196 protein-coding genes and 2 pseudogenes are annotated in these 212,226 nt (G+C 71.1%); 120 read left to right on the forward strand and 78 right to left on the reverse strand.

Features of this window, described 5'->3' with window-relative positions:
- Positions 1-201: 201 nt before the first annotated feature.
- Genes ACFULQ_RS02095 through ACFULQ_RS02105 form a run of 3 tightly spaced genes read right to left on the reverse strand, consistent with a single transcriptional unit; the run spans position 202 to position 3,888 of the window.
- Positions 202-1,626 carry an aldehyde dehydrogenase family protein gene (locus tag ACFULQ_RS02095; RefSeq protein ID WP_383536838.1) on the reverse strand — a complete coding sequence of 475 codons (1,425 nt, stop codon included), beginning with the start codon at positions 1,624-1,626 and terminating at the stop codon, positions 202-204.
- 2 nt (positions 1,627-1,628) lie between these two features.
- Positions 1,629-2,507, reverse strand: coding sequence for an SDR family NAD(P)-dependent oxidoreductase (locus tag ACFULQ_RS02100; RefSeq protein WP_383536841.1), 879 nt, complete (start codon positions 2,505-2,507; stop codon positions 1,629-1,631).
- A 34-nt stretch (positions 2,508-2,541) separates the two neighbouring features.
- On the reverse strand, positions 2,542-3,888 hold the full coding sequence (locus tag ACFULQ_RS02105; RefSeq protein WP_383536843.1) for a flavin-containing monooxygenase: 1,347 nt from the start codon (positions 3,886-3,888) through the stop codon (positions 2,542-2,544).
- Between the two features lie 344 nt (positions 3,889-4,232).
- On the opposite strand from ACFULQ_RS02105, the gene ACFULQ_RS02110 reads away from it, so the two are divergent.
- Positions 4,233-5,522 carry an MFS transporter gene (locus ACFULQ_RS02110; RefSeq protein ID WP_383536845.1) on the forward strand — a complete coding sequence of 430 codons (1,290 nt, stop codon included), beginning with the start codon at positions 4,233-4,235 and terminating at the stop codon, positions 5,520-5,522.
- A gap of 281 nt (positions 5,523-5,803) precedes the next feature.
- On the forward strand, positions 5,804-6,256 hold the full coding sequence (locus tag ACFULQ_RS02115) for a DUF5707 domain-containing protein (RefSeq protein WP_383536848.1): 453 nt from the start codon (positions 5,804-5,806) through the stop codon (positions 6,254-6,256).
- A gap of 71 nt (positions 6,257-6,327) precedes the next feature.
- Here ACFULQ_RS02115 and ACFULQ_RS02120 read toward each other — a convergent pair whose 3' ends face one another.
- Complete coding sequence (locus ACFULQ_RS02120) at positions 6,328-7,236, reverse strand: LysR family transcriptional regulator (protein ID WP_383537319.1); 909 nt, start codon at positions 7,234-7,236, stop codon at positions 6,328-6,330.
- 132 nt (positions 7,237-7,368) lie between these two features.
- Between ACFULQ_RS02120 and ACFULQ_RS02125 the strand changes: the two genes are divergently transcribed.
- Both ACFULQ_RS02125 and dctA read left to right on the forward strand, forming a co-directional pair.
- Positions 7,369-8,487: a PrpF domain-containing protein gene (locus ACFULQ_RS02125; protein WP_383536850.1), complete on the forward strand. Its 1,119-nt coding sequence runs from the start codon at positions 7,369-7,371 to the stop codon at positions 8,485-8,487.
- Positions 8,484-9,908: a C4-dicarboxylate transporter DctA gene (dctA, locus tag ACFULQ_RS02130; protein WP_383536853.1), complete on the forward strand. Its 1,425-nt coding sequence runs from the start codon at positions 8,484-8,486 to the stop codon at positions 9,906-9,908. Before ACFULQ_RS02125 ends, dctA begins: the two co-directional genes overlap by 4 nt.
- A gap of 62 nt (positions 9,909-9,970) precedes the next feature.
- On the opposite strand, the gene ACFULQ_RS02135 is transcribed toward dctA, so the two are convergent.
- The gene (locus ACFULQ_RS02135; RefSeq protein WP_383537322.1) at positions 9,971-11,071 is read right to left on the reverse strand and encodes an enolase C-terminal domain-like protein; all 1,101 of its coding nucleotides are present in this window, start codon (positions 11,069-11,071) and stop codon (positions 9,971-9,973) included.
- A 137-nt stretch (positions 11,072-11,208) separates the two neighbouring features.
- Here ACFULQ_RS02135 and ACFULQ_RS02140 point away from each other — a divergent pair, with 137 nt between their 5' ends.
- Positions 11,209-11,982 carry a FadR/GntR family transcriptional regulator gene (locus ACFULQ_RS02140; RefSeq protein WP_383536856.1) on the forward strand — a complete coding sequence of 258 codons (774 nt, stop codon included), beginning with the start codon at positions 11,209-11,211 and terminating at the stop codon, positions 11,980-11,982.
- 211 nt (positions 11,983-12,193) lie between these two features.
- The gene (locus ACFULQ_RS02145) at positions 12,194-15,352 is read left to right on the forward strand and encodes a DUF1349 domain-containing protein (RefSeq protein ID WP_383536859.1); all 3,159 of its coding nucleotides are present in this window, start codon (positions 12,194-12,196) and stop codon (positions 15,350-15,352) included.
- Here the strand turns inward: ACFULQ_RS02145 and ACFULQ_RS02150 are convergent.
- Positions 15,301-15,570, reverse strand: a complete 270-nt coding sequence (locus tag ACFULQ_RS02150; protein ID WP_383536862.1) for a hypothetical protein — start codon at positions 15,568-15,570, stop codon at positions 15,301-15,303. The two genes, ACFULQ_RS02145 and ACFULQ_RS02150, sit on opposite strands and share 52 nt — an antisense overlap.
- A 31-nt stretch (positions 15,571-15,601) precedes the next feature.
- Between ACFULQ_RS02150 and ACFULQ_RS02155 the strand changes: the two genes are divergently transcribed.
- Positions 15,602-15,766: a hypothetical protein gene (locus ACFULQ_RS02155; RefSeq protein WP_383536865.1), complete on the forward strand. Its 165-nt coding sequence runs from the start codon at positions 15,602-15,604 to the stop codon at positions 15,764-15,766.
- Positions 15,767-15,980: 214 nt separating this feature from the next.
- Here ACFULQ_RS02155 and ACFULQ_RS02160 read toward each other — a convergent pair whose 3' ends face one another.
- The 5 genes from ACFULQ_RS02160 to ACFULQ_RS02180 are packed head-to-tail and all read right to left on the reverse strand — an operon-like array spanning position 15,981 to position 20,650.
- Positions 15,981-17,009, reverse strand: a complete 1,029-nt coding sequence (locus tag ACFULQ_RS02160) for a branched-chain amino acid ABC transporter permease (protein ID WP_383536868.1) — start codon at positions 17,007-17,009, stop codon at positions 15,981-15,983.
- Positions 17,006-17,878 carry a branched-chain amino acid ABC transporter permease gene (locus ACFULQ_RS02165; RefSeq protein WP_383536870.1) on the reverse strand — a complete coding sequence of 291 codons (873 nt, stop codon included), beginning with the start codon at positions 17,876-17,878 and terminating at the stop codon, positions 17,006-17,008. Before ACFULQ_RS02165 ends, ACFULQ_RS02160 begins: the two co-directional genes overlap by 4 nt.
- Entirely contained in the window at positions 17,875-18,603 is a 729-nt protein-coding gene (locus tag ACFULQ_RS02170) for an ABC transporter ATP-binding protein (RefSeq protein WP_383536872.1), read from the reverse strand. Before ACFULQ_RS02170 ends, ACFULQ_RS02165 begins: the two co-directional genes overlap by 4 nt.
- Entirely contained in the window at positions 18,600-19,328 is a 729-nt protein-coding gene (locus tag ACFULQ_RS02175; RefSeq protein ID WP_383536875.1) for an ABC transporter ATP-binding protein, read from the reverse strand. Before ACFULQ_RS02175 ends, ACFULQ_RS02170 begins: the two co-directional genes overlap by 4 nt.
- Positions 19,325-20,650 (reverse strand): ABC transporter substrate-binding protein, encoded by a 1,326-nt coding sequence (locus tag ACFULQ_RS02180; RefSeq protein WP_383536878.1) that lies wholly within the window; start codon positions 20,648-20,650, stop codon positions 19,325-19,327. Before ACFULQ_RS02180 ends, ACFULQ_RS02175 begins: the two co-directional genes overlap by 4 nt.
- 258 nt (positions 20,651-20,908) lie before the next feature.
- On the opposite strand from ACFULQ_RS02180, the gene ACFULQ_RS02185 reads away from it, so the two are divergent.
- The 6 genes from ACFULQ_RS02185 (at position 20,909) to ACFULQ_RS02210 (ending at position 28,249) form a co-directional block, all read left to right on the forward strand.
- Positions 20,909-22,276 (forward strand): amidase family protein, encoded by a 1,368-nt coding sequence (locus ACFULQ_RS02185; protein WP_383536881.1) that lies wholly within the window; start codon positions 20,909-20,911, stop codon positions 22,274-22,276.
- A gap of 20 nt (positions 22,277-22,296) precedes the next feature.
- Entirely contained in the window at positions 22,297-23,316 is a 1,020-nt protein-coding gene (locus ACFULQ_RS02190; protein ID WP_383536885.1) for a carbon-nitrogen hydrolase family protein, read from the forward strand.
- Positions 23,313-24,050: an IclR family transcriptional regulator gene (locus tag ACFULQ_RS02195; RefSeq protein ID WP_383536888.1), complete on the forward strand. Its 738-nt coding sequence runs from the start codon at positions 23,313-23,315 to the stop codon at positions 24,048-24,050. The genes ACFULQ_RS02190 and ACFULQ_RS02195 overlap by 4 nt, the downstream gene beginning before the upstream one ends.
- A gap of 93 nt (positions 24,051-24,143) precedes the next feature.
- Complete coding sequence (locus tag ACFULQ_RS02200; RefSeq protein WP_383536891.1) at positions 24,144-25,772, forward strand: thiamine pyrophosphate-dependent enzyme; 1,629 nt, start codon at positions 24,144-24,146, stop codon at positions 25,770-25,772.
- 25 nt (positions 25,773-25,797) lie between these two features.
- Positions 25,798-26,739 (forward strand): malate dehydrogenase, encoded by a 942-nt coding sequence (locus ACFULQ_RS02205; protein ID WP_383536894.1) that lies wholly within the window; start codon positions 25,798-25,800, stop codon positions 26,737-26,739.
- Between the two features lie 49 nt (positions 26,740-26,788).
- Entirely contained in the window at positions 26,789-28,249 is a 1,461-nt protein-coding gene (locus ACFULQ_RS02210) for an aldehyde dehydrogenase family protein (RefSeq protein WP_383536897.1), read from the forward strand.
- Between the two features lie 91 nt (positions 28,250-28,340).
- Here the strand turns inward: ACFULQ_RS02210 and ACFULQ_RS02215 are convergent, their stop codons facing one another.
- From ACFULQ_RS02215 to ACFULQ_RS02230, 4 genes are all read right to left on the reverse strand, one after another.
- Positions 28,341-29,132, reverse strand: coding sequence for a hypothetical protein (locus ACFULQ_RS02215; RefSeq protein ID WP_383536899.1), 792 nt, complete (start codon positions 29,130-29,132; stop codon positions 28,341-28,343).
- Positions 29,129-29,659 (reverse strand): SigE family RNA polymerase sigma factor, encoded by a 531-nt coding sequence (locus ACFULQ_RS02220; protein ID WP_383536902.1) that lies wholly within the window; start codon positions 29,657-29,659, stop codon positions 29,129-29,131. Before ACFULQ_RS02220 ends, ACFULQ_RS02215 begins: the two co-directional genes overlap by 4 nt.
- Before the next feature lie 321 nt (positions 29,660-29,980).
- Positions 29,981-32,404 (reverse strand): non-reducing end alpha-L-arabinofuranosidase family hydrolase, encoded by a 2,424-nt coding sequence (locus tag ACFULQ_RS02225; RefSeq protein ID WP_383537325.1) that lies wholly within the window; start codon positions 32,402-32,404, stop codon positions 29,981-29,983.
- Between the two features lie 260 nt (positions 32,405-32,664).
- Complete coding sequence (locus ACFULQ_RS02230; RefSeq protein WP_383536905.1) at positions 32,665-33,204, reverse strand: winged helix-turn-helix transcriptional regulator; 540 nt, start codon at positions 33,202-33,204, stop codon at positions 32,665-32,667.
- A 107-nt stretch (positions 33,205-33,311) separates the two neighbouring features.
- On the opposite strand from ACFULQ_RS02230, the gene ACFULQ_RS02235 reads away from it, so the two are divergent.
- Positions 33,312-34,760 carry an MFS transporter gene (locus ACFULQ_RS02235; protein ID WP_383536907.1) on the forward strand — a complete coding sequence of 483 codons (1,449 nt, stop codon included), beginning with the start codon at positions 33,312-33,314 and terminating at the stop codon, positions 34,758-34,760.
- Positions 34,761-35,008: 248 nt separating this feature from the next.
- Here the strand turns inward: ACFULQ_RS02235 and ACFULQ_RS02240 are convergent, their stop codons facing one another.
- Positions 35,009-36,292: an MFS transporter gene (locus ACFULQ_RS02240; RefSeq protein WP_383536909.1), complete on the reverse strand. Its 1,284-nt coding sequence runs from the start codon at positions 36,290-36,292 to the stop codon at positions 35,009-35,011.
- A gap of 76 nt (positions 36,293-36,368) precedes the next feature.
- Here ACFULQ_RS02240 and ACFULQ_RS02245 point away from each other — a divergent pair, with 76 nt between their 5' ends.
- From ACFULQ_RS02245 to ACFULQ_RS02255, 3 genes are all read left to right on the forward strand, one after another.
- Positions 36,369-36,935 (forward strand): TetR-like C-terminal domain-containing protein, encoded by a 567-nt coding sequence (locus ACFULQ_RS02245; protein WP_383536912.1) that lies wholly within the window; start codon positions 36,369-36,371, stop codon positions 36,933-36,935.
- Between the two features lie 516 nt (positions 36,936-37,451).
- The gene (locus tag ACFULQ_RS02250) at positions 37,452-38,279 is read left to right on the forward strand and encodes an enoyl-CoA hydratase/isomerase family protein (RefSeq protein ID WP_383536915.1); all 828 of its coding nucleotides are present in this window, start codon (positions 37,452-37,454) and stop codon (positions 38,277-38,279) included.
- Positions 38,280-38,366: 87 nt separating this feature from the next.
- Complete coding sequence (locus tag ACFULQ_RS02255) at positions 38,367-39,233, forward strand: alpha/beta fold hydrolase (protein ID WP_383536918.1); 867 nt, start codon at positions 38,367-38,369, stop codon at positions 39,231-39,233.
- 222 nt (positions 39,234-39,455) lie between these two features.
- Here the strand turns inward: ACFULQ_RS02255 and ACFULQ_RS02260 are convergent, their stop codons facing one another.
- Complete coding sequence (locus tag ACFULQ_RS02260) at positions 39,456-40,460, reverse strand: GlxA family transcriptional regulator (protein WP_383536921.1); 1,005 nt, start codon at positions 40,458-40,460, stop codon at positions 39,456-39,458.
- A 343-nt stretch (positions 40,461-40,803) separates the two neighbouring features.
- Here ACFULQ_RS02260 and ACFULQ_RS02265 point away from each other — a divergent pair, with 343 nt between their 5' ends.
- Positions 40,804-42,159, forward strand: coding sequence for a beta-1,3-glucanase family protein (locus ACFULQ_RS02265; RefSeq protein WP_383536924.1), 1,356 nt, complete (start codon positions 40,804-40,806; stop codon positions 42,157-42,159).
- Positions 42,160-42,189: 30 nt separating this feature from the next.
- Here the strand turns inward: ACFULQ_RS02265 and ACFULQ_RS02270 are convergent, their stop codons facing one another.
- A complete protein-coding gene (locus ACFULQ_RS02270; RefSeq protein WP_383536925.1) occupies positions 42,190-42,372 on the reverse strand; it encodes a hypothetical protein in 183 nt (60 codons plus the stop codon).
- A 137-nt stretch (positions 42,373-42,509) separates the two neighbouring features.
- On the opposite strand from ACFULQ_RS02270, the pseudogene ACFULQ_RS02275 reads away from it, so the two are divergent.
- Positions 42,510-43,047 (forward strand): annotated as a pseudogene (locus ACFULQ_RS02275) (hypothetical protein).
- 351 nt (positions 43,048-43,398) lie between these two features.
- Here ACFULQ_RS02275 and ACFULQ_RS02280 read toward each other — a convergent pair.
- Both ACFULQ_RS02280 and ACFULQ_RS02285 read right to left on the reverse strand, forming a co-directional pair.
- A complete protein-coding gene (locus ACFULQ_RS02280) occupies positions 43,399-44,064 on the reverse strand; it encodes a vitamin K epoxide reductase family protein (RefSeq protein WP_383536928.1) in 666 nt (221 codons plus the stop codon).
- The gene (locus tag ACFULQ_RS02285; protein WP_383536929.1) at positions 44,061-44,651 is read right to left on the reverse strand and encodes a hypothetical protein; all 591 of its coding nucleotides are present in this window, start codon (positions 44,649-44,651) and stop codon (positions 44,061-44,063) included. The genes ACFULQ_RS02280 and ACFULQ_RS02285 overlap by 4 nt, the downstream gene beginning before the upstream one ends.
- Positions 44,652-45,131: 480 nt before the next feature.
- On the opposite strand from ACFULQ_RS02285, the gene ACFULQ_RS02290 reads away from it, so the two are divergent.
- Positions 45,132-46,697 (forward strand): hypothetical protein, encoded by a 1,566-nt coding sequence (locus tag ACFULQ_RS02290; protein ID WP_383536932.1) that lies wholly within the window; start codon positions 45,132-45,134, stop codon positions 46,695-46,697.
- A 226-nt stretch (positions 46,698-46,923) separates the two neighbouring features.
- Here the strand turns inward: ACFULQ_RS02290 and ACFULQ_RS02295 are convergent, their stop codons facing one another.
- Together ACFULQ_RS02295 and ACFULQ_RS02300 are read right to left on the reverse strand one after the other, a co-directional pair.
- Positions 46,924-48,018 (reverse strand): hypothetical protein, encoded by a 1,095-nt coding sequence (locus tag ACFULQ_RS02295; RefSeq protein ID WP_383536934.1) that lies wholly within the window; start codon positions 48,016-48,018, stop codon positions 46,924-46,926.
- A complete protein-coding gene (locus ACFULQ_RS02300) occupies positions 48,002-48,601 on the reverse strand; it encodes a hypothetical protein (protein WP_383536936.1) in 600 nt (199 codons plus the stop codon). Before ACFULQ_RS02300 ends, ACFULQ_RS02295 begins: the two co-directional genes overlap by 17 nt.
- Positions 48,602-48,783: 182 nt before the next feature.
- Between ACFULQ_RS02300 and ACFULQ_RS02305 the strand changes: the two genes are divergently transcribed.
- The gene (locus ACFULQ_RS02305) at positions 48,784-49,686 is read left to right on the forward strand and encodes a M20/M25/M40 family metallo-hydrolase (RefSeq protein ID WP_383536939.1); all 903 of its coding nucleotides are present in this window, start codon (positions 48,784-48,786) and stop codon (positions 49,684-49,686) included.
- An 8-nt stretch (positions 49,687-49,694) separates the two neighbouring features.
- Complete coding sequence (locus tag ACFULQ_RS02310) at positions 49,695-51,092, forward strand: M1 family metallopeptidase (protein WP_383536942.1); 1,398 nt, start codon at positions 49,695-49,697, stop codon at positions 51,090-51,092.
- A gap of 30 nt (positions 51,093-51,122) precedes the next feature.
- Here the strand turns inward: ACFULQ_RS02310 and ACFULQ_RS02315 are convergent, their stop codons facing one another.
- Both ACFULQ_RS02315 and ACFULQ_RS02320 read right to left on the reverse strand, forming a co-directional pair.
- Positions 51,123-52,949: a sensor histidine kinase gene (locus ACFULQ_RS02315; protein WP_383536945.1), complete on the reverse strand. Its 1,827-nt coding sequence runs from the start codon at positions 52,947-52,949 to the stop codon at positions 51,123-51,125.
- The gene (locus tag ACFULQ_RS02320) at positions 52,939-53,721 is read right to left on the reverse strand and encodes a response regulator transcription factor (protein WP_383536948.1); all 783 of its coding nucleotides are present in this window, start codon (positions 53,719-53,721) and stop codon (positions 52,939-52,941) included. Before ACFULQ_RS02320 ends, ACFULQ_RS02315 begins: the two co-directional genes overlap by 11 nt.
- Positions 53,722-53,876: 155 nt before the next feature.
- Between ACFULQ_RS02320 and ACFULQ_RS02325 the strand changes: the two genes are divergently transcribed.
- Together ACFULQ_RS02325 and ACFULQ_RS02330 are read left to right on the forward strand one after the other, a co-directional pair.
- Entirely contained in the window at positions 53,877-54,689 is an 813-nt protein-coding gene (locus ACFULQ_RS02325; RefSeq protein ID WP_383536950.1) for a maleylpyruvate isomerase family mycothiol-dependent enzyme, read from the forward strand.
- A 127-nt stretch (positions 54,690-54,816) separates the two neighbouring features.
- Positions 54,817-55,968 (forward strand): acyl-CoA dehydrogenase family protein, encoded by a 1,152-nt coding sequence (locus ACFULQ_RS02330; protein WP_383536952.1) that lies wholly within the window; start codon positions 54,817-54,819, stop codon positions 55,966-55,968.
- A gap of 275 nt (positions 55,969-56,243) precedes the next feature.
- Here ACFULQ_RS02330 and ACFULQ_RS02335 read toward each other — a convergent pair whose 3' ends face one another.
- The 6 genes from ACFULQ_RS02335 to ACFULQ_RS02360 all read right to left on the reverse strand — a co-directional run bounded on the left by ACFULQ_RS02335 (position 56,244) and on the right by ACFULQ_RS02360 (position 63,220).
- Positions 56,244-56,759: a PaaI family thioesterase gene (locus tag ACFULQ_RS02335; RefSeq protein ID WP_383536955.1), complete on the reverse strand. Its 516-nt coding sequence runs from the start codon at positions 56,757-56,759 to the stop codon at positions 56,244-56,246.
- Between the two features lie 63 nt (positions 56,760-56,822).
- Positions 56,823-57,797: an LLM class flavin-dependent oxidoreductase gene (locus ACFULQ_RS02340; protein WP_383536957.1), complete on the reverse strand. Its 975-nt coding sequence runs from the start codon at positions 57,795-57,797 to the stop codon at positions 56,823-56,825.
- Entirely contained in the window at positions 57,794-60,250 is a 2,457-nt protein-coding gene (locus ACFULQ_RS02345; protein ID WP_383536959.1) for a GNAT family N-acetyltransferase, read from the reverse strand. Before ACFULQ_RS02345 ends, ACFULQ_RS02340 begins: the two co-directional genes overlap by 4 nt.
- A gap of 23 nt (positions 60,251-60,273) precedes the next feature.
- Positions 60,274-61,353, reverse strand: coding sequence for an amidohydrolase family protein (locus ACFULQ_RS02350; RefSeq protein ID WP_383536962.1), 1,080 nt, complete (start codon positions 61,351-61,353; stop codon positions 60,274-60,276).
- 98 nt (positions 61,354-61,451) lie between these two features.
- Complete coding sequence (locus ACFULQ_RS02355; protein ID WP_383536964.1) at positions 61,452-62,414, reverse strand: electron transfer flavoprotein subunit alpha/FixB family protein; 963 nt, start codon at positions 62,412-62,414, stop codon at positions 61,452-61,454.
- Between the two features lie 44 nt (positions 62,415-62,458).
- Positions 62,459-63,220: an electron transfer flavoprotein subunit beta/FixA family protein gene (locus ACFULQ_RS02360; protein WP_383537327.1), complete on the reverse strand. Its 762-nt coding sequence runs from the start codon at positions 63,218-63,220 to the stop codon at positions 62,459-62,461.
- A gap of 163 nt (positions 63,221-63,383) precedes the next feature.
- Here ACFULQ_RS02360 and ACFULQ_RS02365 point away from each other — a divergent pair, with 163 nt between their 5' ends.
- Genes ACFULQ_RS02365 through ACFULQ_RS02395 form a run of 7 tightly spaced genes read left to right on the forward strand, consistent with a single transcriptional unit; the run spans position 63,384 to position 70,354 of the window.
- On the forward strand, positions 63,384-64,706 hold the full coding sequence (locus tag ACFULQ_RS02365; RefSeq protein ID WP_383536967.1) for a phenylacetate--CoA ligase family protein: 1,323 nt from the start codon (positions 63,384-63,386) through the stop codon (positions 64,704-64,706).
- Positions 64,706-65,416, forward strand: coding sequence for a hypothetical protein (locus ACFULQ_RS02370; protein ID WP_383536970.1), 711 nt, complete (start codon positions 64,706-64,708; stop codon positions 65,414-65,416). Before ACFULQ_RS02365 ends, ACFULQ_RS02370 begins: the two co-directional genes overlap by 1 nt.
- Positions 65,417-65,439: 23 nt before the next feature.
- Entirely contained in the window at positions 65,440-66,351 is a 912-nt protein-coding gene (locus tag ACFULQ_RS02375; RefSeq protein ID WP_383536973.1) for an SDR family oxidoreductase, read from the forward strand.
- 1 nt (position 66,352) lies between these two features.
- Positions 66,353-66,805 (forward strand): Zn-ribbon domain-containing OB-fold protein, encoded by a 453-nt coding sequence (locus tag ACFULQ_RS02380; protein ID WP_383536975.1) that lies wholly within the window; start codon positions 66,353-66,355, stop codon positions 66,803-66,805.
- On the forward strand, positions 66,802-67,950 hold the full coding sequence (locus tag ACFULQ_RS02385) for a thiolase family protein (RefSeq protein ID WP_383536977.1): 1,149 nt from the start codon (positions 66,802-66,804) through the stop codon (positions 67,948-67,950). Before ACFULQ_RS02380 ends, ACFULQ_RS02385 begins: the two co-directional genes overlap by 4 nt.
- A gap of 41 nt (positions 67,951-67,991) precedes the next feature.
- A complete protein-coding gene (locus ACFULQ_RS02390) occupies positions 67,992-69,239 on the forward strand; it encodes an acyl-CoA dehydrogenase family protein (protein WP_383536981.1) in 1,248 nt (415 codons plus the stop codon).
- Entirely contained in the window at positions 69,236-70,354 is a 1,119-nt protein-coding gene (locus ACFULQ_RS02395; protein ID WP_383536982.1) for an acyl-CoA dehydrogenase family protein, read from the forward strand. The genes ACFULQ_RS02390 and ACFULQ_RS02395 overlap by 4 nt, the downstream gene beginning before the upstream one ends.
- A 54-nt stretch (positions 70,355-70,408) precedes the next feature.
- Here the strand turns inward: ACFULQ_RS02395 and ACFULQ_RS02400 are convergent, their stop codons facing one another.
- Genes ACFULQ_RS02400 through ACFULQ_RS02425 form a run of 6 tightly spaced genes read right to left on the reverse strand, consistent with a single transcriptional unit; the run spans position 70,409 to position 75,829 of the window.
- On the reverse strand, positions 70,409-71,566 hold the full coding sequence (locus ACFULQ_RS02400; protein WP_383536985.1) for an acyl-CoA dehydrogenase family protein: 1,158 nt from the start codon (positions 71,564-71,566) through the stop codon (positions 70,409-70,411).
- 30 nt (positions 71,567-71,596) lie between these two features.
- Positions 71,597-72,109 (reverse strand): DoxX family protein, encoded by a 513-nt coding sequence (locus tag ACFULQ_RS02405; protein ID WP_383536988.1) that lies wholly within the window; start codon positions 72,107-72,109, stop codon positions 71,597-71,599.
- Positions 72,106-73,017, reverse strand: coding sequence for an SDR family NAD(P)-dependent oxidoreductase (locus ACFULQ_RS02410; RefSeq protein ID WP_383536990.1), 912 nt, complete (start codon positions 73,015-73,017; stop codon positions 72,106-72,108). The genes ACFULQ_RS02405 and ACFULQ_RS02410 overlap by 4 nt, the downstream gene beginning before the upstream one ends.
- Positions 73,018-73,040: 23 nt before the next feature.
- On the reverse strand, positions 73,041-74,228 hold the full coding sequence (locus tag ACFULQ_RS02415) for a CaiB/BaiF CoA transferase family protein (RefSeq protein WP_383536993.1): 1,188 nt from the start codon (positions 74,226-74,228) through the stop codon (positions 73,041-73,043).
- A 40-nt stretch (positions 74,229-74,268) separates the two neighbouring features.
- Positions 74,269-75,063 (reverse strand): enoyl-CoA hydratase/isomerase family protein, encoded by a 795-nt coding sequence (locus ACFULQ_RS02420; protein WP_383536995.1) that lies wholly within the window; start codon positions 75,061-75,063, stop codon positions 74,269-74,271.
- A 10-nt stretch (positions 75,064-75,073) separates the two neighbouring features.
- The gene (locus ACFULQ_RS02425) at positions 75,074-75,829 is read right to left on the reverse strand and encodes an SDR family NAD(P)-dependent oxidoreductase (RefSeq protein WP_383536997.1); all 756 of its coding nucleotides are present in this window, start codon (positions 75,827-75,829) and stop codon (positions 75,074-75,076) included.
- Between the two features lie 85 nt (positions 75,830-75,914).
- On the opposite strand from ACFULQ_RS02425, the gene ACFULQ_RS02430 reads away from it, so the two are divergent.
- The 10 genes from ACFULQ_RS02430 to ACFULQ_RS02475 all read left to right on the forward strand — a co-directional run bounded on the left by ACFULQ_RS02430 (position 75,915) and on the right by ACFULQ_RS02475 (position 86,830).
- The gene (locus ACFULQ_RS02430) at positions 75,915-77,057 is read left to right on the forward strand and encodes an acyl-CoA dehydrogenase family protein (RefSeq protein WP_383537000.1); all 1,143 of its coding nucleotides are present in this window, start codon (positions 75,915-75,917) and stop codon (positions 77,055-77,057) included.
- Between the two features lie 112 nt (positions 77,058-77,169).
- Positions 77,170-78,660, forward strand: a complete 1,491-nt coding sequence (locus ACFULQ_RS02435) for an aldehyde dehydrogenase family protein (protein WP_383537003.1) — start codon at positions 77,170-77,172, stop codon at positions 78,658-78,660.
- A gap of 21 nt (positions 78,661-78,681) precedes the next feature.
- A complete protein-coding gene (locus ACFULQ_RS02440) occupies positions 78,682-80,256 on the forward strand; it encodes an AMP-binding protein (protein ID WP_383537005.1) in 1,575 nt (524 codons plus the stop codon).
- Positions 80,257-80,260: 4 nt separating this feature from the next.
- A complete protein-coding gene (locus ACFULQ_RS02445; RefSeq protein WP_383537008.1) occupies positions 80,261-81,412 on the forward strand; it encodes a thiolase family protein in 1,152 nt (383 codons plus the stop codon).
- Complete coding sequence (locus ACFULQ_RS02450; protein ID WP_383537011.1) at positions 81,409-81,804, forward strand: Zn-ribbon domain-containing OB-fold protein; 396 nt, start codon at positions 81,409-81,411, stop codon at positions 81,802-81,804. The genes ACFULQ_RS02445 and ACFULQ_RS02450 overlap by 4 nt, the downstream gene beginning before the upstream one ends.
- Positions 81,805-81,943: 139 nt before the next feature.
- Positions 81,944-84,553: a nitrate- and nitrite sensing domain-containing protein gene (locus tag ACFULQ_RS02455; RefSeq protein ID WP_383537014.1), complete on the forward strand. Its 2,610-nt coding sequence runs from the start codon at positions 81,944-81,946 to the stop codon at positions 84,551-84,553.
- Positions 84,554-84,561: 8 nt separating this feature from the next.
- Positions 84,562-84,990: a roadblock/LC7 domain-containing protein gene (locus tag ACFULQ_RS02460; protein WP_383537329.1), complete on the forward strand. Its 429-nt coding sequence runs from the start codon at positions 84,562-84,564 to the stop codon at positions 84,988-84,990.
- 17 nt (positions 84,991-85,007) lie between these two features.
- Positions 85,008-85,376, forward strand: a complete 369-nt coding sequence (locus ACFULQ_RS02465; RefSeq protein ID WP_383537332.1) for a DUF742 domain-containing protein — start codon at positions 85,008-85,010, stop codon at positions 85,374-85,376.
- Positions 85,357-85,953, forward strand: coding sequence for an ATP/GTP-binding protein (locus ACFULQ_RS02470; RefSeq protein ID WP_383537017.1), 597 nt, complete (start codon positions 85,357-85,359; stop codon positions 85,951-85,953). Before ACFULQ_RS02465 ends, ACFULQ_RS02470 begins: the two co-directional genes overlap by 20 nt.
- 85 nt (positions 85,954-86,038) lie before the next feature.
- The gene (locus ACFULQ_RS02475; protein WP_383537020.1) at positions 86,039-86,830 is read left to right on the forward strand and encodes a FadR/GntR family transcriptional regulator; all 792 of its coding nucleotides are present in this window, start codon (positions 86,039-86,041) and stop codon (positions 86,828-86,830) included.
- A 91-nt stretch (positions 86,831-86,921) separates the two neighbouring features.
- Here the strand turns inward: ACFULQ_RS02475 and ACFULQ_RS02480 are convergent, their stop codons facing one another.
- From ACFULQ_RS02480 to ACFULQ_RS02490, 3 genes are read right to left on the reverse strand one after another with little or no spacing between them, the layout of a single operon-like run.
- Complete coding sequence (locus tag ACFULQ_RS02480) at positions 86,922-87,947, reverse strand: TIGR03617 family F420-dependent LLM class oxidoreductase (RefSeq protein WP_383537023.1); 1,026 nt, start codon at positions 87,945-87,947, stop codon at positions 86,922-86,924.
- Positions 87,944-89,080, reverse strand: a complete 1,137-nt coding sequence (locus tag ACFULQ_RS02485) for an acyl-CoA dehydrogenase family protein (protein ID WP_383537025.1) — start codon at positions 89,078-89,080, stop codon at positions 87,944-87,946. The genes ACFULQ_RS02480 and ACFULQ_RS02485 overlap by 4 nt, the downstream gene beginning before the upstream one ends.
- A 3-nt stretch (positions 89,081-89,083) precedes the next feature.
- Positions 89,084-89,869 carry an enoyl-CoA hydratase/isomerase family protein gene (locus tag ACFULQ_RS02490; protein WP_383537028.1) on the reverse strand — a complete coding sequence of 262 codons (786 nt, stop codon included), beginning with the start codon at positions 89,867-89,869 and terminating at the stop codon, positions 89,084-89,086.
- 100 nt (positions 89,870-89,969) lie between these two features.
- Here ACFULQ_RS02490 and ACFULQ_RS02495 point away from each other — a divergent pair, with 100 nt between their 5' ends.
- The 3 genes from ACFULQ_RS02495 (at position 89,970) to ACFULQ_RS02505 (ending at position 93,991) form a co-directional block, all read left to right on the forward strand.
- Positions 89,970-90,863, forward strand: a complete 894-nt coding sequence (locus ACFULQ_RS02495; RefSeq protein ID WP_383537030.1) for a crotonase/enoyl-CoA hydratase family protein — start codon at positions 89,970-89,972, stop codon at positions 90,861-90,863.
- A complete protein-coding gene (locus ACFULQ_RS02500) occupies positions 90,860-92,461 on the forward strand; it encodes a GMC family oxidoreductase (protein WP_383537033.1) in 1,602 nt (533 codons plus the stop codon). The genes ACFULQ_RS02495 and ACFULQ_RS02500 overlap by 4 nt, the downstream gene beginning before the upstream one ends.
- 114 nt (positions 92,462-92,575) lie before the next feature.
- A complete protein-coding gene (locus tag ACFULQ_RS02505) occupies positions 92,576-93,991 on the forward strand; it encodes a family 1 glycosylhydrolase (protein ID WP_383537035.1) in 1,416 nt (471 codons plus the stop codon).
- A 13-nt stretch (positions 93,992-94,004) separates the two neighbouring features.
- Here the strand turns inward: ACFULQ_RS02505 and ACFULQ_RS02510 are convergent, their stop codons facing one another.
- Positions 94,005-94,505: a MaoC/PaaZ C-terminal domain-containing protein gene (locus tag ACFULQ_RS02510; RefSeq protein WP_311712580.1), complete on the reverse strand. Its 501-nt coding sequence runs from the start codon at positions 94,503-94,505 to the stop codon at positions 94,005-94,007.
- A 27-nt stretch (positions 94,506-94,532) separates the two neighbouring features.
- Complete coding sequence (locus tag ACFULQ_RS02515; RefSeq protein ID WP_383537038.1) at positions 94,533-95,354, reverse strand: enoyl-CoA hydratase/isomerase family protein; 822 nt, start codon at positions 95,352-95,354, stop codon at positions 94,533-94,535.
- Positions 95,355-95,463: 109 nt separating this feature from the next.
- Here ACFULQ_RS02515 and ACFULQ_RS02520 point away from each other — a divergent pair, with 109 nt between their 5' ends.
- Genes ACFULQ_RS02520 through ACFULQ_RS02535 form a run of 4 tightly spaced genes read left to right on the forward strand, consistent with a single transcriptional unit; the run spans position 95,464 to position 99,060 of the window.
- Positions 95,464-96,588, forward strand: coding sequence for an acyl-CoA dehydrogenase family protein (locus ACFULQ_RS02520; protein ID WP_383537041.1), 1,125 nt, complete (start codon positions 95,464-95,466; stop codon positions 96,586-96,588).
- A gap of 20 nt (positions 96,589-96,608) precedes the next feature.
- A complete protein-coding gene (locus ACFULQ_RS02525) occupies positions 96,609-97,787 on the forward strand; it encodes an acyl-CoA dehydrogenase family protein (protein ID WP_383537044.1) in 1,179 nt (392 codons plus the stop codon).
- The gene (locus ACFULQ_RS02530) at positions 97,784-98,305 is read left to right on the forward strand and encodes a nuclear transport factor 2 family protein (protein WP_383537046.1); all 522 of its coding nucleotides are present in this window, start codon (positions 97,784-97,786) and stop codon (positions 98,303-98,305) included. Before ACFULQ_RS02525 ends, ACFULQ_RS02530 begins: the two co-directional genes overlap by 4 nt.
- The gene (locus tag ACFULQ_RS02535) at positions 98,305-99,060 is read left to right on the forward strand and encodes an SDR family NAD(P)-dependent oxidoreductase (protein WP_383537049.1); all 756 of its coding nucleotides are present in this window, start codon (positions 98,305-98,307) and stop codon (positions 99,058-99,060) included. The genes ACFULQ_RS02530 and ACFULQ_RS02535 overlap by 1 nt, the downstream gene beginning before the upstream one ends.
- Positions 99,061-99,065: 5 nt before the next feature.
- Here ACFULQ_RS02535 and ACFULQ_RS02540 read toward each other — a convergent pair whose 3' ends face one another.
- Positions 99,066-100,277, reverse strand: coding sequence for a CaiB/BaiF CoA transferase family protein (locus ACFULQ_RS02540; protein WP_383537053.1), 1,212 nt, complete (start codon positions 100,275-100,277; stop codon positions 99,066-99,068).
- 145 nt (positions 100,278-100,422) lie between these two features.
- On the opposite strand from ACFULQ_RS02540, the gene ACFULQ_RS02545 reads away from it, so the two are divergent.
- The 6 genes from ACFULQ_RS02545 (at position 100,423) to ACFULQ_RS02570 (ending at position 105,301) form a co-directional block, all read left to right on the forward strand.
- The gene (locus ACFULQ_RS02545) at positions 100,423-100,914 is read left to right on the forward strand and encodes a PaaI family thioesterase (protein ID WP_381340501.1); all 492 of its coding nucleotides are present in this window, start codon (positions 100,423-100,425) and stop codon (positions 100,912-100,914) included.
- A 4-nt stretch (positions 100,915-100,918) separates the two neighbouring features.
- Positions 100,919-101,779 (forward strand): enoyl-CoA hydratase-related protein, encoded by an 861-nt coding sequence (locus tag ACFULQ_RS02550; RefSeq protein WP_383537057.1) that lies wholly within the window; start codon positions 100,919-100,921, stop codon positions 101,777-101,779.
- Between the two features lie 65 nt (positions 101,780-101,844).
- Positions 101,845-102,297 (forward strand): MaoC family dehydratase N-terminal domain-containing protein, encoded by a 453-nt coding sequence (locus tag ACFULQ_RS02555; protein ID WP_383537059.1) that lies wholly within the window; start codon positions 101,845-101,847, stop codon positions 102,295-102,297.
- Positions 102,294-102,716, forward strand: coding sequence for a MaoC family dehydratase (locus ACFULQ_RS02560; protein ID WP_383537062.1), 423 nt, complete (start codon positions 102,294-102,296; stop codon positions 102,714-102,716). The genes ACFULQ_RS02555 and ACFULQ_RS02560 overlap by 4 nt, the downstream gene beginning before the upstream one ends.
- Positions 102,717-102,720: 4 nt before the next feature.
- Positions 102,721-104,184 carry a class I adenylate-forming enzyme family protein gene (locus ACFULQ_RS02565; RefSeq protein ID WP_383537064.1) on the forward strand — a complete coding sequence of 488 codons (1,464 nt, stop codon included), beginning with the start codon at positions 102,721-102,723 and terminating at the stop codon, positions 104,182-104,184.
- On the forward strand, positions 104,177-105,301 hold the full coding sequence (locus ACFULQ_RS02570; RefSeq protein WP_383537066.1) for a serine hydrolase domain-containing protein: 1,125 nt from the start codon (positions 104,177-104,179) through the stop codon (positions 105,299-105,301). The genes ACFULQ_RS02565 and ACFULQ_RS02570 overlap by 8 nt, the downstream gene beginning before the upstream one ends.
- A gap of 294 nt (positions 105,302-105,595) precedes the next feature.
- Here ACFULQ_RS02570 and ACFULQ_RS02575 read toward each other — a convergent pair whose 3' ends face one another.
- Complete coding sequence (locus ACFULQ_RS02575) at positions 105,596-106,243, reverse strand: hypothetical protein (protein WP_383537068.1); 648 nt, start codon at positions 106,241-106,243, stop codon at positions 105,596-105,598.
- A gap of 313 nt (positions 106,244-106,556) precedes the next feature.
- Here ACFULQ_RS02575 and ACFULQ_RS02580 point away from each other — a divergent pair, with 313 nt between their 5' ends.
- Positions 106,557-106,964 (forward strand): hypothetical protein, encoded by a 408-nt coding sequence (locus tag ACFULQ_RS02580; protein ID WP_383537070.1) that lies wholly within the window; start codon positions 106,557-106,559, stop codon positions 106,962-106,964.
- A gap of 316 nt (positions 106,965-107,280) precedes the next feature.
- Positions 107,281-107,736 carry a hypothetical protein gene (locus ACFULQ_RS02585; protein ID WP_383537073.1) on the forward strand — a complete coding sequence of 152 codons (456 nt, stop codon included), beginning with the start codon at positions 107,281-107,283 and terminating at the stop codon, positions 107,734-107,736.
- Positions 107,737-107,919: 183 nt separating this feature from the next.
- On the opposite strand, the gene ACFULQ_RS02590 is transcribed toward ACFULQ_RS02585, so the two are convergent.
- Both ACFULQ_RS02590 and ACFULQ_RS02595 read right to left on the reverse strand, forming a co-directional pair.
- Positions 107,920-109,101, reverse strand: a complete 1,182-nt coding sequence (locus ACFULQ_RS02590) for an amidohydrolase family protein (RefSeq protein WP_383537077.1) — start codon at positions 109,099-109,101, stop codon at positions 107,920-107,922.
- Between the two features lie 116 nt (positions 109,102-109,217).
- Positions 109,218-110,021 carry a FadR/GntR family transcriptional regulator gene (locus ACFULQ_RS02595; protein WP_383537080.1) on the reverse strand — a complete coding sequence of 268 codons (804 nt, stop codon included), beginning with the start codon at positions 110,019-110,021 and terminating at the stop codon, positions 109,218-109,220.
- Positions 110,022-110,210: 189 nt separating this feature from the next.
- Here ACFULQ_RS02595 and ACFULQ_RS02600 point away from each other — a divergent pair, with 189 nt between their 5' ends.
- Both ACFULQ_RS02600 and ACFULQ_RS02605 read left to right on the forward strand, forming a co-directional pair.
- On the forward strand, positions 110,211-111,047 hold the full coding sequence (locus ACFULQ_RS02600) for an enoyl-CoA hydratase-related protein (protein WP_383537083.1): 837 nt from the start codon (positions 110,211-110,213) through the stop codon (positions 111,045-111,047).
- On the forward strand, positions 111,047-111,637 hold the full coding sequence (locus tag ACFULQ_RS02605; protein WP_383537086.1) for a DUF2889 domain-containing protein: 591 nt from the start codon (positions 111,047-111,049) through the stop codon (positions 111,635-111,637). Before ACFULQ_RS02600 ends, ACFULQ_RS02605 begins: the two co-directional genes overlap by 1 nt.
- Positions 111,638-111,746: 109 nt before the next feature.
- Here the strand turns inward: ACFULQ_RS02605 and ACFULQ_RS02610 are convergent, their stop codons facing one another.
- From ACFULQ_RS02610 to ACFULQ_RS02620, 3 genes are all read right to left on the reverse strand, one after another.
- Positions 111,747-112,934, reverse strand: a complete 1,188-nt coding sequence (locus ACFULQ_RS02610) for an SPFH domain-containing protein (RefSeq protein ID WP_383537088.1) — start codon at positions 112,932-112,934, stop codon at positions 111,747-111,749.
- Positions 112,935-112,943: 9 nt separating this feature from the next.
- Complete coding sequence (locus tag ACFULQ_RS02615; RefSeq protein ID WP_383537090.1) at positions 112,944-113,192, reverse strand: hypothetical protein; 249 nt, start codon at positions 113,190-113,192, stop codon at positions 112,944-112,946.
- 889 nt (positions 113,193-114,081) lie between these two features.
- Entirely contained in the window at positions 114,082-115,308 is a 1,227-nt protein-coding gene (locus tag ACFULQ_RS02620) for an acyl-CoA dehydrogenase family protein (RefSeq protein WP_383537093.1), read from the reverse strand.
- A 113-nt stretch (positions 115,309-115,421) separates the two neighbouring features.
- On the opposite strand from ACFULQ_RS02620, the gene fabG reads away from it, so the two are divergent.
- The 7 genes from fabG (at position 115,422) to ACFULQ_RS02655 (ending at position 124,671) form a co-directional block, all read left to right on the forward strand.
- On the forward strand, positions 115,422-116,168 hold the full coding sequence (gene fabG, locus ACFULQ_RS02625; protein ID WP_383537095.1) for a 3-oxoacyl-ACP reductase FabG: 747 nt from the start codon (positions 115,422-115,424) through the stop codon (positions 116,166-116,168).
- A 33-nt stretch (positions 116,169-116,201) separates the two neighbouring features.
- Positions 116,202-117,494, forward strand: a complete 1,293-nt coding sequence (locus tag ACFULQ_RS02630) for an acetyl-CoA C-acetyltransferase (protein ID WP_383537098.1) — start codon at positions 116,202-116,204, stop codon at positions 117,492-117,494.
- Between the two features lies 1 nt (position 117,495).
- Positions 117,496-118,932 carry an OB-fold domain-containing protein gene (locus ACFULQ_RS02635; protein ID WP_383537100.1) on the forward strand — a complete coding sequence of 479 codons (1,437 nt, stop codon included), beginning with the start codon at positions 117,496-117,498 and terminating at the stop codon, positions 118,930-118,932.
- The gene (locus ACFULQ_RS02640) at positions 118,932-120,140 is read left to right on the forward strand and encodes an acetyl-CoA acetyltransferase (RefSeq protein WP_383537103.1); all 1,209 of its coding nucleotides are present in this window, start codon (positions 118,932-118,934) and stop codon (positions 120,138-120,140) included. The genes ACFULQ_RS02635 and ACFULQ_RS02640 overlap by 1 nt, the downstream gene beginning before the upstream one ends.
- Before the next feature lie 15 nt (positions 120,141-120,155).
- Positions 120,156-120,959 carry an SDR family NAD(P)-dependent oxidoreductase gene (locus ACFULQ_RS02645; protein WP_383537105.1) on the forward strand — a complete coding sequence of 268 codons (804 nt, stop codon included), beginning with the start codon at positions 120,156-120,158 and terminating at the stop codon, positions 120,957-120,959.
- 104 nt (positions 120,960-121,063) lie between these two features.
- Positions 121,064-122,674 (forward strand): APC family permease, encoded by a 1,611-nt coding sequence (locus ACFULQ_RS02650; RefSeq protein ID WP_383537107.1) that lies wholly within the window; start codon positions 121,064-121,066, stop codon positions 122,672-122,674.
- The gene (locus ACFULQ_RS02655; RefSeq protein WP_383537109.1) at positions 122,671-124,671 is read left to right on the forward strand and encodes a primary-amine oxidase; all 2,001 of its coding nucleotides are present in this window, start codon (positions 122,671-122,673) and stop codon (positions 124,669-124,671) included. The genes ACFULQ_RS02650 and ACFULQ_RS02655 overlap by 4 nt, the downstream gene beginning before the upstream one ends.
- Positions 124,672-124,687: 16 nt before the next feature.
- Here the strand turns inward: ACFULQ_RS02655 and ACFULQ_RS02660 are convergent, their stop codons facing one another.
- Entirely contained in the window at positions 124,688-127,417 is a 2,730-nt protein-coding gene (locus ACFULQ_RS02660; RefSeq protein WP_383537112.1) for an ATP-binding cassette domain-containing protein, read from the reverse strand.
- Positions 127,418-127,546: 129 nt separating this feature from the next.
- Here ACFULQ_RS02660 and ACFULQ_RS02665 point away from each other — a divergent pair, with 129 nt between their 5' ends.
- The 4 genes from ACFULQ_RS02665 to ACFULQ_RS02680 are packed head-to-tail and all read left to right on the forward strand — an operon-like array spanning position 127,547 to position 132,266.
- Positions 127,547-128,791 (forward strand): ABC transporter substrate-binding protein, encoded by a 1,245-nt coding sequence (locus ACFULQ_RS02665; protein ID WP_383537115.1) that lies wholly within the window; start codon positions 127,547-127,549, stop codon positions 128,789-128,791.
- Positions 128,792-128,801: 10 nt separating this feature from the next.
- Positions 128,802-129,527, forward strand: coding sequence for an ABC transporter ATP-binding protein (locus ACFULQ_RS02670; protein ID WP_383537118.1), 726 nt, complete (start codon positions 128,802-128,804; stop codon positions 129,525-129,527).
- A gap of 10 nt (positions 129,528-129,537) precedes the next feature.
- Positions 129,538-130,878, forward strand: a complete 1,341-nt coding sequence (locus tag ACFULQ_RS02675; RefSeq protein WP_383537120.1) for a hypothetical protein — start codon at positions 129,538-129,540, stop codon at positions 130,876-130,878.
- Positions 130,878-132,266, forward strand: coding sequence for an acyl-CoA reductase (locus ACFULQ_RS02680; RefSeq protein ID WP_383537122.1), 1,389 nt, complete (start codon positions 130,878-130,880; stop codon positions 132,264-132,266). Before ACFULQ_RS02675 ends, ACFULQ_RS02680 begins: the two co-directional genes overlap by 1 nt.
- 355 nt (positions 132,267-132,621) lie before the next feature.
- Here the strand turns inward: ACFULQ_RS02680 and ACFULQ_RS02685 are convergent, their stop codons facing one another.
- Both ACFULQ_RS02685 and ACFULQ_RS02690 read right to left on the reverse strand, forming a co-directional pair.
- On the reverse strand, positions 132,622-133,308 hold the full coding sequence (locus ACFULQ_RS02685) for a response regulator (RefSeq protein WP_383537125.1): 687 nt from the start codon (positions 133,306-133,308) through the stop codon (positions 132,622-132,624).
- Positions 133,305-134,570: a sensor histidine kinase gene (locus ACFULQ_RS02690; RefSeq protein WP_383537127.1), complete on the reverse strand. Its 1,266-nt coding sequence runs from the start codon at positions 134,568-134,570 to the stop codon at positions 133,305-133,307. Before ACFULQ_RS02690 ends, ACFULQ_RS02685 begins: the two co-directional genes overlap by 4 nt.
- A 132-nt stretch (positions 134,571-134,702) precedes the next feature.
- Between ACFULQ_RS02690 and ACFULQ_RS02695 the strand changes: the two genes are divergently transcribed.
- The 5 genes from ACFULQ_RS02695 (at position 134,703) to ACFULQ_RS02715 (ending at position 139,861) form a co-directional block, all read left to right on the forward strand.
- Complete coding sequence (locus ACFULQ_RS02695; protein ID WP_383537130.1) at positions 134,703-135,293, forward strand: class I SAM-dependent methyltransferase; 591 nt, start codon at positions 134,703-134,705, stop codon at positions 135,291-135,293.
- 112 nt (positions 135,294-135,405) lie between these two features.
- On the forward strand, positions 135,406-136,059 hold the full coding sequence (locus ACFULQ_RS02700) for a response regulator transcription factor (protein WP_383537133.1): 654 nt from the start codon (positions 135,406-135,408) through the stop codon (positions 136,057-136,059).
- Positions 136,050-137,318, forward strand: a complete 1,269-nt coding sequence (locus ACFULQ_RS02705) for a sensor histidine kinase (protein ID WP_383537135.1) — start codon at positions 136,050-136,052, stop codon at positions 137,316-137,318. Before ACFULQ_RS02700 ends, ACFULQ_RS02705 begins: the two co-directional genes overlap by 10 nt.
- Positions 137,319-137,356: 38 nt before the next feature.
- Complete coding sequence (locus tag ACFULQ_RS02710) at positions 137,357-138,628, forward strand: hypothetical protein (RefSeq protein WP_383537137.1); 1,272 nt, start codon at positions 137,357-137,359, stop codon at positions 138,626-138,628.
- A gap of 294 nt (positions 138,629-138,922) precedes the next feature.
- Positions 138,923-139,861, forward strand: a complete 939-nt coding sequence (locus tag ACFULQ_RS02715) for a YbhN family protein (RefSeq protein WP_383537140.1) — start codon at positions 138,923-138,925, stop codon at positions 139,859-139,861.
- Between the two features lie 33 nt (positions 139,862-139,894).
- Here the strand turns inward: ACFULQ_RS02715 and ACFULQ_RS02720 are convergent, their stop codons facing one another.
- Positions 139,895-140,731: an ABC transporter permease gene (locus ACFULQ_RS02720; RefSeq protein ID WP_383537142.1), complete on the reverse strand. Its 837-nt coding sequence runs from the start codon at positions 140,729-140,731 to the stop codon at positions 139,895-139,897.
- Positions 140,732-140,799: 68 nt separating this feature from the next.
- Positions 140,800-141,558: a hypothetical protein gene (locus tag ACFULQ_RS02725; RefSeq protein WP_383537144.1), complete on the reverse strand. Its 759-nt coding sequence runs from the start codon at positions 141,556-141,558 to the stop codon at positions 140,800-140,802.
- A 179-nt stretch (positions 141,559-141,737) separates the two neighbouring features.
- Here ACFULQ_RS02725 and ACFULQ_RS02730 point away from each other — a divergent pair, with 179 nt between their 5' ends.
- Entirely contained in the window at positions 141,738-142,445 is a 708-nt protein-coding gene (locus ACFULQ_RS02730) for a response regulator transcription factor (protein ID WP_383537147.1), read from the forward strand.
- Complete coding sequence (locus ACFULQ_RS02735) at positions 142,426-143,937, forward strand: ATP-binding protein (protein ID WP_383537149.1); 1,512 nt, start codon at positions 142,426-142,428, stop codon at positions 143,935-143,937. The genes ACFULQ_RS02730 and ACFULQ_RS02735 overlap by 20 nt, the downstream gene beginning before the upstream one ends.
- Positions 143,938-144,005: 68 nt before the next feature.
- Here ACFULQ_RS02735 and ACFULQ_RS02740 read toward each other — a convergent pair whose 3' ends face one another.
- The 6 genes from ACFULQ_RS02740 to ACFULQ_RS02765 all read right to left on the reverse strand — a co-directional run bounded on the left by ACFULQ_RS02740 (position 144,006) and on the right by ACFULQ_RS02765 (position 149,182).
- Positions 144,006-145,082, reverse strand: coding sequence for a sodium-dependent transporter (locus tag ACFULQ_RS02740; RefSeq protein ID WP_383537152.1), 1,077 nt, complete (start codon positions 145,080-145,082; stop codon positions 144,006-144,008).
- Between the two features lie 202 nt (positions 145,083-145,284).
- Positions 145,285-146,673, reverse strand: a complete 1,389-nt coding sequence (locus tag ACFULQ_RS02745) for a sensor histidine kinase (protein ID WP_383537155.1) — start codon at positions 146,671-146,673, stop codon at positions 145,285-145,287.
- Positions 146,670-147,335: a response regulator transcription factor gene (locus ACFULQ_RS02750; RefSeq protein ID WP_383537158.1), complete on the reverse strand. Its 666-nt coding sequence runs from the start codon at positions 147,333-147,335 to the stop codon at positions 146,670-146,672. Before ACFULQ_RS02750 ends, ACFULQ_RS02745 begins: the two co-directional genes overlap by 4 nt.
- On the reverse strand, positions 147,289-148,020 hold the full coding sequence (locus tag ACFULQ_RS02755; protein WP_383537160.1) for a phosphatase PAP2 family protein: 732 nt from the start codon (positions 148,018-148,020) through the stop codon (positions 147,289-147,291). The genes ACFULQ_RS02750 and ACFULQ_RS02755 overlap by 47 nt, the downstream gene beginning before the upstream one ends.
- Positions 148,017-148,520 carry a phosphatase PAP2 family protein gene (locus ACFULQ_RS02760; RefSeq protein ID WP_383537163.1) on the reverse strand — a complete coding sequence of 168 codons (504 nt, stop codon included), beginning with the start codon at positions 148,518-148,520 and terminating at the stop codon, positions 148,017-148,019. The genes ACFULQ_RS02755 and ACFULQ_RS02760 overlap by 4 nt, the downstream gene beginning before the upstream one ends.
- Positions 148,517-149,182, reverse strand: coding sequence for a DedA family protein (locus ACFULQ_RS02765; protein WP_383537165.1), 666 nt, complete (start codon positions 149,180-149,182; stop codon positions 148,517-148,519). Before ACFULQ_RS02765 ends, ACFULQ_RS02760 begins: the two co-directional genes overlap by 4 nt.
- Before the next feature lie 213 nt (positions 149,183-149,395).
- Here ACFULQ_RS02765 and ACFULQ_RS02770 point away from each other — a divergent pair, with 213 nt between their 5' ends.
- The 3 genes from ACFULQ_RS02770 to ACFULQ_RS02780 all read left to right on the forward strand — a co-directional run bounded on the left by ACFULQ_RS02770 (position 149,396) and on the right by ACFULQ_RS02780 (position 152,877).
- Positions 149,396-149,809, forward strand: a complete 414-nt coding sequence (locus tag ACFULQ_RS02770) for a BlaI/MecI/CopY family transcriptional regulator (RefSeq protein ID WP_383537167.1) — start codon at positions 149,396-149,398, stop codon at positions 149,807-149,809.
- 616 nt (positions 149,810-150,425) lie between these two features.
- On the forward strand, positions 150,426-152,375 hold the full coding sequence (locus tag ACFULQ_RS02775; RefSeq protein ID WP_383537170.1) for a HEAT repeat domain-containing protein: 1,950 nt from the start codon (positions 150,426-150,428) through the stop codon (positions 152,373-152,375).
- Positions 152,344-152,877: a HEAT repeat domain-containing protein gene (locus ACFULQ_RS02780; RefSeq protein WP_383537172.1), complete on the forward strand. Its 534-nt coding sequence runs from the start codon at positions 152,344-152,346 to the stop codon at positions 152,875-152,877. The genes ACFULQ_RS02775 and ACFULQ_RS02780 overlap by 32 nt, the downstream gene beginning before the upstream one ends.
- A gap of 91 nt (positions 152,878-152,968) precedes the next feature.
- Here ACFULQ_RS02780 and ACFULQ_RS02785 read toward each other — a convergent pair.
- Positions 152,969-153,224, reverse strand: a pseudogene (locus ACFULQ_RS02785) (IS701 family transposase); the annotation flags it as partial.
- 64 nt (positions 153,225-153,288) lie between these two features.
- On the opposite strand from ACFULQ_RS02785, the gene ACFULQ_RS02790 reads away from it, so the two are divergent.
- The 6 genes from ACFULQ_RS02790 (at position 153,289) to ACFULQ_RS02815 (ending at position 158,907) form a co-directional block, all read left to right on the forward strand.
- Positions 153,289-154,020: a M48 family metalloprotease gene (locus ACFULQ_RS02790; RefSeq protein ID WP_383537175.1), complete on the forward strand. Its 732-nt coding sequence runs from the start codon at positions 153,289-153,291 to the stop codon at positions 154,018-154,020.
- 133 nt (positions 154,021-154,153) lie between these two features.
- Positions 154,154-154,945: a hypothetical protein gene (locus ACFULQ_RS02795; RefSeq protein WP_383537178.1), complete on the forward strand. Its 792-nt coding sequence runs from the start codon at positions 154,154-154,156 to the stop codon at positions 154,943-154,945.
- A 208-nt stretch (positions 154,946-155,153) separates the two neighbouring features.
- Entirely contained in the window at positions 155,154-156,092 is a 939-nt protein-coding gene (locus ACFULQ_RS02800) for an ABC transporter ATP-binding protein (protein WP_383537180.1), read from the forward strand.
- The gene (locus tag ACFULQ_RS02805) at positions 156,089-156,928 is read left to right on the forward strand and encodes an ABC transporter permease (RefSeq protein ID WP_383537183.1); all 840 of its coding nucleotides are present in this window, start codon (positions 156,089-156,091) and stop codon (positions 156,926-156,928) included. The genes ACFULQ_RS02800 and ACFULQ_RS02805 overlap by 4 nt, the downstream gene beginning before the upstream one ends.
- A gap of 27 nt (positions 156,929-156,955) precedes the next feature.
- Positions 156,956-158,242: a sensor histidine kinase gene (locus tag ACFULQ_RS02810; protein WP_383537185.1), complete on the forward strand. Its 1,287-nt coding sequence runs from the start codon at positions 156,956-156,958 to the stop codon at positions 158,240-158,242.
- A complete protein-coding gene (locus tag ACFULQ_RS02815; protein ID WP_383537188.1) occupies positions 158,239-158,907 on the forward strand; it encodes a response regulator in 669 nt (222 codons plus the stop codon). Before ACFULQ_RS02810 ends, ACFULQ_RS02815 begins: the two co-directional genes overlap by 4 nt.
- 218 nt (positions 158,908-159,125) lie before the next feature.
- On the opposite strand, the gene ACFULQ_RS02820 is transcribed toward ACFULQ_RS02815, so the two are convergent.
- Entirely contained in the window at positions 159,126-159,767 is a 642-nt protein-coding gene (locus ACFULQ_RS02820) for a helix-turn-helix domain-containing protein (RefSeq protein ID WP_383537191.1), read from the reverse strand.
- Positions 159,768-159,906: 139 nt separating this feature from the next.
- On the opposite strand from ACFULQ_RS02820, the gene ACFULQ_RS02825 reads away from it, so the two are divergent.
- From ACFULQ_RS02825 to ACFULQ_RS02880, 12 genes are all read left to right on the forward strand, one after another.
- On the forward strand, positions 159,907-160,443 hold the full coding sequence (locus tag ACFULQ_RS02825; protein ID WP_383537193.1) for a flavin reductase family protein: 537 nt from the start codon (positions 159,907-159,909) through the stop codon (positions 160,441-160,443).
- Positions 160,440-161,324, forward strand: coding sequence for an MBL fold metallo-hydrolase (locus ACFULQ_RS02830; protein ID WP_383537195.1), 885 nt, complete (start codon positions 160,440-160,442; stop codon positions 161,322-161,324). Before ACFULQ_RS02825 ends, ACFULQ_RS02830 begins: the two co-directional genes overlap by 4 nt.
- Position 161,325: 1 nt before the next feature.
- Positions 161,326-162,531 carry an amidohydrolase family protein gene (locus ACFULQ_RS02835; RefSeq protein ID WP_383537198.1) on the forward strand — a complete coding sequence of 402 codons (1,206 nt, stop codon included), beginning with the start codon at positions 161,326-161,328 and terminating at the stop codon, positions 162,529-162,531.
- A gap of 121 nt (positions 162,532-162,652) precedes the next feature.
- Positions 162,653-163,411: an ABC transporter ATP-binding protein gene (locus ACFULQ_RS02840; protein WP_383537201.1), complete on the forward strand. Its 759-nt coding sequence runs from the start codon at positions 162,653-162,655 to the stop codon at positions 163,409-163,411.
- Complete coding sequence (locus ACFULQ_RS02845; RefSeq protein WP_383537204.1) at positions 163,408-164,283, forward strand: ABC transporter permease; 876 nt, start codon at positions 163,408-163,410, stop codon at positions 164,281-164,283. The genes ACFULQ_RS02840 and ACFULQ_RS02845 overlap by 4 nt, the downstream gene beginning before the upstream one ends.
- A 45-nt stretch (positions 164,284-164,328) precedes the next feature.
- The gene (locus ACFULQ_RS02850) at positions 164,329-165,501 is read left to right on the forward strand and encodes a hypothetical protein (protein ID WP_383537207.1); all 1,173 of its coding nucleotides are present in this window, start codon (positions 164,329-164,331) and stop codon (positions 165,499-165,501) included.
- Positions 165,501-166,886, forward strand: coding sequence for an FAD-binding oxidoreductase (locus ACFULQ_RS02855; RefSeq protein ID WP_383537210.1), 1,386 nt, complete (start codon positions 165,501-165,503; stop codon positions 166,884-166,886). The genes ACFULQ_RS02850 and ACFULQ_RS02855 overlap by 1 nt, the downstream gene beginning before the upstream one ends.
- Positions 166,883-167,668 carry a creatininase family protein gene (locus ACFULQ_RS02860; RefSeq protein ID WP_383537213.1) on the forward strand — a complete coding sequence of 262 codons (786 nt, stop codon included), beginning with the start codon at positions 166,883-166,885 and terminating at the stop codon, positions 167,666-167,668. The genes ACFULQ_RS02855 and ACFULQ_RS02860 overlap by 4 nt, the downstream gene beginning before the upstream one ends.
- Positions 167,669-167,679: 11 nt before the next feature.
- Positions 167,680-168,111 (forward strand): cupin domain-containing protein, encoded by a 432-nt coding sequence (locus ACFULQ_RS02865; RefSeq protein ID WP_383537214.1) that lies wholly within the window; start codon positions 167,680-167,682, stop codon positions 168,109-168,111.
- Between the two features lie 2 nt (positions 168,112-168,113).
- Positions 168,114-169,643: an amidase gene (locus ACFULQ_RS02870; protein ID WP_383537217.1), complete on the forward strand. Its 1,530-nt coding sequence runs from the start codon at positions 168,114-168,116 to the stop codon at positions 169,641-169,643.
- Positions 169,636-170,412 carry a cysteine hydrolase family protein gene (locus ACFULQ_RS02875; RefSeq protein WP_383537219.1) on the forward strand — a complete coding sequence of 259 codons (777 nt, stop codon included), beginning with the start codon at positions 169,636-169,638 and terminating at the stop codon, positions 170,410-170,412. The genes ACFULQ_RS02870 and ACFULQ_RS02875 overlap by 8 nt, the downstream gene beginning before the upstream one ends.
- Positions 170,409-171,515: an acetamidase/formamidase family protein gene (locus ACFULQ_RS02880; protein WP_383537222.1), complete on the forward strand. Its 1,107-nt coding sequence runs from the start codon at positions 170,409-170,411 to the stop codon at positions 171,513-171,515. Before ACFULQ_RS02875 ends, ACFULQ_RS02880 begins: the two co-directional genes overlap by 4 nt.
- On the opposite strand, the gene ACFULQ_RS02885 is transcribed toward ACFULQ_RS02880, so the two are convergent.
- Both ACFULQ_RS02885 and ACFULQ_RS02890 read right to left on the reverse strand, forming a co-directional pair.
- Complete coding sequence (locus tag ACFULQ_RS02885) at positions 171,488-171,874, reverse strand: fic family toxin-antitoxin system, toxin component (RefSeq protein ID WP_383537225.1); 387 nt, start codon at positions 171,872-171,874, stop codon at positions 171,488-171,490. The genes ACFULQ_RS02880 and ACFULQ_RS02885 overlap by 28 nt on opposite strands.
- Positions 171,871-172,179 carry a DUF1778 domain-containing protein gene (locus tag ACFULQ_RS02890; protein ID WP_383537228.1) on the reverse strand — a complete coding sequence of 103 codons (309 nt, stop codon included), beginning with the start codon at positions 172,177-172,179 and terminating at the stop codon, positions 171,871-171,873. The genes ACFULQ_RS02885 and ACFULQ_RS02890 overlap by 4 nt, the downstream gene beginning before the upstream one ends.
- A 140-nt stretch (positions 172,180-172,319) precedes the next feature.
- Here ACFULQ_RS02890 and ACFULQ_RS02895 point away from each other — a divergent pair, with 140 nt between their 5' ends.
- Positions 172,320-172,673 carry a hypothetical protein gene (locus tag ACFULQ_RS02895; protein ID WP_383537230.1) on the forward strand — a complete coding sequence of 118 codons (354 nt, stop codon included), beginning with the start codon at positions 172,320-172,322 and terminating at the stop codon, positions 172,671-172,673.
- 197 nt (positions 172,674-172,870) lie between these two features.
- On the opposite strand, the gene ACFULQ_RS02900 is transcribed toward ACFULQ_RS02895, so the two are convergent.
- Entirely contained in the window at positions 172,871-173,704 is an 834-nt protein-coding gene (locus ACFULQ_RS02900) for an SDR family oxidoreductase (protein WP_383537233.1), read from the reverse strand.
- A 147-nt stretch (positions 173,705-173,851) separates the two neighbouring features.
- Here ACFULQ_RS02900 and ACFULQ_RS02905 point away from each other — a divergent pair, with 147 nt between their 5' ends.
- Positions 173,852-174,742, forward strand: a complete 891-nt coding sequence (locus tag ACFULQ_RS02905) for a helix-turn-helix domain-containing protein (RefSeq protein WP_383537234.1) — start codon at positions 173,852-173,854, stop codon at positions 174,740-174,742.
- A 188-nt stretch (positions 174,743-174,930) separates the two neighbouring features.
- On the opposite strand, the gene ACFULQ_RS02910 is transcribed toward ACFULQ_RS02905, so the two are convergent.
- From ACFULQ_RS02910 to ACFULQ_RS02925, 4 genes are all read right to left on the reverse strand, one after another.
- Positions 174,931-176,940 (reverse strand): S9 family peptidase, encoded by a 2,010-nt coding sequence (locus ACFULQ_RS02910; protein ID WP_383537237.1) that lies wholly within the window; start codon positions 176,938-176,940, stop codon positions 174,931-174,933.
- A gap of 374 nt (positions 176,941-177,314) precedes the next feature.
- Positions 177,315-177,875, reverse strand: coding sequence for a hypothetical protein (locus ACFULQ_RS02915; protein WP_383537239.1), 561 nt, complete (start codon positions 177,873-177,875; stop codon positions 177,315-177,317).
- A 3-nt stretch (positions 177,876-177,878) separates the two neighbouring features.
- The gene (locus ACFULQ_RS02920; protein ID WP_383537242.1) at positions 177,879-178,247 is read right to left on the reverse strand and encodes a hypothetical protein; all 369 of its coding nucleotides are present in this window, start codon (positions 178,245-178,247) and stop codon (positions 177,879-177,881) included.
- 469 nt (positions 178,248-178,716) lie between these two features.
- Positions 178,717-179,580, reverse strand: a complete 864-nt coding sequence (locus ACFULQ_RS02925) for a helix-turn-helix transcriptional regulator (RefSeq protein WP_383537244.1) — start codon at positions 179,578-179,580, stop codon at positions 178,717-178,719.
- Positions 179,581-179,731: 151 nt separating this feature from the next.
- On the opposite strand from ACFULQ_RS02925, the gene ACFULQ_RS02930 reads away from it, so the two are divergent.
- Both ACFULQ_RS02930 and ACFULQ_RS02935 read left to right on the forward strand, forming a co-directional pair.
- Positions 179,732-180,571: an oxidoreductase gene (locus ACFULQ_RS02930; RefSeq protein ID WP_383537247.1), complete on the forward strand. Its 840-nt coding sequence runs from the start codon at positions 179,732-179,734 to the stop codon at positions 180,569-180,571.
- 24 nt (positions 180,572-180,595) lie between these two features.
- Positions 180,596-181,066, forward strand: a complete 471-nt coding sequence (locus ACFULQ_RS02935; RefSeq protein WP_383537249.1) for a VOC family protein — start codon at positions 180,596-180,598, stop codon at positions 181,064-181,066.
- 558 nt (positions 181,067-181,624) lie between these two features.
- Here ACFULQ_RS02935 and ACFULQ_RS02940 read toward each other — a convergent pair.
- Positions 181,625-182,005 (reverse strand): winged helix-turn-helix transcriptional regulator, encoded by a 381-nt coding sequence (locus ACFULQ_RS02940; RefSeq protein ID WP_383537251.1) that lies wholly within the window; start codon positions 182,003-182,005, stop codon positions 181,625-181,627.
- A 146-nt stretch (positions 182,006-182,151) separates the two neighbouring features.
- On the opposite strand from ACFULQ_RS02940, the gene ACFULQ_RS02945 reads away from it, so the two are divergent.
- Positions 182,152-182,559, forward strand: a complete 408-nt coding sequence (locus ACFULQ_RS02945) for a RidA family protein (protein WP_383537254.1) — start codon at positions 182,152-182,154, stop codon at positions 182,557-182,559.
- Positions 182,560-182,801: 242 nt separating this feature from the next.
- Here the strand turns inward: ACFULQ_RS02945 and ACFULQ_RS02950 are convergent, their stop codons facing one another.
- Both ACFULQ_RS02950 and ACFULQ_RS02955 read right to left on the reverse strand, forming a co-directional pair.
- The gene (locus tag ACFULQ_RS02950; protein WP_383537257.1) at positions 182,802-183,320 is read right to left on the reverse strand and encodes a hypothetical protein; all 519 of its coding nucleotides are present in this window, start codon (positions 183,318-183,320) and stop codon (positions 182,802-182,804) included.
- Between the two features lie 388 nt (positions 183,321-183,708).
- Positions 183,709-184,335 (reverse strand): TetR/AcrR family transcriptional regulator, encoded by a 627-nt coding sequence (locus ACFULQ_RS02955; protein ID WP_383537260.1) that lies wholly within the window; start codon positions 184,333-184,335, stop codon positions 183,709-183,711.
- A gap of 147 nt (positions 184,336-184,482) precedes the next feature.
- On the opposite strand from ACFULQ_RS02955, the gene ACFULQ_RS02960 reads away from it, so the two are divergent.
- Positions 184,483-185,244: an SDR family NAD(P)-dependent oxidoreductase gene (locus ACFULQ_RS02960; protein WP_383537263.1), complete on the forward strand. Its 762-nt coding sequence runs from the start codon at positions 184,483-184,485 to the stop codon at positions 185,242-185,244.
- A gap of 248 nt (positions 185,245-185,492) precedes the next feature.
- Complete coding sequence (locus tag ACFULQ_RS02965) at positions 185,493-185,972, forward strand: NAD(P)-dependent oxidoreductase (RefSeq protein WP_383537264.1); 480 nt, start codon at positions 185,493-185,495, stop codon at positions 185,970-185,972.
- A 37-nt stretch (positions 185,973-186,009) separates the two neighbouring features.
- Here ACFULQ_RS02965 and ACFULQ_RS02970 read toward each other — a convergent pair whose 3' ends face one another.
- A complete protein-coding gene (locus ACFULQ_RS02970; RefSeq protein ID WP_383537267.1) occupies positions 186,010-187,497 on the reverse strand; it encodes a hypothetical protein in 1,488 nt (495 codons plus the stop codon).
- A 506-nt stretch (positions 187,498-188,003) separates the two neighbouring features.
- Between ACFULQ_RS02970 and ACFULQ_RS02975 the strand changes: the two genes are divergently transcribed.
- The 14 genes from ACFULQ_RS02975 to ACFULQ_RS03040 all read left to right on the forward strand — a co-directional run bounded on the left by ACFULQ_RS02975 (position 188,004) and on the right by ACFULQ_RS03040 (position 203,225).
- Positions 188,004-188,672: a Type 1 glutamine amidotransferase-like domain-containing protein gene (locus ACFULQ_RS02975; RefSeq protein ID WP_383537270.1), complete on the forward strand. Its 669-nt coding sequence runs from the start codon at positions 188,004-188,006 to the stop codon at positions 188,670-188,672.
- A 634-nt stretch (positions 188,673-189,306) separates the two neighbouring features.
- Complete coding sequence (locus tag ACFULQ_RS02980; protein ID WP_383537273.1) at positions 189,307-190,302, forward strand: NAD-dependent epimerase/dehydratase family protein; 996 nt, start codon at positions 189,307-189,309, stop codon at positions 190,300-190,302.
- Between the two features lie 27 nt (positions 190,303-190,329).
- Complete coding sequence (locus ACFULQ_RS02985) at positions 190,330-191,964, forward strand: carbamoyltransferase (protein ID WP_383537276.1); 1,635 nt, start codon at positions 190,330-190,332, stop codon at positions 191,962-191,964.
- A gap of 185 nt (positions 191,965-192,149) precedes the next feature.
- The gene (locus ACFULQ_RS02990) at positions 192,150-193,184 is read left to right on the forward strand and encodes a glycosyltransferase family 2 protein (protein ID WP_383537334.1); all 1,035 of its coding nucleotides are present in this window, start codon (positions 192,150-192,152) and stop codon (positions 193,182-193,184) included.
- Complete coding sequence (locus tag ACFULQ_RS02995; protein ID WP_383537278.1) at positions 193,181-193,732, forward strand: D-glycero-alpha-D-manno-heptose-1,7-bisphosphate 7-phosphatase; 552 nt, start codon at positions 193,181-193,183, stop codon at positions 193,730-193,732. The genes ACFULQ_RS02990 and ACFULQ_RS02995 overlap by 4 nt, the downstream gene beginning before the upstream one ends.
- Positions 193,729-194,724: a glycosyltransferase family 9 protein gene (locus ACFULQ_RS03000; protein WP_383537280.1), complete on the forward strand. Its 996-nt coding sequence runs from the start codon at positions 193,729-193,731 to the stop codon at positions 194,722-194,724. The genes ACFULQ_RS02995 and ACFULQ_RS03000 overlap by 4 nt, the downstream gene beginning before the upstream one ends.
- 26 nt (positions 194,725-194,750) lie before the next feature.
- Complete coding sequence (locus tag ACFULQ_RS03005; RefSeq protein ID WP_383537282.1) at positions 194,751-195,713, forward strand: glycosyltransferase; 963 nt, start codon at positions 194,751-194,753, stop codon at positions 195,711-195,713.
- Entirely contained in the window at positions 195,710-196,945 is a 1,236-nt protein-coding gene (locus ACFULQ_RS03010) for a glycosyltransferase (protein ID WP_383537285.1), read from the forward strand. Before ACFULQ_RS03005 ends, ACFULQ_RS03010 begins: the two co-directional genes overlap by 4 nt.
- Entirely contained in the window at positions 196,942-197,577 is a 636-nt protein-coding gene (locus ACFULQ_RS03015; protein WP_383537287.1) for an SIS domain-containing protein, read from the forward strand. Before ACFULQ_RS03010 ends, ACFULQ_RS03015 begins: the two co-directional genes overlap by 4 nt.
- Positions 197,574-199,094, forward strand: a complete 1,521-nt coding sequence (locus ACFULQ_RS03020) for a PfkB family carbohydrate kinase (RefSeq protein ID WP_383537290.1) — start codon at positions 197,574-197,576, stop codon at positions 199,092-199,094. The genes ACFULQ_RS03015 and ACFULQ_RS03020 overlap by 4 nt, the downstream gene beginning before the upstream one ends.
- Positions 199,091-200,134, forward strand: coding sequence for a glycosyltransferase family 9 protein (locus tag ACFULQ_RS03025; RefSeq protein ID WP_383537292.1), 1,044 nt, complete (start codon positions 199,091-199,093; stop codon positions 200,132-200,134). Before ACFULQ_RS03020 ends, ACFULQ_RS03025 begins: the two co-directional genes overlap by 4 nt.
- Complete coding sequence (locus ACFULQ_RS03030) at positions 200,073-200,975, forward strand: glycosyltransferase family 2 protein (RefSeq protein ID WP_383537294.1); 903 nt, start codon at positions 200,073-200,075, stop codon at positions 200,973-200,975. Before ACFULQ_RS03025 ends, ACFULQ_RS03030 begins: the two co-directional genes overlap by 62 nt.
- Positions 200,972-201,886, forward strand: coding sequence for a glycosyltransferase family 2 protein (locus ACFULQ_RS03035; protein WP_383537297.1), 915 nt, complete (start codon positions 200,972-200,974; stop codon positions 201,884-201,886). The genes ACFULQ_RS03030 and ACFULQ_RS03035 overlap by 4 nt, the downstream gene beginning before the upstream one ends.
- A gap of 151 nt (positions 201,887-202,037) precedes the next feature.
- Positions 202,038-203,225, forward strand: coding sequence for an ANTAR domain-containing protein (locus ACFULQ_RS03040; RefSeq protein WP_383537299.1), 1,188 nt, complete (start codon positions 202,038-202,040; stop codon positions 203,223-203,225).
- Between the two features lie 51 nt (positions 203,226-203,276).
- On the opposite strand, the gene ACFULQ_RS03045 is transcribed toward ACFULQ_RS03040, so the two are convergent.
- On the reverse strand, positions 203,277-203,786 hold the full coding sequence (locus ACFULQ_RS03045; RefSeq protein ID WP_383537301.1) for a hypothetical protein: 510 nt from the start codon (positions 203,784-203,786) through the stop codon (positions 203,277-203,279).
- Positions 203,787-203,829: 43 nt separating this feature from the next.
- Positions 203,830-204,153: a DUF2795 domain-containing protein gene (locus ACFULQ_RS03050; protein ID WP_383537303.1), complete on the reverse strand. Its 324-nt coding sequence runs from the start codon at positions 204,151-204,153 to the stop codon at positions 203,830-203,832.
- A gap of 367 nt (positions 204,154-204,520) precedes the next feature.
- Here ACFULQ_RS03050 and ACFULQ_RS03055 point away from each other — a divergent pair, with 367 nt between their 5' ends.
- Complete coding sequence (locus tag ACFULQ_RS03055) at positions 204,521-205,915, forward strand: cytochrome ubiquinol oxidase subunit I (protein WP_383537306.1); 1,395 nt, start codon at positions 204,521-204,523, stop codon at positions 205,913-205,915.
- Complete coding sequence (locus tag ACFULQ_RS03060) at positions 205,912-206,961, forward strand: cytochrome d ubiquinol oxidase subunit II (RefSeq protein ID WP_383537308.1); 1,050 nt, start codon at positions 205,912-205,914, stop codon at positions 206,959-206,961. The genes ACFULQ_RS03055 and ACFULQ_RS03060 overlap by 4 nt, the downstream gene beginning before the upstream one ends.
- A gap of 32 nt (positions 206,962-206,993) precedes the next feature.
- On the opposite strand, the gene ACFULQ_RS03065 is transcribed toward ACFULQ_RS03060, so the two are convergent.
- The 4 genes from ACFULQ_RS03065 to ACFULQ_RS03080 all read right to left on the reverse strand — a co-directional run bounded on the left by ACFULQ_RS03065 (position 206,994) and on the right by ACFULQ_RS03080 (position 211,590).
- On the reverse strand, positions 206,994-208,178 hold the full coding sequence (locus ACFULQ_RS03065; RefSeq protein WP_383537310.1) for a glycosyltransferase family 4 protein: 1,185 nt from the start codon (positions 208,176-208,178) through the stop codon (positions 206,994-206,996).
- Between the two features lie 4 nt (positions 208,179-208,182).
- Entirely contained in the window at positions 208,183-210,357 is a 2,175-nt protein-coding gene (locus ACFULQ_RS03070; RefSeq protein WP_383537313.1) for a glycogen debranching N-terminal domain-containing protein, read from the reverse strand.
- Positions 210,354-210,743 (reverse strand): DUF2267 domain-containing protein, encoded by a 390-nt coding sequence (locus ACFULQ_RS03075; protein WP_383537315.1) that lies wholly within the window; start codon positions 210,741-210,743, stop codon positions 210,354-210,356. Before ACFULQ_RS03075 ends, ACFULQ_RS03070 begins: the two co-directional genes overlap by 4 nt.
- 640 nt (positions 210,744-211,383) lie before the next feature.
- Positions 211,384-211,590: a hypothetical protein gene (locus tag ACFULQ_RS03080; protein ID WP_383537317.1), complete on the reverse strand. Its 207-nt coding sequence runs from the start codon at positions 211,588-211,590 to the stop codon at positions 211,384-211,386.
- Between the last annotated feature and the right edge of the window lie 636 nt (positions 211,591-212,226).

Below are 212,226 nucleotides of genomic sequence, written 5' to 3' on the forward strand. Positions count from 1 at the left end.
ATCGGAAGCCGAGAGCGAAGGCGACCCCCGTGACGACCCACACCCTCGACAAACCCCCCGGCGCCCCGGGGCCCCCCCCCGCCGCCCGGGGCGCGCCCCTGTCCACGGCCAGCCCGGGGGCCCACGCCCGGCACGCCGAGAGCACGCACCTGACGCCGCCAGGCCGCCCTTCGGGCGACGACGGGAATGTGACGACAGGCCCTAGCGCGTGCGGATCCACACCGTCTTCTCCCTGGTCCACTGGGCGAAGGCGTCGGTGGACCGCTCCGCCCCGCCGAATCCGGACTGTTTCCAGCCGCCGAAGGGGGCGGTGATGTCGCCCTCGCTGTAGGCGTTGACGGAGACCACTCCGGCCTGGATGCCGCGGGCGAGGCGGAAGGCGGTGTCGAGGTCGTGGGTCCAGACGGAGGCGGCGAGGCCGTAGGGGGTGGCGTTCGCCGTCCGGATCGCCTCCTCCTCGGAGGCGAAGGTCTGGACGGTGACCACGGGCCCGAACAACTCGTCGGTGAGGACACTGCTGCCGTCGGGGGCGCCGACGACGACCGTGGGCGGGTAGTAGGCCCCGTGCGGGTGCAGGCCCGCCGGCAGCCCGGCGGTGTGGGCCACGGCTCCGGCGGCGACCGCCTCGTCGACCGCGCGTGCGACCCGGTCGCGCGCCGCCGTGCTGATCAGCGGCCCCGTACGGGTGTCCGGCTTGGCCGGGTCGCCGATGACCAGGGCCCCGGCGGCGGCCGTGAACCGTGCCACGACCTGGGCGGCGATGTCCTCATGGACCAGGATCCGGGAGCCGGCCGTGCAGTTCTGCCCCATCGTCAGGAACGCGGCGTCGATCATGTCGTCGATGAGGTCGGCGCCGAAGTCGAGCGCGTCCGGCATCAGGACCTGCGGGCTCTTGCCGCCCATCTCCAGCGAGACCCGCTTGAAGTTGGTCTCCGCGGCATCGGCCAGGATCCGCCGTCCGGTCGCCGTCGAGCCCGTGAACGAGAGCGCGCCGATGCCGGGGTGGCGTGCCAGCGCCCGGCCGGCTTCCGTGCCGTAGCCGGGCAGGACGGTGAGCACGTCGTCCGGCAGACCCGCCTCCGTGGCCAGCCGTGCCACGTGGAGGGCCGTGCGCGGGGTCGCCTCGGCGGGCTTGAGCAGCAGGCTGTTGCCCGCGGCGAGGGCTGGACCGATCTTCCAGGCGGCCATGGCGAGCGGGTAGTTCCAGGGGAGGATCGCTGCGACCACACCGACCGGCTCCCGGCTCATCAGGCCCAGGTGGTCGTGGCCCGTGGGCGCGACGCGGCCGAAGACCTTGTCGGCCGCCTCCGCGAACCAGCGGATCGACTCGATCGCGCCGGGCACGTCGCCGGTACGGCACTCCGTGATGGGCTTGCCCGCGTCCTCGCAGTCCAGGCGGGCCAGGATCTCGGCGTCGCGTTCCATCAGGTCGGCGAGGCGCAGCAGCACCGCGGCCCGCTCCCGGGGTGGCAGGCCCGCCCACACGCCGGTGTCGAAGGCGCGGTGGGCCCGGTCCACGACCGTGTCCACCTCGTCCGCGGTGGTGGCGGGCAGGGTGTCGAGCGTCTCTCCGGTGGCCGGGTTGACGACCCGGAGCAGACGGCGGTCGTTCGCTTCCGTGGTCATGATCATGCCTCCGTCACGAGTTCCCAGCGGCCGTCGACCTGCCGGGCGAGGCCCCTGCGCCGCAGGTCCTCCAGATACCGGGCCAGACCGCGCTCGCCGCGTCTGCGGAAGAGCGGGAGGAGCCGGGGGAGCAGGTTCGGCATGAGCATGGAGAAGCGGACCAAGAGCGATTCGCCGACGCGCGGATACGCCTCCAGGCGCGGCCGGTCGAGCATGCCGACCACGGCGGCGACGACATCGGACGGCTGCTGCGGCGGGTCCTGGAACTGGAGGGAGTTGCCGCCGCCGACGGCCTCCTGGCGCAGCATCGGGGTGTCGGTCGCCGACGGCAGGACCGAGCCGACCCGGATGCCCTTGGGCTCCAGATCGAGGGCGATGGAGAGCATCGCGCCGCGCAGCCCGAACTTCGACGCCGCGTAGATGGGTGTCTCGCCCTGGGGGAAGATGCCGGCGAGGGACACGGTGGTGATGACGCGGGGGTCGGCGGAGGCGCGCAGCAAGGGGATGGCGAGCCGGGTGGCCACCAGCGGGGAGATCATGTTCAGGTCGATCTCCCGCTCGATGGTCTCCACCGTGCGCACGTCGAACCGCTCGGTGCTGGTCATGCCCACGTTGTTGACCAGCACGTCCAGGCGGCCGAAGGCGGAGCCGACATGCTCGAAGAGGTCCACCACCCCGGCCCGGTCCAGCAGGTCGCAGCCGAGGCCCAGGTGGCCGGTGCCGGGGAGGGCGTCCGCGACCCGCTTCGCGCGCTCCCCGTCGATGTCGACGACGACGCACACGGCGCCGCCGATCGCGAACCGCCGGCACAGCGCGCTGCCGATGCCGCCCGCACCGCCGGTCACCAGCATGACCTTGCCGGTGTAGTCGTAGCCGCTCATGCCGCCGCCTCCTTGCCCGTGCGGTCGTAGCCGCTCATGCCACCGTCTCCTTGCTGCGGACGGTCGGCACCGCCGGAGGGAGTCCCCCGGTGGGCCAGCCCATCGCGGCCGCGACCTTGGTGAGGTACTTGGTGTACGCGGCGCTGTCGACGTAGCCGGTGTGCCGCGGGGAGTCCACGAACCTGAGGCCGCCGGACAGGTCCGGACGGTCGCCCCGGATCATGCGGGCGAACCGCTCCGCGTTCGGCATGCCCCGACGGGCGTCCTGGACGAACCCGGCGATCAACTGGGCCTGGGCGTCGAACAGTTGGTAGGCACCGGAGTTGGTCTCTATGAAGCCCACGCCGAACAGCCCCTCGTGCTCGCGGGAGAACGACGACAGGTACAGGTCGGGGTGCTGTTCGTCCCCGAAGTAGCGCTGGGCGACGGGCACTTTGTGGACGTAGCCGGTCGCCAGCAGGATCAGGTCGAAGTCGTTGCTGCTGCCGTCGGTGAAGTGGACGGTACGGCCCTCGGCGCGCACGATGCCCGGCCGCGCGGTGATGTCGCCGTGCTGGAGGTGGTGCAGCAGCATCGAGTTCACCGTGGGATGCGTCTCGAAGAGCTTGTGGTCCGGCTTCTGAAGGCCCAGGCGGCGCGGATCGCCGTTGATGATCCGCAGGAGCGCGCCGAACAGCTTCTGCTCCAGCCACTTCGGCATCCGGGGACCGACGCCTTCGAGGGTGTCCACGGGCCTGCCGAACAGATGCTTCGGGATGAACCAGTAGCCGCGGCGCATGCTGATCTCCGCGTGGTCGGCGGCCCGGGCCGCGTCGCAGGCGATGTCGCAGCCGGAGTTGCCCGCGCCCACCACCAGGACCCGCTTGCCGCGCAGCTCGTCGCTGCTGCGGTAGCCGACCGTGTGCCGGATCTCGCCGCTGAAGTCCCCTGGGATCTCTGGGGTGTTGGGGTGCCACTGCGCGCCCGTACAGACCACGACCTGCGCGTGCCGGCTGGTGCGTCCGTCGGTCCGGGTGACCGTCCAGGTGCCGTCCGGGTTCTTCGCCACGTCACGGACCCCGGTGCCGAACTCGATCCGCTCGGTCAGCCCGTACGCGTCGGCGAAGGACGTCAGATACGACAGGATCTGGCGCCGCGAGGGGTAGTCGGCGAAGTGGTCGGGCATCGGCCAGCCGCCGAACCCCGAGAGGGTCTTGCTGGAGATGAAATGCGCCGACTCGTACATCGGGCTGCCCGGGTTGTCGATGTCCCACAGACCTCCCGGACCCGTGTGCCGCTCGATGTGCGTGTAGGGAAGCCGCCGCTCACCGAGCGCCCGTGCCACCGCCAGCCCCGCGGGTCCGGCCCCGATCACACATGTGTCGAATTCGGACTCGTTCATGAGCCCACCTCCTCTCGTCGCCACGTTCGGCGTGGGAGGAACTTAGGCAGCGGGTGGGCGCTCACGGACTGACCTGTGCGGCCACAAAGGGGACCGCAGCGGCCAGCCCTTTGACCGGCCTGGCGCGGCGCGGACGGCTGCCCCTGTCACTCGGCCGAGGCTGAGACGGACCCCTGAGGCGCCGGGCCCCCGAGGCGCCGGACCCCTCCACTCAGCCGCTCGTGGCCGCCAGGGTCCCCCGTGTGGCCGTCGGGTGTCCTCCGCCGTGCCGGTCCGCATTCCTACGGTTGCTCCCACTCCCGCACACCCGGCCCGTCCACGGTCCGTGACAGGAAGAGGGCCCCATGACCGCATCCGTCGGAGCGACCGCTCCGGCTCGCTCCCTGGTCAGCGGCCCGCTCGCGGGAGCCCGCCGGGTCACGGCCACCGTGTTCGCCGCCCAGGGCGCGGCGGTGGCCGCCGTGTCCACCACCGTGCCCGCCGTGCAGAGCCATCTGGGGCTGTCGTCCCTGGCGATGACCGCGCTCACCATCGCCCTGACCCTGGCCGCGGGCGTCGGCAGCTTCGCGGGCCTGGCCGCCGTACGCCGCTCGGGCCCCGTCGCCGTCATGCGCGTGGCGGTGCTGAGCGCGGCCGCGGCCCTGCTGTCCGTGGCCTGGGCACCCGGCCGGGCCATCGCCTCGGTGGCCTACGTCCTCTTTGGACTGTCGCTCGGCGCCATCGACGTGTCCGTCAACACCCGCGCGGCCACCGTCGAACGCCTCTACGGCCGCAGCATCCTCTCCTCCTTCTACGCCGCGTGGAGCGCCGCGGGGGTTGCGGCGGCGCTGCTGACGGCAGGGGTCTCCCGGCTGGGCTGGCCGGTCGAGTACGTCCTGACCGCGCACGCCACGCTCGTGGCCCTCCTGGCGTTGACCGTACGGCGGTCCCATGTCCTGCCGCCCGCCCTCTCCCCGCCTGCTGCCGAACCGGAGCCGGCTGCCGAACCGGCGCCCGCTGCCGGACCGGCGCCCGCTGCCGGACCGGCCCCCGCTGCCGAACCGGAGCCGGCTGAAGAGGCCCTGGGCCGACAGGTCTGGGCGCGGCTCGTCCCCTTCGGTGTCGTTCTCCTCGTCGCCTACGTCGTCGACTCCACGGTCTCGGCCTGGTCGACCGCCTACCTCCACCAGACCCTCGCCGCGTCCCTGGCGGCCGCCCCGCTCGCGTACGCGGCCTACCAGGCGGGCACCGTGACCGGCCGGGCGGGCGCCGACCTCATGGTCCGCCGCGTCGGGCCTGCCTCGATGGTCCGAGCCGCGGCGCTGCTCGCGGCCGGGGCGCTGGCCGCCCTTGCAGCGGCCCCGAGTTGGCCGTACGCCGTCGTCGCGGCGGGGTGTGCCGGCCTCGGAGTCGCCGCCCTCACCCCGCTGTGCGTCGCCGCGGCCAGCCGACTGCGACCGGGCGCCCCCGAGACGGTGCTGGCCCGGCTCAATGTCTTCAACTACGTCGGCGTCCTCGTCGGAGCCGGAGCGAGCGGGGGACTTGGGGCGACGGGCCACTTCCGCATCGCCTATGCGGTGCCCGCCGTACTGGCCCTGCTGCTGGTGGCCACGGCAAGCTTCTTCCGGCCCGGCGGCCTCCCCCGCACCGCCTGATTCGGTCGGTGGACGCCGAAGGTCGCGGACATGCGGCGCCACTCGCACGAGTACCTGTTCTCCGTGGAGCAGGCGGCCGAGATCCGGGACGAGCCGGCCTGTACTACGACACTCCTCAGCTGCGGTTCTACTGGTGCACCGGTTCCTGGAGAATCTCCCCTTACCCAGGGCGAGTTGAGTATTCGTACTCACGTCTGGAACGGCTGATGTGGCGAGTATCGGTGCAGCGGCGCAGCGAGCGCGCGCGGTCCGCACCACCGAGAGAGTTACGGAGAACTCCCATGTCCCGTCGTGTCGTTGTGTCCCTGGTCGCCGGCGTCGTCGTCCTTGGCGGCGCCGGAGCCTTCGCCTTCGCCGACGCGGGCGACCAGGCACCCGTCCTGGCCCACAGCACCGCCCGCTACACCGCCCCCGACGGCAGCCGGGACGGCACGCTCACCTTCCGTACGGAGGTCACGGCGTCCTCCGGCGTCAAGAGCGTGCGCGTGCTGGCGTATCCGGCGAGTTCCTCCCTCGCTGAGAAGAAGCCGACTGCGAAGGAGATGACCGCGGCGGAGCCGGCCGACTGCAAGCCCGCCGGCGAAGACACCGCGCGCTGCACCTACACGGTCCGGGTGACCGCCGCCGAGTCCGCGTCGTCCCCGCACGGCCCCTGGCACGTGGCGGTGCTGGCGACGGCCGTCGACGGCAGCACGACCCTGAACACCCAGGCGGCCGGCTTCACCGTACGCTGAACCCTTCGGCCCCGACCGCCTGTTGGCCGGCGACAGTCGCGCTGTCCGGACGACCACGGCCGCCGCGCCCGTCAGTTCCCCCCGGCCGCCTCCGCGCTGTCCCGCAGGAAGCCCGCGAAGGCCTCCGCGGCCGGGGTCAGGGCGTGGTCGCTCATGCGGACGAGAAGAATGCGGCGGACCGGGGCGGGGGGTTGCAGGGGGAGGACGCTGACGCCGCCTCGGATGCCTTCCAGAGCCAGCGTGGGGGCGAGGGCGACGCCGATGCCGGCGGCGACCATGGCCTGGGCCTCCTGGTAGTCGTGGGCCTCGTAGGCGATCTGCGGTTCGAAGCCAGCCGTACGGCAGCTGCGGGCCAGGGCCTCGGCCACCGGGTGGTTCTCCGCACGGGTGATCCAGGCGTCGTCGGCGAAGTCGGCAAGAGCCGCTGAAGCGCGGCCGGCGAGGGGGTGGTCGGCGCCGACGAGGAGGGCCGGAGGGTCGTCCACGAGCGAGGTCACGACGATGTCCTCGCGGTCGATGCGGTTCCAGTCGTAGTCCCACATCAGGGACATCTCGATCTCGCGGTTCTCCAGCATCGCCCACAGCCCGGCGATCCGGGCACTGCGCACCGTCAGCCGTACGTCGGGGTGCGTCCGGCGGAAGGCGATCACGGCCCGGGGGAGCAGGGAGGCACCGACGGTGGGGAAGGTTCCGACCCGCAGTGTGCCGGCGCGCAGTCCGGCGAAGTCGGCGAGTTCGTTCTCCGCGGCTGTCAGCTCGCGCTTGATCCGCTCTCCCCGCTCGGCCAGCGCGCGGCCCGCGTCGGTGAGGGTGACCCCGCGCGCATGACGCTCCAACAGGGGCTGTCCGGCCTCCGCCTCCAGGCGCCCGACCTGCTGAGACACCGCTGACGGCGTGTAGTTGAGAGCGCGTGCGGTCGCCGTGACCGAACCCCGGCGGGCGACCTCGGCGAAGAGCAGGATGCGCCGGACGTCGAGCATCTCGCCACCTCCAGCGTTCACTTCAGCTTAATACCCATGCAGATTTCCGAGATTGTACTTCACGCTGCACGCACCCACTGTGGATCGCAGCCCGCACGGAAGTGCCGTCGGGATTGCGGCGAGGAGTCTGTTGTGTTGCGTCTGCAGGGCGAGATGATCCGCGGAGGAACCAGCAAGTGCTGGATCTTCGACCACCACGACGTGGTGGCGACCGGCGTGGACGCCGACACCCTGCTGCTCGCCGCCTTCAACGCCGCCGACCCCCGCCAGATCGACGGCGTCGGCGGTGCCTCCTCCACGACCTCAAAGGCGGCGATCGTCCGGACCTCGACGAAGCCGGACGTCGACGTCGAGTACGCCTTCGCGCAGGTCGGCATCGGCGACGCACGGGTGGAGTGGACCAGCAACTGCGGCAACTGCGCCACCGCCGTGGCCCTGTACGCCGTTCACCACCAACTGGTGCCTCTCGGACCGGACTCGACCACGGTACGCATGCTCAACATCAACACCGGAGCCCGGCTCAGCGGCACCATCCCCACCTCCGGGCGGACCGCCCCCGACGCGGGTACGGCCCGGGTGCCGGGTACCGCCGCGCTCGGTGTACCGGTGCTCCTCGGTTTCGAGGACCCCGCGGGCACGTCGACCGGCCGGGCCCTGCCGACCGGCCAGGCCCTGGACACGCTGACCGGGCCCTCCGGCACCGTCGAGGCGTCCCTGGTCGACGCCGGCGCCCCGGCGGCGCTGTTCGAGGCCAAGGCGTTCGGACTCGACGGCACCGAGTCCCTCGCCGACTTCGCCACGGCGGTGCCCGCCCTCACCGTGCTGCGCCGCCAGGCCGCCCTGGCCATGGGACTGGTGAGGGAGAGCGACCCCGTCAGCCATGCCGTCCCGAAGGTCGGAGTGGTCGCCCGCCCTGTCGCCTACCGCACCACCGATGGCACCCTCGTCCCACAGGACGAGTACGACCTGGCCGTCCGCATGGTCTCCATGCACGCGCCCCACCCGGCGATCGGTCTCACCTCGGCCGTAGCCCTGGCCACCGCTGCCGCCACCCCCGGCACCCTCGCCCACCGCGTCGCCCGGCAGACCGCCGACGGGACGCTGCGCCTGGGCACCCCGGCCGGTGTCATCACCGCCCGAGCCGTCCCCGCGAAGGAGGGCGCGTCCCCCACGGTGCTGCTGCACCGCGCCGCCCGCCGCATCGCCCGAGCCGAACTCCTCGTTCCCGTCCTGGAAGGACGCCCCGTATGAGCCGCAACGACGCCGCCCCGGGTACCGTCGACGCACCACCGAGCCGCCTGCGCGGTCTGCTGTCCCTGCTCTACGTCCAGTGCCTGATCGGCGTCCTGGCCGGGGCCGCCGTCGGCGCGCTGTGGCCGTCGTTCGGAGCCGATCTCAAGCCGCTGGGCGACGGGTTCATCGCGCTGGTCCGCATGATGATCGCGCCCGTCATCTTCTGCACCGTCGTCCACGGCATCGCCTCCATGGGCAACGCCCGGGCCGTCGGCCGGGTCAGTCTCAAGGCGCTGGTCTACTTCGAGGTCCTGACGACCGTCGCCATGGTGATCGGGCTGATCGTAGTGAACGTCGTCCAGCCCGGCAGCGGACTGCACGTCGACCCCTCGACCCTGTCGACCAAGGGGCTGCCTCCGGAGGCGACCGCGAGCCACGAGAGCCTCTCCGCGTTCCTGCTCGCCATGATCCCGGACACCCTGCTCAGCGCGCTGACCGGCCACGAGATCCTGCCCGTACTGCTGATCTCGGTGCTGTTCGGCTTCGGTCTGAACGCCGCGGGCGAGGCAGGTGCGGGGATCACCCAGGGCATCGAGAAGCTCTCCAGGGTCCTGTTCACGCTCATCCGCTGGGTCATGCGGCTGGCCCCCATCGGTGCCTTCGGCTCCATGGCCTTCACCATCGGCAACTACGGCCTCGACACCCTGCGCCACCTCTTCCTGCTGGTCGGCTCCTTCTGGCTCACCGCCCTGTTCTTCGTCCTGGTGGTGCTCGGCACCGTCATGCGCGTCAACGGCCTGCGCCTGCTGCCCTTCCTGCGCTACATCAAGGAGGAGCTGCTGATCGTGCTGGGCACCTCGTCGTCCGAGCCGGTGCTGCCGCGCATGATGGCCAAGCTCCAGCACGTCGGCGCCTCGAAGCCGGTCGTCGGGATCACGCTGCCCGCCGGGTACTCCTTCAACCTCGACGGCACCGCCATCTACCTGACCATGGGCTCGGTCTTCCTCGCCCAGGCCCTCGGTATCGACCTCAGCCTCACCCAGCAGTTGTCCATGCTCGCCGTGATGCTCCTGACCTCCAAGGGCGCGGCCGGGGTGACCGGCTCCGGTTTCATCGCCCTGGCGGCCACCCTCAGTGCCGTACCGCACGTGCCCGTCGCCGCGCTGGCCCTGATCTTCGGCATCGACCGCTTCATGTCCGAGGCCCGCGCCCTGACCAGTGTGGTCGGCAACGGCGTCGCCACCCTCGCGGTCGCCAAGTGGGAGGGGCAGCTCGACGAGGAGCGCGCCAGGGCCGTCCTGCGCGGCGAGATCCCGTACACCTCGACGCCCGAACCGCAGGCAGGGCCGACGTCCGACCCGCACCCCGGGGCGGTCGAGGAGGCCGCGCCGGAGGCGCTGACCGGTACGGACCGCGAACCGGTGCCCGCCGCGGGCTGACCCACCCCACACCGCCGGTCCGGAGCGCGAGCTCCGGACCGGTCCTTTCCTGCTTTACGCGATCAAGCCTTCGGCGGCGTGGTGGTCTCTTTGTCGACAAAGCACTGAAGGATGGGTGGGTAGTCGAGTCCTGCGGGCAGTGCCACGCCGGGCCCGGCAGGGGCGTGGACGAGTCCCTGTGCGTCGATGCCGCTCTCGCGGCTGATCGGATTGCCCATGACCAGGGACTCGTAGTACGTGGTGTTCGAGATGGCCATGCACAGGTGCCGGTTGGGGATCTCCGGCCCGTGCACCTCGGCGCGCAACCGGAAGGCGTCGGCGAGATGGGCGGTGCGCATGGCGCCGGTGAAACCGCCGCGCAGCTGGGTGGAGGCGCGGACGCCGAAGGTGGCGGCGCCGGCCTGGATGAAGTCGGCCGAGTTCATGTGGGCTCCGTCGGAGGTCTCGGCCACCAGCAGGGGCACCGCCACCGCGTCGGCGAGGCGCTTGTACGCGGTGATGCTGAACTCCCGAATCGGCTCCTCGTACCAGAGGTAATCCGCGTCGGACAAGGCGCGTCCGAGGTAGATCGCGTCGGGGAGGTCGAATCCGGCGGACCCGTCGAACATCAGGGGGATCGCGTCCCCCACGTGTTCCCGCAGGGCCACCGACAGCCGGGCGTCGCGACGCGCGTCGCCCCAGGCGTGGAGCTTGATGGCGGGGTAGCCGAGCTCCAGCGCCTGGTCGGCGATGTCCAGGTACTCCGCCACCGAGGAGTAGGTGACGGTCGAGGCGTAGGCGGGGATCGAGGTGCGGAAACCGCCCAGCATCTGCCAGGTGGGCCGGTCGGCGAGCCTGCCGAACAGGTCCCACAGCGCGGTGTCGACCAGGCCGAGCAGGTAGAGGGGCAGCTCCTCGGTGCGGTCCAGCTCCCACATGCGATGCCAGAGCCACTCCCGCTGGAGCGGGTCCTGGCCCACGAGTTCCTTGCGCAGAAAGCGGTCCAGCACGTCGGCCAGGATGACGGCGCTGCCCCTGCGGGGGGCCATCGCGACGCCCTCGACCCCTTCGTCGGTGCAGATGCGCAGCACCGCGGCCTCGCCGTCCGGCGGGCTGCCCAGCAACCCGGCACGCCAGACGAACGGTGGACTGGCGCCCGGAACCCGGACCGGGTAGCTCTCCATGTTGGCAATGCGCACGGTCGTTACCCCTTGTAATGGCAGCTGCTGCGAAATCTTCGGCAACGTAAGTCGTCATACGAATGCTGTCAAGGAGTCGGAGCAGTAGACTCGGCGATCGTCCACACCGGTGAGGGGGCCCCATGGCGAAGAGCGGTCGAAGCGGCGTCGAGGATCCGTCGGCCCTGAAGCCGTGGCCCAGGCGACCTGCGCGGCTGGCCCACGCTGTGGTGGAGTCCCTCACCGACAGCATCGTCTCCGGTGCCATCCCGCCCGGCTCCACCTTGCCGGTCGAGCCGGAACTGTGCGAGACGTTCGGCGTCAGCCGCATCACCATCCGCGAGGCGGTCAAGTCCCTGGAGGCCAAGGGGCTGGTTCGGGCCCGGCAGGGTTCCGGCACCACGGTCACCCGGTCCGAGGAGTGGAATCTCCTGGATCCCGTCGTGCTGGCGGCCACCGTCCAGCACGACGACGAACTCGTCGTGCTGGACCACCTCGTCGGCGTGCGTTCGGCCCTTGAGGCGCAGATGGCGGCCCAGGCCGCCGACCTCGCCACCGATGACGATCTCCGGGAGGTGGAACGGCTGCTCGGCCGCCTCGACGAGGAGATCGGCGCTCCCGCCCGGTTCATCGAGACCGATGTGCTCTTCCACGACCGGATCATGCAGGCGTCCCGGAACCGGCTCGGTCGTTCCATCATCCGCACCGTCCACACCCAGGCCCGCAGTACGTTCCTGTACAACGGCACTCCCGACGGGCACTCGTGCGAGCAGGCGAACGCCGAGCACCGCCGGATCGTCGAGCGGCTCCTGGCCCGCGACCCCCAGGGTGCGGCGCAGGCCATGACGGCCCATATCGAAGCGGCCTGGAGCCGCCGTCGTATCCCGCCCCCCGAAGCCACCGGTACCACCGGCTGAGCGCATCCCGCGCCCTTGCGTGTGCCGGACCCGTCCCCGAGCCGTCAGGCCGGGGGCGGGTTTCTTTTGTGCTGCGGATCAGTTTCTGCGGCGCATATTGACAGCATACGTATGACGACTAACGTTACGTCGCCGTATCACCTCCGCAATCAGTCCCCCTGTGGGGGAGGACGCCCCGCGCGTGCCCTCTCGCACCTTCGGAAGGTCTCAGATGCGCCCAACCCGCTCCTGCACCCCGCTGCGTGACCGGCTCAGACCATGTCTGGCCGCACTCGCGCTCCTCACCGCCTCCGCCGGGGTCGTCGTCGTGCAGGCGGTGCCGGCGTCCGCCGCCACCGCCGCGATGCTCCATGTGTCCCCCAACGGCACCGGAACCGCCTGCTCGACCAGCCAGCCGTGCTCCCTCACCCAGGCCAAGACCAACGTCCGGGCCATGAACAGCTCCATGACGGGCGACATCGTCGTGGAGGTCGCCGACGGCACGTACCGGCTGACGGGCCCCCTCACGTTCACCGCGGCGGACTCGGGCACCGGCGGTTTCTCGGTGATCTGGAAGGCCGCGCCGGGCGCCCGCCCGGTCATCACCGGCGCACAGCGGGCCACGGGCTGGACCGTGCAGGACTCGGCGAAGAACATCTGGAAGGCCAATGTCGGGACCGGGTTCGACACCCGGCAGCTCTACGTCGACGGCGTCCTGGCGACCAGGGCCCGCTCCACGATCAACCGCGCCGACCTGACCGCGACCACCACCGGCTACACCTTCACCAACAGCGCGCTGAACTACCTCAACAGCCTTGCCAACCCCGGCCGGACCGAGATCCACGGCATCGGCTCCTTCACCGACCGCTACTCCCCGGTGTCCGGCATCAGCAACGGCACGATCACCATGGAGCAGCCGGCCTGGGACGACAACACCTTCGGCTACGACACCCTGACCCAGCCCTTCCGGGCGGCAGCGCTCTACATCGAGAACGCCTACGAACTCCTGGACACGGGCGGTGAGTGGTACCTCGACACGAGCTCCGGCACCCTGTACTACAAGCCGCTCGCGGGGCAGAGCATGAGCACCGCGGACGTCGAGGTGCCGGAGCTGCAGTCGCTCATCGACGTCGGGGGAAGCTATGCCTCTCCCGCCACCCACATCACCTTCTCGGGTCTGCAGTTCTCGGGCACCAGCTGGCTGGGCCCCAGCACCACCGGCTACGCCAGCCAGCAGACCGGCGCGTACCTCACCGGTACCTGGGACCGTCCTTCCGACGCGCTGACCTCCTGCCAGAGCGGCTGCCCGCTGTTCGAGGCGACACGTCCGCACTGGGACCAGATGCCGGCCGCCGTCCAGGTGTCGGCCGCCGACCACATCACCTTCACCGGCAACCGGTTCACGCAGCTCGGACAGGTGGGCCTCGGCATCGGCCAGGACGCCAACGCCCACGCCACCGGGGTCGGCCTCGGTGCCGACACCGTCACCGCAACCGGCAACGTCTTCACCCAGGACGCGGGCGGAGCCATAGCCGTCGGCGGGCTCCAGGCGGACGCGCATCACCCCAGCGACAGCCGGATGACCAACAAGAACATCACCCTGAGCGACAACCTCATCCACGACGTGGCGATCGACTACCGGGACATGTCGGCCATCCTCGCCACCTATGTCAACGGCGCCACGGTGTCGCACAACGAGGTGTACAACCTGCCCTATTCGGGGCTGACCATCGGTTACGGCTGGGGCGTCAACGACCCGGGCGGCAGCCAGGACTACGTGAACCGCGGCCTGTACAACTACCAGCCCGTCTACTCGACGCCCACCACCGCCGCGAACAACCACATCACCGACAACTACATCCACGACATCATGCAGCAGATGAACGACGGCGGCTGTCTGTACACCCTGTCGGATTCGCTCGGCAGCACCTTCGAACGCAACTACTGCCACACCAACAACAACTACTTCGGCTTCTACCACGACGAGGGATCCCGGCACTTCACGGACACCAACAACGTCTTCCGCAACGTGGGCGAGTGGGCCCACGAGAACGCCGGCTCCACCAACAACACCGGTGCCCTGACCGTCCAGAACAACTGGACGAGCAACTCCTCGACCGACATAACCGACGGCAACCGCGGCAATGTCGTCAGCGGCACGGTAGTCGTCTCCGACGGCAACTGGCCCTCCGGCGCCCGCACGGTCATGAACAACGCCGGCATCGAGCCGCAGTACCGGCCCCTGACCACGGACCCCGTCACGGCCCCCTACAGCAGCTACTCCTCCACTCCCGCCCTGACCGGCCAGAGCGGCGGCAGCTTCACCGTCACCGACGCGGGAGCCGACATCTGGGGTGCCGGCGGCCAGCACGACGACGCCTACGGCACCGCCTATCTGGCGAACTCCGCTGTCGCCGGCACCTCGGTGACCGCGCGCGTCGACAGCATCGACAACACCAATGCCTGGGCCAAGGCAGGCGTCGTCCTGCGCAACAGCCTCACCGGCAACGGCTCTTCCCCGGGATACGCGGTGGCTGTGGCGACCCCGAGCCAAGGCGTGTGCTTCCAGTGGGACTCCACCGCGGACGGCTACCTGGACCAGCTGTCGTGCACGTCCTCGACGGTCAAGGCGCCGGTGTGGGTACGGCTCACCCGCACGGCCACCCAGGTCTCCGCCTACTACTCCACCGACGGATCTGCCTTCACCCAGATCGGCTCGGCGGTCACCCTGCCGTCCATGGCCGCCACCCAGGACGCCGGTGTCATCCACACCGCCCACAGCACCACAACCGGCAGTGCGACCTTCAGCAACCTGCGGATCGTCACGTCCCCCTTCAAGGCCTACGGCTCCATCCCGGCCGCGGTGGGCCAGAGCCAGGGAGTGACCTCCCTGACCAACGCGGGCATCGACACCTGGGCCACGAGCGCGCAGCACGACGACGAGTACTCCGCGGCCTACCAGCCCGGAGCGGCCGGAACCTCCTCGACCGTCACCGTCCATGTCGACAGCCAGGACAACACCAACACCTGGGGCAAGGCCGGCCTGATGCTGCGCAACGACATCACCGGCACCGGCTCCTCCACCGGATACGTCGCCCTTGTCGCCACGCCGGGCCAGGGCATCACGTTGTCGTCGGACTCCAACAGTGACGGCTACCTCGACTCCAACACCACCAAGACCGGCAGCGGAGCCATCGCCCCGGTCTGGCTCCGCCTGGTCAGGAACGGCAACTCGGTCACCGGCTCCTACTCGGCCAACGGCACCACCTGGACCACGGTGGGCACCGCGACGCTGACCGGCGCCAACAGCACCGAGGACGCGGGCATGTTCTTCACGGCTCACACCGGAGCGCCCGGCACCGCGAAGTTCAGCCAGTTCTCGGTGAACTGACGAAGCAGTTCGTGTCCCAAGGTCTCCGGGTGGCGGCGTGGTTTCCGCACCACCACCCGGAGATCCGTCATGTGCGCGTTTCGCGGAACCCGGAACTCGGCATGGTGTTCCAGAGCAGCGAGACCCTTTTCGACTGGCTGACGGTGCAGCAGCGACGTCCTGATCGACACCGTCGGCGGCCAGACCGAGCCGCGCTCCTCGGCCAGCCGCGAACTCACCCTGGATCTCGCGGACGTCTCCCTCCTCCCCGTGAACATGATCAACCGCAGTGCGGAGGTCGCCCCCGAGATGCTGCGCCTGCTCCCGGAGCTGTCCTCGGGCGCGCTGACACTGCCGTACGAGAGCTATGGGATGGACGCGCTCGGCGAGGCCCTGGGCGAGATCGTGCTCGACGTGGGGCGTGCCGGGACGTGATCCCCACCTCGCCGTGACAGGCGGGATTCTCTTTCTCGTGCGCACGGTGCGGACGGAGGGGCGTAGCCGATGAACCGCCCGCGCGGAGCCGGCCTTTCGCGGCGACCGCTCCGAGGTGAGTCACCGAGAACGTCCAGCCGTGTTTGCCCGGTAGCGTTCCAGCACGCCGATGGACAGTGCGCCGACTGTACTGCTGCCAGGAGCCATCAACACATCAAGGCCCCTGAGCGGGCCGGACCGTGTGGCGTACCGGGAAGACGGCGAAGCCCGTGCGGTGGGCCAGCGTTCCCCACAGCCCGCGTGGCAGGTACAGCGAGACCACGATGGCCGCCGCGCCGACCACGACCAGGTACCAGACACCGCTCTGCGCGAAGTACTTGTCGAGCAGGAAGTAGGCGACCGCTCCGACGACCGGTCCCTCCACCGTGCCGATGCCGCCGATGACCACCATGAACACCATCAGGGCCGAGTACTGGACCCCGAAGATCTGTGTCGGCGAGGCGACGCCCAGGCTGTTCACGCAGATCACCGCGCCCGCCGCCGCACAGCCCCCCGCCGCGGCGACGTAGATGATCCGCTTGCCGCGGGTGACGTTCACGCCGAGCGAGCCCGCCGCGGTGTCGTCGTCGCGGATGGCCTGCAGGCCCAGGCCGAGTCGGCTGCGCAGGACGGCGTACGTCCCGAGGACGGCCGCCGCCATGACGGCGAGCGCCAGCCAGTAGGTGTACGCCCGCCGCAGCACCGGATCGGCGGTGACATCGGACAGGCTGCGTCCGCTCGCCGCGCCCAGGGAGTCGAAGCGGACCACGATCAGGCGGACGACCTCGGCGATCACCCAGGTTCCGACGGCGAAGTAGCCGCCGCGCAGCCGGAACGCGAGGTACGACAGCGGCCAGGCGATCAGGGCCACCAGCGCGGAGACCACGAACGTGCCCGTGTAGACGTTCAGCCCATGGTCGTTGACGACGAACAGGAGGTAGGCCCCCAGGCCGATGAAGGCCTGCTGGCCCATGGACATCATGCCCGCGTAGCCCGTGAGCAGGTTCCACATGGAGGCGAGGGCCACCAGGTAGCAGAGCTTGACGAGTTGAGCGGTGACGCCGGTGGCCACCAGGTACGGCAGGGCGGCCATGGCCAGTAGGACGACGGCCGTTCCGGTCAGGCCGAGGACCGTCGCGCGGCCACCGCGGTGGACGGCGGGCAACGTGGTCGTCTCCCGGGCGGGGGCTGTCTGGACGGTCATGCGAGGACACTCCTGCCGAACAGGCCCTGGGGGCGGACCACCAGGATGAGGAGGAAGACCAGGTGCCCCGCGAGCAGGGGCAGGTCGGGGGAGATCTGGGCACCGACGGACTGCGCGATGCCGAGGACCATGCCGCCGGCGAGGGTGCCCCACAGCGACCCGAGGCCGCCGATGATGACCGTCTCGAAGGCGAACAGGACGGTGAGCTGGCCCTCGTACGGGGTCACTCCGCCTTGGCGCATGGTGTAGAGCGCACCGGCCAGGGCGACCGTGGCGAAGGCGATGACCGAGGTCAGCGCGTAGATCCGGCGGTTGTCCACGCCCATCAGGCGGACCGTGATGCGGTCGTCGGCCGTGGCGCGGACGATACGGCCCGGCTGGGTGCGGTGGAGGAAGAGGTGCAGGACGGTCAGGACGGCGACCGCCGCCACGACGGTGATCAGCGGGAACCAGCCGATCGCCAGGCCGCCGCCGAGGTCGATGCTCGCGGTGCCGAGAGAGCCCGTGGACAGAGGCTGGGCGTCGTTGCTGAACACCTGGACGAGGACGTTCGGGATGATGAGGGAGATGCCGAAGGTGACCAGCATCGGGGTGAGTTCGCCGAGGCCCATCGCGCGGTCCAGCAGGGAGCGTTGGACGAGGTAGCCGAGCGCGCCGACGGCGGTCATCGACACCAGGACGGTGAGCGGGACGGGGACTCCGTAGTGGGCCGCCGCCACCGAGGCCACGTAACCGCCGAGGATCATCAGGTCGCCGTGGGCGAGGTTGGCGATCCGCATCACGCCGAAGTTCAGGGACAGGCCGGCGGCGGCCATGGCGAAGATGCCGCCGAGCAGCATGCCCTGCACGATCGCGTTGATCCAGGTCATGAGGACGTCACCTCCGGGAGAGTGCCGGTGCCGAAGTAGGCGGCGGTCACCTGGTCGCGGGTGAGTCTGTCGGCCCGTCCGGTGAGCACGATGCGCCCTTCCAGGACGCAGGCGATGCGGTCCGCCACGGCGAGCGTGCGGTTGAGGTCCTGTTCGACGAGGATCACCGTCGTGCCTTCGGCACGGATGCCCGGCAGTGCCGTGTACAGCTGGTCCACCACGACCGGGGCCAGCCCCAGCGACACCTCGTCGAGGAGCAGCAGGCGCGGATTGCCCATCAGGGCCCGGCCGATGGCGACGGCCTGCTGCTCACCGCCGGAGAGCCGGGCCGCCCTGCGGGTACGGCGGTCGGCGACCAGCGGCATCGCCTCGTACACCTTGGCCAGGTTCCATGGGCCCTTGCGCCCGGTGGCGGCGCCCACCTGGAGGTTCTCCTCCACGGTGAGGGACGGGAAGAGCCGGCGGCCCTCCGGGACCAGACCGATGCCTTTGCGGGCGCGCCGGACGTCGGGCTCCGCGGTGACGTCTTCGCCGGCGAAGCGGACGGTACCGGCGAACGGCTTCAGCGCCCCGGCGATGGTCCGCAACAGCGTTGACTTTCCTGCCCCGTTGGCGCCGACCAGGGCCAGCAGCTCGCCCTCGTCCACTTCGAGGTCGATGCCGAACAGGGCCTGGAAGTCCCCGTATCCGGCGTCGACGTTCTGCAAGCTCAGCAGTGCGCTCATGCCGCCGTACCTCCCAGATAGACCTCGGCGACCTCGTCGCTGGCCAGTACCTCGTGCGGGTCGCCGTCGACGCGGATGCGGCCGTAGGCGAGGCAGACCAGCCGGTCGACGACCTGGACCAGCGCCTTGACGACGTGCTCGATCCACAGGATCGTCACGCCGGACTCCTTCAGCGACAGCACGGTGGCGACGAGCTCCTCCGCCTCGGCCTCGGTGAGCCCGCCCGCGATCTCGTCGAGGAGGAGCAGGTCGGGGCCGGTGGCGAGCGCCCGCGCCAGCTCCAGCCGTTTGCGGCCGAGGAGGGGCAGGGAACCGGCGGGCTTGTTGGCGAGGCCGAGCAGCCCGGCGGTCTCCAGTGCGCGCAGGGCCTGTTCGCGGGCGTGGGCGCCGCGCAGCCCGGCTCCCCGCTCGGCGCCGACCAGGGCGTTCTCGAACACCGTCAGGTCGGCGAAGGGGCGCGGTATCTGGAAGGAGCGGCCGACGCCGAGCCGGCATCGCTCGGCCGCGGAGGTGCGGGTGACGTCACGGCCCGCCAGCCGTACGGCGCCCGCACTCGCGCGCTCGACGCCCGAGATCGCGCTCAGCAGGGTGGACTTGCCCGCGCCGTTGGGGCCGACGATGCCGACGGCCTGCCCGCGAGGGACGGTCAGCTCGACATCCTCCAGGACCCGCAACTCGCCGAATTGGACGGCGAGGTGGTCCACTTCCAGCAGTGGAGCGGTCACAGTTCCGCCGCCTTGGCGTCGGTCTTGACCTGCGGCAGCAAGGTGTTGCTGATGACCTTCAGGTCGTACGCCCCACCGCTGCCCTTGACCCACTGGGTGCCGACCATGGGGATGGTGGCGACGTTCTTGACCGGGTTCGCGGCGCCGCCGCCGGTCCAGGAGAGGTGGCCGAGGACAGTGTCGAGGCTGGTCTTCGCGATCTGGGCGGCGACGGCCTCACGGTCCTTGGGGTTCGCGTTGCGCAGGACGTGGTGGGCGACCTCGAACAGCGCGTGGTTGGGGCCGAGCCCCTGGTTCCACGTGCGGCCCTTCGCCAGCGGGGACTTCTCGTAGTCGTCGGCGAGTGCGGTGGCGGTCTGACCGGTGATCGTGGAGGTGAACGGGAACTGCGGCACCCACCAGCTCGCCGTGCACAGCCCGTTGCCGAGGTTGTTCGGCAGGGAGGACACCGACGACTCGAACAGGATGGCCTTGGAGATGGTGGCGACCTCGGGCTTGAAGTTCTGCTGCGCGGCCTGCGTCCAGAACGTCGCGAAGTCCGGCGGCGAGGGCACGCCGGCGAGGATCTCGACGCCCTCCTTCTTGAACTTCGCGATGATCGACGAGAAGTCCTTGGTCCCGGGCTCGTAGGAACCCGGGTCGACGAACGTGAAGCCCTTGGTCGGGGGCTGCGCGCGGTATCCGGTGGTCCTGTCCCGGAAGGCGTTGCCGTCGGAGTCGTTCGGCCACAGCACGCCGACCTTCTTGTTGGTGGCGTGCTGCCGCCACATGTCGCTCTCGACCCTGGCCAGGTGCTCGATGCCGTCGAAGAAGTGGAAGGTGTACTTGAAGGTCTTTTTCGGTGTGCCGCCGCGCCCGAAGAACCAGGCCTGCCAGGGCTCGATGGTCGAGACGCAGGGCACGCCCTCGCTCTCGCACTTGGCCGCCACCGGGTGGATCGTGTCCGGCGTGGCGGTGACGAGGACGAGGTCGACCTCCTGCTGGGAGATCAGCTCGTCCGCGATGGTGGCCGCCTGCTGCGGGTCCGAGCCCGTGTCGCGGTCGAGGATCTTCACGTCGTACTTCTTGCCGTCGTACGTGATCCCCTTGGCGAAGAAGGCACGCACCTGCTCGAGAATGTAGGCGTCGGACTCGGCGAAGGCCGCGTAGGCGCCGGTGCGCGGGCTGACGTAACCGATCTTGATGGTGTCGCCGGTCGATGTACCCGAGCCCTTGAGGCCGGAGGAACAGGCGGAGAGGATCGGGGCGGCCGCCACGGCAGTGGCTCCGAGGCCTCTGAGGACGCTGCGGCGGGACGGCTGGATCGCGGGGTGGTGTTCCATGGCGGGCTCCGGAGGGCCTTGAGCCGCAGGTCACGGGCTGCGGCGGAGGGGTGGAAGTGGCCGAGAACGTAGGCCCGCCGCCCGTGCCTGGACAGGGCACGGATTCGATATGAGAGACGGCGACGCCGTCGGTGACCTCAAAGAGACATCAGCCGTACGCAGAGAGACGAAGCGGGATCACCCGCGCGAGCGGTCCGCGGTCTCGCATTGCGAAACAGCCCTGTTCACCGGCAGGGGACGGGCCCCTATGGTCCGCCCATGCACACCGCCCTCTCCCGGCTCGCCGCCGGGACGCTCACCAGCGTCTCGCTCACCGAGGACCTCATCGCGCGCGCGGAGCGGGCGGGGGACCTGGGAGCCTTCGTCACCCTCGACGCCGACCGGGCGATCGCCGAGGCCGAGGCCGCGGACCACGGCCCCGTGCGGGGCCCGCTGCACGGCCTGCCGATCGCGGTCAAGGACAACATCCACGTCGCAGGGCTCCCCAACACCGCGGGCTGCGAGGCCCTCGCCGGACACGTCCCGGTCCAGGACGCACGGGCGATCACCCGGCTGCGCGCGGCAGGCGCGATCGTCCTGGGCAAGACCACCATGCACGAGCTGGCCCTGGGAGCCACCAGCGTGGGCGGCCCGTACGGCCCTGCCCGCAACCCCGCCGACCCCGCCCGATTCGCGGGCGGAAGCAGCGGCGGCACCGCGACGGCCGTCGCCGCCGGTCTGGCCCCGGCCGGTCTGGGCACCGACACCGGGGGTTCGGTCCGCGTTCCGGCAGCCCTGACGGGAATCGCCGGTCTTCGCCCGACGACCGGCCGCTACCCGGCCGACGGAGTGACCCCGCTGTCATGGACGCGCGACACGATCGGCCCCATGGCCCCGACCGTCGCTGACCTGGTCCTGCTGGACTCCGTCCTCGCCGCCGACCGCCTGGCGGTCGAGGCACCCGACCCGCGCCATGTGGTGCTCGCCGTGCCCGAGCACCACTTCACCGAGCCGTTGCACCCGCGCACCGCCGAGGTCTGGGAGCACTGCCTGCACGTACTGGAACGCGCCGGGGTCCGGCTCGTGCCGGCACGACTGCCGGAGGTCGAGACGGCCGAGGAACGGGCCGGATTCCCGATCACGCTGTACGAGGCGGCCAAGCAGCTGCCCGGGTATCTGAGCGCGGCGACGGACGGTACGGATCCGGCGGAACTCCTGGCCCGGATCACCGACCCCGACGTCCGCACCACGATGGAGCGGGTCGTGTTCCCGCAGGCGATCACCGAGTCGGCGTACAAGGCCGCCCTCGACATCCGCGACCGCGTGCTCGTGGACGGCTACCGGCGGATCTTCCGCGCCACCGGGGCCCACGCCGTGCTCTTCCCCACCACCCCCCTGCCCGCCGGACGGATCGACACCGACACCGAGCGCGTTCGGCTCGACGGCGTCCTGCGTCCGGCCTTTCCCACGTACATCCGCAACACGGGACCCGGCAGCGTCGCCGCTCTTCCCGGCCTCACCGTGCCCGTCCGGTCGGCGGGCCCGGGACTCCCGGTGGGTGTGGCGCTCGACGCGCCCTGGAACACCGACCGACGGCTCCTGGGCCTCGGCCTGCTGGTCGAAAGGCTCCTGGAAGCGGGAGCATGAAGAGAAGGAGACAATGCGACATGACAGACACCATCCGCCGTTTCAAGGCCGCGGCCGTCCAGGCCGAGCCCGCCTGGCTCGACGCGGAGGCGGGCGTCGCCAAGACCGTCGACCTGATCGCGGAAGCGGCTCGCAACGGTGCCTCGCTCATCGCCTTCCCGGAAGTGTGGATCCCCGGCTATCCGCACTTCCTGTGGCTGGGCGCGGTCGCCGACCAGGTCCCCTTCGTCAGCCGCTACCACGCCGCCTCCCTCACCCCCGCCGGCGACGGCCTGACCACGATCCGCCGCGCCGCCCGGCAGCACGGCATCACCGTCGCGCTCGGATACAGCGAGAAGGACCACGGCACCCTCTACATCACCCAGACGGTGATCGCCGCCGACGGCAGCGTGCTGCTGCACCGCCGCAAGCTCAAGCCGACCCATGTCGAGCGCGCCCTGTTCGGCGAGGGCGACGGCAGCGACCTCAAGGTCGTCGACAGCGCCCTCGGCCGGCTCGGCGCCCTGAACTGCGCCGAGCACGTCCAGCCGCTCAGCAAGTACGCCCTGTACGCGCAGAACGAGCAGGTGCACGTGGCCAGTTGGCCGTGCTTCGGTCTCTACCGCGACCTCGCCTTCCAGCTCAGCGCCGAGGCCAACACGGCCGTGACCCAGGTGTACGCCATCGAGGGCAGCGCCTTCGTCCTGATGGCCACCCAGGTCATCTCCCCGGCCGGCATCGACGTCTTCGCCTACACACCCGAGCAGCGCCGTCTGCTCACCCCCGGCGGCGGTTGCTCACGGATCTTCGGCCCCGACGGACGTACCCTCACCAAGGACGTCGACGAGGGCGAGGAGGCACTGGTGTACGCCGACATCGACCTCGACGAGATCGACCTCGCGAAGAACGCCTACGACCCGGCCGGGCACTACGCGCGCGCCGACGCCACCTACCTCGTTCACCGGCGCGAAGCCCGCCGACCCGTGGTCCGGGAGGGCAGCCCCGCCGAGACCGTGCTTCCGGCGTTTCCGTCCCTGGACGACGAGATCCCCGAGCCATGACCGGACCCGCCGAAGACCCCCCGCCGCCGGGCCGGCCCTCCGTCCAGACCCTGGACCGGGGGCTCAGGCTGCTGGAGGTGATCGCGCTGTCGGACGTACCGCTGACGCTGGCCGAACTGAGCCAGCAGATGGGGCTGCACCGCTCCATCGTCTACCGGCTGCTGCGCACCCTCCAGGACCACCACCTGGTCGCGCACACCACCCACGGGTACGTCATCGGCACCCGCGCGCAGTCACTGGGCCGGCGCACCCTGCCCATGCTCCAGCGCATCGCCAAGCCGGAGATCGCCAAGCTGGCCGCGCGCGTGGGCCTGACCTCCTTCTTCGTCGTCCGGGACGGCGAGGAGGCGGTCACGCTGGTGTCCGTCGAGGTGGAGAGCACCCGCTCGCGCGCCGTCTACAGCCCCGGCGACCGGCACCCACTGACCCTGGGCTCACCAGGCATCGCCATGCTCTCCGCCGAGCCGCAACGGCTCGGTGAGCGCCCGGAGATCAGCCGTGCCCGGGCCTGTGGCTACGCCGCGACACGCAACGAGGTCGTGCCCGGCCTCGGGACGGTCTCGGCGCCGGTCGTGTCGGCGCCGGGCCACGCCGTCGCCGCCGTGTCGATCGCCTTCACCGTCGAGCACCCGGGCCCGCCGCAGATCGAGGCCGTCCTCGACACCGCCCGCCTCATCACCGGGCGGCTGCGCGCAGAACTCTCCAGCGGCGCCGTCCTGCCCGGGGTCGACTGACGCACGTACGGCACGTTTCGCATAGTGAACGTGCCTGTGGTTCCCGGACGGTGGGCGTCCTAGCGTCCAGGCCTGTCAGAAAGGGGACCCGAGATGACCACGGCCGCCCATGGCAGGACCGTCAAGGAACAGACCTTCGACGTCCTGCGCGCGTACGACCTCACCACGCTGTTCAGCAATCCGGGCTCCACCGAGGTCGGCTTCCTCGCCGACCTGCCGGCCGACATCTCCTTCGTGCTCGGCCTGCACGAGGGCTCGGTCGTCGGGATGGCCTCCGGCAGCGCCCTGGCCACCGGTCGCCCGGCGCTCGTCCTGCTGCACACCACCGCCGGATACGGCAACGCGGTCAGCGCCCTGGCCACCGCCCGTGCGAACCGCGCGCCCCTGGTGGTGCTCGTCGGTCAGCAGGACCGCCGGCATCTGGCCCACGAGCCGTTCCTGGCCGGGAGGTTGGACGGCCTGGCGGGGGAGTACCCGGTCTGGCAGCACACGCCGGCCCGTGCTCAGGACGTCCCCGGTGCCGTGGCCCGCGCCTGGCACGAGGCCCAGGAAGGCCGTGGACCGGCGGTGGTCGTGGTCCCGATGGACGACTGGTTCGCCGCGGCCGACGAGGACGTCGCGCGGGCAGTGCCGCGCGGGCCGGTCGCGGTACGAGGCGGTCGCAGGGCCTCCGACGACGCTCTGTCCGCCCTCGCCGCGCTCCTGGCGGCGGCCGATGCGCCGTGTCTGGTGGCGGGCGCCGGCAACGACACGGCGGACGGCTGGCAGGCGTTGGTCGCGCTGGCCGAACGGCTGGACTGCCCGGTCTACCAGGAGCCGTTCGGCGCCCGCGCCGGCTTCCCCCAGGACCACCGTCTCTTCGCCGGCCACCTGCCCGCGGTCCGCCCCGCACTGCGCGAGGTGCTCGCGCCGTACGACACGGTCCTCACCGTCGGAGCCGCAGCCTTCCGCCAATACACCTATGCCCCGGGCGACTTCACCGCGCCGGGCACCCGGATCTCCGTCATCACGGACGACCCGGAGGAAGCCCACCGCAGCCCGGCGGAGCTGGTGCTGCTCGCAGAACCGGCCGACACCGTAAGCCGGTTGGTCCCGCTGGTGCCCGCCGTCACGCGGTCCTCGGCGCTGAACCGGCCGACAACTCCCCAGCCCCCCGCGCCCGGTGAGCCCCTGCGGGCCGCTCATGTGCTGGCCTCCCTCGCCGAGCGGCTCGACCCGAGCACCGTGGTGGTCGAGGAAACCCCCTCCAGCCGCCCGGACCTGCACCGGCTGCTGCCCGCCAGAGCGCCGCTCGGCTTCCTCAGCGCGGCCATGGGCGGACTGGGCTTCGCCACGCCGGCCGCGATCGGCGTCCGCCTGGGCGCCCCTGACCGGCCGGTCGTGGCCGTGCTCGGCGACGGCTCCTCGCTCTACTCGATCCAGGCCCTGTGGAGCGCCGCCCACTACGGCATCGGCGTCCTGTTCGTCGTCCTCGCCAACGGCCGCTACGCGATCATGGACCGTCTCTCCGAACGCGAGGGCTCCGCTGCTCCGGCCTGGCCCGCCTTCACCGAACTGAGCGTGTCGACCCTCGCCCGGGGCCTGGGCTGCCCGGCCGAACGGATGGAGGACCACGCCGCGTTGCTGTCCGCCCTGGACAAGGTCCTGCCGTCACTTGCGGACCGGCGCGAGCCGCTCGTGCTCGAAGTCGCCGTCGAGGCCGACGCCCACTACTCCTCCTGACTCGCTGATCGGAAGGCACAGACCCGTGAAGGTCGTCATCATCGGAGGCGCCGGCGGTATCGGCTCCTCCGCCGCGTTCAACCTGCTCTCCGCGCAGGGGACGTACGAGATCGTGCTCGTCGACACCCGACCGAACATGATCACCAGCCACACCATGGACCTGGAGAACGCCCTCGGCCTCGGCACTACCGCCGACACCGTGCGCGGCGGCACCCCCGAGGACGCCCTCGACGCCGACGTGGTCGTCCTAAGCGCCGCCGTCCCGCTGCGGCTGAACTCCTCCCGGTCGGTCTTCCTCGCCGACAACGCGCGGATCGTGCAGGAGTGCCTGCGCCCGGTGCGGGGGGCCGGAGCGGACTTCCGCGGTGTGGTCCTCATGCTCACCAACCCGGTCGACCCGCTCCTGACCTGGGTGCACCGGCAGGGCTGGCTGCCCCGCGAGCGGCTGATCGGCTACACCCTCAACGACAGCCTCCGGCTGCGCACCGGCATCGCCTTCGCGCTCGGCGTCCCGGTGAAGGACGTCGGCGCCTGGATGCTGGGCGAGCACGGCGAGGGCCAGGTCCCGCTGTACAGCCGTATCACTGTCGGTGGCGAGCCTGTCGTCCTCAGTGGGGCGCAGCGCGCGGTGGCCGAGGAGTACGTGGACACCTGGTACACCAAGCACGTCGCCCTTGACTCCGGCCGCACATCCACCTGGACCACGGGGCTCGGGACCGCCCGCATCATCGAGGCGATGCACACCGGGTCCGGGACCGTCGTCCCCGCCTCGGTCGTGCTGGACGGCGAGTACGGCGTGTACGGCGCCAGCCTCACCGTGCCCGTCGAACTGCGGCCCGAAGGCGTGCGCCGCATCGTGACCTGGGACCTGTCGGCGGAGGAACTGGCCGGCATGAGCCGGGCCGCGACCCATGTCGAGGCAGCAGCCTCCGAACTCACCGCCCACCGCGCGACCCAGTTTTCCTGACCCGGCTCATCGCGTACCGACGACGTTACGCAGCAAGGAGATCATCCCCATGGCCATCGCCCGAAACCTGTTCATCGCCGGTGGAGACGTACCCGCAGCCTCCGGCCGGACCACCGACGACATCAACCCCTTCACCGGGGAGGTGTACGCCACCGTGGCGGCCGCAGGCCGCGACGACGTCGTGCGTGCCGTGGACGCGGCCCACGCGGCGTTCGAGGCATGGGCGACGACGACCCCCTTCGCACGGCGGGCCGTCTTCCTCAAGGCGGCCGACCTGCTGGACGCCCGGAGTGATGAGGTCGCCGACCTGATGGCACAGGAGGCGGGCGGCACTCGCCCGTGGGCGTACTTCAACGTGGCTCTGGCGGCGAACATCCTGCGCGATGCGGCGGCGGCCGTCACGGCGCCGCGCGGTGAGGTGCTCAACACCCAGGAACCAGGAGCACTGGGGCTGGCCGTGCGTGAACCGCTGGGCGTGGTCGCCGCATTCGCGCCCTGGAACGCGCCGGTCATCCTCGGTGTGCGGGCCGTGGCGGCGCCCTTGGCCGCAGGCAACACGGTCGTCGTCAAGGCCAGCGAGGACGCGCCGATCGCCTGCGGCCTGCTGGTCGCCGACGTGCTGCGGGAGGCCGGCCTGCCGGACGGCGTGCTCAACGTCCTCACCAACGCCCGCGAGGACGCCGCCGAGATCGCCGAGACGCTGATCGCCGACGAGCGGGTACGGGCGGTGAACTTCACCGGCTCCACGCGTGTGGGCCGCGTCATCGGCGAACTCGCGGCCCGCCATCTCAAGCCCGCCGTACTGGAGTTGGGCGGCAAGAACGCCGTCGTCGTCCTCGACGACGCCGATGTGGACTACGCCGTCGACGCCGTGACCTTCAGCGTCTTCATGAACGCCGGGCAGATCTGCATGTCCGGTGACCGGATCCTCGTACACGAGTCGCTGGCCGAGGAGTTCACCCGGAAGTTCACCGCCAAGGCGGCCTCGCTCCAGGCCGGCGATCCCGGGCATCCGCACACGGTGGTGGGGCCGCTGGTGAGCGCCCAGGCCGCACAGCGGGTGGCAGGGCTGGTGGCGGACGCCGTGGCCAAGGGTGCGAGGGTTCTCGTCGGTGGCGGCGAGCCTGAGGGCGCGGTGCACCCGGCGACCGTTCTCACCGGAGTGCCGAAGGGGGCGGAACTGTACGCCTCGGAGTCCTTCGGCCCCCTCTGCGTGGTCGAGACGTTCACCGACGACGATGCCGCGGTGGCCTTGGCCAACGACACCGAGCATGGTCTGACCTGCGGCATCATCACCGAGAACGCCACTCATGGGCTCACCGTGGCCCGCCGGATCCACACCGGGATCGTGCACATCAACGACCAGTCGGTGGCCGACGAGCCCCAGGCACCGTTCGGTGGGGCGAAGGCATCCGGGTACGGCCGCTTCGGTGGCCGCTGGGGGATCGAGGCGTTCTCCAACACCCGCTGGGTGACCATCGCCACCCAGCAGGCGCACTTTCCGTTCTGAACCACCCGGACGGCAGGCCGCGTTCTCAAGTAGGCGCGCGGCGCGATCGCGGCCCCGTCTTCTCGGATGGGGCCGCAATCGTTGCCCGTGTTCACCGGGTCGGGACGAACCCTCCCCGGACCGACGCGGCGCCGCCAGGACCCTGCGCGTCGACGCGGTAGCCGTCGCCCCCAGCAGTGCGCGCGGCGGTGCCGTTGTTGAACTGAGCGGCGAACTCGTGGCTCGCGGCCGGTACGGTGACGCCCGGCTTGAGGACCCAGCGGTAGACCAGCGCGCCGTCGGCCTCCTGGACGGTGACGGTGAAGTCGTCATTCGGCAGGGTCTGCCAGGTGCCGGTGTTCTTCACGGCGCCGGTCTGCACGATCCGGATCTCGATCGTGAGCGAGGTGAGCGGCTGGGTCGTCTTGAGGGTGAGGTTGCTCTGTGTCCAGTAGATGGTGCTGCGCGAATCCAGCGAGCCGGCTGACGACAGCGGTCCGTTCCGGGTCTCGTCGGCGGTCGGCGATGGACTGGTGGTCGGCGGAGTCGGGTGCGAGCTGCCCGGGGTGGTGGCCGGAGGCGGCGCCACAGGGGTCGGGCGGGTCGGCGTCGGTCGCGGGGAGCCGACGGCGGGGGACGGGGTAGCAGGCGTGGTCACGGTGGCCGACGGCGACGGCGACGGGCCCGTGACGATGGCGGCGACGGCGAGACCGCCGGTCGCCAGGACGCCGGCGGCGGCGAACCCGGCGAGCGCGACCCTGATCCCGGACCTCGCGAACGGCCGCGCGCGGTGCCGTACGGCCGGGCCGGCCATGCCGCGTTCCAGCCGGGCCAGCATCCGCGCACGGTCGGGCCGGTGGGCCTCGGCCGCCTCGCGCAGCTTATGGGCGATGTCCTCGTTCACCGGTTCCTCCTCCCTGCCACCAGGTCCCCGGCCGCTCCCGCGCCCAGTATCTTCACCAGCTCGGCCATTCCCTTCGAGGTCTGGCTCTTCACCGTTCCCACCGAGATGCCCAGCGCCACCGCCGTGTCCTTCTCCGACAGGTCGAAGGCGTGCCGCAGCACCACGCAGGCACGCTTGCGGAACGGCAGCCGGGCGAGCGCCGCGCGGACGTCCAGTACGGCCGCCATGTCCGGCCCGTCCACCTTCTCGGGGCCGCGGGACCAGAACAGCGTGATCCGGCGTCGCTCGCGCACCGCGCTGCGGATCCGTCCGCGCGCCAGGTTGGTCACCACACCGCGGGCGTAGGCCAGCGGGTGGTCGGCCTGCTGCAACCGGTCCCAGCGTTGCCACAGGGCGACCAGGGCATCCGCCGCGAGGTCGTCCGCCGCGTCGGTCTCACCGGTCAGGAGGTGTGCCAGACGGGCGAGTTCGGCATAGTGGCGTTCGAAGAATTCGTGGAACTCCGCGGACGCGTCGTCGAGGAGCATCCCTCCGTAGCCCTCTCCTGGCAATGATGTGTGCGTTGGTTGCACGTTGAACAACATCGAAGGCGCACCCTAACAGTGCCCGGCCCGGGACCGACCCGCGGTCGTGCCCATGGGGGACGGTCACCGCCAGGCATGCCGGCAGGCTGACGACCAGCGGCCCCGAGGGATGCCCGTGAGCGGTGCGCGCCCGCGCCACGGTGGCGCCGCTGCGTGTTTCGTTGCCCTCATGCCCGTCCATCCGATAGTTCGACTCGGTCTTCCGGCTCCCAGTTGCCGCCGAGGATCAGAAGGTTGCCGCCGCGACGTATGTTTCTCGGGCCGTCAGCGTTGCAGGGTGAGGATGCCCGGCCGCCACGGCAGCTGGTCGTAGGGGCCGCTCGCCGAGGGGGACTTGCCCTGGTAGAGGAATTGCAGGTTGCAGGGGTCGACGGTCATGGTCTGGTCGGGGTTGTCGCGGACCAGGTCGCCGTGGCTGATGTCGTTGGTCCAGGTGGCGCCGCTGTTGGCCTTGCTGGCGAAGGGGCTGCTCTCGCTCGCCGCCTGCGGGGTCCACGTACCGCCCAGGCTGGTGGCGGTGAACGAGCGGAAGTAGCGGCCGTTCGCCCCTATCGCCTCGACGATCATGAGGTACCGGTTCTGACCCTGGACCTTGTAGACCTGCGGCGCTTCGAACAGGTTGTTCGTCGTGTCACTCATGACCGTCGTGTACGACGAGCCGAAGCTGCCCGGGAAGTTCCCGATCGGCATGCTCGCCCGGTAGATCTTGCCGTTGTCACCGGCGAAGAACAGATACATGTTCTGTCCGTCGGCGATCAGGGTCTGGTCGATCGGGCCGGTACCGGAGCCGGAGATGCTGCCGGTGAACAGCGGCTTTGGCGCGGACCAGCCGCCCGGGTCGGTGGGGTCGCTCGACGTGCGGTAGACGAATGCCGACGCGCCCCACTGGGACGCCAGCACCCAGATGTTCTTGGGCGCGAAGTAGAACAGCGTGGGCGCCACCGCGGACTGGCTCATCCCGCTCTGCCTGGCCGACGCCATGTCCGACCAGTTCGTGAACGGGCCGAACATCATCGAGCCGTACGACGATCCCGAGACGTTCGACGCGTAGACCAGGTGCTTGCCGTTGTAGACCACGTCGGTGAAGTCCTTCACCGACACCCACCCGTTCGCCGGCTGCGCCAGCGCACCCGTCGAGGACCACCGGTAGGTCGACGGAAGAGCGCAGGTGCCGCCCGTCGAGGTCGACACCGGCGTCGGCGTCGGTGTCGACGTGGACGCGGACGACCTGAGGTTCCAGTGCTGGTTGGCGCCGCCGTTGGAGTCCCAGATCTGGACGGGGGTGCCGTTGGCGGTCCGACCGCCGGGGATCTCCAGCGCCCGGCCGCTGGCGACGTTGGTGAGGGTGTAGGAGCCGTCGCTGTTCCGGGCCGCCTTCCAGTGCTGGTTGGCGCCGCCGTTGTTGTCCCAGACGAGCAGCTTGGTCCCGTTGGCGGTCTGGCCGCCCGGCTCGTCCAGGACCCGGCCGCTGGCGATGTTGGTCAGCGTGTAGGAGCCGTCGCCGTTCTTGGTGGCCCGCCACTGCTGGTTGGTGGCGCCGCTTGCGTCCCACACCTGGAGCGGGGTGCCGTTGCCGTTCTGGCCTGCGGGCTCGTCGAGAGCGCGTCCGGCGGCCGCGTTGGAGAGCGTGTAGACGGTGCCGGAGGTGATGTCCCCGGCCGTCGTGGCGCCGCCCGCAGTGCCCCCGCCGCCGCTGCCGCCCAAGGTGGTGAGCACCGCGTCGTAGGCGGGCTTCTTGTTGCCGTTGTTGTCGAACAGCAGCGGGTTCTCGCCGGTGCGCCAGGAGTCGCTGTCGCGGATGCCCCACACGGTGATGCCGGTGCAGCGGGCGACGTCGAGGCAGTCCTGGACGGTGTTGGCGTACGCGGTCGCCGGCGCCTGCGCGATGTCCAGCTCGGTGATCTGGACGTCCACGCCGAGCGCGGCGAAGTTGGACAGGGTGGTCCGCAGGCTCGACGGCGGGCCGCCGGTGCCGAAGTGACTCTGGAAGCCGACACAGTCGATCGGCACGCCGCGGGACTTGAAGTCCTTGACCATGGTGTAGACGCCCTGGGTCTTGGCGTCGGACCAGTTCTCGATGTTGTAGTCGTTGTAGCAGAGCTTGGCCGCGGGGTCGGCGGCCCGCGCGGTGCGGAACGCCTCCTCGATGAAGCCGTTGCCCAGCACGTTCTGGAAGACCGAGCTGCGGTGCTGGCCGCTGCCGCCGTCGGCGAACGCCTCGTTGACCACGTCCCAGGCGTAGATCTTGCCCTTGTAGTGGGTCATCTCCTGGGTGATGTGGTTGTCCATCACACTGCGCAGGGTGGTGGGGTCGGTGAGGGAACTGACCCAGTTGGGCAGCTGAGAGTGCCAGACGAGCGTGTGCCCGCGCATCCTCTGACCGTGCGCGGTGGCGTGGCTGACGATCCGGTCCCCGGGCCCGAAGTTGAAGGTGCCGCGGGAGGGTTCGACGGTGTCCCACTTCATCTCGTTCTCCGGGGTGATCATGTCGAATTCCCGGTCGAGAAGGGTGGAGTACGTCGAGTCGCCGAGCCTGCCCGCAGGCACCGCCGTGCCGAAGTAGCGGCCGCTGCCGGCCGCCGCATCGGCGAGCACGGTCGGGGTGCCGGCGCTCGACGTCAATGCGGCCCGGGCGACCAGCGGTACGGCAGCACCCACGGCGGCGAGCACCGCGGCGGCGGCGATCAGGCGGCGGGTTGCCGGACGGCGGCGATGAGAGGGGTTCTGGTCTGGCAACGGCTTGTCTTTCTTGCGCGGTGGGCCTTGCTCCGGGACCCAGTTGCCTGCGAGTTGCCGCAACGCGCACAAAGGTTGCCGTGGTAGGGGAGGAAGTGTGGCAGGAGCCGTCCCTTGGCGTCCCGTCCACCGGTGGCATGGTGGTACGGGGCGGCGAGGACGCGCTGTGCGGGCACCGCACCGCTGTGGTGTCCGGCTCGGTCGTACAGGCCTCACCCACGCTGTCGTCGCGTGGTACCGCGATGCCGTTCATCGCGGGCGTGCACGCCGTCGTCAGCCACGACCGGGCCCGCCAGTGTCCAGCCCTCCGCCGTCACCTCGGCGTGCACCTCGCCCGGGGTGACCGGCTCGCCGCAGTGGGCGCAGGTCGGGCGGGGGGTGAAGTCGTGGTCGTGGTGGCGCAGCTTCATGGGTGGGGAGGTGGTCAGCCAGCGGTCCCCCCACCGCAGCAGTTCGCGGATGACGCCCATCAGGTCGCGGCCGGCCTCGGTGAGGTAGTAGCCGTCGTGGCGCGGCTCGTCGGGCAGCGGGCGGCGCTCCAGGACGCCGTCGGCGACCAGGCTCTTGAGCCGGGCGGACAGCCGGTCGGTGGGGGCGCCGGTGTTCTTGGCGATCTGGCGGAAGCGGTGGTTGCCGAAGGTGACCTCGCGGACGGCGAGCAGCGACCAGCGGTCGCCCACCACCTGAAGTGCGGCCGCGATCGAACAGGGGCGGCCGGGGACCTCGTACGGGTCGATGCGTTGTGTGGTCACGCTCCGAGTATCCCGCGTGGACTTTGAATCTCAAAGCTTGGGCAATGTCATGGCTCCCGCCCCTTTTGTGGTTTGAATCGCAAAACGCATCGTGCTTCGCTGTGCCCATGAGCTCATCGGTTTGGTTTTCAAAGCAGCGCTTGGCGTCGACCGTCATCCTCCTGGCGGTTTTCATGACCAATCTCGATCTGTGGATCGTCAACGTGGCGCTGCCTGCCATGGGCTCGTTCTTCGCCTCTTCCTCCGGCCGAGCGGCCACGCTGAGCTCCTTGTCCTGGGTGCTCAACGCCTACGCCATCGTCCTGGCGGCCCTCCTGGTCGTCGCGGGCCGCATCGGGGACCGGATCGGGCAGCGGCCGGTGTTCCTCGCCGGCGTCAGCGTCTTCACGCTCGCCTCGCTGGCCTGCGCCCTGGCACCGGACCTGGGAACCCTGGTGGCCGCCCGAGCCCTGCAAGCGGCAGGCGCCGCCGCCCAGCTGCCCACCTCCCTGGCGCTCCTGCTGGCCTCCGTGCCGGCCGAGCACCGCACCCGCGCCACCCGCAACTGGGCGGCCGTGGGCGGGCTCGCCGCCGCCGCGGGCCCCGTCGCCGGCGGACTGCTGGTCCAGGTCGACTGGCGCTGGGTCTTCGTGATCAACTTCCCCATCGGCATCGCCACCGTGGCCGCCGGACTGCGGGTCCTGCCCTCGACCACCCGCCGGGAACAGGGCCGCCTGCCCGACCTCACCGGCGCCCTGCTGATCACCCTGGCCATCGCCGCCCTGTCCGGCGCACTGGTCCAGGCACCGGACTGGGGGTGGCTGGACGCCAGGAGCCTTGCGCTGTTCGCTCTCGCGCTGGTCAGCGCCGCCGTCTTCGTCCGCCGCTCGCTCCAGCACACCCACCCGCTGTTCGAGCTGCCCCTGCTGCGCCTTCCGCAGTTCGGCGCCGCCAGCACCGGCACCTTCGTGTTCGGCATCGCCTTCGCCATCATGCTGTTGTCGAACGTCCTGTGGTGCCAGGAGATCTGGCACTGGAGCGCCCTGCGCACCGGCGTGGCCATGGTGCCCGGCCCCGCCCTGGTCCCCGTGGTCACCCTGCTCACCGCGCGCGCCGCGCAACGCCTGGGCCACGGGCCGCTGGTGACGACGGGCGGACTGCTCTTCGCCGCCGGAATGCTCTGGCGCGCCTGCTTCGCCTCTCTCGACGTCAACTACTGGCTCGACCTGCTGCCCAGTCAGGTCCTGGGCGGCGTGGGCGTCGGTCTGACGCTCGGCACCCTGGTCGCCGCCGGTGTCAGCTCCCTGCCCGGCCACCGTGCGGCCACCGGATCGGCCCTGGTCAACTCTGTGCGCCAGATATCCGCCACCGTGGGCGTCGCGCTCCTCGTCGCCATCGTCGGCACGCACGTCGGCCCCGCACAGCGGCAGGACTTCCGCGCCGCATGGCTGGTGGCGGCGGCGCTGAGCGTCGCCGCGGCTCTCGTCGGTGTATGGATCACCCGCACCGCCACCCGCACCCGCGAGGCCACCGCCTCGGCTCCCACTGCGGCCACCCCCCTGACCGAGCCGCGCTGAACCGTTTTGGGGCACCATCTCGGTTGCGCAGGCGGCATCGGTGCGCGAGCGTGTTGCCGCGACTGGGCTTGAGCACCTGGTGGAGATCACGATGACCATCATCACCACCTGTTCGCCGACCCGGTCGTCGCCGAGGCTGCCGCCGTGGCCGAAGGAGCGTGGCACCCCCTGTCCCACGCCGCCTGCGTCGGGCGTACGGCGATCGCCGCGGCCTCAGGTGGGCCGCGGCGACCGGTTTCGGGCTCTCACTACGGCTGGGGAACGACCGCGGAGGCGGGGGTGCGGGTGGCGCGCAGGCGCTGGGCGAGCAGGGCGAGGGCGCAGAGCGCGGCGACCGTTGCCGCGTAGGTGACGAACGTGTCCTTCAACCCTGCGTGGGTGGCGGCGATGCCTGCGATCACGGCCGGGATGCTGAAGGCCAGGTAGGAGATGACGAAGGCGACGGAGAGCAGCTCGCTGCGTTCGGCGGGGCGGGCTATGCGGGCCAGGGTGCCGAAGCTGGCGAGGGCGGAGCCGCCGAAGCCCACGCCGGCGATTGCGGTGCCGAGCGCGGCCGCGGTCAGGGAGTGCTCCTCCACGCCGGTCAGGGCGACGGCGGTGCCGGCCAGGAGCAGGGTCGCGCTGACGGCGAGGGTCCTGCCGACGGGCCAGCCGCGCAGGGCGAGAGCGGTGAGGAAGGCGGGGCCGGTGAGCAGGGTGACCACGAGTCCGCCGACGACGTGACTGGAGAGGCCGAACAGTCCGACGGCGACGGACGGGCCCAGGGAGAGGTAGAGACCGCCGAGCGCCCAGCTCGCGATGAGGATCGGGACCAGGCTCAGCAGGTCGGCCCGCAGGTGCGGGGCGATGCGCAGGCGGGGCTGAAGCGAGCGGGCGGCGCCGGGGCGGCGCAGCGAGGTCTCGGGCAGGGCCGACAGGAGGGCGCCGGCGATGACGAGGGCGGCGAGCAGCAGGACGTAGACGAGCCGGGTGGGGTGCGGGCCGTACTCGATGAGGAGGCCGCAGCCGAGCGAGCCCAGTCCGAGTCCGAAGGTGGGTGCGGTGCCGGTGACGAGGCCGGCCCGGTGCGGGGCGTGCGCGGGGTTGAGGTCGGAGAGGGCGGCGCCGATCGTCGTCATGGCGGCCCCGGTGGCGATGCCCTGGATGAACCGGGCTGTCAGTAGCAGGCCGACGTTGCCCGCGGTGAGGAACAGGACCATCGAGAGGGCTTCGAGGGCGATGGCGGAGAGCAGGACCGGGCGGCGGCCGAGGTGGTCGGAGAGGGCGCCGAGGACGAGCAGCGCTCCGATCATGCCGAGCACGTAGACGGCGAACACCGTGGTGAGGGTGGTGGCGGAGAAGTGCCATTCCTGCTGGTAGACGACGTAGAGGGGGGAGGGCGCGCTGGAGGCGGCCATGAACAGCACGAAGACGACCGCGAGGGAGGCGAAGGCGACGGGACGGCTCAGCCGTCGTCGCCTCTCCTCCGGCGGCGACGCGTGGTCGGTGGTCGGCGGGGTGGGCTGGAGCTGGGACGGGGCGGGACCGGACACGACGCGACTCCAAATGCAGTGATCGATGCGTTTAGGACGCTACCACTAACGCAACGATCAGTGCGATAATTTCCCCATGGCTGAATCGTCGACCCAGGTACGTCCCGGTGGCCGCTCCGCGAAGGTGCGGGCGGCCGTCCACCGCGCCGTCGCGGAACTTCTCGCCGAGGAGGAAGCGGAGACCCTGACCCTGCCCGCCGTGGCCGCACGCGCGGGCGTCCACCCCACCACCCTGTACCGGCGCTGGGGGTCCATCGCCCAGCTGCTCACCGACGTCGCCACCAGCCGCTTCACCGACGACCTGGTCGTCCCCGACTCCGGCTCCCTCGAAGGCGACCTCCAGCGCTGGCTCGCCGACGTGGCCACCGACGTCGCCGACCCGGACACGCTCGCCCTCATGCGGGCGACCATCGGTTCCGGTCCGGCGGGCGGCTGCGCCTGCGTCGAGGACCGCCACCGCCAGCTCGGCGCGATCATCCGGCGCGAACAGGACCGCGGGGGAGCGGCACTCGACGTCGAGACCGCGGCGGACTTCCTCCTCGGCCCGCTCTACTACCGCGCCGTCTTCACCTCCGAGCCCGCCTCCGCGGACTGGGCCCGCACGCTGGTGTCCACGTATCTGGCGACGCTGCGGACGTCGTGAGGCGCGGGGGCGCGGCGAGGCAGATGCGTCTCGCACAGGCGGCCCTTTCGGCCCCAAGGGCGGCACCGCCGGGCCACTGCCCAACGCACGGTAGATGCCTCGTGGGCGCGACCCGGAAGTCCACCGCCGGACCACCGCGGAGGCCCTTGCGCGCCTTCGCGTTGGCGTGACCCCGCGGTGGGCCGTGGCGGCCCGCGGCAGCGCGAGCCGAGCCTGCCACCGGGTGCGCACCGGGCGGGGTCGAGGTGAGTGGCGCGTTCTCAGCGCTTGTTGGCCCTTCCGTCGTCGGTCGGGCGGCGGTGTGCGCGGGAGGGTAAGGGCGTGACCGACTCGCCCCACACGTAACACCTGGCTGCTCCGGCGTGGACCGCACTGGCACGACCTTGCTGGTCGGCCTGTGTGCCCCAGTCACGTCACCCGCGCCGAAAACAGCCTCGCACTCGATGCCGACGGCCTCTGGCCGTTGCCCGGTGCACCCCCTTGCCCCGCGTGCCCTCGACGAACCAGGAACCTCCCATGCCCAACGATGTGACGGACTCCGCGCAGACCCCGGTGCGTGCTGAACAGCAGAGCCCCGGCTACTGGCGGGTCACCTTCGACAATCCGCCGTTCAACCTCTACGAGCCCGAGGTGGAGGCCGCTCTCGTCGCGATCGTCGACCGGCTCGCGGCAGATACCGGAGTCAAGGTGGTCGTCTTCGACAGTGCCCTTCCCGACTTCTTCATGGCCCACCTGCACCTGGGCCGCATCGCCGAGTTCGGCGAGGGGATGCCCACCTGGTTCCACCTCGTCGACAAGCTGGCCAACGCCCCCTTCATCACGGTCGGTTCCCTTCGGGGACGGGCACGCGGCATAGGCAACGAGTTCCTGACCGCGCTCGACGTCCGGTTCGCCAGCCGGGAGAAGGCGGTGCTGAGCCAGCTCGAGATCGGCACCGGCATCATCCCCGGCTGCGGGGGCATCCAGCGTCTGGTGAGGCTGACCGGTCGCTCCCGGGCCCTGGAGATCGTGGCCTCGGGGGAGGACTACGACGCGGACACAGCCGCGCTGTACGGCTGGGTCAACCGAGCCGTCCCGGACGCCGAACTCGACGCGGTGGTCGACCGGTTCGCCCGCCGCGTCGCCTTCTTCGACTCCGAGGCCCTGCGCGCCGTCAAGGAGATCGTCAACGAGGACGCCCCGTTGCACGGCGCCGCCGAACTGGCGTCCACGCACCGGCGTTTCGCCGAACTCCTCGCGCGCGACTTCGTCCAGCAGCGCCTGCAGGCGTCGGGCAAGGCGAGCCCGGAAGCCGTCTACGACCTGGAGCTGAACATGGGCGAGCGCTTGGGCCCGCGCCAGTAGTCAGGTCACCGATCCCGGACGCGCCCGCCACCCCTTCTCTTCTTCCTTTCTTCTTCTTGCAGTTCAAGCCGCCTGGAGGCGATTGCCATGGCCACCTCGTCCCCGTCCAGCCAGATGACCACGCCCAACCTCCAGGTGGAGGCCGCTGACGGCGTCACCTACCGCTACCGCCGCTTCGGCCGGACCGACGGGACCACCCTGCCGCTGGTCTGCCTTGTGCACTTCCGGGCCAACCTCGACAACTGGGACCCCGCTTTCGTCGACGCCCTCGCCGTCGAACGCGAAGTCGTCCTGGTGGACCTGGCAGGTGTCGGCGGCTCCACCGGTACCACCCCCAACACGGTGGAGGAGATGGCGTACGGTGCCATCGCCTTCCTCGACGCCCTCGCGCTGCACCGCTTCGACCTGCTCGGCTTCTCCCTGGGTGGCTTCATCGCCCAGGAGATCGCCCTCTTCCGCCCGTGGCAGGTCCGGAGGCTGATCCTGGCCGGCACGGCTCCGCGGGGCGGGCGGAACATCCACCTCTACACCGCGGGCGCCATCCGGGAGGCGGCCTTCGACGACGCCCCCTCCGCGGCCAACCTGCTGACCCTCTTCTTCGAGAAGAGCGCCTCCAGCCAGGCCAAGGGCAAGGAGTTCCTGGGCCGCCTGGGCGAGCGCACCGCCGAGCGGGACACCCCTGCGGACCTGGCCGTGCGCGACGCTCAGCTCACCGCCATCTCGGCGTGGGGCGTGCGTGACGACTCCCGCTTGCAGCGCCTGGCCTCCATCCACCAGCCGGTCCTGGTGGCCAACGGCGACAACGACGAGATGGTCCCCACCGAGAACACCCACCTGCTGGCCGAGCACCTGCCCAACGCCACGTTGAGCATCTACCCGGACGCCGGACACGGCTTCCTCTTCCAGTACCCCGCCGATTTCGCCCGCGAGGTCAACGCCTTTCTGGGCGCCTGACCGGCCCTGCGTCGCCCGTTCGTCCGGGTGCGCTGCGACTACGCAGAGGCGTTCCGGGGCAGCCGACGGACGCGCCAAGGGCGTCCACTTCCCCACCGTGGGCGCGGGCGCGGGGGCGATGGGTGTGGAGTTCACCTGTGTGCGGCACAGCTACGGCGTGCGCGTGACCGTCGTGAAGGGCATCCGCGAATCAACCTCTGAGCCCCCGCCCCACCTGCACCGTCAGCGTGCCGCGGTCATGGCCGTAGCCGACTCGGATTCCGCGGCCGCCGTGGTCGAGGCCTGGAACGTCCTGCGGTAGGCGAGGGGTGAGACACCGAGTTCGGCGTTCATGAGCTGGCGCAGCGAGGCCGCGGTCGCGAAGCCGATCTCGCCCGCGATCCGGTCGATGCTCATGTGGCTTGATTCCAGCAGGTGCCGGGCGCGGTCGAGACGCTGCTTGATCAGCCACTGGCGGGGCGTCACCCCGGTCTCGTCACGAAAGCGGCGGCTGAAGGTGCGCAGGCTCATATGGGCGTGCTGCGCCAGCTGCGGCAGGGTGAGCGGCTCGCCCAGGTGCTCCAGCGCCCACTGACGGGTGGCGGAGGTGGAGTCGGAGTCTTCGTCCGGGATGGGACGTTCGATGTACTGCGCCTGTCCGCCCTCCCGGAAAGGAGGCACCACGCAACGTCGAGCGGCGGTGTTGGCGAGGCGGATCCCGTGGTCGAGGCGGATCAGGTGCAGGCACAGGTCGACGCCCGCGGCGGCGCCCGCGGAGGTCAGCACGTCGCCGTCGTCGACGAAGAGCACGCCTTCGTCGAGACGGATATGGGGGTACCAGCGGCGGAACAACGGTGCGCACTCCCAGTGCGTCGTGGCGGTACGGCCGTCGAGCAGTCCGGCCGCCGCCAGGACGAAGCCACCCGTGCAGATCGAGGTGAGCCGCGCGCCCGGACGCACCCGGGTGAGCGCGGCGGCGACGGGTGCGGCCAGTTCCCGGGTGAGCCGGGTCGGGTCGGTGGGCGCGATGACGACGGTGTCGGCGCTTTCCAGCAGCTCGGGCCCATGGCGTACGGCGAGCGCGAACCCGGCATTGGTCTCCACCGGCTCGCCGTCGGCCGAGCAGACTTCCACCTCGTAGTGGCCTTCGACGGCGCCCAGGATGCGCGCGGGGATGCCCACCTCGAAGGGGTAGGCGCCGTCCAGCACGAGGACGGCGACGCGATGGGGGCGAGTGTCGGCGCTCATGGCGCAATTTTAGCGGACCGCATCAATCGTGCCATGCGGCGGGATCGTCGGGTGGCGCGGACGGGCACGGCAGCCGACCGCACTCTGGTCCAGACCGGAAGCGTCAAAGGATGTAGGAACAGATCAGCTGCACCCCCTGAATCGATCGGAAAACAAAGACGCCGGAGACGTCGAACCGGACCCCAGCGCTGCCGTCAGCAGTTTCTCGCCAGGGGGTCATAACTCAACTGTCTTCGGCTTCAGTTGTTGACGACTGACACGGAGAGGACTACAACCCGAGAGAGCGCTCACACATCTGCTGTTGCTCCACCCCCACACACGCCGAACCGGCCAGGAGACCCGCATGCAGAGTTCCGTCAGCGCGCCCGTCCACAGACCACCCAGCGGTGTCACACGCGCCCGCGTGGCCGTGGGCCTGGTCGTCGTCCTGATCGCCGCCTTCTTCGCGGCCCTGGCACCGTCACCCGCCCACGCCGCCGACCAGTTGCTGTCCCAGGGCTGGCCCGCCACCGCCTCCTCGACCGAGAACGCCACCTTCCCCGCGAGCGCAGCCGTCGACGGCGACGCCGGTACCCGCTGGTCCTCCGCCTTCGCCGACCCGCAGTGGATAAGCGTCGACCTCGGATCCGTCCAACTGCTCAGCCGCGTCGACCTCACCTGGGAAGCCGCCTACGCGACCGCCTTCCAGATCCAGACCTCCACCGACGCCGACACCTGGACCACCGTCTACTCCACCACCACCGCCACCGGCGGCACCCAGCACGTCACCGTCTCCGGCAGCGGCCGCTACGTGCGCCTCCACGGCACCGCGCGGGGCACTCCGTACGGCTACTCGCTGTGGGAGTTCCAGGTCTACGGCCCCGGCGGCACCACACCGCCGGACGACTTCTGGGGCAGCACCGGCGACATACCCCCGGCGAGCAACGCCGTCGAGGTCAAGATCCTCAACCGGACCAACGGCAGGTACCCCGACAGCCAGGTGTACTGGAGCTTCAACGGCCAGACGCACTCCATCGCCGAGCAGCCCTACCTGGACATGCCGGCCAACTCCGCGGGCCGCATGTACTTCTACCTCGGCTCACCCAACGGCCCCTACTACGACTTCATCGAGTTCACGGTCGGCAACAACGTCTTCAACGGCAACACCACCCGCGTCGACGCCTTCGGTCTGAAGCTGGCGATGCGCCTGCACACGAAGGACGGCTACGACGTCGAGGTGGGCGAGAACCGGCAGACCTTCGCCGAGGACCGCGCCACCACGTTCCAGCGCTTCACCGACGCCGTACCGAACGAGTTCAAGGTGCTGGCCCGTTCCCAGGCCCCGTACCGCATCATCGCTCCTGGCAGCGACCCCAGCTTCCGCGCGGGTGGAGCCAACGCCGCCTACTTCACCTCCTACGCCCAGTCCGTCGGCGTCAACGCCGCCACCTCCGACATCTTCGGCTGCGCCGCCTCCCTGGCGGGCAACCCCGACATGTGCGCCGCCCTCAACCGCCATGTCGCCACCCTGCCGGCATCCCAGCAGTCCGACCCGGCCCAGTTCTACAAGGCGGCACCGGCCAACTACTACGCCCAGTTCTGGCACGACAACGCCATCAACCACCTCGCCTACGGCTTCCCCTACGACGACGTGGCCGGCCAGTCCTCGTTCGTCTCCCACGCCAACCCGCAGTGGCTCCTGGTCGCGGTCGGCTGGTAGCCGAGGTGCCGCGCGAGCGCCTGACCGTCGTCACCTCGGCTCCGGCAGCACGGGGTCGGTCTCCCGGGCGACTTCCACGATGCCCTTGATCAGCAGGCGGGTGCTCGCGGACGGTGGCCGGTCGGCGAGTGCGGTGATCCCGATCTCGCACGGCACGGTGTCCAGCGCCAAGGGCAGCATGTCGAGCAGTGGGTCCCGTGCGCCGATCAGCATGGGCAGGGGAGCGACGGCGTCGGTCTCCAGCAGAACCGCTGCGGAACCTTCCCTCCGTACCCCTGTACGTGCGGGTTCCGAAACCGGAATCAGGAGACACCGTGCTCGTTTCACGGAAAGCGGCGGGAATTCTCATCATAGGTGGAGCAGTGGCGACCACCCTGGCCTCTCTCCTCTACCCCGCCATGCTCGGAGTCCAGAAGGTCAACACCGCGCAGGACCGGGTCATCGCCACCCCGTCAACCGGGGCGCTGACGGAAGCCGACCGGGACTTCGTGGTCAAGGTGCGCGCCGCCGGGCTGTGGGAGAACCCCGTCGGGGCAGAGCTTCGTGTCCCGGTTGAACGCGGAGAGGGGCGAGCAGTTCGACACCGACATGGTCACCGTCGTGCGCCCGGCGAACGGCCAGATCCTCACCACGGTCTCGAGTGTCCGCTCCACCACGAAGAACTCGCTGATCCGAGCCCTCGCCGCCCAGGCCAACGACACCGTACTGGACCACATCACAGTCATGGAGAAGACCGGCCTCGTCGACTTCGACCAGGTCCCCGTGCAGGAGACCACCCCGCCCGGACTCCCGGCCCAGGACCTCACCCCGCCGCCTCCGGTCGTAGGCCGGCCACAGGTCTCCCTCACTCCGTTGGCGAACAGCACGGTCTCGCCGACGCGGCGGTGAGGGCGCGCACACCGCCGCTTCCGCCGGTCTGACGACCCGGTCCAGCCACGGTCGCACGGCGTCGCGCATGGGCACGCCGTTCGAGCAGAACTCGGACGCCACCGCGGCTGCGGCGTCCCGCGCTCGGTGAAGCTTCGCCGCTCCGCGAGCGCGGGCGCCCCTGCCCCGCCGTGATCAGAGTTCCTGTGGGACCAGCCCATGGCCGACGAGGGACCGGTACCGATGCATCGGCCCCCCATCGGTCTTGCCACCCGGCAGGCGAGTGACCGGCCGGCCTGCGTCCAGCTCGTCGTGTGAGCCCCCTTGCCCCTACTGCTCGTTGCCTACGGCCGACTGGGCTGGTGGACGGGGTCAGAGCAGCGTCTGCCCGTAGTCCCACCAGCGTGTGGCGATCAGCGTCACGATGACCAGGTACCAGGTGACGGGCACCGCCCAGTGAAACTCCAGCACGCCCGCGACCACTCCTCGGGGCGCGCGAATGATCCCGTGCCGGACGTTGTGCACGGTGGTGTACCAGAACGCGGCGATGGTGGCCGCCCAGGCCAGGCAGCACCACAGACACAACGCCCCGATCTGGTAGAGCGCCTGAGTCATCAGCCACATGCAGAAGCCCGCACCGAGCAGCGTGCCTGCGTTCAACCCCAGCCAGAACCAGCGGCGAAAGCGGGCGCCGGCCAGCAGCGCGAAGCCGACGGCGATGACCACCGGATAGGCGAGCAGGCCGAGCAGCGGGTTGGGGAAGCCGAACACGGAGGCCTGGGCGCTCTTCATCACGCTGGTGCAGGACAGGATCGGGCTGAGATTGCACGAGGGCGAGAACTGCGGGTCCTGCAACAGCTGGAACTTGTCGATGGTGATCACGAATGACGCCAGGGCACCGAGCCCGCCGGAGATGATCAGCAACCAGGCGAAGGCGCGGGAGGCGCCGGTGGTACCCGCCGGCGTGTTCTCCCGTTCTCGGCTGCCTCGACGACTCCTGGTGGGCAGGTGCCGCACGCGACTGGTGGTGTCGGTCATCGGGATGTTCCTGCCTCGTGGGTGTGGGGGGTGGACCCTGGGCCCGGGGTGGTCGAAGGGGCGCCGCCGCCGCGCGGACCACGAGGGTCATCCGGGTCCGGCGCGACGCTCATGCCTTCGCGCAAAGCGCCCCGCGGCCATACGACCTCGACCGGGACGCCGTGCGCACGGGCGTACGCCACCAGATGCGCGGTGGCATCCCGTCCGCTGGACGGCGAGCCGTCCCAGACGGCCAGCAGCTGCCGACACCCCGTGATCATCTGCTCGTCCGCGCCGACGCACGCGTCGCGGTCGGCCGGGTCGTAGGCCAGCAGGCGAGCTTGCTGGGCGAGCTCCAGCAGTTTCCCGGTCGGAATCCGGTCGCGCTGAGGCAGCAACGCGGGCACCAGGCCCTGGGTGGGCGTCACCACGACCAGCTGGCGCCCCGCCGCCCGAGCTGCCCGCCCGAACGCCAGTGGCACACCGGCACCCGCGCGCACCACTGCCGACCTGTGTGCGAACTGCTGCTCCAGCCGTGCCCGCAGCTCAACCTCCACCAGCGTCAACGTGTCCGCAGCCAGGTCGGCGTGGCCTACCGCCGTGATCATCGTCCCGCTCACCTCCTCGTTCCACGGAGCTCTCGCTCGCCCGTCACCGCGTGCTGTACGGCCCCCGCCACCCCCCGGTGCACGCGACCGCCAGTCCGAGCCCAGGGGCGGGATTCAAGCTGCACCGGCACCGCCGCGGGACCAGTGAAGACAGTGCGCCCGACCGGCTACAAGGGCCGAACGGCCCTGGTGACGCGCGTTCGATGCACATGTCACGGAAACGGTCGGGTCTGCGGCCCGGTTGCTGCTCGCGTGGAGTCGACCTCGACGTGTGTCCCAGAGCCCTGGGCGGCTGCTATGAGCTGAGCGAAAAAGGTCTGATTCGCAGCCGGCCGCGCGGGAGTCTCCGCTGGTCGATCACCCTCGATGTCGTCAACCTCCCTTGTTGCAGGCGCAATTGACAGGGGAGGAAGCTGGCACGTGCCTCTCGGCGAGCCTGAGGGGACGGGCTTCGTGACAATCGAAGTGGGGGGCGGGCGCATGAAGTGGCGTCGTTCGGCGAAGTCTGGTGCATCCTCTGGCGGCCCGGACCCGGACCCGGACCCGGACCCGGACCCGGACCCGGACCCGGACCCGGACCCGGACCCGGACCCGGACCCGGACCCGGGCACGGGCGTCGCGACCAGGGACCTTCAGCTACGGGTCGCGCAGCTGTTCTCGCAGGCGCAGGCGCAGGCGCAGGCGCTGATGGTCGGTGGTCTGTCGGCAGACGCGGCGCCGCTCCACCAGGAGGCCCGGAGGCTGATGTACGTGGTGGTCGGGCGGGACCCCGGCGACCGGGAAGCCAAGCGGATGCTCGGTAGCGTGCTGTACGGACTGGGCTCGACGCTGCTCAGCACAGAGCAGCCGGACGAGTCGCTCGCCGCGCTCACGGAGTGCGCCGACGTCTACGAGGAGCTGCGCGAGCTGGGCGAACCCGGCATGCCACCCCTCATCGCCGATGTCCACGCCCGCAAGGCGCTGGTGCTGGCCCAACTGGGGCGCGGAGTCTCCGCCGTCATCGAGGCGGACCAGGCGGTCATGACGTACCTGGACCTCGGCGCGGGCGGAGGCGACTCACCTCTGTTCCTGGACCTTGCCCGGGTGCTCAGTCTGAACGCGAGCGTCCTGTACGACTACGGCGACTGCGACCTCGCCGTCTGTTCGGCGGACTGGGCGGTCCGCTTCTACCTTTCCAAGGCCGAAGCGATCAACAACGCCCCACTGGCTGAATCCCTCATGCACGGACGGTACCTGCGGGGTTCCGCCGCAATCGCCGCACGGGTGCACACCCGACAGGGCCGGCACGAGATCGCCCTCGCCGTCGGGGCGACGGAGGTGCACAGCGCGAGGGCGATGGCCCGGACGAACGCCCCCGCGGATCTAGAGCACCTGGTGACCGCGCTCGTCCACCACGGACTGAATCTCCGTGAAGCGGGTCGCGGCGCCGAAGGCGAGGGGCTCGTCAGGGAGGGCCGCGAACTCGCCCCCTCGACCACTGCCGAAGCCACCCGGGCCTGGCAGTCCCTGACCGCGCAGGGCACCGCGAGGCCGCCTTCGATGTCCTTCGCCGCCGCACTGGCAGCCGCGGCAAGCAAACTCGGGGACGACCGGGTGCCGTCGGTACTGCGCGACCTCGCCTTCGATCCGGCGGACAGGGCGACGACCATGGTCCCCTCGCTGCGCTGCGAGGGGCAGACCGCACCCGCGACAGCGACGCTGCTGGCAGGACTCGTCGTCGATCTCCTGGACGATCCGGACCCGTACAGCGCCCGGGAGGCCGGCCTCCTGGGGCGCGAGGCCCACTACCTCTTCGCTGCGGCTTCCCGGGCACAGGTGCTCTCCATGCGCTTGCAGTTCCATGACTTCGGGGCCACGTGGGCCCGGATGCTGCTGGCACTCATTCCCGCCTTCGAAGCCGGGCCCGGAGGTGCGGTGATCGCCACGGACCTGACCGGCTGGCTCGCGGGCATCACCCTCCGGCTCCAGCCGTTCGCCCTGGTGGACCAGGCGACTGGCCGGCTCGTCGAGGAGTGCCATGCTCTCGTGGAACGCCTGCTGCCTTGACGCCCAGTGACCGAGGCGAGGCGGTTGGTCCGCGCGGCGAGGACACTGATGCCGGAGGCGTCGGAAGGGTCGGCGCGGTCCGAAAAGCACTGTGCACCTACGGGGCGCAGCATGTCCGTACCAGGACCGTGTCTCGCTCCGCGTCGAGGAACGGTGACACCGCCAGGATGGCTCTTGGTGACCGCCTCGACAAGGAGGACGGGGGCCGCGGTGGGGGAGGGGCTGCTCACGATGCCGTCACGACTTTTGCGCCGGCGGTCACTCCCGTGCCGCGCACCTCGACGAGGCCGCCCGCGAACATGCCCGTCGTCACCGCGATCAGCGTGCCGTTGGGGCGCTGTACTGCGTACCCGCCCTCCCGCAGGGCGACCAGTGCACCCACGGGCACGGCGAGCACGCCCTTGCGCGTGGTGGTGTCGAACCGCACCTGCACCGCGGCCGCGTCCAGGCTCCGCAGGTCCTTCGCCCGGTTCGCCACCACGGTCACGTCGATGGTGGCCGGTCCGGTCTGCTGTGCGGACTCCTCGGCGGAGCCGCCCCGCACGGTGCGGCTGAGCGCCTTGACGGTGCCGGGAATCGTTCTGCCGTCGGGCAGGGTGATGGCAGCGCTGTCTCCGGATGTGACGGTGCCCAGGTCGGTCGCCTCCATCGCGACGGTGACGGTCTTGGCGGCGGAGGTGTAGGTGAGCAGCGTGCCCTCGGCCGCATCGCCCGGTTGCGCCTGGACCGAGTCGACGCGCACCGGGCCGGGCAGGACCACGGCCCGGCCGGGGGCGAGGGTACCCGTGGCGGCCTGCCCGGTGTCGTGCTGCCACCGTTGGAGAGCGGCCGCGAGAGCGGGCGTGAACTCCTCGCCCTCATCGTCGTCACCGGTGTTCCTGGGCCCGGCGACGGGGCCCGTGTCGTAGCCGAGGGCTCGCAGGTTGTCCCCGAGGACACTCACGTCGTGGCCACGTACCCCTCGCTTGGCGAGGGGGCGGAAGAAGGGCGTGTCACCGAAGAAGACCGGGACGGGCCGGTCGTCGATCCGGTACAGCGCCTTGCCCCTGACCGCTCGGGTCCCCGGCTTCGGCAGCCGGGTGACGATGCCCTGGCCCGCGCCCTTGAGAGCGTGCGGTGTGCCGAAACCGAGGGTGCCCGGCAGGGTGCGGCTGTCGGAGAGGTCGGTTCGTGTGATGGTGGCGGTCCGCACCGGTTCGTGGGCGGAGGGCCTGGTCGCGTGTCCGGAGTGGACGTCGCGCCACGCATAGGCGCCTGTGCCCGTGACGCCTGCGACCAGGACGACGCTGAGCGCGATGACGCCCTTACTGCGTCGGGCCACGGAACGCCTCCAGGGTGCAGCTCTTGTCGACCTCGCTCTGCCGGGCCGCACTCATCGTGGTGTTGCCGTCGTAGGTCCAACCGGAGTTGTCCGGCAGCGCCTTGACCTTGAGCCCTTTGCGGTTCAGGCACTTCACGTAGGCGCGGTAGTCGTCGTCGTAGTGCGGGTTCGTCGCCTGGTCCAACTCGGGTGGCTGCAAGGGCAGTTTGTTCGCGCAGGCCTTGGTGGCGGCCTTGGCCGTGGCGCTGTGGTCGGAGTCGTCGACGGAGTCCGGGCCGCGTGCCGTGAGCATCTTGTGCCCGTGTTCCTTGAGGCACGCGGCGTAGAGGTGCCAGTAGCGGTTCTTCTCCTCCTCCGAGCTGTCGAGCCGCAGTTGAGGGCGGCCGTCGTCGTCGGACGGCGTGGCCTGTGCGCTCGCGGGGGCGTCGGGGGCGTCACTGTGCAGGGACGCCACCTCCTGCCGCGTCGTACCGTTGCCGTCGGAGTCGCCCGAACCGGCGCAGCCGGTGAGCAGGAGGGCGCCCGCGACGAGGGCGAGCGCGCCCGCCAGGCGGCGGTGGACCGTGATGTCGAAGTGGTTCATGCGCCACATGGTCCGCGCCGGATGTCGGGAAACGGTCGGCAACCGATGCGGGTCCGTTGCGCCCTCGGTGCTCCTGCGGCCACCGCACACCCACCGTGCGCCGACGACTTGGCGACGGGAACGGCACATCTGCTCCCTACCTTCGTGGCCGTCCGTTCCACGAGTGACAGGAGAGCCACCTCATGGCATCCCGCCCGTTCCTGCGCTGCGTCACCGTCGGCGCCCTGTGCGCCGGCCTGTTCGGCGCCGCACCCGTCGGCGCGAGCCCCCGTCTCCCGGGTCCGCCGGTGGTCACGGCTCAGCGCGTCATGCCGTACCTGAAGGACCTTCAGTCGATCGCCGACCGCAACGGCGGCAACCGTGCGCACGGGACCTCCGGTTACCGGGAGTCGGTGACCTACGTGAAACGGGTGCTGGACCGTGCCGGTTACCGCACGGCCCTCCAGCCGTTCCCGCACGACGGCGCGACGGGCTACAACCTCATCGCCGACTGGCCGGGCGGGGACACGCGCGAGACCGTGCTGGTGGGAGCGCACCTCGACAGCGTCCCGGCCGGTCCCGGCATCAACGACAACGGTTCCGGCTCGGCCGCCGTCCTCGCGACCGCGGTCGCCGTCGCCGAGGCCCACCCGCACACCGGGCGCCACCTCCGGTTCGCCTGGTGGGGCGCGGAGGAGGGCGGTCTGTTCGGTTCGGCGCACTACGTCAACGCCCTGTCTCCCGACCAGCGTTCCTCGGTCCGCGCCTACCTCAACTTCGACCAGGCCGGCTCCCGCAACACCACGACTTGGCTGGTCACCCATGACCCGGCGGAGTCCGAGGGTGCCCTGGAGGCGACCGAGGCCTTCGAGAGGTACTTCGCCGCCCGCTCGATACCGACCTTCGACATCGGCGACACGGGCTCGGACGACCGTTCCTTCGCCGCCGCGGGCATTCCCGTCGCCGGTTTCACCACCGGCATCTCCGACTGCATTCACAGCGCCTGCGACGACATCCACAACGTGGACCCGGCCGTGCAGACCGCCAGCACCAACGCCGTGCTCGACGTCACCTGGCAGCTCGCCGTCGCGAAGGCCCGCCGATGAGGCGGCTCATGGTCCCTCCGCTCGCGGCCCTCGCCCTGTGCGTGCTCACCGGGATGGCGCCCGCGTCCGCGGCCGACGGCGGCGCCGGCGTGGGGGACCCGTACTTCCCCACGGACGGCAACTCCGGCTACGACGTCGCCCACTACGACGTTCACATCGCCTACGATCCGGCCCATCCCAACCACCTCACCGGGGACACCACCATCACCGCGCGCGCCCTGGCGGATCTGGGCCGATTCCACCTGGACCTGACAGGGTTCGACGTGTCGTCCGTGACGGTCGACGGCCACAGCGCCCGCACCGTGCGGCGCGAGGGGGCGCACGAGCTCGTGATCACTCCGGCGCGCGAACTGCGCAAGGGCGCCGACTTCTCCGTCCGCGTGCGGTACTCGGGCAAGCCGGTCGGCGAGGGCTGGCACCCCATGGCCGACGGCGGCGTCTCCATCAGCGGCGAGCCGCACTCCGCCACCACCTGGTACCCGGCCAACGACCACCCCTCCGACAAGGCCACCTTCCGCCTCACGGCCACCGTCCCCGACGGCTGGAGCGCCGTCGGCAACGGCCGGCCCGGCCCGGTGACCCGGGACGGCACGGGCCGGCGCACCTTCCGCTGGTACGAGGACCGCCCCCTCACCACCTACGCCAGCACGGTGGCCGTCGACCGGTTCACCGTGCGCACCTCCGCGCTGCCCGACGGCACCCCGGTCGTGAACGCCTACAGCCCCGACGCGCTGATCGACCCGGACGCCGAGGCGCTCCAGGAGGACATCCTCGGCTTCCTGGCCGCACGGTTCGGCCCGTACCCGTTCTCCTCGGCGGGTGCCGTCGTACTGAGCGGCCCCTCCGGCACCGGCCCGGTCGACCTGGAGACCCAGAGCCGCCCGACGTACGACTCGGGACTCTTCGACGTCGCGATGGTGCACGAGATCGCCCACCAGTGGTACGGCGACAGCGTCTCCTTCACCGACTGGCGTGACGGCTGCGTCGCCGAGTGCGTCGCCACGTACGCCCAGTGGCTGTGGTACGAGCACCAGGGAGACGACCTCGACCGTGACTACTACCGGGCCACGGTGGAGGAGCACCGCGCCGATCCGACGTTCTGGAGCGTCCCGTTGTACGACCCGGGGCCCGGCCGGGAGCTCGACTCCGCGCTGTACGCCCGAGGGCCGCTGATGCTGCACGCCCTGCGCCGCACGGTCGGCGACACGGCGTTCTTCGACATCCTGCGCACCTGGCCGGCCAAGTACCGTTACGGCAACGCCTCGTGGCCCGAGTTCGAGGCCCTGGCCGCCGAACTGTCCCACCGGGACCTGCGCGGTTTCTTCTCCGCCTGGGCGCACGGCACGCAGATCCCTCCCGACCGGTATCTGTACCCGGCGGGCCTGTCCCGGCCGGCGACGGGCTGACCCACCCGGTCTCAGGCGGTTGGGACCGTCCTACGACTCGGGCTGTCCGGTCGACGGGCCGGGCAGCCTGAGTGAGAAGACCGATCCCTGTCCCAGTACGCTCGTCACGTGCACGGTGCCGCCGTGCGCCTCGGCGAGTTTGCGGACGATCGACAGTCCCAGCCCGCTTCCCCCGCCCTGTCTGCTGCGCGACTTCTCCGCCCGCCAGAAGCGGTCGAACACCTTGGGCAGGTCCTCCTCGCCGATACCGGAGCCGGTGTCCTCGACGCCGAACACCACCTGGTCGCCCAGCGGACGGACCGAGAGGGTGACCGTGCCGCCGGCGGGCGTGTGCCGTACGGCGTTGGAGACCAGGTTCCCGATGGCCTGGCGCAGTCGCAGGGAGTCGGCACGCAGATACGGTCGCTCCTGCGCGGGCCGCACCCGCAGCTCCACTCCGGCGGCGCCGGCGTTGCCCTGATGAGCGCGCGCGACCTGGGCGAGCAGAGCGGCGGCGTCCACGTCCTCCGGGTGCAGTCTCAGCGCACCGGCGTCCGCTGCCGCGAGGTCCCGCAGGTCGTCGATGATGTGCTGAAGAAGCAACGCCTCCTCCAACAGCGAGGAGATCAGGCTCTTGTCCGCCGCTACGACACCGTCCTCGACGGCTTCCAGCCAGCCCCGGACGTTGCCCAGCGGGGTGCGCAGTTCATGGGCCACATCGCTCACCAGCGCCCGGCGCAGCTGCTCCCCTTCCCGGCGCCGGCTCGACATGAGGTTGAACGCCACCGCGAGCCTGCCGAATTCGTCGTCGCCGGTCACCTCCACGCGCGCGTCCTGGTCCCCGTCGGCCATCCGCTGGGCCGCACCGGTCAGTGCGCGCAACGGCCGGACCATGCGGGTGCCGACGACGAAGGTGACCGTCACCGTGATGAGCAACACCGCGAAGGTGACCCCGGCGACCCGGAGACGATTGGGGCCGGAGAGGTCGAAGAACGTGGTGATCCTACGGTCGGGCGCGGTGGCGAAGAGCAGTGCCGGCGGGGCCACATAGGGGGAGAGCTGGTCACGCTGCGCTGTGGAGATGCATGACGTCACCGCACGACTGTTCGGGGCGCCGCGGGCGGTGGAGGGTGTCCAGGTCAGGTCGTCGGAGAGCTGTACCGGGGCGGCATGACGGGCGGCCAGGCACGCGTTGACGAGTCTGCCCAGCTGGGCCTGGGCCCGCTGCTCGGTGGGCGTGCGTTCGAGCAGTGCATCGATCCTGCACCGGTCGCCCGTGTCCATGACCCGACCGTCGAGCTCGATCTGCGGCCGGCCGTTCGGCGCCTGCACGAGCTCGACGCCCGCCGCCCCTCTCCTCTCGCGCATGCAGGACAGGACGCGGGACGCGGCGACGCGCAAGGTCGCCCTCTCCTCGGGACTCAACCGGAAGGGTCCGACCGCACGCGGGTCGATGCGGTCGGACAGTTCGCCGCCGTGACCGCCGCCCACGAGCGTGACGTCCACGGCGAGCGCGTCGACGGTCGCCGACGGTGTGTCAGGCAGCGATCCGGCCGACGTCCCGCCTTCGCCGTCCGAGTCCGCCAGCACGCGGCGGTTCTCGTCGGTGAGGGTGATACGACGGCCGGTCTCCCGGGCGAGGGCCCGCATGGTCGGCTCGACCCCCCGCCAGTTCGGGTGGGTGGCGGCGAAGCCGACCAGTGCGTCGTACACCCGGGCGTCGTCGGCGATGGCCTGGCCGCGCTCCCGTCCGATGGCGACCGCGGTGACGCTGACGACGAGCCAGGCGGTGGCGACGATCGAGCAGAGGGACACCAGCACGCACACCACGAGCAGTCGTGTCCGCAGACTGCTGCGCAGCGATATGTCACCGCGCACGAGGACCGGCCGCGTCGTCGGTCTCTGTCCCCGTCTGGGGCTCGGCTGCTTTGTAGCCGACGCCGTAGACCGTGAGCAGCCGTTCGGGCCGGGCGGGATCACGTTCGATCTTGCGGCGCAGGTTCATCACGTGCCCGTCGACCGTGCGCGTGGTGACATAGCGATCGATGCCGTGCAGGTGTTCCAGGATCTGCTTCCTCGTGAAGACCCGGCCAGGAGCCGAGGCGAGTACTTCGAGGACACGGAACTCACCGGGCGTGCAGTCGACCAGGCGCCCCTCCACCCGTATCTCGAACCGGCCGGGGTCCACGACGAGGGAACCCACGGCATGCACCGGTTCGGCAGGCCGCGGCGCGGTCTCGATCCTCGGACGGGAGGACTCGGCTGCGGCGCCGGAGGCCGCCACCGGGCCGGCGCGTCTGAGCAGCGTGCGGACGCGCGCGACGAGTTCGCGCGGGCTGCAGGGCTTGGTCATGTAGTCGTCGGCGCCCAGGTCGAGGGCGAGCAGCAGGTCGTCCTCCTCCGCGCGGGCCGTGAGCATGAGGACGGGCACATCGGACTCTCTGCGCAGCACCCGGCAGACGTCCAGGCCGTCCACGCGCGGCATCATCCAGTCCAGCACCACGAGATCCGGCATGCGTCGCCTGATCTGCTCCAGCGCGGCTCTCCCGTCGTGGACGACCTCGACCGAGTGGCCTTCTCTCTCCAGGTACAGACGGATGAGGTCGGCTTGTTTCGGGTCGTCGTCGGCGAGCACCACATACGCACACATGGCCGCCATCGTAGGGAGGAGGGGCGGTCGCATCGCGGCCAGAACGCGGAAGTCGGCGGGGGACCATCGGACCCCGACAGGAACGGAACAGGTTCCTGACATTCGATCGGTGTGCACCTGGACAGTCGGGAGGCGTTGGTCCACCCTTCCCGTCTATGACTGCCCCTGATCATGAGGCTGCCGCGCGACTGCGGCTGCCTGAAGCCATTTGTGCCGTAGCCGAGGACGTGGCCAGGTTGCTCCGTTCGTGCAAGGACGCCTCGGTGCCCATTCCTGGAGCTGAGTGGACGGTCGCAGAGGCCGCGGCCCATCTGGTCCTGGCCAACAAGCTGATGGCCACTCTGGCCGCAGGGCATGAGCAGGTGTACGGAGACGGCACACCAGCGGGACTTGCGGCGGCCAACGCCGCCTCCCTGGCTTCCTTCCGGGAACGCGACCCATCCGTCCTCGCGGGCGGCGTCGTACAGCACGCGCGGGCCTTCACGGAGGCGGCCGGTCTGCGGCCGGCGGCCACACCCACGGTGACACCGCTGGGTCCCATGGACCTGGGAACTCTCGGCTCCTACCTGCTGACCCACATGCTGGGGCACGGCTACGACATCGCAGTGGCACTCGGCCGACCGCACATGGTCGACCGGGACAGGGTCGCTTTGGCGATGCCGTTTCTGATCACCGCGATGGACCGTGTGGTCGACCCACGAGCGGCTGCCGGTCACCGTGCCTGCTACGAGCTGAGGGTGCGCGGTGTCTCCCGGCTGACGGTGACGTTCACCGACGGCGCGTTGGCCGTACACGCCGAGCCCCCGCGCCGCCCCGACTGCACGATCATGATCGACCCGATCACGTTCTTCTTGCTCGCGCTGGGCAGGTGCACAGCCGCCGGTGCCATCGCCCGCGGCAAGGTCCTCGCGTGGGGGCGCAAGCCGTGGCTCGCGCCAGGGTTCCCCGCGTTGTTCACGGCACCTTGACGGATGCGCGTCGGCGGGGCCGAGCGAAGGGTGAAGAACGGGTGATGCGACAGTATGGCCGCTGCTCCTTATCAGCTAACATAGAACAATTAGATAGATGAATAGCTAGCGCTGGCGAGGAGTGGCCGTGGACTTCGGGCTGACCGACGAGCAGGACCTCTTGCGTGCGACGGCTCGGCGGTTCGTCGCCGACGTGTGCCCGGCCGAGAAGGCCAAGCAATGGGACGAGGAGGGCGTCGTACCGCCCGAGCTGTTCCGGGGCATGGCCGACCTCGGGTGGTTCGCGCTCCCGTTCGCCGAGGACGAGGGCGGTGACGGTGGCGGACCGCTGGAGCTCATCCTGATCGCCGAGGAACTCGGGCGGGCCAGCTTCGACGTCGCCATGTGCTACATCGGCGTGCTCATCCCCGGCATCACGGTGTTCCGGTGGGGCAGCGAGGCGCAGCGCGACTTCATTCGCGAGCAGGTGATGACGGGCTGCCACCGGCTCGCCGTCGGCCTCAGCGAGCCGGACAGCGGGTCCGACGCGGCCGCGCTGCGCACCACCGCCGAGGACCACGGGGACCACTTCCTCGTCCGGGGTCAGAAGGCGTGGTGCACGGGTGGTGGTCTGCCCGACACGACCATCGCCACGTACGTGCGGACCGGGCCCCGCGAACCCAAGCACGGCGGCATCAGCCTGCTGCTCGTCGATCCCGCGACCGAGGGGGTCGAGGTGCGCCGGACGCCGACCCTGGCCCGGCACATCCTGGGCACCAACGAGGTCTTCTTCAACGACGCCCTGGTGCCGAAGGAGAACCTCGTCGGCCCGCGCGACGAGGGCTGGAAGGTGATGCTCTCCAACATCGAGCTGGAGAAGGTCATCATCAGCGGGGGCTATCTGGGCGCCGCGCAGGCCACGCTCGACGAGATGCTCGACTACGCCCGCAACCGGCACGCCTTCGGCCGGCCGATCGGCAACTTCCAGGCCCTCGCGCATGCCATGGCCGACCTCCAGACCGAGATCGACTCCGCCCGCCTGCTCGCCTACCGCGCGGCCTGGCTGCTCGCCCAGGGCAAGCAGTGCACCCGGGAAGGGTCGATGGCGAAGCTCAAGGGCTCGGAGACGTACGTGGCGGCCGCCCGGCTGGGGATGCAGGTCTGCGCGGGACACGGTTTCTCGACGGAGAGCGTGATGAGCTTCCGGTACCGGGAGTCGATCGTGGCCACGATCTCCGGGGGCACGAGCCAGATCCAGCGCAACGGCATAGCCCGCAGCATGGGCCTCAGGTCCTACTGACCCCCGCCGTCCCAACCTGGCTCGGGGCCCCGCCGCCCCGGGCTGTCGGCTGCCCTGCTGGTCCGGGCCGCCCGGGTTACCGGCTGTTCCTTCTGAGCATCGCCACGGGTTCGCCACCCGGGCTGCCAGTTGTTCCCCCCGCGCCCGCCGCCCTGGGCTGTCGGCTGTTCCCAGCGCGCCCCGCGCCCCGGCCCGCCGGCTGTTCCTAGCGCGCTCCGCGCCCCGGCCCGCCGGCTGTTCCCAGCGCGCCTCGCGCCCCGGCCCGCAGACTGCTCCTACCGAGCCGCGCCGTCCTGACCCGCCAGCCACTCCTGGTGCCGTGTGAAGTGGCCCCGATCCCGGGTCACCCAGATCCCGGAGGCCCGGGCCAGCACGGCCCGCGTGGGCAGCAGTACCATCTCGCCCGCGATGTACCAGCGCCTGCCCTCCCGCTTCTCCACCCAGGCCCGGACCTCCAGCGGCCGCTCCACCGGCACCGGCTTCACGAAGCTCACGGTCAGTTCCGCCGTCACGCTCAACACCCGGTGCAGCAGCGGCAGATGGCCGAGGCAGTCGTCCAGTACGGCCGCGGTCCAGCCGCCGTGCGCCACATCGGGCCCACCCTCCTGGTCACGGGGACAGGACAGCTCGAACCGCGCCGACCCGTCCTCGTCGAGCCGCTCGTGCTCCACGCCCAGCCGGCAGGCACCGGCAACGCGGCACGCCCCGCACAGGGCCACCCCGCCGGGAGTCCGGGGCGGCTCCTGGAAGTCGGCCCCCGCCCAGGGTCCGGTCGGTGGCGTCGTGGACATGGTGTGACTCCTCTTGCTCTCCGACACTTCGACTTGCTCTCCGACACTTCGACGCCCGCGGCTTCAGACATCCGCGAGCAGCGGGCGCAGCTTCCCCGCGATGAGCTGAACCTGCCGGGCCACCATCTCCTCGGGCATCCCCGCCAGCGAGGCCCACAGGAACACACCCTCCACCGGCAACCCTGCCACGTACGCCTTGACGGCATCGGCGACGTCCTGCGGGGTGCCGTAGAGGAACTGACCGACGCCGGTCGCGCTCAGCCCCGTCGCCCGCCACTTCTCGGGGTCGATGGGGCGGGGCAGCGGCTGCTCGGTGCCCTCCACCATGTACCGGCGGTAGCTGTCCCACTGGTACGCCAGGTGCCTGCGCACCACCGGCCAGTCACCGTCGGGGTCCTCGGTGACGAACGTGGTGAACGAGCCCTGCATACGGCCCGCCGAGACGTCGTACCCGCTCTCGGCGAGCCCTTCCCGGTACGGCGTCAGCAGCGCCGGATTCAGCGACAGCAGCCCCGTGCCGAGCCGGCCGGCCCGGTGGGCGCCCTGCGGGCCCTGGTAGCCGAGCCAGATCGGCAGCGGATCCTGCACCGGGCCCGGGGTGACCAGGGATTCGGCCCACAGGCCGCGGATCTCCCGTACCCGCTGATCGGTGGTGGTGTAGCGCTTCGTGAGGTCGGCGCCGTACAGCCGGTACTCGGGCACCCGGTAGCCGGTGCCGAGCCCGAGGTCCAGGCGGCCGTCGCTGATGATGTCGACGAGGGCGGCCTGTTCGGCGATCTCGGGGGCCGCGTGCAGGGGTGCGGGGATGACCGCGGTGCCCAGCCGGACCCGGCGGGTGCGGGCGGCGGCCGCCGCGGCCATGGTGAGCGGCTGGGGGAGGTAGCCGTCCTCGAAGCCGTGGTGTTCGGAGAACCAGACCGAGTCGAGGCCGAGCCGGTCCGCCTCCTCGCACATCTCCAGGGCGAACCCGTACACCCGCGACCAACTTCGCTGCCACGGCGGCGGGTTGCGCAGGTCGAAGTAGATGCCCACCTTCACGAGGAGCCTCCTGCTGCTGTGTTGTCGGCCAGCCGGATCGTGGCGTGCGCGACGGCCACTCCGTCCCCGGGTGGCAGGAGCCGTACCGGGCGCAGTTCCAGCGCCTCGATCTCGGGGTGGTCCTCGACCATCGCCGAGATGCGCAGGACGGTCTCCTCCAGGGCCGCGAGATCCACCCCCGGGCCGCCGGCCCGGCCGTCCAGCAGCGGGGCGGCCCGCAGCGAGCGGACCATCTCGCGGGCGTCGCGGTCACTGAGGGGGGTGACGCGGTGGGCGACGTCCGCCATGAGGTCGGCGTAGTCCCCGGTGAGGCCGAAGGCGACCACCGGTCCGAAGACCGGGTCGGCGCGGACGGAGAGAAACGCGTCGGGTCCGGGGGCCGGTTCACTGCCTCGTACGGCGATCCCGTACGAGGCGAGCAGTTCGGCGGCGACCGCTTCGGAGACCGGGCAGGCCGCACAGGAGGCGATGAGCGACCGGGCCCGCTCGGCGTCGACTCCCGCGAGGTCGGGTACGACGCCCGCGGGGGTGCTGCGCCAGGTCTGGTAGGCCGCCGCGTGTCCGAGGGAGGTGGCCGCCGCTTCGGGGAACGTGTACGTCGGGACCACCAGGTCGCCCCGGTGCAGAAGGTCGGCGACGCCCGCGCCGCCAAGGAAGCTGGCCAGCACGGGTTTGTCGGGCCGGGCCGCGGCCGCGTCGAGGATCGCCGAGGCCACCTCGTCGGGCTTGTCCGCCAGCGGCGGCATGAACAGGACGACGGCCGCGTCGATGTCGTCGTCCGCCAGGGCGGCGTCCAGCGCCTGCCGGTAGTGGGCGGCGGTGGCGGTGGGCGTCAGGTCGATCGGGTTGGAGACGTCGGCGTGCGGCGCGAGGGCCGGACGGAGCGTCTGCCGGGTGCGCTCACCGAGCGCGGGCACGCTCAGGCCGCTCGCCGCGCACGCGCCGACCGTCAGCGCCGCCGGGCCGCCCGCGTTGGTGATCACGGCGACCCGGTTGCCGGGCGGCGGAGGCTGATGGGCGAGCAACAGGGCGACGTCGAACAGCTCTTGGAGGCTGCGGGTGCGGATGACCCCGGACTGGGCGAACAGCGAGCTCACCGCCGAGTCCGCGTGGCCCGGATGGACCGCGACGATCGGTTTGCGCGGCGCGACCCGGCGGGCGACACGGGCGAACCGGCGCGGATCGCCGAAGGTCTCGACGTGCAGCAGGATCACCGAGGTCCCCGGGTCCTCCTCCCACCACTGGAGCAGTTCGTCGGTGGAGACGTCGACGGCGTGGCCCACCGACACGAAGCCGGAGAAGCCGAGCCGCAGCCGCCGGGCGTAGTCGAGCACCGCGAGCCCCAGCGGCCCCGACTGGCTGGACATCGCCACCCGGCCGGGCGTCGGCAGGGCGGGCGAGAAGGTCGCGGCCAGGCGCGCCGCGGGGGTCGTGTTGACCACGCCCATGCAGTTCGGGCCCACCAGCCGCATCCCGGAGGCGCGTGTGAAACGCGCCAGCTCCAGCTCGCCGGCCCGTCCTTCGGCTCCGGTCTCTCCGAAGCCCGTCGAGACGACGACCACCGCCTTGACCCCGACCTCCGCGCACTCCCGTACGACACCGGGCACGGCCTCGGCCCGTACGGCCACCAGGGCCAGGTCCGGCGGCTCGGGCAGGTCCGTGACGCCGGCGTACGCCCGCGCCCCGGCGATCTGCTCGGCCCGCGGGTTGACGGGGAAGACGCTGCCCGAGAAGCCGCCCCGCAGCAGGTTGGCGACGATCTCGTGGCCGATCGTCAGCGGGTCGCGGTTGGCGCCGATGACGGCGACCGAGCGCGGTTCGAGCAGGGGCTTGAGCGAGCGCCGTACGGCCGTCTGCTCGCGGCGCTCGGCGCGCGCCACGGCCTGGGCCTGCGGGTCGACGGCGATCTCGAAGTGGATGATCTGGCCGGGCGGGCCGACTTCCGTGCGGTAGCCGGAGCCGAGGAAGACGTTGATCATCCGCGCGTTGTCGGCGAGTACGTCGGCCTCCAGCACCCGGATCCCCCGGGCCCGCGCGGCGGCGGCGATGTGCTCCAGCAGCAGTCTGCCGAACCCCTCGCTCTGGTGGTCGTCCCGGATGGTGAAGGTGACCTCGGCGTGTTCGGGTTCCTCCGGGTCGCGGACGTAACGCACCAGACCGGCGATCTCGTCACCGTCCAGGGCGACGAGCGCCAGCTCGTTGAGGTAGTCCACGTGGGCGCCGCGCCGGATGACGTCGTCGCCGGCCCGGACCACCGGGCCGAGAGAGCGGTAGGCCAGGGTGGCCCGGGACAGGCTGCCGACGAAGGCGACCAGGCGGTCGGCGTCCTCCGGCCGGACGGGCCGGACGAAGGTCGACCGCCCGGTCCTGACGAGTCCGGGCCGTTCCAGGTCCTCGGGATACGAGGGATACAAGGTGTGGGAGGGATTCGAGGTGTACGGGGGAGTGGTCACCGAACCGGTTCCGTCGGCGCCGCTCAGACGGCCGCCTCCTGGGGAGTCTGCTCCGGCAGGCCGAACAGCTCGTTGAAGGTGCCGCGGGTGACGCGGTCGCGGATGTCGTCGGACACGCCGTCGAAGAGGTCGTGCAGCGTGGACTGGGTGTGCCCGTAAGTGCCCTCCAGGTGGGGGTAGTCGTCGCCCCACATCACGTTGCGGTAGCCGGTCGACTCGACGATCTCCACCGAGCTCTTGTCGTGCTGGAAGGAGGCGTACACCTGCTGCCTGATGATCTCGCTGGGCAGCCGGCTCAGCTTCGGCCGGACGAACATGCCGTGCTGGCGGTAGGCCTCGTCCATCCGGTCGCCGATGGCCGGCATCCAGCCCGCGCCGCCCTCCGCGATGAGGATCTTCAGGTCGGGGTGGCGGTCGAGGGCGCCGCCCGCGACCAGGTGGGAGACCACGCGCATGCCCGGGTAGGTCGTCTCCATGTAGTTGACGACCGCGCCGCCGGGTCCGCGGAAGACGACGTTCTGGCCGCCGGTACCGATGTGGAAGCCGAGCACCATGCCCGCCCGCTCGGCGGCGGTCCACAGCGGTTCCCAGCGGTCGAGGGCGTACTCCTCGCCCTCCCGGGTCGAGCAGGGCAGGAAGACGGCCTTGAAACCCATCTCGGCCGCCCGCTCCAACTCGGCGACCGCGTCGTCGATGTCGGCCGTCGAGACGCAGGCGGTGGTGATGACCCGCTTGTTCTTGCTGAGGATCTCCTCGTGGGCCCAGTCGTTCCAGGCCCGTACGGTCTCCCGGGCCAGCTGCCGGTCGGTGATCGACACCAGCCAGAACCCCATGGAGGGGAAGGCCAGTTGGGACCACACCCCCTCCTGGTCGAGGTCCTTGAGGCGGACCTTCAGGTCCCAGGCGCCCGGCGGACGCATGGCGTCCATGAAGTCGCCGAGCTGGCGGTCGATGCGCTCGCCGTCGATGTAGAGCATCTCGTACTTCTCGCCGCGCTCGCTGCGCGGGGCGCGGGCGCCGAGCCGTGCGGGCAGCCTCTCGGTCCACACGTCGGCGGGTTCCATCACGTGGGAGTCCCCGGAGTTGACCCAGATCTTCGTCATGACGCCCCTTCGGGTCAGGACTGCAAGCTGAATGGATGTAATCAGTTAGCGATTTTAGTTGTATGGGTGGATGAAGGGAAGGCCGGGAGGAGCAGAGATCAGCTCCGGCGCCGCTCGATCTCGTCCACCAGCTGCGGCAGCACCGCGAACAGGTCCCCGACCACCCCGTGGTCGGCGAGCTCGAAGATCGGGGCGTCGGCGTCCTTGTTGACGGCGACGATGGTCTTGGACGTCTGCATGCCCGCCCGATGCTGGATCGCGCCGGAGATGCCGGCGGCGAGGTAGAGCTGCGGCGAGACCTGGGTGCCGGTCTGGCCGACCTGGTGGCTGTGCGGGTACCAGCCCGCGTCCACGGCCGCGCGGGACGCGCCCACGGCCGCACCGAGCGCGTCGGCGACCCGCTCGATGAGGGCGAAGTTCTCGGCCCCGTTCACCCCGCGACCGCCGGAGACCACGATGTCGGCCTCGGTCAGTTCGGGCCTGTCGCCGCGCTCCCGCGGCGTGCGGGACAGGACGCGGACGGCGTGCGCGGCCGGGCCGAAGGTGACGTCCTGCTTCTCGATGACGGGCTCGGTCGGGGCGGCCTCGGGCGCGGCGGCGTTCGGCTTGACCGTGATCACCGGCACGCCCTGCGTGACGTGCGCGGTGACCTGGTACGTCGCGGCGAACGCCGACTGCTCGGTGACCGGCCCGTCGGGTCCCGCGGTGACGTCGACGGCGTCGGTGATGAGTCCGGAGCCGAGCCGCAGCGCGACCCGCGCGGCGATCTCCTTGCCGTCCGGCCCGGACGGCAGCAGGATCGCGCCCGGGCCGGTGCGCTCGGCGATCTGCGTGAGGGCGTTCACGGCCGGGGTGACGAGGTACTCGTCGACCTCGGGGGCGTCCACGACGTAGATTCTCTGGGCGCCGTACCGGCCGAGAACCTCGGTCGCGCGGTCCGCGCCCGGCCCGAGGAAGACAGCGGAGGGTTCGCCCAAGCGCCGGGCCAGGGTGAGCAGTTCAAGAGTCGGCTTGCGTACGGCACCGTCGACGTGGTCGACGAGGACGAGGATCTCGGCCACGGTGATGCAACTCCTTCAGGCAGGTATGGCAGGGCGGGGCGCAGTCAGATGAACTTCTTGGTCGTGAGGAACGCGGCCAGTCCGACGCCGCCCGTCCCCTCGTCGGCGACGATCTCGCCCTTGGTGCGCGGCGGGCGCCGGGTCGCGGTGTCTACGGCCGACCGTGCTCCGGCCCGGCCGACCTCGGCGGCCTCGATGCCGAGGTCGGCGAGGTCGAGGGTCTCCACGGGCTTCTTCTTGGCGGCCATGATCCCCTTGAAGGAGGGGTAGCGGGCGTCCCCGGAGCGGTCGGTCACCGAGACGACGGCGGGCAGGGCGCCCTGGATCCGTACGGTCGCACCGTCGCCCTCGCGGCGGCCGGTGACGGTTCCGTCCTCGATCGCCAGGTCCTCGAGGTGGGTGACGGCCGGGACGCCGAGCCGCTCGGCCAGCAGCGCGGGCAGCACGCCCATGGTGCCGTCCGTCGAGGCCATCCCGCACAGCACGAGATCGAAGCCGTGCCGCTCGATCGCCTTGGCCAGCACCAGTGACGTGCCGAACGCGTCGCTGCCCTCGATGTCCTCGTCGCTGACATGGATCGCCGCGTCACCGCCCATGGCCAGGGCCTTGCGCAGGGCGTCGCGCGCGTCGTCGGGTCCGACGGTGAGGTAGCTGATCTCGGTGTCGGCGTCCGACTCGGCCAGGCGCAGGGCCTGTTCGACGGCGTACTCGTCGAGTTCGGACAGCAGTGAGTCGACCGACGCGCGGTCGGTGGTGCCGTCCTCGGTGAAGGTGCGGTCCGCCGTGGCGTCGGGCACGTGCTTCACGCAGACAACGATCTTCACGACAGCCCTCCTGTGGTTGAATGAGTGCTAATAGTTAACTATATGGATCGGCGAAGCGCGAGCCTCATGCGCTCAATCCGTCGAATTGGTTGACTGATTGCGCTGATAGCTGGAAGATCTGGGCACTGAGCCGCGAGGAGGCGCCATGGTCGGTGACAGGGACACCGCTGACAGGTACTTCGAGCCCCAGGTGGAGACCATGCCGCGCCACGAACTGCGCGCGCGGCAGGAGAAACAGCTCCTGGAGCTCGTCGAGTACGCCTACGCCAACTCGGCCTTCTACCACGAGCTGTGGGACCAGCACGGGGTCCACCCGCGTGACATCCGGTCCCTGGAGGACTTCCGGGCACGCATCCCCTTCATCACCAAGGACATGATCCGCGCCTACCGCAGCCGCACCGGGGACGCCTTCGCCGGCCTGCTCTGCGTCCCGGTCGAGGAGCTGACCTCGGTCTCCTCCAGTTCCGGGACCACCGGCGACCCGGAGTTCTTCGCCGAGATCTGGCAGGACGCTCCGCCGCTCGTGACCGCGCAGGTACGGGATCTGTGGGAACTGGGCCTGAGGCCCGGCGACCGGGTCCTGAGCCCGCCCGGCACCTTCCGCAACTTCATGGACGCCGGCTTCCAGGCGCTGGGCGCGGTGGTCATCGAGGTCGACACCTGGATGGGCAACATGCCCGAGGTCGTCGAGGCCCTGCGCACCTACCGCCCCGCCTATCTGCAGATGATGTATCCGCAGATGGTGGAGCTGGAGCACCTGGCCGAGAAGACCGACCTGAGGGAGGCCTTCTCCTCCCTCAAGGGCGCCTCCTGCGCCGGCCAGCCCCTCAGCCGGAAGATGCGCGAGCGGATCCGCGACGACTGGGGCATCGACGTCTACGAGTACACCAGCGCAGCCGACACCGGCACCGCCTGGGAGTGCCGCGAGCACGACGGCTTCCACCTCTGGGAGGACACCGTCTTCGCCGAGTGCGTCGAGGTCGAGGAGTACGGCTGGCGTGACGTCCCCGAGAGCGACCTCGGCGAACTGGTCGCCACCGACCTGGACAACCGTGCCGCGCCGCTGATCCGCTACCGCAGCGAGGACCTCGTCCGCCTCTCCCGCGACACCTGCGGCTGCGGCCGCACCCACGCCCGGATGTGGGTGGCCGGGCGGCGCGGCGACGAGACGGTGGTCCGGGGACGCTCCGTGGTCCTGCGGGACGTGTGGCAGGCGGTCGAGGACCAGCCGGAGACCGTCGCCGGCGTCTTCCAGATCGTCCGGGACCGACGCGAGGTCGACGAACTGCGGCTGCGCGTCGGCTACGACCCCCATCTCACCGGCGACGTCGACGCCCTGGCCGGACGCCTGAGCGAGGCCGTGCGCGAGCGCACCGGAGTCAAGCCGGTGCTCGACATGCGCACCGAGGAGGACCTGTTGAAGACCATGACCAGCGTCGCCAAGTTCCCCCGGGTGGTGAAGACCTGATGGCCCGCGCCGACACCCTGGCCCGTGCCAGGACGCTCGACCACCCCGAACTCGCCTACCTCCTGCGCTTCCCCACCGCCGACGGCACGCGGGACCTGGAGCTCACCTGGGCGGAACTCGCCCGCGACACCGCGTGGGTCACCGCACGGCTGCGCGAGCACGGCCTCGCCGCCGGGCAGCGGGCCCTGCTGACCGCCTCCGGCTTCGAGGGCTTCTGGGGACTCGCGGTGGTCGGCGCCCTGCGCGCGCTGAAGGTGCCGTACGGCATCGCCGAGGCGATGGGCTGGGACCACCGCCGCACCGCCGTCTTCCACCGCGAGCTGACCCCGCACGCGGTGATCGGCCTGTCGGCGGAGACCCTGCAAGGGCTCGCCGGCTCGGCCGACATCGGCGAGATGTTCCGGTCCACGCCGGTCGTGCTGGCCCGGCCAGCCGCCGTACCCCTCCTGCGCGGAGTGGGGGTGACCGCCTCCGTGATCTCGGCCCTGGGACCGGCTCTCGCGCTGGAGTGCCCCGAACGCAGCGGCGCCCATGTCAACGTCGCCGAATGGCGGTTCGGCGAGCGGGACGGACAACTGACCGTGGCCGCGGGGGAGGAGCGCACCTCGGCCCTTCCCGAGACACCGCTCGGCATCGCCGGACGCGTCGTCGTGGGCCGGTGCGGCTGCGGCAGCGACAGCCCGCGAGTCCTGCTCGCCGAGGCCAACTGACCTTTCCGATGGAGGAATTGAGCATGTCTGAAGGAGTGGTCGCAGGCCGGATCGCGGTCGTCACCGGCGCGGGCAACGGGATCGGCCGGGCGCACGCCCTGGCGTTCGCCGCGCAGGGGGCGAAGGTCGTCGTCAACGACCTGGGCGGCGGACGGGACGGCGCCGGCGCCTCGGCCGGGCCCGCGCAGCGCGTGGTCGACGAGATCGTCGCGGCCGGAGGCGAAGCGGTCGCCAACACGGACGACATCTCCACCTGGGAGGGCGCCGGCCGGCTCGTCCGGCAGGCCGTCGACACCTACGGCGGCCTCGACGTACTGGTCAACAACGCCGGCATCCTGCGCGACCGGATGATCGTGTCGATGACCGAGCGGGACTGGGACAGCGTGATCGCCGTCCACCTCAAGGGCAGCTTCGCCACCCTGCACCACGCGGCCGCGTACTGGCGCGAGCGCGCCAAGTCCGGTCAGGACAACGACGCCCGGGTGATCAACACGACCTCCCCGTCCGGCATCTTCGGCAACCCCGGCCAGTCCAACTACGGCTCCGCGAAGGCCGGCATCGGCAGCCTCACCCTCATCGCCGCCGCCGAACTCGCCCGCTACGGCGTGACGGTGAACGCCATCGCGCCCACCGCGCTGACCCGGCTGACCGACGACATCGAGATGATGAAGCAGGCCGCCGAGACCCAGGACCTGACCCCCGAGGCCATCTCGCCGCTCGTGGTGTGGCTGGGCTCGGCCGCCTCACGCGAGGTCACCGGCCGGGTGTTCGGCGTCGTCGGCAACCGCATCACGGTGCTGGAGGGCTGGGTCAACGGCCCCACGGCGAGCGCCGAGACCCGCTGGACACCGGAGGAGCTGTCCTCCGTCGTCCCGAACCTGGTGGCCAAGGCGGCTCCGAACGCCGACGTCCTGGGCAACCGGAACGGAGCCTGAGATGACGACGACACAACGCCCGGTCGCCCAGGGCCTGTTCACCTGGCCGCCCGCCGCCGCGCCCCTCCGGCTGATCGGCTCCGAATGCAGGGCGTGCGGCCTGGTGAGCTTCCCGGCGGCCGCGACCTGCGTCCGGTGCGCGAGCGACGAGTCGAAGGAACGCCTCCTGGCGGACCGCGGCACGCTGTGGACGTACACCACCCAGGACTTCCGCCCGCCGTCCCCGCCGTACGACGGCCCGCAGGCCTTCGAGCCGTACTCCGTCGGCTACATCGAACTCCCCGGCGAACTGCTGGTCGAGGCGCGACTGACCGAACCCGACCCCGGGAAACTGCGGATCGGACAGGACATGCGGCTGACGCTCGTGCCCTACACCGTGCAGGACGACGGAACCGAGGTCGTCACCTTCGCCTTCGCGCCGGTCGAGAAGTCCACTGAGGAGGAGGCGTCATGACCGAGGCCGTCATCATCGGGGTGGGCCTGCACCCCTTCGGCCGCTTCCCCGGCAAGCCCGCGCTGGACATGGGCGCGGACGCGGTGCGGCTGGCACTCGCCGACGCGGGCGTGAACTGGCCGCAGATCCAGGGCGGTTACATCGGCAGCTACGAGGTCGCCAACCCGGACGCGATCGTCGGCAGGCTCGGCCTGACCGGCGTACCCCTGCGCGGTGTCTTCAACGGCTGTGCGACGGCCGGTACGGCGGTGGCGCTGGCCGCCCGCGCGATCGAGACCGGCGAGCACGACCTGACCATCGCGATCGGCCTGGACAAGCACCCGCGGGGCGCGTTCGCCGCCGACCCGTCCGTGGCCGGCATCCCCTCCTGGTACGGGCAGACCGGACTCTTCCTCACCACCCACTTCTTCGGCATGAAGATCAACCGCTATATGCACGAGCACGGCATCTCCCACGAGACGCTCGCCCGCGTGGCCTCCAAGAACTTCCGCAACGCGGCCGGGAACGAGAAGGCCTGGCGCCGGACACCGCTCACGCCCGAGGAGGTCCTCGCCTCCCCGGTCCTCAACTACCCGCTGCGCCAGTTCATGTACTGCGGCCCGAACGAGGGCGCGGCGGCGGTCGTGATGTGCCGGGCCGACCAGGCCCACAAGTACACGGGGAAGCCGGTACGGGTCCGCGCCACCTCCTTGCGCAGCCGCAGGCTCGGCGCGTTCGAGGTGCAGAGCCCGTCCTTCCCGGTCGGGGAGCCCGTGGACAGCCCGAGCGTGGACGCCTCGCGGGACGCGTACGAACGCGCGGGCATCGGTCCCGAGGACGTCGACGTAGCCCAGCTCCAGGACACCGACGCTGGGTCGGAGATCATCCACATGGCGGAGAACGGCCTCTGCAAGGACGGCGAGCAGGAACGCCTCATCGCCGAGGGCGCCACCGAGATCGGCGGCCGGCTCCCGGTCAACACCGACGGCGGACTGCTCGGCAACGGGGAGCCGATCGGCGCGTCCGGACTCCGCCAGATCCACGAGATCGTCCTCCAGCTGCGCGGTGCGGCGGGCACGCGCCAGATCCCCGGGACACCGCGCGTCGGCTACACCCACCTGTACGGCGCGCCCGGCGCGTCGGCGGTGACGATCCTCTCGACCTGAACCTGTTCCTGAGCCTCTTTCTGAACCGCGGAGCGCATGCGATGGAATCTGACGACATGCAGGACTTCGCCGCCGAGGCGCGCCGCTTCCTCGACGCGCACGTGGCGAAGGCCCCCGACCGCACCGCCGTCGCCTGGGGCGAGGGCGACGACTCGATGGCGTACTTCAGCAGCCTCCCGGCCGAGGAGGAGCGGGAGTTCGTGCAACGCGCCCGGGCGTGGCAGCGGATCCGCCACGAGAACGGCTTCGGCTGGATCACCGGACCGGTGGAGTACGGCGGCCGGGGCCTGACTCCCGTGCACGACCTGCTCTACGACGCCGTCGAGTCGGAGTACGACGTCGCCGACACCGGCGTGCTCAGTGTGATCGGCCTGGGCATGATCGGGCCGACGATCCTGGCCCACGCCCAGCCCCACATCAAGGACCGCTGGCTGCCGGCGATGTACCGCGGGGACGCCATCGCCTGCCAGCTGTTCAGTGAGCCCGGCGCCGGATCCGACCTGGCGAGCGTGGCGACCCGGGCCGTCCGCGAGGGCGATGAGTGGGTGCTGAACGGGCAGAAGGTGTGGACGTCGGTCGCCCAGCACAGCCAGATCGGCCTCGCGCTGACCCGTACGAACCCGGACGCGCCCAAGCACCGCGGCATCACGGCCTTCCTGGTCCCTATGGACGCCCCCGGAGTCGAGGTCCGTCCGCTGCGGCAGATGACCGGCGGCGCGGACTTCAACGAGGTGTTCCTCACCGACGTCCGGATCCCCGACGACCACCGCCTGGGCGAGGTCGACGGCGGCTGGACGGTCGCCCTGACCACCTTGATGAACGAGCGCGCGACCGTCGGCAGCGAGGGAGTCGGCCCGGTGGCCGCCGCCCTGTCCCCGGACCACCTCTCGGCGCTCATGCGGGCCACCTGGACCTGGGACGACCGCGCCCTGCGCACCCGCCTCGGCGAACTCCTCGTGGACGTCCTGGCCACCGAGCACCTCAACACCCGCGCCCTGCGCAAACTGCGCGCCGGAGTGGCACCGGGCCCCGAGATGTCCGTCTCGAAGCTGTTGTACGGCCAGAACCTGACCCGGGCGGCGCACTTCGTGTCCGATGTGCTCGGCCCCCGGATCATCGCCGACACCGGCCAGTGGGGCACGTACGCCTGGACCGAACTCCTCCTGGCCACCCCGGCGTTGCGCATCCTCGGCGGCACCGAGGAGATCATGAAGAACATCCTCGCGGAACGGGTCCTCGGCCTGCCCAAGGAGCCGGTGGCCGCCGCTGCCAAGGAGGTACGGCCGTGACGGCCGACGAGAGCGAACTGCAAGAACTCCGTTCATCCGTACGGGAGTTCCTGGAGGCGAAGTCGCCGGAGGAGGCCGTACGCAAGCTCATGGAGAGCGAGCCGCGCTTCGACCCGGCGGTGTGGTCCCAGGCGGCCGATCAACTGCGTCTGCCCGGCCTGGCGATCCCGGAGGGGTACGGCGGCGACGGCTTCGGACTGGTCGAACTCGGTGTCGTCCTGGAGGAGATGGGCCGCGCACTGTTCTGCGCTCCCTTCTTCGCCACCGTCCTCCTGGCCGCTCAGGCACTCCTGGCCTCGGGGGACGAAGAGGCCTGCGTGCGGCTCCTCCCCGACATCGCCTCAGGACGCACCACGGCCACCCTCGCCGTCGTCGAGGACCACGGCTCCTGGGACCCCGCCATGGTCTCCGCGCGCGCTGTGCCGGACGGCGACGGCGGCGGCTGGACGGTACGGGGCCGCAAGTGCTTCGTCATCGACGGGACGACGGCCGACCTGATCCTCGTCGTCGCCCGTACCGTGGCCGGCCCCACGCTCTTCGCGGTGGAGCGGGACGCCGTGGGACTCTCGGCGCAGCCGATGGAGACGCTGGACGCCACCCGGGCCTTGGCCCGGCTGACCCTGGACGCCGTGCCCGCGACGCTCGTCGGGGCGCAGGGGGCGGGCGGGCGCATCATGGCCAAGGTCCTCGACATCGCCTCGGTCGGGCTGGCCGCCGAACAGGCGGGCGGGGCACGCCGGTGCCTGGAGACGAGCGCGGACTACGCCCGCGTCCGTCATCAGTTCGGCCGGCCGATCGGCTCCTTCCAGGCGGTCAAGCACAAGTGCGCCGACATGCTCGTCCAGGTGGAACTCGCCGAAGCCGCCTCCCGTGAGGCGGCGCGGCTGGCCGACGAGGGCTCCCCGGACTTCCCGGTCGCCGCCGCCGTGGCGCACGCCTGCTGCTCACGGGCGTACATGGTCGCCGCCATGGAGAACATCCAGGTCCACGGCGGCATCGGCTTCACCTGGGAACACCCCGCCCACCTGTACTTCCGGCGCGCCAAGTCCTCGCAGCTGCTGTTCGGGGGGCCGGCGGTGTATCACGAGCGGTTGCTGGACCGGCTCGGGATCTGACAGACGTGAGGGCTCCGGGTCACCCGGGGCCCTCACCCATGTGCGCTCAGCCGCTTAATCGCGCGCCGCCTCACCCAGCAGCGCCTTCGCGATGATGACCTGCTGGATCTGGCTGGTGCCTTCGTAGATGCGGAACAGCCGGGCGTCGCGGTAGAAGCGCTCGACGGCGACTCCGCGCATATAGCCCGCACCCCCGTGGACCTGCACGGCGCGGTCCGCGACCCGCCACACCATCTCGCTGGCGAAGTACTTCGTGCACGACGGGCCGATCTTGGTGTCCGTGCCTGCGTCGAAGGCGCGGGCGGCCTCCAGGACGGTGGCTCGGCCCGCGTAGTAGTCGGTCTGCGAGTCGGCGATCAGGCCCTGGACGAGCTGGAAGGAGCCGATGAGCTTGCCGGACTGCCTGCGGGTGCTCGCGTACGCCACGGACTCGTCGACCAAGCGCTCGGCCATGCCGACCATCAGCGCGGAGATGTGGACCCGGCCGTGCGCGATACAGCCCATCGCGGTGCCGAAGCCCCGGTTGAGGCCGTCCTCGCCGCCGACGAGCGCGGAGGCCGGTACCCGGACGTCGTCGAAGAACACGTCCGCGGTCCAGGCACCGAACTGGCCCATCTTGTGGTCCTTGGGAGCGACGGTGAGGCCTGGCGTACCGGCCGGGACCAGGAAGGTCGAGATGCCACGGGTGCGCGGGGCGTCGGGGTCGGTGCGGGCGAAGACCATGAAGACGTCGGCGAGCGGGGCGTTGGTGATGTACCGCTTGGCCCCGTTGATCACCCACTCGTCGCCGTCGAGGTGTGCCTTCGTGGTGAGCGTCGAGGGATCGGAGCCCGCTTCGGGCTCGGTGAGCGCGAACGAGGCCAGCACGTCCCCCGAGGCGATCCTCGGCAGCCAGTGCGCCTTCTGCTCCTCCGTGCCGCCGACCATGAGCACATGACCCGCGATGCCGTTGTTCGTGCCGAACATCGAACGCAGCGACGGAGTCGTGTACCCCAGCTCGAACATCAGCTGGGCTTCCTCGTACATCGACAGACCCAGTCCGCCGTACTCCTCGGGCAGCGCGAAGCCGAACAGGCCCATCTTCTTGGCCGCCTCGCGGATGTCCGCGGGCATCTCGTCCTTCTCGTCGATCTCCGCCTCCAGCGGCACGACGCGGTCTCGGACGAAACGCCGGACCTCGGACAGCACCGCGCTGAAGTCAGCCGCGTCCATGTCGACTCTCCCTGTTCACCTTGATCGGTCTCATTGATCCGTCGCGTCCGGCTTCCGCTCCGGCCGGTAGCACAGTGCCAGCAGTGCTGCCGCGCTCGCCGTGCCGATCCCCGCTGCCAGCAACGCGTGCCGGGTGCCCGCGTGTTGGCGGCGCAGCAGGCCGTCCAGCGAGTACCGGCCGTTGCCCAGGGCCGCAAGCGCGACGGCCGCGCCGCCCACGACACCGACGTACTCCCAGCCGCCCTTGAAGACGAAGAAGCCCTTGCCGCGGTGGTCGGTCCGCGCGGCCACGGTCATCAGGCCGACGGCCGCCGCCGCGGGGAGGGGGTTGGCGGCACCGAGGGTGATGCCGACGCCCGCCGCCATCTCGGTGCCCGCCGCCATCCGGGCGTGCACCTCGGCCGGCTGGAGGCCCAGCGCCTCGAACCAGCCCGTGGTGCCCTTGAGTCCGCCCGGTCCGGCGACCTTGTTCCAGCCGTGCGCGAAGAGCATCGGACCGAGGGTCGCGCGCAGCACAAGGGCGGCAGCGTCCTGGCCCTTCACTGGCCGACGCCCGTCGCCCGGCCGGCCGGGACAGCGCCGTACAACTGCGGAACGGCGTCGACGAGTTCGTCGTAGGTCAGGGCCTGCCCCGACCGGCTCGGGTGGACGGCGGCGACCGTCCAGCCCTGGAGCCGGTTGAGGCGGTTGCCCTCGATGCGCAGGACCTGGCCGGTGAGCCAGGCCGCGCTGTCGGAGGCCAGGTAGACGACGACCCCGGAGGCGTTGGCGGGATCGCGCGGGTCGAAGCCCTCGGTGGCCTGGAGGGACTCGCCGACGGCCAGCCCGTCCGTCATCCGGGTCGCGGCGATCGGCGAGATGGCGTTCGCTGTCACGCCGTAGCGGCGCATCTCCAGGGCCGTGAGGGCGGTGAGCCCGGCTATTCCGGCCTTCGCCGCACCGTAGTTGGACTGTCCCTGATTGCCGAACAGTCCCGTCCCGGACGTCGTGTTGATCACCCGGCCCGCGACCCGCTCGCCCCGCTTGGACGCCTCGCGCCAGTACGCGCACGCGTGCCGGGTGAGCGCGAAGGTGCCCTTCAGGTGCACCGCGATGACGGTGTCGAACTCGGCCTCCGTCATCGAGAACAGCATGCGGTCGCGCACGATGCCCGCGTTGTTCACGACGATGTCGAGGCGGCCGAACTCCGCGACGGTGTCCGCGACCATGGTCTCGGTCGCCGCCCAGTCCGTCACCGAGGAGTGGTTGGCGATCGCCCGGCCGCCCAGCTTGGTGATCTCGGCGACCACGTCGTCGGCGGGGGAGTCGCCGGTCTGCTCGCCGTGTATGCCCGAGCCGAGGTCGTTCACCACCACGGTCGCGCCGGCCTCGGCGAGCGCCAGACAGTGCGCCCGGCCAAGGCCTCGGCCGCCGCCGGTGACGATGGCGACCTTGTCGTCGAGGATGCCCACGCCGTACCTCCAGATAGATGAGTTCAGTTGAGTTCGCGGAGCACTTCGTCGGTGTGCTCGCCGAGCGTCGGGGCGCCGCCGCGCGGCTTCTCGTCGACGCCCCAGAAGGCGACCGGAGTCGCCACCGTCCGCAGCGGCGGCGCATCGCCCATGCCGGGCTGTTCGACGAACGCCCCGACCGCCTCCGCCTGCGGATCGGCCGCCACCTCCGCCAGGGTCTGCACGGGCGCCCACCACACGCCCTCGGCGTCGAAACGCTCCGCCCACTCGTCAAGGGGCCGCTTGGCGAACTCCTCGTCGAACACGGCGATCAGCTCGCGTACGTGGCCGCGCCGGGCCTTGCCGGTGGCGAACCGCTCGTCCGTCTCCAGGTCCTCACGACCGAGTGCCTTGACGACGCCGGGCCAGTGCCGGTTGCCCTCCAGGCCGACCAGCCAGAACCAGCGGTCGTCGGCGGCCCGGTAGGAGTTGTAGAGGGGCGACTCGTGCTCGGTGCGGTGGCGGGTACGGCCCCGTTTGCCGAAGAAGTTCTGGAGGGCGAGGTCGTTGCCGTTGGCGTAGGTGCCGGACCGCAGCAGGGATACGTCCACCACGCCGCCCTCGCCGGTGCGTTCGCGGCGCAGCAGCGCGGCCAGCACTCCGGCGACCAGGTTGGCCGCGGCCGTACGGTCGCCGAGGCCGGGGCGGATGCCGGGCGGTGGCTCCCCGGCCGGGTTGAGCATGGCGGCGATGCCGGGCCGGGCCCAGAAGGCGGAGACGTCGTACCCGGCGCGGTCGCGCTCGGCGCCCGTCCAGCCGTAGCCCGTCAACGTGCCGACGACCAGGCGGGGATGGCGGCCGCGCAGCTCGTCGGGGGAGAGGCCGAGCCGTTCCAGGGCGCCCGGGCGCAGGTTGGTGACGAACACGTCGGCGCGTGCCAGCAGCCGCTCCAGTACGTCCTTGCCCTCCTGTGAGCGCAGGTCGAGGACGATCCCGCGCTTGCCGCGGTTGTCGGTCTCGAACGGGGGAGCGCTGTCGATGTCCTGCCCGACGTGCTTGAGCGTGTAGCGGTTGGGGTCGCCGGTCGGCGCCTCCACCTTCACCACGTCCGCGCCCCAGTCGGCGAGCATGGTGGCCGCAGCCGGTGCCGCCACCCACATGCCCAGCTCGACGACGGAATAGCCCTCCAGTGGCCGCACGGCCCACCTCCAGATCAGTCGGGACGTCTGCACGCCCCTGGCGTACGCCTGCTACACCCCTGCCGTACGCCTGCTACACGCCGCGGAAGTCGCCCGGTCGGCGTTCCCGGAAGGCCTTGAGTCCCTCGGCCCGGTCCTCGGTGGAGAACAGCACCGTGACGGTTTCGCGCTCGTACGCGATCGCCGTCTCCAGGTCCATGCCGAGCCCGTGGTCGATGAGCCGTTTGCCCGCCGCGAGGGCGAGCGGGGCTGCGGCGGTCAGCTTCGCGGCCAGGGCTTCGGCGGTCTTGAGCGCAGCGCCGGGTTCGGCGAGTTCGTTGACGAGCCCGAGCGTGTGAGCACGCTCCGCGTCGATCGGCTCGCCGGTGAGGATCATCTGCTTGGCGATCGCGGGCGGCAGGAGGCGGGGCAGCCGCTGGGTGCCGCCCGCGCCCGGCAGCACGCCCAGCTTCATCTCGGGCAGGCCGAGCCGGGTGCCGCGCTCGGCCACCCGCAGGTCGCAGGCGAGAGCCAGTTCCAGGCCGCCGCCGAAGGCGAATCCGTGCACGGCCGCGACCGACGGCTTGGGGAAGTCCTCCAGGAGCGCGAACGCCTCGGTCAGGCGCCCCACGAAGGCACGGAACTGCCCGGGTGCCGTGAACGACTCGATCTCTCCGAGGTCGGCACCGGCCGAGAAGGCCCGTCCCGCACCGGTGATGACCAGAGCGCGCACGTCGTCGTTGTCGCGAAGGTCGGCGAGGGCCTGCTTCAGCTGGTCGGCGGTCTCGGACCCGAGGGCGTTGAGCTGTCCCGGCCTGTCGAGCGTCAACACGGCGATTCTGTCGCGGAGTTCGGTACGCAGCACGGTGCTCACCTCAGTACGCAGCACGTCGCTCACCTCAGACCATCGTCAGTCCGCCGCTGACCGAGAGCGTCTGCCCGGTCATGTAGGCGGCGTCGTCGGACGCGAGGAAGGCCACCACACCGGCGATCTCGTCGGGCCGGGCGACGCGGCGCAGCGGGATGGCCCGCACCGTCGCGTCGTACATCTTCTGGCTGTAGTCGGCGACCTGTCCGAGCAGCGCGGTGTCGGTCGGACCCGGGCAGACGCTGTTGACGGTGATGCCGTGCCGGGCGACCTCGCGGGCCAGCGCCTTGCCGAAGGCGATGACCCCGCCCTTCGTCGCGGAGTACACCACCTCGCCGGACGAGCCGACGCGGCCGGCGTCCGAGGCGATGTGCACGATCCGGCCGCCCCCGCTCTCGATCATCGCGTCCAACACGGCCCGGGTCACCGTGATCGTGCCGCGCAGATTGACGTCGATGATCCGGTTCCAGGTGTCCTCGGTGCTGTCGACGAAGCGGCCGATGACGTCGACGGCCGCGTTGTTGACCAGGACGTCCACCGGACCGAGTTCGATGGCCACCCGCTCCACGGCCGCATGTACGGCCGCGCTGTCGGAGATGTCCGCGCCGACCCCCGTCGCCCGCACTCCGTACCGCTCGACGAGCCGGCCCGCGACCTTGGCGGCGGCCTCCGGATCCAGGTCGCAGACGGCGACCGCGGCTCCCTGGGCGGCGAGCCGGTCGGCGATCGCCTCGCCGATACCGCGTCCCGCTCCGGTGACGAGTGCCACCTTGTCCCGTACGCTCACGCGCCCTCCCTCGCCCAGGTCCCGATACAGCGCTATCGTATAACTACTTCAGCTAAATAAGCGAGATGCATGAGTGGAGCCGAGTGTGCGCCGAACGATCTTCACCGAGGAACATGAGCTGTTCCGCGAGACCGCCCGCACCTTCTACCTGCGCGAATGTGCCCCGTACGCCGAGCAGTGGGAGCGCGACGGTCAGGTGAGCCGGGCCGCGTGGGCGGCTGCGGGCAAGGCCGGACTCATCGGCTGGCAGTTCCCCGAGGAGTACGGCGGCCAGGGCATCCGGGACTTCCGCTACAACGCGATCATGGCCGAGGAGATGGCGGCCACCAGCTCGGTCGGCATCGGGCTCGGGTTGCAGAACGACGTCCTGCCGCCCTATCTGATGAACCTCACCACACCTGAGCAGAAGGCCCGTTGGCTCCCCGGGGTGATCAGCGGCGAGACCATCTGCGCGCTCGCGCTGTCGGAGCCCTCCGCCGGGTCCGACCTCAAGGCCATCCGCACCACCGCCCGCCGGGACGGCGACGAGTGGGTGATCGACGGCTCCAAGACCTTCATCACCAACGGCATCCTGGCGGACCTGGTGATCGTCGCCTGCAAGACCGATCCGGAGGCCGGCCACAAGGGCATCAGCCTGATCGTCGTCGAGCGCGGCACCGAGGGCTTCGAGCGCGGACGCAAGCTCGACAAGGTCGGCATGAAGGCCCAGGACACCGCCGAACTCTTCTTCCACGAGGTCCGCGTCCCCGCCGAGAACCTGATCGGAGAGGAGGGCCGCGGTTTCTACCACATGATGGGAAACCTCCCCACGGAACGGCTCGCCATCGCCGTCTCCTCCCTGGCGGCCGCCGAGCGGGCCTACGTGGTGGCGCTGGACTACGCCAAGACCCGCACCGCCTTCGGGCAGCCCATCGGGGAGTTCCAGGCCAACCGGTTCGCGCTCGCCGGCACCAGGGCCAAGCTGAACGCCGCCCGCGTGTACCTGGACGGCTGCATCATGGCCCTGATCCAGGGGGAACTGACCGCCGACGAGGCCGCCGCCGCCAAGTACTGGACCTCCGAGACCGGCTGGGAGGTCATCGACCGCTGCATGCAGCTCTTCGGCGGCTACGGATACGTCAACGAGTACGAGATCGCGCGCATCTGGCGCGATGCCCGGGTGCAGCGGGTCTTCGGCGGGACCTCGGAGATCATGCTGGAGATCATCGGGCGGTCGCTGGGTCTGTAGGCCGGCTGGGGGCCTCGGTCCTGAGCCCCTGAACTCATTGACTAGCTTGGCTTAATAGGTTAGCTATTTAGCCTGGATGTGCGCAGTGCTGCGCGGTCTCTAGGAGGTACCCGTGGTCACGGTAGATGTGGAGCTGCACCAGGAGAGGGCGGAGCGCGACCTGCCGCGGCCGCGTCTGGTCATCGGCGGCAAGGACGTCACCGACACCAGCGGTGGCCTCTACGAGCACCGCAACCCGGCCACCGGCCTCATCCAGGCCCACGTCCCGCTGGCCGGGCCCACCGAGGTGGACCAGGCGGTCGCGGCCGCCCGCCAGGCCTTCGAGGTGTGGGGCACCATGCGCCCCGCGGAGCGCCGCCGGCTGCTCACCCGCTTCGCCGGGCTGCTGCGCGACCACATCCCCGACTTCGCGGCGATCTGCCCGCTGGAGAACGGCGTGTGCATCGGCGGCTGGGCGGAGAACGTCGGACCGCACGTCGCCGAGTGGACCGAGTACTACGCGGGCTGGGCCGACAAGATCGAGGGCATGGTCGGCGCGGCCTACAGCCCGCACGAGAACGTCGAGTACACCATCGCCGAGCCGTACGGCGTCATCGGCCACATCATCACCTGGAACTCCCCCGCGCTGTCCCTGGCCATGAAGGTCCCGCCGTCGCTCGCCGCGGGCAACACGGTGGTCATCAAGCCGGCCGAGTCCACGCCGTTCTCCGCGCTGCTCTTCGCCGACCTGGCCCGCGAGGCCGGCATCCCCGAGGGCGTCGTCAACGTCGTCACCGGGCTCGGCGACGCGGGATCGGCCCTGGTGACCCACCCCGGCGTCGACAAGATCTCCTTCACCGGCGGCCCCGCCACCGCGCGCCGCATCATGGCGGACGCGGTGCTGAGCCTCAAGCCGGTCGTGTTCGAGCTGGGCGGCAAGTCCGCCAACCTCCTGTTCGCCGACACCGATCTCGACTCCGTCGTCCCGTACTGCGCGGCCTTCGCCATGAGCAACACGGGCCAGGGCTGCGCCCTGCCCACCCGCCTGCTGGTGGAGCGCTCGGTCTACGACGAGGTCATCGCGCGGGTCACCGGGGTGATCGCCCACCTGCCGGTAGGCGACCCGCTCGACCCCACGACGTACATCGGACCCCTCATCAACGAAGCCGCCCGCGACCGCGTCCAGGGCATGGTCGACAAGGCGATCGATGACGGGGCCGGCCGGCTGGTGTACGGCGGCGAACGCATCGACTCCGACGGCTATTTCGTCTCGCCGACCGTCTTCGCGGACGTCGACAACCGGAGCGACCTTGCCCAGCAGGAGGTCTTCGGACCGGTCCTGGCGATCACCCCGTTCGACACCGAGGACCAGGCCGTCGCCCTGGCCAACGACAGCGAGTACGGCCTGTCCGCCTACATCCAGTCCCGTGACATCGCACGCGTCAACCGCCTGGTGCCGCGCCTGAGGGCCGGGACGGTCTACGTCAACCCCGGGCCGAATCCCATCACTTCGCCCGCCACGCCGTTCGGTGGCGTCGGCATCAGCGGGTTCGGGCGGGAAGGCGGCAAGGCCGGTCTGGACGAGTTCATCAACGTGAAGGGCGTCGGCATCGGCCGCGTCTGACCAACCATGGGGAGCAACCACGTGAGTCCCATCCGCCGCCTGACGTTCGGCGACATCATCCGTGAGCACCGACGGTCCTTCCCCGACGGAGTCGCCCTCGTCGACGGCGATGTCCGGCTGACCTGGCCCCAGTTGGACGAGCGCACCAACCGGCTCGCAGGCGCCCTCACGGACGCGGGTGTCGGCTCCGGCGACCGCATCCTGTGGCTGGCCCAGAACTCCTTCCGGATCTGGGAACTGCTCGCCGCCGCCGCGAAGATCGGCGCCATGGTCTGCCCCGGCTACTGGCGCTGGGCCGCCCCCGAGATGGCCTTCGCCGTCGAGGACTTCGACCCCAAGGTCGTCGTCTGGCAGGACGAGGAGATCGGTGACACGGTCGCCAAGGCACGGGCCGAACTCGGCAGCGACCACCGGGCGTTGTGGCTGCGCCACGACACCGAGGGCGCCGACTCCTACGAGTCCTTCCTTGCCTCCGGGGCGCCGGAGGACCCCGTCGCCGACGTCGACCCCGACTCCGCGCTCCTGGTCATCTACACCGCGGCGATCTCCGGCCGGCAGTCCGGCTCGATGCTGTCCCACCGCAACCTGCTCGCCATGGGCGCGAGCGCCGCCTGGATGGGGGACATCGGCACGGAGACGTCCTTCCTCGGCGCCGGTCCCATGTTCCACATCGGCAACTACCAGTTCTGGGGCGTCCCGGCCTTCGTCCACGGCGGCAAGAACGTGGTCGTGCGCCGCGTGGTCGCCGAGGAACTGCTCCCACTGCTCGCGGCGGAGAAGTGCACCCACGCCTACCTGATGCCCCCGACCATCGCGCAGCTCGTCGCCCTCAACCGCGAGGCCGGCCACGACCTCTCCCACCTGCGCGCGAGCGTGGCAGCCCAGCTCTGGGAGGGCACCGTCCCCACCGACCAGAGCCGCTTCACCCGCAACGGCGGTGGCATGGGCCGCGGTTACGGGCAGACCGAGGTGACCGGCTTCGCCGTGACCGGCGCCTACGGCGACGCGGGCGCCGGCAACGCGGGACGCCCCGGCCCCTTCACCGCCGTACGTATCCTGAACGGCTCCGGCCAGGAGTGCGCGGTCGGCGAGGCCGGTGAGATCTGTGTCCGCGGCGACCTCGTGCACCTCGGGTACTGGAACCGGCCCGAGATCAACGAGGAACGCTTCCGCTTCGGCTGGTGGCACACCACCGACCTCGGCCGACGCGAGCCCGACGGCACGATCAGCTTCCTCGGGACGACGACCCGCATGCTCAAGTCGGCCGCGGAGAACATCTTCCCGGCCGAGGTGGAGAACTGCATCGAGTCCCACCCCTCGGTCAAGGAGGCGGCCGTGATCGGCGTGCCCAACGAGCGCTGGGCGCAGGACGTCAAGGCCGTCGTGGTCCTCCAGCCGGGCGCCGAGCCGCTCACCGCGGCGGACGTCATCGAGCACTGCCGGGCGCGCATCGCCTCGTACAAGAAGCCGAAGACGGTCGAGTTCGTCGACGCCCTGCCGCGCACCAAGGACTACGCCAAGGACTACGAGGTGCTCGACGAGCGCTTCGGCGGGGGCGGCTACCCCGGCGGCGACACGCTCGGCGCGGGACGGTGACCGCGTGAACGGCCGCCAACCCGTGGTCGTCGGCGTGCACGCCACCGAACAGGCGCTGACACTGCCCGACCGCGACGCCGTGGACCTCGCCCTCGAAGCGGTGCGCGGCGCGATCGCGGACGCCGGACTGACCCCGGCCGACATCGACGGCGCCCAGGTCGACTGGCCCGGCCCCGGCGGCGTACCCGGCGAGGGCAGCTCCTGGGCGCGGATGCTGGGCCGGGACCTGCGCTGGACCAGCGACTCCATGCTCGACAACGCGGGCTCACGGGGCCTGTTGAAGGCGGCCGCCGCCATCAGCGCCGGATACGCGGACACCGTCGTCGTCGGCGGCTGCAAGCTGGTCTCGCGCGGATCCGGGCCGGTCGGAGCCGGGGTGCCGCTGGAGTTCGCCGACGTGTGGGGCAGCTATGTCGTCGCCCAGTTCGCGCTGGTGGCGGCCCGGCACATGCACGAGTACGGCACGACCTCCCGCCAGCTCGCCGAGGTCGCCGCCACCATCCGCAACAACGGCACCACCAACCCGGAGGCAATGATGTACGGCCGCGGCCCGTACACCGCCGACGACGTCCTCGCCTCCCGGATGGTGGCCACGCCCTTCCACCTGCTGGACTGCTGCATCGTCGGCGAGGGCGGCGCCGCGATCGTGGTCACCACCGCCGAACGGGCCCGCGACCTGCCGCAGGTGCCCGTTGCGGTGCTCGGCGGCGGCATGGAGTACCACCAGGCCGCGTACGCCAACCCTGCGCTGTACCGGGAGGTCGGCCAACTCGGCCGGGACGCGGCCACCCGCGCCTACGCGATGGCCGGCGTCGGCCCGCAGGACGTGGATGTCTTCTCCCTGTACGACCCCAACTCCTTCGAGATCATCCGGCAGTTGGAGGCACTTGGCCTGTGCGGTGAGGGCGAGGGCGGACCACTGGCGGCCAGTGGTGCCATCGCCGTCGGTGGCAAGCATCCCGTCAATCCCGACGGGGGCTGTCTGTCGTACGCCTGGAACGGGACCCAGCAGATGACGCTCAAAGTCGTCGAAGCGGTACGGCAGTTGCGCGGTACCGCCGTGCACCAGGTCGAGGGCGCCGAGCTCGCGGTCGTCGGGAACGCCGGGTCCGGGGCGCAGCACTACGAGATGAGCCTGCTGGGGAGAGCGCGATGAGCCGGCCCGTACCCGTCCCCACCGAACTGTCCGAGCCGTTCTGGGACGCGGCCCGCCGCGGCGACCTGGTCGTCCCCTACTGCCCGAACTGCGACCTGCGCTTCTTCGTGCCCGAGCCCGCCTGCCCCGGGTGCCTGGCCTCGGACTGGCACTACGTGGCGAGCACGGGCCGGGGGACCGTGTACTCGGTGACCGTGGTGCACCGCGCACCCGGCCCCGGCTTCGACACACCCTTCGCGCTCGCCGTGATCGACCTCGACGACGGCGCCACCCTGCTCTCCCATGTCGACGCCGGCGATCCGGAGGCCGTGGCCATCGGCATGCGCGTGCGCGTCGACTTCCGGCCGCTCACGGACGAGATCACGCTGCCGTATTTCGTGCCGGAGCACTGATCAAACCGGGGTGTCCCACTCTCGTGAAAATTTAGTGGGCTAAGTGTATTTAGATAGCGGTATTCCTGGATAGCATCGGGCCGTCATCGTGCGGGCCCATCGGAGCGGCCTGTCACTTGGATCATCGCTGGGGACCTCAGTGGCAGTGCACGCGCGTGCGTCGAAGAGACAAGGCCCAAAGGGCAGCGAAGGCACCGGAGTCCGGCGACAGCCGTCACTGCGCACGGTCCTGCTCATCCTGGCCCTGGTACCCAGCGTCACCCTCGTAGCCCTGTGGCTGGCGAGCTCCACGCAGCTCTACGCGGACTGGCAGACGCAGAAGGACCGCAACGCGGCCTCCAACGCGGCGGCACGTCCGATCATGGCGGCCTTCTTCGACCTCCAGGAGGAACGGCGGCTCAGCGGCGCGGAGTTGGCCGACCCCAAGGGCTACCAGAAGGCGCTGCGCGCGCAGCGCGTCCGCACCGACGCCGATGTCACGGCCGTCCAGGAACTGCCCGACAGTGGCTGGAGCGCCCCTGACGACATCCGCGCCGACGTCGTCCAGGTGGGCAGGAACCTGCGGAAACTGGCCGACTACCGCACGGGGGTGGACCAGCGAACCGCCTCCCAGCAGCAGACCTTCGACCGCTACACGAGCCTCATCTCCGGCCAGTTGAACCTGTTCACCACGCTGAGCCACGTCGGTCTGCCCAACATCGACTACCTCGCCCGGCCGGCCATCGACTCGGTCTGGGGCATGGAGATGATCTCGCGGGAGAACGCGCTCTTCACCCGCGGCTCGGTGACCGGACGGCTCTCCGCCACCGAACGCGGGCAGCTCGCCGGATGGATCGGCTCCCAGCACTTCCTCTACGACAACAAGATCGTGCCCCTCGTCCCGGACGACCAGGCCGCGCTCTACCGGAAGTTGATGGCGGGCAGCGCGTGGAAGCACAAGACGGCGGCTGAGCAGAACGTCCTGTCCGACACCGGCACCGGCACCGGCACCGGCACCGGCACCGGCACCGGCACCGGCACCGGCTCCGGCTCCGACACTGGCTCCGGTACCGACACCGGCTCCGCTTCCGGCTCCGGCTCGGGGGCCGACGCGGACAAGTTCTCCAAGGACCTGGGCACGACGTGGAGCGAGAGCGTCGGGCCGGTCGCCGCCCAGCTCCAGCAGCTCAACACCGCCTACTCGGTGACCCTGACGGCGGCCACCGAGAAGGAACTGAACGCGATGGTGCGGCGGTTGGTCGTCACCAGCGTGATGGGCGCGGTGGCGGTGCTCGTGGTCGTGCTGATCAGCGCGCTGCTCACCCGGACCTTGCGCCGCCGGATCTCCGCGCTGCGCGTCGCCGCCCTGGACCTCCAGACCCGCATGCCGGCCGTGGTGGAACGCCTGCGTACCGGAGACGTCGTCGACCTGGACGCCGAACTCCCCGCGATCCAGCACGGTGACGACGAACTCGGCCAACTGGGCCAGGCGTTGAACCTGGCGCGCCACAGCGCCCTGGACACGACGATGGCTCAGGTCTCGCAGTTCCGCGGCTTCGAGAAGCTGCTCCAGCGCATCGCCCGGCGTACCCAGCTGCTCATCGGCCTCCAGATGAAGAAGCTCAGTGAGCTGGAGCGCCGGCACGAGGATCCCGAGGTCCTTGAGGGCCTGTTCGACCTCGACCATCTGACCGCGAGGCTGCGGCGCTACGAGGAGAACCTGGTGATCCTCGGAGGCGGCCAGCCGCAGCGACGCTGGCGCAAGCCCGTCCTGCTGCTGGATGTGCTGCGCTCCGCACAGAGCGAGGTGCAGGACTACCGGCGGATCCAGATCGACGTCGAGGACCGGGTGTGGCTGGCCGAGCGCGCCGTCGGCCTGGTGATCCACGTGCTGGCCGAACTCATGGAGAACGCGGTGGGCTTCTCCAGACCACCGACGCCGGTGGAGGTGTACGCCGCCCGGGTGGGGCGCGGTCTCGCGGTGGAGATCGAGGACCGCGGCGTGGGCATGGACCCCGAGCAGTACGACGCGGCCAACCGGCTGATGACCGAGCCGCCCCGCATGGACGTCATGTCCCGGGCGGACGACGTCAGGCTCGGCCTCTATGTGGTGGCCCGGCTGGCGCGCGCCCTGGACATCCAGGTGGAGCTGCGGCCCTCCTCGTTCGGCGGCACCCGGGTCGTCGTCCTCATACCCGACGAACTCGTCGTCGAGGCCCCCGGGCGGACCGGACCCACCGCCGGTGCAGCCCAGGCAGCCGACGCCGCTTGGCCGCCACCCCCCGAAGCAGCCGACGCAGGCTGGCCGCCGCCCCCCGATCCGGCCGTCGCGGACGCGCCCGGCGTGGAGCACAGGACGGTCCCGGACGCGGACACCCTGGTGACCGGCCGGGTCGCTCCGCTCGAAGCCCCGGCCCCCATGAGCGATGTGTGGACCCGGCCGCCGCGTCCCCGACCGGGGCCGCAGCCGGCCGGCGCACCGCGGGGGAGCGGCACCCTGCGCGTGGATGTCGCGCCGGGTGTGCAGCCGCTGCCCAAACGGGTGCGCCTGGCCAGTCTCGCCGATGAACTGCGGGACCCGGCCGCGGGCCCGGCGGCGCCGTCGGCCGATGAGCGGACACCGGACCGGCGGCCCGCGCCCGCCCGCTCCGGCGCGACGATCGGTGCCTTCCAGCGCCAGTCCCGGATGGTCCGGCGTGACCTTCCCCCGACCGACCACGAACCCCTCGACGTGCTCCCGCAGCGTAGACGGACCCCGACGGAAGACTGACCATGACAATGCGAACGACCGCCACCCATCCGGACCTCGACTGGTTGCTGGACGGCTTGGTCGAACAGGTTCCCGGCACGCACCACGCCATCGTGCTGTCCGACGACGGGCTGGTGGTCAGCCAGTCCAGCACCATCGCCCGCGGCGACGCCGAGCGCCTGGCGGCCATCGCCACCGGCCAGCAGAGCCTGGCCCGCGGGGTGGGCCAGCTGTTCGGGGGTGGTTCGGTGCACCAGGTCATCGTCGAGCTGACCGACCTGTGGCTGTTCATCTCCGCCGCGGGCCGCGGTACTCATCTGGCCGTGGTGGCCTCCCAGGAAGTGGACGCCGAGTTGATGACCGTGGCCATGCACACGCTGATGCAGCAGGTGGGCCAGCGCATGAGCACCGAGACGCGCTTCGGGGCAACCGTCGACGAGCGCGGTGTACGTGAGTGAGCCACTGGATGGACGGCCTGGAGGACGGGGATGCTGAAGAGCTGTCGGTCCGGCCCTACACGATCACCCACGGCCGGACGGCACCCACGCGTGACGACCTCACTCTCATCACCCTCGTGACGACCGTGGAACCGCCACCGGGCCGGGCCGGGATGCGGGGCCTGGAACCCGAGCACCGCTCGATCCTCCAGCAGTGCCGCACACCCGCCGCCGTGGCCGAGATCGCGGCGGACCTGAACCTGCCCGTGGCGGTCACGAAGATCCTGATCGACGATCTGGTCGCACTGGGCAGGGCGACCACCCGTCCGCCGATCGCGGTAGCAGCAGGGAAACCAATGGACATGACACTTCTTCGGGCGGTGAGGGATGGCCTTCGCAGACTCTGACCCCGCGGGCCGGGCCCTCGACGGCTCGGCACCCGCGGCGGTCAAGATCCTTGTGGCCGGCGGCTTCGGCGTGGGCAAGACGACGCTGGTCGGGGCGGTGAGCGAGGTGGCACCGCTGCGCACCGAGGAGTACCTGACCGTCGCGAGCGTGGGCGTGGACGACGTCGAGGGCGTCGAGCGGAAGGCCACCACCACGGTGGCCATGGACTTCGGCCGCATCATGATCAACCCCCGGCTGGTGGTCTACCTCTTCGGTACGCCCGGCCAGGAGCGCTTCTGGTTCATGTGGAACGACCTCGTGCACGGCGCGCTCGGCGCGGTGGTGATCGCCGACACCCGGAGACTGGAGACCAGCTTCGCGTCCATCGACTTCTTCGAGAGCCGCGGCATCCCCTTCGTGATCGGCGTCAACTGCTTCCACGGCCACCAGGAACGCACCGAGCGGGAGATCCGCGAAGCGCTCGACCTCGACCCGGAAGTCCCCCTGGTGATGGGGGACATGCGACAGAAGGCGGTCGGCCGCGACCTGCTGCTCGCGCTGGCCGAACATCTCATTGCCGCGAACTCGATTAATTAATTTAATCAGTTATCTAGTAGAGTGGGCCGTCTACCCGGTGCCCGGGCTGTGCCACGCACCCCCGGGCCGGACGGAGGTGGGCCCGGTGACGAGTACGACGGGACGACAGGGCGGCGGCGGTGGCCGGGTGAACGGCGTCAAGGTCCGCGTGCCCAAGATGGCCGAACTGGTGGCGGCACAACTGCGCCGCAAGATCGTGCGCGGGGAACTCGCCGAGGGCGAGGCGCTGCCGGCCGAGTCCGCGCTGATGGCGGAGTTCGCCGTGTCCCGGCCCACGCTGCGCGAGGCGTTCCGCGTGCTGGAGTCGGAGTCGCTCATCAGCGTGCGCCGGGGCGCCCGGGGCGGGGCACGGGTGCAGATCCCGGAAGGCACGGTCGCCGCCCGGTATGCCGGCGTCGTCCTCGAATACCGCGGCACCACCCTCAAGGACGTCTACGACGCCCGTACGGTCATCGAGGCGCCGTGCGCCGGACTGCTGGCCGAGGGACGCACGGACGAGGACCTGGAGCGGCTGCGGGCCGCCGTCGCCGAGGCCGAGGCGCTGATGGACGACCCCTCCGCCTTCATCCGTGCCCACATGGAGTTCCACGCCCTGGTCGTCGAACTGGCGGGCAACGAGACGCTGAGCGTCCTCAACGGCATGGTCCGGCACATCATCGACCAGGCGAACTGGTCCCACGTCGACCTGGACGCCGGCAGCCCCGAGAACGTACGGGCCAACCGCCGGGGCTTCCGCGCCCACGGCGCGCTCGTCGAACTGGTCGCCCAACGCCGGGCCGAGGCCGCCGAGGAGCTCTGGCGCCTGCATCTCCAGGAGGCCGAGGACTACCTGCTGCAGAACAGGTCCATGACCACCGTCCTGGACCTGCTCGGCTGACACGCCAGTCCTGCTCGGCTGACGCGCCAGCCCTGCTCGGCTGACACGCCGGTCCTGCTCGGCCGACGTGCCGGTCCCGCTCGGCCGACCGTCACTCGGGGGCGCGCAGCTCCTGCACGATGGGCTCCCACACCTCGGCGTCGATCTCGTACGCCGTGTAGAAGGACACCCGGTCGACCAGCGCCCCGTACCGGCGCCGGATCTCACCCGCGACCCGCTCCGGCTCCGCCACGACCGCGAAGGTGTGCAGCACCTCGTCGTCGACCAGGCCGCTCATCGCCTCCCACTTGTCCGCGCGTCGGGACGTCGACAACGCGTGCAGCTCGTCGCCGAGTTCGCCCCAGCCGTGCAGCTCCAGCACCCCGCGGTAGGCGGGTGTGCTGCCGTAGAAGGCGATCTGGGCGCGGGTGCCGTCGATCGCCCGGCTCATCTCCTCCTCCGTGCGGCCGGTCGCGGTCAGCAGCAGATGGGAGACGGCGAAGTCGGCCCGCGTACGGCCGGACGCGGCCAGCCCCGCCTCCACGGTCGGCAGGGTCACCTCCCGCAGGTACCGCTCGGTGGTGAAGCCGTGCGCGAGCAGCCCGTCGGCCACCTCGCCCGCCACCTGGGTCATCGCCTGGCCGACCGCGGCCACGAACACCTTGGGCGCGCCACCGGGGGCGGGCGGCGGCGAGAAGAAGGGCGACATCAGGGTGTGCGAGTAGAAGTCGCCGCGGAAGTTCAGCTTCTCGCCCTCGTTCCAGGCAGCCCAGATCGCGTGCAGCGCGCTCACGTACTCCCGCATGCGGGCCGCGGGCCGGCTCCACGGCATGTCGAAGCGCCGCTCGATGTGGGGTTTGATCTGGCTGCCGAGACCGAGCGAGAACCGTCCGCCGGCGTAGGTCTGGAGGTCGTGCGCGGTGTACGCGAGCTGCATGGGGGAGCGGGCGAAGGCGACCGCGATGGCCGTGCCGACCTCCAGCAGGTCGGTGTGCTCGGCCGCCAGCACCAGCGGCAGGAACGGGTCGTGCTTGGACTCCGACGCCCACAGCCCGTCGTAACCCGCCTTCTCGTGGTGCCGAGCCTCCTCCACGACCTCCGCGGTGCTCCACACGTTGAGCTTGCCGTCGACCTTCATGCCGCTCCCTTTTCCTTGTCCATGCCGATTCTGTGTGCGAGCAGCTCCCGGTGGTACGCCGGATCGCCGAACAGCAGCTGTGACGTCTTGGCCCGCTTCAGATAGAGGTGGGCCGGGTGCTCCCAGGTGAAGCCGATGCCGCCGTGCACCTGGATGTTCTGCTCGGTCGCCAGGACGCACGCGTCGGAGCAGAACGCCTTGGCGAGACTTGCCACGGCGGGCAGCTCCGGGTCCTCGGTTTCCGACGCGAGCAGGGCGTAGTGGGCGGCGGCGCGCGCCGACTCCACCTCCAGCAGGACGTCGGCCAGCAGGTGCTTGACGGCCTGGAAGGAACCGATGGGCCGCCCGAACTGGTGGCGCACCTTGGCGTACTCCACCGCCATGTCGAGCGCGCGGGAGGCCACCCCGACCTGCTCGGCGGCCAGCGCCACCGCAGCCCGGTCTAGCACCTCCGAGACCAGGTCCCAGCCGTGGCCGTGCGTACGCAGCCGGGTCGCCGGTACGTCCTGGTAGTCGAGGCGGGCCTGGCGGCGGGTCGGGTCCATCGTGGGCAGCGGCGCCCGGGTCAGGCCGGCCGCCTCACCCTCGACGCAGAACACGCCGATGCCGTCTCCGGCGCGGGCGACGGTGAGGACGACATCGGCGGTGGCACCGTCCAGGACGAACGTCTTGTGCCCGGAGAGCAGCCAACTCCCGTTGCTCTCGCGGGCGGTGAGCCGTACGCCTGCCGCGTCCCAGCGGGCGGAGTCCTCGGTCAGGGCGAGTGTCCCGACGAGTTCACCGGAGGCCAGGCCCGGCAACAGGCGCTTGCGGGCCTCCTCGTCGGCGCAGCGCAGCAGCGTGGTCGTCGCCAGCACGGCCGAGGACAGGAACGGCGCGCACAGCAGCGCGCGGCCCATCTCCTCCATCACCACGCCCACTTCGACCGGCCCGCACCCGGCACCGCCGTACTCCTCGGGGACCGCGAGGCCCTGCAACCCGAGCTCCGTCCCCATCCGGCGCCACAGCGCCCGGTCGAAGCCCTCGGCCGTCTCCATCAGGCGCCGCGTCTCGGCCTCGGGCGAGGTGTCGGCCAGGAACGCCCTTACGGTGCGCCCCAGTTCCTCCTGCTCCTCGCTGAACGCGAAGTCCATGTCTCAGCCCTCCCCGGTTGTCCGGCGACGGGCGCGGGACGCGATGATCTTCTCTACGACGTCGATGTGGTCCGGCGAGTGCATGGTCTCCTGCTCGGCGAGCAGGGCGGGTTCGAGCACGGTGGCGAGTGCCTGCTCCAGGTGCAGGTTCACCGCGCGCTTGGTCTCGCGCAGCGCCTGCACGGGCAGGGCGGCCAGCCGTCCGGCGAGGTCCATGGCCTCGTCCAGGAGCTTGTCCTTGGGCACGGCCCGGTTGGCGACGCCCAGCCGGACCGCCTCCTCGGCGCTCACCCGGTCACCGAGGAACAGCAGTTCCTTCGCGCGGGTCAGTCCGACGAGCAGGGGGAGGACGAGCGCACCGCCGTCGCCCGCGACGAGGCCGACCTGGACATGAGGGTCCGAGAGGTAGGCGTCGTCGGCGATCAGCACGAGGTCGCTCAGCAGGGCCAGGCTGCATCCCAGGCCCACCGCGGGCCCGTTGACGGCCGCGATCACCGGCAGCGGGCAGCGCACCATCCCGGTGATGATCCGCCGCGCCTCGTCGACGTTCTGCTCCCGGAAAGCGCGGTCGCGCTGAACTCGGGTCATGATGTCGAAGTTGCCCCCGGCGCTGAACGCCCGGCCGCGCCCCGTGAGGACGACCACGCGGGCCTCCGGGTCGGCGGCGAGGGAGTCCCACAGCGAGGCCAGACCCGCGTGCAGCTCCTCGCTCATCGCGTTGAGCTGGTCCGGCCGGTTCAGCTCGATCAGCCAGACCGGCCCGACGGCCGTCACCAAGAGGTCCGTCATCTCCACCGCCATCAGTCATCATCGAACGAGTCAGTAGAGTTGAATGCTATAACTAATTAAGCTTTCTGGAAACGGCTCGCCGGAGTGACGGAGGACGCGTATGCCGGTGCAGGAGTACGAGACCGTACGGGCCGAGGTGGCGGACCGGATCCTCACCGTCAGCCTCAACCGGCCCGAGAAGCTCAACGCCTTCAACCCGCAGATGATGGCCGACCTGCTCGACGTCCTGGACGCGGCCGACGCCGACGACGAGATCCGGGTGATCGTGGTGACCGGCGCCGGGCGCGGCTTCTGCGCGGGCGCCGACGTCAGTTCCGGCGGCTCCTCCTTCGACCACCGCAAGGCGGGCGCCTGGCACCGGGACACGGGCGGCCGGGTCGCCCTGCGGATCTTCTCCAGCACGAAGCCGGTGATCGCGGCGATCAACGGCCCGGCGGCGGGCGTCGGGGCCAGCATGACCCTGCCCATGGACATCCGCCTGGCGTCGACCTCGGCGAAGTTCGGCTTCGTCTTCGCCCGCCGCGGCATCGTGCCGGAATCGGCGGCGAGCTGGTTCCTGCCCCGGGCCGTCGGCATGCAGAAGGCCATGGAGTGGGTGGCCACGGGCCGCGTGTTCGGCCCGGACGAGGCCCTCGCGGCCGGGCTGGTCCGCTCGGTGCACCCACCGGAGGAACTGCTGCCTGCGGCGTACGCCCTCGCCCGGGAGATCGCCGACAACACCTCCGCGATCTCCGTCGCCCTTTCCCGCCAGATGATGTGGCGGATGCTGGGCGAGCCCCACCCGATGGCCGCCCACCGGCTCGACTCCCGGATCATGAGCCAGATCGGCGGCGGCCCGGACCCGGTGGAGGGCGTCCAGTCGTTCCTCGCCAAACGGCCCCCGGAGTTCCCGGGCCGGGTCAGCAAGGACATGCCACCCCTGTATCCCTGGTGGCAGGAAGAGGAGTTCCGCCCCCTGGAGGACCGGGCACCGGCACCGGAGGTCCAGGCATGACGACGTACGACTACATCGTGGTGGGCGCGGGGTCCGCGGGCTGCGTCCTCGCGAACCGGCTCTCCGAGGACCCGAAGACGTCCGTCCTGCTGATCGAGGCAGGCGGCCGGGACACCACCCCGCTGATCAGGATGCCCAAGGGATTCGGCAAGCTGCTCGGTGATCCCCGGTTCGCCTGGCACTACCCGGTCGAGCCGGTGGGCCCGAGCCGCCGCGTCGAGCACTGGGTCCGCGGCCGGACGCTCGGCGGCTCCAGCTCGGTCAACGGCATGGTCTACAACCGCGGTGACCGCGCCGACTACGACGAGCTGGAACGCCTCGGCAACCCCGGCTGGGGCTGGGACACCATGCTGCCGATTTTCCGGCGCATCGAGGACAACGCGCTCGGCGCCTCCCCGGCTAGGGGAGCCGGCGGCCCACTCCACGTCTCCACCGCTCCGCGGCCGGAGCCGCTCTGCGAGGAGGCGATCGCCGCCGGCACCGGACTCGGATGGCGCCGCACCGACGACCTGAACGCGAGCGACGACGAACGCATCGGCTACGCCATGGCCACCATCAAGAAGGGACAGCGATTCAGCGCCGCCCGCGCCTTCCTGCACCCCGTCGCGGACCGGCCGAACCTGACCATCTCGGTGGACACCGTCGTGACGCGCGTCCTTGCCGAGCATGGCAGAGCCGTCGGCGTGCGCACCCGCAGCAAGGGCCTGGAGGCCGACTTCCGGGCCCGGCGCGAGGTGATCCTCTCCGCCGGCAGCATCGCCACGCCCAAGATCCTCCAGCTGTCCGGCATCGGCCAGGCCGAGACGCTGAAATCGGCGGGCGTCGATGTCCTGGTCGACAGCCCGCACGTGGGCGGCCGGATGCGCGAGCACCGCTGTTTCGTGGTCCAGTACCGGCTGAAGGACGACCTCGGCTACAACAAGGCGCTGAGCACCCCGCTGCGGCAGGCCCTGTCGGGGGCGAGATACCTGGCGACCCGCAGTGGACCGCTGGCCGCGCCCGCTTTCGACGTCATCGCCTTCTTCAAGACCCGCCCCGAACTCGCCCGGCCGGACGCCCAGTTGCTGATCGCGCCGGTGTCCCTGCTGCCCGACGTCCCCGGCAAGGAGACCGGCGTGGAGCGCGAGCCCGGAGTGATGGGCCTCGGCTACGTCCTGCGCCCCACAGCAGAGGGCGGCCTGCACATCACGTCGGCCGACCCCGACGCTCCTCTCACCATCACGCCGAACTACTACGGCTCCGACCACGACCGCACGGTGGGAACCGCCCTCTTCCGGCGCATGCGGGAACTCTTCGAGACCGAGCCGATCGCCGGCCGGATCACCGCCGAGACGCTGCCGGGCCCCGGTGTGCGCGAGGACCAGGAGATCATCGACGCCGGTCTCGACCAGGGACGCTGCGGTTACCACGCCATCGGCACCTGTGCCATGGGCCCGGCCGAGGACGACGTCGTCGACGGCCGGCTGCGGGTGCGCGGCGTCGAGGGACTGCGGGTCGTGGACTGCTCGGTCCTGCCGACCATGGTGTCCGGCAATCTGAACGCGCCGATCATGGCCATGGCCTGGAGTGCGGCCGACCTCATCCTCGAGACGGTGTGATCCCGTGTCGGGAGATCTGGCCGAAACATTGTCGTAGTTTGTTTGACCTGTTACGGTCCGGTCGGCGGACATTCAGTTGAATGCGCTAAACCATTCACCGCCTGGACGGTACCCATGAGCGATGGTTTGCTGCATGAATCCCTTCGCTGTGTCGACTGGGGGGTCGCCACGGCGGACACCATCGCGGCGCCTCTGCCGCCCCGGCCGGAACGCGGCGGGCACTTCCGGCAGTGGACCGACGACCTCAGGCAGCTGACCGGCGTGGTCGCGGACACCCACCGCATGGTCGCCGGATGGCCGCAGCTCCAGCCCCACGGCCCCGGCAGCTGGGACCGGGACGCCCTGGACCGCTGCGACCGCGCGCTCGACGCCCTGCTCGCGCACGGCACCCGGCCCGCTCTCACCCTGCTCGACCGCTCACTGCCGCCGTGGCTGGACGCGGCCGGCGGCTGGCTCGCCCGTGAGACCGCCGAGCACTTCGCCGCCTACGCCGCCGAACTGGGCCGCCGTTTCGGCGACCGGGTGGAGCGCTGGATCACCTCCACCGACCTCGCAGGACCCACGCTCGCCGATCACGTGGCCGGAATGTACCCCCCGAACCGGGGCGCGGGCCGGGCCGGACTGCCCGCGGTCCACCACATCCTGCTCGCGAACGGCCTCGCCACCCAGGCCCTGAGGGCCACCGGCGCGGGGGGCCGGATCGGCACCACGGTCACCCTCGTGGGCGGCTACCCGGCCACCGACGACCCCTACGACCGGCTCGCCCTGGAACGCCTGGAGAGCTGGACCAACCGACTCTTCCTCGACCCCCTGCTGCTCGGCGAGCACATGGTGACCGAGGACGGCGACTCGCCGGTCCAGGACACCGGCTGCGTACGCCCCGGCGACCTGGAGACCATCACCACCGAGCAGGACCTGCTGGGCCTGTCCTGGCACACCCCGTTCCGCGTCGCCGCGCCGGAGAACCTGCCCCGCGTGCTGCCGACGAGGACCTGTCAGAGCGCCCTCAACGAGGTCAACCGCCTGCTCGTGGGCCTGGGCTTCGCGATCGTCCCGTTCGACGACGTGGAGACCACCGCCTACGGCTGGCCGATCATCCCCGAAGGACTCGCCGACGCCGTCGCCGAACTCTACGAGCTGTACGGCGACGCGCTGCCGCCGCTGTCCGTCATCGACAACGGCATGGGCGACCTGGACCTCGTCGACGCCACGGGACACAGCGACGACGACCGGCGCCGGGCCCTGCTGCGCGCCCGCCTCTCCTGGCTGGCCCGACTCACCGCGGCCGGTGTGCGGGTGTGCGGCTACGAGTACTGGTCGGTCCTGGACAACCTGGAGGCCAAGTTCCGCTACACCCGCCTGTACGCGATGGCGGTCCCGGACCACGAGGCCCCGCCGCGTCCCTCGATCCCCTCCGACTGGCTGCACCACGGCGCCTTCGCCGGCGCGGCCGTACCGGAAGCGGGGCGGCCTACGGGGCTGACTCTGGTGCCGGCTCCGCCCCGGGCCAAGGACGGCGCGACTTCGTAGCCCGCCCCCCGGCTCAGGACGCCGGAGCCTCGTAGTCCCTGCCCCGGATCAGCCGCACCGGCGTGTAGACGAGGACGTCCTCGTCCCGCTGGTTGCGTACGGTGATCCGGCTGGTCACCACGCCCCGGCCGGGCTTGCTGGAGGGCCGGGACCCCGTGGTCTCCACGACGGCGTACACGGTGTCGCCGACGTACACGGGACCCAGCACGTCGAGTTCCATGTGCAGGAAGGCGAGGCCCGTGCCGTGCAGCACGTTCGTCTGGAGGACGAGGCCCTCGGCGATGCAGTACGTCAGTCCCCCCGGGACCAGTCGCCCCGTGTAGCCGCCGTCCGCGGCGTGCGAGGCGTCCCAGAAGAGGGGCTCGGTGAAGCCGCCCCAGGTCACGAAGTTGACCAGATCCGTCTCCGTGATGGTGCGGCGGGCGGTCCGGAAGACCTGCCCGACCGGCATCTCCTCATAGGTCAACCCCTTGACCAGAAGGGGGACTTCGGTGCTGGTCTGCTGCGGTGCCATGATCGATCGGTTCCTCTCGTACGGTGGTCACAGGTCGAGCGGGTGCTTGGCGCCGACTCCCTCGAAGTCCGCGGCGCGCTTCTCGCGGTGCGCGGCGAGTCCCTCGACGACCTCGTGCCCGCCGAACCCGAAGAACTCCAGCCCGAGCGAGGCCTCGAAGATCGGCTGGGCGGTGCGGTACCAGTGGTTGAGGGACCGCTTGGTCCAGCTGATCGCGCTGGCCGGTCCGCCGGCCAGGGCGGCCGCCACCCGCAGGGCCTCGGTGTGCACGTCGGCGTCGTCCACGCACTTCGACACCAGCCCGATCCGCTCGGCCTCCTCGCCGGTGAGCGTCTCGCAGGTCAGCAGGTAGTACTTGGCCTTGGCCATGCCGCACAGCAGCGGCCAGCAGATGGCGGCATGGTCACCGGCCGCGACCCCGAGCCGCGTGTGCCCGTCGACGATCTTCGCCGTACGGGCGACGACGGAGATGTCCGCCAGCATGCCGATGACCAGACCGGCCCCGACCGCCGGGCCGTGGATCGCGGAGACCACCGGCTTGGAGCAGTTGAGCACCCCGTAGACCATGTCCCGCGCCTCCCGCATCACCCGGGCCCGCACCGCGTAGTCCTCGGTCATGGCGTCGATGGAGTCGAAGGTCCCGCCCGCGGAGAACGCCCGCCCCGCCCCCTGGACGAGCACCGCGCGGGTCTCCTCGTCCCGGTCCACGACGGCCCAGATATCGGCGAGTTCGCCGTGCATCCGCGGGTCGACGGCGTTGAGGTTCGGGGCGTCGAGCACGATCCGCAGCACGCCGGGCGCGGGCCGCTCGAAGGTCAGGCTCGTGAACGGGGCGTAGGGATCGGTCACGGCACACTCCTGGTGTATTCAGTGTGGATACTATAATTATCTAACTGTATCGAGAGGTGGGCGGCAAGCAGGCCGCACGTGACGTTGCACCGAGGACGGGAAGCTCGGCATGGATCTCACCTTCAGCGAGGAACAGGACGAACTGCGCAAGGTCGTCCGCTCGTTCTTCGCCAAGCACTCCGACGAGGCGACCGTGCGCCGCCTGGCCGCCGACCCCCGGGGTCACGACCCCGCCGTCTGGCGGCGGATGGCCGGCGAACTAGGCCTCCAGGGGCTCGCCGTACCGGAGGAGTACGGCGGTTCGGGCTTCGGCTACGTCGACCTCGGCATCGTCTTCGAGGAGGCGGGCCGCGCACTGCTCGGCGGGCCGTACTTCGCCACCGTAGCCCTGGCCGCCGAGGCCCTGCTGCGCTGCGCCGACGAGCAGGCGCGGCACGACTTCCTGCCGGGCATCGCGTCCGGCGAGACGGTGGCCACGCTGGCGCTCACCGAGGACAGCGGCCGCTGGGACGAGCAGGGCATCGGGCTCACCGCGGTCCGCGACGAGACCGGCACCTGGCGACTGACCGGCGTGAAGACCTACGTCCCCGACGGACACCTCGCCGACCTGCTCCTGGTCGCCGTAAGCACCCCCTCAGGGGTCAGCCTCCTGGCCGTCGAGAGCGCCGACGCACCAGGTCTCGCCCGAACTCCCCTCCCCACTCTCGACCAGACCCGCAAGCAGGCCCGGATCGAGTTCACGCACACCCCCGCCCGCCTCCTGGGCTCTGAGGGCACCGCGTGGCCCGCCCTGGAGCGCACCCTCGCCACCGCCGCCGTACTCCTGGCGGCGGAGCAGGTCGGGGGAGCCGCGGCCGCCCTGGACGCCGCCGTGGACTACGCCAAGATCCGCGAGCAGTACGGCCGGCCCATCGGCTCGTTCCAGGGGATCAAGCACAAGTGCGCCGACATGCTCATGGAGATCGAGTCCGCCCGCTCGGCCGCGTACGGCGGACTGTGGGCGCTGGACGCGGGCGACGGGACGGAGATCGCCGTCGCCGCCGCCCTCGCGCAGGCCTTCTGCTCGGAGGCGTTCACCAAGGTCGCCGCGGACAACATCCAGGTCCACGGCGGGATCGGCTTCACCTGGGAGCACCCCGCGCACCTGTACTTCAAGCGGGCCAAGAGCTCCGAGGCACTGCTCGGCACACCGTCGTACCACCGGGAACTGCTCGCCACCCGGCTCGGCATCTGAGACCCCAGGGAGAAGCAGACATGGAGCTGGACTTCGGGCCCGCCGTACGCGACTTCCGCGACGAGGTGCGGGACTGGCTGGCGGACCACCTGGTGGGGGAGTTCGCCGAGCACCGGGGCGTGGGTGGCCCCACGGACGGCGCGGCCTGGGAGGTCCGCCTCGCCTGGGACCGTGAACTGTCCGCCGGGGGCTGGCTGGGCGTCGGCTGGCCGCGGGAGTACGGCGGACGCGGGCTCGGGCTGCTGGAGGAGATCGTCTTCGAGTACGAGTACGCGCGCGTGAACGCCCCCTACCGGGCCACCGTCAACGCCCTCGACCTGCTCGGCCCGATGCTCCTCAAGATGGGCAGCGAGGAACAGAAGAAGCGCTTCCTGCCGCCGATCCTCGCCGTCGAGGAGCTGTGGGGCCAGGGCTTCAGTGAGCCGGGCGCCGGCTCCGACCTGGCGTCCGTGCGCACCCGGGCCGAGCGGGACGGCGACGAGTGGGTGATCAGGGGGCAGAAGGTCTGGACGTCCTTCGGTGTCCATGCCGACTGGGTCTACGTCCTCACCCGCACCGACCCGCAGTCCGCGCGGCACAAGGGCCTCAGCCTGCTGCTGGTGCCGACCGACCAGCCCGGCGTGGAGATCCGCCCCATCCGCAACCTCGCAGGGCAGGACGAGTTCGCCGAGATCTTCCTCTCCGACGCCCGCACCGGCGCGGACATGGTCGTCGGCGAGGTCGGCCAGGGCTGGCGCACCGCGATGGCCACGCTCGGCATCGAGCGCGGCACCACGCTCCTGCCCCAGCAGCTCACCTTCGAGCGGGAGGCCGAGGCGCTGATCGACCTGGCCCGGGAGCGGGGCGCGCTCGACGACCCGATGCTGCGCCGCCGTATCGTCGACGCCTGGATCTCCGTACGCATCATGCGCACCACCAACCTGCGCACCATCGCCGAACTGACCGCCGGCCGCACGCCGGGCGCGCAGGCCACCACCGCGAAGCTGTACGCGTCGACCCGGCACCAGCAACTAGGGCAGCTGGCCACGGAGTTGGCGGGCCCCGCCGGACAAATCGTCGGCGAGGACTACGCCTTGGACCGCCGCCAGCGCTCCTTCCTGCTCTCCCTCGCCGAGACGATCTACGGCGGGTCGAGCGAGATCCAGCGCAACATCATCGGGGAGCAGGTCCTGGGCCTGCCGAAGGAGCCGCGCCCGTGACGGCCGTGACGCCGGTCGAGGAACGTCTCGACCGCATCGAGTCGCAGCTCGCCATCCAGCAGCTGCCCATCCGCTACGCGCTCGCCGTGGACGGCCGCGACCTGGACGCCTGGGTCGGCTGCTTCCGCCCGGACGTGGACATGGGCCGTCACGGCCGGGGACGGGATGTCCTACGGCAGCACATCGAACCCCAACTGCGCGGCTTCCACCGGTCAATCCACCAGATCTGCGGCCACCGCGTCGAGCTCACCGACCGCGACACCGCGACCGGCGCGGTGTACTGCCGGGCCGAGCACGAGGTGGGGGAGCGGTGGATCGTGATGGCGATCTGCTACTGGGACGACTACGCGCGCGTGGACGGCGAGTGGTACTTCTCCCGCCGCCGCGAGCGGCACTGGTACGCGGCGGACGTGACCGAGCGCCCCCAGGCCGTGGGATTCAAGGGCTGGGAGGGGGCCGGAGAGCCGGCGCTGCCCGAGGCCTTCCCCGCCTGGTCGGCCTTCTGGAAGGAGACGTGATGGCACGGTTGGCGGGCAAGACGGCGCTGGTCACCGGCGGCGGCCAGGGCGTGGGGCGCGGCATCGCGCTCGCGCTGGCCGCCGAGGGGGCGGCTGTGGTGATCACCGGCCGGACCGAGGCCAAGCTGAAGGACACGGCCTGGCTGATCGCCGAGCGCGGGGGACGGGCGTACACCGTGGTCGGGGACGTGGGGGAGCGGGAGGACGTCGACCGCATGGTGGCTGAGACGGTACGGGAGTTCGGCGGCCTCGACGTGCTCGTCAACAACGCGCAGTCCTCGGTGCAGCGCCGGCTGGCGGAGACGTCGTACGAGGATGTCGAACTCGCCTACCGGAGCGGACCGTTGGCCGCCTTTCATGCGATGCAGGCTGCTCTGCCCCACCTCAAGGAGAGCCGTGGGAGCGTCGTGAACCTCGGTTCGTCGGCCGCCGTGCAGGGCGAGGCGACCTTCGCGGCGTACGCGATGGCCAAGGAGGCGATCCGCGGCCTGAGCCGGGTCGCCGCGCGGGAGTGGGGCGGGTACGGGATCCGGGTGAACGTCATCTGTCCGGCCGCGCTGAGCCCGGCGGCGGAGGACTACCTGGCCGCGCACCCGCAGAAGGCGGACGAGCTGGCCCGGCAGATCCCGTTGGGGCGGCTCGGGGATCCGGAGGCCGACATCGGCCGGGCGGTGGCCGCGCTCGTCAGCGACGACATGGCCTATCTGACGGGCGCGACGCTGATGCTGGAGGGCGGCCGGACCCTGATCGGGTGAGACGGCTACACGACACCACGGTCTCGCAGCGCAGCCAGCTGACTGTCCGTCACCCCTGCGAGGGCGGTGAGCACTTCGTCGGTGTGCTCACCCAGCATCGGCGGCGGGGCGTACCCCTCGACCGGTGTCGCCGTGAAGCGGATCGGGTTGGCGAGCATCGGCAGGGGTCCGGAGGTCGGGTCCTCGACCTCGATCAGCATCTCGCGGTGCTGTATCTGCGGGTCGGCGAAGACCTCGGGCATCTCGTTGTAGGGGCCCGCGGGGACGTCGTGGGCGTCGAGTACGGTCAGCCACTCGTCGCGGGTGCGGGTGCGCAGGATCGCCGCCAGCACCGGCAGGATCTCCTCGCGGTGGGCGATCCGGGCGCTGGTCGTGGCGAACCGTTCGTCCTGGAGGAGGTCGGTGCGGTCGGCCGCCGCGCAGAACGCGGCGAACTGCTTGTCGTTGCCCGCGACCAGGAAGATCGGCTTGTCCTTGCAGGGGAAGGCCTGTGAGGGGATTCCGCCGTACCCGCCGTTGCCGCGCCGCTGTGGAACCTCGCCGGAGACCAGGTAGTTCATCGCGAAGTGGGACAGCGAGGCCAGGCCGCAGTCCAGCAGGGACAGGTCGATGAACTGGCCCTGGCCGGTGAGGTCCCGGTGGCGCAGGGCCGCGAGGACGGCCGTGGAGGCGTAGAGCCCGGTGAGGATGTCGATCATGCTGACGCCGACCTTCATCGGCTCCTCGGGGTGCCCGGAGACACTCATCATCCCGGACATGGCCTGGAAGATGCCGTCGTAGCCGGGCCGGTCGGCGTACGGGCCGGTCTGGCCGAAGCCGGTGACCGAGAGGTAGACGAGGCGCGGGTTGAGCGCACGCAGGCTCTCGTGGTCCAGGCCGTACTTCGCCAGCGTGCCCGTCCGGAAGTTCTCGACCAGTACGTCCGACCGTGCGGCGAGGGCGCGGATGAGTTCCTGTCCCTCGGGGGAGGCGTGGTTGACGGTCACCGACCGCTTGTTGCGGTTGCAGGAGAGGTAGAAGGCGGCGGTGTCGGTCCGGTCGCCCTCGGGTCCGGGGGCGAAGGGAGGGCCGTACGTCCGGGAGTCGTCCCCCGATCCGGGCCGCTCGACCTTGATCACCTCGGCGCCCAGATCGGCCAGCATCTGGGTCGCCAGCGGCGCGGCGAGGATGCGGGACAGGTCGAGCACGCGGATCCCGGCCAGTGCGGTCGACGGCATCTGGGCCTCCCTCTGTTCACAGGCAGCGAATCAGTTATATAAATAATACATCTAAGAGTCGATCGTGACCCTCGTGATTGCCTCAACTATTCAATTCATGTAACTATATGGATCGGCCGCCAGGCCGGGACCGGAGGGCGGGCTGATGACCGTCGCGGCGAGGACCCTCACCGATCAGGAACAGCGCGAACGCCGGGCCTGGTTCCGGGCCCGCTGGGAGCGCGGGGTCGCCTTCAACCGGCGCTGCCGCATCCGGGTGACGCGCTGGGACCCGGACGGGGTCGAGATCGTGCTCCCCTACGCCGAGTCGCTCTCCGCCCACGAGGACGTCTTCCACGGCGGCGTAATCTCCGCCCTCATCGACACCGCCGGCGCCGGAGCCGTGATCGCCGGGCACGACTTCACCAAGGGCAGCCGCCTCAGCACCGTGTCGATGTCGGTGCAGTACCTGGCACCCGCCCGCGGCCGTGAGGCGGTCGCGTACGCGCGCTGTGTGCGGCGGGGCGGCCGGGTGCACTTCGCCGACGTCGACGTGCGGGCCGACGGACGCATCTGCGCCCGCGGACAGGTGGTGGTCACCATCTCCGGTGAACGGCCCGGCGTCGGCGACCCGATCGAACCGCTGGACGAGGAGTGACGTGATGCCCGAGGAAACCGTGGTGGCACCCGAGGACCTGGACCTGGTCCTGTACGAGGTGGACGAGGACGGCGTCGCCACCGTCACCCTCAACCGGCCCGAGCGCAAGAACGCGTGGAGCCTGCCGATGGAGCGCCGCTTCTTCGCGCTCCTCGACCGGGCCGCACAGGACCCCGCCGTCAGAGTCGTGATCATCACCGGTGCGGGCCGGGCCTTCTGCCCGGGGATGGACACGCAGCGCCTGGAGCAGAACTCGCAGCCGGGGGAGTCCCTCAACCTCCAGGCCCGCGTCCCCATGTACAGCAGGCGCACCATGCCGAAGCCGATGATCGCCGCCGTCAACGGCGCCTGCGCGGGCATCGGCCTGGTCCAGGCGCTCATCTGCGACGTTCGCTTCGCCGCCCGAGGAGCCCGCTTCACCACCGCGTTCACCCGCCGCGGGCTGGCCGGCGAGTACAACCTGCCCTACGTCCTGCCACGCGTCATCGGTCTGGAGAACGCCCTCGACCTGCTGCTGTCCGGCCGCGTCTTCGACGCCGACGAGGCGAAGAGCCTCGGCCTGGTCAGCCGGGTCGTGGAACCCGGGGACCTGCTGGACGCGGCCCGCGCCTACGCCCGGGACATCGCCCGCAACTGCTCGCCGCGGGCCATGGCCGTCGTACGACATCAGGTGTACGGCGACCTGGACCGCACCTTCACCGACGCCCTCGCCCGCTCCTACTCCGCCATGGAGTTCTTCGCGGGCTCGCCCGACTTCCGCGAGGGCGTGTCGAGCTTCGTGGAGAAGCGGGAGCCCAAGTTCGAGGGGCTGCCCCCGGACTTCGACCCGGACGAGGCCACGCGCGACGCGTTTCTGCCGTACTGAGCCGTACTGAGCCGTACTGATCTGCCGTACTGATCTGCCGTATTGAGTTCGAGGAGCACACGCGGATGACAGGGCAACCCTTCCCCGTCGAGGCCGGGCACATCATGATGTTCGCCCGCGCCATCGGTGACGAGAACCCGGCCTACGCGGGCGAGTCGGCGCTCGCACCGCCCACCTTCACCATGGCGAGCGCCCACTACGACCCCGGCTACCACCTGCGTCCCAAGCCGGACGAGGAGTGGTTCGGGTCGGGGCGTGACGCCGGTGTCATGGCCGAGGGCGGTGGCGGGCTCCACGCCGAGCAGCGCTTCGAGTACCACCGCCCGGTGCGCGCCGGCGAGACGCTCTACGCGCACCACGGCACCGGACGCAGCTGGGAGAAGCAGGGCCGCACCGGCCGCCTGCTCTTCAGCGAGCGCATCACCGAGTACCGGGACGCCGACGGCGAACCGGTCGTCAGCGCCGTGACCGTGGCCGTCGTCCCCGAGGGCCCGGCGACCACGAAGGACGCCAAATGACCCTGAGCCCGGACGACATCAAGATCGGCGAGACCCGCGAGAGCGTCCTCGTCGACGACCTCAAGCGCACCCGGATCGTGCAGTACGCGGGCGCCTCCGGCGACTTCAACCCCCTGCACACCGACGAGCGGTTCGCCGTCGAGGCCGCGGGCTATCCCGGCGTCTTCGCCCACGGCATGCTGACGATGGGCATGACGGGCCGGGTCCTGACCGACTGGGTCGGCGCCGAGGCTCTGCTGCGCTACGGCGTGCGCTTCAAGGCCCAGGTCTGGCCCGGCGACACGTTGAAGGCGACGGCCACCGTCGAGTCGATCGAGGACACGCCGTCCGGCCCGGTCGCCCACTTCACCCTGCGCACCGTCAACCAGGACGGCATCGAGGTGGTCACCGGCACCGCGGCGGCCCGCCTGGAGCCCTGACCCGATGCCCGCCGTGCAGGAGGCTGGGACGACGGCTACCTGGACCGGCCTGGTGAGTCGCGCCTACGACCATGCCCGCCCCGCCGTCCGGTTCGGTGACCTGACCTGGACCGGACGCGAACTCCTCGACCGTGCCGCCGGCGCGGCCGACTGGCTCGACACCCTCGGCCTGGAGCCCGGCGAACCGGTGCCCGCACTGGTCGCCACCTCCGCCGACGCCCTCGCGCTGGTGATCGGCGGCGCCGGCTCCGGCCACCCGCTCGCCCCGCTCGGCGTCCGCATGACGGCGTACGAGATCGCCGCCGTGGTCAAGGAATCGCGGGCTCACGTCCTGGTGGCTCAGCCCGAGTTCGCCGACCTCGCCAGGCAGGTCGCCGAGCTGTCCGGTCGACGGATCGCGATCGTGCCTAAACTGCCTTGGGGCACCAGGCGGTTGACAGCGGAACCCGACGACATAGCCGCCGTCCTGCACACCTCCGGAACGACGGGCCTGCCCAAGCCCGTCCTCATGAGCCAACGGCGCCTGGCCGCCCGGGCGCGCGTGAACGGACGGCTGTGCGCGCTCGACCCCGACAGCTTCTACGGCGGCAGCGCCCCCTTCCACCACATCGCGGGCCTCGGCAACATCGCCGTCGCCCTCGCCGCCGGCGCCCTGATCACCGGTCTGCCCCGCTTCACCGTCGAGGGCTGGGCCCTGCTGCGGGAGCTCGGGACCACGCACACCAGCATGGTCCCGGCGATGCTGGAGACCCTGCTGGCGGCCGGACAGGCCCGCCACGAGAGGCTGCGGACCCTCCAGTACGGCGGCGCGCCCGTCCGCCCCGGCACACTGCGGCGGACGTACGAGGCGATGCCCGGCGTCCGCATGCTCAACATGTTCGGCCAGACCGAGGGGTCCCCGATCAGCGTGCTCACCCCGGAGGACCACCGGGAGGCGGTGGCCGGGCGCACCGAGCTGCTTCGGTCGGTGGGGCGACCCGCGCCGGGTGTCGAGCTCAGGGTCCACGACCCCGGCCCTGACGGCGTCGGAGAGATCCACGCCCGCGCCGACCACCTCTTCAGGATCGACGCCGAGGGCTGGCTGCACAGCGGCGACCTGGGCCGCGTGGCGGCGGACGGGTATCTCTACCTGTTCGGCCGCCGCACCGACATGATCATCCGGGGCGGCGAGAACGTGCACCCGCTGGAGGTGGAGACGGTCCTGTCCGCGCACCCCGGGGTGGCGGACGTCGCGGTCACCGGCGTTCCGGACGAGCGGCTCGGTCAGACCGTCGTCGCCTTCGTCGTCCCCACCGATCCCGACGCCCCACCGCAGTCCACGGCACTCGCCGGCCACACCCGCGCCCGGCTGTCCGGGTTCAAGGTCCCCGTCCGCTGGTGGTTCGTGGACGACCTGCCGCGCAACGCGAACGGCAAGGTCGTACGCCGCGAGTTGAGCGAACCAGGCCAAGGAGGAGCACATGATTGACCACTCGGTCCTCGCCCCGGAAACCGTCGGCGTCGACCCGCACCGGCTGGACGTGCTCCTGCGCAGGATCCGCCTGGAGGTCGACCACGGACGGCTGCCGTCCGCGCAGGTCGCCGTGGCGCGGGGCGGAAGGCTGGTCGCCTTCGAGACCTGGGGGCAGGCTGAACCGTCCACCCGATACGTCCTCCAGTCCGTCGGACGGTCGATCGTCGCGGGCGCGGTGTGGAAGCTGATCGGTGAGGGCCTGCTGGACGAGACGGAGCAAGTCGCCGCGATCATCCCGGAGTTCGCGCCCAACGGTAAGGAGGAGGTGACGGTCGAGCAGGTGCTCACCCACACCGCCGGCTTCCCCTTCGCCCCGCTCGGGTACCCGAAGATGCTGGACCGACAGCAACGCCTGGCCGCCTTCGGCCGCTGGCGGCTCGACTATCGGCCAGGGAGCCGCTTCCAGTTCCACCTCACGTCGGCGGCCTGGCTGATCGCCGAGATCGTGGAACGGCGTACGGGTTTGCCGTTCGCCGACTACCTGCGCTACCGGATCGCCGAACCGCTCGGCCTGTCCTCGCTCGAACTCGGCGTCCCGGTGGACCGCCAGGCAGGCACGGTCGCTCCGATGACCGCCACCGACCGCACGAGCGAGGAGCAGGAACCCGACCCCTGGGGCCCCTGGTACCTGTCCGACCCGCGAGTGCTGGCGGCCGGGGAGCCCAGCCACGCGCTGGTCGCCACGGCCGCCGACGTCGCCCTGTACTTCCAGGCGCTGGAGCACTCGGGACTGTGGAAGCCCGAGGCCGTGGCGCAGGGCACCCGGATCCGGCTGACCGAGCACCCGCACGGGGAGCAGATCTACGGGGGCGGCTCCAACCGCCGTACCAGCATGGCCCTGTTCGTCACCGTGGCCGGCCCCGACGCGGGCAGCAACCTGCCGTCAACCGGTTCGCCCGCCCTCTTCGGCAGCGCCGGAGCCGCCTACCAACTCGGCTTCATGGACCCGGAGTCCGGTGTGTCCTTCGCCTGCCTGACCAACGGCTACCCCCTCGCCGGCTACGACCACTCCCGCCGCGGCACTGCACTGCTCACCAATATCGCGAATCTCGCGGCGGATCTCACGGATTAGTGGACGGTTCTGGGCTTCCCTTTTTTGGACCTCTGACTAGAGCGACGGCTCGCACGCCGTCACTCACCTGGAATTCGCCGGACAGGTGGACGGCCCTCGAATGCTGTGGTCCGCGAAGACGCATCGGATCTCGCAACAACGATCCGCGCCGAGGTCACCCGAGAGGAGCCGGACCCTGGCACCTCCGGCGCCGCACGGTCACGGCAGTTGCCACGGTTGGCGGCGAGGAGCCGGCGCATGCGCTGATCTCTCAACCTTGCTGGATAGGGCCATGGCCGAACTCAGGCAGGTCCCTCACCCGCGTCCGCCAGCGGGGTGCGGCGTGTGCCGCGGCCACTGCGCGCCCACCTGTTCCACCACGGCGACCCGGAACGCTTCCAAAAGGACGTATCCGGGATACGTCCCAAACGCTCCGTACTTCCAGCGGTAGTAGCACGACCAGTAGCTCACCACGCGGCGCTCCGTGCGAGCGAAGAAGGCCGGATTCCGAGCTATGAACTCCCCGTAGAGCCGGCGCTGGGCCGAGCCCGGGACGGCGAGTCCTGGAAGACCGCGGCTGATTGCCTCGATGATCTCCAGCACGTATTCGCCGACCAACTGCACTACGAACGGCACCACCCACGGCTCGCCCGTCGCCACAATCTGCTCAAGGTGCCGCTGGCGGACCCGGCCATCACTGTGCCGGGAGTACAGGCAGTGCAAAATCACCTGCTGAGTTCCGGCCAGGGGCGGCTGCTCCGAGTCGGCTCTCGGCTCCTCGTTGTAGATGCGCGACGGGATGGCGACGGTCTCGCCCTGCACCTCGACCTCGAAGGGCATCGTCGGCGCGAACCTGGCCTCCGGCATGACCGCCAGGACGCTCTGCACGTCACCGGCAAAACGGGTCGGAAACGCTGCCATGAGGGAATTGGCGACGTTCGATGGATCCCGCGGCAGCTGCACAACAGGAGGATAAGCGGCGAACCCCCGCCACTGACGTGGATCCAAGCACCCCAACCCCCGAAGCCTCCCGCCCCACCCGTCGGCCCTGGAGCGCGTCCCCGATGGCGGCTCCGTCTCGATGCTCTACGCACTGTTCTGGGCCGCCCGCGCTTCCGTGTCGAAGTGGCGTGCAGCAGGCATGGAAGGGAGAATTTTTGTGGGTCCTGGACGGTCCGGTTCACCTCGCATGCAGCGAGGCAGACCGCAGCCTAGTCAAAATCGAGGCTATTCAGTAATTTGAGCTAGACGCGGTCGCAAAAGACGGGAGGTTGGCGTGAATAATCCCCATACCGTCCTGATGTACGCGAGGCAAGGGCACGTGCCAGAGGGTTGGCAGGTCTTTACCAAGAAGCGCGGAAAATTGTCTGGCTTTCTGCGCGGGACCTCGGACGACCCCGACCCGCTGCTGGTCATAACCCCTGACGGGGTCATCGAGTACAAGGATGAACGTAAGCCGCTGAAGATCGTCAATTTCTACGATCTAGCGGCAATAAAGCTGAACGCGAGAGCCAGCACCACCTCCGACAGTATGATGGCGGATCTTGACGTGTGGGTGGATCTCAACTACCTGGACGGCCGGAAGGAAAAGTGGCGATCTATATCCTTCGCGCGCGACCTACAGACGATTCAGGGGTTCATCGAAGCGTACGGCGTCCACAAAGCACTTCGAGGGCGCTATTGATCTCTGGCCAGAAACTACGCCGAGGAGGTCGTGCAGTACGCCTGCCTCGACCACGTCCGACGACTTCACCGACTCATGAACCAGCGGATCAAGGCCGTCGACGGCAGCGACGACGGGGACAAGGAGGCGAAAGCAGCGAGAAGATGCCACCGGTACAGGACACTCAGGCCGATTCGGATGGGGTGCCGGTGCCGCTTATGAAGGAAGATACTGGTGGAATAACCGCCATCATTACTTCTAACCTCGGGTAAACGGTATGATCAAGCCCGGGTCTGCGCCACAGGCCCGGGCTTGGCCCGTCTGATGAGGTCGTGAGATGATCAAATTCGAGTCCGCCCTGGCCAAGGCGGCCATCAAGAGGTTCACCGGCCCGGCAGAGCAGGAGCAGCTTACCGAAAGTGTCGATAAGGTAGGGGAAGGAAGCTCATCTCCTGACACCCTCGAGGACTTCTATTCCTGCCTTGGAGTGGCGTGGTGGGGTCTGGCTCTCGCCGTATTCCTCGTCAGCTTTCTCTCTTACGTGGTCACCGATTTACTGTCGCACGGAAGTGCGTCAACGATCGTGGGCAGATACTCTTTCTCAATATTCTGCGGCGTCGTCTTGTTTCAGATTGTCATCTCCATCAGGCGCCAAGCTTCCCCGGTAATGCATGGGGAACGGGCGACTCGTAGTTTGTTGCGCGCCGCCCTACTTCCCTCCTGGGCGGACTTGATTATTATCGGAGCGCTGTGCGTGATGGGGTACTTCTTGAATCCTTTTGCTACCGGATGAGCACCGCAGAAACTGTGTCTGAGGCTGGATCGCCGCGTGATGCCCAGTTCGCCGGCACGGCCGAGCGGATCGTGTCGAACCTGTGCGGCGAGCACTACGACGACGCCGAACACGACACCATGGCACGTGGGCTGAGCCCGGTACCCAATTCCGGTACCGGGCTCCCCTCTTGGGTCGTGTCGCTCAGCCGCTGATCAGTTGCTGGGCGTTGTTGAACATGATGTCGTCCTGGGCCGACTCGTCGAGTTCTGCGATGAGCTTGCGGAAGTCGGCCGGGTTGGCCAGGCCCTCCGCGTGCGGGAAGTCGGAGCCCATGACGATGGACTCGTGGTAGCCGAGGCGCTTGACGACGTTGACGATGTCGTCCTCCGGGTAGGGCACCACGCGGACGTGCTTGCGGAAGACCTGGCTGGGGCGCTGGTCCAACTGCCCGCCGATCCAGGGGCCGTTGCGGCCCATGCCGCGGCTCTTGTCCATGTGGCGCACGAAGTGCGGCACCCACTCGGAGCCGAACTCGGACACCAGGACGTTGATGTCGGGGAACCGGCCGAAGAGGTTGTCGAAGATCAGCGCGGACAGTGTCTCCTCGACGGGGCGCTGGCCATAGGTGTTCTGCCACTGCCAGGCCGACATCCGGAAGTGGATGGGGTTCGGGTCGTAGCCCCAGGAGGGTGCCACCTGCGAGTTGTAGTAGAACTCGCTGATGTGGTAGCAGACGCTCGCCTTGGCCTCGTTGACCAGCTTCCAGAACGGGTCGAAGTACGGGTCGCCCGGCGAGCGGCCGTACACGGGGCCGGTGGGCAGCAGGATGAAGCGGGCGCCCTGGTTGAGGACGTACTCCAACTCCTTGACCGCGCTGGGCAGATCGCGCAGTGAGAGCAGTGCGGGGGCGTAGATGCGGCCCTGGTGGTTGAAGCCCCAGACCTCGTTCATGTACCGGTTGAAGGAGTGGTAGTTGGCGTAGAGCGGCTCGACGCCCTTCACGTACTCCTCGGCGACCAGCGCCCAGCCGCCCGGATACATGATCGTCTGGTCCAGCCCCTGCTCGTCCATGACGCGCAGCCGGGCCTCGCGGTTCTGGTACGACTCGTGCATCGGCTCGAACTGGTACGTCTCCTCGGGATTGCCCGAGGCCATCGCCTTGAGCATCTCCTTGAGCGAACCCGGCCGGTAGACCTGCCCGAACTCCGGTTCCAGGCATACGACGATGCGGTCCCCGGCGAGGATCACCTCGCGCCCGTCCGGCAGGGTCACCGGGGCGACGGCCGCGCCGAGGAACTCCTTCGGAAGGTAGCGGGTGAAGGAGTCCCGCTCCTCGTACATGTGCTGGTCGCAGTCGAAGATGGGCTTGCGCTGTTCGGCCATGGCGTCGCCTCCGGGCCCCAGGAACTATTCAGTACGCCTTCTATAATTATCTAACTGATTAGCGGGGCGCAAGGGGGGAGGGGAGGGGAGGCGGGTTCGCTGCGAGCCGGAGCCCGTCAGTCGAGGAGTTCGAGCACTGTCTTGGGCCCGGCGGCGTTCACGACGTCGTCCGCGCTGGAGATGTGCCGCTGCCACAGCTTCTCGGCCTCGTCCGCCTTGCCGGCCTCGATCAGGCCGACCATCCGCACATGCGCTCGGTGCCCCTTGAGGGCCTGGGTCTTCTGGGCCTCGGCGTCGGCCGCGCCCGCCGTGTACGAGGCGTTGGCCCGGTCGATGATGTTGCGCAGCATGCCGCACAGCAGGATCAGGGTCTGGTTGCCGGTGAGTTCGACCAGCAGGGCATGGAAGGCGTCCTGCGCGTCGACCAGGGCGAGCGGATCGTCGAGGACGGCCTTCTCGGCCGCCACCGCGTCACGCAGCTGCTTGATGTCGTCGTCCGTGTGCTTGGTGGCGAGCTGGCGGGCGCAGGGCGGCTCGATGAGGGCCGCCGCGCGGTAGATGTCGCCCAGAGTGGCGCCGCGGTACTCGAGGATCAGGCCGGCGAAGCGGGCGGCGACGTCCGAGTCCGGAGCGCTCACCCGGGCGCCGCCGTGCGCGCCGCGGCGCACCGTGATCAGGGACTCCGACTCCAGCACCCGGAACGCCTCGCGCAGGGTGGGCCGCGAGATGCCGAACTGCTCCATCAGGCCCGACTCCGGGGGCAGCGCGTCGCCGGGCTTCAGCTCGCCCCGTACGATCTGGCGACGCAGATGCGCGGCGACCAGCTCGGCCGTCTTCGGCACCCGCACCTGACGTCCGACGTGACTGCGGGCGGGGACCGGGACGGTCGCCGATTCTGCGGTGCGGGCTGCCTCGGCCACAGTGGGCTCCCTCGTATAGCTAAATGAATCGTCTTAGTGCATCGAGGGTAACAGGTCAAGCCCCCGGTGATCTTCTCCGTGCACGATCCGATCTGGCGTCTCGACGGTCCTTGGGTATATAGATGATTCATCTAGCTATAAAGCCAATCCGAGCCGGTCCAGCCGACGGATACCGCGGGAGTGACCTCGATGACCGAGAACCCGGCCCCGGAGATCCTCACCGATCTCACCGACGACGGGGTCATGCTGCTGACCCTGAACCGGCCCGAGCGGCACAACGCCTGGACGCTGGAGATGGAGCTGCTCTACAACGACCTGTTCGACCGGGCGGAGCACGATCCACGGGTGCGGGCCGTGGTCCTCACCGGCGCCGGGCGCAGCTTCTGCCCGGGCATGGACATGAGCGTCCTGGACGCCGCCTCCTCGGGCGCCCGCCCCTGGCCGACCGACCAGCTGCCCCCGCGCACCCGGCCCATGTCCTTCCCGAAGCCCGTGGTGGCGGCCGTCAACGGCGCCTGCGCCGGCATCGGGTTCAACCAGGCGCTGATGTGCGACGTCCGGTTCGCCGTACCGCAGGCCAAGTTCGCCGCCGCCTTCAGTGCGCGCGGGCTGGTGGCCGAGGACGGTGTGTCCTGGATCCTGCCCCGGCTGGTCGGCTACGGCAACGCCGCCGACCTGCTGCTGTCCTCGCGCCGCATCACCGGGACGGAGGCCCTTGCCATGGGCCTGGTCAACCGCCTGGTCGAGCCCACGGAGCTGCTCCCGGCGGCGCTGGCGTACGCGACCGAACTGGCCCGGTCGGCGAGCCCGTACGCGATGTCCCTCATCAAGCGGCAGCTCGCCGGCGACCAGGCGAGGACCTTCACCGAGAGCCGCGACCACGCTGCCGCCCTGCTCGCCACCGCGAAACGCGCCCCGGACTACCGCGAGGGCGTGCGCAGCTTCATCGAGCGTCGGCCGCCGGAGTTCGCGGGGCTGGGGGAGACCCCGGTCCCCGTCCCGGCCCTTCCCGGGGAGGCCTCCTAGTGGCGCGCTCCGAGCTTCCGCTGCACCGCCGTACGATCACCGTCACCGCGTACGCGGAAGGCGGCGACGAGATCTCGGTCGAGGCGGAACTGAGCGACGTACGGCCCTGGGCGGAGCCCTCGGCCGACGTCGTCCACCGGATGGGGCTCGCCGTGCGCGTACGTCTGGCCGACATGCTCATCGTGCACGCCGACGCGGACATGCGGACCTTTCCGCACGCCGAGTGCCCCTTGATCACGCCGGTGTTCGACGGGCTGGTCGGCGTCAGCGTCGCCGCCGGCTACAACCGCGCCGTCCAGGAGCGGTTTCGCGGGGTGTCCGGCTGCTCGCACCTGCACGAGCTGGCCCGCGCCCTGGGCCCCGCGGTGGTGCAGTCGGCCATCTCAGCGAACGCGGGCCTGCGGTACGCCGGTGAGCAGTCCCACGACCCGCGCTCCACGGGCGGTGTGCTGAACAGCTGCCACATCTGGGCGCCGGACGGCGTGGGACTGCGCAAGCTGGACGCGGGCTGGGTCCCGGGGACCGGGCCGCGCCCGGTGCCGCCGCTCAGGACTTTCGAGCAACGGGGACCGGGGGTGTCCGGCGCCTGAATGCGGGGTGGTCCGCGCTTGGGTCGGCCTGGTCCGAGCGAGAGACGGGCGGGCGGGGCGTACCGGTCGATACGCCCCGCCTCAACGCCCTGCCCGGACAGGGGATACATCAGTCGACGTTGACCGGGCCGTCGTCCGCCTTGTCGTCCTTGCGCGAGTGCAGCTGGAGCAGACCGTTGTCGCTGCCCTCCGGCCGACGGCGGTCGTCGGAGGCGTCCGGGCCGCTCAGGTTCTGCCGGACCGAGTCGAGGATCGTCAGGCCCTGCGACACCAGGCCGGCGGCGATCTCGCCGAGCCCGTCGGCGCCGTTGAGGACGTTGACGTTGGCGCCGGCGAGGCCGCCCGCGGCTTCCTTCACGATCTGCGGAAGCTGGTCGATGAGCATCCGGTCGAGCGCGACCCGGTCGTAGGAGGCGGCCGCCTCCGCCTGGATCTTCATGCGCTGCGCCTCGGCCGCGGCGAGCACCCTGATCCGTTCGGCCTCGGCCTCGGCGGGCTTCACGATCTCGGCCACCAGCTGCTGCTGGCGCAGTTTCGCCTGCCGCAGGGCCAGTTCGGTCTGCGCGTCGAGAACCTCCTGCTGGGCGTGGGCCAGCGCCAGCGGCCCGGCCTGCGCGGCGCGCGCCTGGGCGCGGTCCACCTCGGCCGAGTACTCGGCCTTGACCACGGCGGTCTGCCGGGCGTACTCGGCCTGGTTGCGGGCCGCCACCTGCTCCGCCTCGACGGAGGCCTGGGTGGCCTGGGCCTGGGCGATCTGCGCCTGCCGCTGGATGGCCGCCTTGTGCGGCGCGGACATCGCGTCGATGTAGCCGGTGTCGCCGTCGTCGATCGACTGGATCTGGAGCGAGTCCACGATCAGGCCGATCTTCGCCATCTCCATCTTCGAGGTGTCCAGGACCTCCGCCGCGAGCTTCTGCCGCTCGGTGACGATCTCCTCGACCGTCATCGAGCCGATGATGGCCCGCAGGTGACCGGCGAAGATCCGGCCGGTCAGCACCGACATCTGGTCCTGGTCGGAGAGGAACCGCTGGCCGGCGTTGATGATGCTCTCGTGGTCGTTGCCGACCTTGAAGGCGATGACCGCGCGGACGTGCAGCGCGATGCCCTGCCGGGTCACACAGGTCTCGGTGACCTCCGACTCGCACATCGAGAGGGTGAGGAACCGGGTCTTGCGGAAGATCGGGAGCACGAACTTGCCGTGCCCCGTCACCACTCGGAACGGCGCGCCCCCCAGTCCCCGCCGTCCCCCAGAGATCAGCATCGCCTCGTCGGGAGCGGGAACGCGGTATCCGAACATCGTTACTCCTCAGCCGGCGCCGGCGGGATCGCCGAGCGCGTCCAATGGATCCGCCCACTCGACGACGTCGACCGCGCGGCATCCACGCGACTCGATCACGAGCACGGTCGCTCCGGTGGGCAGGGGATCCTCGGACCAGGCGAGGAAGGTCTCCGAGCCGCCTCTGACCCGCACGAGGATCTCGCCGGGGCCCGCGGAACCGCGGGTTCCGATGAGCAGCTTCCCCGTGCAGCCGATCACGGCCTCGTCCTGCGGCATTACCGGCCGCCCTTCATCGCTTGGCCCCAGAATCCTGACGATAGACCCACGGCGGCCGGGGGCCCAACGGGCATGACGATCCGACCCGCCGGGCTTCGCTTGCGCGGCTTGCGATGCGGCCAAGAGGGGGTCGGTTGTCCCGTTTGTGAGGTGGTCGAGCGGGTGTGGGTGGTCGCGCCTGTGAGGTGGCCGAGCGGGCGCCGCGTCCCCCGCTGCTACCTCGTCCAGCGAGTGCAGGATGTCCCGTCCGCGACCTGGCCCGCCGGGGGTCGGTTGTCCCGCTTGTGAGGTGGTCCAGCGGGTGCCGCGACCTCCGCCGTCACCCTGGCCCAGCGGATGTCGCGAGCCCCGCCGTCACCCTGGCCCAGCGGGTGCCGGATGTCCCGTCTGCGGCCGTGGCATACCGGGTGTCGGTTGTCCTGTCCGTGACCTGGTCCAGTGGGTGCCGCATGCCTGGCCCGCGACCGGGTCCAGCGGGCGCCGCATCCCCCGCTGCGACCAAGCCCAACAGGCGCCGCATCGGGCTTCGCGGTCCCGCCCACGACGGGCTCGATCAGGCTCGGCCTGCCCCCTCCTGTGACGGGCTCGATCAGGCTCCGCCTGCCCCTCCTGCGACGTGCCCGATCGACTCCGCCTGCTCCTCCCGCGACGCGCCCCAGCAGGCCCCGGCAGCCACTCCCGCGACGCGGCCACGAGGCCCGCACGCCCCGCTCACACGCCCCGCCCACAACGCGATCCGCCTGCTACTCCCGTGACGCGCCCCAGCAGGCCCCGGCAGCCACTCCCGCGACGCGGCCCACGAGGCCCGCACGCCCCACTCGCACGCCCCGCCCACAACGCGATCCGCCGCAGCAGTCGGCGCAGCCCTCCCACCGCGTCGCAACCCGTGTCAACCCGCCGCCCCCCTCGGCTCCCGCGGCAACCCCAGCACCTTCTCCGCAAGGATGTTCCGCTGCACCTGGGACGTGCCCGCGTAGATCGTGCCCGAGCGGGCGATGAGGTACGTCGTCGACCAGGACGCCGACGAGTTCGCCGCGCCGGGGTCGTCGGTGCGGTAGGTGCGCAGGGGAGGACGGCCGACCGGCACCTGGCCGTGCAGGCCCATGATGTCCATCGCCAGGTCGGTGACCTTGGTGTGGTACTCGCTCCAGTACAGCTTGGCGATCGACGTCTCGGGACCAGGGTCGGCGCCCTTGAGCCAGCCGGTGAGGATCCGGTAGCCGAGATAGCGCATGATCTCGACCTTGGACCAGCACCAGGCGATGCGCTGCCGGATCACCGGGTCCTGGTCCCTGCCGTACAGCCGCGCCAGCTCGACGAGACGTTCCACCTCCGCCTTGAAGAGGATCGGGTTGGTCGCCGCCTCCTCCCCGCGCTCCACGCCAAGCAGGCTCTGGGCGACCGTCCAACCGTTGTCGACGCCGCCGACCACGAGATCGGCGCGGGTGCGGGCGCCGTTGAAGAAGACCTCGTTGAAGTGCAGCTGCCCGCTCATCATGCGGAAGGGCCGCACCTCGACGCCGGGCTGGTCGAGGGGGACGAGGAGGAAGGAGATGCCGCGGTGCTTGGAGACGTCCGGGTTCGTGCGGGCGAGGACGAAGATCCAGTCGCTGTGATGGGCGCCGGAGGTCCACACCTTCTGGCCGTCGATCACCCATTCCTCGCCGTCACGCACCGCGCGCGTCCGAAGCGAGGCGAGATCCGAGCCCGCGTCCGGCTCCGAGTACCCCTGGCACCAGGTGTCCTCGCCACTGAGGATGCGAGGGAGGAAGTGGGCTTTCTGCTCGTCCGTGCCCCAGCGCAGCAGCGTGTTGGCCAGCATCTTCACGCCGAAGGTGTCCTGCGGCAGCCCGAACGGCACACCGGCCAGCGCCAGTTCCTCCATCAGCACCACCTGGTGGAGCTTGGTCAGGCCCCGGCCGCCGTACTGCTCCGGCCAGGTCAGCGAGAGGTAGCCGCGCTCCGCCAGCAGTCGGCGCCAGTCGCGGGCGAAGGCCCACGCCGCCTCCTCGTCGAGGGCGCCGATCCCGTTCCAGTCCGGCGGCAGCGTCTCGGTGAGGAAGGCCCTGACCTCGGTGCGGAACGCCACGGTCTCGGGGGGATAGCTGATGTCCACCTGCGTACTCTCCTCGTCCGGTCCCGTGCGCACCGCTCGATCGCTGTATTGATTGTTTCAGCATAATAGGTTATCTATTTAACAGGAATAGCGTCGAGCCAGGGCGGGCTGACATGGGACTGCTGGACGGCCGCAGCGCGGTGATCACCGGCGGCGCACAGGGCATCGGCTTCGAGATCGCCGGTGTCCTCGGCGCCGAAGGGGCCCGTGTCGTCCTCGGCGACATCAACGAGGACGCGGCGGCCGAAGCCGCCGAACGCCTCGCCAAGAACGGCGTGGCCGCCACTTCGCTGCGCTGTGACGTCACCGACGAGGACGAGGTCGCCGCCCTCGTCGCCCACTGCGCCGACAGCTTCGGACCGGTCGGCGTGATGGTCAACAACGCCGGCATCACCCGGGACGCGACCCTGCGCAAGATGGCTCTCGCCGACTTCCGCGCCGTCGTCGACGTGCATCTGACCGGTGCCTGGAACGGCACCCGGTACGCCGCCGAGGCGATGCGCGCGCACGGACACGGCGGCAGCATCGTCAACATCTCCTCCATCGCCGGCAAGGTCGGCAACTTCGGCCAGACCAACTACAGCGCCGCGAAGGCCGGTCTCGTCGGCCTGACCAAGGCCTCCGCCAAGGAGCTCGCGAAGGCGGGCATCCGCGTCAACGCCGTACAGCCCGGCCTGATCCGCACCGCCATGACCGAGGCGATGCCCCCCGCCGCCTGGGACGCGAAGCTCGCCGAGATCCCCCTCGGCCGCGCGGGCGAACCCGCCGAGGTCGCCCAGGTCGTTCTCTTCCTCGCCTCCGACATGGCGAGTTACATCACCGGATCCGTGGTCGAGGTGACCGGGGGCCGGTACATGTGAGCCCGCTGAACCCGCTGATGAAAGGCATGACCGATGCGTGACGCGGTGATCTGCGAACCGATACGGACTCCGGTCGGGGGCTACGGAGGCGTGTTCCGGGACATCACCGCGGCCGAACTGGCCGCCACCGTCGTACGGGCCGTCCTGGACCGGACCGGGATCCCGCCGACGGCAGTCGACGACGTACTCCTCGGCCAGTGCTACCCCAACGGCGAAGCCCCCGCCATCGGCCGCGTGGCCGCCCTGGACGCCGGACTGCCCGTCGAGGTCCCCGGACTCCAGATCGACCGCCGCTGCGGCTCCGGGCTCCAGGCGATCATCACGGCCGCGATGCAGGTGCAGACCGGCGCGAGCGACCTCGTGCTGGCCGGGGGCGTCGAGTCCATGAGCCAGGCCGAGTTCTACACGACCGGTGTGCGCTGGGGCGTGCGCGGTGCCGGCACCACCCTGCACGACCGGCTGGCGCGCGGCCGCGTCACGTCCGGAGGGGTCAACCACCCCGTCCCTGGAGGCATGTTGGAGACCGCCGAGAACCTTCGGCGCGAGTACGCCATCCCCCGCGAGGAACAGGACCAACTCGCCCTGCGCTCCCACGAGAAGGCCGTCGCGGCCCAGCGGGAAGGCCGGTTCACCGACGAGATCGTGCCCGTCACCGTACGCGGCCGCAAGGGTGACACGGTCGTCGACACCGACGAACACCCGCGCCCCGACTCGTCGTTGGAGAAGCTGGCGAAACTGCGCCCGGTGCTTGGCCGCCAGGACCCGGAGGCGACCGTCACGGCCGGCAACGCCAGCGGCCAGAACGACGGCGCCGCGCTGTGTGTTGTCACCCACCCCGAACGCGCCGCCGAACTCGGACTGCGTCCGCTGGGCCGCCTGGTCTCCTGGGCCGTCGTCGGCGTACCACCCGAGACGATGGGCATCGGCCCGGTACCCGCCACCGCCCGGGCTCTGGAGCGGGCCGGACTGAAGCTCGCCGACATCGACCTGATCGAACTCAACGAGGCCTTCGCCGCCCAGGTACTGGCCTGCACCCGTGAATGGGGCCTGACCGAGACCGACTTCGAGCGGTTCAACGTCAACGGCTCCGGCATCTCGCTGGGCCACCCCGTCGGCGCCACCGGCGGCCGCATCCTCGCCACCCTGCTGCGCGAACTCGACCGCCGCCAGGCCCGCTACGGCCTGGAGACCATGTGCCTGGGCGGGGGCCAGGGCCTGGCCGCGGTCTTCGAACGGCCGCCCCACACAACCCCCTCCGAACGGCCGCCCCACGCAACCCCCTCCGAACGGCCGACCCCCGCAACCCACCCTCATGGAGGACGCTGACATGGCCGGACTGATCGCGTACAGCGCCTACGTGCCGTACCACCGCCTCGCGAGGGCGGATGTGGCGGCCGCCCTGGGCGGCAGGGGAGGCAAGGGAACCCGCGCGGTCGCGGGCTACGACGAGGACACCACGTCCATGGCCGTCGAGGCGGCCCGCGGCGCCCTGGCCCGCGACGGCCTGCGTGCCCGCGTCAGCCAGCTCTTCCTCGCCACCGCCGCACCCGCCTACCTCGACAAGACCAACGCGGCCGCCGTGCACGCCGCACTCGGCCTCGACCCGCACGTGCTCGCCGCCGACATGGCCGGCTCCGTGCGCTCCGGCCTCGGCGCCCTGGTCACCGCCGCCCGCTCCCCGGTGCCGACCCTGACGGTCCTGTCCGACCTGCGCACCGGTCTGCCCGGCGGCACCGACGAGGTCGCGGGCGGCGACGGCGCGGCGGCGTTCGTCTTCGGCGGACACCGCAACGGGGCCCCCGTCATCGCCGAGCTGCTCGCCCACGACACGGTCAGCGACGAACTCCTCGACCGCTGGCGGCTGCCCGGCGCGCCCGTCTCCCGGGTCTGGGAGGAGCGCTTCGCCGAGGAGATCTACGTGTCCCTCGCGGACAAAGCGCTCACCGCGGCCCTCGACCACGCGGCGCTCGACATCGGCTCGATCGACCACTTCGTGGTCGCCGGCCTGCACACGCGCGCGTGCGCGTCGGTCCGGCGCACCGCCGGTGTCCGCCCCGAGGCGGTGACCCCGGACCTCACCGGGGCGATCGGCAACGCGGGCACCGCGCAGCCAGGACTGCTCCTCGCCGACGTCCTGGACCGGGCCCGGCCCGGCGAGACCATCGCCCTCGTCGTGCTCGGCGACGGCGCGGGAGTCCTCCTGCTGCGCGCCACGGACGCGCTCCCGGCCCACCGCGCGGCCCGCCCGGTCGCCGCCCAGATCGCCGAGGGCAGCGCCCCGATGCCGTACGCCACCTATCTGTCCTGGCGCGGCCTCCTCGACCGTGAACCGCCCCGCCGGCCGGACCCCGAGCCGCCGTACGCGCCTCCCGCCCACCGCCGTACCGGGTGGAAGTACGGCTTCGTGGCCTCCCGTTGCGAGAAGTGCGCCACCCGGCATCTGCCACCGGACCGGGTGTGCACCTCGTGCCGGAGCGTCGACGCCATGACCGACGAGCCGATGGCGGACGTGCGCGGCACGGTTGCCACGTTCACCGTCGACCGCCTGGCGGCCACACCGAGTCCGCCGATGCTCGTCGTGGTCGTCGACTACGACGGCGGCGGCCGGTTCCGCTGCCAGCTGACCGACGCCACCGAGGCCGACGCCGCCATCGGGGCCCGGGTCGAGATGACGTTCCGGCGCACGGTCACGGCGTCCGGAGTCCACAACTACTTCTGGAAGGCCCGGCCGGTGCGCACGGGCGAGACCGAGGGGACACACTGATGGGCTCGCACGGAATCAGGGACCGGGTCGCGATCGTCGGCATGGGCTGCACGCCCTTCGGCGAGCACTGGACCCGCTCGGCGGACGACCTGCTGATCGACGCCGTCGGCGAGGCCGTCACATCGGCCGGCATCACCCTCGACGACATCGACGCCTTCTGGTTCGGCACCCAGGCCTCCGGCGTGTCCGGGCTGACCCTGAGCCGGGCGCTCCACCTGCCCCACAAGCCGGTCACCCGCGTCGAGAACATGTGCGCGACCGGCTCCGAGGCCCTGCGCAACGCCTGCTACGCCGTCGCCTCGGGGGCGTACGACGTGGCGATGGCCGTGGGCGTGGAGAAGCTCAAGGACTCGGGCATGTCCGGCCTGTCCGGTACGGCCATTCCGGGCGCGGGCGACGACAGCCGCGGGGAGATCACCGCCCCGGCCAACTTCTCCCTCCTGGCCCCCGCCTACGCCGCCAAGTACGGCCTGGCGGAGGAGGAGATGAAGGACGTCATCACCCGCATCGCCTGGAAGAACCACGTCAACGGCGCCCGCAACCCGCGCGCACAGTTCCGCAAGGAGGTGCCGCTGGAGCGCATCCGGTCGGCCCCCATCGTCGCGGGCATGCTCGGCGTGTTCGACTGCTCGGGCGTCTCGGACGGCTCCGCGGCGGCGATCGTCGTACGCGCCGAGGACGCCTACCAGTACACCGACAAGCCGATCTTCGTGAAGGCGCTGTCCTTCGTCGCCGGTCCGGCGGACGGACTCCTCGACCCGGAGTACGACTTCACCACCTTCCCCGAGGTCGCCGCCTCCGCACAGGAGGCCTACCGGCAGGCGGGCATCACCGACCCGCGCACCGAACTCGCCCTCGCCGAGGTCCACGACTGCTTCACGCCCACGGAGTTGGTGCTGATGGAGGACCTGGGCTTCTCCGCGCGCGGTGAGGGCTGGAAGGACGTCACCAGCGGGGCGTTCGACCTGGACGGCTCGCTGCCGGTCAACCCGGACGGCGGCCTGAAGGCCTTCGGCCACCCCATCGGCGCCTCAGGACTGCGCATGATGTTCGAGGCCTGGCTCCAGCTGCGCGGCGAGGCACCGGCCGAGCGGACGGTGAAGTCCGTGGCCGAAGGACGCTCGCTCGCCCTGACCCACAACCTCGGCGGCGGACCCGGCGAGTGCGTGTCGTTCGTGTCGGTCGTCGGCAGCCAACTCACCGAGTAGAACGGGCGGTTCGGGATGACCCGACTCCAGCGACTCCAGGACAAGATCGCCGTAGTCACCGGGGCCGCGTCCGGCATCGGCGCGGCCACCGCCGGCCGCCTGGCGGCCGAGGGCGCCCACACGGTGGTCGCCGACCTGAACCTCGACGGCGCCAAGGCGGTGACGGAGGAGATCCGCGCCGCCGGCGGCTCCGCGACGGCCGTCCCGGTCGACCTCGGCGACATCGAGAGCGTACGGGCCATGGTGGCCGCCGCGGTCGAGACGTACGGCGGCCTCGACGTCCTGCACAACAACGCGGCGGCCACCCACCTGGCCGCCCGTCAGGACCTCGCCGTCGTCGAGGCCGACCCGACCGTCTGGGACGACACGATGCGCATCAACCTCCGCGGGACCATGGTCGCCGTCCAGTCCGCCGTCCCGCACATGATCGCCCGCGGCGGCGGCTCCATCATCAACACCTCGTCCGGGGCCGGGCTCTCGGGCGACCTGCGCAACCCGGCGTACGGCGCCTCGAAGGCCGCGCTCATCAACCTCACGCAGTACGTGGCCACCCAGTACGGCAAGCAGGGCGTGCGCTGCAATGCCATCGCGCCCGGCTTCATCGTCACGCCGGCCAGCTCCGGTTCGGCGCACGGGGCGATCCGGGAGGCGATGCTCCGGCATCACCTCACGCCACGCCTCGGACGCCCGGAGGACGTCGCGTCGGCCGTCGTCTTCCTCGCCTCCGACGAGTCGGCGTTCATCACCGGGCACACCCTGCGCGTGGACGGCGGGTTGCTGTCCCATCAGCCGTACGTGGCGGACCTGCGCGCCGAGTGAGGACGACCTGGCCGAATTTCTTCCCTCGCGGGGCGGGGCGACGTTTTTACCGGGTGGCAATTGCAGAGAAATGAACCTTTCCTGCGGTCCGGGCACTAGGTGTGATGGTTCCGCTTCTGATCCCCCGCGAGGCAGCCGTGACCGATGTGCCCGTCTCCACCAGCCCGCTCGTCGAGCCCCGAATCAGCTCCCGACCCCAGCACGGCCGTCTGGACTCCGCCGCCCTCGGCCTGCCCTCGGTGCTGTTCTGCATCGTGACCGGCGCGGCACCGATGACCGCCATGCTGTTCAACGTCCCCGTGGCCGTGATGGGCGGAGGCTACGCGGCGCCCGCCGCGTTCCTGCTGGCCACCGTGGCCCTGACGGTCTTCTCCGTCGGCTACATCGCGATGAGCCGCCGGGTGACGTCCGCCGGCGGTTTCTACACGTTCATCAGCCGCGGTCTCGGCCGGATCACGGGTGTGGGCTCCGGCGTGCTCATCGCTCTGTGCTATATCATCTTCTCCACCGCCGTCATCGGCGTGATGGGCTACTTCGCCGCCACCAGCGTGGAGGAGTGGACCGGAGTGTCCGTCCCGGTGGCGGTCTACATGTTCGGCGCGCTGGCGGTGATGAGCCTGCTCGCCTGGTTCCACATCGAGCTGACCGCCAAGGTCCTCGGGGTCCTGCTCGTGTCCGAGGTGCTGGTCCTGCTGGTGCTGGGCGTCGGCGTCCTGATCGACGGCGGGGCCCACGGCCTCTCGGCGGCCCCCCTCAACCCCGGCGAGATGTTCGGCAACGACGACGCGACCAAGGTCTTCGGCTCGGCGGCCGCCGGCGTGGCGCTCTTCGCCGCCTTCTGGTCCTGGGTCGGCTTCGAGATGGCCCCCAACTACGCGGAGGAGTCCCGCGACCCGCACAAGATCGCGTCACGCGCGACCTACGGCTCGGTGATCGGCCTCGGCGTGTTCTACATGTTCGTGTCCTACATCTACGTCACCGGATGGGGCCTGCCGGAGTCCGTGCAGGCCGTGAAGGACCAGTTCGCGGGCAAGTTCGCCTCGGCCTTCTATCCGCTCTCCGACCGGTACGTCGGCTCTCCGCTCACCACGGCCATGGAAGTGCTCGCGATCACCAGTTCCTTCGCCTGCGCCATGGCCTTCTACAACACCGGCGCGCGCTATCTGTTCTCGCTCGGCCGGGAAGGCGTCCTGCCGTCCGCCCTGGCCCGCACCTCGCGCCGGCACAGCCCGATCGTCGCGGCGATGACCGTGAGCGCCACGGTGGGCCTGTACATGCTGGCCTTCGTGATCTACGACTCCAGCGCCGAGGGCGCCCTGCTGAAGCTCGGGACCTGGTCCCCGCTGCTCGGCGTGCTGGGCATCCTGGGTGTGCAGGCCCTGGCCTCGGCGGCGATCATCCGCTACTTCCTCACCACCGCACGCGACGGCTTCCACTGGTTCACCACGCTCGTCGCCCCCGTCCTCGGCGGCGCGGCGATGGTCGGCGCCTGCTATCTGCTGATCGACAACCGGACCGTGCTGGCGGGCGCCGAGGACGTCCCGTTCATCACGTACCTGCCGTGGGCCGTGCTCGCCATGTTCCTGGCCGGTGTCGTCATCGCCGTCGTACTGCGCTCGCGCAGCCCCGAGAAGTACGCGGCACTCGGACACTTCACGCTCGCCGATCCCGACGCGGAGGACGCCGCGGGCGAGCCGACGGTGGCCGTCTCATGACCACGACCACCGCCACCGGTGATCATGCCGAGGCCACGGGCCCCGTACCTCCCGCGCATCCCCTCGAACCGCTGTCGGCCCCGGAGATCGCGGCGGCCGCCGGACTGCTCCGCGAGGCCAGAGGCCTCACCGAGACCGCGCGCTTCGTCTTCGTGACGCTGCACGAGCCGCCCAAGGCGGACGTCCTCGCCTGGCAGCCCGGCGACTCCCCGCTGCCGCGTACGGCGTTCGTCCTGCTCTACGAGCGCGGGGAGCGGCGCACCTACGAGGCGGTGGTCTCTCTCTCCGCTCGCGAGGTGGTGTCCTGGCGCCACGTCGAGGGCGTCCAACCACCGATCATGGACGAGGAGTTCAACGCCTGCGAGGACATCGTGCGCGCCGATCCCCGGTGGCAGAAGGCGATGCGCCGCCGCGGCGTCGAGGACTTCTCCCTGACGATGGTCGACCCCTGGGCGGCGAGCTGGACCGGGCCCCAGGACGCCCCGACGGCCCGCCGCATCGCCCGCCCGCTCACCTGGGTCCGCTCCGCGCCCGGCGAGCACGGCTACGCGCGCCCCGTCGAGGGCCTGGTGGTGGTCGTGGACCTGGACGAGCGCAAGGTCGTCGAGGTCGAGGACCACGGCGTCGTACCGTTCCCGCCCCGGCCCGGCAACTACGAGCCGGAGTTCCAGTTCGCCCCGGACAATGTCCCCGCCTTCCCGGCGTACCGCGACGACGTGCGGCCCATCGAGATCACCCAGCCGCAGGGCCCGAGTTTCTCGGTGGACGGCCACGAGGTGCGCTGGCAGAAGTGGCGGCTGCGGATCGGCTTCACGCCCCGCGAGGGCCTGGTACTGCACCAGGTCGGCTACGACGACCGGGGCACGCTCCGCCCGGTGCTCTACCGCGCCTCGCTGTCGGAGATGTACGTCCCCTACGGCGACCCGGCGCCGACCCACCGCTTCAAGAACGTCTTCGACCAGGGCGAGTACGGCGTCGGATGGCTCGCCAACTCCCTCACCCTGGGCTGCGACTGCGTCGGGCACATCCAGTACTTCGACGCCGTGGTGAACGACCAGGACGGCGCCCCGGTCACCATCCCCAACGCCGTCTGCATGCACGAGGAGGACGCCGGAATCGCCTGGAAGCACACCGACTTCCGCACCGGCGCCGTACAGGTGCGGCGTCGGCGCCGGCTGGTCATCTCCATGATCGCCACGGTCGGCAACTACGAGTACGGCTACTTCTGGTACCTCTACAACGACGGCACCATCGAGTACGAGGTCAAGCTCACCGGCGTCATCTCCACCGGCGCGCTGCCCCCCGGCGTCAAGCCCCGGCACGGCACGCTCGTGGCGCCCGGCCTGTACGGGCCGCACCACCAGCACTTCTTCTGCGTGCGGCTCGACATGAGCGTCGACGGCCCGGCGAACACCGTGGTCGAGGTCGACTCGGTGGCCAGCCCGCCCGGACCTCAGAATCCGCACAACAACGCCTGGGAGACCCGGCGGACCGTCCTGGCGCACGAGTCGGTGGCCCAGCGGCGGATCGACCCGCTGACGGCGCGGTACTGGAGGATCGAGAATCCGCAGAAGCTCTCCGGGCTCGGCGAGCCGGTGGGGTACACGCTGATGCCGGGAGGCAACACCGTCCCGATGTACCCGCCCGAGGCGCTGTTCGCCCCGCGCGCCGGATTCACCGCGAGCCACCTGTGGGTGACCGCCTACGATCCCCTCGAGCGCTACGCCGCCGGTGACTACCCCAATCAGCACCCGGGCGGGGACGGTCTGCCCGCCTACGCCGCCGCCGACCGTCCGCTGGAGGACACCGACGTGGTGGTCTGGTACACCTTCGGCGCCCACCACGTCGTCCGCCCGGAGGACTGGCCCGTGATGCCGGTCAGCACCATCGGCTTCATGCTCAAGCCGAGCGGCTTCTTCGACGGCAATCCGGCCCTCGACCTGCCGCCGAGCCAGAGCGCGCACTGCCACCCCGACGACCCGGCGGCCTGCCACTGACGGCGACCGCTGCGCGTCAGGCGCTCACGGTGTCCTCGTCCGCGGCTTCGTCCGCCGCTTCGTCCGGCGTCAGGTCGCCCAGGTAGGCCGCCCGGACCGCCGGATCGCGCCGGACCTCCTCGGGGGTGCCGGCGCAGATCCGGCGTCCGAAGTCCAGGACCACGACCTGGTCGCAGACGCTCATCACCATGTCGACGTCGTGCTCGACGAGCAGCACCCCCATGCCCCAGTCCTCGGCGAGCCGCCGTACCAGATGGGCCAGTTCCCGGGTCTCGTCGTCGGAGAGGCCCGCCGCCGGTTCGTCGAGGAGCAGCACGGACGGCGAGGCCGCCACCGCGCGGGCGATGGCCAGCAGCCGGCGCTCGCCGTACGAGAGGTCGTCCACCGGCCGGTCCAGACTGTCCTGGAGTCCGAACTCCCGTACCGCGACGAGGACATGGGCGGGCAGCGGGCGGCTGCCGGGACGGATCAGGTCCGTGAGGTACGCCCAGCGGCCGGGCCGGTCGCAGGCCGCGTACAGGTTGTCCAGGACCGTCATGTCCTCGAACAGCTCCAGGGACTGGAAGGACCGGCTCAGACCGGCGGCGGCCCGGCGATGGACCGGCAGCCGGGTCGCGTCCCGGTCGCCGAGGCGCACACTGCCGGACGCGGTCCGGGTGAAGCCGGTGACCGCGTCGATGGCGGAGGTCTTGCCGGCACCGTTGGGACCGATGAGCCCCACGACCTGGCCCGGTCCGACGTCCAGGGAGAGCCCGTCGACGGCGACGACACCGCCGTAGCGGACGGTGAGGTCCCGTATCTGGAGGGGGAGCGGGGCGGCAGGGGTCACGGTCACGGCGGCGGGCGGCTCGTCCTTCGGGACGGTCGCCGGGCGCTTCGGGGTCGGCTTGCGCAGGCTCCCCGGCACCCGTGTGCCGAGCCCCTTGCCGATGCCGTCCTGGTTGCCCACGAGCGTCAGCACCAGGATGATCCCGCCGATCAGCGGCATCCACGCGCTGAGCCCGGGCAGTACGAGGTCCGCGAACCGGGCACCCACCGTGCCCGCGGCGAAGGTCGCGCCGAACAGCGGGCCGACGAGGAAGCCCACTCCGCCGATGACCGCGAGGCCTAGCGCGGTGATGGAGTCGAAGCTCGCGAAGTCGGACAGGACGACCGAGGTCGAGCGGAAGCCGGTGAGCACTCCGGCGAGCGCGGCGATGGCCGCGGACAGGCCGAAGGCGTAGAGCTTGGCGGCGCGGACGTCGATGCCGAGGGCGGCGGCGGCCCGCTCGTTCGCCCTTACGGCGATCAGCCGGCGGCCGGTCCGGCTGCGCCGCACGTTGGCGACCACGAGGGTGGCGGCGACGAAGAGCACGAGCACCAGGGCGGCGTACCGCTGCGGATGGTCGACGCCGGAGATGCTGATCCCGAAGAGGGTCTGCTTGCCGACCGCGATGCCGTCGCTGCCCGGGGTCGTCGACAGATCGGTGTTCTGGAAGACCATCGCCTCCAGGGTGGTGCCGAGGCCGAGGGTGATGATCGCGAGATTGACGCCGCGGGTGCGCACGGCGGGGAGCGCGAACAGCAGGCCGATCGGCACGGTCCCCAACACCCCGGCCAACAGAGCGAGTTCGAACGGCCAACCCCAGTCGGCCGCCGCGTGTCCGGCGAGGAAGGCGCCGGTCCCGGCCAGGGCGTAGGCCGCGAGGGAGACCTGTCCCGCGTATCCGGTGACCACGACGATCGACAGGATGATCAGCGACAGCACCAGGGTGGTGGTGATCGCGTCGGCCCACAGCGGTGTCGCGAGGCTGACCAGCGTCAGTCCGGCCACGACGGCGAGCGCCAGCGGCAGGGGGCGGATCCTGCCGGTGCCCAGAGCGGGCAGCCGGTCCAGGAGCGTGCCGCGCAGCGGCAGCGCCCGGCCGCGCGCGACCAGGACCAGCGCGATGAAGAGGAAGGGGACCGAGGCGGCGAGCCCGGTGACGTCGGACCCGAAGCGGGTCAGTTCGGACTGCACGACGCCGATGACCAGTCCACCGGCGAGCGTGACGGGGAACGAGGAGAACCTGCCGACCAGGGCGGCGGCCAGGGCGCTCAGCAGGAGGGTGGTCAGCCCGGTCACGGACAGGCCGATGACCGGCACGATCAGGATGCCCGTCAGCCCGGCGAGCGCCGAGCCCAGCGCCCAGTTGCCGGTGGCGATCAGGTCCGGGGACCAGCCGAGCGAGGCGGCCGCGCCCTCGTTCTCCGCGACCGCGCTGGTGCCCAGGCCGAACAGGGTGCGCTTGTAGAGGAGGTGCAGGAGCACGGTCCCGACGACCGCGATGCCGATCAGCCAGATGCGGTCCTCGGAGACCGTCGCCCCGGCGATCGTCAGCAGCTTGGTGGGCAGCTTGCCCGGCACCAGCTCCAGGCTGTCGCCGTAGCGCTTGAGGGCGATCGCGGTGAGCACGATGAAGACCGCCAGGGTGCCGACCAGACGGGCCAGTGAGGACGCTCTGCGCAGCGGGCGGAGCACCAGCAGGTGGGTGAGCACGCCCAGGACCGCGGAGGTGAGGACGCCGCAGGCGGTGGCGGGCCAGTAGGGCAGGTCGTGCTGGTTGGCGAGCTCCCACTGGACGTAGGCCCCCGCCATGCCGATCGCGCCGTGCGCGAAGTTCAGGACCCCGGAGCCCCGGTAGACCAGCACGATGCCGTGCGCGGTGAGCGCGTAGAGGGCGCCGAGACCGAGGCCGAGCAGGGCGAAACGCAGGACGTCGTCCATCGAGGAACCTCCCGAGGGCAGGAGCAAGACAGCACATTCATTTAAATAATTGTGCCGAGAGTACTTCACTAACCACAAAACGCACCCCATGCTGTTCGGCATCTCGACGACGAGCACAGCGGAGGAACCATGAACCACTCACGCCGACGCAGAACCGCCGCAGCGGGCGCCCTCGCGATGACCGGAGCCCTGCTCGCCGCCGGCTGCGGGGGAGAGGCGTCCGGCAGTTCGAAGGAGGAGACCTCGACCCTGAAGGGCACACCGGTCAAGGTGATGGTCTGGGCGCCGGAGGAGACCCAGGGCAGCGCCCAGCCCGGAGTGCGGCTCACCGCCCAGGCCTACGAGAAGTGGATCAACGCCAATGGCGGGATCAAGGGCGCCCCGCTGAAGGTCCTCACCTGCAACGAGAAGAACAACCCCGACGAGGCCGAGAAGTGCGCCCAGCAGGCGGTCGCCGAGAAGGTGGTCGCGGTGGTGGGCTCCTACAGCCTCGCCGGTGACCGCTACATGCCCATCCTCCAGAAGGCCGGCATCCCGTACATCGGCGGCACCGGCGTCTCGGCGGCCGAGTTCTCCAACCCGCTGTCGTTCCCGGTCAACGGCGGCACCCCGGTGGTGTTCGCGGCCCACGGGCGGCAACTGGTGCAGAACGGCTGCAAGAAGATCTCCGGCGTCCGCTACGACGTGGCCGCCGCCGCGGTCGTCTCGCAGTTCCTCACCGTCGGCGCGGTCTCCGCCGGAGCGCCGGCGCCCAAGGACATCAAGGTGCCGCTCACCGCCACCGACCTCGCCCCCCAGGTCGCCGCCGCCACCAAGGGAAGCGACTGCGTCAGCGTCATCATGGGCACCGCCTCCGGCCTGTTCGTGAAGTCGTACGTGCAGTCCGGCGCCAAGACCAAGCTCGGCAGCGTCGTCGGCAACCTCACCCCGCAGCTCGCCGAGAGCACCGGCGGAGCCGGCGGCCCGCTGGAGGGCGCCGCGATCACCGGCTACTTCCCGCCGCCCTCCGACGCCGCCTGGAAGGACTTCGTCGCCGCCACCAAGGGCGACAAGGACGTCGACACCAGCAACGGCGCCAACGAGACGACCTGGGTGGCCTTCAAGGTCTTCACCGAGGCCGCCAAGAAGCTCCCGACGATCAACTCGAAGGCCCTCGTGCAGGAGCTCGACACCAGCACCGGCATCAGCACCGGCGGACTGACCCCGCCGCTGAGCTGGACGGCGGCCACGGCCCTGCCGATCAAGGGCCTCAACCGCATCCACAACACCACCGCGACCGAACTGACCATCCGCGACGGGAAGATCGAGTGGGCCAAGCCCGGATCCACCTTCGTCGACGTCCGCAAGATCCTGACGGCCCTGCCGTCCAGCTGAGGAGCAGGCCGTGCCGGACACCGACGCACCCCTGATCGAAGCCCGCTCCCTGTCCGCCGGATACGGCAGCCAACCCGTCGTACGCGACCTCGACCTGGAGGTCCGCCCCGGCGAGGTCGTCGCCCTGCTCGGCCCCAACGGCGCCGGCAAGACCACCACCCTGCGGGCGCTCTCCGGCAGCCTCGCCCCGATGGACGGCGAGGTGCGCTGGCTGGGCGCACCCGGCCGGACACCGCTGCACCGCCGGGCCCGCCAGGGCCTGGCGTACGTCGGTGAGCGGGCGGTCTTCACCCGGCTCGACACCGCGGACAACCTGCGGGTCGGCCGGGTGAGGTCCCAGCAGGCGCTGGAACTCTTCCCCGAGCTCGAGAAGCGCCTCAGAACCGGCGCCGGCATGCTGTCGGGCGGCGAGCAGCAGATGCTGTCGCTGGCCCGCGCCCTGTGCCGCGCACCGAAGCTGCTCCTCGCGGACGAACTCTCCCTCGGCCTCGCCCCGTTGGTGGTCGACCGTCTCCTGCGCGCGGTGCGCGAGGCGGCCGACCTCGGCCTCGGCGCACTGCTGGTCGAACAGCACGTGCGCAAGGTCCTGGACATCGCCGACCGCGTGTATGTCCTGCACCGCGGCCGCGTCACCATGACCGGCACCCCGAAGGAACTGCGCGGCAACCTCGACGCGATCGAGTCGTCGTACCTCGCGCAGGCCACAGCGGAAAAGACCACGTACGCAACCGATTGAGGTGAACGCTGTGCCAGGCGCACGCGAGCAGATCCGATCCCTCGTCCATTCCGGCGACACCTTCGACCAACCGGCCCCCGAACTCAGGGAGTTGCAGCTGGAGGCCGCCCGCGAGACCTTCACCGCCCACCGCGAGCGGGTCCCGCTGCTGCGCACCCGGGCGGCGGAGACCGGCGTCGACGAGATCACCGGCCTCGACGACCTGGTGCCACTGCTCTTCTCGCACACCAGCTACAAGTCCTACCCCGTCTCCCTCATCACCGCGGGCCGCTGGGACCGGCTCCTGCGCTGGTACACCACCGTCTCCACGGTCGAACCCGGCGACGTCGACATGGACGGCGTCCGTGACATCGACGAGTGGACCGACCGCATCACCGCCGCCGGCCACCGCCCGTACATCACCAGCGGCACCTCCGGGAAGGTCTCCTTCCTCAACTGCGCCGCCGGCGACCTGAGTTTCCTGCACGACATCCTGGAGCACCTCACCTGCTGGCCCGACCCCCTGCCCCCCAAACCCACCCGCCGCGGCTACCTGCTCGCACCCGCGAGCGGCCCGATGCGCTCCATCGACGGCTTCCGCTGGCACGCCGACGTCTTCGCACAACCCGGCGAGACCAGGCTGCTCACCGAGGACGCGATGCGCGTGTCCGACCTGATGAGCAGCGCCCTGCTGCGCCGCCGGATCGCCGAGGGCGCCGCCACCCCGCAGGAGATCAGCTCCTTCGAGACCGCCTCCGAATCCCGCGAGGGCGAACTCGCCGCGGCCATGGCCGAGATCGTCGAGGACATCGCCGCCCACCGCGAGGAACCGCTCCTCATCGCCGGCATGAACAACCAGCAGTTCACCCTCATCCAGGCCCTGCGCGCCCGCGGCGTGGCCGACGGGAGCCTGCACCCGGACACGCTGGTGCTCAGTGGCGGCGGCAACAAGGGCCGCGCCCTGCCCGACGACTACCAGCAGCAACTCGCCGCCTTCTACGCCGGTGTCCGCCGCGTCCGCAGCTACGGCATGACCGAACTCCAGGGCTCCTGCCTCGCCTGCGAGCAGGGCAACTACCACGTGCCGCCCTGGGTGATCCCCTTGGTGCTCGCCGAGCCCGGCGAGAAGCTGGTGGGCTCCGAACAGGGTGTGGTGGAAGGCCGGTTCGCGTTCCTCGACGTCTCCCTGGAGGGTCGCTGGGGCGGCCTGATCAGCGGCGACCGGGTCTTCGTGGACTTCTCGCCGTGCGCCTGCGGCCGCCCGGGACCGGCGGTGCTGCCGGACATCCGACGCTACGGCGACCTCGGCGGCGACGACAAGATCACCTGCGCGGCGACACTCGACTCCTATGTGCGGGGGCTGGTCCACTGATGAGCCGTACGACACTCGACGGCCCCGCGGCCGCCCCCTTGACCGTAGTGCACGTGGTCCGGGGCGAGGTCGACCCGAGCACGCCCGTCGACCTCGGCCGGTTCACCGCACCGGCCCTCGACCTGGACCGCCTCGTGTGGCCGCGATCCGAACCTGGCCCCGCTTTCGATGTGCCCGTGGCGGAGATTGTCGACCTGCTGGTGGAGACCGGTGAGGCCCTCAAGGCGGACCGCGAGGGCCTGCTCGCCGAAGCCCTGGAGCGGATGGCCCCGGTCAGCCCGCTGCCCGGGGAAGTGCTGGAGCGCGCCTACGCCGTGCTGTGGCGCAGCTTCCAACGCCCCGGTCTGTACGCCCAGATAGACCACGAACTCGGCGGTGCGGACGTCCTCGACGGCTGGCGCGAGGTACGCCTGCCCGACGACCGGGTCGCCGCCACCCGCGCGTTCCCGCCCCGCCTGGTGCACATCGTCGCCGGCAACGCACCCGGAGTCGCGGCGATGTCCGTCGTGCGCGGCGCGCTCACCAAGGGCGTCAACCTCCTGAAACTGCCCTCGAACGACCTGTTCACCGCGACCGCGATCCTGCGCACCATGGCCGCGGTCGCCCCCGGGCACCCGGTGGTGCGGTCGTTCTCCGCGGTGTACTGGCGCGGCGGCGACGAGGCGGTGGAGAGCGTGCTGTTCCGCCCGCAATTCTTCGACAAGCTGGTTGCGTGGGGCGGCGAGTCCACCATCCGCAGCGCGCTGAAGTACGTCGGCCCGGGCTTCGAACTCGTCTCCTTCGACCCCAAGACCTCCATCTCGATGATCGGCCGCGAGGCCTTCGCGTCCGAGGAGAGCCTGGCCCGGGCGGCGGACGCGGGCGCCGCCGACGCGACCTTCTTCAACCAGCAGGCCTGCGTGGCCAGCCGCTTCCAGTTCGTCGAGGGCTCCTGGGAAGACGCCGACCGCTATGCCGCCCTGCTGTGCGAATGCCTCGGCGTGGCACGGGAGTTCAGCTCGGCCGGCGGCCCACGGGTCACCGCCGAACTGCGCGAGGAGATCGACGTCCTGCGGTCCATGGAACCCGAGTACCGGGTGTGGGGCGGCTACGACGGCCAGGGCCTGGTCATCCGCTCACCGGAGCCCGTGGACTTCCACCCCGACGGGAAGATCGTGGACGTCGTCCCGGTCGCCGCCCTGTCCGACGCCCTCGCCCATGCCGGGGTCGCCACCCAGACGGTCGGCGTGTACCCCGACACCCGCAAGGCGGAACTCCGCGACGCCCTCGCCTGCGCCGGCGTACAACGCGTGGTCTCCCTGGGCAGAGCGGGCGGCATGCCACCGGGCCTCTCCCATGACGGCTTCTACCCTCTGCAACGGCTCATGCGGTGGGTGAACGACGAGTGACGGCCTTGGCCGCTGCCCGGGTCTCGTCCGTACTACGTGAGCGGCCCCCGAGAGCCTGCGGACCCTTGCGCCGGTCTGTTGGCCTACCAGTCGGGGTCGGAGCCGCGGTCGTGTACGAGCCGCAGGGTCGCCCGGTGGATGGTGGTCTTTCTGCAACGGCCGGGCGGTCAGGCCCCGGTCCGCTATGTGACCCGGCTGGAGGCGGCCAAGGTTCTCCTGGTGACCGGTGACGAGAGCCAGGAGCCCGTCGCAGGGCCGGCCGGCTTCGGCTCCCCGGAGACTATGAGACGGATCTTCCGCCGCAACCTCGGGGGCTCGCCGGGCAGTTGTCGCAGCAGGTTCCGTTCGTCGCTGTTCAGTCCCCGGCCCGTATCAGCCCGCTCTCGTAGGCGAAGATCACCGCGTGGACACGGTCGCGGAGGCCGAGTTTGGTGAGGATGCGGCCCAGGTGGGTCTTGACGGTCGTCTCCCCGACGAAGAGGCGGTCGGCGATCTCGCCGTTGGCCAGCCCACGGGCGACCAGGGCGAGGACTTCTCGTTCCCGGTCGGTGAGTACGGCCAGGCGGCTGCGCTGGGCGGGCGCGGACGCGGGGGAGTGCAGGACGAAGCGTTCGACCAAGCGCCGGGTGAGCGAGGGCGCCACCATCACCTCGCCCCGCAGTACCGCTCGGACGGTCACCAGGATCTCCTCGGCGGGGGCGTCCTTGACGAGGAAGCCGTTCGCGCCGGCGCGCAGGGCGGCGTAGGCGTACTCGTCGAGGTCGAAGGTGGTGACGACGAGGATCCGCGGCCCCTGCGGCTGCGCGCAGAGATGTTCGGTCGCGGCGAGCCCGTCCAGGCCGGGCATGCGGACATCCATCAGGACGAGGTCCGGCTCCAGGGAAGCCACGCCGGCGATCGCCGCGACGCCGTCGGCGGCCTCGCCCACCACGGTGAGGTCGGGCTGGCTGTCGACGACCATGCGCAGCCCCATCCGGATCAGCTCCTGGTCGTCGCAGATCAGCACGCGCGACGGTGACGGGGTGGGGGCCGGGCCGGTCATGGGGTCGCCGCGGTGGGCGTGGCCGCGGTGGGGCGCAGGGTGGCGGTGACCCGGTAGCCGCCTTCGGGTGTGGGTCCGGCGTCGACGCTGCCGCCGTACAGGGCGGTCCGTTCACGCATGCCGGCGAGTCCGTGACCTGTGGACAGCAGTGGGCCGCGGTGCTCCGGGGTGGCTCCCGCCCCCGCTGAGTTCTCCACCCGGAGGCGGACCAGCCGCCCCGGCCCCTCGCTGCCCGTGTCGACCCGTACGTGGATCATGGCGTCGGGCGGTGCGTGCTTGACGACGTTGGTGAGCGCCTCCTGGACGATGCGGTACGTCTGCACGGTGAGATCCGCCGACAGGCCGCCACACTCTCCGTCAAGGTCCAGTCGGGCGCGTCTGCCGCTGGTGTTGAGGCGGGCGACCAGCCGCCGGAGATCGGCCGAGAGGGATTCGCCGGCCTCACCGCCGGCCGACCCGGGTCCGGGGTCGCCGGGCGGGGCGTCCGCGGGGGTGCGCAGCACCTCCAGAAGCCGGCGCAGTTCGTCCAGGGCGTCGCGACCGGTCGCGCTGATGACACCGAGGGTGCGGTCGACGACCGTGGGGTCGGTGTGCCGCATCAGCCTGCCGCCCTCGGCGTTCAGCACCATCACGCTCACGCTGTGGGCGAGGACGTCGTGGATCTCGCGGGCGATGCGCGCCCGCTCCTCGGCGACGGCGACCCGGGCCACGGCGAGGCGTTCCGACTCGGCGAGCGCGGCACGCCGCTCGAACTCCGCGAGGTAGGCACGCCGGGCACGGATGTACTCGCCGAACACCCAGGCCCCGGCCAGCAGAAGCGCCACCGCCAGCGGGGTGAGCCATGCACCACGGGCGCCCGGGCCGCCGTAGTCCCGTTGCCAGTCGGGAATCCACAGCACGACGCAGCCGGCGGCACAGATCATCGTCGCCGTGGCGGCCCGGCGCAGGCCGCGTACCGTGAGGGTGGCCAGGACCGCGGCCAGGGCGACGGCGCCGCGTCCCGGCTCCTGTCCCCACACCTGCCCGAGGTACTGCGCCCAGAACCCGGCCGTCACCAGGGCCGCGACGAGCACCGGCCGACGGCGGCGCCACAGCAGGGGCAGCACGAGGACGGCGTAGACGAGCGTCTGTACCCAGACGGGCCGCCAGCCGGGCTGGGGCCGGATCACCGGGGGCACGGCGACCAGCACGATCAGCAGCAGGTCCGTCAGCCACGGATGTGCGCGCCGCAGGCGGGGCAGGGTCTCGATCAGCCGTTGCACCGCCTCACGCTATGGCCGGGGCCCGCTCCCCGGCATCGTCCTGGCGGGCGTCACGGGGTCCTCCCGCAGTCGTACGGACACCGGCCATGGATACGACTCGCGGCCACTCGGGGCGCTTCGAGCATGGCCGCCATGTCGATCACCACCGAGTTCCTCAGACGGCCCCTCATGACCGGTGCCGTGGCGGCCAGTTCACGGCGGCTGGCGTACGCGATGACCGAGGGCATCGGCCTGGAGCGGGCCTGGACCGTCGCCGAACTCGGCCCGGGGACCGGGGTGTTCACCGACGCGATCCTCGCCCGGCTCGCCCCCGACGCTCGGCTCGTCGCCATCGAGCTCAACCCGGTGCTCGCCGCCCGGCTGTCGGCGACCCGACGCGACCCACGGCTGACCGTGGTCCAGGGCACGGCCGCCGAACTGGTCGCCGAGGTGGGTCATGAGCCGGTCGACGCCGTGGTCTCCGGGCTGCCGTGGACGGTCATGCCGCAGGACCGGCGCGCGCACATCCTGGACGCCGTGACCGAAGTCCTCGCGCCCGGCGGCCGGTTCACCACCTTCGCCTATCTGCACGCAGCCTGGACCCCGCCCGCCCGTGACCTCACCGCCGAACTGGCCCGACGCTTCGACCGGTTGGAACGCTCGAAGCCGGTGTGGGCGAACATCCCGCCCGCTTTCGTGCACCGGGCCACGAAAGGCGGAAAGGACAGGCACCCCTGGTGCTGACGCGCCGCCGGGCATGCTCACCACTGTCCGAGAACGGATCCGTCGCGCCCCGGCGGCACACCCCTGTCCGGGGCGGATGGAGTATCGAGATCCCGCAATCTAGGGTCAGCACGTGGCTTTCATCCTGGTGTGCGAAGACGACGCGGCGGTTCGCGGCATTCTCAGGCGTGCCCTGGAGCATGACGGTCACACCGTTTCCGTCGCCGCCACGGCAGACAGCCTGCTACGGCAGCTCGCACCGGTGCCCCAGCTGGTCGTCCTGGATCTCGGGCTGCCGGACGCCGACGGCCGCGATGTCTGCCTGGCCCTGAGGGCTCGCGGCGTCGACGTGCCGGTGTTGATGCTCACCGCCCTGGACGGTCTGCATCACAAGGTGGGTGGCTTCGAGGCGGGCGCCGATGACTACATGACCAAACCCTTCGACATCCCGGAACTGCTGGTCCGCGTCCGGGCGCTGCTGCGCCGGGCCACCGTGGCGCCCGCATCGCACGAGGTCGTCCTCGATCCGGCGAAGCACATGGTGACCTACGATGCGGTGAGCATGAGCCTGACCCCGACCGAGTTCCGTCTACTGGGCCGCCTGATCGCCTCGCAGGGCGACGCGGTGCGCCGCCACGCCCTCGTCGCCGCCGGCTGGCCGCACGGGGCGCACGTCAGCGACAACACCCTCGACTCCTATGTGCGCCGGCTGCGGACCAAGCTCGGTCCGCTGGGTGTGGCCGGGCGCCTGGCGACCGTCCGCGGCGTGGGCTACCGATGGCAGTGACGGGATTCCGCAGAAGCGTCGTCGCGCTCACCGTCCTGATCGCCACCGCCGTGGTCGCCATCCTGGTCGTCGTCTCGCACGTGCTGCTGAGCAGGGTGACGGACGCCGACGCGCACGATCTGGCCCGTACACGCGCCGAGGCGGTCGCGGCGAACGTCACCGCCAAGGGCGGCCGTGTCGTGCTCACGGAGAACGGCAGTGAGGCGCTGGACGAGGTCGCCTGGGTGTATGCCGACGGCCGTCTGATCGACGGGAACGTACCGGCGAGCGTGGTCAGGCGTGTCGAGGAGCTGGCGGACTCGGGGCGTTCGCAGACCGCGACCGTCGGCGACTCCCTCCTGTACGCGCGGCGGGTCCCGGTCGACGGCCACCAGGTGATGGTGGTCGTCCGGGTGGACCTCACGCCTTATGAGACGTCCGAGCAGCGCAGTCTGACCTTGTCGCTGATCCTGGGCGGCCTCACGATCATCGTCGCCGGCGTGGTCGCGCATCTCGTGGTGCGCCGCGCACTGCGGGTCGTACACGAGATGGCCGCCCTCGCCGACGACTGGGGCCATCACGAACCCGGGCGCCGCTTCAACCTCGGCGTCCCCCGCGACGAGTTCGGGGAACTGGGCCAGACGCTGGACCGCCTCCTGGAGCGCGTCGACAACGCGCTGGCGGACGAACGCCGGCTCACCGACGAGATCGCCCACGAGCTGCGGACACCGCTCACGGTCCTGCGGGGCGAGGCACAACTGGCGCAGCTGTCCGGCGAGCCGGTGCCACCGGAGGCGGTCCTGAGCGAGGTCGACCGCCTCGACGCGGCGATCACGACGATTCTGAGCGCCGCACGCGCCCGCACGGACGAGGGCACCCGGTGCGATCTGCACGATGCGGCCCGTCAGGCGATCGGCAGTCGCGCGGTCGAGGTCGCCATTCCCGAGAGGACCGAGGTGGCTGTGGCACCCGACGTCGCCGTGTCGCTGCTGTCACCCCTGCTGGAGAACGGCCTGCGGCATGCGAGAACGCGCGTGTGGATCACCGCGCGCAACCAGGGTACGGACGTCGTGGTCGACGTCCTGGACGACGGCCCGGGCATCGATCCCGCGGACGTCGAGCGGGTCTTCGAGGCAGGTGTGACCGGCGGCGACGGATACGGGCTGGGGCTGCCGGTGGTCCGGCGCATCGCCGCCTCGGCCGGTGCGGAGGTCCGCGCGATCGCGGACGGCCGCGGTCACGTCGAAGTGACGCTCCCGGCCGTGCGCGCGGTCACGTAGTCAGGTTGCTTGCAGGTTCCCCGCGTGAACCTGACCGCATGACGACGACAACGGAAGCGCGCACGCGCAACGGGCGCCTCATGCTCAACAAGGTCCCCGAGGTCACCCTCTGGTTCTGGGTGATCAAGATCCTGTGCACCACCGTGGGTGAGAGCTTCGCCGACTGGATCAACATGAAGCTGGGCGTCGGCCTGGTGAACACGGCCTGGATCTTCACCGGGGTGTTCGTGGTGGTCCTGGCCGTCCAGCTGCGGCTGAAGCGGTACGTCCCGTTCCCCTACTGGCTGACGGTGGTCGTTGTCAGCGTCACGGGGACCCTGTACACCGACATCCTCACCGACCAGCTCAACGTGCCGCTGTGGATCAGCTCCGCGGTCTTCTCGGTGCTGCTCGCGGTGGTCTTCGGCGTGTGGTGGCTGCGCGAGCGCACCCTGTCGATCCACTCGGTCACCACGCTTCCGCGCGAGTCGTTCTACTGGCTCGCCGTTCTCGTCACCTTCGCGCTCGGCACGGCGACCGGCGACTGGACCCTCGAGCTCACCGGCTGGAGCCCGGGCGCCTCCGTTCTGCTGCCGCTCGGCCTCATCGGCGCGATCACGCTGCTGTGGAAGTTCGGCGCGAACCCCGTGCTGTCCTTCTGGCTCGCCTACATCCTGACCCGCCCGCTGGGGGCGAACATCGGCGACTGGCTCGCCTCCCCGAAGGTCGCCCAGCCGGGCGAGCCGACCGGCCTCGCGCTCGGCACCTTCACCACCAGCCTGATCTTCCTCGGCCTGATCCTGGCGACCGTGGTCTACCTGACGGTGACGCGCTCGGACGTGACCGAGACCTACGAGGCCGCCCACGCCGCCCACACCACCGGCGACCTCCGAAAGGAGCGCATCGGTCTGGCCGGCTTCGCACTCCTCGCCGTCGCCACCACGGGCCTGCTGATCTGGGCCCACGGCCAGCCGCACACCGGCCCGGCGCCGGAGGAGGACAACACGTCCGCGGTCCAGCTGGCCCCGGGCGAGGCGGTGAAGAAGTTCCCGCCCGCCAAGGTCACCGCTTTGAAGGCCCTCGCCTCCACGTCGCTCAAGGACGCCCGATCCGGAGACACGAAGGGAGCGCACGCGGCCGCCCAGTCGCTGCGTGACCTGTGGGACGCCGACCAGACCTCGCTGGAGCCGCTGGACGAGACCGGGTGGACCTCCATCGACGCCCAGATGGACAAGGTGCTGGGGACCTTCGGCATCGATCACTCGAACCCGCCGAAGCCGCCCGCGCAGCAGGAGAAGGAACTGAACGCCCTCCTGACGGACATGGGCTGAACGGCCACCCGACGCCCGGGCGGCGGATACGGCGAGTCGCCTGCGCCGGCCCGGGCATCTCCCCGCCACAAGGGTGAGGGAGACGGCTCTCTCACCTGTCTCTAACCGACGAGCCGTACGGTGAAGTGGCCTCCTACGAACTGTAGGAGATCATGGTTCCGAGGCGCGTGACGACGAAAGGTGCGGGATGGCGGACGGCTCGAACGCCACGATGACCGGTGCCTCTCGCACCGGCTTCATGGAGCGGGTCGGCGCCCTCCACGCCTACGTTGCTCCCCACGCCCCGCAGGGGCGGTGACCGTGTCCGACAGCGTGACCGTGACCGCGGGCAGGCGCCCCTACGTCCGGCTGGGCGTCACCCTCGCGGTGGTCGTCGCCGCCGGCGGCATGCTCGCGATGCACCGGGCCACTCTCGACAGCGGTACCGACCAACTGGCCGCCGCCGACGGGGAATGGCTCGTGCTCGCCTGCTTCGCCACTCTCGCCACGTGGGTGTGCGCTGCTGTGGCGCAGCAGGGGGCGGTGGTCGAGCGGCTGCCGAGGGGACGGCTGGTGGCCGCTCAGTTCGCGGCGTGCGCCGCCAACGACCTCCTGCCCGCGGGAGCGGGGGCGAGCCTGGTCAACCTGCGGTTCCTGAAGCGGTGCGGCCTGTCCACCGGGCGCTCGGCGACCGCGCTTGCGGTGAAGGCGGCCGTCGGCGGGATCGTCCGGTGCGTGCTGGGCGTCGTCCTGCTGGTGGCGTCACCGGGCGCTGTTCCGTTGTCGGCGCGGGTCCCGCATGTGCTGGTCCTGGTGCCGGTGGTGGCGGCGGCCGTCGTGCTGGCGGTGGTGGCCAGCGGACGGCTGAGGCGGGCGGTGGGGCGGGCCGTGACCGACGTGCGGGAGGTGCATCGCTCCCGAGGGCGGGCCTGCGCGCTGTGGGGCGGCTCGGTCGCGTTTGCGTTGCTGCACGCGGCCGTGGTCGTGGCCGTGGTCCACGCGCTCGGGCTCGCGTTGCCCACGAGCCATGTGGTGATGGCGTACCTCGTGGCCAGCGGGGCGGCGGCCCTGCTTCCCACGCCCGGTGGACTGGGGTCGCTGGACGCCGCGCTCGCCTTCGCGCTCACGGCTGCCGGGGCACCGGGGCAGACGGCGATCTCGGCGGTCATCGGCTATCGCCTGCTCACCGGCTGGCTTCCGATGGCACCGGGACTGCTGGTCCTGGGGTTGCTCGCCCGGCGGTCGGCGCTCTGAGACAGCGGAACGCCCTCGCGCAGTCTACCGTCCTCAGCGACGCGGCAGCCGTTTCATCGGCCGCCTCGCCCTGCGTGGCGCTCCTGTCGGCGTGCCGGGTACCGGGCGGTGCAAACGATCGCGGGCGACGAGTTCGAGCGTCACCGCGACCGCGACGGACTGCACGGCCATGAGCGCGATCAGGACGAACAACTGCACCGCCCCGGCCATCACGGGACTCGCCCCTGCCATCAGCATGCCGACGAAGGCACCGGGGAGGGTGACCAGCCCGACCGTCCGCGTCTGGTCGAGGCCCGGCAGCAGTGCCTCCGACGCCGCGGGGCGGGCGATCTCCATGCGTGCGTCCCGGTCCGGGAAGCCCAGGGCCATCGCGGCTTCCACCTCCCCATGGCGCTGGGTGAGTTCGTCCAGGGCACGGCGTCCGGCGAGGACGGTCACGGTGAGCGCGCCGCCGATGAGGATGCCCGTGATCGGGATCAGGGCTATGCCCCGCAGCGGGACGAGTCCCGTCAGCAGCAGGGCCGCGACGACCGGCACCACGCCGGCGGCGATCGGGGCGGCCGTGAGCCACCAGGTGCGGTCGCCGGTGATCCTCCGTCCGGCCGTACGCACCGCCACCGAGAACATGACGACCAGGAACGCCAACAGCCCTGGCACAAACTTGACGGCCCACGTGATGACCACCGACACGACGGCCAGCTGAGCCGCGGCCCTCAGTCCGGCGACGAGGATCTCCCGGGCCCGGCTCCTGTAGGGGTACGGGTCGAGATGGAACCGGCCCGCGACCACGGCCGCCGCCAGGAGCAGAGCGGCGAGCAGGACGCCGAGGGTGATGTTGACGGGGACGAGGGATGCCGCACTCGACGTCACGTCAGAGCCAGACCTCACTTCTCAACCCGCCGGATCCGGCGGCCGCGTTCGGGCCGGTTCAGCGTCTCCTAGCCCCTGACAGCGGTCAACACGTTCTCCTCGAAGGGGCCGCCCTTGACCGTGACCTCCTTCACCGTGCCGATGCCCTTGACGTAGTACTTGTTGTCCACGACCCCCGGCTCCAGCGGCGTCCATTCCTTCGTGCGCAGGGCCCCGGTGAAGGTCTTGTACGGGACGGACACACGGGAGGTCAGGTTCAGGATCTGGAATCGGTCCTCGGCCTGGCCGGGGTAGTACTCCTGCTGTCCGGTGGCGCCGGGTACGGGGTGGGCGGGCAGGAAGATGCCCGGGCGGGCGCCGTCACGGCCGGCGCGCCAGGTGCCCTCGGTGGAAATCATGTCGCCGTGGGCATCGAGTTCGGCGGTGTCCTCGCCGAAGTACCAGACGTTTCCGGCGGCGTCCTGGGCGTAGTAGTCGCGGGTGGCCTCGTGAAGGGTGCCGTCGGTGTAGAGACGGTCCTGGACGACCCGGCAGGGGATGCCGGTGATCCTCTCGGTCTCGCGGGTGACGGTGAGGTACTCCGTGGACTTGGCGCCGTCCTTGGTGCCGCTGTAGACCAGCGTCCGGCCGGGCGGCAGCGGGAACCACGGGTTGTCGACGGTCGCCGAGAAGCTGCGGGGGACCGGGGTGGTCGTCGCGGCCGCCGGGGACCGGTGGCTCGAACTCCCCGGACTCCCCGGACTCCCCGAACTCGACGAACAGGCCGTCAGTACGACCGTGGCCGCGCAGCCGGCGGCGACGGTGAGGACCAGTGTTCTGCGTGCCATGCCTATGCCGATCATCGGGACTCCTTCGTCGACCGTGGCTTCCGAGCCTGCGCGCGACTGCCTAAGGGGACCCTGAAACGGTCCCCACGAGTCCCTGAGGGGTCCCTCGGGCGGACTCAGCGTCCCCTTAGAAACCCCCGGCTACGCTGGATACAAGCAGGTCCTCGCGAGGAGGCACTATGCGGATTCTCGTGGTCGAGGACGAGGCGCCCATGGCCGAGCTGGTGCGGCGCTGTCTGGCGGAGAACGGCTTTGCTGTCGATGTGGCCGCCACCGGCGAGGACGCCCTCTGGTACGCCGCGGAGACCGACTACGACGTGATCGTCCTGGATGTGATGCTGCCGGGCATCGACGGTTTCGGCGTGCTGCGTGAGATCCGTGCCGCCGGCCGGTGGGCGCCCGTCCTGCTGCTGACCGCGCTGGACGCCGTCGAGGATCGGGTGCGCGGACTGGACCTGGGCGCGGACGACTACCTCGTCAAGCCCTTCGCCTTGGCCGAACTGCTGTCCCGGTTGCGCGCGCTGATGCGCCGGGGCGCCCGTGAACGCCCCGCCGTGCTCACCGTCGGAGATCTCACCCTCGATCCGGCGACCCGCTCCGTGGCCCGGGGCGGAACTCCTGTCATGTTGACGGCCAAGGAGTTCGCGCTGCTCGAGTGCCTGATGCGGCGGCCCGGGCAGGTCCTGTCCAAGGCCGAACTCATCGAGCATGTATGGGACTTCACCTTCGACGCGGACTCGAACGTCGTGGAGGTGTACGTCGGTTACCTGCGTCAGAAGATCGACCGTCCCTTCGGACGACAGTCACTGCGCACCTCCCGGGGTGCCGGCTACTGGCTGAGAGATGACTGCAGGGAGCACGCGGATCATGCGCGGCCCGTTGGCTAGGCTCCCGCTCCGACTCCGCCTCACGCTCGCTTTCGGCCTGGCGATGGCGGTGGTGCTGACCGCGCTGGGGGCCTTCCTCTACATCCGGATGGGTACCGAGCTGACCCGCGCCGTCGACCTCGACCTGCGCGCACGGGCCGCGGCCACCGTCAGCGCGCTGGCCCAGCGCGAACGCGCACCGCTGGACGCGGGCCGCGGACTCATCGACCCCGACGAGTCGTTCGGCCAGATCCTCACGCCGCGCGGGGACGTCATCGAGACGACCCCGGCCGTCACGGCAGCGCCCATGCTGCCGCCGGACACCGTACGAACCGTCACTGAGCCGGTCTTCCTCAGCCGCCATGTCGTGGGCATCGACGACCCCGCCCGGCTGCTCGCCCTGCCCGTTCGCCTGCCGGGGACGGTCGCACAGCCCGCGGTCCTCGTCGTCGGCGCACCGCTCGGCGACCGCGCGGAGGCGCTGGACCGGCTGCTGCTCCTGCTGCTCATCGGCGGCCCGCTCGCCCTGGCGGCGTCCTCGTACGTGGGCTGGCTGCTCGCCGGCGCGGCCCTGCGACCGGTCGAGCGCATCCGCCGGGAGGCCGCCGCGATCTCCGAGGCCGAGCCCGACCGGCGCCTCACCGTCCCGCCGACCGGCGACGAACTGGCCCGACTCGCGGACACCCTCAACGCCATGCTCGCGCGCCTCCAGGAGGCGCTGGAACGCGAGCACCGCTTCGTCGACACCGCAGGACACGAACTGCGCACTCCGCTGACCCTGCTGCGGGCCCAGCTCGAACTGGCCACGTCCCGACCGCGCGACCGCGGCGAACTCGAAGCCGCCCTACGCTCCGCCGCCGCCGAGACCGACCGCCTCGTCGGACTCGCCGAGGATCTCCTTGTCCTCGCCCGTACGCGACAGGGCCGGCTCCCGCTGCGCCGCGAACCGGTGTCCCTGGCGCGGCTGCTCACCGACGCGGCCGAGGCGTTCCGCGCCCGCGCGAGCGCCGCCGGCTCCACGGTCACCGTGGCATGCGCGGGCAGCCGCGAAGCGACCGCCCACCTCGATCCGGTACGGCTGCGCCAAGTCCTGTACAACCTCCTCGACAACGCCCTGCGCCACTCCGGCCCCTCAGGGCCGGGCCGCATCACCCTCGGCGCCGAACACGTGGACGGCGTCGTGCACTTGTCCGTGCGTGACGAAGGTCAGGGCTTCCCCGCCGGCATGGTCGCCGGGCCGCCGCCGAACCCGGCTTCCGACGGGCTCGGCCTCGCCATCGTCGGGATGATCGCCGCGGCCCACGGCGGTCGGGTGAGCCTCGCCGACCACCCGTCGGGCGGGGCCCTCGTGACCGTAAGCCTGCCCACCGCGGCAGCGCAGCCCGACGGTGCCCAGCGCCTGAGGGCAGCGGTCGGCTCGCGGATCGGACCGGCCGAGGCAGCGGACGAGCATGGCGCACACCGCTGCGGCGAGGAGCGCGGCGACGGCATTGGGCCGGGCGAAGCGGTGTAGCACGCGGGCGCGGGGTGTGTCGTGCCGCCGCGTTCGTGGGGCTGCCTCGTGTCACCGGGGGGCGCTGCTCACGGTGACGCGGGGCAGGGCGGGTGCCGACGGCCCGCCGTCCGCACGACCCGGCTCGCGGCTGTCTTCTGCAGCAGTCCGTAGGCGAGCACCGGCAGGAGCAGGTGTGGTTTGTCGGGCAGCGTGGTGGTGATCAGGACTGCGCTCGCGCTGCTGTTGTTCATGCCGCAGGCGAGCGTCAGCGAGGAGGAGGCGGGACCGTCCAGATGCAGGAGCCGCGCGGCGGTCCGGCCCAACGTGAAGGACAGCAGGCAGACGAGCGCGGCCACGGCCAGCGCGGCGGCGAACAGGAGGGGGCGTGGGTGCGCGAGGAACGAGCCCAGGGCACCACTGGCGTTGACGTACGTCAGGACGAGCGATCCGGCCAGCGCCACGGGCACGATCACGCGCAGGGCCCGGCCCCGCCACGTCGTCGGCAGGGCGAGGCGGAGCAGGATGCCGACGGCACAGGGGAGGACCACGGTGACGAGGGCGAAGCCGCCGTTGGCCGCGCGGCCGGTCGTCGCGAGCGTGGCCGCGTAGCCGCCGTCGAGGAGTGGCACCAACGTGGTGATGACCAGCGGGATGGTGAGCGGGCTGAGGAGGGTGGAGGCGAGGACGAGTCCCACCATGGTGGGTTGGTCACCGGCACCCTTGCCGGTCCAGACGGTGGCTCCGGCGGCCACCGGCATCGCCACGATCAGGATCATCGAGGTGATCAGTCCGCTGCCGCCGTCGCTGTCCGGGGTGCGGTGCAGTCCGAACGCGACGACGGGGATGACCAGGAGCGGGATCACGAGGTGGAGGAGCATTCCGGCCAGCAGGGTGGTGGGTTTGCGGAGCAGGCGGCCCAGTTCGTGGACGGACACCTGGAGTCCCGCGGAGAAGAGCACCAGGGACAGCAGCAGCGGGGCGGTGCTCAGGGACAGGCCGGTCACGGTGCCGATCGGCACGGTGTGGTCCCGGCGCAGCCACAGGCCGGGGTCGGGCAGCAGGAGGGCGGCGATGTAACACAGCACGACAGCCCGGCCGAGCCGACGGCGCAGCCAGGCCGTCAGCGGGTCGGCAGGCGGTGGGGAGGCGGTCGTACGGTTCAAGGCGGCCTTCTTCCATGGCGGCGGAGGGGACGGGGCGGGGCGCCGCTATGCAGGAGCGATGATCACGAGTCGTCATGTCGCTCATGGTGCTCGGGTGAGGGGGAGAGGGCCGCCGATGACGCACGGCGGTCAGGATGCGTTCAGGTATCCCGTGACACGGGCGGGCGGGTACGGGACCTCTCAGACGCCCCCGCTGAATCCGTCAGCCGGCGGGCAGGTCGACCAGGAAACGCGCCCCGGGTGTGTGCCCGGGGTCGTGCGAGACCTCGCCGCCGACGGAGCGCGCCAGGCGCCGCGCGAGCGGCAGTCCCAGGCCCGCCCCGTCGTGCCCGTCGCCGAAGTCCGCGCGCCGGCCGGGCTGGAAGAGATCGTCGAGGAAGTCCTGCGGTACGCCGGGACCGTCGTCGGTGACGAAGATGCGGACGCCCCCGGGCAACTGCCTCGCGGACACGGTCACCGTGGAGTGGGCGTAGCGAACGGCGTTGGCCAGCAGCGGGCTGACGATGCGTGCGAGCAGAGCGGAGACGACGCCCGCCTCCATCTGCTGGTCCGGCACGTCGACGACGGTCTTCAGCTGTTCGCGTGCGGCGAGGTCCTCGACCAGCCGCCGCAGCACGGGAGCGACAGCGGTGGTACCGACGGCCGTGGTGGTGTCCCGGGCTCCGTCACGGGCGCCTTCGCGGGCGTCGTTCAACAGCGTGTCGCAGATGGTGCGCATGGACTGGGCGGCCTCCGCGATCACCTCGTGGGTGGCGTTCGTCTCGGCGGCCGAGCGGGGGCGGGCCCGCCACCAGTCGAGCTCGACGACGATCCGGGTGAGCGGGGTGCGCAGTTCGTGGGACAACTTCCCCGTCAGCTGCTGCTCGTGACGCAGCACCGTGCGGATGCGGTCCAGCAGTGCGTCCAACGAGGTGCCCAGGCGGGCCAGTTCGGCCGGCTGGTGCTCGGCGCCGAAACGCTGGTCGGAACCGACGGCGCTCCACTGGGTGGCCTGGTCGGTCATGGTGCGCACGGGGCGCAGCGCCCGGCCGACGGCCAGCCGCGTCAGCGCGTAGGTGCACACGAGCATGACGGCGTCCAGGATCAGCGAGCCCGACAGCAGGGTGCCGGCGGAGTTGCGGTAAGGGGCGAGATCCACGGCTGTGACGACGGTGGCGGTACTGCGAAGGCCGGACACGGGGCGGGAGCACAGGCGGACGAGGCGGCGGTTGTCTGTCCGCACCGTCGTGCAGACCTGCCCGGCCCGCGCGGCGAGCCGGTCAGCGGCCCGGGTGAGCGCACCGCCGACCGTGGCGGACGGTGGCTTCTCCAGCAACCGTGTCCCGGTGTAGATCCACACGTTCGCGTCGAGCAGGCTGTCGTTGGCGGTCTCCAGGACCCGCGCTCGGGGGCCGCTGGTGTCGACGGTGGTGGCGACGGCGGCGGCGCGGTTGCGCAGTTCGTCGTCGGCCTGGTGCTGGAGGTGCCGGTCCATCGCGGTGTTGAACACCACGGTCAGCACGGTCATCAGGAGCGCGGCGGTGGTCAGTGCCACGAGCGAGAGCCGACCACGCAGTGTGCGGGGCGCAAGAACGCGCGCGAGCCGCTTCACGACAGCCGGTGCCCGATCCCGCGTGTCGTGGTGAGGCCGAGACCACTGCCCGCCGCGCGCAGCTTGCGGCGCAGTCGGCTCAGATACTGGTCGAGCGTGTTGTCGCTGACCTGGGCGCCGTCCGGCCAGGCGGCCCTGACCAGGTCGCGGCGGGACACGAGGGCCCCGCCCGCGGCCATGAGCGTGGCCAGCAGACGGAACTCCGTGGGGGACAGGTCGATGTGGACGTCGCCGACGAGCGCGCAGTGCCGGGTCGCGTCCAGGACCAGATCTCCGACGGTGGCCACGGCCGCGGGCGCGGCCCGTTTGAGTGCGGCCCGCAGCCGGGCGACGAGTTCGGCGAGATGGAACGGCTTGGGCAGGTAGTCGTCGGCGCCGGCGGAGAACCCGGACAGCCGGTCGCTGAGGTGATGGCGGGCCGTCAGGAAGATGATCGGCGCGGCGAACCCGCCCGCGCGCAGCGCCTGGCAGACGTCCCGGCCGTCCGCGTCGGGCAGCCCGACATCCAGGACGACGGCCGCGATGTCGTCGGTGGTGGCCAGCCGCAGGGCGGTCGCACCGTCGGCGGCGGGCACGGGGTCGAAGTCCTCTTCGAGCAGGCCGCGGCGCAGCACGTCACGCAGGGCGTGATCGTCCTCTACGACCAGGATCTTGTGGCGCATGGCCCTCCGTTGGACTGTCCGGCGCACGGGGCGTGCCGGAGACGAACGATGCGGGCAGCCACCGGGTCATCGCGTACAGGCACACTCCGAGCCATCCGGTGGCGAACAGCCAGCCACCGATGACATCGGTGAACCAGTGCACGCCCAGATAGACCCGGGACAGGCCCACCAGCGCGCCCCAGCACCCGATGACGACCCGGAGCGGGGTGGCGCCGCGCGGGGCGCGCAGGGAGACGGCGACGATCAGCAACCCGGCAGTGAGGGCCGCTGTGGTGGTGTGTCCCGAGGGGAACGCCCACCCGCCCGCTGACGCCGCCCAGTCGGCACGGGCGGGACGCGGCCGCTGGACGGCTTCCATCACCCCGTAGCGCAGCGCCTGACCGGTGGCCAGACAGGCAAGGGCCAGAGCGGCGGCCCCCATCCGTCGCCGTGCGGTGCGTCCCGCGACCATGCCGGCCAGCACGGCGAGGACGTAGGGGACGGGACCGCTGCCGGTATCGGTCACCCCTCGGGCCAGAGCCACGGCGACGTCCGGCCGATGGCCGAGCGACCAGGTCAGGAAGCCCTCGTCCGACCACAAAGGGGCGCCGTCATGGCCGAGCACCACCATCGTGAGGACGCCGAACGCCACCCAGGCACCGAGACCGACCGTCCCGGCCAGGTCGGCGGCGTCGCGCCGATTCATGAGGGGCTCAGCAGCCGGTGCAGGCGGCCGGAACCGATCCACCGGGCCATCGACCGCGACCACCGTCGCAGCACGAGCATCGCCGTCAGTGCGACGAGTCCACCGACCAGCACGCCTGCCACGACGTCGTACGGACAGAGCGCGCCGACCCACACCCGCGAGGCCGCCATCGCCACGGCCGCGACGGCCCCCAGCCGAGGCGAGACGAGGAGCAGGGCTACGGCGGCAGCCGCGATCGCCGCGTGGTTGCTGGGGAAGGACCAGTCGCCGGGCGCCGGACACGTCTCCGGGGTCTTCACCCGAAGGCTCTGACACGGCCGGTCCTCGCGCACCGCCGGCTTCATCAGGGCATCCACGCCGTAGCCGACGACCGCGACCACCAGCATGGCCGGCGCCCTCACCGCGGCCGTATCTCCGAAGGCCTGCGTATGCCGGGCCAGACGCACCACGTGGGGATACGCAGTGCCGTCGACGGACGCCCCGTCGAAAGCCATGATCACCTGTGTTCTCCCTCGGGTCGGCCGTCCCGCCGCGCCCTGTAGACCTCGGCGGCCAGGGGGATCAGCGACACGAGAACGATCAACGCCACCAGCGGGAGCAGGTAACGGTCGACGTTGGGGATCGACGAGCCGAGCGCGTACCCCGCGAGGGTGACTCCGAGGCTCCACACGAGGCCGCCGACGATCTGCCACAGCGTGAACGTGCGCACCGGTACCTCCAGCGCGCCGGCCATCGGATTGAGTACGGTCCGCACCACCGGCACGAAACGGGCCAGCGTGATCGCCTTCGCGTGTCCGTACCGCTCCAGCAGTTCCTCGGCGCGTTTCGCTCCCTGGTGCAGACGCTGCGAGCGGCTGCGGGCCAGCAGTGCTCCACCCGCCTTCCGGCCGAGCAGGTAGCCGCACTGCGCCCCGGCCAGGGCGCCTGCCGCGGCCGCGACCAGGAGCGGTCCCAGTGACAGGTGCACGCTCGACTCCGCCGAGCCCGTGCACAGCAGACCGGCCGTGAAGAGCAGCGAGTCGCCTGGCAGGAAGAAGCCGACCAGCAGCCCTGTCTCGGCGAACAGCACCACCCCGACGCCCAGCACACCGAACGCAGCCAGCAGTGAATGAGCGTCCAGCACGTTCACGGCCAGCTGTGTTGCCGGGTGGATCGGTGTCATGGCGAGGGGGCCTTTCCGGCAGGTGACGTGGTGTCTGCGATGCGCCCGGCCGCGAGTACGTGGCTGGGCGGGGACCGCACTCGCCGAGCCTACATCTACAAGATGTAGTAGATGTTCGGGCGCGTGTGCGGTTCGCAGCCGGAGCATAACTCCTACAACTAGTAGGAGATGGCCGGGTAATCTGTGCGGACGATCGGTGAACGGAGGCATCCGGTGGAGGAGCGAGAGGACGGCGGCGCCCGCGGGGGGTCCGGCAGGCGAGCCCGCGGCGAACTGGAGAGCGCAGTCCTCGCCGCGCTCTGGGCCGCCGACGGTCCCCTGACCGCAGGCCAGGTGCGGGAGGCGCTGCCGGGCGACCTGGCGTACACGACCGTCCTGACCATCCTGTCCCGGCTGCACGACAAGGAGATGCTCGTCCGGCACCGCGAGGGCCGCGGGTACGCGTACGAGCCGGCCCGCGACGAGGCGTCGCACACCGCCCAGCGCATGCGGTCGCTGCTCGAGGGCGGTTCCGACCGCGAGGCGGTCCTGGCCCGCTTCGTCTCGGAACTGTCCGAGCAGGACGAGCAGGTGCTGCATCAGCTCCTGTCCGGGCACGATGCTCGCAGCGGAGACGATCGCTCTTGAGGCGTATGAGTCGCCTGCAGCAGCACAGGGCCGCGGGGAGTGACAGCCAGGACATGGTCCGCCCGATCACCCACCTGTGGGCGATGCGCACGCCGATGTGCTTGCCCCACAGTCATTTCCGCAGGTGGGGAACGTCGTACGCCTTGTCCGCGTGCAGCCGATGCGGCGTTTGGCGGCCCTCGACCGAAACGCTCGACTGGGACACCCCCGCCGAGCGTCTGACTAAGCTCCTGACAGCCGGCTGATCAGCAGTGTTGCAAGGACCCCTTGAATCCGCCCCCCCCGGCTGATCCCGCTGGTCCAAGCCGTCCCGCCGATCCGTGGCAAGTGCGGCCAGTCGTTGCGCTGTACCCGGCACGTATGCGCCGTCCGCGGCTACGACCACGACGTCTACCGCGACAGGGTGCGCCGGTTCCAGATCGTTGGGTCGGCGAGGGCCCGATCGCGCTACCGCACTGGTTCCGCCGCCTGCGCATCCGCTGGGAACGCCGCGATGACATCCGCCAAGCCTTCATCACCCTCAGCGGCACCGTGGTCCGCTGACGACGACTCAAGACCTGATCCTGATCGAGTCGTTAGGACGTCACGACCTGACAACCATGTCATATCCTCAACCATGCTCGATGACCCTCACGATTTGCTGTCACTGCGTCAACGCGCCACCACCCACCCGGATTGGACCGTGCGGCGGGCGGCGATGGAGGCGATCGTGGCGGGTTGGGCCCAGGACCCTGACACGCTGCCGTGGCTGCGTGAACGCGCTGCTGACGACCACTGGGGCGTGCGGCGGGCGGCGATGGCCGCGATCGCGGGCGGTTGGGCCGATGACCCCGGCACGTTGCCGCTCCTGCGCGAACATGCCGCCACCGATTCCAGCGGGGCATCGCGCGAGGCGGCCGTGGAGGCGATCGTGGCCGGCTGGGCCGACCACCCCGGCACGCTGCCGCTCCTGCGCGAACGCGCCACCATCGACGATGATGACGACGTGCGGCGGACCGCGGTGAAGGCGATCGCGGCCGGCTGGGCCGATGACCCCGGCACGCTGCCGCTCCTGCGCGAACGCGCCACGACCGACAAGGACATCCTCCCGCGCTTGGTTGCGGTGTTGGCGGTCGTGGCGGGTTGGGCCGATGACCCCGGCACGCTGCCGTGGCTGCGCGAGCGTGCCGCCAGCGATGAGAGCGAGAGCGTGCGTGAGGAGGCGGTGTTGGCGGTCGTGGCGGGTTGGGCCGATGACCCCGACACGCTGCCGTGGCTGCGCGAGCGTGCCGCCATCGACGAGAGCGGGAGCGTGCGGGAGGTGGCGGTGAAGGCGGTCGTGGCCGGTTGGGCCGATGACCCAGGCACGCTGCCGCTCCTGCGTGAACGCGCCACCGTCGACGACGATGAAGACGTGCGGCAAGCCGCCGTACTGGCCGTCGGGGCCGTCGGGGCCATCGGGGCCGACGACCCCGACGATCTGCCGTGGGTACTGCGCGAACGCGCGACCACCGACCCTGACCGGGACGTGCGGGAGGAAGCGGTGCGGGCGATCGCGGCCGGCTGGGCCGACCACCCAGGCACGCTGCCGCTCCTGCGCGAACGCGCCACCATCGACCACCATGCCGTGCGGGAGGCGGCGGTGTTGGCGGTCGTGGCGGGTTGGGCCGATGACCCGGGCACGCTGCCGTTGCTGCGCGAACGCGCCACCACCGACGACTACCATGCCGTGCGGCGGGCGGCGGTGTTGGCGGTCGCGGACGGTTGGGCCGATGACCCCGGCACGCCGCCGTTGCTGCGCGAACGCGCCACTGTCGACCCCCACCATGGCGTGCGGCGGGCCGCCGTGTGGGCCGTCGCGGCCGGGACCCAGGACCCTCAGACCCTGGCGTTGCTGCGCGAACGCGCCACCACCGACCCAGAAGGAATCGTGCGGGAAGCGGCGGTGCGGGTCATCGCGGACGGTTGGGCCGATGACCCGGGCACGCTGCCGCTGCTGCGCCAACACGCCACCAATGACCCCAGCTCGGGCGTGCGGGAGGCGGCGCTGTCGGCGATTGTGACCGGTTGGGCCGATGACCCGGGCACGCTGCCGTTGCTGCGCGAACACGCCACCGCCGACGACGACGAATACGTGCGACGGTCCGCCATGCTGGCCGTCGCGGCCGGTTGGGCCGATGACCCCGACACCCTGCCCCTGCTGTGCGAACGCGTCGCCATCGACCCGGCCAGGGACGTGCGGCGGGCGGCGGTGAAGGCGATTGGGGCCGGTTGGGTCCAGGTCCCCGGCACGCTGGCGTTGCTGCGCGAACGCGCCACCACCGACCCCGACAGACACGTGCGGGAGGACGCGGTGCGGGCGATCGGGGCCGGTTGGGCCGGCGACCCCGGCACGCTGCCGTGGCTCCGCGAGCGCGCCACCGACGACGAGTGGGGCGTGCGGGAGGTGGCGGTGCGGGCGATCGGGGCCGGTTGGGCCGATGACTCCGGCACTCTGCCGTTTCTACAGGAACGCGCCACCAGCGACGACGACGAAAGACGTGCGGGAGGCCGCAGTGCAGGCGATCGTGGCCGGTTGGGCCGATGACCCGGGCACGCTGCCGTTGCTGCGCGAACGCGCCACCAGCGTCCCCGACCCGGATATGCGGGAGGCCGCGATGCGGGCGATCGCGGCCGGCTGGGCCGATGACCCGGGCACGCTGCCGTTGCTACGGGAACGCGCCACCACCGACCCTCACTGGACCGCGCTGTGGGCGGCTGTGCAGGTGATCGCGGCTGGCTGGGCCGATGATCCCGACACCCTGCTGTGGCTACGCGAGTGCGCCACCACCGACGACGCCGGGGCCGTGCGAGAGGCCGCGGTGCGGGCGATCGCGGCTGGCTGGGCCGATGACCCCGACACCCTGCCGTTGCTGCGCGAACGCGCCACCACCGACGACGAGTGGAGCGTGCGGGAGGCGGCCGTGCGCGCGATCGGGGCCGGTTGGGCCGATGACCCCGGCACCCTGCCGTTGCTGCGCGAGCGCGCCATCACCGACTCCCACGAAGACGTAAGGAAGTCCGCTGTAAAGGCGATGGCAGCCGACTAGCCGGACTCCGTCAGGTTGCTCTGGCTCTTGAGTTTGGGCTGGCGGTGGACGTTCTGGGCAGGGGGCAACGCATGGGCGGCGAGGTGCCGGCGGGCAGGCTGGACAGCCAGTAGTCGGCGGGTTGTTGGGCGTCCTTGGGCCGTCCGACCAGCAGGGTCACCTCGGGCAGGACGCCATCCCAGTGGCCGTGTTCGGCGATGGCGGCGGCCCGACCCAGACGGCGGGCCCGGACCCCAGCAGGCCGCCCCCGCAGCGCCAGAAAGCGCGAGCGCGTCGGCCCCACGGGAACCTTCCCGCCAGGTGACCTCGGCGAACGCCTGCCGTCCGTGGCCGACCACCGGCGCGGCCGCCGTGAAGCAGGCCCCCCTCCTCGTCCGGGCGCGGCCGCAGCGCGCCCGGCGGCCGGAGGGCATGGAGCTGGTCGTGGTCGGCGTCGTCGTCCTGATGGCCTGCGCGGTGCCCGGGTCACCGGGCCGGGTCGTCGTCTCCCGAGGAATCCTGCGCTCTCTCACCGACCGCGAGCGCGAGGCCCCCCTCGCGCACGAGCGGGGTCACCTGCGCTGCCGCGATCACCTCTTCCGGATCCCGTGGCGGCTCACGGCGGCCTTGAACCCGCTGCTGCGGCCGCTGGGCGTCGCGGGCGGCTTCGTCCTGGAACGCTGGGCCGACGAGGAGGCCGCGCAGCGCGTCGGTGACCGCAAGGTCGTCGCGCAGGCCGTCGGGCGCGCCGCGTCGGCATCGGCCGGTGCCTCATCGGCGTACGCGGCCACGGCGAGCGCACCGTCGGCCGGAGAACACCGGCACGAGCCCGACTTCTGCTTCGGGGACCAGGATCGCCGGGAACTGCAGGAGCACCGCCCCCAACGAGGCGGCCGGAACCTGTCGGCTACGCGTGTTCTGTGCGAGCGGTCCGCTTGGCGGCTCGGCGGAGCCGCCAGTGTCGGAGGCTCGACGAGAGGTTCGTTGATCAGGCGGCTCCGGTGGCCTCGTACTGCCGCAGCACGTCCGACATCGTGGGCACCGGCTTCGCCATCGGCCGCGAGCCCTGCGCCAACCGGCTCCCCGACCACCTGGACGCCGAAGCACAGGCAGGCACCCTCGAATTCCGACATGCTGCCAGTAGCACCGGCCGCATGCCGTTGACCAGCACTCCCGCCACGCCACTCAGGTTGTGTTCAGGCTCGGTAGAGCCTTGGACAACTTCCGTCCCGGAAGGGCCAAAACAATCGCAAAGGGGTCTGGGGCGACGGCTGTTGACCGTGTCATCGTGCCCGGCATGACGACAGATCACCTCACGCACGACCGACCCATGCGCCCCATGCGACACGCGGCGAGCAAGGTGCCGGAGGTGACCTTCTACTTCTGGATCATCAAGGTTCTGACGACCGGCATGGGGGAGACCGCCTCGGACTTCCTTGCCCATCTGCTCGGCCCCATCCCCGCTGTCGGCCTCGGAGGCCTCGCCCTGGTGGCCGCTCTGGCCGTGCAGTTCACGGTCCGGCGCTACGTCGCCTGGATCTACTGGACGGCGATCGTCATGGTCAGCGTGTTCGGCACGATGGCCGCCGATGTCCTGCACGTCGGCCTGGGCGTGCCGTACACGCTCTCGACGCCGTTCTTCATGGTCGCGCTGACCGCGGTCTTCCTGCTCTGGTACCGCAGCGAGGGCACCCTGTCGATCCACAGCATCCACACGCGGCGGCGCGAGACGTTCTACTGGGCGGCCGTGCTGGCCACGTTCGCGCTGGGCACCGCCGCGGGCGACCTCACCGCCACGATCGGGCTGGGCTACCTGGGGTCGGCCGTCCTGTACGCCGCCGCGATCGCCGTCCCGGCTGTCGCCCATCGCTGGGGGAGCCTGAACGCGGTGGCCGCGTTCTGGGCGGCATACGTCATCACCCGCCCGCTCGGCGCCTCCGTGGCGGACTGGATGGCCGTCGGCCAGAAACGGGGAGGGCTCGACCTGGGGCTGGGGCCGGTCACGCTGGCCTGGACGGTGGCGATCCTCGGGTTGGTGGGCTACCTGGCCGTGTCCCGCAAGGACGTGCAGCCCGGCGCGATGCCGTGATGCGCACCCCGGCGACCGGTGCGTCGTGGACGCCTGGATGAGCGGTGCGACTCGGGCGGGGCGACACCGCGGCCGGCCAGGTAGTACCGCGGTACGACGTGCACCAACCCGTTCAGCCCCCCGGTACCACGGAATCGGGCAGATCCGCTCTTAGCGTTGCCGGTGAGGCGTCGGAGGTGAGGGACGCCGTAGGCCGACAGGAGAGCGCATGATCGACTCACGGCAGTTGACCAAGAGGTACGGCGAGAAGACGGCTGTCGACGGGCTGGACTTCGTCGTGAAGCCGGGAACGGTGACCGGGTTTCTGGGGCCCAACGGCGCGGGGAAGTCCACGACGATGCGCATGATCGTCGGCCTCGACGCGCCGACGAGCGGCTCCGTCACCGTCAACGGACAGCACTACGCCCGCCACCAGGCACCGCTCCAGGAGGTCGGCGCCCTGCTGGAGGCGAAGTCGATCCATCCGGGCCGCTCGGCGTACAACCACCTCAGGGCCCTCGCGCTGACCCACGGCATTCCGGGCCGCCGGGTCGACGAGGTCATCGATCTCGCCGGCCTGGGCAGTGTGGCGAAGAAGCGGGCCGGCGCCTTCTCCCTCGGGATGGGCCAGCGGCTGGGCATCGCGGCCGCGCTGCTGGGCGATCCGCAGACGGTGATGCTGGACGAGCCGGTCAACGGGCTGGACCCGGAGGGCGTGCTCTGGATCCGCAACCTGCTCAAGGCGCTCGCCGACGAGGGCCGCACGGTGTTCGTGTCCTCGCATCTGATGAGCGAGATGGCCCTGGTGGCGGACCATCTGATCATCGTGGGGCGAGGGCGATTGCTGGCCGACACGACCGTGGGGGAGCTGATCCGCGAGGCGGGCGGCGACACGGTGAACGTCGTGACGCAGGACCCGGCACGCCTCCGGGACGTGCTGGCGGGTCCGGGCGTCGACGTCACGGGGCACGTCGGCTCCGAGGAACTGCAGGTGACCGGGCTGAGTGCCCGCCAGATCGGGCTGAAGGCGGCCGAACACGGGATCGCGCTGTTCGGGCTGAGCGCGCGGACGGTGTCGCTGGAGGAGGCCTTCATGGACCTGACCAGGGAGGCCGTGGAGTACCACGGTTCCACGACCGGCATCGAGACCCTCGGGAGGCCGGCATGAGCACCCTCACCGCGACCGCCGAAGAACCCCGCACCACCCCTGCCCGGCCCGCCTACCGGGTCACCGGACGGCGTGTGCTGGCCTCGGAGTGGGCCAAACTGTGGTCCCTGCGCTCGACCTGGATCACCCTGGGCCTCGGCTTGCTGTTCCTGGTGGCCTTCGGGTTGATCGCCGCGAGCCGGTACAAGTCGGGGATCGACTCCGGCCACATCGACCACGACTTCGCCGATTCGACGGCCGTGAGCCTGTCCCTGTTCGGCACCAACTTCGCCCAGCTGGCCCTCGGCGTGCTCGGTGTGCTGGTCATGGCGGGGGAGTACTCCACCGGCATGATCCGCTCGACGCTCGCGGCCGTGCCCCGCCGACTGCCGGTCCTGTGGTCCAAGGCGGTCGTGTTCGGGCTGGTCGCGCTGGTGGTGGGGACGCTGGGCGCGTTCGTCGCCTTCCTGCTGGGCAGCGGGATCGTCTCGGGCACCCCCGCGGCCATGGGCCTGACGGATGCGGGTGTCCTGCGGAGCCTTCTGGGTGCCGGGCTGTATCTCGGCCTGGTCGGGGTGATCGCCACCGCGCTGGGCGGGCTGCTGCGGTCGGTGGCCGGTGGGATCTCGGTGCTGGTGGCCACCCTGATGCTGATCCCGGGCCTGATCTCCCTGCTGCCGAGTTCCTGGCAGGACGACATCAGCCCCTACCTGCCGTCCAACGCGGGCCAGGCGATGTTCGCCCTCACGCACGACTCGACGACGCTGTCGCCGGGCGCCGGTCTGCTGGTCTTCCTCTGCTGGACGGCCCTGGCACTGGGCGGCGCGGCGTACCGGCTCGCGCGCCGCGACGTCTGACGGCCGCACCATGGACGAGTGACATCCGTGACCACCGATGAGCTCAACGGCATGGGACCGCTGGTCGCCCTGATCTCCAGGAGCGGCCAGCGGTTGCGGCGCGCCGATCGTGTACGTCCGTGGGTGCTGGACGGCGCGGTCGTCGTCCTCGTCTTCCTGATGTTCTGCCTGCCCGACCTGATCCACAGCGGCGTTGACGACGGTGACGGCCCGCGCCGGTTCCGCCTTGCCTTCACCCAGCTGCCCCTCGCGGGAATGCTGGTCGTGCAGGCCGGGCTGGTACTGCCCCTGTTGTGGCGGCGGCGCAGGCCGGCCGTGGCCTTCGGGGTGATCGCCGCGGTCTTCGTCCTCCAGTGGAGTCTGGGCGCGGCCCTGCGTGCGGACGTCGCTCTCTTCGTCGCCCTCTACAGCCTGGCCCTGCACGGGCGGCTACGGCAGCTGCCATGGGCCTGCGCGGTCCTGGCGGGAGCCATGGTCCTGGTCGCGGTCCGCGTGTCCTCGGCCGTGTCCGTCTGGGACGCACTGTTCTTCCTGCTCAGCACAGCGACCGCGGCCCTCACTCTCGGCCTGATGATCCGCATCCGGCGGGCCCAGCTCGCCGGACTGCGGGAGCGGGCCGCCCGGCTGGAGATCGAGCGCGACCAGCGCAGCAGGCTGGCCACGGCCACCGAACGCACCCGCGTCGCCCGCGAGATGCACGACATCGTCGGCCACAACCTGTCCGTCATCATCACGCTCGCCGACGCAGGCGCCTACGCCGGCGACATCGCACCCGAGCGGAGCAAGGAAGCCCTCCAGCTCATCGGCGACACCGGCCGCCAGGCCCTCGGCGAGCTGCGGCGCGTTCTCGGCGTACTGCGTGAGCCGGCGGGCTCCACGCCGACCGGGCCCGAACTCAGCCCGCAGCCGGGCATCGCGGACATCGACGCCCTGTGCGCCACGGTGCGCGCGGCCGGACTGGAGGTCGTCTACCGGACCTCCGGCGGCGTGGACTCCCTGGACGGCGGGGTGCAGCTGACGGCGTACCGCATCGTCCAGGAGGCCCTCACCAACACCCTGAAGCACGCCGACGCCGACACGCGGGTGCATCTGGCGATCGTGGCGGAGGGGACCCGGCTGACCATCCGGGTCCAGGACACCGGTCCGGGGGCACCGCCCGGCCCGTACGAGGAAGGACACGGCCTGGTGGGCATGCGGGAGAGAGCGGCGCTGTACGGCGGGACCGTCAGCGCGGGGCCGGCGGGCGGCGGAGGCTGGAGCGTCGAGGCCGTCCTGGACCTCACCGACCCGATGCCCCAGGGAGGTGTCCGGTGACCACCGTGCTCGTCGTGGACGACCAGCCGCTGCAACGCTACGGCTTCCGCATCCTGCTGGACTCCGCACCCGAGACCGAGGTCGTGGGGGAGGCCGGCCACGGCGCGGAGGCCGTCCGCAAGACGGCCGAACTGCGGCCGGACGTCGTCCTGATGGACATTCGCATGCCCGGCATGGACGGCATCGAGGCCACCCGCCGCATCGTCGCGTCGGGCGAGCGGTCACGCGTCCTCGTGCTCACCACCTTCGACGTCGACGAGTACGTGCACGCCGCTCTGCGCGCCGGGGCCAGCGGCTTCCTCCTCAAGGACGCGCGTCCCGAGGAACTCCTCGCGGGTATCCGGGCCGTCGCCCTGGGCGACGCGGTGATCGCGCCCGCCCTGACCCGGCGCATCCTGGACGAGTTCGCACGCTACGTCCCCGCTCACCGCGCACAGGCTCCCGAGGACCCGAGGCTGAGTTCCCTCACCGAGCGCGAACGCGAGATCCTCGTCGCCGTCGGCAAGGGCTGGACCAACGGCGAGATCGCCTCCCGCTTCCACCTGTCCGAGTCCACGGTCAAGACCCACGTGGGCCGCGTCCTGGCCAAGATAGGGGCCCGCGACCGCATCCAGGCCGTGATCCTCACGTACGACCTCGGCCTGACCCGTCCCACCGTGGACTGAGCCGACGAGCGGCAGCAGAATCGGGCGCGAGCGGGATCTGCAGCGGGACTACGCGTGGGGCAACGTGCACTAGTCCTGCTGCGGCAACCCCCTCGAAGCCCGAGCCCTCCTCGACACCGTGATGCAGGCCCTGTCACCCCGAAGTGCCCGCGAACTTCGCAAGGTTGTCGGCCGGTCAGACGCCCTCTAGCCGCTCCACGCCGCCTAGTTCGGCACGCTCAACCGTGGTTGTCGGCCTCCCCCGGCGCGTTCTGCACGGTGAGCAGCCGGACTTGGGACCCGTCGCCGACGGCGCGCCAGCGGTGGGAGGTGCCGCCCGGGTAGGAGACGCTGTCGCCGGGGCCGAGCCGGTGCAGGCTGGACGCTCCGTCCGTCTGGAGTTCGATCTCGATCTCGCCGGCGATGACGTAGACGAACTCGTCACCAGGGTGGTCGTAGAAGTCGGCGAACACCTCCCCGACCCCGGTGTACTCCACGGGATGGAAGGAATAGGCGGGCGTGCCGAGCATCCGCGCGGTGCCCCCGGTGTTGCTCACCGGCAGCCCCGTGCCCGCGCGCACCAGGTGAACCCTGTCGGCCGCGTCGCCGGTGTGCGGGACCGCCGCCGTGGCCATGAGCGCCTGCTGGGTGGTGCCGAGGGCGCGGGCGATCCGGTGCAGGGAGGGCATGCTGGGCCGGGTCAGCCCGCGCTCCAACTGACTGAGGAACGGGTGGGAGAGGGCGGCGCGCTCGGCGAGCTGGACGAGGGTCAGGCCGCGTTCCTTGCGCAGTTTCCGGATCGCACCGCCGAGTTCGGCGCGCAGCAGCGCGTCCGTGTCCTCGGCGGTGGGAGGCGTGGTGTTGGCGGTTCGGGCCGGCATGGCAGGAATCCTAAACGCTGGAGTCGGGTGCGCCGCCGGGGTGAAAGGGGCGCCGGCCGAGGGTTTTACGCCGGTGAAACACGAGGGTCCTACGCTAAATGTTGATGGTATGAACATTCCTCGCTTCCAGGGAGCCCTCATGGCCGCGGCCATACCCGACCGTTCCGTCGTCTCCCCGCCCGACTCCGCCTTCCTCGACGCCATGGCGGCCCTGGCCGGAGGCGTCTGTGTCATCACCGCGCTGACCAGGGAGGGAAGTCCGGTCGGCTTCACGAGCACCGCCGTCATGAGTGTGAGCCGGCAACCACAGCTGCTCGCCATCGGTGTCGGCACCGGCGTCCGTTCACTGCCCGCGTTGCTCGACGGCCGCAGGTTCGCCCTGAACATCCTGCATTCCGGCGGCGAGCACGTCTCCCGGCGCTTCGCCGACCGCACCGTGGACCGGTTCGCGGGCCTCGAGTGGTCGGCCGAGGAGGGGAGCGGGCTGCCGATGCTGCTCGCGCACAGCTCGTACACGGTGCTCTGCAGCGTCGTACGCGACCTCCGGGCCGGCGACCACCATCTGCTCGTCGCGGCCGTCGACGACGTGGTCACCGGGACGGTTGTCACCGGCACGGGCGGACCGACCGCGCTCGTGCACCACGACCGCCGGTACCACGCGCTCGGTGCCGCGTGAGCCGCCCCGGCTGGTTCCAGGTGGCCGAGACGGGCCCGGGAGCCTTCGTCATCGCCGAGCCCGGCCACGTCAACAGCTACCTGGTGCTCGGCGACGAGCTGGCCCTCCTCTACGACACGGGCATGGGCATCGCCGACATCGGCGAGCAGGTCCGGCGGCTGACCCGGCTGCCGCTCCTCGTCGTCAACTCCCACCACCACTTCGACCACCGCGGCGGCAACGCCTCCCTGGCCGCCCAGGCCGAGGACATCGCCGTACACGCCGACGGAGCCGCGCTGCACACGGCGCCGGCCCCGCACGAGTGGCTTGAGGCGTACGCCCACATCGCGCACGACCTGCGCAAGCGGTACGAGGAGTTCCACGCCGTGGACACCGGCGGGTTCTTCCTGACCGACTCCCGCGTCGAGGTGCGGCCGGTCCCCGACCTGGCCGACTGGCGGATCGAGGCCGTACGACCCACCCGGCTGCTGCGAGAAGGGGACGTACTGGACCTGGGCGGCCGGAGCCTGGAGGTCCTGCATACCCCTGGGCACTCGCCGGACGGCATCTGTCTGTGGGAGCCGGACACCGGGCTGCTGCTGGCCGGGGACACCCTCATCAGTGGAACCTTCTTCGCCCACGTGCCCGGCGCCGACGTGAACGCCTTCGCGGGCTCCACGCGCCGTCTCGCCGAACTGCCCGTCACCACCGCGCTGCTCGGCCACAACCTGCGCCACCGGGAGTCGGCGGACTTCGTCGGCCGGGTCGCCGACGCCTTCGCGTCCGTACGGGACGGCCGGACCCTCCCGTACGCTGCGACCGACATGTTCGGCGCCGCCGTACGACGGCATGACTTCGACGGGTTCGCGGTGCTCACCGCGCCGCACGGAACGGACCACTGACATGCCACCACTGCTGTTGCGCGGCGCCCGGCTGCCCGCGGGTGGCGTCCGTGACGTCCTGCTCGACCCTGAGAGCGGGCTCGTCGCCCGGGTGGCGCCGGCCGGTCTGATGTCGTCCGTTCCGCACGAGCTCGACCTGACCGGTTACCTGCTCATGACCGCGGCCGCCGAACCGCACGCCCATCTGGACAAGGCCCTGACCTGGGACCGCGTGGGCGCACCGGTCGGGGACCTGCTCGGCGCCGTCGAGGTTTGGCGCGCCTACACCGTGCACGTCACCGAGGAGGACGTCTTCCGGCGGGCCGCGAAGACGGTCGACGATCTGTGCGCGAACGGCGTGACGGCGGTGAGGTCCCATGTGGACCTCCTGACCGCGGGCGGCGATCCGCTGCGTGGGCTGCGGGCCCTGCTCCGGCTGCGCAAGCAACTGAGGGGACGCGTACGGCTGCAGATCGCCGTGCTCCACGTCGACGCTCCGGAGGAGTTGCTGCACGAGGCCCTCGACCTTGGCGCGGACCTGCTGGGCGACTGCCCGCACCTGTCCGCCGACCCCGCCGCGTCCCTGGCGCGCACCCTGCGCATCGCCGCCGAACACCACGTCGGCGTCGACCTGCACGCCGACGAGACCCTCGACCCGGGCGCGGGCGACCTGCGCCTGCTCGCTCGCAGCGTGCGTGAGCGCGGCCTGGCAGCCGGTGTCACCGCGAGCCACTGCGTGAGTCTCGGCATGGTGGAACCGGACGAGGCGATGCGCACGGCCAAGGACGTCGCGGCGGCGGGGATCGGCGTGGTCGCCCTGCCGCTGACGAACCTCTACCTCCAGGGCCGCGGCCACCCGTCCGGTACACCGCGCGGGCTGACCGCCGTCCGGGCGCTGCTGGACGCGGGCGTCCAGGTCGCGGCCGGGGGCGACAACATCCGGGACCCCTTCAACCCCGTGGGCCGAGCCGACCCCCTGGAAACCGCGTCCCTGCTGGTCACGGCCGGTCACCTCACACCGGACGAGGCGCTGCACGCGGTCACGGCGGGGGCCCGCTCGGTACTCGGGCTGCCCGCGGCGGGGCCGTACGAGGGAGCCGTAGCCGATCTTCTCGCGGTGCGGGCGGACTCCGTGTCGGAGGCCCTCGGCGCGGCCGGCCCCGACCGGCTCGTCTTCGCCGGCGGACGCCTGGTCAGCCGCACGTCGGTGCGTCGAGAGTTCTTCTGACCCGGTCCCGTCGAGGAGCGACCCGGATCCCGAGGCGAACAGATACGGCCAGGACACTGGCTGGAAACAATCAATGTTCATGCTATCAACATTCCTGACTGTGGCACTGAAGGGAGCTGATGTGCCGACCACCGCCGAGAAGACGCTCGACGCGACGCTGCGATTCGAGGGCGTCGACAAGCACTTCACCAACGGGACCACCGCCCTCACCGGCGTCGAACTGCGCGTCGAGCCCGGCGAGTTCGTCGCCGTCGTCGGCCCCTCGGGCTGCGGCAAGTCCACCCTGCTCCGCCTCGCCTCCGGTCTGGACGCCGCCACCGCAGGCACGGTCCACGCCCCCGTCGACTCCGTCGGCTACGTCTTCCAGGACCCGACCCTGCTGCCCTGGCGCACGGTCCTGGCCAACGTCGAACTCCCCGCCGAACTCGCAGGGACGGCGAAGGCCGAACGCCGTGAACGAGCCCTGGAAGCCCTGCGGCTGGTCGGGCTGGAGGGCTTCGAGAAGCAGTTGCCCAGGCAGTTGTCCGGCGGCATGCGGATGCGCGTGTCCCTGGCCCGCGCCCTGATGACCCGGCCCTCCCTCTTCCTCCTCGACGAACCCTTCGGCGCCCTCGACGAGATGACCCGCCTGCGCATGCAGGAGGAACTCCAGCGCATCTACGCCGAGACCGGCTTCGCCGCCCTGTTCATCACCCACTCGGTGACCGAGGCCGTCTTCCTCGCGAGCCGGGTCGTGGTGATGTCGGCGCGGCCCGGCCGAGTCACCGCCTCCTTCGACGTCCCCTTCCCTCATCCCCGTCCGGCCGAGCTGCGCTACGACCCCGAGTTCGGCCGGATCGCCGGCGAGGTCTCGGCGGCTCTGCGAGGAGGATCCCAGTGAGCGCCGACATCACAGCCCGTGCCGACGTGGCCGTTCCCGCGGCGAACCCGCCGAAGACCGAGCCGACGACGACCGCACGGCGCCGCCGCCTGAGGCCCGCCGCACTGCTCACCCCGCTGGGATCCCTGGGTGCGGCCATCGGCATCTGGTACGCCGTGACCTATCTGCTGCTCAGCCCCGCCCGGCGCTTCCTCGTCCCGCCGCCCGACCAGGTCCTCACCGTCTCGTTCCTCGACTGGACCCATCTGCGGCCGATGCTCCAGGCGTTGTGGCTCACCGCCCAGGTCGCGCTCGTCGGCCTGCTCATCGCCTCCGCGCTGGGCGTGACGGTGGCGGTGCTGATGAGCAGGGCGCGCTGGCTGGAACGCTCGCTGTATCCGTACGCGGTGATCCTGCAGACCGTGCCGATCCTCGCGATCGTGCCGCTGATCGGCCTCTGGTTCGGCTTCGGCTTCACGAGCCGGGTGGTCGTCTGCGTCCTGATCGCCCTCTTCCCGATGATCGCCAACACCCTGTTCGGCATCCAGTCCGTCGACCGCACCCACCACGACCTGTTCACCCTCCAGCGCGCCGGCCGCTGGTCGCGCCTGCGCAAGCTGGAACTGCCGGCCGCGCTCCCGTCGATCTTCACCGGTCTGCGCACCTCCTCCGGCCTGTCCGTCATCGGCGCGATCGTCGGGGACATGTTCTTCAAGCAGGGCGAGCCCGGCATCGGCACCCTGCTCGACGTCTACCGCTCCCGGCTCCAGTCCGAGGACCTGTTCGCCGCGATCATCCTCGCCTCGCTGTTCGGCGTGGCGGTCTTCGCCCTCTTCACCCTCGTCGCCCGGCTCGCCGTCGGCTCCTGGCACGCCTCGGCCGACCGGCCGTAAACCCCCTCCTTCCTTCCCTCGCCCCGTCCCTCAGGGAGCTCAGCCATGCCCACATCCACCAGACGCGTCGCCGTCGCGGGCGTTTCCTCCGCAATCATCCTGGTATCCGCAACCGCCTGCGGCGGCGGTTCCACGGCCGCGACCGGCTCCGCCGACAAACTCCAGGCCGCCCCCGCCGCGCAGCGCCTGGCCGGCGTCTGCCCCAAGACGGTCGTCGTCCAGGTCGACTGGGAGCCGGAGGCCGAACACGGCCCGCTCTACCACCTCGTCGGCCCCGGCTACACCGTCGACAGCGACAAGAAGCGGGTCACCGGACCGCTGGTCATCGGAGGCAAGGACACCGGCGTCGACATCCAGATCCGGGCCGGCGGCTCCGCCATCGGCTACCAGAGCGTCCCCTCGCAGATGTACGTCGACAAGAGCATCACCCTCGGCACGGTCACCACCGACGTGGCCATCTCGGCGTCCGTCAAGCAGCCGGTCACGGCCGTCGCGGCACTGATGAAGAAGAGCCCGCAGGTCCTGATGTGGGACCCGGCCACCCACCCCGACTGGAAGACGATCGCCGACATCGGCAAGTCGAACGAAAAGGTCGTCTACGTCAACGGCAGCACCTACGCCGCGCTGCTGGTCTCCAAGGGCCTGGTCAAGAAGAGCCAGCTGGACGGGAGTTACGACGGCGCACCCGCCCGGTTCGTCGCCAGCCCCGGCATCGCGCAGCAGGGTTTCGCCACCGCAGAGCCGTACATCTACCAGCACGAGGTGGCGGCCTGGAAGAAGCCGATCAAGTACCAGCTGCTCTCCGACGTCGGCTTCAACGTCTACCCCGAGTCCCTGTCCGTCCGCAGCGGCGAACTGACCTCGCTCAGCCCTTGTCTGAAGAAACTCGTCCCCGTCCTCCAGCAGTCTGCGGCCGATTTCGCGGCCAAGCCCTCGGCGACCGTCAAGCTCATCAGTGACCTGGTCCAGCAGTACAACACCGGCTGGGTCTACTCCGAGGGCACCGGCACCTTCGCCGCGAAGCAGATGGTCAAGCTCGGCATCCTCGGCAACGAGGCCGACGGCAGCCTCGGCAGCTTCGACATGAAGCGCGTCGCCTCCGCCCTGAAGACCTTCAAGCCACTCGTCGAGCAGAGCGGCGCCAAGGTCAAGCCGGGCCTGACGGCCCGCGATCTGGCGACCGACGAGTTCATCGACCCCTCGATCGGACTGAAGTGATGACGACCGCGAACCTGACCGCACTCACCGAACTCGTCGCCGACGAAGGCGCGGCAGCCGCTTCGGATCCGACGCAGCGTCAAGCCACGCCCGGTATCGAGGAGTTCTGCGCCGAGGCCGCCGAACTCCTCGGCGCCGACGGGGTGATCCGCGACCCGGCCGCGCGCGAGAAGGCCTCCTGCGACTGGGCCCACATGTCGCCCATCCTGTCGGCCAGACTCCCCGCGGGCCACGCCGAGGTCGTCCTGCGCCCCACCGCGCACGAGCAGATCCCCGGCCTCCTCGCCCTGGCCCACCGCCACCGCATTCCCCTCACCCCTCGCGGCAAGGGCACCGGCAACTACGGTCAGGCGATTCCGCTGTCCGACGGCGCCGTGCTCGACCTCACCGGCTGCGGCCGGATCCTGGACGCGGGCGACGGCTGGATCCGGGCCGAGGCCGGGGCGAAGATGTCCGACCTGGAGGCCCACGCCCGCACGCTCGGCCAGGAGTTGTGGATGTTCCCCTCCACCTTCGGCACCACGCTCGGCGGCTTCCTCTCCGGCGGCAGCGGCGGCACCGGCTCCCTGGTGCACAAGACCAACAGCGACGGTTTCGTCACCGAGTTGACCGTCGCGCCCTGCACGGCCGACGCCACCCCCTTCACGGTCCGGGACGCGGACACCCTGCCCTACATCCACGCCTACGGCACCACCGGCATCCTCACCACCGCCACCGTGCGCCTTCAACCGGCCCGCACCTGGACGGGGTTGTTCGCCGCCTTCACCGACTGGCACTCCGCCACCGCCGCGCTCTCCGCACTCGTACACCTCGAACCGGCGCCGCGCCTGGCGTCGCTGGACGAGGCCCGGCTCGTGCGGGTCTACCAGCCCGACCCCGCCTTCGACCCCATGGCGCTGAGCCTGCGCGCGATCATCGAGGAGGACGCCGTCGACGCGGCACGGGCGATCGTCACGTCGTACGGCGGGACGGTCCGCGAGGTCCGGCCCGCACCGGACGGCCCCGCCCTGATCAGCTCCCTGTCCTTCAACCACCCCACCTACCACCTGATGAAAGCCGAGGACGGCTGGTTCCACCTGGAGATCGCCGGCGACGTCCTGCTCGGTGACACCACGGAGATCAAGCAGGTCTTCCCCGACACCGTGCTCCACCTGGAGGGCATGCGATCCGGCACCGTCGGCATGCTCATGGCCCGCTACCAGGACGAGACGACCGTCTACGACGGCATCGCCGCCCTTGGGGCGTTGGGCGTCGGCGTGCACAGCCCGCACAACTGGTACGTCGACCGCCGCCTCGACCTCGTCCGGGACCCCGCGCGCACCGCAGATCCGCTCGGCCTGCTCAACCCGGGCAAGATTCCCGCCGGTTCGGAGGACAGCGCATGACCTTCACCAGGTTCATCGACCTGAGCGGACCGGAGATCGCGGACTTCGGCGAGGACACCCTCGCGGTGCTGCCGGTCGGTGCGATCGAGCAGCACGGCCCCCATCTGCCCGTGGCCACCGACTACTACATGGCCGAGGCCGTCGCCGACGGCGCCGCACGCCTCGCGGGGGAGAGCTGCGACATCACGCTGCTGCCCGGACTCGCCTACACCAAGTCCGACGAACACGCCTGGTCCGCGGGCACGTTGTGGCTCACCGCCCGCACCCTGCTGTCCGTCCTCGACGACATCGGCCGCTCGCTGGCCGCGGGCCCCGTCCGCCGTCTCGCCTTCCTCAACGCCCACGGCGGCAACAGCGCCCTGCTCGGCGTCGCCCTGCGGGAACTGCGCACCCGGCACGGCCTGCGCACCTTCCTGCTGCACGCCTCGCTCCCCGCCGACCAGGGCGGCACCTCCCCGGCCAACGAACTCGGCATGGGCGTGCACGGCGGCATCAAGGAGACCGCCGCCATGCTCCACCTCCACCCCGACCTGGTCGACATGACACGGGCCCGCCGCAGCGTCCCCGAACACCTCACCGAGTACGAGCACATCGGCTTCGGCAAGCCGGTCTCCTTCGGCTGGACCAGCGACGACTTCGCCACCCCCGACGGGGTGATCGGCGACCCCACCGGGGCCACGCCCGAACTCGGCCGCAAACTCGTGGACTCCTCCGTCGCCGCGGCAGCCGCCGCCCTGCGCGAATGCGCCCGCTTCCGCCCCGACCGCCCGACCACCCGCTAGGGAAACCCGCCATGGCCAACCCCCCGCTGCACACCCCCCTGCGCGACATCACCGCCCACCACATCACCGCGGGCGACACCGTCAAGCTCGCCGTCCTCACCGGCCCCCGGGACGGCTCGCCCACCACGGTCGTCTTCGAAGTGTGGGAACCCGGTGGCGCCCAACCCCTCAACTGGCACCCGGAGTCGGTCGAGACGTTCCTCGTCCTCGCCGGCCACGGCCGTGCCGCCAGCGACAAACACGAGCGCGACCTCGCTCCGGGCGACGTCCTGGTGCTGCCCGCCGGCTCCAAGCACCGCATCGTCAACACCTCCGCCACCGAACGCCTCTACACGATCACCGTGATGTCCCCCGACGAGGGCTTCGCCGACCTCATCGAACGCGGACCCGCCGCCACGCTGGATGAGCAGGACCTCGCGGTGCTGCGCGCGGGAACATCGTGAGCATGGATGATCTCCTCGCCGCCTTCTGGGCGTACGAACGGGCCCTGATGGCCAACGACCTGTCGGGCCTGGACCACTGGTTCCTCGACACGCCGGACACCCTGCGCGCCGAAGGGGACTCCGTCGTCGTGGGCCACGCCGCCATCGCCGACTTCCGGCGCGGGCGAGGCGGGGCCCCGGCACGGGCCGTAGAACGAGTGCACGTCGTGCACCCGGCGCCGCGGGTCGCGGTCGTCACCGCAGAGACACGCCGGCAGGACGGCACGCGCGGGCTGCAGACCCAGATGTGGCAGCTCACCGACGCCGGGTGGCGGATCGCCGCCGCGCATGTCAGCGCCGCAGCCGCACCTCGGCCGGACGACCGCCCCGATCCGGCGGTGTGGCGGGTGGCCGGTCCGCTGGTCGAGTCGAGCGGCCAGGGCCCGCTGGCACACGTCCGCACCGCCGTGAAGGACCTGTTCGCGGTGGCGGGACAGCGCATCGGCGCGGGAAACCCGGCCTGGCTGGCCGAAGCCCGCACAGAAGAGGCGCACGCGGACGCCGTACGACGCCTGCTCGACGCGGGCGCCGAACTCACCGGCATCGCCCAGACCGACGAACTGGCCTTCAGCCTCGCCGGGACCAACGCGCACTACGGCGCCCCCGTGAACCCCGCCGCCCCCGGCCGGATCACCGGCGGCTCCAGCAGCGGCCCGGCCGCCGCCGTGGCCCGCGGCTGGGCCGACCTGGGGCTGGCCACCGACACCGCCGGCTCGATCCGCGTCCCCGCCTCCTACTGCGGCCTGTACGGCTGGCGGCCCACGCACGCGGCCACACCCACCGGCGGCCTGCTGGCACTCGCACCCTCCTTCGACACCGCCGGCCTCCTGGCCCGCGATCCCGACCTCCTCCTGCGCGCGGCCCGGACATTGCTGATCACCGATGAGCCCTGCGAGCCAGTGACGCAACTCCTCGTCGACGACGACCTGGTGGCTCTCGCCGAACCCGAGGTGCGGTCATCGTTCGAGGCGGCATGCCGAGCGTCGGCCCTGCCGGTGACCCGCGCGGCCACCGGGATCTCCGAGCACTTGGAGGGCTGGTTCGCCGCCTTCCGGACCGTGCAGGCGGCGGAGGCGTGGGAGGGACACGGTGCCTGGATCACCGCGCACCCGGACGCGCTCGCCCCGGACGTGGCGGCACGCTTCGACAACGGGCGCCGGGTCACCTCGGCCCAACGCGCCCAGGCGGAAGAGGAGTTGACGGAAGCGCGGAAGCTGCTGGACGCCGTAATCCCGCCCGGCACTGCCCTGTTGCTGCCCGCCGCGAGCGGCCCCGCCCCGCTCGCCGACGCGCCGCCCGCCGAAGTGGAGGCCGTGCGGGCCGCCACCCTGCACCTGACCTGCCTCGCCTCACTGGCCGGTCTCCCGGCGGTCGTCGCCCCGCTGCTGCGGGTGCGGTCCCTGCCCGTCGGACTGTGTGCGCTGGGCGCCCGCGGCACCGACCGTGCCCTGCTGGAGTTCATTGCCGAATGGAGGAGTCCCGCGCATGCCTGAGATTCACCGTCTCATAGGGCCCAACTCCCGCAACGCCTGGCGGGTGGACGGGGGACTGGGCGGGGGAGTGGTCACCCTGGCCCGCCCCCACCGCGCCCCGCACCCGGTGACCGTCGTGGCGTTGCCGCAGAGCGTGACCACCGACCTGGCGGCCACCGCGTTGATCGTGGTCGACATGCAGAACGACTTCTGCTCGCCCGACGGCTGGCTCGCCTCCATCGGCGTCGACGTGACCCCGGCCCGCGCCCCGATCCCCGTCATCGCCGGTCTGCTGCCGCTCCTGCGCGCCGTCGGCGTCCCCGTGATCTGGCTCAACTGGGGCAACCGCCCCGACCGGGCCAACCTCCCGCCCGGCGTCCTTCACGTCTACGACCCCGAGGGCACCGGCGGCGGCATCGGGGCCCCGCTGCCGGGTGGCCGGGTGCTGGAGCAGGGCAGTACCTCGGCCGCGATCGTCGAAGGGCTCGAACCGGCGGACGGCGACCTCCACGTCGCCAAGTACCGGATGAGCGGCTTCCAGGACACCGAACTGGACAGTGTGCTGCGCAATCTGCGCGTCGACACCGTGCTGTTCGCCGGCGTCAACGCCGACCAGTGCGTCCTGGCCACGCTCATGGACGCCGCGAACCTCGGCTACGACGTCCTCCTGCTGGAGGACGCGGCGGCCACCACCTCGCCCGCGTACTGCATGGACGCCACGCTCTACAACGTCCGCCAGTGCTTCGGCTTCACCCTCACCGCGCAAGCCCTCCAGGAGGCCCTGAAGTGAACCTCCTCCATCCCGGGCTGGGCCCGCTCGACGGCGACCACTACCTGCCCGCGGACCCCTCCCGGGTGCACTGGGGCCTGCTGCCCAACGCCACCGCCAAACCTGCGCTGACCGTCCGCACGGGTGACACCGTCACCTTCGACACCATCAGCCACGAGGGCATCCTGGAGGACCAGGGCCGAGACCCGGCCGCCTTCTTCGGCGAGTCCGGCATCTCCAAGGACCGCCTGCTGCACGACGCCGTGGAACTGGCGGCCTCCGCACGCGAGCACGACCCTTCCCTGCACGGCCCGCACGTCGTCACCGGACCCGTGGCGGTCCAGGGCGCACGACCGGGCGACGTTCTGGAGGTCGAGGTCCTGACCCTGCACCGTCGCGCGCCCTACGGCGTGATCAGCAACCGGCACGGCAAAGGAGCTCTCCCGGGCGAGTATCCGCTGACACCCCCGGGCGAGCCGTCGAGCCTGGTCGCGACCGTCGGCGAGGACGGCCGGGGACGGCTGCCCGTCGGCGACGGCCGCCAACTCGCCTTCCCGCTGCGGCCGTTCCTGGGGATCATGGGGGTGGCCCCGGCCACCGAGTCCCCGGTCCACTCCGTCCCACCCGGCCCGCACGGCGGCAACATCGACGTCCGCCACCTCGGCACCGGCGCCCGCCTCTTCCTGCCCGTCCAGGTCCCCGACGCCCTCTTCTACGTCGGCGACCCCCACTTCTCGCAGGGCGACGGCGAGGTCTCCCTGACCGCCTTCGAAGCGCCGTTGCGTGCCACCCTCCGCCTGACCGTCCACCGCGACGAGGCCACCCGCTCCCTGGCCGCCCGTCTGCGCGCCCCCTTCGCGGAGACCGCGACCGAGCACATCGTCCTCGGCCTCGACCACGACCTCGACGAGGCCCTGCGCAACGCGGTACGCGACGCCCTCACCCTGCTCACGGACCGGTTCGGCATCCCGGGCCCGGTGGGCCTGGCCTACCTCAGCGCGGCCGCCGACTTCCATGTCTCCCAGGTGGTGGACATCGTCAAGGGAGTGCATGGCCGGATCTCGAAGGCGGACATGACCACCAAGACACCGGACAATCAGGCAACGTTCCATGCACGCAGCTGACGGCCGATCAGGCCTACTCCCATCGCACCGGAAGCCGCGTCCCGCACCAGGGCGACCGCCTCTTTCGACGGATACTCCAGACGGCACCCGTTGAGGACGAGGTAGGCCTCCGTGCAGTGCCAGGCGAACGCCTCGTTGGAGTGCTCCAGACAGGGCAGCCGCACCAGCGTCTGCATCAGCGCCGCCGCCTTCAGATACAAGGATCCGTAGACGTTTCGCTCCATGGCCCGGGCATTGACCCGGGCGACAGCCGCGTACAGGGGACCGTAATCGTCCACCTGCGGATCGCCGGGCAGCAACTCGGCAGCATGCAGCAGGAAAGCCACCTCAAGAGGGCGCGACGGTTCGTGCTGTGTCACGCGGCGTGACCCTGCTCGTGCTGCTCCTCAAGATCATGCCGCGCGGCCCGCTCCGCAGTGCGGCGCTCCCCGTCGGGAACGGCCGCGTCGGCCGACTCGGCCGCTTCGGCGAAGGCGTCACCGCTACGGGCCATCGACGCCCTAAAGGCGTCGAGGAAGTGCGTCTCCACCGCGGTGGCCCGAGCGTAGGCAGCGGACAGGATGTACTCCTGCAGGCTGACCCCCTCCTGCCGCGCCGCGGCCTCGATCGCGGCTCGCTGGGCCGGATCGGGAAAGCGGAGGTTCATCGCTTTGGGCTGAGGCATGGTACCGATGGTATCGCCGGTACCATCGAGGCGGCCAGCCTGGAGCTGCTCGGGTCGCCGGCGTGCGTGACATCTGTCATCCCGATCGCTGGACGACGGACACTGGGGGAACGAATCCCTCCGCCCGTACTTTCGTGTCCATGACGAAGACCAGTGGCGAGGACCCGCACAAGACCGACATCAAGGTGAGCCTCATCGGCGGCCACCGCCTCAAGGGCGAGAACCTGCACGAGCGCACCCTCACCGCTTCCCTGATCGGCGGCGCGGACGTCGACCTCACCGACATCGACATCCCCGACGGCGCCGAACTGCGCATCACCAAACTGAGCCTGATCGGCGGCGTCAGCCTCAAGGTCCGCCCCGACGTCCACGTCGAGGTCCACGGCATCCGCCTGGGCGGCGTGAAGGACGACGGCCCAACTGAGCCCGGCGGCCCGACGGTCCGCATCGACGCGTGGGGCCTGATCGGCGGGGTGAGCGTCCGCCGCGGCTGAACGGGTCCGTCGCGGGCGGCGTCGAAGATGTCGGCGGTCTGAAGCCAGTTCTTCCACGCCGGGCCGCCCTAGGGCTACTGCTCGGCGATGTCGAGGCCCAGCCTCACCGACGACCGCGCCGGCCGGCGTGAGTGACAGCCTCCGGCGATACCCGCCCGACGAGCCCACTGGCCGTTTTCCCGGTTTCGCACCGAAGGTCAGTCGGTCCAGTCGGTGGAGGCGGCCGTCTGGGCCTGGGGCTCGATTTGGGCGAGGCGCTCGCGCAGGGCGGTGGTGATGAACCGATGAGAGTCGCTGCCGAGGACGAGCCGGAGGGGGGCTGGAGTCCGGGTGGTGCTCTCGATGATGCAGGCGGCCATCTTGGCGGGGTCGCCGAGCGAGGGGCGGCTGCGGTCGCCGGCTGCGCGGGTCATCGCGGCGGGGCTGTCGTCGTACGTCGGCATCGGGGCCGCGGTCCGGAGGCTGTCGTAGCGGAATTCGGTGCGGGCTCCTCCCGGCTCGACGATGGTGACCTCGATGCCGAACAGGGCGATCTCCTTGGAGAGGGATTCCATGAACCCTTCGATGCCCCATTTGCTGGCGTGGTAGAGCGAGGCGCCGGGGTGGGTGGCCTGACCGCCGTAAGTGGAGAGCTGGATGATCCGTCCACGGCCTTGTGCCCGGAGGTGGGGCAGGGCGGCGCGAGCGACTTGGATCGAACCGGTCAGGTTGGTGGCGAGGATGTGGTCGATCTGGTCGTCCGTGAGCTCCTCGGCTGCCCCGAACAGCCCGTAGCCGGCGTTGTTGACGACCACGTCGATGCGGCCCAGGTCGGCGAAGGCCCGGTCGACGACCGTGCGGATGCTCGGCGTGTCCGTGAGATCGAGCCGTGCGACCCACAGCCGCTTGCCGTACCTCGCGGTGAGATCGTCGACAGATCCCTCCTTACGGACGGTGCCGGCAACGCGATGGCCCGCGGCAAGGAGCTGCTCGGTCAGCGCGCGGCCGAAGCCGCTGTTGATGCCCGTGATGAACCAGGTGTCCTGCGACATGGTTTGTCATCCCTCTGTCAGATCTCAGGTGGTCGTCTCCAGGTTCCGCCGGGCGGGTGCGGGCAGGGAGATCCCCCGTGTCACTGGTAGTGACAGGGACAGCCACACAAATGTCGTCCCGGTATGCCGAGCGCCTACTGTGGCCGTATGGCAGCGACATCGGGAGAGGGAGGCAACGCCCTCGGCGCCTTCCTGCGCGCCCGGAGGGAGCTCGTTCGTCCGGAGGACGTCGGGATCCCCGCGCGCGGGCTTCGACGGGTGCCCGGTCTGCGGCGCGAGGAGGTCGCGATTCTGGCCGGCGTCAGCGCGCAGTACTACCTTCGGCTGGAGCAGGGCCGTGACCGTCACCCGTCGGTCCAGGTACTCGAGGCCCTGGCCGGTGTCCTTCAGCTCGACACCGAGTCCACCGCCTACCTCATGGAGCTGGCCCGGCCGCGTGTCCGACGCCGGGCGACGCGACGTACCGAGCGCGTGCCGACGGGGACGCTGATGCTGCTCGACACGCTCAACGTCCCCGCCTTCGTCGTCAACCGGTACCGCGACGTGCTGGCCGCGAACCCTCTGGCGGTGGCGCTCTCGCCGCTCATGGCGCCGGGCACGAACCGCCTGATCGCCCTGTTCACCGACCCGCAGGCGGCGGACTACCACCCCGACTGGGAGCAGAACACCGCCGGCGTCGTCGCCCAGCTGCGCGCCGAGGTCGGCACCGACACCGACGACGAGCGTTTTCAGGCGCTCGTCGGGGAGCTCTCGCTCAAGAGCGAGCGGTTCCGCCGGCTGTGGGCACGGCACGAGGTGCGTCGCGGGGGCAGCGACGCCGGGGTGATCCGCCACCCTCAGGTCGGCGACCTCTGCCTGCGGCGGGAGAAGTATGCCGTCGTCGGCACCGACGGGCTCTTGATGGTGGTCCATCACGCGGAACCGGGCACTGTTTCGGCGCAGCGGCTGGCGCTGCTCGCCTCGTGGGCAGCCTCCGAGCATCGGCCTCAGGAGACAGCGGAGCGGCCTCGGGACCACAAAGACGCAACGCAGCGGTGACGACCGAGGCCGATCCGCAGGCCGACGCATCAGCGGGCCTCCGCATCAACGCCCTCTGCCCCGACTGAACGCTCCCCACCGGGGCACCTGGCGCCGGCCCATGGTGGAGACCGCGCTCGTTGAGAGCAGGCGACGACCTGCACACTCGGAGACCGATGGCTGCCCCAGGTGATGGGAGGCCCGGGCGGTCACAGCAAGTCGGGCTGTTGCCATTCGGTGCCGAGTACGTGGTGGTCGAGGAAGTTGAGGAAGGTCTCATACCACAGGCGCGTGTGGTTCGGCTTGAGGATCCAGTGGTTCTCGTCGGGGAAGTAGAGGTACTTCGCGGGGACTTCGTGCCGCTGCAGCTCCTGGAACAGGGTGGCGCCCTGCCCGACGGGCACGCGGTAGTCCTGCGCGCCATGGATGACCAGCATCGGGGTGCGGATCTTCGCGACGTCCAGGTGCGGCGAGTCGGCCTCGTAGCGCTCGGGGCGGGTCAGCGGGTCGCCGAAGATCCGCTGGAAGTACCACGGTGCATCGGTGTCGCCCTGGAACATCCGCAGATCCCACAGCCCCGCATGGCTGACGATCGCCTTGAACCGGTCCGTGCCGGTGGCGACCCGGTTCGCCATGTATCCGCCGTACGAACCGCCGGCCAGCGCGGTACGTGAGGCATCGACGTCCTCCCGTGCCCCGGTCGCGTCGGTCAGCGCGATCACATCCGTGTAGGGGCGCCCGCCCCACTGCCCCCAGCCGCGCCGGTGGTTGATCTGCCCGTAGCCGGTCGACAGGGCAGGATCCGGCAGCAGCACCGCATAGCCGCGCGCGGCGAACGGCCACGGGTTCCAGCGCCAGGTCCAGCCGTTCCAACTGGACTGCGGTCCGCCATGGACGGCGACGAGCAGTGGGGCGGGCTGCTGTGCGGACGCGCCCTCGGGCATGACGAGCCAGCCGCGCAGCGCGAAGCCGTCGTCCGCCTTGGCGTGCACCTCGGTGAGTGTGCCGGGCAGCCGGCCGACGCCGCCCGGGGCGGGCAGTACGGCAGGGGTCTGGTCGGCGACATTTGCGTCGATCCGGACGGGCGTCGGCGGCGCGTCGACCGCGTGGCGCAGGGCGTAGAGCGTTTGCCCGTCGGGGGCCACGGTCAGCGAGCCGTACGCCCCCGAAGCGGTGAGGCGTGTGACGCCACCGTCCGCATCCCGCCGGAAGACGGGCGCGTGCCCCTGCTCGTCGGAGGTGAAGAAGAGCGTGTCGTCCACCGGTGAACAGACAACGCCGCCGGGCCAGTTGTCGAACCCGGGCAGCAGGTCCCGCACCGCGCCGTCGGCCAGGTCGATCCGGACGAGCGTCACATCCCAGGGATCGTCGTACGTCGGATAGCGCATCCGGCAGCACACGAGGGCCGAGCCGTCATGGGTGAACCGCGGCGCCTCGTAGAGGTGCTCCAGGTCACCGACCACGTGGATCTCCGCACCGCTGACCGCGTCGGCCACCACCACGGCGGTGCGATGCTCGTCCGGGACCCGCCCGGGCACGAACCGGCAGTACGCCACCCGTGTGCCGTCCGGCGACAACGCCGCATCCCCCGGATCCTCCAGACCGACCCCCTGCCCGCCGACGAGGACCGGCTCCGCGTCAACACCGGCGCGGACAAAGGTGTGCGGCTCCGCCGGGCCCAGGTCATGGTCCCAGGCACGGGTCGGCCCGGCCTCGTACAGGATCGCGGTGACCTTCGCGTCCCTTCGTGCCGCGCGCATCGTGCCGTGCGCCTCGGCGTCGGCGGCACCGGGCAGCAGCCCTGCGGTGTGGCACAGTGCGCCGGACTCCCGTGCGACGGTGACCGCGGCGATCCCGCCCGGGTGCCGGGCCACGACGGCGGCCTCCCCGCGCGGCGGAAGCGCCCACAGCGCGTTCCCCTCGTCCTCGTCGCCGTCCGCAGGAGCGCGGCCGGACAGGAAGTACAGCGTGCCGTCCGGACCGAACACCGGTCCCGACTCACCCTTGTCGGACCGGGTCAGCCGCAGCGCCTCGCGCTCCCCGGTCGGATCGATCTCCCACAGACTGGACACGAACCGCGTCCCGTCCCCGGACAGCGACTGCACGGCGGCGACGAGACGCGTGCCATCGACGGACAGGGCAAGGGAGTTGACGCGCGAACAGGCGACGAAGGCGGACAGGTCACGGAAGGTGGACGGGCCACCGGAGGACTCGATCATGCGAGCGATTGTCGCCCGCGTGCCAGGGGCACCACCATGCCACGGGCCAGGTCCGCGCGAACTGCTGCACGCTGCGAGGGCAAGGGGGTGGCAGTACGTGAAAGCCCCGACTGGACGGGGGAGACCAGCCGGGGCCGTTAGCGGTGGCGTGCGGAGGGCGGTCGCCTCTCGGCGAGGTGCTCCATGGGGCTTCAGCCGGACGATCGTCCCCATGGGCTATAGGTGAGGCCCGGGGACACTGTCCCCTCCGCCAGCCACATACAGATGAACGGTCAACCATGGCGCGGTGTTCCCGCTCGTTGCCGGGGCCGCGGTGAGCTGCAACACACCCGTCGCGGGGGCGACCACGAAATGAGGCATTTGGGAGCCAGGGCTCAGATCCGCACAACAGCGAAGTCCGGCAGGCCGGGGTAGAGCTGCTGCCTCGTTTCCGTCACGCATTCCACCACGGCTGGCTCGTCGTGCGCGGCGGTGGCGAAGTCCGTCGCGTTCTGCTCGGTGCCCGACACGTGCGCGCCGCGGCGCTCGAGACACTTGCCGACGGCGATTCTCAGTGGCTGGTCCATGACCTTGTGGTGCGACTCCACATAACTGGGCTCGATCATCGACAGATGGCCGAGGTTGCAACGCTGGACGCGCTCGTTGTACGTCGCCGGGTCTCCTGAGGGGGTGATGTCGTACAGCAGGCTCAGTCCGTCGATCGGGCTGATCACCGGATCGCTGGTGCGGTAGCCGCTGTCCTCGATACACGCGAGGAAGCGTGTGATCGCGGTGCGGTACTCGCTCGCTGTCACCCGGTCGTCGCGGAGTGCCCACTGCTGGCCCGGAAGGGGCACGTCCTCGTTCGCCCCCTGCGTGGTGTTGTCGGTGCCGGGGGTGCAGGACGCCACCGCGACTGCGGTCAGCAGCGCGGTGGCGAGGAAGCGGAAGCGCACCTGTCAGCTCCTGGTCACGTTGCACGAGTCGCAGCCCCAGTGCAGCCCGTTCGCGGCCCTGGTCGTCGAGGTGTGCGAGGTGTAGGCGTTCTCGCTCGTACCGTAGGCACGGGGCGTCCACCAGCCGGTGCCGTACTCGATGGCCGCGCTCAGCCGGCCGGTGCAGTCACCGCTCTGCTTCCGGGTCTGGGCCCAGTTGTAGCTGCCGGTGAACCCGCTCGAGACGTAGTTCGTCCCGCAGGAGCGGCTCACCGCCCGGTTGTTGCCGAGCGCTTCCGCGGACGGTGCCGCGAGGGTCGAGACCAGGATGGCGAGGACTCCGGTCGCCGCCACCTTCGAAAGCCGTCTGCCCGCGAGAATTCGTCCCGTCACTTCTCCTCCTTGATGGAAGCCGGAGCCGGACGTGGCCCGGTGGCGCACGTCCCGGTTCGCGCGCACTCATGCTCCCGAGCCAGGTCGCTCCTGTCATGCTCCTGCGATCCTGCTGAAACATCGCAGATGAGAGGCCGGAAGCCAGGGGGAGTAGCTTGCTCCGCTTTTATTCCACGCCTGAGGACGTGACCAGACTCGGGATCGCCACCGCACTGCAGCTCCTGCGATGTTGAGCAACTCGGGGAACGTCACGGGCGTGGTGAATTCCGTCTGCAGGGCCTACGCGAGACGGATCCGTCGCACCGCGGACGTACGGCCCGCTCGCTCTCGCCGCGAAGCGCGACACTCCAGTCCACGGCCCGGACCCGCCGTGGGGGAGTGCAGGGAGTGGGCGAGCGGGTGTCGGCGGCAGCGGACTGGATCTGGCACGCACTGATCACGCCAAGCCATGCGTCCGGTGCCCGTCCTGTCAGCGAGTGCGGGTCCGGCCCGGCGGCGCTGCCGCGTCGTTCGCGGTCCAGCTCGCGAGCAGCCGTAGCTTCTCCTCCGAAGGGGAGCCCGTGTCGGCGCTGTAGATGATGATGGTCTGGCCGTGGCTGTCGGGCAGGTGGAGGGTCTGCCAGTTGAGCCGCATGTCGCCGACGGCCTCGTGGTAGAAGCGTTTGACGCCATGCTGGTGCTCTGCGAGCCGGTAGTCGGCCCACATGGCCGCGAACTCCGCCGACCGCATGCTCAGGTCGCCGACGATGCGGGAGAGCGCCTCGTCCTCGCCGTTGCGCGCGGAGTTGCGCAGTACGCCGACGACGTCGGCGGCGATCTCGGCCCAGTCGCGGTAGACGACGCGGGCACGCGGGTTGAGGAACATCCAGCGTGCGGTGTTGCGCTCCGCGAGGGGCATGGCGTCGAAGTCGTCGAGCAGGGCCTTGCCCGTGTGGTTGATGTCGAGCACCTCCAGGTGCGGCCCGTGGATGATGGCGGGCACGTCCAGCGCGCGGATCATCGACTGGAGCGCGGGCCGTGGCCGAGCCGGCCCGGGTGCCGGCCCGCGGTCGGTCTCGGTGTGCAGCAGCGAGCGGAGGTAGCGGGTCTCGACTTCGTCGAGGCGCAGGGCCCGCGCGACGGCGTCGGCCACCTGGTCGGAGACGTTGCCCGCGCGGCCCTGTTCGAGCTTGACGTAGTAGTGGACGCTCACGCCGGCGAGGGCGGCGACCTCTTCGCGGCGCAGTCCCTTGACCCGTCGGGCGGTGCTGGGGCTGGGTAGGCCGACTTGTTCGGGTGTGAGGGCCGCGCGGCGCGAGCTGAGGAAGTCGCGTAGGTCGTTGCCTCTGGTCACCTCTCGAGTATGGCCCCTCGGGTCGTGACCGGGCAGCCGGTGGGTGGTACTGGCACAGCCACCATCAGCGCTACCAGGTATCCCCTGTGAAGCGCCCGTGCGCCGGGCCGTAATGGATGACGTCACCGACAATCGACAAGAGGGGCACATCGTGTCTGTTTGGTTTGTCACCGGCGCGTCCCGCGGCCTGGGCCTGGAGGTCGTCAAGGCGGCGCTGGAGCGCGGAGAGCAGGTCGTGGCGGCCGCGCGCAGTCCCCGGCAGATCGAGGAGGCGCTGCCGCCCGGCCGTGCGGACCAGCTTCTGGTGGTGCCGCTGGACGTCACCGACCAGGAGCAGGCGCAGGCGGCGGTGAAGGCGGCCATCGCGCGGTTCGGCGGCATCGACGTGCTGGTCAACAACGCCGGCCGCGGACTGGTCGGTGCGGTGGAGGAGACCAGCGATGCCGAGGCCCGCGCCGTGTTCGACAGCAACGTCTTCGGTCTGCTGACGGTCCTGCGCGCCGTCGCACCGGTGATGCGAGCTGCCGGCCGAGGCCGCGTCATGAACATCAGCTCGACCGGAGGTGTCGTCGCCTGGGCCGGCTGGGGCGTCTACAGCGCCTCCAAGTTCGCCGTCGAGGGCATCACCGAAGCACTGCGACTCGAACTGGCCCCCATGGGTATTCAGGTCACCTCCGTGCAGCCCGGACCTCTGCGGACCGGCTTCCTCGGCTCCTCGTCGCTGGAGCACGCCGAGCGCGTCATCGACGACTACGCCGCCACAGGCGGTGCCTCTCGCGCCTGGGCCGGGGAGAACCACGGGCAGCAAGAAGGCGATCCCGCACGGGCCGCGGTCGCCATCCTGACCCTCGCCGATCTCCCGCAGATGCCCGCCCGCCTGCCGCTGGGCACCTCCACCCTTTCGGACATCCGTACGAAGCTCGCCACGGTGGGCGCAGAGCTGGAGGCCTGGCAGGAACTGGCCCGCTCCACCGACGTCACCCCCGCCTGACACCCCGCACCGAAGGAGATCCTCATGCCACTTCCTCCCACGCCCCCGCGGAATACCACGTCGCCGTTCGCGTCCATGCGCGGCCACCACACCGGCATCCGATACCCCGACTTCGAGGCGGCCCGGTCGTTCTGGGTCGACACGATGGGCTGGAGAGTCCTACAGGTGTGGCCGTACGGCGACTTGACGCTCGCCTACGTGCTGCCGCCCGCTCAGGACGACTTCCGACTGGAGATCCTCGGCGGCCCCGGTGCCGCTGCCCAGCCCCAGTTCGGCGACGTCGACGCGAGCCTTGGCCTGAACGGCTACAGCCACGTGTGCCTGTCCGTGGACAACGTCGACGCCGCACTCGAGGAATTGCGCGCCCGTGGAGTGGACATCGTCAACCCCCCGTTCGAGATCGACGACATCAGCGCCCGCCTGGCTTTCTTCCGCGATCCCTGGGGCAACATGTTCGAGCTCTCGGAACGCCTGGGCGACGACCACGCCCACTGAGCTCGGCGCGGGCCCGGCGTCTGTCGCATCAGGTCGGCGCCGTCATGGCAGCAAGGTCGGCGATGGCCTTCTCGGTGCGGGTGGCAGGTTGCGCCAGAACTCGCCCGTGGGGTGAGCAGCCCTGTAACCCGGGGGTGCCAACCTGGCCGCCCGCTCACACGCACACGGCGGTGGCCAATCGCAGCGCCGCTCACTGTCGCGGTCTGTGAGACGGTCGGCGGCACCACGTCATCCACGCCGTCCTGCGGGGCAGGCGCGCAACGCCGGGGTGATCGTGGGCAATTCGCTGTGGTGGTGCGGGTCCGTGGTGTGGCGGTGCGGTCGTGGTCCCTGGGGCGGCTACAGCAGCGGCCCTCCGGCCGAGCTCTGGATCCAGCCGGATCACGGAACGCGCCGAGGCCGCCAGCGGTAACCAGTTTCGGCGGCATCGGTGTGGGGCCGGCCGGGCCGAGCGCATGAAGTGTCGGCCGTCAGCCGTCGCTGGTCCGGTGGCCGCTGGGACCGGGAGCGCGGTGGGCGTTGGCGGCGGCCGGTCCGTGTCAGCTCGTGTGTCGGCCGTCAGGTGTCGAAGCGGCGGCGGGCGGCCTGGATGTGGGTGAAGTGCTGGTGGGTCCAGTCGCACATGCTGTCGACGGTTGCGCGCAGCGCTTGGCCGGCCTGAGTGAGGGTGTACTCGACCCGCGGCGGGACGGTGGGGTGGACGGTGCGCTCGAGGAGGCCGTTGCGTTCGAGCATGCGCAGGTTCTGGGTGAGCATCTTGTGGCTGATGCCGTCGATTTGGTTGCGGAGCTCGCTGAAGCGCAGGGTCCGTTCACCGAGGGTCTCGACGATGAGGAAGGCCCACTTGTTGGCGATGTCGGAGAAGATCTCGCGCGCCAGGGAGCCTGCTCGGGTCAGGTCCGCGTCGTCGGGGGAGCCTGTGAGCTGTGTGGTCACCATGAGGTTCTCCAGTCACCAAAAAGTGCGTTCTTCCACGTAGGCGCTCACTCTCTTACGGTTTCTCAGTAACCACAAGAGAGCGAGACCGTCTGGTCCGGGGATGTGAACCCAGCCGCGCGGGCGCTCAGGACGAGGAGAACAGCATCATGGCCATCAGCTTTGTGAATCCCGGCGGACTGCCTGCGGTGGATGTCTACCATCAGGTGTCCATTGCTTCCGGGTCCAGGCTGGTCTTCATAGCCGGGCAGGTCTCATGGGATGCCTTGGGGGCCACGGTCGGTGAGGGCGACCTCGCCGCACAGGTCGAGCAGAGCTATCTCAACGTCGGCACGGCGCTTGAGGCGGCGGGCGCCTCCTTCGACGACGTGGCGAAGCTGACGTTCTACGTCGTGGACTGGAGTGCCGACAAGATGCCGGCACTTTTGGACGGGATGGCGCGGGCAGCGGCGAAGCTGGGGGCTGCCCCGGCCCCGCCGGCCACGCTGATCGGCGTGGCGGCGTTGGACGTGCCCGAGCATCTGGTGGAGATCGAAGCCACGGCGGTCCTCGACTGAACAAGGCGCTGGGCGCTGCGTGGAGCGGGTGCAGCGCTCAAGCCTTGGCGTCCCGGCGGTCGGTGTCCGGCGTGGTGCGGTCGCTCGCGGGCGCGGTGCGGAGGGCCCGGAGGGTGTGCCGGAACGGAGTGTGCCGGTGCCAGGAGGGGGGCCGGAAGGGTGTGTCCCTGGTGCGGACGGCACCGTGGTCTGCTCGTCCGGGCTTGCATGTCGTCCGGTCCGAGCTGGGCCGCAAGAGGTGGTCAGAGGTCCCCGTGGTGCTGCCAGCCGCACGAGCCGCAGATGACCAGGCGCAAGGCGCGGTCGTCGCGGTGGTCGACGGTGACGTAGGGGCGCAGCCGGTCGCTGCCGGCGCCGCACCGCGGGCACGTCTCGTACTGGCCCAGGGGGCCGAAGTCGCTGATGACCACAGGGGGTTCGGGTTCCGTGGGCTGGTTGGCGGCCGGCGTGCCGGTCAAGGCGAGGCGCGTGATCGCGGCCGCTGCCGAGTCCGTCACACCGACGGCCAGGCGTATCTGGGGCAGTCGGTTCAGCGGGGGCGGCAGGGGGCAGTCGTCGAGGCGGACGGGGATGATGCGTTCGCCTTCCGGCCGGGCCGGGACCGAGGCGGCGCTGGCGGCGTACGACCACAGCAGGACAAGCGTGCCGGTCCCGGTTGCGTCGGCACCGGGCACGACGTCGGCACCGGCCCGCGCCAGCGCGGCGGCCAGGGACGAGGCCTGCCGCTCGTCCTGGGGCTGGTAGGAGAGGTGAGCACGCACGATCTCATCATGCGACAGCGAGGCACGGCGTGGTGACAACGCCGTGGTTTCAATGGCCTACCGTGGGACGGAAGTTGTGGGCCTGGAAGCGTGGTGGGCTCTGGCGGCTCGAAGGCGGCGACAGCGCAACACGTCGCCCCACACGCTGCGTTCGCACGGCGTCACCACCTTTGCCATCGACGGCGTCCGTCCTCGCCAGACATCCGCGCCGGGTGCCTGGGCACCGGCGTCCGCGTCCCCCTTGTCCAGCCCGGCCTCGTCGACACCGGCGGCATCCCGCCCGAATTCGCCGACGACCCGAAACTCCAACGTGACGACATCTCCGGCGCGGTCTGCCGATCATCCCAGCCGGTCGCGGCAGGGGACGGAAGCGCGTCACCTCGCGAACTCAGGTGATACCAGCCGCCGCGACGGCCAGAGCGGTGCGCAGGGCCGCCTTGAGATCGGCCATGATCCATGCGGGGCTGAGGTCCGGGTCGGTGGATCGAGCGGCGTGCTGTTCGACCGCAGTGCGCAGGGCGGCATTGAGCATCGCGGCCCAGATCACCGGCCGTACGTCGTCGGCGGGCAGTCCGGCTCGCTCCGCCAGGGCACGCGCGAAGGCGGGTTCCGCCTCGTCGTGAGTCTGCAGCCAGACCGCGCGCAGGCCCGGTTCGGTCCGCGTCAGTCGCAGCAGGGCGCCGACGTCTGATCCCGTGAGCGTCGCGTCCGTGGCCCACAGCGGGTCGAAGGCTTCCTGGAGGGGGCGGCCAGGGCGCCACTGCCGCAGCGCGGTGGCGATCGTGTCGACGCCGGTCGAGAACAGCGGCCGTACGCAGCTTTCCTTGGTGGGGAAGTAGCGCCACACGGTCCGCGCCGAGATGCCGACCGCCTGCCCGATCTGTTCGCCCGTGGTCGCCGCGACACCCTGGGCGATGAACAGGTCGACCGCGGCGTGGGCGATGTCCAGCCGGATGGCTGCCTTGCGTTCCTCGGTCAGCGGCGGCCGCCCCATCCGTCCGCGAGCTGCGGTCATCTGACGCTGCCCCTCCCATACCGGTGATCAATGATGCGCCCATTCTCCATCGCCCACTTTATGTCTCTCAAAGACATAAAGTTGTAGGGTGCTGGCGCGACGTGACACGAGTACGTCGCGCCGGCACTCATCTGGACGGAGCACCTCATGACCGAGGCTGTGAACGGGCGTAGCGTGATCGTCACCGGAGCGGGATCGGGCATCGGGCGTGCGGCCGCGCTGGCCTTCGCCTCGCAGGGAGACCGTGTCGTCGTGGCGGATCTGAACGCCGACGGAGCCCACGCGGTCGTCAAGGAAATCGAGTCGGCGGGTGGCATCGCGGTGGCCGTCACGGGGGATCTGAGCGAGCAGGCCGTCGTGGACCGGGTGGCCGCTACGGCGGTGGAGCGGTTCGGCGGCGTGGACGTCCTGGTGAACAACGCCGGAATCATGGACAGGATGTCGGCCCTGGCTGACGTGAGTGACGCTGAATGGGAACGGGTCATCCGGGTCAATCTCACGGCGCCCTTCCTCCTCACGCGCGCCGTGCTGCCGCACATGCTGGATGCCGGCGGTGGCGCCATCGTGAACACGGCTTCGGAGGCTGCCCTGCGCGGCAGTGCCGCGGGTGCCGCGTACACGGCGTCCAAGCACGGAATTGTGGGCCTGACGAAGTCGCTGGCGGTGATGTACCGGAAGAACGGCATCCGCGCGAACGCCATCTGCCCGGGTGGCACCGCAACCGCCATCTCGGTGGAAGCCGATCAAGCTGCGCACGGCCCCGCGACGATCGGCCCCCACTTCGTCAACCTGGGGCGTATCTCGCAGCCGGAGGAGCAGGCGGCGGTGATCCTCTTCCTCGCCTCGAAGGCCGCCGGCAACATCAACGGCGCGATCCTTCCCGTCGACGACGGCTGGTCCGCGGTCTGACACGCGCGCCGACCGCCCGCAACGGAACGCCCAGGCATGGCCGTTATCGGACCGGCCGATCCGCGAAGGCAGTCGTCGCCGTGACCCGTCCTGTAGGTCGCATCCGGAGCGGTCCGGCCCGCCGGTATACCGAGGCCACCGGCCCCGCTCGGAGCTGTGTTGACCGGAGGTCACCTGAAAGGTCCTCAGACGCGGGGGCGCGCAACGCCCCCACCCCCGTCGCCGGGCAGCTGGACGAGGAAGCTCTGGTGCGCGACCTGGCGGCCAGGTCCGATGTGCTGGTCGTGGCGGTCCGGGGCAGCCTGGACGGCGAGCCGTTCCTGCCCACGCTCGTTCCCGCCCTGCTGAAGGCGGCCACTGAGGGCGGCGCCCGGATCGGGGTCGTGGGCGGAGCAGGCAGCCTGCATGTCGCCGAGGGCGGACCGCGGGTGATCGACGTCGCCGAGGTGCCCGCATTCGTCAAGGCCGAGATGACCGCCCACGCACAGACCCTGAAGGCCCCGCGGGCCGCCGACACCGACGTGGACTGGTTCTGCCTCAGCCCCGCCGCCGAGTTCGGCGCCCATGTTCCCGGCGAGCGCGTCGGCACCTTCCGCCTCGGCGCCAGGGTCATGCTCTCCGACGCCGACGGCCGCTCCTTCGTCTCCGGCGCCGACTACGCCCTCGCCTTCGTCGACGAGATCGACAAGGCCGCGCACCATCAGGGGCGTCTCTGCGTGGCCTACTGAGCAGGCCCGCTCCGGCCCGACCTGGCCGCCAGGGCTTCTACGTCCTCACTTCGCCCTTCGTCAGCAGCCACTCCTTGTGCAGGGCGCCGAGGGGAATCCGCGTCTGGAAGACGGGCGTGCCGAAGATGGAGAGCTGGAGATTCAGCGTGCCGGTGAGGTCGATGCCGCCGTACAGGGCCCAGGAGCCGGAGGCGGAGCCGGTGCCGTCCGTCGAGCCCCCGGCCTTCGCCTCGGTTGCGGCACGGAGGTAGGGGGCGAGGTCGGCGGTGACGCCCACCGTGCCGTAGAGGCCCACCGTCGCCTCGGCACCCATGGCGGCCTTCACGGCACCGACGGCGGTGACCGTCGTCTTCAGGGGCTCACCGCTCATGTGGGATTCACTGACGCCCCTCCAGCCCTTGGCCCAGGTGAAGTTGCCGCCGACGCGGAAGTCGCCCTTGAGGTCCTGCTCGGCGTCGACCGTGACGTGGCCGTCGGCGTCCACCTGGAAGTAGCAGACGAGGTCGAGATTGACGACGACCGGGACCGGGCCGACCTGGATCACGGGGGCGGCGTGCAGTTCGGCGAAGGGGATGCGGATCGGCTTGCCCTTGGTCGTGCCGGCCGCGCGGCCCTTCAGCTCCCACTGGGAGGCCCACTCGCCGGTCAGACCCAGGAACGCGCCGCTGGGCGAGGAACTCGCGGCGGCGCCGGATCCGTCGTACGAGAAGGCGACCTCGGGGGCCAGTTGGACAAAGCCCTTGAGCGAGGCGGCGGCCGAGGCGGGGGCACCTGCGGCGGTCTGCACAGCGGTTCCGACGTCGATGCGCAGGCTGCCCAGCGGGAGCTTCGCACCCTCGGGTCCGAAGGTGAGGTCGCCGGTCTTCGCCCAGGAGACCTTCACGCCCTCGACGAGCGGATCGACCTTCAGGGTGGACGGGTCGACGGGGACCGCGCCGTCCGCCTTGCTCTTACCCAGGACGGAGTTGAGCTTGGCCGGTTCCGTCTGGACGGTCGCACTGCCGTCCGCCGCGGTGTCGACGATTTCGGTCACCTTGGCCAGGACGCCGTCGGGGGCGCCGGGAGCGGGGGCGCTGGCTATGACGTCGCCGACAGCCACGGCGGTCTTGGAATGCGCTCCGTCCGAGCCTGGATCCTGGGGAGTGCCGGTGGCGGCGGGCGAGGAAGGGGCCGTTGTCGAGGGGGTTGCCGACGGTGCCGTGCTGGAGCCGGAGGGTGGTGCCGCTATGACTGCCCGGCCGCTCTTCTTGTCGTACGACGCGACCTTGAGGGCGGATTTCCTGGCCCGGGCCTGGTCGAGCGTGTTCGCGGCGGCCACGGCGGTCGGGGTGGCGACGTCACCGGTCGGGGCGGAGACGACCGCGAGTCGTTCCTCTGCGGTGCCGGTCTTTGAGGCTTCGGCCGTCGAGGCGGCTGCCGCGCCGGTGGTAGCGGGGGAGTGGGCGGAGCAGCCGGTGGCCAACAGAGTCGCGACGGTGATCGTCGACAGGGCCGAAACCAGGGCATGCGTTCTGAGCTTGTGCACGCGTGAGTCCTCGGGAGCGGTGGTGGGGGGTTCAGGAAGGAATGACGTAGTGGCACGGTGCAGGTGCCATGGCGCCTGTCCGGAGGGCGATGGCGCCGGGGGCGGGCGTGGTCGGGCGGCGCAGCAGTCCTTGTGACACTGCGCTGGTGGTTGTTACCTGTCAGTAGATGCGCATGAGCATGCCAGGTCGGCGGCGCGGCGGGGACCGCTTCTCCTGTGGCTACCGGGTGACGTGGAACACATTCAGCCGTGGGTCAACTAGCCGTCAGGGAAAGGGGGTTGAGAGGTCAACCGAGATCCTGGGCAGCCGCTGTCACCGGTACTCGCCTGCAAGCTCGGGTGGCCGGCCGCGGAGTCACCGACTTCGCTGTGGGGCTGGCGTTTGCCTGGCCTGGTGACCGGTCTCCGAAGTGCGCGTGGTCTTCCCCGGCGCCACAACGATGAGTTTTGCGACGGCCTCCGGTCTACCTGTCGGCCCGTTCCATCGCCCTCGCATGGGAGTCATCTTGAAGCTTCTTCTCACGTCGGCGGGTATCACCAACCCGACTGTCAAGGACGCGCTTGTGCAGCTGCTGGGCAAGCCGATCGCCGAGTCCGATGCCCTGTGCATCCCCACTGCTGGGTATGGGCACCCGATGGGGAGCCCGGCCGGGGCCTGGCGTTTCATCAGCGGACAGTCCCGCCTGCCCATGTGTGACCTGGGGTGGAAGTCCTTGGGGGTGCTGGAGTTGACGGCGCTGCCCAGCATCGGTGCAGAGCGGTGGATTCCGTGGGTCCAGGAGGCGGACGTCCTGCTGGTCAACGGCGGCGATGCGCTGTATCTGGCCCACTGGATGCGCGAGTCCGGGCTGGCGGACCTCCTGCCGTCGCTGCCCGAGAAGGTCTGGGTGGGGCTCAGCGCCGGGAGCATGGTGATGACACCCCGCATCGGGGAGTACTTCGTCGAGTGGAAGGCGCCCACCGGCGACGACAGTGCGTTGGGTGTCGTCGACTTCTCGATCTTCCCGCACGTGGATCACGTCGACCTGCCGGAGAACACCATGGCCGAGGCGGAGAAGTGGGCGACCGGTCTCCCGAATCCGGCGTACGCGATCGACGACGACACCGCCATCACGGTGGTCGACGGCGTGCCGGCGGTCGTCTCCGAGGGCACGTGGAGGCACTTCCCCGCCTGAGCGGGCTACGTGACGCCGGTTTCCGGCCGGCCCCCCCGCACCAGCAGTCCTGCGCTCGGGCCAAGCGGCTCCTGGCGGCCGATCACCCGCAAGCGCTCGCTGAACCATCCGTGTCCCCGAACGGCGGCCCCCTAGAGATGACCGGCCCGGGAGCCCGCCCGTCCGAAACGGTGCCGCTGCTCGGGACGGGTCCACGGCAGGCATCGAGAGGATGACGCAACCGCGGCTCGCGGCCATCCCCCCCGTGACCCGTGACCCGTGACCCGGAGCCCGCCGCCCGCGCCCCGCGGCCGGAGCCCGCACCCCTCACCCCGTGGCCGGAGCCCGCACCCCTCACCCCGTGGCCGGAGCCCGCACCCCTCACCCCGCGCCCCCAGACCCTCCCCCCGCGGCAGAACTTCCCCCGCAGCTGGAATCAACGTGTGAAAGCTACTGTCACGGGAACCCCAAGCGAGTGCCGTCGTGAACGTGCGGCCACCCGGAGAGGCCCCGCCCCTCCGCCTCTCGCCCCTGCGATCTCGCCTCACCACCCCCCACCCCTCTCCGCTCGTCCGCGCCCCCGTCGTGCCGCGCCGGACGTGTTCCGCGTGAGCGCTGGTGCTCGTGCGTCCTCAACGCGGGCGAAGGACCCTCCATGACTGATGCCATGCCCTGCGCACCCTGGCGGCGCGCCCTGGTGACCGGTGGCGCCGGCTTCCTCGGCAGCCATCTGTGCGAACACCTGCTGAATGCAGAGGTCGAAGTCGACTGCGTCGACAACCTGCTGTCCGGTTCTCGCGAGAACGTCGCGCATCTCGACGGACTCCCCGGGTTCAGGTACCTCGAACAGGACGTCTGCGCCCCGGACGCCCCCGCCCGGCTGCCCGGCCCCTACGACCTGGTCCTGCACTTCGCCTGTCCCGCCTCGCCCGCCGACTACCTGCGGTTCCCCTTGCAGACGCTGGACGCCGGGAGCCTCGGGACACGCAACATGCTCGCGATCGCCGAGCGCGACAGCGCGCGTTTCCTGCTGGCCTCCACGTCCGAGGTCTACGGCGATCCCCTCGTGCACCCGCAACGGGAGGACTACTGGGGCAACGTCAACCCGGTCGGCCCGCGCAGCGTGTACGACGAGTCCAAGCGCTTCGCCGAGGCGTTGGTCACCGCGCACGTCGGAGCCCGCGCCGCCGACGCCGGCATCGTGCGCCTCTTCAACACCTACGGGCCGCGCATGCGCGCCCTGGACGGCCGCGCCGTGCCCACCTTCGTCTGCCAGGCCCTGGCCGGCGAGCCGCTCACGGTGGCCGGCGACGGACTCCAGACGCGGTCGCTGTGCTACGTCGACGACACCGTCGCCGGGATCCTGCTGGTGGCGGCCAGCCGTTCGGTGCGCCCCGTCAACATCGGCGGGACCGACGAGGTCACCGTCCACGAACTCGCCCACCTCATCGTCGGGCTGACCGGATCGACGTCCCGGATCGAGTTCGTCGAGCGCCCCACCGACGACCCGCAGCGACGCCGGCCCGACACAACCCTGGCCAGGGAACTGCTGGGCTGGGCGCCCCACGTGCCGTGGGAGGAGGGCATCAAGCAGACCATCGCCCACTTCGCCGCATCCCGTCCCGCCCACGTCCGGGCTTCGCACATCTGACCGTCGCCCGCCCTACGGAGGATCCGCATGCGCGTTCTGGGAATCAACGCCCTCTTCCACGACCCGGCCGCCGCCCTCGTCCTGGACGGCCGCATCGTGGCGGCGGCCGAGGAGGAGCGCTTCAGCCGGCGTAAGCACGGCAAGCGACCGGTGCCCTTCTCCGCATGGGAGCTGCCCGAACTGTCCGCCCGCTGGTGTCTCGAACAGGCCGGCCTGACCCCGTCCGACCTGGACGCCGTCGCGTACTCGTACGACCCCGAACTGGCCATCCCCGCCGATCAGTTGGGGCTGCACGACCCGTTCGACCACCTGCGCCAGGAGTACGCCCGCCTGGCTCCCTCCTTCCTCGCCGAGGCGCTTCCCGGACTCGACCCGGACAAGGTCCGCTTCGTCGCCCACCACGTCGCGCACGCCGCGTCCGCCGGCCAGGCCTCTCCGTACCCCGACTGCGCGGTCCTGGTGCTCGACGGCCGCGGCGAATGCGGTTCCCACCTGGCGGGCCGGTACGTGAACCGAGAGCTCGACGTCTTTGCCGCGCAGTCGCTGCCGGACTCGATGGGCCTGTTCTACGAGGACCTCACGCAGCATCTCGGATTCCTGCGCAGCAGCGACGAGTTCAAGGTCATGGCTCTGGCCTCCTACGGCAGGCCGCGCTTCCTGGACGCGCTGCGGGAGTACGTCCGTCCGGACGGACCGGGGCGCTTCCGGGCCCGTCCCGTCCCCTGGACGTCCCTGGTACCGGCGCGGCCCGCGGGCGCCGACTGGACGCAGGACCACGCGGATCTGGCCGCGAGTGCGCAGGCGTGTCTGGAGGAGGTGCTCCTGGAACTGGCACGGTGGCTGCACGACCGTACGGGCGCCGAAGTGCTGACCATGGCCGGGGGAGTGGCCCTGAACTGCGTGGCCAACTCCCGGCTGCACCGGGACGGCCCCTTCGACACGGTGTGGGTGCAGCCCGCGGCGGGTGACGCCGGCACGGCCCTGGGCGCGGCGCTGCACGTGGCGCATCAGAAGGAGCCGGTGGAGGCCATGCCCACGGCCGCGCTCGGGCGGGGCTGGAGCGACGCCGAACTGCGGGACTGGCTGGAACGCGCGCACATCCCGTACGAGGAGCCCGAGGACATCGCCGAGACGGTCGCCGAGGAACTGTCCCTCGACGGAGTCGTCGCGTGGTTCCAGGGCCGCAGCGAGTACGGGCCCCGGGCGCTGGGCCACCGCTCCCTGCTGGCGCACCCGGGCCGGGCCGCGAACCTGGAGCGGCTGAACGCGGTGAAGGGGCGAGAGGAGTTCCGGCCTGTCGCCCCGATGGTCCTCGCGGAGCGGGCCGCCGAGTTGTTCGACGGCCCGTTGCCCAGTCCGCACATGCTCTTCGTGCACGACGTGGCGGAGGAGTGGCGCGCGCGCATCCCGGCGGTCGTCCACGTGGACGGCACCGCCCGGATCCAGACCGTCGAGCGGACGGCGGAGCCGTTGGTGGCCCGCATGATCGAGGGCTTCGAACGCCGCACCGGCCTGCCCGTCGTGGTCAACACCAGCCTCAACACGGCCGGCCGCCCCATGGTCGACGACCCGCGTGACGCCCTGGAGTGCTTCGGCTCGGCCCCCGTGGACCTTCTCGCCCTCGGCCCCTTCGCCGTCCGACGAGCGGAGATGTTCACATGAGCGGGGCGAGGGGCCGGACCGCGCGGGCCGCCCGCGCGGGGGAGCGTAAGGGGACTGCCCCGGCTGCCCCGGCACGCCCCGCATCCGAGGTGTCCGGAAGTGCCGCGACCGGCCCGGTTGTCTCCGAGGGCGCTGAAAGCGCCGGGAATGCCCGGGCAGCCAGGACCGAGGAGTCCGCCCCACCCCTGGGCGCAACCGAGAACGCCCCCGCAACCGAGAACGCCCTCCCCGCCCTCCCCACCTACACCGTCGTCGTCCCCACCATTGGCCGCCTCTGCCTCGCCGACTGCCTACGCGCCCTCGCCGAAGCCGACGACCATCCGCCCGACCAGGTGATCATCGTCGACGACCGCCCATCCCCCGTCGCTCCTCTCCCCCTCACCACCGCCGGACCGCTGGCCGACCGGATCCGCACCCTGCACACCGGCGGCCGCGGACCGGCGGCCGCGCGCAATGCCGGCCTGCGCCTGGTCACCACCCCCTGGACCGTCTTCCTCGACGACGACGTCCAGGTGCTGCCCGCCTGGTCCCGGCTCCTGGCCCACGACCTCGGACGGGCCGGCGCCGACACCGGGGGAGTGCAGGGCCGGCTGACCGTGCCGCTCCCGGCCGACCGCAGGCCCACCGACTTCGAACGCAACACCGCGGGCCTGGAGCACGCGGCCTGGGCCACCGCCGACATGGCCTACCGAACGGCCGCGCTGACCGGGGTCGGTGGCTTCGACGAGCGCTTCCCGCGGGCTTTCCGCGAGGACGCCGACCTGGCACTGCGGATTGGTGCGGCGGGGTGGCGGCTTCAGCGGGGGCAGCGCACCACCCGGCATCCGGTGCGGTCGGCCGACCGGTGGGTGTCGGTCCGTGCCCAGCGCGGCAACGCCGACGACGTCCTGATGAGCCGACTGCACGGCCACGACTGGTGGGACCGGGCCCAGGCCCCCCGGGGCCGGTTGCCCCGGCACGCGGTCGTGACCGCCGCGGCCTTCGCCGCACCCGTCCTCGCCCTCGCGGGCCGGCCCCGGGCCGCGCGCGTGGCATGCGCCCTGTGGGCGGCGGGGACCGCCGAGTTCGCGCTGGCCCGTACCCTGCCCGGGCCGCGCACCGTACCCGAGATCGCGACCATGGCGGCCACCAGCGTGGTCATCCCGCCCCTGGCCGTCGGCCACTGGCTGACCGGACTCGTCCGGCACCGCGGGGCCGCCCCGCTGCGGGACGCGTCATGAACGCCCGCGGCCCCGCTTTCGTCACCGCTGTCCTCTTCGACCGCGACGGCACCCTCGTCGAGGACGTCCCCTACAACGGCGACCCCGGCCGGGTCCGCCTGCTGCCGGGCGCCCGCGAAGCCGTGGACCTGCTGCGCGCGGCCGGTGTCGCCACCGGCGTGGTCAGCAACCAGTCGGGCATCGGCCGGGGCCTGCTCACCCATGCTCAGGTCCGAAGCGTCAACGCCCGCACGGACGAACTGCTCGGCGGACTGGGCACCTGGGCCTACTGCCCCCACCTGCCCGACGCCGGATGCGCGTGCCGCAAACCACGGCCCGGACTGGTGCTGCGGGCCGCCCGCGACCTCGGCAGGCCGCCGTACGCATGCGTCGTGGTCGGCGACATCGCCGCCGACGTGCAGGCCGCGCGGGCCGCCGGAGCCCGCGGCGTCCTGGTGCCCACTGCGGTCACCCGGCCCGAGGAGATCGCCGACGCCGACGAGACGGCCCCGGACCTGCTCACGGCCGTGCGGCTGCTGCTCGCCGACACACGAGGTGAACCGTCGTGAGGGCCGTGGTCGTACGGCTCGACAGCTTCGGCGACGTCCTGCTCGCCGGGCCCGCCGTCCGCGCGGTCGCCGCGCACTGCACCTACGTCACCCTGCTGTGCGGACCCCGCGGCGCACCGGCCGCCCGGTTGCTGCCCGGCGTCGACGAGGTCCTCGTGTGGGAGGCGCCGTGGGAGGGCTTCGACCCGCCCGCCGTCGCCGAGGCTGACGTCGAGGGCCTGGTCCGGCGGCTGAGGGAGGCGGCGTTCGGTGCGGCCCTGATCCTGACCTCGTTCCACCAGAGTCCGCTGCCCGCCGCACTGTTGCTGCGGCTGGCCGGTGTCGGACGGATCGGCGCGGACAGCGTCGACCACCCCGGTCGACTGCTCGACGTACGGCACCGGCGGCGCCCGCACCGCCACGAGGCCGAGGCGGCGCTCGACACCGCCGAGGCGATGGGGTTCGGGCTGCGCCCCGGGGACGACGGGAGGCTGCGTGTGCTGCCGTCGCCCGACACCGCGACCCTGACCGGCAACGGCCCCTACGTCGTTGTCCACCCCGGTGCCAGCGCACCGGCCCGGGCCTGGAGCCCCGCCCGCCACGAGGAGCTTGTCGCCCTGCTCGCCGACCACGGCCACCGGGTCGTCGTCACGGGCGGCCCGGACGAGCGGGACCTCACCCGGCGGGTCAGCGGGGACACGGCGCTCGACCTCGGGGGCCGCACCGACCCCCGGACCCTGGCCGGAGTCATGCGCATGGCCGACGCGGCCGTGTGCGGCAACACCGGCCCCGCCCACCTGGCGGCCGCCGTCGGGACGCCGGTCGTCTCCCTCTTCTCCCCGGTGGTCCCGGCGGAGCGCTGGGCCCCCTGGGGCGTGCCGTGCGTGCTGCTCGGCGACCAGGGTGCCGCGTGCGCGGACGGCAGAGCCCGGCACTGCCCCGTCCCCGGACATCCGTGCCTGGACGGGGTGTCGCCCGAGGAGGTGGTGACCGCGGTGCAAAAGCTCCTGTGACCGGCCCGAGCAGAAGGACCCCCCACATGAACATCCTGGTATGGCACGTGCACGGCTCGTGGCTGACGACGTTCGTGCAAGGCCCGCACAGCTGTCTGGTGCCCGTGACGGAGGATCGCGGACCCGACGGACTCGGCCGGGCCAGGACCTGGCAGTGGCCCGACAGCGTCCGCGAGATGACGCCCGATCAGCTGCGCGCGGCCGACATCGACCTGATGGTGCTGCAACGGCCGCACGAGATCGAACTGGCCCACCGCTGGACCGGCAGGCGGCCCGGTGCCGACGTGCCGGCCGTCTACGTCGAGCACAACAGCCCCCACGAGTCACCCGTGGACACGCGCCACCCGCTCGCCGGGCGGTCGGACATCCCGCTCGTGCACGTCACTCACTTCAACGAACTGATGTGGGACAACGGGCGGGCCCCGACCGAGGTGATCGAGCACGGGATCATCGACCCCGGCCACCTGTGGACGGGCCAGGAGCAGCGCGCCGCGGTCGTCGTCAACGAACCCGTACGGCGCGGCCGTACGACCGGCACCGACCTGCTGCCCCGCTTCGCCCAGTGGGCTCCGCTGGACGTGTTCGGCATGCGCACCGAGGGGCTCGCCCACCACCTCGGCCTGCCGCCCGACCGCTGCCGCAGCCGGGACCTCCCCCAGAGCGAGCTGCATCCGGCGATGGCCCGCTGCCGGCTGTATCTGCACCCCGTGCGCTGGACTTCGCTGGGCCTGTCCCTGCTGGAGGCCATGTACCTCGGGATGCCCGTGGTGGCGCTGGCCACGACCGAGGTGTGTGAGGCGGTCCCGGACACGGCGGGGGTCGTCTCCAACCGCATGCACGTCCTGCGCAGCGCCGTCCGCGGGCTGCTCGCCGACCGCGACCACGCGCGCCGGACAGGGGAGGCCGCCAGGGCCGCGGTACAGGCCCGCTACGGACAGCGGCGGTTCCAGGACGACTGGGACCGCCTCATCAAGGAGGTCACCCGATGAGCCACCCCTCGGCCGGACGTGTCGCCATGGTCTCCGAGCACGCCAGCCCGCTGGCCGGACTCGGCGGACCCGACGCGGGCGGACAGAACGTCTACGTGGCCCAGCTGGCCCGGTTGCTCGCGCGCCGCGGACACGAGGTCACCGTCTACACGCGCCGCGACAGCCCCCGCACGCCCGAGCGGGTCACCACACCCGACGGTGTCCGTGTCGTGCACGTCCCGGCCGGACCGGCCGCCCCCATACCGAAGGACGAACTCCCGCCGTACATGCCGGAGTTCGGCGCATGGCTGGCCCGGGAATGGCAGGAGTGGCGGCCGGACGTCGTGCACGCCCACTTCTGGATGTCCGGCACGGCGGCGCTGGCCGGGGCGCGGGATCTGGGCGTGCCCGTCGTGCAGACGTACCACGCGCTGGGCACGGTCAAGAGGCGCTACCAGGGAGCCGCCGACACCAGCCCGTCCAACCGTGTGTCGATCGAGACGGCCGTGGGCCGTGCGTGCGACGCGATCCTCGCCACCTGCCGGGACGAGGTGGCCGAACTCCTCGCCATGGGGCTGCCCCGGCGGAACATCACGGTCGTCCCCTGCGGGGTGGACCCCGAACAGTTCGCCCCGGCTCCCCGGGGCGGGCGCACCCGGTCCGGCCCGCGACGACTGCTGACCGTCGGGCGGCTCGTCCCCCGCAAGGGCTTCGACCGCGCCATCCGGGTCCTCTCCCACGTCCCCGACGCCGAACTCGTCATCGCCGGCGGCCCGGAGCCCGATCTGCTCTTCGCCGAACCCGAGGCCGAACGGCTCCTGTCGATCGCCCAGGAACACCGGGTCGCCGACCGCGTCACGTTCCTCGGCGGAGTGGGACGCGACCGGATGCCGCACCTGATGGCCGACGCCGATCTGGTCCTGTCGCTGCCGCGCTACGAACCCTTCGGCATTGTGCCCGTCGAGGCGATGGCCTGCGGAACGCCCGTCGTGGCCACCGCGGTGGGCGGCCAGCTCGACACCGTGGCGGACGGCCGCACCGGTGTCCTGGTACCGCCCGGCGACGGAGACGAACGGCGGATCGGCGCCCTGATCCGCGACCTGCTCGACGACCCCGAGCGGCTGGCGCGCTACGGCTCCCAGGGCCGCCGGCGCGTCCTGGACCGCTACACCTGGGACCGCGTGGCCGACGGAGTCACCGGCGTCTACGGCGCCGTCTCGTCCCTGCCCTCGCTCTCGGGAGCCGTCCGATGAAACTCGTCACCGACACCACCCACTGCGACGACCTGATGCGGGCGCTCCCGCAGTTCCGCCACGACGCCGCCCGGCTACGGCGCTGGGGCGCGAGCCTCGCCGACCGGCTCTGCGGCGGTGCGCGGCTGCTGGCCGCCGGCAACGGGGGCAGCGCCGCCCAGGCGCAGCACCTGACCGCCGAACTGGTCGGCCGCTACCGCGCCGACCGCCCGCCGTTCTCCGCGCTGGCCCTGCACGCCGACACCTCCGCCACCACCGCCATCGCCAACGACTACGGCGTCCAGGAGATCTTCGCCCGGCAGGTCTGCGCGCACGGCCGCGCCGGAGACGTCCTGGTGCTGCTGTCCACCAGCGGCGCCAGCGCCAACCTGCTCGTCGCCGCCGCCGAGGCGCAGCGCCTGGGCATGTGCGTGTGGGCCGTCACCGGTCCCGCGCCCAACCCTCTGGAGGCCGCCGCCGACGAGGCGCTGTGCGTGGCCGCGGACACCGCCGCCACCGTGCAGGAACTGCATCTGGTCGCCGTGCACATGCTGTGCGAGTCGTTCGACGAGTCCGTGGAGCGTCGCACGGCCCGTCGGCGAGGCAGGCAGGCCGGGCCGAACTGGGCCGTGGCGGGGGAGGAGCGCCGATGAGGACTCCGGCCCCGCTGCTCGTCGTGGGGGACGCCCTGCTCGACCGCGATGTGTCCGGACGGGCCGAGCGCCTCGCGCCCGACGCGCCGGTGCCGGTCGTCGACGGAGCCGGACACGCCGTGCGGCCGGGCGGCGCGGCTCTGGCGGCCTGTCTCGCCGCGACCGACGGGCGGGAGGTCACCCTGGTTACGACCCTTGGCGAGGATCCGGCCAGCGAGTCGGTGCGCGCGATGCTGGCCGGCCGCGTCCGGGTGGTGGCGCTGCCGCTGTCCGGAGCCCTGAGCAGCAAGACCCGCATCCTCGCCGGGGACCGGCCGCTGCTGCGCCTGGACGAGGGGGACGGCCGTGCAGGCGGGTCGACGCGGGAGGCGTTGCGGGAGATCGCCGGCGCGATCGCCGTCCTGGTCGCCGACTACGGCCGGGGCACCGCCGACGTGCTGCGCGAGGCGCTCGCCGAGGCGGCGGGCCGGGTGTCCGTGGTGTGGGATCCGCACCCCCGCGGGCAGGCACCGGTGCCGGGCGTCCGCGTGGCGACGCCGTCCGCGAGCGAGGCGCGCGCCTTCGCCGCGGGGGAGGCGGAACCCGGCGGCCCGCTGAGGAGCGCGGCACGGGACGCGGCCGCGCTCGTCGAAGCATGGCGGTCGACGTCCGTGGCGGTGACCCTGGGCGGGCGCGGCGCGCTGCTGTCGTACGGCGGAACCCCGCTGATGGTGCCCTCGCCGCAGCACGCGCAGGGCGACCCCTGCGGGGCCGGTGACCGGTTCGCGGCCACGACGGCCGGACTGCTGGCGGACGGCGAACTCACCGAGGACGCCGTGCGCGGCGCGGTCCACGCGGCCACGCGGTACGTCGCCGAGGGCGGTGCACGCGCACTGGCCGCGGGCGATCACCTGGCGGCTTCGGACGACACCGCCTTCGGCGTCCGGCCCGCTGCCCGGGGTGTTTCCTCCGGGGAGCCCCACCGCTCGGCCTCGGGTGGCGCCCTGTCGTGGGCCGAGGACGATGCCGTGACTTTTGTGGACGACCCCACCGGCGAGGCCTTGCGCGTCGCCACCGCAGTGCGAGCGGACGGCGGGACCGTCGTCGCCGCCGGCGGCTGCTTCGATCTGCTGCACGCCGGGCACGTGGGCCTGCTCCAGGAGGCCCGCCGCTGCGGCGACTGCCTGGTGGTGTGCGTCAACTCGGACGCCTCCGTACGCCGGCGCAAGGGCGAGAGCCGGCCCCTCGTGCCGCTCGCGGACCGGATCCGGGTCCTGCGCGCACTGGAGTGCGTGGACGCGGTCGCCGTGTTCGACGAGGACACGCCCGAACGGCTGCTGGCCGAGCTGCGCCCGCACATCTGGGCCAAGGGCGGCGACTACGCGCGCAGCCCGATGCCGGAGGCGGAGCTCGTGGCGGGCTGGGGCGGCCAGACCGTGCTCTTCCCCTACCTCGACGGCCGCTCCACCACAGGGATCGCCGAACGCGCCGCCCTCACCCCGCACGCGCTCGGCGTGGCGGGAGGAGACCGACGGTGATCGCGGAAGGAAGGCCGCGGCGGCCCCGCCTGCTGGTGCTGCGCGCACTGGGGCTGGGTGACCTGCTCACCGGGGTCCCCGCGCTGCGCGGGATCCGGCGCGCCTTTCCGGCTCACCAGGTCGTCCTCGCCCTGCCGGGAGCCCTCACCGACGCCGCGCTCGCCACCGGCGCCGTCGACGCCGTACTGCCGGCCGAAGCCCCCGGCAGGGCCGTGCCGTCACTGGAGCACTGGCCGTTCGCCCCGCCGGACCTCGCCGTCGACCTGCACGGCAACGGACCCGAGAGCCGTGACGCCCTCGCCGCCCTGCGCCCGCGGCGCCTGCTCGCCCACGCCGACCACGACCCGCCCCTGTGGCGGGCGGACGAGCACGAACGGCAGCGGTGGTGCCGCTTCTTGGGGGCCCATGGCATCACCGCCGCACCGGACGACGTACGGCTGCCCCCTCCGGTCGCCTCCTCCCCGGCACCGGGAGCCGTCGTCGTCCACCCCGGCGCGGACGCCCCCGCGCGCCGCTGGCCGGCCGAGCGCTTCGCCGCTCTCGTCCGCTGCCTGCGCGCGGCTGGTCACCGGGTCGTCGTCACCGGCGGTCCGGGCGAGGACGCGCTGGTGCGGAGCGTCGCCGCGCGCGCGGGGCTGTCGGCCGGGGATGTGCTGCTCGGCGGCCTCGCCTTCGGCGACCTGTCGGCGCTTGTCGCCCGTGCCGCGCTCCTCGTGAGCGGCGACACCGGACTCGCCCACCTCGCCGTCGCCCACGCCACGCCGTCCGTCACGCTCTTCGGCCCGGTGTCGCCCCGGCTGTGGGGACCGCCCCGCACCCGCCGCCACACGGCCCTGTGGAAGGCCGGCCCGCCCGGCGACCCGCACGGCACGGACCCCGACCCCTGTCTGCTGCGCATCGACGCCGATGAGGTCTCCACCGCCGCGCTGGCACACCTGCCCCGCCCGAGCAGCCTGATCCCCGAGGAAGGCGGCCCCCGTGCCCTCGCCCACCAACCAGCCTCCCGACGACAGGGTCACGGTCGCGGTGATCACCCGTGACCGCCCGGCCAGTCTCCTGCGCACCCTCGACGCGCTGAGCGGCCTGCCGGAACGCCCACCGGTCATCGTCGTCGACAACGGCGGCGACGACTCGCTGCCCGGCACCCTCACGGACCACCCGTCCGCGGCCCGCCTGCTGCGCCCCCGCGAGAACACCGGCGCGCTCGGCCGCAACCTCGCCGTGCACATGGCCCTGACGCCTTACGTCGCCTTCAGCGACGACGACTCCGGGTGGTCGCCGGGAGCGCTGCGGCGCGCCGCCGACCTGCTCGACGCCCACCCCCGGCTCGGCGTACTGGCCGCGCGCACCCTCGTCGGGCCCGAAGGCGCCGAGGATCCCCTCAACACCATCCTCGCCTCCTCCCCGCTGCCGCCCGAACCGGACCTGCCCGGCCGCCCCGTGCTGGGCTTCCTGGGCTGCGCCTGCGTGGTACGCAGGGAGGCGTTCCTCGCCGCGGGAGGCTTCCACCCACTGCTCTTCTTCGGCGCGGAGGAGACACTCCTCGCCTACGACGTCGCCGCCCGCGGCTGGGGCGTCGTCTACGAACCGTCGATGACCGCCTGGCACGACCCCGAACCGACGGGCCGCACGGGCCGCGACCCTCTGATCCGCCGCAACGAAGTACTGACCCTGTGGCTGCGCCGCCCGCTGCGCCTCGCCCTGAAAGCGAGCGCCCGCCTCGCGACGGCCGCCGTCGCCGACCGCTCAGGCGCCCGCCGCGCCCTGTACGAGCTTCTCGTACGGCTGCCCGCCGCCCTCGTCCAGCGCCGACGCCTGCCCGAACGGGTCGAGCACGCGGCGGGACTGCTGGACCGTCGCACACCAGGAGACGAGGCGTGAGCGCGGGCCCGCAGCACCCCGACGGCCGTACCACCGTGGTGGTCATCACCCACAACCGGCGCACCGAACTCCTGCGCACCCTGGGCAAGCTGCACCGGCTGCCCGAGCGGCCGGAGGTCATCGTCACCGACAACGCCTCCACCGACGGGACGGCCGAAGCGGTCCGCACCGACTTTCCCCGCGTCCGGCTGCTGTGCCCGGGCCGCAACCTGGGCGCCGTGGGCCGCAACCTGGCGGTGCGCGGTGTCCGTACGCCCTACGTCGCGTTCTGCGACGACGACAGCTGGTGGGAACCCGGCAGCCTGCGCCGCGCGGGCGACATCCTCGACGCGTGTCCGGGCCTGGCGGCCGTCACCGCCCGGATCCTCGTGCAGCCGGGCGGAGCGGACGACCCCGTCGTGGCGGAACTGCGCCATTCACCGCTGGCCGGACCCGGCTGGCTGCCCGGCCCCGCCCTCGGCTCCTTCCTCGCCGCCGCCACCGTCCTGCGCGCTGACGCCTTCCGCGGCGCGGGCGGCTTCCACCCGGGCCTGTGGCTGGGCGGGGAGGAGGAGCTGCTGGCCACCGATCTGCTGCGCCAGGGCTGGTGGCTGACGTACGCGGAGGACCTGCTCGTCCACCATCAGGCCTCGGTGCTGCGGGACAGCACGCGCCGCCGGATCCTGGGGCTGCGCAACACCCTGTGGTTCACGTGGCTGCGCCGCCCGCTGCTGCCCGCACTGCGGCGGACGGCCCAACTGCTCGTCCAAGTTCCCCGGGACCTGCCCTCGGCCCGCGCCACCGCCGAGGCGCTGGCCGGGCTGCCGTGGGTATTGCGCCAACGCGCCCCGGTGGGACCGGAACTGGAGCGCATGCTGTCCACCCTGGAACGGGCCCGGCGCCACTCGGACGCCCGCAAATATGTGGGTTGAGGCAGGGGTCGAACAGGCGTTTCGCTTGCCTTCGCCCCGTCATGGGGGAAAGGGTGGTGCTTACGGTTCGGACGGGCGGACCTGCCGGGCGGAGCGTGCGAGCGGTGCTCCAGTGGTCCCTGTGCGCAACCGAATGTCCCGGTGAGGATCTATGGCGATTCGTACTCCATTGACCGTGCTCCCGGCCTCCGATCGGGCGAGAGTCGTCTGTCTGTCCGGCGCACTGGAGGACGACGTCTGCGAGCGGCTCGCGCGGGAACTGGGGCAGCACCTGGACACCGCCGCGCGGCAGGGGCAGCGGCTGGTGCTCGACCTGTCCGCCGTCGAGTTCATCGGCGACGCGGCCCGGCAAGCCCTGCGCAGCGCCACGGACCACCTGGCCCGCGAGCCCGTGCCGGTGGTGGCCGCGGCCTCGGCGGGCGCGGCGCTGGAGCGGGTGCATGCCGTCGGCCTCCACGTCTACGACACGCTCGCCGATGCGCTGCTGTCACTGCCCCGGACACCGGACCTCGGCGCGTCGACGACTCCGGACACGCGCAGTGAGGTGTTCGGGATGCGGGCCAAGGCCCGTACGACCGCCTTGATCGGCATGGCTCAGGGCATGCTGATCGAACGCTACGGCCTGTCGGGTTCCGACGTCGCCTTCGCCCTGCTCCGGCGGGGGTCCCAGCATTTCAACCTGCCCTTGCGGGTGCTTGCTTCGGCCCTCCTCACGGCCCCGCCGCCGCAGACCGACGAGACGTGGTTTCCCGGACGCACCACGCACATACCGCCCCCCGCGGCCGGCTTCCTCAGCGCCCACGGCGTGGCCGCCGGCGACCGGAGGCAGGTGCTGGTGGCGGCTCTGCACGAGGCGGTGGTCCGCTGTGAGGCGGACGCGGCCGAGGTACATCTCACCGACCCGGCGCAGGACGACGTGCTCTTCCTCGAGGAGCACCATGGTCTGCACGCCGGCTACTGGGATCAGGTCGCCCTCGTCACGGGGCCTCCCGTGGTGTGCGCCCGGGCGCAGCGAGACCTCGCACCCGTCACCGTGCCCGACGTCGCCACGGACCCCGCTCTCGCGGACCACCCCGCGGGAGACGTCCTCCTGGCGGCGGGCAGCCGCGCGGTCCACAGCCACCCGCTGATCGCCGCCGACGGCCACTGCACCGGCACGGTGACCCTGCACTGGGCGAAGCCGGGATCCTGGCTGACGACTGCGCAGGAACGCGGCCTCGACACCCTGGCGGCCGAGCTGGCGGCGTGGCGTTCCTGGTACCGGCGCACGGTGGTCCTGGACGCGCTTGAGTACCTCCACCGGCACCGCGATCCTGTTGCCCCGCCCGAAGGGGTGTGAGGCGGCGGAAGCCGCTGGAGGGACTGAAGAAAGGTCGGGGACCGGTATGCGTCACAGCCGGGGCTTGGTCTCCCAGCGGGGGCCCATGTCGGGGGTGTCGACTCCCGCCAGTTCCGTCACCAGGCGGTGCACCTGCGTCAGATCGTGGAGCAGCGCCCGCGTCTCGCTCGGCGGTATGTCCGCCTGCCGGGCGATGTCGTCCAGGAGCACGGCATCGCCGTCGTGCGCCGCCTGCGCCGCCGTCACCGCCTGGAACACCCGCTCGTGCTCCTGGGTGTACTCCTGGTGCTCGCCGTCGACGAACGTCCGCTCCGGGCCTTCCGCCGCCGGGTCCTTGATCGGCTCCTCGGCCAGATCGCCGGCGCGCCACTGCTGCTTGCCGCGGTGCTGCGCCGCGATCCGCTCCTCGTGCGTCACGGAACCGCCGTGGCGCAGATGCGTCCGCTGCTTGGAGGCGCCCGTGGTCTCGTTGCGGGCGCTGGGGCTCTCGCCGGCGGCCGCCGCCTCACGGGCCGCGGCCCTGCGCTCCTCCTCGTTGCCTTCCATCTTCTTGCGGACCATGATGCTCTCCTGTCCTCGTCCTCTGCCGTTCCTCCCGCTCGGGTCAGCGGTCCAGTTCCTCCTCGATCGGCGGCTTCGGCGCGTCGCGCAGATGCTGGGACTGGCCCGGCCTGCCGCCCTTGCGTGCCTGCTCGGCGCGCTGTGCGGGACTCAGGCCGAGGTCGGAGGCGGGGTCCACCCGTACCGACCGCGCCACCTCTTCCTTGTTCGCGTACTCGTCCGGCGGGATGGCACGTAGCGCCGCGACGACCTCCTCCGATCCGCCGCTCGCCTTGCTGGCGGCCTCCACCAGTTCGTCCTTGGTCGCCGGGAAGTCGACGTCCTTCAGGGCGTTCACGACCTCTCGGGCACTCGTGCCGTATGCCATGACCTGCTCTCCGTTCCGGTGTGTGGGGCTCCGGTCTGGGTCTCGGGGCCGCCGGGTACCCCGACACCGCTGGCCCTTTCGTCGCTTTGTCTCCCTTTTTCACACGGATGGTGAACCTGGCTGCGGCGGAAGGTGAGCGGGCACGGCCCGGTGGTCGCGGCCGGCTGCGGCGCGGATCACCGGACGTCACGAGAAACGACATGACGCGTACCCGGATGGCTGGTGACGGAGACGCAAAGGTCGGACCCACCTGAAGTGAGGACGCCCAGCCCGGGTACTCGGCCGGCCTTATGGACAAGGGCCCTCGCACGAGACGAGAGACACCTGGCGCGCGGACGGCGTCACGACAGATGGCGCCGTCAACGCCGTGGTGCCGGGCGGCCGATGGCTTCGCGCTGGGAGGGCTGTAGGCGTGTTCGACCTCATTGCAACGGAGGGCCCGGCAAATCTGCCGTACGCCCGCCACCAAATGGCCCTGACCTTGGGCTGGCACATCATCTTCGCCTGTTTCGGCATCGCGTTCCCCGCGATCGTGGTGTTCACCGAGTGGCTGGGTCACCGGCGGGCCGACGAGGTGCTGTCGAGCCTCGCCCACACCTGGGCCAAGGCCATGGGAGTGCTGTTCGCGGCGGGTGCGGTGTCGGGAACGCTGTTGTCGTTCGAGATGGGCATCCTGTGGCCGGGCCTGATGGACCGCTTCGGTGAGGTGTTCGGTTTTCCGTTCGTCCTGGAGGGATTTGCCTTCTTCGTGGAGGCGATCTTCGTCGGGGTGTACTTGTTCGGATGGAATCGTCTGTCGCCGCGGGCCCACATGCTCAGCGCACTGCCGATGGTCATAGCGGGAATCGCGGGCGCGTTCTTCGTGGTCTCGGCGAACGCCTGGATGAACAACCCGACCGGCTTCCGCCTGGACGCCGAGGGGAACGTGATCGATGCCAGGCCGTGGGCAGCGATGTTCGGGCCCTCCACCTGGCCCCAGTTCACCCATATGTGGCTGGCCGCGTTCATGGTCACCGGCTTCTTGATCGCCTCGGTGTACGCCGTCGGGATGCTGCGCGGCCGACGTGACCGCTACCACCGGCTGGGGCTGCTCATCCCGCTCACCGTCGCGGTGTTCTTCACACCCGTTCAGATCGGCGTGGGGGACTGGATCGCCAACACCGTCGCCGACAATCAGCCCGCCAAACTGGCCGCGATGGAGGGCCAGTACAAGACCACGGCGGGGGCCGACCTGTCGCTCGGCGGACTCTACGTCGACAAAGAGCTGCGGTACGCCCTGGAGATCCCCAACGGGCTGTCGCTGCTGACCCATCACGACCCCGACGGCGTGGTGCCCGGCCTGGAGGAGACGCCGGCGGACCAGCGGCCCCCGGTCAACGTCGTCCACCTCGCGTACAACGCCATGGTCGCCATCGGCACCGCACTGCTGGGGCTGGCCGCCTGGTTCGGCCTGGTGTGGTGGCGGCGACGACGGATCCCCCGTACGGCTTGGTTCTTGCGCGCCGTGGGCGTTTCCGGGGCCGCGGCCGTGGTGGCCATGGAAGCCGGCTGGGTCACCACCGAGGTCGGCAGGCAGCCGTGGATCGTCTACGGGCTCATGCGAACCGAGGATGCGGTCAGCCCGGCAAGCGGTCTTGCCTGGGGTCTGGCGGCGGTGATTCTCGTGTACAGCATGCTGACCGTGTTCACCGTGGTCGTCCTGCGCCGGCTGGCGCGCGGCCGTGACACCCTCGCACCGCAGGAAGAGGAAGCGACACGATGACGCTCGCGTACGTCGTGCTGGGGGCGGCCTTTGTCGGCCTGATCGCCTACGCCCTGTTCGCCGGTGCCGACTTCGGCGGCGGCATCTGGGACCTGCTGGCCGGTGGCACCGAACGGGGACGTGCCGTGCGCGAGCGGGTCGAGCACTCGATCGGACCGGTGTGGGAGGCCAACCACGTGTGGCTGATCTTCGTGCTGGTGGTGCTGTGGACGGGGTTCTCGGGAGGGTTCGCCGCCGCCGTCACCACCCTCTACATCCCCCTCACCCTCGCCGCGTTCGGGATCATCGCCCGCGGTGCGGCGTTCGCGTACCGCAAGAGTGTCGGAACCCTGCAGATGCGCCGTTTCTTCGGTGCGGCGTTCGCGTTGTCCTCCCTTCTGACCCCCTTCTTCTTCGGTGCGGTCGTCGGCGGAGTCGCCTCCGGCCGGGTGCCGCCCCGTATCGCCGGCGGGGACGTGGTGACCAGTTGGGCCAACCCGACCTCAATGCTGGGCGGCAGCCTCGCCGTTCTGGTCTGCGCCTACCTGGCGGCGGTGTTCCTGTGCGGCGACGCCCGCCGCGACGGAGAGCACGAGCTGGCCGAGGCGTTCCGCCGCCGCGCCCTGGCGGCCGCCGTCGTCACCGGCGTGGTGGGTCTGGCCGGCATCGCGGTGCTGCGAGCGGACGCGCCCGTCCTCTTCGACGGGCTGACCGGCCGGGGCCTCCCGGCGGTGCTGCTGTCGGTCGTCGCCGGGCTGACCGCGCTCGCCCTCCTGGTGACCCGCCGCTACATCGCCGCGCGGCTCACCTCCGCGCTCGCCGTCACCGCCATCCTGGTGGGCTGGGCCGCGGGCCAGTACCCATACCTCCTCCTGCCCTCACTGACCGTCGAGCAGGCCGCCACCGGCCGTTCCACCCTGCTGGCCCTGCTCGTCGCCCTGTGCGCGGGCACGGTGATCCTCGTCCCAGCGCTGGCCTTCCTGTACACCCTGTTCCAACGACCCCCGTACGCGCCCGAGCCCCTGAGCCATGGTCACCGTCACTCGGGCCGGACCGAACCGAAGTGACCCCTTACCAGCGACATCGACTTCCTGCGTGCTTACGTCGGGTTCTCGGTCGCTGAGTCGATGGAATTCGCGGAAGAACGCGCCCTCGGGGTGTCGTTGACCGACTCGGTCCGTGGCCGCACGGAGTCGTGCGGGTCAGTGGTGTGGCCGTCAACGTGAGGCATCCGTCGCCCGTTGGCCCGGTCGCGGGCAAGCCGGTGATAGAGCGCCTCGTATGCGGAGGCCATGTTCAGGATGTCGAAGCGGTGGCGTACTCGATCCCGGCAGGCCCGTGCAGAGAGCTGGTCGACGGAGCGGAGCGCCGCGGGGAGCTGTTCGGGGCCGTCGCAGATGAAGCCGGTGACGCCGTCCTCGATGATTTCCGGTACCGAGCCGCGGCGCAGGGCGACGACCGGTGTGCCGCAGGCCATGGCCTCCACCATGACCATGCCGAAGGGCTCTTCCCAGCAGATGGGGAAGACGAGGCAGCGAGCGTGGGCGAGCAGGTCGAGTTTGGTGGCGTGATCGGCTTCGCCGATCCATTGGGCGTCCTCGCCCAGCCGGGGCAGGACCTCTGCGTCGATGTAGGGGCGCTCCGCGGGGTCGTTGCACCCGCCGGCGATGACAATGGGCATTCCCGCCTGACGGGCTGCGTCTATGGCCAGATGGACTCCCTTGTCCGCGGCGAGCCGGCCGAGGAATACGGCGTAGCGGTCCTTTTGGTGGCGGTAGGGGTAGTCGGCGGTGCGTACCGCGTTGAATATCTGGCCGGACCACGAGATGTCCGGGGCCTGTGCCTGCTGGGCTTGGGAGAGGGCCACAAGATGCACCGTGTCGCCCAGGGCGCGGTAGTACTCGCCGATCACTCCCGAGACGGGTCCGTGCGCGGTCACCACGGTGGGGGCGCGGCGGCGGTGTGCCTGAAGGGGGCCTGCGGTGCTGTGGTCGTGGATGACGTCGGGGCGCAGGGAAGCCAGTATCGTGGCCGCTCGGGCGGCATGGACCACTTCCGGCCCGACACTTCCCAGTCGCTCGCCCTGCGGGGTGTCGTAGGTGGGGGAGAAGTGGCCTCGGGTTCCGTTGTGGCCCACGCCGATGACGGTGACCCGGTGGCCCAGTTCGACGAGGCCGTCGACCAGGGCCGCGCACATCGCCTCGATCCCTCCGTAGCCGGCCGGGGGGAGTTCGAACCAGGGCGTCGAGAGCATCGCGATGTTCAGCGGGGTGGTGCCGAGCATGGCGTCACTCTCCTGTCGGCAACTGGTCAGGGGCGTGGTGGTTCGGTGCCGCGCTGAGGGGCCGACGGGACTGGCGCACGATCTCTATGTCGTCGGGCAGCCCGGTGAGGCGGGTCGACTCGCTGTCCACCTCCAGGTCCACACTTCGGCCGGCCAGTGAGATGTTGTGGATTTGCAGACGTCCGTAGCGGGCGGGCCAGGCCGGGGCGACCCAGATCTGACCGTGCGACATCCAGGGGTCGATCCGCAGGAGCGCGCGTACCAGTTGGACCGGGCTGGCCGCGGCCCAGGCCTGCGGTGAGCACGAGGTGGGGTACGGCAGCGGCGCGTCGTAGTCGCTGCGGTCGAAGCCGCAGAACAGCTCGGGCAGGCGGCCCCCGAAGGCCTCCGCGGTGTCGAGGATTGCGGTCGCCACCTGCTGGGCCTGTTCCACGAAGCCGTACCGCATCAGGCCGGTGGCGATGAGGGCGTTGTCGTGCGGCCAGATGGAGCCGTTGTGGTAGCTCATGGGGTTGTACGCGCCCATCGTGGACGCCAGGGTGCGCACGCCCCAGCCGGTGAACATCTCCGGTGACAGCAGGCGCTCAGCGACCTGTTCGGCCTTGTCACGGTCGGCGATGCCGGTCCAAAGGCAGTGGCCCATGTTGGAGGCCAGGGCGTCGATCGGGCGTTTGTCCCGGTCCAGGCCGACCGCGTACCACCCGCGTTCGGGCAGCCAGAACCGCTCGTTGAAGGCTTCCTTCAGCGCGGCTGCCCGCTGCGTCCAGTGCTCGACCGCCTTGAAGTCCCCGGCCTCGTGGGCGAAGTGTGAGCGCACGACGTAGGCCGCGTAGACGTAGCTCTGCACCTCGCACAGGGCGATCGGCGGTTCGGCCAGGCTGCCGTCGGCGAAGTTGATGCCGTCGTAGGAGTCCTTCCACCCCTGATTGACCAGGCCGCTGCCGGTCATCCGCTGGTACTCCACGAAGCCGTCGCCGTCCCGGTCGCCGTACTCCTCGATCCATTGCAGCGCGCGGTCGGCATGCGGCAGCAGCGCCTCGACGGCGTCGGGCGCGATGCCCCACCGGCTGAGCTCCCCGAGAACGACCACGAACAACGGGGTGGCGTCGGCGGTGCCGTAGTAGACACTGCTGCCGCTGCGGGCCAGCGGGAAGTTCAGGCCGAACCGGGTTTCGTGCAGGATGCGCCCGGGCTGTTCCTCGGTGTCCGGGTCGACCTTGCTGCCCTGGTCGCGGGCCAGGGTCTGCAGGGTGCCCAGGGCCAGGTTCTGGTCCAGTGGCAGAGCCATGTAGGAGGACAGCAGCGAGTCGCGGCCGAAGAGGGCCATGAACCAGGGGGCACCCGCGGCGATTGCCGTGCGTTCGGGATGCTGCGGGTCGAAGATGCGCAGCGCTCCCAGGTCCTCCATGCTGCGCTGCAGCGTCCTGTGCAGTTCCGGATCCTCGATGTCGGTGACGCGCGGGACGCTCTCGCGCCAGGCACGCAGGCGGCGCGCCGGCCCCGCCTCGCCGGGTTCCGCGCCCGGGGGGAAGACTCCGCTGACCTCCTCGCCGTCGATGCTGGGGCAGACGAGGACGGTGGCGTGCCATTCGCCGCGCGCCGGCAGCTCGGCCAGGAGATCCAGCCCGTCCGGCCGCGCAGTGGCACCGCTGCTCGCCACCCGCACGCCGCGCACGGAGTCCCCCGAGCGCAGCACGAGTTCCAGGGTGTCGCCGGTGGCAGTGGCCCTGACCTTGCCCACCCCGCGTACGCGGCTCTCCTTGACCGCGAACAGATCGGCGAAGTCGGCGCCCACGCGCAGGGAGACCGCCACCGTCATCGGACGCGCGCTGAGGTTGCGCAACCGGAGGTCCTCGCGCATCCCCTCGCCGACGTAGCGCCGACGTTCCAGCAGGACTTCGCTCTGCGAACCGTTCGGCGGGACGCGGGAGACGAACGTGGTGCTGTAGGGGTCCTTGGAAAGGACGGTGAGATGGTGCGGCCGGCGGCCGTCCACCCGGATCTGCCAGTCGGAGAGGATCCGCATGTCGCGGAAGAACAGCCCCTGCGGCACCTCCGCCTCCATGTCGCCCGAGGTGCCCGAGACGCAGAACGTCGGCCCCTCGACCAGTGTGACGGTGGCCTCCGTGAGCACGGCTGGTTCCGTCTCCTGGATGACGGCGCCGACGTCGTCGGTCATGCCTCCTCCCGGCTGGAGGCGCCCACGAGGGCCTCGAAGTCCCGGGGAAGCTGGGACATCACCTGGCGGAACTCCCCGTCACTGACCGCGTCCTTGAGGGTGTTCAGCTCCGCCCGTACGCCTTCGCGGGCCTCGTCCGGACTTATCCCTGCCCGCTTGCTCACCCGATTGATGAACTCGTCCAGTCCGAAGGCCTCCGCCTCGGGAGTGGGAGAGACCAGCGGCTCCTTCATCGGTTTGGGCAGTTCGGACGCGAGGTCGTCCGCCTCACCCCTGGTGAGCCGCTCGGCCAGCGTCTCCAGAGTGGCGCGGGTGAGAGGCTCCGCCTTCTCCGGGGGGACCGGGGCGCGCCGGGTGACGGTGTCGAGAAAAGTTGCGTAGTCCATGAGCAGTCCTTTTCTGAAGCCGTGGAACTGTCCGGTGGGGGTTGTGGGGCCGCCACCTGACGGTGCGTCATGCGTGTCGGTGTGGCGGGCTGACACGCGTAGTCGTGCGTACGCCTCGACCGAGGCCATTTCCATGCTCCGGCTGTGGCCTACGCCCGACCTGCTCCCGGCGGGTGGAAATGCGGCGGGCTCATTAGGCCTCCGAGCGCAGGTGCAGGGGCGCTTCGCCGCGGCGAAGGAGACACCGGCGCCGGTCTGCTGGGCCGGCGTCAGAGTGCCGAGCCTGTGAGCAACATCCGCCCAGCGCCTGGAGAAGGCTGTGGCCGGGTCGACAGGCTGTTGGACGGTCCCGGGAGACCGCTCTTCGGGTATCGGCGTCAGGGCGGGCACGGCGATGACCGTGTTGTGCATCCGGGTGGAGCCGGTGAGAGAAAGCCAAGCATCTCCTCGCGCCCGCAGAGCAGGGGTTCGACGCGGATCCGAGTGCGGTCCGTCTCACCGCTGACGACCGTGAGCAGTGGACCTGCATCGCGCTGTCATCGGTGGGCGCCCCGGCGGGAGGAACGATCCTGTGCCACGCCTGGTCGGAGACCTTCCCACCAGGGGGAAGCCGACGGCTCACCCCCGCCGGGCACGGTCGTCACTGCCTCTTGCGCGTGCCGCCGTCAGGTCGGGCGGGCCGGACCCAGCGGTCGGCGAGCAGTGAGCTGCGCGTCGCCAGATCGGTCAATCGATCGAGCTCCGATCGCACATGCCGGATGGCTGTCGCCATCTCGATCTCCAGGTGCCGGGCGAGGGACGGCCGGAGCGGGGAGCCGCCGGCCTGCGGACGCTGTGCCTCGTGCATGGTGGAAGGGCCTTTGATCCGTGGAGGGTGAAGTCTCCCCACGAGCCGGACCGCCCGGTTGCACGGCTTGGACCCGCGGCGGTCCGGCTCTGTCGGGGGACGGACTGCATGTGTCCAGTGGGGCCACGGCTATGCACACGCTGAGTGCAACGTTCCGCGGGTGTAGCGGACGCGGGCGCGGTCAGGGCGTTTTCCTGCGGCGCCAAGCATTGTGTCGATTGTTTGTACGATTCCGGTCGTGTCGACAAAACGCTTGACTCTGTTTGATCTTCACCAAGTTTTTGCATCTTTCGTTTTCCATCTCTGATTCACGGATACCTGGGTGGGCACTGTGGCGCGCAGCAACTATTCCGTTGCGTGCCGAAGTCAAGCCTGGCGGGCACTTGCCGGTGTGAAGTGAGGGACGCGGTGACCGATATTCGGATCGAAAGCGCTCGCCTGGATCCCGGTACTCCACTGGTGTACCGGGATGACGGCCGCCTTGTGCGGGTCGCCTTCGATCCGGGGCAGATCACCGAGGATGCCGCTCTGGCCTTAGTGTGCCTGAGGCTGCCTCGGCTGATCGGTGGCGCATCGGTGACGCGCAGGTCGGCGGCCGGTGCGCGTCCAGCGGAGACCGCCCGGTGAGTCCCGGAC

The sequence above is a fragment of the Streptomyces sp. NPDC057253 genome, assembly GCF_042669125.1.
In the GTDB taxonomy this organism is placed as follows: domain Bacteria; phylum Actinomycetota; class Actinomycetes; order Streptomycetales; family Streptomycetaceae; genus Streptomyces.

Bases quoted from the DNA above. Each gene is read 5' to 3' on its own strand.
- ACFULQ_RS02095 (WP_383536838.1), bottom strand. From the start codon at position 1,626: ATGACCACGGAAGCGAACGACCGCCGTCTGCTCCGGGTCGTCAACCCG.
- ACFULQ_RS02100 (WP_383536841.1), bottom strand. From the start codon at position 2,507: ATGAGCGGCTACGACTACACCGGCAAGGTCATGCTGGTGACCGGCGGT.
- ACFULQ_RS02105 (WP_383536843.1), bottom strand. From the start codon at position 3,888: ATGAACGAGTCCGAATTCGACACATGTGTGATCGGGGCCGGACCCGCG.
- ACFULQ_RS02110 (WP_383536845.1), top strand. From the start codon at position 4,233: ATGACCGCATCCGTCGGAGCGACCGCTCCGGCTCGCTCCCTGGTCAGC.
- ACFULQ_RS02115 (WP_383536848.1), top strand. From the start codon at position 5,804: ATGTCCCGTCGTGTCGTTGTGTCCCTGGTCGCCGGCGTCGTCGTCCTT.
- ACFULQ_RS02120 (WP_383537319.1), bottom strand. From the start codon at position 7,236: ATGCTCGACGTCCGGCGCATCCTGCTCTTCGCCGAGGTCGCCCGCCGG.
- dctA (WP_383536853.1), top strand. From the start codon at position 8,484: ATGAGCCGCAACGACGCCGCCCCGGGTACCGTCGACGCACCACCGAGC.
- ACFULQ_RS02135 (WP_383537322.1), bottom strand. From the start codon at position 11,071: ATGGAGAGCTACCCGGTCCGGGTTCCGGGCGCCAGTCCACCGTTCGTC.
- ACFULQ_RS02140 (WP_383536856.1), top strand. From the start codon at position 11,209: ATGGCGAAGAGCGGTCGAAGCGGCGTCGAGGATCCGTCGGCCCTGAAG.
- ACFULQ_RS02145 (WP_383536859.1), top strand. From the start codon at position 12,194: ATGCGCCCAACCCGCTCCTGCACCCCGCTGCGTGACCGGCTCAGACCA.
- ACFULQ_RS02160 (WP_383536868.1), bottom strand. From the start codon at position 17,009: ATGACCGTCCAGACAGCCCCCGCCCGGGAGACGACCACGTTGCCCGCC.
- ACFULQ_RS02165 (WP_383536870.1), bottom strand. From the start codon at position 17,878: ATGACCTGGATCAACGCGATCGTGCAGGGCATGCTGCTCGGCGGCATC.
- ACFULQ_RS02170 (WP_383536872.1), bottom strand. From the start codon at position 18,603: ATGAGCGCACTGCTGAGCTTGCAGAACGTCGACGCCGGATACGGGGAC.
- ACFULQ_RS02180 (WP_383536878.1), bottom strand. From the start codon at position 20,650: ATGGAACACCACCCCGCGATCCAGCCGTCCCGCCGCAGCGTCCTCAGA.
- ACFULQ_RS02185 (WP_383536881.1), top strand. From the start codon at position 20,909: ATGCACACCGCCCTCTCCCGGCTCGCCGCCGGGACGCTCACCAGCGTC.
- ACFULQ_RS02190 (WP_383536885.1), top strand. From the start codon at position 22,297: ATGACAGACACCATCCGCCGTTTCAAGGCCGCGGCCGTCCAGGCCGAG.
- ACFULQ_RS02195 (WP_383536888.1), top strand. From the start codon at position 23,313: ATGACCGGACCCGCCGAAGACCCCCCGCCGCCGGGCCGGCCCTCCGTC.
- ACFULQ_RS02200 (WP_383536891.1), top strand. From the start codon at position 24,144: ATGACCACGGCCGCCCATGGCAGGACCGTCAAGGAACAGACCTTCGAC.
- ACFULQ_RS02210 (WP_383536897.1), top strand. From the start codon at position 26,789: ATGGCCATCGCCCGAAACCTGTTCATCGCCGGTGGAGACGTACCCGCA.
- ACFULQ_RS02220 (WP_383536902.1), bottom strand. From the start codon at position 29,659: ATGCTCCTCGACGACGCGTCCGCGGAGTTCCACGAATTCTTCGAACGC.
- ACFULQ_RS02235 (WP_383536907.1), top strand. From the start codon at position 33,312: ATGAGCTCATCGGTTTGGTTTTCAAAGCAGCGCTTGGCGTCGACCGTC.
- ACFULQ_RS02245 (WP_383536912.1), top strand. From the start codon at position 36,369: ATGGCTGAATCGTCGACCCAGGTACGTCCCGGTGGCCGCTCCGCGAAG.
- ACFULQ_RS02250 (WP_383536915.1), top strand. From the start codon at position 37,452: ATGCCCAACGATGTGACGGACTCCGCGCAGACCCCGGTGCGTGCTGAA.
- ACFULQ_RS02255 (WP_383536918.1), top strand. From the start codon at position 38,367: ATGGCCACCTCGTCCCCGTCCAGCCAGATGACCACGCCCAACCTCCAG.
- ACFULQ_RS02260 (WP_383536921.1), bottom strand. From the start codon at position 40,460: ATGAGCGCCGACACTCGCCCCCATCGCGTCGCCGTCCTCGTGCTGGAC.
- ACFULQ_RS02265 (WP_383536924.1), top strand. From the start codon at position 40,804: ATGCAGAGTTCCGTCAGCGCGCCCGTCCACAGACCACCCAGCGGTGTC.
- ACFULQ_RS02270 (WP_383536925.1), bottom strand. From the start codon at position 42,372: ATGCTGATCGGCGCACGGGACCCACTGCTCGACATGCTGCCCTTGGCG.
- ACFULQ_RS02280 (WP_383536928.1), bottom strand. From the start codon at position 44,064: ATGACCGACACCACCAGTCGCGTGCGGCACCTGCCCACCAGGAGTCGT.
- ACFULQ_RS02285 (WP_383536929.1), bottom strand. From the start codon at position 44,651: ATGATCACGGCGGTAGGCCACGCCGACCTGGCTGCGGACACGTTGACG.
- ACFULQ_RS02290 (WP_383536932.1), top strand. From the start codon at position 45,132: ATGAAGTGGCGTCGTTCGGCGAAGTCTGGTGCATCCTCTGGCGGCCCG.
- ACFULQ_RS02300 (WP_383536936.1), bottom strand. From the start codon at position 48,601: ATGAACCACTTCGACATCACGGTCCACCGCCGCCTGGCGGGCGCGCTC.
- ACFULQ_RS02305 (WP_383536939.1), top strand. From the start codon at position 48,784: ATGGCATCCCGCCCGTTCCTGCGCTGCGTCACCGTCGGCGCCCTGTGC.
- ACFULQ_RS02310 (WP_383536942.1), top strand. From the start codon at position 49,695: ATGGTCCCTCCGCTCGCGGCCCTCGCCCTGTGCGTGCTCACCGGGATG.
- ACFULQ_RS02320 (WP_383536948.1), bottom strand. From the start codon at position 53,721: ATGTGTGCGTATGTGGTGCTCGCCGACGACGACCCGAAACAAGCCGAC.
- ACFULQ_RS02325 (WP_383536950.1), top strand. From the start codon at position 53,877: ATGACTGCCCCTGATCATGAGGCTGCCGCGCGACTGCGGCTGCCTGAA.
- ACFULQ_RS02335 (WP_383536955.1), bottom strand. From the start codon at position 56,759: ATGTCCACGACGCCACCGACCGGACCCTGGGCGGGGGCCGACTTCCAG.
- ACFULQ_RS02350 (WP_383536962.1), bottom strand. From the start codon at position 61,353: ATGACGAAGATCTGGGTCAACTCCGGGGACTCCCACGTGATGGAACCC.
- ACFULQ_RS02365 (WP_383536967.1), top strand. From the start codon at position 63,384: ATGGTCGGTGACAGGGACACCGCTGACAGGTACTTCGAGCCCCAGGTG.
- ACFULQ_RS02370 (WP_383536970.1), top strand. From the start codon at position 64,706: ATGGCCCGCGCCGACACCCTGGCCCGTGCCAGGACGCTCGACCACCCC.
- ACFULQ_RS02375 (WP_383536973.1), top strand. From the start codon at position 65,440: ATGTCTGAAGGAGTGGTCGCAGGCCGGATCGCGGTCGTCACCGGCGCG.
- ACFULQ_RS02380 (WP_383536975.1), top strand. From the start codon at position 66,353: ATGACGACGACACAACGCCCGGTCGCCCAGGGCCTGTTCACCTGGCCG.
- ACFULQ_RS02385 (WP_383536977.1), top strand. From the start codon at position 66,802: ATGACCGAGGCCGTCATCATCGGGGTGGGCCTGCACCCCTTCGGCCGC.
- ACFULQ_RS02390 (WP_383536981.1), top strand. From the start codon at position 67,992: ATGGAATCTGACGACATGCAGGACTTCGCCGCCGAGGCGCGCCGCTTC.
- ACFULQ_RS02400 (WP_383536985.1), bottom strand. From the start codon at position 71,566: ATGGACGCGGCTGACTTCAGCGCGGTGCTGTCCGAGGTCCGGCGTTTC.
- ACFULQ_RS02450 (WP_383537011.1), top strand. From the start codon at position 81,409: ATGAGCCGGCCCGTACCCGTCCCCACCGAACTGTCCGAGCCGTTCTGG.
- ACFULQ_RS02460 (WP_383537329.1), top strand. From the start codon at position 84,562: ATGCGAACGACCGCCACCCATCCGGACCTCGACTGGTTGCTGGACGGC.
- ACFULQ_RS02470 (WP_383537017.1), top strand. From the start codon at position 85,357: ATGGCCTTCGCAGACTCTGACCCCGCGGGCCGGGCCCTCGACGGCTCG.
- ACFULQ_RS02480 (WP_383537023.1), bottom strand. From the start codon at position 87,947: ATGAAGGTCGACGGCAAGCTCAACGTGTGGAGCACCGCGGAGGTCGTG.
- ACFULQ_RS02485 (WP_383537025.1), bottom strand. From the start codon at position 89,080: ATGGACTTCGCGTTCAGCGAGGAGCAGGAGGAACTGGGGCGCACCGTA.
- ACFULQ_RS02490 (WP_383537028.1), bottom strand. From the start codon at position 89,869: ATGACGGACCTCTTGGTGACGGCCGTCGGGCCGGTCTGGCTGATCGAG.
- ACFULQ_RS02495 (WP_383537030.1), top strand. From the start codon at position 89,970: ATGCCGGTGCAGGAGTACGAGACCGTACGGGCCGAGGTGGCGGACCGG.
- ACFULQ_RS02500 (WP_383537033.1), top strand. From the start codon at position 90,860: ATGACGACGTACGACTACATCGTGGTGGGCGCGGGGTCCGCGGGCTGC.
- ACFULQ_RS02505 (WP_383537035.1), top strand. From the start codon at position 92,576: ATGAGCGATGGTTTGCTGCATGAATCCCTTCGCTGTGTCGACTGGGGG.
- ACFULQ_RS02510 (WP_311712580.1), bottom strand. From the start codon at position 94,505: ATGGCACCGCAGCAGACCAGCACCGAAGTCCCCCTTCTGGTCAAGGGG.
- ACFULQ_RS02520 (WP_383537041.1), top strand. From the start codon at position 95,464: ATGGATCTCACCTTCAGCGAGGAACAGGACGAACTGCGCAAGGTCGTC.
- ACFULQ_RS02525 (WP_383537044.1), top strand. From the start codon at position 96,609: ATGGAGCTGGACTTCGGGCCCGCCGTACGCGACTTCCGCGACGAGGTG.
- ACFULQ_RS02535 (WP_383537049.1), top strand. From the start codon at position 98,305: ATGGCACGGTTGGCGGGCAAGACGGCGCTGGTCACCGGCGGCGGCCAG.
- ACFULQ_RS02540 (WP_383537053.1), bottom strand. From the start codon at position 100,277: ATGCCGTCGACCGCACTGGCCGGGATCCGCGTGCTCGACCTGTCCCGC.
- ACFULQ_RS02545 (WP_381340501.1), top strand. From the start codon at position 100,423: ATGACCGTCGCGGCGAGGACCCTCACCGATCAGGAACAGCGCGAACGC.
- ACFULQ_RS02550 (WP_383537057.1), top strand. From the start codon at position 100,919: ATGCCCGAGGAAACCGTGGTGGCACCCGAGGACCTGGACCTGGTCCTG.
- ACFULQ_RS02555 (WP_383537059.1), top strand. From the start codon at position 101,845: ATGACAGGGCAACCCTTCCCCGTCGAGGCCGGGCACATCATGATGTTC.
- ACFULQ_RS02560 (WP_383537062.1), top strand. From the start codon at position 102,294: ATGACCCTGAGCCCGGACGACATCAAGATCGGCGAGACCCGCGAGAGC.
- ACFULQ_RS02565 (WP_383537064.1), top strand. From the start codon at position 102,721: ATGCCCGCCGTGCAGGAGGCTGGGACGACGGCTACCTGGACCGGCCTG.
- ACFULQ_RS02570 (WP_383537066.1), top strand. From the start codon at position 104,177: ATGATTGACCACTCGGTCCTCGCCCCGGAAACCGTCGGCGTCGACCCG.
- ACFULQ_RS02585 (WP_383537073.1), top strand. From the start codon at position 107,281: ATGATCAAATTCGAGTCCGCCCTGGCCAAGGCGGCCATCAAGAGGTTC.
- ACFULQ_RS02590 (WP_383537077.1), bottom strand. From the start codon at position 109,101: ATGGCCGAACAGCGCAAGCCCATCTTCGACTGCGACCAGCACATGTAC.
- ACFULQ_RS02600 (WP_383537083.1), top strand. From the start codon at position 110,211: ATGACCGAGAACCCGGCCCCGGAGATCCTCACCGATCTCACCGACGAC.
- ACFULQ_RS02610 (WP_383537088.1), bottom strand. From the start codon at position 112,934: ATGTTCGGATACCGCGTTCCCGCTCCCGACGAGGCGATGCTGATCTCT.
- ACFULQ_RS02615 (WP_383537090.1), bottom strand. From the start codon at position 113,192: ATGCCGCAGGACGAGGCCGTGATCGGCTGCACGGGGAAGCTGCTCATC.
- fabG (WP_383537095.1), top strand. From the start codon at position 115,422: ATGGGACTGCTGGACGGCCGCAGCGCGGTGATCACCGGCGGCGCACAG.
- ACFULQ_RS02630 (WP_383537098.1), top strand. From the start codon at position 116,202: ATGCGTGACGCGGTGATCTGCGAACCGATACGGACTCCGGTCGGGGGC.
- ACFULQ_RS02635 (WP_383537100.1), top strand. From the start codon at position 117,496: ATGGCCGGACTGATCGCGTACAGCGCCTACGTGCCGTACCACCGCCTC.
- ACFULQ_RS02640 (WP_383537103.1), top strand. From the start codon at position 118,932: ATGGGCTCGCACGGAATCAGGGACCGGGTCGCGATCGTCGGCATGGGC.
- ACFULQ_RS02645 (WP_383537105.1), top strand. From the start codon at position 120,156: ATGACCCGACTCCAGCGACTCCAGGACAAGATCGCCGTAGTCACCGGG.
- ACFULQ_RS02650 (WP_383537107.1), top strand. From the start codon at position 121,064: ATGGTTCCGCTTCTGATCCCCCGCGAGGCAGCCGTGACCGATGTGCCC.
- ACFULQ_RS02655 (WP_383537109.1), top strand. From the start codon at position 122,671: ATGACCACGACCACCGCCACCGGTGATCATGCCGAGGCCACGGGCCCC.
- ACFULQ_RS02660 (WP_383537112.1), bottom strand. From the start codon at position 127,417: ATGGACGACGTCCTGCGTTTCGCCCTGCTCGGCCTCGGTCTCGGCGCC.
- ACFULQ_RS02665 (WP_383537115.1), top strand. From the start codon at position 127,547: ATGAACCACTCACGCCGACGCAGAACCGCCGCAGCGGGCGCCCTCGCG.
- ACFULQ_RS02680 (WP_383537122.1), top strand. From the start codon at position 130,878: ATGAGCCGTACGACACTCGACGGCCCCGCGGCCGCCCCCTTGACCGTA.
- ACFULQ_RS02685 (WP_383537125.1), bottom strand. From the start codon at position 133,308: ATGACCGGCCCGGCCCCCACCCCGTCACCGTCGCGCGTGCTGATCTGC.
- ACFULQ_RS02695 (WP_383537130.1), top strand. From the start codon at position 134,703: ATGTCGATCACCACCGAGTTCCTCAGACGGCCCCTCATGACCGGTGCC.
- ACFULQ_RS02705 (WP_383537135.1), top strand. From the start codon at position 136,050: ATGGCAGTGACGGGATTCCGCAGAAGCGTCGTCGCGCTCACCGTCCTG.
- ACFULQ_RS02710 (WP_383537137.1), top strand. From the start codon at position 137,357: ATGACGACGACAACGGAAGCGCGCACGCGCAACGGGCGCCTCATGCTC.
- ACFULQ_RS02725 (WP_383537144.1), bottom strand. From the start codon at position 141,558: ATGGCACGCAGAACACTGGTCCTCACCGTCGCCGCCGGCTGCGCGGCC.
- ACFULQ_RS02730 (WP_383537147.1), top strand. From the start codon at position 141,738: ATGCGGATTCTCGTGGTCGAGGACGAGGCGCCCATGGCCGAGCTGGTG.
- ACFULQ_RS02735 (WP_383537149.1), top strand. From the start codon at position 142,426: ATGCGCGGCCCGTTGGCTAGGCTCCCGCTCCGACTCCGCCTCACGCTC.
- ACFULQ_RS02750 (WP_383537158.1), bottom strand. From the start codon at position 147,335: ATGCGCCACAAGATCCTGGTCGTAGAGGACGATCACGCCCTGCGTGAC.
- ACFULQ_RS02755 (WP_383537160.1), bottom strand. From the start codon at position 148,020: ATGAATCGGCGCGACGCCGCCGACCTGGCCGGGACGGTCGGTCTCGGT.
- ACFULQ_RS02765 (WP_383537165.1), bottom strand. From the start codon at position 149,182: ATGACACCGATCCACCCGGCAACACAGCTGGCCGTGAACGTGCTGGAC.
- ACFULQ_RS02775 (WP_383537170.1), top strand. From the start codon at position 150,426: ATGCTCGATGACCCTCACGATTTGCTGTCACTGCGTCAACGCGCCACC.
- ACFULQ_RS02790 (WP_383537175.1), top strand. From the start codon at position 153,289: ATGGAGCTGGTCGTGGTCGGCGTCGTCGTCCTGATGGCCTGCGCGGTG.
- ACFULQ_RS02795 (WP_383537178.1), top strand. From the start codon at position 154,154: ATGACGACAGATCACCTCACGCACGACCGACCCATGCGCCCCATGCGA.
- ACFULQ_RS02800 (WP_383537180.1), top strand. From the start codon at position 155,154: ATGATCGACTCACGGCAGTTGACCAAGAGGTACGGCGAGAAGACGGCT.
- ACFULQ_RS02805 (WP_383537183.1), top strand. From the start codon at position 156,089: ATGAGCACCCTCACCGCGACCGCCGAAGAACCCCGCACCACCCCTGCC.
- ACFULQ_RS02820 (WP_383537191.1), bottom strand. From the start codon at position 159,767: ATGCCGGCCCGAACCGCCAACACCACGCCTCCCACCGCCGAGGACACG.
- ACFULQ_RS02825 (WP_383537193.1), top strand. From the start codon at position 159,907: ATGGCCGCGGCCATACCCGACCGTTCCGTCGTCTCCCCGCCCGACTCC.
- ACFULQ_RS02835 (WP_383537198.1), top strand. From the start codon at position 161,326: ATGCCACCACTGCTGTTGCGCGGCGCCCGGCTGCCCGCGGGTGGCGTC.
- ACFULQ_RS02850 (WP_383537207.1), top strand. From the start codon at position 164,329: ATGCCCACATCCACCAGACGCGTCGCCGTCGCGGGCGTTTCCTCCGCA.
- ACFULQ_RS02855 (WP_383537210.1), top strand. From the start codon at position 165,501: ATGACGACCGCGAACCTGACCGCACTCACCGAACTCGTCGCCGACGAA.
- ACFULQ_RS02860 (WP_383537213.1), top strand. From the start codon at position 166,883: ATGACCTTCACCAGGTTCATCGACCTGAGCGGACCGGAGATCGCGGAC.
- ACFULQ_RS02865 (WP_383537214.1), top strand. From the start codon at position 167,680: ATGGCCAACCCCCCGCTGCACACCCCCCTGCGCGACATCACCGCCCAC.
- ACFULQ_RS02870 (WP_383537217.1), top strand. From the start codon at position 168,114: ATGGATGATCTCCTCGCCGCCTTCTGGGCGTACGAACGGGCCCTGATG.
- ACFULQ_RS02875 (WP_383537219.1), top strand. From the start codon at position 169,636: ATGCCTGAGATTCACCGTCTCATAGGGCCCAACTCCCGCAACGCCTGG.
- ACFULQ_RS02890 (WP_383537228.1), bottom strand. From the start codon at position 172,179: ATGCCTCAGCCCAAAGCGATGAACCTCCGCTTTCCCGATCCGGCCCAG.
- ACFULQ_RS02895 (WP_383537230.1), top strand. From the start codon at position 172,320: ATGACGAAGACCAGTGGCGAGGACCCGCACAAGACCGACATCAAGGTG.
- ACFULQ_RS02900 (WP_383537233.1), bottom strand. From the start codon at position 173,704: ATGTCGCAGGACACCTGGTTCATCACGGGCATCAACAGCGGCTTCGGC.
- ACFULQ_RS02905 (WP_383537234.1), top strand. From the start codon at position 173,852: ATGGCAGCGACATCGGGAGAGGGAGGCAACGCCCTCGGCGCCTTCCTG.
- ACFULQ_RS02910 (WP_383537237.1), bottom strand. From the start codon at position 176,940: ATGATCGAGTCCTCCGGTGGCCCGTCCACCTTCCGTGACCTGTCCGCC.
- ACFULQ_RS02935 (WP_383537249.1), top strand. From the start codon at position 180,596: ATGCCACTTCCTCCCACGCCCCCGCGGAATACCACGTCGCCGTTCGCG.
- ACFULQ_RS02940 (WP_383537251.1), bottom strand. From the start codon at position 182,005: ATGGTGACCACACAGCTCACAGGCTCCCCCGACGACGCGGACCTGACC.
- ACFULQ_RS02945 (WP_383537254.1), top strand. From the start codon at position 182,152: ATGGCCATCAGCTTTGTGAATCCCGGCGGACTGCCTGCGGTGGATGTC.
- ACFULQ_RS02955 (WP_383537260.1), bottom strand. From the start codon at position 184,335: ATGACCGCAGCTCGCGGACGGATGGGGCGGCCGCCGCTGACCGAGGAA.
- ACFULQ_RS02960 (WP_383537263.1), top strand. From the start codon at position 184,483: ATGACCGAGGCTGTGAACGGGCGTAGCGTGATCGTCACCGGAGCGGGA.
- ACFULQ_RS02980 (WP_383537273.1), top strand. From the start codon at position 189,307: ATGACTGATGCCATGCCCTGCGCACCCTGGCGGCGCGCCCTGGTGACC.
- ACFULQ_RS02985 (WP_383537276.1), top strand. From the start codon at position 190,330: ATGCGCGTTCTGGGAATCAACGCCCTCTTCCACGACCCGGCCGCCGCC.
- ACFULQ_RS02995 (WP_383537278.1), top strand. From the start codon at position 193,181: ATGAACGCCCGCGGCCCCGCTTTCGTCACCGCTGTCCTCTTCGACCGC.
- ACFULQ_RS03005 (WP_383537282.1), top strand. From the start codon at position 194,751: ATGAACATCCTGGTATGGCACGTGCACGGCTCGTGGCTGACGACGTTC.
- ACFULQ_RS03010 (WP_383537285.1), top strand. From the start codon at position 195,710: ATGAGCCACCCCTCGGCCGGACGTGTCGCCATGGTCTCCGAGCACGCC.
- ACFULQ_RS03015 (WP_383537287.1), top strand. From the start codon at position 196,942: ATGAAACTCGTCACCGACACCACCCACTGCGACGACCTGATGCGGGCG.
- ACFULQ_RS03020 (WP_383537290.1), top strand. From the start codon at position 197,574: ATGAGGACTCCGGCCCCGCTGCTCGTCGTGGGGGACGCCCTGCTCGAC.
- ACFULQ_RS03040 (WP_383537299.1), top strand. From the start codon at position 202,038: ATGGCGATTCGTACTCCATTGACCGTGCTCCCGGCCTCCGATCGGGCG.
- ACFULQ_RS03045 (WP_383537301.1), bottom strand. From the start codon at position 203,786: ATGGTCCGCAAGAAGATGGAAGGCAACGAGGAGGAGCGCAGGGCCGCG.
- ACFULQ_RS03050 (WP_383537303.1), bottom strand. From the start codon at position 204,153: ATGGCATACGGCACGAGTGCCCGAGAGGTCGTGAACGCCCTGAAGGAC.
- ACFULQ_RS03060 (WP_383537308.1), top strand. From the start codon at position 205,912: ATGACGCTCGCGTACGTCGTGCTGGGGGCGGCCTTTGTCGGCCTGATC.
- ACFULQ_RS03065 (WP_383537310.1), bottom strand. From the start codon at position 208,178: ATGCTCGGCACCACCCCGCTGAACATCGCGATGCTCTCGACGCCCTGG.
- ACFULQ_RS03070 (WP_383537313.1), bottom strand. From the start codon at position 210,357: ATGACCGACGACGTCGGCGCCGTCATCCAGGAGACGGAACCAGCCGTG.
- ACFULQ_RS03075 (WP_383537315.1), bottom strand. From the start codon at position 210,743: ATGGACTACGCAACTTTTCTCGACACCGTCACCCGGCGCGCCCCGGTC.
- ACFULQ_RS03080 (WP_383537317.1), bottom strand. From the start codon at position 211,590: ATGCACGAGGCACAGCGTCCGCAGGCCGGCGGCTCCCCGCTCCGGCCG.